General features: G+C 44.0%; 210 protein-coding genes and 1 tRNA gene (2 of these 211 running past the window's edge). 130 read left to right on the top strand and 81 right to left on the bottom strand.

The window, feature by feature from the left end:
• Positions 1-746, top strand: the 3' portion of a protein-coding gene (locus ABJF92_RS14045; RefSeq protein ID WP_446816413.1) for a GlxA family transcriptional regulator. It extends 271 nt beyond the left edge of the window; only the last 746 of its 1,017 coding nucleotides appear in the window; its start codon lies beyond the left edge, outside the window; it ends in the stop codon at positions 744-746.
• On the opposite strand, the gene ABJF92_RS14040 is transcribed toward ABJF92_RS14045, so the two are convergent.
• The 11 genes from ABJF92_RS14040 to ABJF92_RS13990 form a co-directional block, all read right to left on the bottom strand.
• Complete coding sequence (locus ABJF92_RS14040) at positions 720-1,910, bottom strand: TauD/TfdA family dioxygenase (RefSeq protein ID WP_446816412.1); 1,191 nt, start codon at positions 1,908-1,910, stop codon at positions 720-722. The two genes, ABJF92_RS14045 and ABJF92_RS14040, sit on opposite strands and share 27 nt — an antisense overlap.
• Before the next feature lie 155 nt (positions 1,911-2,065).
• Positions 2,066-2,980, bottom strand: coding sequence for a 2-hydroxyacid dehydrogenase (locus ABJF92_RS14035; RefSeq protein ID WP_446816411.1), 915 nt, complete (start codon positions 2,978-2,980; stop codon positions 2,066-2,068).
• Between the two features lie 3 nt (positions 2,981-2,983).
• Positions 2,984-3,730 (bottom strand): class II aldolase/adducin family protein, encoded by a 747-nt coding sequence (locus ABJF92_RS14030; RefSeq protein ID WP_446816410.1) that lies wholly within the window; start codon positions 3,728-3,730, stop codon positions 2,984-2,986.
• Between the two features lie 231 nt (positions 3,731-3,961).
• The gene (tatC, locus tag ABJF92_RS14025) at positions 3,962-4,714 is read right to left on the bottom strand and encodes a twin-arginine translocase subunit TatC (protein ID WP_446816409.1); all 753 of its coding nucleotides are present in this window, start codon (positions 4,712-4,714) and stop codon (positions 3,962-3,964) included.
• A gap of 40 nt (positions 4,715-4,754) precedes the next feature.
• Entirely contained in the window at positions 4,755-5,153 is a 399-nt protein-coding gene (tatB, locus tag ABJF92_RS14020; protein ID WP_446816408.1) for a Sec-independent protein translocase protein TatB, read from the bottom strand.
• A 3-nt stretch (positions 5,154-5,156) separates the two neighbouring features.
• Positions 5,157-5,378, bottom strand: coding sequence for a Sec-independent protein translocase subunit TatA (gene tatA / locus ABJF92_RS14015; RefSeq protein WP_446816407.1), 222 nt, complete (start codon positions 5,376-5,378; stop codon positions 5,157-5,159).
• A gap of 15 nt (positions 5,379-5,393) precedes the next feature.
• Positions 5,394-5,726 carry a phosphoribosyl-ATP diphosphatase gene (locus ABJF92_RS14010; protein ID WP_445975584.1) on the bottom strand — a complete coding sequence of 111 codons (333 nt, stop codon included), beginning with the start codon at positions 5,724-5,726 and terminating at the stop codon, positions 5,394-5,396.
• Positions 5,727-5,742: 16 nt separating this feature from the next.
• Positions 5,743-7,386, bottom strand: coding sequence for a ubiquinone biosynthesis regulatory protein kinase UbiB (ubiB, locus tag ABJF92_RS14005; protein ID WP_446816406.1), 1,644 nt, complete (start codon positions 7,384-7,386; stop codon positions 5,743-5,745).
• Between the two features lie 2 nt (positions 7,387-7,388).
• Positions 7,389-8,144: a bifunctional demethylmenaquinone methyltransferase/2-methoxy-6-polyprenyl-1,4-benzoquinol methylase UbiE gene (ubiE, locus tag ABJF92_RS14000; RefSeq protein ID WP_446816405.1), complete on the bottom strand. Its 756-nt coding sequence runs from the start codon at positions 8,142-8,144 to the stop codon at positions 7,389-7,391.
• Between the two features lie 122 nt (positions 8,145-8,266).
• A complete protein-coding gene (locus ABJF92_RS13995; RefSeq protein WP_446816404.1) occupies positions 8,267-9,790 on the bottom strand; it encodes a GGDEF domain-containing protein in 1,524 nt (507 codons plus the stop codon).
• A gap of 19 nt (positions 9,791-9,809) precedes the next feature.
• Entirely contained in the window at positions 9,810-10,430 is a 621-nt protein-coding gene (locus tag ABJF92_RS13990; RefSeq protein ID WP_446816403.1) for a thiol:disulfide interchange protein DsbA/DsbL, read from the bottom strand.
• A gap of 338 nt (positions 10,431-10,768) precedes the next feature.
• Between ABJF92_RS13990 and yihA the strand changes: the two genes are divergently transcribed.
• On the top strand, positions 10,769-11,413 hold the full coding sequence (yihA, locus tag ABJF92_RS13985; protein WP_446816402.1) for a ribosome biogenesis GTP-binding protein YihA/YsxC: 645 nt from the start codon (positions 10,769-10,771) through the stop codon (positions 11,411-11,413).
• 61 nt (positions 11,414-11,474) lie between these two features.
• On the opposite strand, the gene gshA is transcribed toward yihA, so the two are convergent.
• The 4 genes from gshA to hisB form a co-directional block, all read right to left on the bottom strand.
• The gene (gene gshA / locus ABJF92_RS13980) at positions 11,475-13,067 is read right to left on the bottom strand and encodes a glutamate--cysteine ligase (RefSeq protein WP_446816401.1); all 1,593 of its coding nucleotides are present in this window, start codon (positions 13,065-13,067) and stop codon (positions 11,475-11,477) included.
• Positions 13,068-13,340: 273 nt separating this feature from the next.
• Positions 13,341-14,114, bottom strand: a complete 774-nt coding sequence (gene hisF / locus ABJF92_RS13975) for an imidazole glycerol phosphate synthase subunit HisF (protein WP_446816400.1) — start codon at positions 14,112-14,114, stop codon at positions 13,341-13,343.
• Positions 14,115-14,150: 36 nt separating this feature from the next.
• On the bottom strand, positions 14,151-14,813 hold the full coding sequence (hisH, locus tag ABJF92_RS13970) for an imidazole glycerol phosphate synthase subunit HisH (protein ID WP_446816399.1): 663 nt from the start codon (positions 14,811-14,813) through the stop codon (positions 14,151-14,153).
• A gap of 39 nt (positions 14,814-14,852) precedes the next feature.
• Positions 14,853-15,446, bottom strand: coding sequence for an imidazoleglycerol-phosphate dehydratase HisB (gene hisB / locus ABJF92_RS13965; protein ID WP_445975575.1), 594 nt, complete (start codon positions 15,444-15,446; stop codon positions 14,853-14,855).
• Between the two features lie 249 nt (positions 15,447-15,695).
• Here hisB and ABJF92_RS13960 point away from each other — a divergent pair, with 249 nt between their 5' ends.
• The 3 genes from ABJF92_RS13960 (at position 15,696) to ABJF92_RS13950 (ending at position 20,052) form a co-directional block, all read left to right on the top strand.
• Positions 15,696-17,939 (top strand): AsmA family protein, encoded by a 2,244-nt coding sequence (locus ABJF92_RS13960; protein ID WP_446816398.1) that lies wholly within the window; start codon positions 15,696-15,698, stop codon positions 17,937-17,939.
• Between the two features lie 6 nt (positions 17,940-17,945).
• Positions 17,946-19,022 carry an A/G-specific adenine glycosylase gene (mutY, locus tag ABJF92_RS13955; protein WP_446816397.1) on the top strand — a complete coding sequence of 359 codons (1,077 nt, stop codon included), beginning with the start codon at positions 17,946-17,948 and terminating at the stop codon, positions 19,020-19,022.
• 745 nt (positions 19,023-19,767) lie between these two features.
• A complete protein-coding gene (locus ABJF92_RS13950) occupies positions 19,768-20,052 on the top strand; it encodes an oxidative damage protection protein (protein WP_446816396.1) in 285 nt (94 codons plus the stop codon).
• A gap of 70 nt (positions 20,053-20,122) precedes the next feature.
• On the opposite strand, the gene ABJF92_RS13945 is transcribed toward ABJF92_RS13950, so the two are convergent.
• Positions 20,123-20,548 carry a flagellar basal body-associated FliL family protein gene (locus ABJF92_RS13945; protein ID WP_446816395.1) on the bottom strand — a complete coding sequence of 142 codons (426 nt, stop codon included), beginning with the start codon at positions 20,546-20,548 and terminating at the stop codon, positions 20,123-20,125.
• A 150-nt stretch (positions 20,549-20,698) separates the two neighbouring features.
• On the opposite strand from ABJF92_RS13945, the gene ABJF92_RS13940 reads away from it, so the two are divergent.
• From ABJF92_RS13940 to ABJF92_RS13915, 6 genes are all read left to right on the top strand, one after another.
• Entirely contained in the window at positions 20,699-21,202 is a 504-nt protein-coding gene (locus ABJF92_RS13940) for a disulfide bond formation protein B (protein WP_446816394.1), read from the top strand.
• A 138-nt stretch (positions 21,203-21,340) separates the two neighbouring features.
• Positions 21,341-21,811, top strand: a complete 471-nt coding sequence (gene rsd / locus ABJF92_RS13935; protein ID WP_446816393.1) for a sigma D regulator — start codon at positions 21,341-21,343, stop codon at positions 21,809-21,811.
• Positions 21,783-22,781 (top strand): WD40 repeat domain-containing protein, encoded by a 999-nt coding sequence (locus ABJF92_RS13930; RefSeq protein ID WP_446816392.1) that lies wholly within the window; start codon positions 21,783-21,785, stop codon positions 22,779-22,781. The genes rsd and ABJF92_RS13930 overlap by 29 nt, the downstream gene beginning before the upstream one ends.
• Before the next feature lie 6 nt (positions 22,782-22,787).
• Positions 22,788-23,180, top strand: coding sequence for a DUF423 domain-containing protein (locus ABJF92_RS13925; protein ID WP_446816391.1), 393 nt, complete (start codon positions 22,788-22,790; stop codon positions 23,178-23,180).
• 159 nt (positions 23,181-23,339) lie between these two features.
• Entirely contained in the window at positions 23,340-24,047 is a 708-nt protein-coding gene (gene trmB, locus ABJF92_RS13920; RefSeq protein ID WP_446816390.1) for a tRNA (guanosine(46)-N7)-methyltransferase TrmB, read from the top strand.
• A 54-nt stretch (positions 24,048-24,101) separates the two neighbouring features.
• Entirely contained in the window at positions 24,102-25,115 is a 1,014-nt protein-coding gene (locus ABJF92_RS13915; RefSeq protein ID WP_446816389.1) for a Wzz/FepE/Etk N-terminal domain-containing protein, read from the top strand.
• Between the two features lie 101 nt (positions 25,116-25,216).
• On the opposite strand, the gene ABJF92_RS13910 is transcribed toward ABJF92_RS13915, so the two are convergent.
• Complete coding sequence (locus ABJF92_RS13910) at positions 25,217-25,615, bottom strand: H-NS histone family protein (protein WP_446816388.1); 399 nt, start codon at positions 25,613-25,615, stop codon at positions 25,217-25,219.
• A 348-nt stretch (positions 25,616-25,963) separates the two neighbouring features.
• Here ABJF92_RS13910 and ABJF92_RS13905 point away from each other — a divergent pair, with 348 nt between their 5' ends.
• The 3 genes from ABJF92_RS13905 (at position 25,964) to ABJF92_RS13895 (ending at position 30,766) form a co-directional block, all read left to right on the top strand.
• Positions 25,964-28,123, top strand: coding sequence for a Tex family protein (locus tag ABJF92_RS13905; RefSeq protein WP_446816387.1), 2,160 nt, complete (start codon positions 25,964-25,966; stop codon positions 28,121-28,123).
• A gap of 559 nt (positions 28,124-28,682) precedes the next feature.
• A complete protein-coding gene (locus ABJF92_RS13900) occupies positions 28,683-29,135 on the top strand; it encodes an REP-associated tyrosine transposase (protein ID WP_446816386.1) in 453 nt (150 codons plus the stop codon).
• A gap of 734 nt (positions 29,136-29,869) precedes the next feature.
• On the top strand, positions 29,870-30,766 hold the full coding sequence (locus tag ABJF92_RS13895; protein ID WP_446816385.1) for a LysR family transcriptional regulator: 897 nt from the start codon (positions 29,870-29,872) through the stop codon (positions 30,764-30,766).
• Positions 30,767-30,874: 108 nt separating this feature from the next.
• On the opposite strand, the gene ABJF92_RS13890 is transcribed toward ABJF92_RS13895, so the two are convergent.
• Positions 30,875-31,465, bottom strand: a complete 591-nt coding sequence (locus ABJF92_RS13890; protein WP_446816384.1) for an FMN-dependent NADH-azoreductase — start codon at positions 31,463-31,465, stop codon at positions 30,875-30,877.
• A gap of 360 nt (positions 31,466-31,825) precedes the next feature.
• On the opposite strand from ABJF92_RS13890, the gene ABJF92_RS13885 reads away from it, so the two are divergent.
• From ABJF92_RS13885 to glmS, 3 genes are all read left to right on the top strand, one after another.
• A complete protein-coding gene (locus tag ABJF92_RS13885; protein ID WP_446816383.1) occupies positions 31,826-32,278 on the top strand; it encodes an REP-associated tyrosine transposase in 453 nt (150 codons plus the stop codon).
• A 316-nt stretch (positions 32,279-32,594) separates the two neighbouring features.
• Positions 32,595-33,956: a bifunctional UDP-N-acetylglucosamine diphosphorylase/glucosamine-1-phosphate N-acetyltransferase GlmU gene (glmU, locus tag ABJF92_RS13880; RefSeq protein ID WP_446816382.1), complete on the top strand. Its 1,362-nt coding sequence runs from the start codon at positions 32,595-32,597 to the stop codon at positions 33,954-33,956.
• 68 nt (positions 33,957-34,024) lie between these two features.
• Positions 34,025-35,851, top strand: coding sequence for a glutamine--fructose-6-phosphate transaminase (isomerizing) (gene glmS, locus ABJF92_RS13875; RefSeq protein ID WP_446816381.1), 1,827 nt, complete (start codon positions 34,025-34,027; stop codon positions 35,849-35,851).
• Positions 35,852-36,075: 224 nt separating this feature from the next.
• Here glmS and ABJF92_RS13870 read toward each other — a convergent pair whose 3' ends face one another.
• The 5 genes from ABJF92_RS13870 to ABJF92_RS13850 form a co-directional block, all read right to left on the bottom strand.
• Positions 36,076-36,903, bottom strand: coding sequence for a 5'-nucleotidase, lipoprotein e(P4) family (locus ABJF92_RS13870; RefSeq protein WP_446816380.1), 828 nt, complete (start codon positions 36,901-36,903; stop codon positions 36,076-36,078).
• Positions 36,904-37,030: 127 nt separating this feature from the next.
• Positions 37,031-38,050, bottom strand: a complete 1,020-nt coding sequence (galE, locus tag ABJF92_RS13865; RefSeq protein ID WP_446816379.1) for a UDP-glucose 4-epimerase GalE — start codon at positions 38,048-38,050, stop codon at positions 37,031-37,033.
• Positions 38,051-38,386: 336 nt separating this feature from the next.
• Positions 38,387-39,103 carry a 3'-5' exonuclease gene (locus ABJF92_RS13860; RefSeq protein WP_446816378.1) on the bottom strand — a complete coding sequence of 239 codons (717 nt, stop codon included), beginning with the start codon at positions 39,101-39,103 and terminating at the stop codon, positions 38,387-38,389.
• Positions 39,104-39,108: 5 nt separating this feature from the next.
• Positions 39,109-40,977: a DUF294 nucleotidyltransferase-like domain-containing protein gene (locus ABJF92_RS13855; RefSeq protein ID WP_446816377.1), complete on the bottom strand. Its 1,869-nt coding sequence runs from the start codon at positions 40,975-40,977 to the stop codon at positions 39,109-39,111.
• 149 nt (positions 40,978-41,126) lie between these two features.
• A complete protein-coding gene (locus ABJF92_RS13850; protein WP_446816376.1) occupies positions 41,127-42,569 on the bottom strand; it encodes an MBL fold metallo-hydrolase RNA specificity domain-containing protein in 1,443 nt (480 codons plus the stop codon).
• Positions 42,570-42,844: 275 nt separating this feature from the next.
• Between ABJF92_RS13850 and wecA the strand changes: the two genes are divergently transcribed.
• The 20 genes from wecA to rfbD all read left to right on the top strand — a co-directional run bounded on the left by wecA (position 42,845) and on the right by rfbD (position 63,829).
• Positions 42,845-43,888 carry a UDP-N-acetylglucosamine--undecaprenyl-phosphate N-acetylglucosaminephosphotransferase gene (wecA, locus tag ABJF92_RS13845; RefSeq protein ID WP_446816375.1) on the top strand — a complete coding sequence of 348 codons (1,044 nt, stop codon included), beginning with the start codon at positions 42,845-42,847 and terminating at the stop codon, positions 43,886-43,888.
• A 511-nt stretch (positions 43,889-44,399) separates the two neighbouring features.
• Positions 44,400-44,720: a MarR family EPS-associated transcriptional regulator gene (locus ABJF92_RS13840; RefSeq protein ID WP_446816374.1), complete on the top strand. Its 321-nt coding sequence runs from the start codon at positions 44,400-44,402 to the stop codon at positions 44,718-44,720.
• Positions 44,721-44,744: 24 nt separating this feature from the next.
• Positions 44,745-45,884 (top strand): GDP-mannose 4,6-dehydratase, encoded by a 1,140-nt coding sequence (gmd, locus tag ABJF92_RS13835; protein ID WP_446816373.1) that lies wholly within the window; start codon positions 44,745-44,747, stop codon positions 45,882-45,884.
• Between the two features lie 14 nt (positions 45,885-45,898).
• Positions 45,899-46,864 (top strand): GDP-L-fucose synthase, encoded by a 966-nt coding sequence (gene fcl, locus ABJF92_RS13830; protein ID WP_446816372.1) that lies wholly within the window; start codon positions 45,899-45,901, stop codon positions 46,862-46,864.
• Positions 46,864-48,252 (top strand): flippase, encoded by a 1,389-nt coding sequence (locus tag ABJF92_RS13825; RefSeq protein WP_446816371.1) that lies wholly within the window; start codon positions 46,864-46,866, stop codon positions 48,250-48,252. The genes fcl and ABJF92_RS13825 overlap by 1 nt, the downstream gene beginning before the upstream one ends.
• 40 nt (positions 48,253-48,292) lie before the next feature.
• Entirely contained in the window at positions 48,293-49,459 is a 1,167-nt protein-coding gene (locus tag ABJF92_RS13820) for a nucleotide sugar dehydrogenase (RefSeq protein ID WP_446816370.1), read from the top strand.
• A gap of 2 nt (positions 49,460-49,461) precedes the next feature.
• Positions 49,462-50,328, top strand: coding sequence for an NAD-dependent epimerase/dehydratase family protein (locus ABJF92_RS13815; RefSeq protein WP_446816369.1), 867 nt, complete (start codon positions 49,462-49,464; stop codon positions 50,326-50,328).
• Position 50,329: 1 nt separating this feature from the next.
• Positions 50,330-51,304, top strand: coding sequence for a hypothetical protein (locus tag ABJF92_RS13810; protein WP_446816368.1), 975 nt, complete (start codon positions 50,330-50,332; stop codon positions 51,302-51,304).
• Positions 51,301-52,461: a hypothetical protein gene (locus ABJF92_RS13805; RefSeq protein ID WP_446816367.1), complete on the top strand. Its 1,161-nt coding sequence runs from the start codon at positions 51,301-51,303 to the stop codon at positions 52,459-52,461. Before ABJF92_RS13810 ends, ABJF92_RS13805 begins: the two co-directional genes overlap by 4 nt.
• Positions 52,442-53,209 (top strand): class I SAM-dependent methyltransferase, encoded by a 768-nt coding sequence (locus ABJF92_RS13800; RefSeq protein ID WP_446816366.1) that lies wholly within the window; start codon positions 52,442-52,444, stop codon positions 53,207-53,209. Before ABJF92_RS13805 ends, ABJF92_RS13800 begins: the two co-directional genes overlap by 20 nt.
• A gap of 1 nt (position 53,210) precedes the next feature.
• On the top strand, positions 53,211-54,320 hold the full coding sequence (locus ABJF92_RS13795) for a glycosyltransferase family 4 protein (protein ID WP_446816365.1): 1,110 nt from the start codon (positions 53,211-53,213) through the stop codon (positions 54,318-54,320).
• Positions 54,317-55,261: a GDP-mannose 4,6-dehydratase gene (locus ABJF92_RS13790; protein WP_446816364.1), complete on the top strand. Its 945-nt coding sequence runs from the start codon at positions 54,317-54,319 to the stop codon at positions 55,259-55,261. The genes ABJF92_RS13795 and ABJF92_RS13790 overlap by 4 nt, the downstream gene beginning before the upstream one ends.
• A 219-nt stretch (positions 55,262-55,480) precedes the next feature.
• On the top strand, positions 55,481-56,500 hold the full coding sequence (locus ABJF92_RS13785; RefSeq protein WP_446816363.1) for a hypothetical protein: 1,020 nt from the start codon (positions 55,481-55,483) through the stop codon (positions 56,498-56,500).
• Positions 56,493-57,227, top strand: coding sequence for a glycosyltransferase family 2 protein (locus tag ABJF92_RS13780; protein ID WP_446816362.1), 735 nt, complete (start codon positions 56,493-56,495; stop codon positions 57,225-57,227). Before ABJF92_RS13785 ends, ABJF92_RS13780 begins: the two co-directional genes overlap by 8 nt.
• Before the next feature lie 1,042 nt (positions 57,228-58,269).
• Positions 58,270-59,151 (top strand): glycosyltransferase, encoded by an 882-nt coding sequence (locus tag ABJF92_RS13775; protein WP_446816361.1) that lies wholly within the window; start codon positions 58,270-58,272, stop codon positions 59,149-59,151.
• A gap of 771 nt (positions 59,152-59,922) precedes the next feature.
• Positions 59,923-60,243, top strand: coding sequence for a sugar transferase (locus ABJF92_RS13770; protein WP_446816360.1), 321 nt, complete (start codon positions 59,923-59,925; stop codon positions 60,241-60,243).
• A gap of 172 nt (positions 60,244-60,415) precedes the next feature.
• A complete protein-coding gene (gene rfbB, locus ABJF92_RS13765) occupies positions 60,416-61,498 on the top strand; it encodes a dTDP-glucose 4,6-dehydratase (RefSeq protein ID WP_446816359.1) in 1,083 nt (360 codons plus the stop codon).
• A 4-nt stretch (positions 61,499-61,502) separates the two neighbouring features.
• Positions 61,503-62,390 (top strand): glucose-1-phosphate thymidylyltransferase RfbA, encoded by an 888-nt coding sequence (gene rfbA, locus ABJF92_RS13760; protein WP_446816358.1) that lies wholly within the window; start codon positions 61,503-61,505, stop codon positions 62,388-62,390.
• 4 nt (positions 62,391-62,394) lie between these two features.
• The gene (rfbC, locus tag ABJF92_RS13755; protein WP_446816357.1) at positions 62,395-62,928 is read left to right on the top strand and encodes a dTDP-4-dehydrorhamnose 3,5-epimerase; all 534 of its coding nucleotides are present in this window, start codon (positions 62,395-62,397) and stop codon (positions 62,926-62,928) included.
• 22 nt (positions 62,929-62,950) lie between these two features.
• Entirely contained in the window at positions 62,951-63,829 is an 879-nt protein-coding gene (gene rfbD, locus ABJF92_RS13750; protein ID WP_446816356.1) for a dTDP-4-dehydrorhamnose reductase, read from the top strand.
• Between the two features lie 38 nt (positions 63,830-63,867).
• On the opposite strand, the gene ABJF92_RS13745 is transcribed toward rfbD, so the two are convergent.
• Positions 63,868-64,959, bottom strand: a complete 1,092-nt coding sequence (locus ABJF92_RS13745) for an EpsG family protein (protein WP_446816355.1) — start codon at positions 64,957-64,959, stop codon at positions 63,868-63,870.
• A 151-nt stretch (positions 64,960-65,110) separates the two neighbouring features.
• Between ABJF92_RS13745 and ABJF92_RS13740 the strand changes: the two genes are divergently transcribed.
• The 9 genes from ABJF92_RS13740 (at position 65,111) to ABJF92_RS13700 (ending at position 75,575) form a co-directional block, all read left to right on the top strand.
• A complete protein-coding gene (locus ABJF92_RS13740; RefSeq protein ID WP_446816354.1) occupies positions 65,111-66,514 on the top strand; it encodes a mannose-1-phosphate guanylyltransferase/mannose-6-phosphate isomerase in 1,404 nt (467 codons plus the stop codon).
• Positions 66,514-67,992, top strand: a complete 1,479-nt coding sequence (locus ABJF92_RS13735) for a phosphomannomutase (protein ID WP_446816353.1) — start codon at positions 66,514-66,516, stop codon at positions 67,990-67,992. Before ABJF92_RS13740 ends, ABJF92_RS13735 begins: the two co-directional genes overlap by 1 nt.
• On the top strand, positions 67,982-69,193 hold the full coding sequence (locus ABJF92_RS13730; RefSeq protein ID WP_446816352.1) for an oligosaccharide flippase family protein: 1,212 nt from the start codon (positions 67,982-67,984) through the stop codon (positions 69,191-69,193). Before ABJF92_RS13735 ends, ABJF92_RS13730 begins: the two co-directional genes overlap by 11 nt.
• Before the next feature lie 58 nt (positions 69,194-69,251).
• Entirely contained in the window at positions 69,252-70,094 is an 843-nt protein-coding gene (locus ABJF92_RS13725; protein WP_446816351.1) for a hypothetical protein, read from the top strand.
• Positions 70,091-71,191, top strand: a complete 1,101-nt coding sequence (locus ABJF92_RS13720) for a glycosyltransferase family 4 protein (RefSeq protein ID WP_446816350.1) — start codon at positions 70,091-70,093, stop codon at positions 71,189-71,191. The genes ABJF92_RS13725 and ABJF92_RS13720 overlap by 4 nt, the downstream gene beginning before the upstream one ends.
• Positions 71,191-72,159 (top strand): glycosyltransferase family 2 protein, encoded by a 969-nt coding sequence (locus tag ABJF92_RS13715; RefSeq protein WP_446816349.1) that lies wholly within the window; start codon positions 71,191-71,193, stop codon positions 72,157-72,159. The genes ABJF92_RS13720 and ABJF92_RS13715 overlap by 1 nt, the downstream gene beginning before the upstream one ends.
• Complete coding sequence (locus ABJF92_RS13710) at positions 72,156-73,166, top strand: glycosyltransferase family 4 protein (protein WP_446816348.1); 1,011 nt, start codon at positions 72,156-72,158, stop codon at positions 73,164-73,166. The genes ABJF92_RS13715 and ABJF92_RS13710 overlap by 4 nt, the downstream gene beginning before the upstream one ends.
• Positions 73,163-74,260 (top strand): glycosyltransferase family 4 protein, encoded by a 1,098-nt coding sequence (locus ABJF92_RS13705; RefSeq protein WP_446816347.1) that lies wholly within the window; start codon positions 73,163-73,165, stop codon positions 74,258-74,260. The genes ABJF92_RS13710 and ABJF92_RS13705 overlap by 4 nt, the downstream gene beginning before the upstream one ends.
• A gap of 133 nt (positions 74,261-74,393) precedes the next feature.
• Positions 74,394-75,575, top strand: coding sequence for a nucleotide sugar dehydrogenase (locus ABJF92_RS13700; protein WP_446816346.1), 1,182 nt, complete (start codon positions 74,394-74,396; stop codon positions 75,573-75,575).
• A gap of 17 nt (positions 75,576-75,592) precedes the next feature.
• Here ABJF92_RS13700 and ABJF92_RS13695 read toward each other — a convergent pair whose 3' ends face one another.
• Entirely contained in the window at positions 75,593-76,993 is a 1,401-nt protein-coding gene (locus ABJF92_RS13695) for an undecaprenyl-phosphate glucose phosphotransferase (protein WP_446816345.1), read from the bottom strand.
• Positions 76,994-77,115: 122 nt separating this feature from the next.
• Between ABJF92_RS13695 and ABJF92_RS13690 the strand changes: the two genes are divergently transcribed.
• The gene (locus ABJF92_RS13690) at positions 77,116-78,366 is read left to right on the top strand and encodes an O-antigen ligase family protein (protein WP_446816344.1); all 1,251 of its coding nucleotides are present in this window, start codon (positions 77,116-77,118) and stop codon (positions 78,364-78,366) included.
• A 111-nt stretch (positions 78,367-78,477) separates the two neighbouring features.
• Here the strand turns inward: ABJF92_RS13690 and ABJF92_RS13685 are convergent, their stop codons facing one another.
• Positions 78,478-79,182, bottom strand: a complete 705-nt coding sequence (locus ABJF92_RS13685) for an FKBP-type peptidyl-prolyl cis-trans isomerase (RefSeq protein ID WP_446816343.1) — start codon at positions 79,180-79,182, stop codon at positions 78,478-78,480.
• 461 nt (positions 79,183-79,643) lie between these two features.
• Complete coding sequence (locus ABJF92_RS13680; protein WP_446816342.1) at positions 79,644-81,014, bottom strand: MATE family efflux transporter; 1,371 nt, start codon at positions 81,012-81,014, stop codon at positions 79,644-79,646.
• Positions 81,015-81,278: 264 nt separating this feature from the next.
• On the opposite strand from ABJF92_RS13680, the gene ABJF92_RS13675 reads away from it, so the two are divergent.
• Positions 81,279-82,196, top strand: a complete 918-nt coding sequence (locus ABJF92_RS13675; RefSeq protein ID WP_446816341.1) for a lysine exporter LysO family protein — start codon at positions 81,279-81,281, stop codon at positions 82,194-82,196.
• A gap of 184 nt (positions 82,197-82,380) precedes the next feature.
• Here the strand turns inward: ABJF92_RS13675 and modF are convergent, their stop codons facing one another.
• Both modF and ilvC read right to left on the bottom strand, forming a co-directional pair.
• Positions 82,381-83,829, bottom strand: a complete 1,449-nt coding sequence (gene modF, locus ABJF92_RS13670; RefSeq protein WP_446816340.1) for a molybdate ABC transporter ATP-binding protein ModF — start codon at positions 83,827-83,829, stop codon at positions 82,381-82,383.
• Positions 83,830-84,066: 237 nt separating this feature from the next.
• On the bottom strand, positions 84,067-85,542 hold the full coding sequence (ilvC, locus tag ABJF92_RS13665) for a ketol-acid reductoisomerase (RefSeq protein ID WP_446816339.1): 1,476 nt from the start codon (positions 85,540-85,542) through the stop codon (positions 84,067-84,069).
• Between the two features lie 195 nt (positions 85,543-85,737).
• On the opposite strand from ilvC, the gene ilvY reads away from it, so the two are divergent.
• The 15 genes from ilvY (at position 85,738) to ABJF92_RS13590 (ending at position 103,060) form a co-directional block, all read left to right on the top strand.
• A complete protein-coding gene (gene ilvY, locus ABJF92_RS13660; protein WP_446816338.1) occupies positions 85,738-86,619 on the top strand; it encodes an HTH-type transcriptional activator IlvY in 882 nt (293 codons plus the stop codon).
• A 38-nt stretch (positions 86,620-86,657) separates the two neighbouring features.
• Positions 86,658-88,016 carry a diguanylate cyclase gene (locus tag ABJF92_RS13655; RefSeq protein ID WP_446816337.1) on the top strand — a complete coding sequence of 453 codons (1,359 nt, stop codon included), beginning with the start codon at positions 86,658-86,660 and terminating at the stop codon, positions 88,014-88,016.
• Between the two features lie 126 nt (positions 88,017-88,142).
• Entirely contained in the window at positions 88,143-89,114 is a 972-nt protein-coding gene (locus tag ABJF92_RS13650; RefSeq protein ID WP_446816336.1) for a transposase, read from the top strand.
• 558 nt (positions 89,115-89,672) lie between these two features.
• Entirely contained in the window at positions 89,673-91,271 is a 1,599-nt protein-coding gene (locus ABJF92_RS13645) for an ABC transporter substrate-binding protein (protein WP_446816335.1), read from the top strand.
• Positions 91,272-91,384: 113 nt separating this feature from the next.
• Entirely contained in the window at positions 91,385-92,395 is a 1,011-nt protein-coding gene (locus ABJF92_RS13640; protein WP_446816334.1) for an ABC transporter permease subunit, read from the top strand.
• A 9-nt stretch (positions 92,396-92,404) separates the two neighbouring features.
• Positions 92,405-93,295, top strand: a complete 891-nt coding sequence (gene dppC / locus ABJF92_RS13635; RefSeq protein WP_446816333.1) for a dipeptide ABC transporter permease DppC — start codon at positions 92,405-92,407, stop codon at positions 93,293-93,295.
• Positions 93,296-93,303: 8 nt separating this feature from the next.
• Positions 93,304-94,272 (top strand): dipeptide ABC transporter ATP-binding protein, encoded by a 969-nt coding sequence (gene dppD, locus ABJF92_RS13630; RefSeq protein WP_446816332.1) that lies wholly within the window; start codon positions 93,304-93,306, stop codon positions 94,270-94,272.
• On the top strand, positions 94,269-95,276 hold the full coding sequence (locus tag ABJF92_RS13625; RefSeq protein ID WP_446816331.1) for a peptide ABC transporter ATP-binding protein: 1,008 nt from the start codon (positions 94,269-94,271) through the stop codon (positions 95,274-95,276). The genes dppD and ABJF92_RS13625 overlap by 4 nt, the downstream gene beginning before the upstream one ends.
• A gap of 208 nt (positions 95,277-95,484) precedes the next feature.
• Positions 95,485-97,032: an ABC transporter substrate-binding protein gene (locus ABJF92_RS13620; protein ID WP_446816330.1), complete on the top strand. Its 1,548-nt coding sequence runs from the start codon at positions 95,485-95,487 to the stop codon at positions 97,030-97,032.
• 2 nt (positions 97,033-97,034) lie between these two features.
• A complete protein-coding gene (locus ABJF92_RS13615; protein ID WP_446816329.1) occupies positions 97,035-98,015 on the top strand; it encodes an ABC transporter permease in 981 nt (326 codons plus the stop codon).
• On the top strand, positions 98,012-98,944 hold the full coding sequence (locus ABJF92_RS13610) for an ABC transporter permease (RefSeq protein ID WP_446816328.1): 933 nt from the start codon (positions 98,012-98,014) through the stop codon (positions 98,942-98,944). The genes ABJF92_RS13615 and ABJF92_RS13610 overlap by 4 nt, the downstream gene beginning before the upstream one ends.
• Positions 98,941-99,930 (top strand): ABC transporter ATP-binding protein, encoded by a 990-nt coding sequence (locus tag ABJF92_RS13605; RefSeq protein ID WP_446816327.1) that lies wholly within the window; start codon positions 98,941-98,943, stop codon positions 99,928-99,930. The genes ABJF92_RS13610 and ABJF92_RS13605 overlap by 4 nt, the downstream gene beginning before the upstream one ends.
• Complete coding sequence (locus tag ABJF92_RS13600) at positions 99,923-100,927, top strand: ABC transporter ATP-binding protein (protein WP_446816326.1); 1,005 nt, start codon at positions 99,923-99,925, stop codon at positions 100,925-100,927. The genes ABJF92_RS13605 and ABJF92_RS13600 overlap by 8 nt, the downstream gene beginning before the upstream one ends.
• A complete protein-coding gene (locus ABJF92_RS13595) occupies positions 100,918-101,847 on the top strand; it encodes a LysR family transcriptional regulator (RefSeq protein WP_446816325.1) in 930 nt (309 codons plus the stop codon). Before ABJF92_RS13600 ends, ABJF92_RS13595 begins: the two co-directional genes overlap by 10 nt.
• A gap of 151 nt (positions 101,848-101,998) precedes the next feature.
• Complete coding sequence (locus ABJF92_RS13590; protein ID WP_446816324.1) at positions 101,999-103,060, top strand: zinc-binding metallopeptidase family protein; 1,062 nt, start codon at positions 101,999-102,001, stop codon at positions 103,058-103,060.
• A 12-nt stretch (positions 103,061-103,072) separates the two neighbouring features.
• Here ABJF92_RS13590 and ABJF92_RS13585 read toward each other — a convergent pair whose 3' ends face one another.
• From ABJF92_RS13585 to ABJF92_RS13575, 3 genes are all read right to left on the bottom strand, one after another.
• Positions 103,073-104,050: a 2-hydroxyacid dehydrogenase gene (locus tag ABJF92_RS13585; RefSeq protein ID WP_446816323.1), complete on the bottom strand. Its 978-nt coding sequence runs from the start codon at positions 104,048-104,050 to the stop codon at positions 103,073-103,075.
• A 5-nt stretch (positions 104,051-104,055) separates the two neighbouring features.
• Positions 104,056-105,009, bottom strand: coding sequence for a sugar kinase (locus ABJF92_RS13580; RefSeq protein WP_446816322.1), 954 nt, complete (start codon positions 105,007-105,009; stop codon positions 104,056-104,058).
• A gap of 198 nt (positions 105,010-105,207) precedes the next feature.
• Positions 105,208-106,224 (bottom strand): LacI family DNA-binding transcriptional regulator, encoded by a 1,017-nt coding sequence (locus tag ABJF92_RS13575; RefSeq protein ID WP_446816321.1) that lies wholly within the window; start codon positions 106,222-106,224, stop codon positions 105,208-105,210.
• A gap of 109 nt (positions 106,225-106,333) precedes the next feature.
• Between ABJF92_RS13575 and ABJF92_RS13570 the strand changes: the two genes are divergently transcribed.
• Positions 106,334-106,729 (top strand): DUF3465 domain-containing protein, encoded by a 396-nt coding sequence (locus tag ABJF92_RS13570; protein WP_446816320.1) that lies wholly within the window; start codon positions 106,334-106,336, stop codon positions 106,727-106,729.
• Here ABJF92_RS13570 and ABJF92_RS13565 read toward each other — a convergent pair.
• Complete coding sequence (locus ABJF92_RS13565; RefSeq protein ID WP_446816319.1) at positions 106,726-107,874, bottom strand: alpha-hydroxy acid oxidase; 1,149 nt, start codon at positions 107,872-107,874, stop codon at positions 106,726-106,728. The genes ABJF92_RS13570 and ABJF92_RS13565 overlap by 4 nt on opposite strands.
• 103 nt (positions 107,875-107,977) lie before the next feature.
• Here ABJF92_RS13565 and ABJF92_RS13560 point away from each other — a divergent pair, with 103 nt between their 5' ends.
• The 3 genes from ABJF92_RS13560 to ABJF92_RS13550 all read left to right on the top strand — a co-directional run bounded on the left by ABJF92_RS13560 (position 107,978) and on the right by ABJF92_RS13550 (position 109,658).
• Positions 107,978-108,877 (top strand): LysR family transcriptional regulator, encoded by a 900-nt coding sequence (locus ABJF92_RS13560; protein WP_446816318.1) that lies wholly within the window; start codon positions 107,978-107,980, stop codon positions 108,875-108,877.
• A 190-nt stretch (positions 108,878-109,067) separates the two neighbouring features.
• Positions 109,068-109,196: a hypothetical protein gene (locus ABJF92_RS13555; protein ID WP_446816317.1), complete on the top strand. Its 129-nt coding sequence runs from the start codon at positions 109,068-109,070 to the stop codon at positions 109,194-109,196.
• A gap of 129 nt (positions 109,197-109,325) precedes the next feature.
• Positions 109,326-109,658, top strand: coding sequence for a DUF6172 family protein (locus tag ABJF92_RS13550; protein WP_446816316.1), 333 nt, complete (start codon positions 109,326-109,328; stop codon positions 109,656-109,658).
• A gap of 13 nt (positions 109,659-109,671) precedes the next feature.
• On the opposite strand, the gene ABJF92_RS13545 is transcribed toward ABJF92_RS13550, so the two are convergent.
• Positions 109,672-110,085, bottom strand: coding sequence for a YebG family protein (locus tag ABJF92_RS13545; protein ID WP_446816315.1), 414 nt, complete (start codon positions 110,083-110,085; stop codon positions 109,672-109,674).
• Positions 110,086-110,225: 140 nt separating this feature from the next.
• Between ABJF92_RS13545 and ABJF92_RS13540 the strand changes: the two genes are divergently transcribed.
• The 5 genes from ABJF92_RS13540 to ABJF92_RS13520 all read left to right on the top strand — a co-directional run bounded on the left by ABJF92_RS13540 (position 110,226) and on the right by ABJF92_RS13520 (position 114,187).
• Positions 110,226-111,077 (top strand): mechanosensitive ion channel family protein, encoded by an 852-nt coding sequence (locus ABJF92_RS13540; RefSeq protein ID WP_446816314.1) that lies wholly within the window; start codon positions 110,226-110,228, stop codon positions 111,075-111,077.
• A gap of 21 nt (positions 111,078-111,098) precedes the next feature.
• Positions 111,099-111,686, top strand: a complete 588-nt coding sequence (locus ABJF92_RS13535) for a DUF1439 domain-containing protein (RefSeq protein ID WP_446816313.1) — start codon at positions 111,099-111,101, stop codon at positions 111,684-111,686.
• Between the two features lie 91 nt (positions 111,687-111,777).
• Positions 111,778-112,257, top strand: coding sequence for an FKBP-type peptidyl-prolyl cis-trans isomerase (locus ABJF92_RS13530; protein ID WP_446816312.1), 480 nt, complete (start codon positions 111,778-111,780; stop codon positions 112,255-112,257).
• Between the two features lie 181 nt (positions 112,258-112,438).
• A complete protein-coding gene (locus tag ABJF92_RS13525; protein WP_446816311.1) occupies positions 112,439-112,807 on the top strand; it encodes a hypothetical protein in 369 nt (122 codons plus the stop codon).
• Positions 112,808-112,810: 3 nt separating this feature from the next.
• Positions 112,811-114,187, top strand: a complete 1,377-nt coding sequence (locus ABJF92_RS13520; protein ID WP_446816310.1) for a class II fumarate hydratase — start codon at positions 112,811-112,813, stop codon at positions 114,185-114,187.
• 53 nt (positions 114,188-114,240) lie between these two features.
• Here ABJF92_RS13520 and ABJF92_RS13515 read toward each other — a convergent pair whose 3' ends face one another.
• The gene (locus tag ABJF92_RS13515) at positions 114,241-114,699 is read right to left on the bottom strand and encodes a GNAT family N-acetyltransferase (protein WP_446816309.1); all 459 of its coding nucleotides are present in this window, start codon (positions 114,697-114,699) and stop codon (positions 114,241-114,243) included.
• Positions 114,700-114,807: 108 nt separating this feature from the next.
• Here ABJF92_RS13515 and ABJF92_RS13510 point away from each other — a divergent pair, with 108 nt between their 5' ends.
• Positions 114,808-115,260 (top strand): N-acetyltransferase family protein, encoded by a 453-nt coding sequence (locus tag ABJF92_RS13510; protein ID WP_446816308.1) that lies wholly within the window; start codon positions 114,808-114,810, stop codon positions 115,258-115,260.
• 3 nt (positions 115,261-115,263) lie between these two features.
• Here the strand turns inward: ABJF92_RS13510 and ABJF92_RS13505 are convergent, their stop codons facing one another.
• The 4 genes from ABJF92_RS13505 to ABJF92_RS13490 form a co-directional block, all read right to left on the bottom strand.
• Positions 115,264-115,527: a DUF3820 family protein gene (locus tag ABJF92_RS13505; RefSeq protein WP_446816307.1), complete on the bottom strand. Its 264-nt coding sequence runs from the start codon at positions 115,525-115,527 to the stop codon at positions 115,264-115,266.
• 131 nt (positions 115,528-115,658) lie between these two features.
• Positions 115,659-117,011 (bottom strand): PepSY-associated TM helix domain-containing protein, encoded by a 1,353-nt coding sequence (locus tag ABJF92_RS13500; protein WP_446816306.1) that lies wholly within the window; start codon positions 117,009-117,011, stop codon positions 115,659-115,661.
• Between the two features lie 62 nt (positions 117,012-117,073).
• Positions 117,074-117,520: a hypothetical protein gene (locus ABJF92_RS13495; protein ID WP_446816305.1), complete on the bottom strand. Its 447-nt coding sequence runs from the start codon at positions 117,518-117,520 to the stop codon at positions 117,074-117,076.
• 121 nt (positions 117,521-117,641) lie between these two features.
• Positions 117,642-118,520 (bottom strand): LysR family transcriptional regulator, encoded by an 879-nt coding sequence (locus tag ABJF92_RS13490; protein WP_446816304.1) that lies wholly within the window; start codon positions 118,518-118,520, stop codon positions 117,642-117,644.
• Between the two features lie 190 nt (positions 118,521-118,710).
• On the opposite strand from ABJF92_RS13490, the gene ABJF92_RS13485 reads away from it, so the two are divergent.
• The 3 genes from ABJF92_RS13485 to ABJF92_RS13475 all read left to right on the top strand — a co-directional run bounded on the left by ABJF92_RS13485 (position 118,711) and on the right by ABJF92_RS13475 (position 122,276).
• The gene (locus ABJF92_RS13485) at positions 118,711-119,826 is read left to right on the top strand and encodes an S-(hydroxymethyl)glutathione dehydrogenase/class III alcohol dehydrogenase (protein ID WP_445975479.1); all 1,116 of its coding nucleotides are present in this window, start codon (positions 118,711-118,713) and stop codon (positions 119,824-119,826) included.
• A gap of 55 nt (positions 119,827-119,881) precedes the next feature.
• Entirely contained in the window at positions 119,882-120,712 is an 831-nt protein-coding gene (gene fghA / locus ABJF92_RS13480) for an S-formylglutathione hydrolase (protein ID WP_446816303.1), read from the top strand.
• A 730-nt stretch (positions 120,713-121,442) separates the two neighbouring features.
• The gene (locus ABJF92_RS13475; RefSeq protein WP_446816302.1) at positions 121,443-122,276 is read left to right on the top strand and encodes an SDR family NAD(P)-dependent oxidoreductase; all 834 of its coding nucleotides are present in this window, start codon (positions 121,443-121,445) and stop codon (positions 122,274-122,276) included.
• Between the two features lie 3 nt (positions 122,277-122,279).
• Here ABJF92_RS13475 and ABJF92_RS13470 read toward each other — a convergent pair whose 3' ends face one another.
• Positions 122,280-123,308, bottom strand: coding sequence for an alpha/beta hydrolase (locus ABJF92_RS13470; protein ID WP_446816301.1), 1,029 nt, complete (start codon positions 123,306-123,308; stop codon positions 122,280-122,282).
• Positions 123,309-123,331: 23 nt separating this feature from the next.
• Entirely contained in the window at positions 123,332-123,619 is a 288-nt protein-coding gene (locus ABJF92_RS13465; protein ID WP_445975475.1) for an HlyU family transcriptional regulator, read from the bottom strand.
• Positions 123,620-123,787: 168 nt separating this feature from the next.
• Between ABJF92_RS13465 and ABJF92_RS13460 the strand changes: the two genes are divergently transcribed.
• A complete protein-coding gene (locus tag ABJF92_RS13460; protein WP_446816300.1) occupies positions 123,788-124,006 on the top strand; it encodes a VF530 family protein in 219 nt (72 codons plus the stop codon).
• Positions 124,007-124,009: 3 nt separating this feature from the next.
• Here the strand turns inward: ABJF92_RS13460 and ABJF92_RS13455 are convergent, their stop codons facing one another.
• Positions 124,010-124,486 carry a LabA-like NYN domain-containing protein gene (locus ABJF92_RS13455; protein ID WP_446816299.1) on the bottom strand — a complete coding sequence of 159 codons (477 nt, stop codon included), beginning with the start codon at positions 124,484-124,486 and terminating at the stop codon, positions 124,010-124,012.
• A gap of 107 nt (positions 124,487-124,593) precedes the next feature.
• On the opposite strand from ABJF92_RS13455, the gene ABJF92_RS13450 reads away from it, so the two are divergent.
• The gene (locus ABJF92_RS13450; RefSeq protein ID WP_446816298.1) at positions 124,594-124,977 is read left to right on the top strand and encodes a DUF4870 family protein; all 384 of its coding nucleotides are present in this window, start codon (positions 124,594-124,596) and stop codon (positions 124,975-124,977) included.
• A 52-nt stretch (positions 124,978-125,029) separates the two neighbouring features.
• Here the strand turns inward: ABJF92_RS13450 and ABJF92_RS13445 are convergent, their stop codons facing one another.
• Positions 125,030-125,953 carry a hypothetical protein gene (locus ABJF92_RS13445; protein ID WP_446816297.1) on the bottom strand — a complete coding sequence of 308 codons (924 nt, stop codon included), beginning with the start codon at positions 125,951-125,953 and terminating at the stop codon, positions 125,030-125,032.
• Positions 125,954-126,194: 241 nt separating this feature from the next.
• Between ABJF92_RS13445 and ABJF92_RS13440 the strand changes: the two genes are divergently transcribed.
• Both ABJF92_RS13440 and ABJF92_RS13435 read left to right on the top strand, forming a co-directional pair.
• The gene (locus ABJF92_RS13440; RefSeq protein WP_446816296.1) at positions 126,195-127,967 is read left to right on the top strand and encodes a diguanylate cyclase; all 1,773 of its coding nucleotides are present in this window, start codon (positions 126,195-126,197) and stop codon (positions 127,965-127,967) included.
• Positions 127,968-128,069: 102 nt separating this feature from the next.
• Positions 128,070-129,356 (top strand): ribonuclease J, encoded by a 1,287-nt coding sequence (locus tag ABJF92_RS13435; protein ID WP_446816295.1) that lies wholly within the window; start codon positions 128,070-128,072, stop codon positions 129,354-129,356.
• A 6-nt stretch (positions 129,357-129,362) separates the two neighbouring features.
• Here the strand turns inward: ABJF92_RS13435 and epmB are convergent, their stop codons facing one another.
• Positions 129,363-130,385: an EF-P beta-lysylation protein EpmB gene (gene epmB / locus ABJF92_RS13430; RefSeq protein WP_446816294.1), complete on the bottom strand. Its 1,023-nt coding sequence runs from the start codon at positions 130,383-130,385 to the stop codon at positions 129,363-129,365.
• 203 nt (positions 130,386-130,588) lie between these two features.
• On the opposite strand from epmB, the gene efp reads away from it, so the two are divergent.
• Positions 130,589-131,164, top strand: a complete 576-nt coding sequence (efp, locus tag ABJF92_RS13425) for an elongation factor P (RefSeq protein WP_446816293.1) — start codon at positions 130,589-130,591, stop codon at positions 131,162-131,164.
• A 75-nt stretch (positions 131,165-131,239) separates the two neighbouring features.
• Here the strand turns inward: efp and ABJF92_RS13420 are convergent, their stop codons facing one another.
• Both ABJF92_RS13420 and ABJF92_RS13415 read right to left on the bottom strand, forming a co-directional pair.
• Positions 131,240-132,241, bottom strand: coding sequence for an NADP-dependent oxidoreductase (locus tag ABJF92_RS13420; RefSeq protein ID WP_446816292.1), 1,002 nt, complete (start codon positions 132,239-132,241; stop codon positions 131,240-131,242).
• A 157-nt stretch (positions 132,242-132,398) separates the two neighbouring features.
• Positions 132,399-134,843 carry a GNAT family N-acetyltransferase gene (locus ABJF92_RS13415; RefSeq protein ID WP_446816291.1) on the bottom strand — a complete coding sequence of 815 codons (2,445 nt, stop codon included), beginning with the start codon at positions 134,841-134,843 and terminating at the stop codon, positions 132,399-132,401.
• Positions 134,844-134,987: 144 nt separating this feature from the next.
• On the opposite strand from ABJF92_RS13415, the gene ABJF92_RS13410 reads away from it, so the two are divergent.
• The 5 genes from ABJF92_RS13410 to ABJF92_RS13390 all read left to right on the top strand — a co-directional run bounded on the left by ABJF92_RS13410 (position 134,988) and on the right by ABJF92_RS13390 (position 141,424).
• Positions 134,988-135,932 (top strand): histone deacetylase family protein, encoded by a 945-nt coding sequence (locus ABJF92_RS13410; RefSeq protein ID WP_446816290.1) that lies wholly within the window; start codon positions 134,988-134,990, stop codon positions 135,930-135,932.
• A gap of 240 nt (positions 135,933-136,172) precedes the next feature.
• Positions 136,173-137,735 (top strand): ABC transporter substrate-binding protein, encoded by a 1,563-nt coding sequence (locus ABJF92_RS13405; protein WP_446816289.1) that lies wholly within the window; start codon positions 136,173-136,175, stop codon positions 137,733-137,735.
• A gap of 104 nt (positions 137,736-137,839) precedes the next feature.
• Positions 137,840-138,811: an ABC transporter permease gene (locus ABJF92_RS13400; RefSeq protein WP_446816288.1), complete on the top strand. Its 972-nt coding sequence runs from the start codon at positions 137,840-137,842 to the stop codon at positions 138,809-138,811.
• 1 nt (position 138,812) lies between these two features.
• Positions 138,813-139,733: an ABC transporter permease gene (locus ABJF92_RS13395; protein ID WP_446816287.1), complete on the top strand. Its 921-nt coding sequence runs from the start codon at positions 138,813-138,815 to the stop codon at positions 139,731-139,733.
• 2 nt (positions 139,734-139,735) lie between these two features.
• Positions 139,736-141,424, top strand: a complete 1,689-nt coding sequence (locus ABJF92_RS13390; protein ID WP_446816286.1) for a dipeptide ABC transporter ATP-binding protein — start codon at positions 139,736-139,738, stop codon at positions 141,422-141,424.
• Positions 141,425-141,472: 48 nt separating this feature from the next.
• On the opposite strand, the gene ABJF92_RS13385 is transcribed toward ABJF92_RS13390, so the two are convergent.
• Complete coding sequence (locus ABJF92_RS13385) at positions 141,473-142,900, bottom strand: aminotransferase-like domain-containing protein (RefSeq protein ID WP_446816285.1); 1,428 nt, start codon at positions 142,898-142,900, stop codon at positions 141,473-141,475.
• Between the two features lie 123 nt (positions 142,901-143,023).
• On the opposite strand from ABJF92_RS13385, the gene ABJF92_RS13380 reads away from it, so the two are divergent.
• From ABJF92_RS13380 to epmA, 3 genes are read left to right on the top strand one after another with little or no spacing between them, the layout of a single operon-like run.
• A complete protein-coding gene (locus tag ABJF92_RS13380; protein ID WP_446816284.1) occupies positions 143,024-143,905 on the top strand; it encodes an EamA family transporter in 882 nt (293 codons plus the stop codon).
• A 21-nt stretch (positions 143,906-143,926) separates the two neighbouring features.
• Complete coding sequence (locus ABJF92_RS13375; RefSeq protein WP_446816283.1) at positions 143,927-144,556, top strand: LysE family translocator; 630 nt, start codon at positions 143,927-143,929, stop codon at positions 144,554-144,556.
• Between the two features lie 44 nt (positions 144,557-144,600).
• Positions 144,601-145,578, top strand: a complete 978-nt coding sequence (gene epmA, locus ABJF92_RS13370; protein ID WP_446816282.1) for an EF-P lysine aminoacylase EpmA — start codon at positions 144,601-144,603, stop codon at positions 145,576-145,578.
• Between the two features lie 26 nt (positions 145,579-145,604).
• On the opposite strand, the gene ABJF92_RS13365 is transcribed toward epmA, so the two are convergent.
• The gene (locus ABJF92_RS13365; protein WP_446816281.1) at positions 145,605-148,115 is read right to left on the bottom strand and encodes an EAL domain-containing protein; all 2,511 of its coding nucleotides are present in this window, start codon (positions 148,113-148,115) and stop codon (positions 145,605-145,607) included.
• A gap of 127 nt (positions 148,116-148,242) precedes the next feature.
• On the opposite strand from ABJF92_RS13365, the gene ABJF92_RS13360 reads away from it, so the two are divergent.
• The 3 genes from ABJF92_RS13360 to ABJF92_RS13350 all read left to right on the top strand — a co-directional run bounded on the left by ABJF92_RS13360 (position 148,243) and on the right by ABJF92_RS13350 (position 152,853).
• Positions 148,243-150,531 (top strand): ATP-binding protein, encoded by a 2,289-nt coding sequence (locus ABJF92_RS13360; RefSeq protein WP_446816280.1) that lies wholly within the window; start codon positions 148,243-148,245, stop codon positions 150,529-150,531.
• Positions 150,531-151,886: a sigma-54-dependent transcriptional regulator gene (locus tag ABJF92_RS13355; protein WP_446816279.1), complete on the top strand. Its 1,356-nt coding sequence runs from the start codon at positions 150,531-150,533 to the stop codon at positions 151,884-151,886. The genes ABJF92_RS13360 and ABJF92_RS13355 overlap by 1 nt, the downstream gene beginning before the upstream one ends.
• Positions 151,887-152,046: 160 nt before the next feature.
• Positions 152,047-152,853 carry a GGDEF domain-containing protein gene (locus ABJF92_RS13350; protein ID WP_446816278.1) on the top strand — a complete coding sequence of 269 codons (807 nt, stop codon included), beginning with the start codon at positions 152,047-152,049 and terminating at the stop codon, positions 152,851-152,853.
• A 17-nt stretch (positions 152,854-152,870) separates the two neighbouring features.
• On the opposite strand, the gene ABJF92_RS13345 is transcribed toward ABJF92_RS13350, so the two are convergent.
• Genes ABJF92_RS13345 through ABJF92_RS13335 form a run of 3 tightly spaced genes read right to left on the bottom strand, consistent with a single transcriptional unit; the run spans position 152,871 to position 155,659 of the window.
• Positions 152,871-153,725, bottom strand: a complete 855-nt coding sequence (locus ABJF92_RS13345) for an amidohydrolase family protein (RefSeq protein WP_446816277.1) — start codon at positions 153,723-153,725, stop codon at positions 152,871-152,873.
• Positions 153,726-153,733: 8 nt separating this feature from the next.
• Positions 153,734-154,873, bottom strand: a complete 1,140-nt coding sequence (locus tag ABJF92_RS13340; RefSeq protein WP_446816276.1) for a mandelate racemase/muconate lactonizing enzyme family protein — start codon at positions 154,871-154,873, stop codon at positions 153,734-153,736.
• 54 nt (positions 154,874-154,927) lie between these two features.
• Positions 154,928-155,659 carry a FadR/GntR family transcriptional regulator gene (locus ABJF92_RS13335; protein WP_446816275.1) on the bottom strand — a complete coding sequence of 244 codons (732 nt, stop codon included), beginning with the start codon at positions 155,657-155,659 and terminating at the stop codon, positions 154,928-154,930.
• 200 nt (positions 155,660-155,859) lie between these two features.
• Here ABJF92_RS13335 and ABJF92_RS13330 point away from each other — a divergent pair, with 200 nt between their 5' ends.
• The 4 genes from ABJF92_RS13330 (at position 155,860) to kduD (ending at position 160,079) form a co-directional block, all read left to right on the top strand.
• Positions 155,860-156,657, top strand: a complete 798-nt coding sequence (locus ABJF92_RS13330) for an NAD-dependent epimerase/dehydratase family protein (protein ID WP_446816274.1) — start codon at positions 155,860-155,862, stop codon at positions 156,655-156,657.
• Between the two features lie 95 nt (positions 156,658-156,752).
• On the top strand, positions 156,753-157,664 hold the full coding sequence (gene kdgD / locus ABJF92_RS13325) for a 5-dehydro-4-deoxyglucarate dehydratase (protein WP_446816273.1): 912 nt from the start codon (positions 156,753-156,755) through the stop codon (positions 157,662-157,664).
• A 41-nt stretch (positions 157,665-157,705) separates the two neighbouring features.
• The gene (locus ABJF92_RS13320) at positions 157,706-159,289 is read left to right on the top strand and encodes an aldehyde dehydrogenase (NADP(+)) (protein ID WP_446816272.1); all 1,584 of its coding nucleotides are present in this window, start codon (positions 157,706-157,708) and stop codon (positions 159,287-159,289) included.
• Positions 159,290-159,320: 31 nt separating this feature from the next.
• A complete protein-coding gene (kduD, locus tag ABJF92_RS13315; RefSeq protein ID WP_446816271.1) occupies positions 159,321-160,079 on the top strand; it encodes a 2-dehydro-3-deoxy-D-gluconate 5-dehydrogenase KduD in 759 nt (252 codons plus the stop codon).
• A gap of 84 nt (positions 160,080-160,163) precedes the next feature.
• Here kduD and ABJF92_RS13310 read toward each other — a convergent pair whose 3' ends face one another.
• The 4 genes from ABJF92_RS13310 to ABJF92_RS13295 all read right to left on the bottom strand — a co-directional run bounded on the left by ABJF92_RS13310 (position 160,164) and on the right by ABJF92_RS13295 (position 166,026).
• Positions 160,164-161,777: a TRAP transporter large permease gene (locus tag ABJF92_RS13310; protein WP_446816270.1), complete on the bottom strand. Its 1,614-nt coding sequence runs from the start codon at positions 161,775-161,777 to the stop codon at positions 160,164-160,166.
• Positions 161,778-161,792: 15 nt separating this feature from the next.
• Complete coding sequence (locus ABJF92_RS13305; protein ID WP_446816269.1) at positions 161,793-162,470, bottom strand: TRAP transporter small permease; 678 nt, start codon at positions 162,468-162,470, stop codon at positions 161,793-161,795.
• 148 nt (positions 162,471-162,618) lie between these two features.
• Positions 162,619-163,611 carry a TRAP transporter substrate-binding protein gene (locus tag ABJF92_RS13300; protein WP_446816268.1) on the bottom strand — a complete coding sequence of 331 codons (993 nt, stop codon included), beginning with the start codon at positions 163,609-163,611 and terminating at the stop codon, positions 162,619-162,621.
• Positions 163,612-163,911: 300 nt separating this feature from the next.
• Positions 163,912-166,026, bottom strand: coding sequence for a GNAT family N-acetyltransferase (locus ABJF92_RS13295; RefSeq protein ID WP_446816267.1), 2,115 nt, complete (start codon positions 166,024-166,026; stop codon positions 163,912-163,914).
• A 185-nt stretch (positions 166,027-166,211) separates the two neighbouring features.
• Between ABJF92_RS13295 and ABJF92_RS13290 the strand changes: the two genes are divergently transcribed.
• Both ABJF92_RS13290 and ABJF92_RS13285 read left to right on the top strand, forming a co-directional pair.
• On the top strand, positions 166,212-166,472 hold the full coding sequence (locus tag ABJF92_RS13290) for a DUF5062 family protein (protein WP_446816266.1): 261 nt from the start codon (positions 166,212-166,214) through the stop codon (positions 166,470-166,472).
• A 31-nt stretch (positions 166,473-166,503) separates the two neighbouring features.
• Entirely contained in the window at positions 166,504-166,974 is a 471-nt protein-coding gene (locus tag ABJF92_RS13285) for a hypothetical protein (protein ID WP_446816265.1), read from the top strand.
• A gap of 47 nt (positions 166,975-167,021) precedes the next feature.
• Here ABJF92_RS13285 and ABJF92_RS13280 read toward each other — a convergent pair whose 3' ends face one another.
• Together ABJF92_RS13280 and ABJF92_RS13275 are read right to left on the bottom strand one after the other, a co-directional pair.
• A complete protein-coding gene (locus ABJF92_RS13280; RefSeq protein WP_446816264.1) occupies positions 167,022-167,744 on the bottom strand; it encodes an SDR family NAD(P)-dependent oxidoreductase in 723 nt (240 codons plus the stop codon).
• Between the two features lie 46 nt (positions 167,745-167,790).
• Positions 167,791-168,186, bottom strand: a complete 396-nt coding sequence (locus ABJF92_RS13275) for a thiol-disulfide oxidoreductase DCC family protein (RefSeq protein WP_446816263.1) — start codon at positions 168,184-168,186, stop codon at positions 167,791-167,793.
• Between the two features lie 263 nt (positions 168,187-168,449).
• On the opposite strand from ABJF92_RS13275, the gene ABJF92_RS13270 reads away from it, so the two are divergent.
• Positions 168,450-169,826, top strand: a complete 1,377-nt coding sequence (locus tag ABJF92_RS13270; protein WP_446816262.1) for a glycine--tRNA ligase — start codon at positions 168,450-168,452, stop codon at positions 169,824-169,826.
• 258 nt (positions 169,827-170,084) lie between these two features.
• Positions 170,085-172,073 (top strand): methyl-accepting chemotaxis protein, encoded by a 1,989-nt coding sequence (locus tag ABJF92_RS13265; protein ID WP_446816261.1) that lies wholly within the window; start codon positions 170,085-170,087, stop codon positions 172,071-172,073.
• A gap of 83 nt (positions 172,074-172,156) precedes the next feature.
• Here the strand turns inward: ABJF92_RS13265 and ABJF92_RS13260 are convergent, their stop codons facing one another.
• The 5 genes from ABJF92_RS13260 to ABJF92_RS13240 all read right to left on the bottom strand — a co-directional run bounded on the left by ABJF92_RS13260 (position 172,157) and on the right by ABJF92_RS13240 (position 177,896).
• On the bottom strand, positions 172,157-173,734 hold the full coding sequence (locus ABJF92_RS13260) for an aldehyde dehydrogenase (NADP(+)) (RefSeq protein ID WP_446816260.1): 1,578 nt from the start codon (positions 173,732-173,734) through the stop codon (positions 172,157-172,159).
• Positions 173,735-173,810: 76 nt separating this feature from the next.
• Positions 173,811-175,322, bottom strand: a complete 1,512-nt coding sequence (locus ABJF92_RS13255) for a tripartite tricarboxylate transporter permease (protein ID WP_446816259.1) — start codon at positions 175,320-175,322, stop codon at positions 173,811-173,813.
• A 6-nt stretch (positions 175,323-175,328) separates the two neighbouring features.
• Positions 175,329-175,802 (bottom strand): tripartite tricarboxylate transporter TctB family protein, encoded by a 474-nt coding sequence (locus ABJF92_RS13250; protein WP_446816258.1) that lies wholly within the window; start codon positions 175,800-175,802, stop codon positions 175,329-175,331.
• A 319-nt stretch (positions 175,803-176,121) separates the two neighbouring features.
• Positions 176,122-177,087, bottom strand: coding sequence for a Bug family tripartite tricarboxylate transporter substrate binding protein (locus tag ABJF92_RS13245; protein WP_446816257.1), 966 nt, complete (start codon positions 177,085-177,087; stop codon positions 176,122-176,124).
• 92 nt (positions 177,088-177,179) lie between these two features.
• The gene (locus ABJF92_RS13240; protein ID WP_446816256.1) at positions 177,180-177,896 is read right to left on the bottom strand and encodes a ribonuclease activity regulator RraA; all 717 of its coding nucleotides are present in this window, start codon (positions 177,894-177,896) and stop codon (positions 177,180-177,182) included.
• 380 nt (positions 177,897-178,276) lie between these two features.
• Between ABJF92_RS13240 and ABJF92_RS13235 the strand changes: the two genes are divergently transcribed.
• The 5 genes from ABJF92_RS13235 to ABJF92_RS13215 all read left to right on the top strand — a co-directional run bounded on the left by ABJF92_RS13235 (position 178,277) and on the right by ABJF92_RS13215 (position 182,097).
• Positions 178,277-178,993, top strand: coding sequence for a FadR/GntR family transcriptional regulator (locus ABJF92_RS13235; protein ID WP_446816255.1), 717 nt, complete (start codon positions 178,277-178,279; stop codon positions 178,991-178,993).
• 344 nt (positions 178,994-179,337) lie between these two features.
• Positions 179,338-179,829, top strand: a complete 492-nt coding sequence (locus ABJF92_RS13230; protein WP_446816254.1) for a hypothetical protein — start codon at positions 179,338-179,340, stop codon at positions 179,827-179,829.
• Between the two features lie 210 nt (positions 179,830-180,039).
• Positions 180,040-180,561, top strand: coding sequence for a TetR/AcrR family transcriptional regulator (locus ABJF92_RS13225; RefSeq protein WP_446816253.1), 522 nt, complete (start codon positions 180,040-180,042; stop codon positions 180,559-180,561).
• Positions 180,558-181,607 carry an alcohol dehydrogenase family protein gene (locus ABJF92_RS13220; protein WP_446816252.1) on the top strand — a complete coding sequence of 350 codons (1,050 nt, stop codon included), beginning with the start codon at positions 180,558-180,560 and terminating at the stop codon, positions 181,605-181,607. The genes ABJF92_RS13225 and ABJF92_RS13220 overlap by 4 nt, the downstream gene beginning before the upstream one ends.
• Positions 181,608-181,767: 160 nt before the next feature.
• On the top strand, positions 181,768-182,097 hold the full coding sequence (locus ABJF92_RS13215) for a DHCW motif cupin fold protein (RefSeq protein WP_446816251.1): 330 nt from the start codon (positions 181,768-181,770) through the stop codon (positions 182,095-182,097).
• Positions 182,098-182,152: 55 nt separating this feature from the next.
• On the opposite strand, the gene ABJF92_RS13210 is transcribed toward ABJF92_RS13215, so the two are convergent.
• Positions 182,153-182,683, bottom strand: a complete 531-nt coding sequence (locus ABJF92_RS13210; protein ID WP_446816250.1) for a peroxiredoxin-like family protein — start codon at positions 182,681-182,683, stop codon at positions 182,153-182,155.
• A gap of 115 nt (positions 182,684-182,798) precedes the next feature.
• Here ABJF92_RS13210 and ABJF92_RS13205 point away from each other — a divergent pair, with 115 nt between their 5' ends.
• The 3 genes from ABJF92_RS13205 to ABJF92_RS13195 all read left to right on the top strand — a co-directional run bounded on the left by ABJF92_RS13205 (position 182,799) and on the right by ABJF92_RS13195 (position 186,105).
• Positions 182,799-183,641, top strand: a complete 843-nt coding sequence (locus ABJF92_RS13205; protein WP_446816249.1) for a helix-turn-helix domain-containing protein — start codon at positions 182,799-182,801, stop codon at positions 183,639-183,641.
• Between the two features lie 90 nt (positions 183,642-183,731).
• A tRNA-Ile gene (locus tag ABJF92_RS13200) sits at positions 183,732-183,808 on the top strand.
• Between the two features lie 305 nt (positions 183,809-184,113).
• Positions 184,114-186,105, top strand: a complete 1,992-nt coding sequence (locus ABJF92_RS13195) for a methyl-accepting chemotaxis protein (RefSeq protein ID WP_446816248.1) — start codon at positions 184,114-184,116, stop codon at positions 186,103-186,105.
• Between the two features lie 38 nt (positions 186,106-186,143).
• Here ABJF92_RS13195 and ABJF92_RS13190 read toward each other — a convergent pair whose 3' ends face one another.
• From ABJF92_RS13190 to ABJF92_RS13155, 8 genes are all read right to left on the bottom strand, one after another.
• The gene (locus ABJF92_RS13190; protein ID WP_446816475.1) at positions 186,144-187,046 is read right to left on the bottom strand and encodes a response regulator; all 903 of its coding nucleotides are present in this window, start codon (positions 187,044-187,046) and stop codon (positions 186,144-186,146) included.
• Positions 187,046-190,507 (bottom strand): ATP-binding protein, encoded by a 3,462-nt coding sequence (locus ABJF92_RS13185; protein ID WP_446816247.1) that lies wholly within the window; start codon positions 190,505-190,507, stop codon positions 187,046-187,048. Before ABJF92_RS13185 ends, ABJF92_RS13190 begins: the two co-directional genes overlap by 1 nt.
• A gap of 203 nt (positions 190,508-190,710) precedes the next feature.
• Positions 190,711-192,057, bottom strand: coding sequence for a DEAD/DEAH box helicase (locus ABJF92_RS13180; RefSeq protein WP_446816246.1), 1,347 nt, complete (start codon positions 192,055-192,057; stop codon positions 190,711-190,713).
• Positions 192,058-192,197: 140 nt separating this feature from the next.
• Positions 192,198-193,079 carry a transglutaminase family protein gene (locus ABJF92_RS13175; protein ID WP_446816245.1) on the bottom strand — a complete coding sequence of 294 codons (882 nt, stop codon included), beginning with the start codon at positions 193,077-193,079 and terminating at the stop codon, positions 192,198-192,200.
• On the bottom strand, positions 193,076-195,658 hold the full coding sequence (locus ABJF92_RS13170; protein WP_446816244.1) for a circularly permuted type 2 ATP-grasp protein: 2,583 nt from the start codon (positions 195,656-195,658) through the stop codon (positions 193,076-193,078). Before ABJF92_RS13170 ends, ABJF92_RS13175 begins: the two co-directional genes overlap by 4 nt.
• Before the next feature lie 33 nt (positions 195,659-195,691).
• The gene (locus tag ABJF92_RS13165; RefSeq protein ID WP_446816243.1) at positions 195,692-199,054 is read right to left on the bottom strand and encodes a transglutaminase family protein; all 3,363 of its coding nucleotides are present in this window, start codon (positions 199,052-199,054) and stop codon (positions 195,692-195,694) included.
• On the bottom strand, positions 199,051-199,995 hold the full coding sequence (locus ABJF92_RS13160) for an alpha-E domain-containing protein (protein ID WP_446816242.1): 945 nt from the start codon (positions 199,993-199,995) through the stop codon (positions 199,051-199,053). Before ABJF92_RS13160 ends, ABJF92_RS13165 begins: the two co-directional genes overlap by 4 nt.
• The gene (locus ABJF92_RS13155) at positions 199,985-201,451 is read right to left on the bottom strand and encodes a circularly permuted type 2 ATP-grasp protein (RefSeq protein WP_446816241.1); all 1,467 of its coding nucleotides are present in this window, start codon (positions 201,449-201,451) and stop codon (positions 199,985-199,987) included. The genes ABJF92_RS13160 and ABJF92_RS13155 overlap by 11 nt, the downstream gene beginning before the upstream one ends.
• A 311-nt stretch (positions 201,452-201,762) precedes the next feature.
• Here ABJF92_RS13155 and ABJF92_RS13150 point away from each other — a divergent pair, with 311 nt between their 5' ends.
• The 5 genes from ABJF92_RS13150 to ABJF92_RS13130 all read left to right on the top strand — a co-directional run bounded on the left by ABJF92_RS13150 (position 201,763) and on the right by ABJF92_RS13130 (position 210,332).
• Positions 201,763-203,001, top strand: coding sequence for an FAD-dependent monooxygenase (locus ABJF92_RS13150; protein WP_446816240.1), 1,239 nt, complete (start codon positions 201,763-201,765; stop codon positions 202,999-203,001).
• 450 nt (positions 203,002-203,451) lie between these two features.
• Positions 203,452-204,765 (top strand): Na+/H+ antiporter NhaC family protein, encoded by a 1,314-nt coding sequence (locus ABJF92_RS13145; protein ID WP_446816239.1) that lies wholly within the window; start codon positions 203,452-203,454, stop codon positions 204,763-204,765.
• A gap of 163 nt (positions 204,766-204,928) precedes the next feature.
• Positions 204,929-205,834 carry a DMT family transporter gene (locus ABJF92_RS13140; protein ID WP_446816238.1) on the top strand — a complete coding sequence of 302 codons (906 nt, stop codon included), beginning with the start codon at positions 204,929-204,931 and terminating at the stop codon, positions 205,832-205,834.
• 184 nt (positions 205,835-206,018) lie between these two features.
• Entirely contained in the window at positions 206,019-207,209 is a 1,191-nt protein-coding gene (locus tag ABJF92_RS13135) for an efflux RND transporter periplasmic adaptor subunit (protein ID WP_446816237.1), read from the top strand.
• A 12-nt stretch (positions 207,210-207,221) separates the two neighbouring features.
• Positions 207,222-210,332, top strand: a complete 3,111-nt coding sequence (locus tag ABJF92_RS13130) for an efflux RND transporter permease subunit (RefSeq protein WP_446816236.1) — start codon at positions 207,222-207,224, stop codon at positions 210,330-210,332.
• Between the two features lie 60 nt (positions 210,333-210,392).
• Here ABJF92_RS13130 and ABJF92_RS13125 read toward each other — a convergent pair whose 3' ends face one another.
• Positions 210,393-212,321: an alkaline phosphatase D family protein gene (locus ABJF92_RS13125; protein ID WP_446816235.1), complete on the bottom strand. Its 1,929-nt coding sequence runs from the start codon at positions 212,319-212,321 to the stop codon at positions 210,393-210,395.
• A 337-nt stretch (positions 212,322-212,658) separates the two neighbouring features.
• Here ABJF92_RS13125 and arsH point away from each other — a divergent pair, with 337 nt between their 5' ends.
• From arsH to arsC, 3 genes are read left to right on the top strand one after another with little or no spacing between them, the layout of a single operon-like run.
• On the top strand, positions 212,659-213,390 hold the full coding sequence (gene arsH / locus ABJF92_RS13120; protein WP_446816234.1) for an arsenical resistance protein ArsH: 732 nt from the start codon (positions 212,659-212,661) through the stop codon (positions 213,388-213,390).
• A 10-nt stretch (positions 213,391-213,400) separates the two neighbouring features.
• Positions 213,401-214,423 (top strand): ACR3 family arsenite efflux transporter, encoded by a 1,023-nt coding sequence (gene arsB / locus ABJF92_RS13115; RefSeq protein WP_446816233.1) that lies wholly within the window; start codon positions 213,401-213,403, stop codon positions 214,421-214,423.
• 30 nt (positions 214,424-214,453) lie between these two features.
• On the top strand, positions 214,454-214,858 hold the full coding sequence (arsC, locus tag ABJF92_RS13110; RefSeq protein WP_446816232.1) for an arsenate reductase (glutaredoxin): 405 nt from the start codon (positions 214,454-214,456) through the stop codon (positions 214,856-214,858).
• A 121-nt stretch (positions 214,859-214,979) separates the two neighbouring features.
• Here arsC and ABJF92_RS13105 read toward each other — a convergent pair whose 3' ends face one another.
• Positions 214,980-215,414, bottom strand: coding sequence for an Lrp/AsnC family transcriptional regulator (locus ABJF92_RS13105; protein WP_446816231.1), 435 nt, complete (start codon positions 215,412-215,414; stop codon positions 214,980-214,982).
• Between the two features lie 237 nt (positions 215,415-215,651).
• On the opposite strand from ABJF92_RS13105, the gene ctlX reads away from it, so the two are divergent.
• From ctlX to ABJF92_RS13090, 3 genes are all read left to right on the top strand, one after another.
• The gene (gene ctlX / locus ABJF92_RS13100; protein ID WP_446816230.1) at positions 215,652-216,575 is read left to right on the top strand and encodes a citrulline utilization hydrolase CtlX; all 924 of its coding nucleotides are present in this window, start codon (positions 215,652-215,654) and stop codon (positions 216,573-216,575) included.
• Between the two features lie 545 nt (positions 216,576-217,120).
• Positions 217,121-218,329, top strand: coding sequence for a tyrosine-type recombinase/integrase (locus tag ABJF92_RS13095; RefSeq protein WP_446816229.1), 1,209 nt, complete (start codon positions 217,121-217,123; stop codon positions 218,327-218,329).
• Positions 218,330-218,483: 154 nt separating this feature from the next.
• Positions 218,484-219,554 carry a hypothetical protein gene (locus tag ABJF92_RS13090; RefSeq protein WP_446816228.1) on the top strand — a complete coding sequence of 357 codons (1,071 nt, stop codon included), beginning with the start codon at positions 218,484-218,486 and terminating at the stop codon, positions 219,552-219,554.
• Positions 219,555-219,716: 162 nt separating this feature from the next.
• Here the strand turns inward: ABJF92_RS13090 and ABJF92_RS13085 are convergent, their stop codons facing one another.
• The 6 genes from ABJF92_RS13085 to ABJF92_RS13060 form a co-directional block, all read right to left on the bottom strand.
• Positions 219,717-220,499, bottom strand: a complete 783-nt coding sequence (locus ABJF92_RS13085) for a hypothetical protein (protein ID WP_446816227.1) — start codon at positions 220,497-220,499, stop codon at positions 219,717-219,719.
• Positions 220,496-221,113 carry a hypothetical protein gene (locus ABJF92_RS13080; protein WP_446816226.1) on the bottom strand — a complete coding sequence of 206 codons (618 nt, stop codon included), beginning with the start codon at positions 221,111-221,113 and terminating at the stop codon, positions 220,496-220,498. Before ABJF92_RS13080 ends, ABJF92_RS13085 begins: the two co-directional genes overlap by 4 nt.
• Before the next feature lie 56 nt (positions 221,114-221,169).
• On the bottom strand, positions 221,170-221,523 hold the full coding sequence (locus ABJF92_RS13075; protein ID WP_446816225.1) for a hypothetical protein: 354 nt from the start codon (positions 221,521-221,523) through the stop codon (positions 221,170-221,172).
• Positions 221,524-221,740: 217 nt separating this feature from the next.
• Positions 221,741-221,977 carry a hypothetical protein gene (locus tag ABJF92_RS13070; protein WP_446816224.1) on the bottom strand — a complete coding sequence of 79 codons (237 nt, stop codon included), beginning with the start codon at positions 221,975-221,977 and terminating at the stop codon, positions 221,741-221,743.
• Positions 221,978-221,987: 10 nt separating this feature from the next.
• Positions 221,988-222,329 (bottom strand): hypothetical protein, encoded by a 342-nt coding sequence (locus ABJF92_RS13065; RefSeq protein WP_446816223.1) that lies wholly within the window; start codon positions 222,327-222,329, stop codon positions 221,988-221,990.
• A gap of 182 nt (positions 222,330-222,511) precedes the next feature.
• A complete protein-coding gene (locus tag ABJF92_RS13060; RefSeq protein ID WP_446816222.1) occupies positions 222,512-223,234 on the bottom strand; it encodes a S24 family peptidase in 723 nt (240 codons plus the stop codon).
• Between the two features lie 46 nt (positions 223,235-223,280).
• On the opposite strand from ABJF92_RS13060, the gene ABJF92_RS13055 reads away from it, so the two are divergent.
• The 11 genes from ABJF92_RS13055 (at position 223,281) to ABJF92_RS13005 (ending at position 229,823) form a co-directional block, all read left to right on the top strand.
• Positions 223,281-223,478, top strand: a complete 198-nt coding sequence (locus tag ABJF92_RS13055; protein ID WP_446816221.1) for a Cro/CI family transcriptional regulator — start codon at positions 223,281-223,283, stop codon at positions 223,476-223,478.
• A gap of 31 nt (positions 223,479-223,509) precedes the next feature.
• Positions 223,510-223,965, top strand: a complete 456-nt coding sequence (locus tag ABJF92_RS13050; RefSeq protein WP_446816220.1) for a phage regulatory CII family protein — start codon at positions 223,510-223,512, stop codon at positions 223,963-223,965.
• A gap of 117 nt (positions 223,966-224,082) precedes the next feature.
• Positions 224,083-224,373: a hypothetical protein gene (locus tag ABJF92_RS13045; protein WP_446816219.1), complete on the top strand. Its 291-nt coding sequence runs from the start codon at positions 224,083-224,085 to the stop codon at positions 224,371-224,373.
• 148 nt (positions 224,374-224,521) lie between these two features.
• Positions 224,522-224,803 (top strand): hypothetical protein, encoded by a 282-nt coding sequence (locus ABJF92_RS13040; RefSeq protein ID WP_446816218.1) that lies wholly within the window; start codon positions 224,522-224,524, stop codon positions 224,801-224,803.
• Positions 224,804-224,896: 93 nt separating this feature from the next.
• Positions 224,897-225,466: a hypothetical protein gene (locus ABJF92_RS13035; protein WP_446816217.1), complete on the top strand. Its 570-nt coding sequence runs from the start codon at positions 224,897-224,899 to the stop codon at positions 225,464-225,466.
• Positions 225,459-227,231, top strand: coding sequence for a replication endonuclease (locus ABJF92_RS13030; RefSeq protein ID WP_446816216.1), 1,773 nt, complete (start codon positions 225,459-225,461; stop codon positions 227,229-227,231). The genes ABJF92_RS13035 and ABJF92_RS13030 overlap by 8 nt, the downstream gene beginning before the upstream one ends.
• Positions 227,215-227,469, top strand: a complete 255-nt coding sequence (locus ABJF92_RS13025) for an ogr/Delta-like zinc finger family protein (protein ID WP_446816215.1) — start codon at positions 227,215-227,217, stop codon at positions 227,467-227,469. Before ABJF92_RS13030 ends, ABJF92_RS13025 begins: the two co-directional genes overlap by 17 nt.
• A 2-nt stretch (positions 227,470-227,471) precedes the next feature.
• The gene (locus ABJF92_RS13020) at positions 227,472-227,714 is read left to right on the top strand and encodes a hypothetical protein (protein WP_446816214.1); all 243 of its coding nucleotides are present in this window, start codon (positions 227,472-227,474) and stop codon (positions 227,712-227,714) included.
• 2 nt (positions 227,715-227,716) lie between these two features.
• Positions 227,717-229,099: a DNA cytosine methyltransferase gene (locus ABJF92_RS13015; protein ID WP_446816213.1), complete on the top strand. Its 1,383-nt coding sequence runs from the start codon at positions 227,717-227,719 to the stop codon at positions 229,097-229,099.
• Positions 229,096-229,461, top strand: a complete 366-nt coding sequence (locus tag ABJF92_RS13010; RefSeq protein WP_446816212.1) for a hypothetical protein — start codon at positions 229,096-229,098, stop codon at positions 229,459-229,461. Before ABJF92_RS13015 ends, ABJF92_RS13010 begins: the two co-directional genes overlap by 4 nt.
• Positions 229,462-229,508: 47 nt before the next feature.
• Positions 229,509-229,823, top strand: coding sequence for a hypothetical protein (locus ABJF92_RS13005; RefSeq protein WP_446816211.1), 315 nt, complete (start codon positions 229,509-229,511; stop codon positions 229,821-229,823).
• Positions 229,824-229,844: 21 nt separating this feature from the next.
• Here ABJF92_RS13005 and ABJF92_RS13000 read toward each other — a convergent pair whose 3' ends face one another.
• Positions 229,845-230,579, bottom strand: a complete 735-nt coding sequence (locus ABJF92_RS13000) for a hypothetical protein (protein ID WP_446816210.1) — start codon at positions 230,577-230,579, stop codon at positions 229,845-229,847.
• Positions 230,576-230,686: the 3' portion of a BRCT domain-containing protein gene (locus tag ABJF92_RS12995; RefSeq protein ID WP_446816209.1), read on the bottom strand. 756 nt of this gene lie beyond the right edge of the window; 111 of the gene's 867 nt are visible here — the last part of the coding sequence; the start codon falls outside the window, past its right edge — the gene reads right to left on this strand; the stop codon is at positions 230,576-230,578. The genes ABJF92_RS13000 and ABJF92_RS12995 overlap by 4 nt, the downstream gene beginning before the upstream one ends.

The following is a 230,686-nucleotide window of genomic DNA, read 5'->3' as shown; positions in this document are numbered from 1 at the left end:
TGCAAGCCAGCTTCCATCCTGAGAATCACATTAATCCAGACACAGTAAAATGGTTACGCAATTTAGACAAACAAGATTGCGTGATTGGCGCAGTGGATACTGGGTGTTATTTATTGGCGAAAGCCAAATTACTAGAAAAGCACGAAGTAACGCTTCACTGGGAGGCCAAACCGGCTTTTCAGGAAAGGTATCCTCATTTAAAAGTCAGCGATGAACTGTTTAAAATAAATGGCAAGCGCATTACTTGTGCTGGTGGGACTGCTGCGTCGGATATGGTGTTGTATTTTATTAGCCATTATTGCCAGCCAGAAGTGGCGGAATTTGTCTGCGAAAAGCTGATTAAAAGCGGCAGCCGCAGTCATTCGGATAGCCAGAGACCAAGTTGGTCAAAGCGTTTGAATGTTCATCACCCTAAAGTGTTAAAGGCTATCGAGTTGATGTCTGCAAACATTGAAGTGCCTTTAACTACAGGCGATATTTCAAACGCCTTGTCTATTTCGTTAAGGCAATTAGAGCGTCTTTTTGTGCAGTATGTGAAGTGTTCACCTTCCGAGTATTATTTGCGCTTAAGAATGGAATACGCCCACTATTTGTTGTCAGATTCAGGCTTGAGTATTGCCGATATTGCTTTAGCAAGTGGCTTTTGTTCCACGGCGCATTTTAGTCGTCGCTATCGAGCTTTTTATGGCAAGACAGCGACTCAGTACCGCTTATTGTCTTCAGCTCAGAGTGGTGTTTCTTTCTAGAATTCGGATGCGAGAAAGAAATTCATCTCTATCAATGTAGCAACCTTGTAATTGGCGCATTCCTGTTTTCAAATCAAACGCATTTCGCGCGTGCAGCACTCGACGATTGTCAAAGACAACCATTTCTCCAGCGGTAAGACGGAAGAAAAGTTGGAATGCTGGCTCGCGAGTTAGGCGAATAAAGCATTGGTACGCCTTATATATCGCCATAGTTTGATGAGCAGGAACATCGATTGGGCCTCGAATGAAGTTTGCGTGTCGAACTTCTGTGACTTCCCCATTACTGTCGGTTGCAATCACTGTACTGCGATAGTTGTAATCGCAGTAAGGGTCTTTATTGTTAAACGTCATTGGGATAGTGGACAAATCACGAAACTCTTCAGGGTGATGTTCTCGCATGTACTCCGCAATTTTAAAACCATCGACATAAATGGATTCGCCACCGGTTGCATCGTTAACTAAGCAATGAAGAAACTGCAGACCTGGCTGAAGTTCACGGGCTGATAAATCTGTGTGAAGCGGTAGGCGAATATTGGTGTTGGCGGACGTATTGGCTTTCGCTGTCGTGGTGACATCGAACAGTGTCCCGTAATTCGACTCACGCATGAATGCGATTCGATCTGTTACCGCTTTCAGACTGCCAAGTTCGGTACCCACATCGCTGACGATACCAATGCCGTAGTCTCTTAAGTCACGCAACCAAGTCAGTAGCACTTCGTCACTTTGAATTAAGGTACTGCTTTTCGCTCTCGGTAGCTCAGTTGTAATGCGTTCTTTGTCCCATAAAATCGGCTTCCATTGCTTGCTCTGTACAACTTCTTCACTGTAACAATGGGACAGTAGCCAGCCTGGGTGGTATTTGCTGATGTGTTCGCCATGATCCCATTCCACTACAATTCGATGGTCTTCTGTTATATAAGCGTTAGCGGCCTTTATTGTGTAGGGTACGTCACAGATTTCAAATACTTGCTCTCGTGTGGCTGTCGATATGCATTCGGGGCAATGACAATTATCCCGTAGCCATAAATAATGATATTCGCTTATATGTTGATTATCCCAAGTCACGATCATTGACTCTTGGTGCAATTCAATGTGCACGGGATGGTACATAATTGGGTACGGTGTAAATGAAGCAATTTCTAAGTTATTTTCCAAAGCTGCCATCGCTCTATCCTATTAAATGGTTAGACACATGAATGAGTGGTGATGATTATATTTTACTGCTAGCTTCACTTATTGTTGTGACATTTACTCGCCTTCATGTTGCATGAATTCGACAAACAAGAACAAGGTGTGACTCTCGATCAATTTGGCTAGCGTTATATTTGATTCTTAAGGGGTTGCTGGTTTTCATATAAGTTCATATTTTCAACTACTTGGTTAACTATTGTGGCAATAGAAGAAGATGAGGCTATATGCGGTGTAATAATAATGTTTGGAGTGGTCCATAAGGGATCATTAAGCGGTAGAGGTTCTTCATCAAATACATCCAGTAGTGCGCCTTTGAGCTGCTCTTCTGCCACCGCCATTATTAGGTCATTTACTTGCACGTGGCCACCGCGACCACAATTGACTAAATAACTACCCTTAGGCAGCTTTGCAAACAGATTACGGGATAAAATCCCTTGCGTAGCAGAAGTTAATGGCAACAAATTCACCAATATATCTGTGTTGCGTAAAATGCTATCTAAGCTGTCTTGTCCACTAAAACAGGATACATTGGGTAGGTTTTTATGAGTACGGCTCCAGCCGTTAACATGGTAGCCCAGAAGCGCTAGCTGTTGAGCTACATAAGCCCCAATTTCTCCCAAACCTAGCAGAGTGACACGAGTTTGCGCAGCACTACGTTGCTCGAAAGTTTGCCAATGTTGGCGGCATTGCTGCTTGCGATAAACCTCAAAATCTCTTTGAAAGTTTAGAATTCCCCATAAGATGTATTCGAACATACCGTGTTTCTGATTAGGGTCAACGATGCGACAAACGGGTAAAGCTGAGTCCAGCAGGTTTTTACCTAGATGATCCACACCTGCTGATAAAGCATGTAATAGTTTAAGATTAGGGTAGTCATTCAAGAGTGATGCTGGTGGGTGCCAGCAAGCGGCTAGCTCAGCCTTTTCGGCACCTTCGTCTCCTGGAAGGTAAACCTCTACATCAGGGTGCTTGATACTGAACTGAGTTTTAATGTCTTCACGGAATTGAGCGTCACTTGATACCAATAAAATCGCAATAGGCATTGTTTAATCCTTATAAGACGGGTCAATTCGCTCCAGTTTTCGTAACCAAGCTTGCCAAACAACATGGCGTTCATGCTCGACGCTTTTGAATTGAGAGTTGACATAGGCCGCTAATTTTTCTGGAATAGGCGTTACTTTCGTTAAGCCTGCCATTTGTGCCGTAGCTAACTGAATTTCACAAGCCTTATTCAGGTAATACATTATCTGAAAAGCGTCAGCGACTGTTTCGCCAACTGAAAGTAGGCCATGGTTTCGTAATACGAGACCGATATTGTCCCCTAATGAGTGTTGAATTCGTTGGCGCTCTTCGAGGTTCCAAGCGACTCCCTCATAATTGTGGTAGCCAAGCTTTTTATAAAACTCTGTACTGATCTGATTCAGCATAAGTATTTCATCGTTACAAGCTGCTAAGGCCATTCCAGGGATGGTATGAGTATGCATTACACAGTGGGCATCATCACGAGCAGTATGTACTGCACTGTGAATGGTGAAGCCTGCTAGATTGTAGTCGGCATCACCTTCTAAAATTTTACCGTTAACATCCACTATCACTAGGTCACTGGCCTTAATTTCATCGAACATTAGGCCAAACGGGTTGATTAAAAATCGAGCTGTATTATCGATATCAGGAAGTCGAACAGAAAAATGAGTATAAATAGTATCTTCCCAGCCTAACATTGCAGCCAGACGATAAGCAGCGGCAAGATCTCGGCGTAAAACGGCTTCTTCTTGGATGGCAGTGTTCGACATTATTCGCTCCTATGAGGTAATAGATAAAGTACAAAGTGTGAATGACACGTTAGCCTGATTTATTTAAATCCATAAAGTGCGATTTAAAGGAGGGTGGTGACTATTGGACGCTCTATTCTACGGTGCAATAGAATGGATCAAGTCATACCTAATCGACTTGTTGTTGCACAGAGTCGACATTCCTATAAAAGGTTTGGTTGTCTAACTAGCGAATATCACTTGAAATGAATGCTAAGCATCCTTTTCGAAGGATTCATCTACTTCCACTTTAACCGTACGTCCAGCGATGAGTCCTAGTTCGAATAATAGGAACATTGGGATAGCCAGTAAGGTTTGCGAGAAGATGTCTGGAGGGGTAATTAACATGCCAATGACAAAACAGCCTAAGAAGATATAAGGACGTTTTTTGGACAAGGAGGTTACTGTGGTGACGCCAGCTTTGATCAAGAGATAGGTTGCGACAGGGATCTCAAAGGTGACACCAAAGGCGAAAAACAATTTTAATACGAAGTTTAGGTAGTTGTTAATGTCTGTCATCACGGTAACTTCACCGGGGCCAACGGTAGTGAAGAAGCCGAAAATTAGGGGCAAAACCACGAAGTAAGCGAAGAGCACTCCAGCATAGAACAGAAAGATGCTGGAGATTAGCAGTGGAATGGCAATTTTTTTCTCGTTTTTATACAAGGCTGGCGCAATAAAAGACCAAGCTTGAAACAAGGTATAGGGCACAGACACTAGTATAGCGATGGCAAATGTAAGCTTTAATGGTGCGAGAAAAGGCGAGGCAACTTCTGTTGCAATCAAGGAGCTACCGCTAGGTAAGAGAAGTCTTAATGGCTCTGAAACGATCAGGTATAAATCGTTAGCAAACGTATACAGCCCAACAAACAGCACCAAGATCACCAAAACAGCTTTGAGCAATCTATTTCTTAATTCGATTAAATGAGCAACAAGAGGCACTGGAGTTGAAGTAGGGGAATCCATAAAGCGTCAATAGTCCACAAGTAGTTGTATAAGGTGGTTGTTAGCTAGCGTTTTTGCTGGTGTCAATTTGTTGTGTATTTAAAGGTTCTGGTGCAATGTTGTTAGCATTCGTTTCTTCTGGAGCGGGTTTAACTGGCTGCAATTCTTTCGTCGGTAATGGCGTGATGGTGTTTTGAATGACACGCTCACCGCTGCTTTCGTCGGCCGGTTTAGTCGAATGTTCCGCCAGTTCTTTCTTGTTGGTCTCAAGGATTTTTCGCTGCATTTCTTCGTCATCTAACTGGGCATTAATTTCTCTTTGTACTGAGTTAATGCTACGGCGAATTTTACGTATCCATAAGCCTGCGGTTTTGGCCGCATGAGGCAAGCGCTCTGGTCCTAAAATTAAGAGACCAACAACAAAGACAACGAGCAGTTCTGAAATACCGATATCAAACACAGATTAAGCGCTCTTATCGTCTTTTTTAGCTTCCACATCAATGACTTTAGCTTGCGCTGTTTGCTGTGGGTCGGTTTCTTCCTCTTCTTTGTTCACGGCTTCTTTGAAGCCCTTCACTGCACCGCCAAGATCCGAACCTAGGTTCTTTAATTTCTTAGTGCCGAAAATAAGGACCAAAATCGCCAATACGATCAATAGTTGCCAAATACTAATTCCACCTAACATATTTTGTTCTCCTAGTTATTTCGTTCGGTTGGCTTTTTCTTCTAAGCCAGATAAATTAAAGCGTCGCGCCAGTTCGTTGATAACGTCTTCAGGCCCCAAATCTAAGTGCGATAACATCACGAGTGTATGGAACCATAAGTCTGCGGTTTCATAAACGAGGTCAGTTTTGTCTTCGGACGTAGCCGCATCTTTTGCAGCAAGGATGGTTTCTATGCTTTCTTCGCCTACTTTCTCAAGGATTTTGTTTAAGCCCTTTGCATGGAGGCTAGCAACATATGAAGAGTCGGCTGCAGCGCTTTTGCGTTGTTCAAGTGTTACGGCAAGTTCAGCCAATATATCAGTGTTCATTATAATCTCCAAGATGTTACGGTTTTAATACAATGAGGTATAAACCGAGTAAAAATAACCCACCACTCATAATGTCCACATTCTTCAAATGTTCTAATGAAGAAGGATCTGTGGTCACCCAGGCAGCCCCTAAGCTGATCAAGCCTAATAACCGAAAGGGGATACCTTGGCGGTCTTTTTTAATGTATTTGCCAAGCTGGGTAATGGCTTCTGTTTGAGCTTTAGTTTGCTCCTGTTGTGAGGAGATTTGTTGCAGGGCAGAAAATACTAAATTAGGAATCTGCGGTAACTGTCCTGCCCACTCAGGCGCTTGTTTGGAAACTTCCTCCATGACGCGTTTTGGCCCCATTTGCTCCTTCATCCAGCGCTCTAGAAAAGGTTTGGCCGTTACCCAAAGGTCTAGGTCTGGGTAAAGTTGTCGGCCTAGGCCCTCAATGTTAAGAAGGGTTTTTTCCAGCAACACCAACTGAGGCTGTACTTCCATATTAAAGCGTCGCGCAGTTTGGAACAGACCTATGAGAACTTGCCCAAAAGATATGTCTTTTAAAGGCTTTGCGAACATAGGCTCACAAACACTGCGAATGGCCGACTCAAAAGCATGTACAGGGGTGCCTTTCGGGACCCAGCCACTTTCAACATGTAATTCAGCTACCAGACGATAATCACGCTTAAAGAAAGCAAGCAAATTACGCGCCAAATAGCTTTTATCTGCATCATCTAAGCTGCCCATGATGGCACAATCTATGGCGATGTATTTCGGTTTTTGCGGATTACTCACATCAACAAATATATTGCCAGGGTGCATGTCTGCATGGAAAAAGCTGTGCGAGAACACCTGAGTAAAGAAAATTTCAACACCACGTTCTGCCAGGCACTTCATGTCTGTGTTGGCTTGATTTAGTGCCTCGATATTCGCTACTGGGATACCAGAAATACGCTCCATCACCATGACGTTACGGTGGCAGTAGTCCCAATAAACTTGCGGTACGTAGAGTAAATCAGAGTCCGTAAAGTTGCGCTGTAACAGACCTGTATTAGCAGCTTCTTTCGCTAAGTCCAGTTCATCTAGAATGGTGTATTCATAGTCTGTTACCACTTCGATAGGGCGTAAACGTCGACCATCCTCACTGATTTTAGTCACTAAGTTTGCCAAGCTGTATAGCAAGCCAATATCTTGGCGAATAGTTTTTTCAATGTTGGGTCGAATAACCTTAACCACCACTTCTTCACCCGAGTGCAGGGTGGCTGTGTGTACCTGTGCAATGGAGGCAGAAGCTAGTGGAGTGCTGTCAAACTGTGCGAACAATTCACTGACTGGGGATTTAAGGTCTCTTTCTATGATGGCTTGAGCCACGTCCCCCGAAAAGGCTGGAACTTTGTCTTGTAGCTTAGCGAGCTCATCGGCAAGGTCGTCATCCAAAAGGTCACGTCGTGTGGAAAGGATTTGACCGAACTTAACGAAGATAGGGCCAAGAGACTCTAAAGCGAGACGTAAACGCTCTGCCTTGTTTTGGGCGGCTCTTTTACGGCCAATTAAGCACAAAAGACCGAGGGTGTATCTAAGGTGCCATGGCAAAAGATGCAGAGGGATAAAAGCGTCTAAGCGGTAGCGAATAATAGTGTAGACAATACGTATTAAGCGAAAAGCACTGGTGAACATAATTAGAATTTGAACCCTTTGTGCAGTGCTACAATACCGCCGGTGAGGTTTTGAAAACTGGTGCGTTCAAAGCCTACTTCATCCATCATGCTTTTTAGTGTTGCTTGGTCAGGGTGCATGCGGATTGACTCAGCCAAGTAGCGATAGCTTTCTGCATCGTTGGCAATCAGTTTGCCCATCATGGGTAACAAGCGGAAAGAATACTGATCATAAACAGTAGAGAGCATTTCGGATTCAGGTTTGGAGAATTCTAGTACCAATAATCGACCACCGGGTTTCAGTACTCGGTACATGGAAGCCAGTGCTTTGGATTTATCGGTGACATTACGCAAACCAAAAGCAATGGTGATGCAATCGAATGAGTCGTCAGGGAAGGGTAGTGCTTCGGCATTGGCTTGTACAAATTTAACATTTCCCACGACGCCTTTGTTAGCCAGTTTGTCTCGGCCAACCTTCAGCATTGAGTCGTTAATGTCGGCTAAGACAACTTGCCCAGTACTGCCTACTAAACGAGAGAATTGAAGGGTAAGGTCCCCTGTACCGCCAGCAATATCCAGTACTTGATTGCCTGCGCGTACACCTGATTGACTAATCGTATGGCGCTTCCAAAGACGATGAACCCCACCGGACATAAGATCGTTCATAATGTCGTATTTTGCGGCGACCGAGTGAAAAACTTGCGCAACAGCAGCTACTTTTTCATCAGTAGGAACTTCTTTAAAGCCGAAGTGGGTGGTTTTGTTCTGATCATCTTGCATAAACTAGGTCATCCTACGGGCGTTATATTCGCCGAATTCTTTATCAGAGATAGTTAACTTGGTTGTAAATAGGTGCTCTATTGTAACTGTGTCAGCTTGCCTCTGGTACTGCTTTATATCATCTATTTATCTGCGCTGACTCGATTTCGTCCAGAGTTTTTCGCTTGGTAGAGCTGTTTGTCGGCTCTGGCAAATAAGTTATTGGGTTCTTCATTCGGCTGAGCTTGAGCGACACCAATAGAAATAGAGACAGAAACGGGCTCGCCTTCCATATTGAAAGGCGTCTTTTCGACTTCTAAGCGCACTTGCTCAGCTCTTGCCATAGCTTGTTCTAAGCTGGTGTTCGGCAAGACAATGACGAACTCTTCACCTCCATAGCGGAACATTAGATCATCTTTAGCGAGAATGTTGCGTACTTGGCGTGGTACTAGGCGTAACACCTTGTCTCCAGCCAAATGTCCCCATGAATCATTGATCTTTTTAAAGTGGTCAATATCACACACGGCTAAGCAAAGTGGTTGACCTTGTTTGTCCATTAAATCAAACAGTGTGGTGATGGCTTCTTGATAGGCGGCCCGATTGGGTAAGTTGGTTAAAGAGTCCGTCATCGCTTGGGCTAAGCGTTGTTGTAACAAGTTTCTTAATGCGTCGGCATCTTTTTCCATATGATTAACTTTGTTTTTCAGTAAGGAAATCGATTGGTTCGCTTGTTTCTCTTGTTCTATCATTTCAGTGCGATATTGCGTCATGGTTTGGGTGATGGTTGTCATCCGCTCATCAATTAGCCCTTTAAGAACATCCAAGTCCGTGGCTTCTTGCACTTCTTTTTTCGTGCCTGCCATTTGAGTTTTCAGTTGTTGGTCAAAACTCTCACGACTACTAGACAGATTACGTTGCTTTTTATAGCTGGTAACAATGCTGTTATTGATGCTCGCGAGTTGTTTGTTTAGCTGAGTTAGGTAATCGGTCAGTCCAGTTTGTGAACCTGTAATAGCAAGACTGATTAGAGTGATCGCATCATCAAGCAATTGTGGAAGTTGATCAAAATCTTGGTTGCTGCTGAGGGCGCGTTTTAACTGGCTAATGTCATCGTCATAATGACTTGGTAAAGATAGGTTGCTGAGTAATGCGGTAAAACTATGGGCGATTTTTGAGCTAATTTCTTGGGGTGTCTTCTGTTCGGCAGGCTTTTCTGGTCGACGAAATAAGCGTTTAAAAGAGAAGCTAGACTCTTGCTGATCTACGTTGTTATCCAGGGTGCTTTGCGCCAATTCTAAATAAAGCTGAAATAATTCTGGCCATTTAGAAGGGGTATTCCAATGAGTTCGAATCGCACCTTCAAGTTGACGCTTACCTTTTTGAGGTACTGGGTTATCAAACTGCTCAAGCATATCAAGCAGGTCGTGCAAAGTGTCGCGGACTTGCTTGGCTCGATGAATCCGAGATTCGTCTATTTTAAGAATGAGAGGCTCGACACTCGTTAGAGCTTTTTGTATCTCTTTGGCGTCATCACCTGTGGTGATTTTCTGCCGAACTTGTCGAACAACGGAGTCCAGTTCAGGGTCATGTCCTTCGGCCAACATGCTGGTTCTCGACACGGCTTTACGCAGTGCTTCAACCAAGCTTCCATTTGGGGACTCCGCCATAGTGCCTCTCTTTAGTATTTTATTGGTTACGCTCTTTCTCAATCAAAAAGTCGACAACCTTGTAGATGTTATTATTACCATTTGCGGTTTGTGCTGTAACTAGGTATTTACCATTTACGACAAGACCTGGTACACCTCGAGCGCCATAGGCACGAATTTTAGCATCCGCTTGGCTTAAACGGCTGTTAACCGCGAAAGAGTTATAAAGCTTGTGGAATTCATCTTCGTTCACGCCATGAGCAACAAAGAACTCTGCTAGAGAGTCTTCAGAGTTTAAGCGTTTCTTTTCAACATGAATGGCATTAAATAAATCGGCACGAATGTCAGACTCAATACCTAATAGATCAGCAACGTAGAATGCTTTGGCGTGGTCTAACCAACCACGGCCAAAAACGGCAGGTAAGAAATTGAATTCAACATCACTCGGTGCATTTGCCGCCCAAGCGTGAGTGATAGGTTCTAAGCTGTAACAATGTGGGCAGCCATACCAAAAAATCTCTGTGACTTCGATTTTATCTGGGTTAGCGGTGCGCACTGGATTTTTGATTGTTGTGTAGCCATTGCCATCACTGTAGTCGGCCGCCATTGCAGCCAAAGGTAACAGTAAGGAAACAATGAAAGCAGAAAGCAATTTGCTCATGAAAGAACTCCTAGAGTCGAATAAAGAAAGTAATGAATGTTATCATGCATACTAATACATCAAATTACGATTCTTTCTATTAAATAAAGTTCAGCTATTTCAACAAGTTTACGAGAAACTTACAAGCCGTTAATTCTCTTACAGCAATACAGTAGCCGCTATTTACCTTATATCTTTAGGGGGGCATTTCATAATGACGATTTAGTAAGAGCGCTGTGTTCAGTATTTGTGCTCTTAATCGGGGTTTTGATGGCAAAAAATAGCAATTTCTGGCATCATACACAGTTATTAGAAAGACATTTTTGTTCACCCTTATCGACAGACGATTAATCCTATATATGACCCCTTTTGACTCAATATTCCAATCAGCCCACTTTATTAAGAGTGCCGAAAAACTGTCCCAATGCCCATTAGATCAGGGACTAGAAGTGGCATTTGCTGGTCGCTCGAATGCGGGTAAATCGACCGCGCTTAATACACTGACCAATCAAAAGAAGCTGGCGCGTACATCAAAAACGCCAGGTCGTACTCAGCTGATTAACTGCTTTGGCTTGAATGTGGACGATCGTCGCTTAATCGATTTGCCAGGTTATGGCTTCGCAAAAGTGCCGATTGAGATGAAAAAAGTCTGGCAAGCTCACATGCAAGACTATCTGATGAACCGTCGCTCTTTGGCTGGGGTCGTTTTAGTGATGGACATTCGCCATCCTTTAAAAGAGTTTGACGCCATGATGCTCGATTGGGCCTGTGCGAATCATATGAAAGTACATGTTCTATTGACCAAGTCAGATAAATTGAAACGTGGCCCAGCCCAAGCGTCCAAGTTCTCGGTTCAGAAAGCCCTTAAAGAATTAGGTGTCGACGGAACAGTACAAACTTTTTCTGCCTTAAATGGTGATGGTGTTGATGCTCTACGTATTAAATTAGCAGAATGGTTGGTGTTTGATAATCTGGATGAGATCCCTGTTTCCCCCAATGCTTAATCATTGTATTTAAAAGAAAAAAAGCCTCGAGAGAGGCTTTTTTTATGCAACAAAATTTGGTTTATTGCGGCTGGAGGTAGTCCGCTAGGAATTGATCAAACCCCATTGTGTCCGCCGCCTCAATTTGAGTTTGTTGCTCAAGGGAGTCCTTGGCTTGGCGGTCAAAGTTGGTCGTCAGTTCATTACTTAATGGGGCAGCTAACCATTGGTTCTGCTGTGCTTTCGCTAAATTTAGCATGGCACTTTGGAAACCTTGAGCTTGCTGGCAACGCTTAAGCATGAGAGCGGCAGGTAAAGTGTCTTCGTTTTCTAGCTTGGCGCGTTGTTGCTGAATCGACTGACGGTAGAGTTCATTGCCTGTTTGCTCGACTAAGAAATTAGCAACCACGGTTAAGTCATCTAAAACCTTGTTGGCTTTATCGTGCAATGCCACTGGGCCTTCACCAAAGTCAAACGTTCGGTTTAGGTCTCGACCGTATAGGGCAATTTCCTGCTGGGTCGTTCGTAGCTTTTGGCACTCTTTTGCGGTGAGAGGCGCATCGCTGCGTAACATGCAGTAAAGCAGGAAGACATCGATGAAATATAAAGTCTCCGGTGTCATACCAATAGGCGATTCAGGGTCAAGATCCATAATGCGTACTTCAATGTACTCTACCCCTCGAGCTTGCAAAGCCGCACTAGGGTGTTCTCCCGGTTGGGTCACGCGTTTTGGGCGAATGTCGCTGTAATACTCATTTTCGATTTGTAGCAAATTGTCGTTAAGTTGTCGGTATTCACCGTTCACTTTCACGCCAATCTTTTGGTAATCCGGATAAGGGGTGCGAAGCGCCTGCTTCACAGTTTGGATATAGGTATCCACTTCGTTATAACAAACGTACAGCCCTGCCTGAGCCTTGTTCTGATACCCCAGATCACTCATGCGTAAAGAAGTTGCTTGAGATCCAAGCCAGGTGTTTTCTTTTAAAGTGGTGAGACTACTAGGCTTTTCTTTAAGGAAGCTTTCATCAATGGCTGGAGAAGCACCAAACAATAGTGACAGCATCCAAGATTTACGACGGAAGTTACGAATCAGGGTAAAGTAATTTTCTGACTGAAACGCTTGTTTCTCTGCTGCGTTTTGTAGGTTTTGACCTTTATGGCTAGCTAAGAAAGACCAGAAGTTTTCATCAAAAGAAAAGTTGTAATGCATGCCTGCAATGCACTGCATGATGCGACCGTAGCGATTGGATAGACCTTCACGATAAACGCGCTTGAGTTTGCCAGTATTGGATTCGCCATAGTAAGCAATAGGTACATCGTCATTGTCCGACAAGAAGCAAGGCATACTGGCAGGCCATAAACATTCGTCTTGTTTAGCAAGCTCGTGGTTGACCACATTATGAATATTCTCTAACTCCGTGATTACCCCTTCCACATTAGGGTGTACACCAGTAATGAACTCCATTAAGGATTCAGAGTAGTCTGTGGTGATGGAGCTATGAGTCAGGGCTGAGCCTAAACGTTTAGGGTGCGGCAAATGAGAAATTCGACCGTCGTTACGACGCACTCGTAAGGCTTCTCGTTCTACACCGCGGTGAAAAGTCAGTGCCGATGAGGTATTTTCTTGCTGGCAATGAAGCGCCAGAGCGCGTAAAGCATCGGTTAAAGTGGTCAAGAAGAATTCCTTCTGAGAAAAGTAGGCCAAGGTTCAAAGTTTCAAGATTGTACTAGTCTAAGCTTGGCAACGGCAAGTAACACTTGCCTGGTACACATTAGTTGCAGAATTATAAAACCGAGCAATCAAGAAATTGTAGGTGTGGTTTTGGCCGGAAGGCGGAAATCATGCTATCAAACAGCGTAACATCATTGTCTAGGCTCTTAATTCAGGCACCCTTCCCCTTAAAGAGGGAGGGTGCCTATGAGAGAGGAAATAATGCTGCCTAGAGCCTTAAAGGCGCATTTCTATACCGGCATCGGCCATGCGTTGCTTGGCCTCTTGGACACTGTATTCACCGAAATGGAAAATACTGGCGGCCAACACAGCATCTGCTTTGCCATGGGTGACGCCATCAACAAGGTGGTCAAGGTTGCCCACGCCGCCAGAAGCGATGACAGGTACATGTACGGCTTCACTGATGGCACGGGTCACGCCCAAATCAAAGCCATTTTTAGTGCCGTCGCGGTCCATACTAGTAAGGAGAATCTCGCCCGCGCCGTAGTCGACCATTTTTTTCGCCCATTCGACGGCGTCAAGGCCAGTTGGCTTGCGACCACCGTGAGTGAAGATTTCCCATTTATCGGTTTCGCCTTCAGCGCTCACTTTTTTCGCATCAATGGCCACTACGATACATTGAGAACCGAAGCGTTGTGCCGCTTCGCGGACAAATTCAGGGTTAAACACAGCGGCAGTGTTAATACCTACTTTATCAGCACCTGCATTGAGCATACGTCGGATATCGTCACAGGTACGAATACCACCGCCAACGGTCAGTGGAATGAACACCTGACTGGCAATGGCTTCCACCATGTGTACTGTGGTGGCACGATCATCAGAACTGGCCGTGATGTCCAAGAAAGTAATTTCATCCGCACCTTGTTCGTCATAACGTTTGGCGACTTCTACTGGGTCACCCGCATCGCGGATGTCGACAAATTGCACGCCTTTGACTACGCGACCATTGTCCACATCTAGGCAAGGAATAATTCGTTTAGCTAAGCCCATGACTGGCTCCTAAGTTGTTCGGGGAGTAATTGGCGTTTAGGGTTTGCCATCCCAATGGATGAAGTTTTTATACAGCTGTAGGCCGTCTTTATGGCTTTTTTCTGGGTGAAATTGCACGGCAAACACGTTGTTGCGTGCTAAGGCCACACAAAATTCCAAACCGTAGTCACAGGTGCCAGCCACTTCTGTTTGCTCATCTGGTATCACGTAAAAGCTGTGTACGAAGTAGAAGCGTGCTTGGTCTGGAATACCTTGCCACAGAGGGTGCTGAATCGTTTGTTTGACCTGATTCCAACCCATGTGAGGGACTTTTAACTTGCTGCCATCATGATCCGTGTGGTTTTCGCCAAAAAATAAGGCATTACCTTGGAAGTGATTAAGGCAGTCAACGCCGCCGTTCTCTTCACTGTGTGACATAAGAGACTGAATGCCGACACAGATCGCAAGGAAAGGTTTTTCCGCCATAGCTTTGCGGATGCTCGGCACTAACCCAGTGTTATGCATTTCACCGATGCAATCTCGAATGGCGCCAACACCGGGTAATAATACTCGGTCGGCGGCATCAATCACGGCTGGGTCGCTAGTGACGACCACTTGAGTGTTTTCGTCTGCAACGTGCTCTAGCGCTTTCGCGACAGAGTGAAGGTTGCCCATGCCATAATCAATCACGGCAACCGTGGATTTGTTTACTTCGCTCATACTGTTTTCCACACCTATTGCAATGTCACGGATACTAAATTACAAGCAGCCTTTAGTAGAAGGCATTTGTCCCGCCATACGCTCATCGACCTCTAGTGCCATGCGCAAGGCACGACCGAAGGCTTTAAAGATGGTTTCGGCTTGGTGATGAGTGTTTTTACCGCGCAAGTTATCCAAATGCAGCGTAACTTTGGCGTGGTTGATGAAACCGTGGAAAAACTCGGAGAATAGATCAACGTCGAAACCGCCGACTGAACCGCGAGTAAAAGGTACATGCATTTCTAAGCCTGGACGGCCTGAAAAATCGATGACTACGCGAGATAGCGCCTCGTCGAGCGGTACGTAAGCATGGCCGTAGCGTTTAATGCCTTTTTTATCACCAACGGCTTTGTCGAAGGCTTGTCCTAATGTGATGCCAAGATCTTCAACCGTATGGTGAGCGTCAATGTGCAAATCGCCAACAGCGTGTATGTCTAAATCAATCAAACCGTGGCGTGCCACTTGATCAAGCATGTGGTCAAGGAAGGGAACACCTGTGACACAGTTAAATTTACCGGTACCGTCTAGGTTTATCGACACCTTGATCTGAGTTTCAAGCGTATTGCGCTCGACACTGGCAATGCGATCGGACATTGATTGCTTTCTCCACGTTGGTAGTGGCCTTGTCCCTTTCATGACAAGAGCCGCTAGATATGACATTAAAGCGCTATTATAGAACGTGGGCGGTTTAGCATCTACGCTTTGTGCATTTGTTTTTAATGATGCTTAGCTATTACGTCGATAAAGGCTGGCTACGAATGGTATGATGATGAACAATTATGTTGAATTGTCCTGCTTATTGATAGCGAGGCTCGGGCAGGCGGAGAATTTCAGGAGCATTACATGCTGTGGATAAAGCGATTGTTGTGGTTGGTGGCAGGTTTTTTAGCCGTTGTCTTATTGCTAGTGGCGTACATTATGCTGTTTGTGAACCCAAACAGCTTTAAAGATGAATTACAAAATGTGGCTTTAGATAAGGCCAATATTGCCTTGCGTTTAGATGGCGACATAGGTTGGTCGTTTTATCCTTGGTTAGGGCTAGAGCTGGAAAACGTTGGGGTGGCGTTTGTTGGCGAAACTGAGGTTATGCAGTTTGATCGAGCGGAATTTGGCTTGGCGGTTATGCCTTTGCTGAAGCAAAGCATTCAAGTAGATAAAGTTCGTTTGGTAAATCTACAAGCGAACTTAGTCGTGGATGCTCAAGGTAAAGCCAATTGGCAATATCAAGGACCTGCCGAGAGTCAAGTGACGCCCCCACCAACCCAGCCAGCTGTGGCTTCTGTCGATGGCTCAAGTAAAGCCCCCGCAGCGTCTAGTTCAGATAACGATGCAGCTTTTACGTTGCCTGAAATTCACTTGGAGTCTCTGCAGATAGAGAATGCGAAGCTGAGCTATCGCGATGAAGTGAGCCAGCAAATGGTTACGGCAACTACGAATGTGGAACTATCGAATGTACAGTGGGACAAAGCGTGGCCTATGGTCATGGATATGGCTTTTAAACAGAGTGACCTGCAAGGGCAGAATGCTTTAGAGGGTACTGTGGATTTAAATGCCAATTTAACGCTCTTTCCAAGTCGTGAAGCCTTGTCATTAGATTCTGTGGTGTTGTCGACAGAGGTTAAGTCAGAGGCCTTGCCGGTGAGCCCTTTAGCAGCCAAGTTGAATGTTTTAAATATCGCGGCCGATTTACCTCAAGAGAATCTACTTATTGAGGGATTGGCGATCAGTGCGCTGGATTTAAATCTTGATGTCAATGTGGAGGCTTACCAAGTATTAAGTGAGCCAGAGTTCACGGCAGTTATGTCTTTAGGGGCATTTAATGCACGAGAACTCTTACAAAAACTTAATATAGAACTGCCTGAAACAGCTGACCCAGAGACGTTAAAGAATATCTCTTTAGATATGAGTCTAGAGGGGGACAGTCGAACCATCACAGCACAGCCCCTTTCTATCGTATTAGATGATACGACGATGGAAGCTAACGCCGTCATTGGTTTGTCACCTCTTAATTGGGATATACGTTTAGCGGGTGCAGGGTTAGATTTAGACCGTTATTTACCTGAGCCTGTAGAGGAAGAAGCTAATGAAGACACTGCGGTGAGTACCTCTAGTCAAGCAAGTGGCGCCACAACCGCAAGTAATAAAGAAGCAGGCATAGCAGAAGAATTGATCCCAATGGAACTAGTACGTTCCTTAAATGGGCATATTGGTGTCTTGTTCAAGGATATTAAGATTAAGAACCTGCAAATCGATGAACTAGAGCTGGACTCCACCCAAAAGAAAGGATTGGTCACTGTCGCTCCACTCAATGCTACCTTATACGATGGCTCTGTTTCTGCAGAGGTGACGCTAGACGCTCGAGGGAATGTCCCCAAAATAGACATTTTGCCAGCAGTGAAAGGAATACAAATCCAGCCTTTGTTAATAGACTTCATGGAGATGGACAAAGTATCTGGGGCTACGTACTTAACGGGGGATTTGCATACCCAAGGGAATCAAGTCGATACCCTAATGAACGCACTTAATGGCGATTTATTGGTCGACATTCGTGACGGGGCGTTGGTGGGGATGAATCTGACTAAGAGTGTCTGTGAAGGGATCGCTAAGGTGCGTAATAAGACGCTTAACAGTGATGCCTTTGGCGAGAATACACCGTTTGAAACCATGACTTTCCCTGCGCATATTGTGAATGGCGTTGTTTCTACTCCCGGCTTAAAAATTCAGTCAGTGGGTCTGTCTGTGACAGGTAATGGTGAGATTTCATTACCTAATGCCTCATTGGATTATCAAACAAATGTGGGTGTGTCTGGCAGTCAATTAGATGACGCCTGTGTGGTGAATGAAAAAGTACAACAATTGACGTTCCCACTGATATGTCGAGGCAATTTTAGTGATGATCCTGCAAGCTTGTGTGGCCCTGACTTGGTGGGCTTTGGCAAGTTGTTCACGGATTTGGCTAAGGAAGAAATTAAAGCTGAATTGGCTGAAAAGGCCGAAGCGGAAAAAGCGCGTTTAAAAGCCAAGTTAGAAGCCGAACAGGATGCACTAAAAGATAAACTGAAAAACAAACTTAAGAGCTTATTTTAATACTTCATGAATAATGCGACATACATTGCACCGGTTGAGCAATTTGCTCACCGAGTGCTGGCATGGTTTGACGAGCACGGCCGTAAAAACCTCCCTTGGCAACAGAATAAAACCCCTTATCGCGTTTGGATCTCTGAGATCATGTTGCAGCAGACTCAAGTCGCAACAGTGATTCCTTATTACCATAAGTTTATGAATTCTTTTCCTTCTGTGGAAGCGTTAGCGGCAGCGCCCCAAGATGATGTTTTGGCTCACTGGAGTGGTTTAGGCTATTACGCTCGAGCGAGGAATATGCATAAAGCCGCGCAGAAACTGGTTGCGGAATATGACGGAGAATTTCCACAAACCCTCGAAGGAATCTGTGAATTACCGGGTATTGGACGTTCGACTGGGGCGGCGATTCTGTCCATCTCACGTGGAGCGCAAACGGCCATTCTAGATGGCAATGTGAAGCGAGTGTTAGCGCGATTTCATGCCGTGCCTGTGTGGCCTGGCGAGCGTAAAACAGAGGCGGCCATGTGGGATTTAGCGGAAGCTTATATGCCCGCAAATCGATGCGGAGATTATACCCAAGCCATGATGGACCTTGGGGCTACCCTGTGTACTCGTTCCAAACCTCAATGCTTGTTGTGCCCTTTGCAAGATGATTGCTTAGCAAGAACCAGCCCAGACCCAACAGCTTTCCCCATCCGCAAGCCAAAAAAGGCCGCCAAGCCAGAAAAATCCATTCAGCTGCTGGTGGTTTGTAATCAAGAGCAGCAACTTCTGTTAGAAAAGCGTCCGCAAACGGGAATTTGGGGGGGCTTATGGAGCCTTCCTGAGCTTGTTGCAGAAGAGTCCATCGTGATGCATGCTGAACAGAGGTTTTTAACGCAAGTGGAAGGTGTGACGGCTTTAAGCTCCTTTCGGCACACATTCAGCCATTACCATTTAGATATTAGCCCTAGTCGAGTCGACATCGGCAAGGTTACGGGCGTGATGGAAAGCAATAAGTATCAATGGTTTAGCCTTAAAGATGCATTAGAAATGGGGATACCCGCACCAGTACGTAGTATATTGTTGGAAGTGGCATCGACACGGTAAGTACCACTTAACTACATATATAACTACCGACCCTCATCTGTCCCCCTTATAGGGGGAAAGGTGCCTCAATTAAACTTCCTAGGCAATGATGTCACCCTGTTTGGCAATATGATTTCGCCCCAAATGTAGGTCCCCCTTTAGGGGGAAAGGTGCCTTAATTAAGCCCCTAGGCAATGATGCCACCCTGTTTTCCAGCATCATTTTCGCCTGCTTTTGTAGATACCGCTTTAGTGGGGCGCGGAAAAACCCTTGAAGATAAAGTTCTTTCGTTCCGAGCCTTGGCACAGCGCAGGTTGTGGTCTTCCATTTACTTGCGCCTGTCTCGTACCTCGACGCGTCAGCGTAAATGCAACCCTACAACCTTCCCTAATTCCAAACAACACACCTAATAAATCCTGCTGACATATCGTGGGTCGCGCTTCAGCGCGACGCGGAAAACATGTAACTAATTGAGGTTAGCGCATTTTATGCCGCTGACCAATTGTAGGTACGCATTTATGCAGAAATGGTTCCGTAGGAACCACGGTTACCGATCATTTTTCAGTTAATATTTGAATTAGATGGTTGCGTTTGGTTGCCATCAATTCCGCCTGCGGCTAAAGCCGCACCTACGAGAGATGGGGAAATATCTTGCATCATTCCCGCTTCCCGTTCATTTGGGACCCATAAAAGAAAGAGTCCGCCTTGTTTTTTTGTGATGGTGGCACCATTATGAAATTAACCTTTTATTTTATGAGTTATTGTTATGGCGAATACCGTGTTGTGTAAGAAGTTCAATAAAGAGTTGGAAGCGCTAGATCGAGCGCCATTGCCCGGTGCGAAAGGGCAGGAAGTGCTGCAAACGGTTTCTAAACAAGCTTGGCAAGAGTGGCAGCTTTTACAAACCATGATGATTAACGAGAAGCAATTGAATCTTATGCTGCCAGAATCGCGCAAGTACGTGATGGAGCAAATGGATAAGTTCTTTAATAACGAGCCGACGGATAAGCTAAGTGGTTACGTTGATCCGAATGATATTGTTGAGCTGTAAATCTATTTAGCCATGGTTGCCAGCTTTATAAACTAAGGAACTGGCAACCAAAGCATGGCCATCTAGTCTCTTACTGGGTGACAAAACTTGCGAATAACACATCAATCACAGGCTCTTGACCTGTTTCTTCTTTTAATACCTCATTGATTGCCACTGCAGCGTCTTTTCTGGTTTGTTCACGAGCGATCGCTCCTGACACTTGATCTGGTGTGCGAGTACTCAAAAACATGACGAGAGTATCTCTAACTAATGGCATGTTTAGGATAATCAAACCTTCATGGTTGCTATCAGTTCTCAGGTTGATCTTCGTTTTGATGTATTTTAAACGTGCACCCGGTTCGCCATAATTCACAATAAAATCTGGTAATAATTCAACGTAGACAGGTGTTGGGGCTGGGTCATCTTCCGCTTTAATGTTGGTACTTAGTAACGATGCTACTACTACAAAAAGCGTCAATAAAAGATATTTGTTGTATGAGGTAAAGCCTAAGGACATGGTTAAGTCTCGTATTCATTATGTTAGCTCGTATACTAACCGCCCTTTAAGGCTTATGTCAGCAGTATTTTGTGGTTGAGGAACTTCTTCTAGTAGAGAATGTCTGTAATAATCCCTTTCATCTATCGCTTTTCTTGTTAAGGATACCTAATGTTCGAATTTGTTACGGCGCGTCGCTTTCATGGACTGGTTGCTTTTGCAGCGTTTGCTTTGTTGGCTGTGGCCTTTTATATGGAATATCAAATGGGCTTAGAGCCTTGTCCACTCTGTATGATGCAGCGAATTGCCTTTTTTGCGGTGGGTGTGATGTCGTTAGGGTCTGCGTTAACTCAAAATCAAAAAGTTCGCCGTTTTGCGGCATGGGCTGTCGTGTTATTTTCCAGCTTAGGGGCGGCCTTGGCGATACGTCATTTGTATTTACAGAGCTTGCCCGCAGATGAATTACCCGCTTGTCTTCCAGGCTTGAGCTATATGTTTGAAGTCTTCCCTTGGCAAGAAATCATGGAGTCCATGATTATGGGGACAGGGGAATGTGGTGATGTTGTGTGGACTTTCTTAGGCTTGAGTATTCCAGCATGGACTCTCGTCGCGTTTGCAGGAATGGCTATTGTAAATATATGGATTGCTATTCAGTCGTCTCGCACAAAGGTGTGATTACTTAAGGTTACTTATTGCTACTTATTGTTGTCTTGCAGGGATAAATAGATCGGAATATGCTTGAAGACATGGACCAAGTGATGAAGGTTTTCTTTGGCTTGGTCATGACCTCACATTTTCTGGTGGAGATTCGATATGTTAGAAGGTTGCAAGACAGCGCAAGAACGATGGGGTGGTGTGCACGATATCATTGATCGCTTATTGGCAGAGCGTCGTGCCTTGGTCGAAGCATGTCAGCCACTGAAAAATAAAAAACAGGTAACACCCAAAGATACACCCGCTATTCAGTCTATGTGTGAGTTGCTGATGGATTATGTGTCGGCAGGGCATTTCACTCTGTATGAACAATTGGCGTTAGAGGCACAAGACTTCGGCGATGACAGTGCCTTACAAATGCTTAAAAGTCTGTTGCCCGAAATCGAAAGCAGCACTCAGTTGGCGATAGAGTTCAATGACAAATTTGATAATACTGACCATTGCGACCAGCAGCTCGCCGACTTTCCGATTTCCATTCAAGCTTTAAGTCTAGTAATGGCCGAACGGTTTCAATTTGAAGATAAGTTGATCAAGGAATTGCATGAAGCGCACAGTGAAAACGCTCACTAACTTTCTAACTAAAATGTCGCTGGTTACCTTGAGCGCCACGGTACTCTGGTCTTGCTCGGCGGAAGCACCTAGTAGAACTGCAGAGTATGCGGTGCAAGGCTTATACTCAGCGGTATTGAGTGATGATGGCCGCAGTGCTGTGGTAGGCTCGATTCAGCATGGTGGCAGTTATTGGGACAATTCAAGAGGAGAGCGGCTTTATAACTGGAACCATCAGCAAGGAGAGTACACACCGCTGATTAGTGTGGATATCGACCCTAGCGGCAGCTTTGCTTTAACGGGTGGCGCACGAACCTTGGTGTTATGGAATACAACCAATGGTCAATCAGCAGGCTTTTGGAATACTCCAGGTGATGTTCGTTCCCTTAAACTCACTCAGAATGGTGATCTAGCTTTGGTGGGCTTGGATGATCAGACTGCACGTTTCTTTGATGTGAAAAATGGCGGAATCAAACAAACATTGAGAACGGGCGCAGTAGTTCGAGCAGTCGATGTGTCGCCTGACAGTAAGCTAGGGCTAACCGGCGATGATAACTACAAGGTTATCTTATGGGATATGCAAACCGGTGAGAAAAAACACGAGTGGACGTTGAGTAACCGTATTGCCAGTGTCGCTTTGTCTGCCGATGGGCAATATGCCTTTGGTGCCGCTCAGTTAGGCAATGCAAAAATTTGGTCTACAGTGACCGGGCGAGAAGTGTTAGAAGTTGATACTGGAGCGCTAGAGTCTCGTAATGTCACCATTAGTCAGGCGGTATTTTCTCAAGATCGTCGCAGCTTGCTAATGGGCACGGTTAATCGACGTGTCAGTTTGTTGAGTATTAGCACAGGAGAGGTCGAAAAAACTTGGGATTTACATCTTAAAGATACTACACGACCAACTGGCGCAAGAGTTCTTGCCCTTGCGTTTGGCGCAGGCGGTAAATATTTTGCCATTGGCAGTAATGGTTACCTGAACGAGCTGCAATAAGTCTTCATGAATAAAAATTCCGTTTCACGTTTATCTGTTTGGGGCGCGCTATTCGCCCTTCAAGCAGGGCTGTCTGTGGCGATGGGCGCTTTTGGTGCCCATGGTTTAGCCCACAAGGTGAGTTCTCAAGCATTAGGTTGGTGGCAAACGAGCAGTGACTATCTTATGTATCACAGCTTGGCAGGCTTACTCGTCATCGCTCTAATTTCTCAAATACATCATTCCATCGCGATATTGCGCTGTTTTTTCCTAGGTAATTTCCTTTTCGCTGGAAGCCTCTATGTTATGACACTTACAGACCTCACATGGCTTGGCATGATTACCCCGTTAGGTGGTTTAGCCTATTTAATCGGCTGGGGGGTGTTTGTGTGGTGTTTTATTCGCAGTCGCAGCAACTAAATATAGCCGTTCGGAATACTTCTACTTGCGCTTTGAGCAGGACAAAAACTTTTATTTCGGTTAGCATTAGCGTCATTCAAATGATAGGGCTCGACGTTAAACGCCAACCTTCATTCTGACCAATATTTTATTCTACGAAAGTGTGAACACTACAAAACCATGCAAGATCAAAATACAGAAAATAAAGAACCGGTAAAAAAACGTACCATACGCAGTTTTGTTGTACGCGGTGGTCGTATGACCGAAGGACAGCAAAAAACTTATGATGCAAACTGGGCCGTATATGGTCTTGAGTTAGCCGCCGGGCGCATCGATTACACAGAAGTCTTTGGCCGTGAGTCAGACATTGTGCTTGAAGTCGGTTTTGGCATGGGAGCGTCTTTAGTCGAAATGGCGCGCTTAGCGCCAGAAAAAGACTTTATCGGTATTGAAGTTCACCCGCCAGGTGTGGCAAAACTTATGATGCTGGCACAAGAACAAGGGGTGACGAACCTTCGTGTTTACTGTGATGACGCCATTGAAGTCATGGACAAATGTCTGCCACAAAAAGCAGCTTCTGCTTTTCAATTATTTTTTCCAGATCCTTGGCATAAAAAGAAACACAATAAGCGCCGTATTGTTCAGCCATTATTTGCGCAACAAGTGGCCAGTGTTTTAAAGGCTGGTGGCTATTTTCATATGGCAACTGACTGGGAGCCCTATGCAGAGCACATGCTTGAAGTCATGGAAGAGCAGAATGAATATGTCAATGCGGCAGGTTTAGGTCAATATCACCCGCGTCCGGAATGGCGACCATTAACAAAATTCGAACAGCGTGGCGAAAAACTCGGACATGGCGTTTGGGATTTAATATACTCTGTAAAGTAATTCTTTGAATAGCGTATGTTTTTATCCGATTAATATTACGAGAGGGATGCTGTAGTGCGAGATGAGTTATCAAAAGAGCAGTTGTTGGCTTTAAAGTATGCTAACTACGATAGCCGAGATGATGAGATTGATTTGAAAGAGTTGTTTTTAACTCTATGGCAAGGCAAATACATTATTATTGCTTGTACGCTTATATGTACTATGATTGCTTCCTATTATGCTTTAAATGCAAAGGTAAAAAACAATTGGCAAGTTGATGCCATTATTACTGTGCCTCAAGTGAGTGAATTTTCTGCTTATCAAAAACTGGTGCAAGATTTTCAGCCTGTATTTGATAGCTACCATCAAAGTGAAGACGCAGATAATGATAGCCTAAGAGAACTACTTGAGCCGCTGAAATTATTTGAGATATTTGTTCGCCAGTATCAGTCGCAAGCTAATAAAAGAGTTTTTATCTATAACGCTGAAGAGTTTCAAAATAAAGTTGTCAGTTTTCAGAGTGATGGGCAGGGTGGTGAGGCAAAGGTGAGAGAGCTTGAGCTTTATAGTAACTGGTCTTCTAGCCTAACTTCGGAGCGCTTGAATGAGAAGTCCAAAGAATACTCACAGATTAGTGACTCTGAGTCTTTCTTGCTTCAGGCAAGAAATTTACTTGAGTTAAAAGAGTATATTTCTTTCGTCGAGCAGCGTTCACAACGTCTTGCACTGGATAACTTAAAAGCCATTATTCTTGCTAAACAAAGTGAACTAACTAAGAAGAAAGAGTTATTGATAGGCTTAGACAAACCTGTTGCTGTAGAAAGCGAAAGTACAATATCAGGCTCAAGTTCAGAGCATCGCTCTATAGTCTCTAGGTTGGCAGAGGTTTCCTCAAAACTAGATTCAATAGAAAGTACAATAATCCCAGATAACTTGGAGTTCTCAACGGTAAGTTTTGTGAAAGAACCAGAGCAGCTGTTAAGTCGTACATATCCTAAGAAGAAGTTAATAGTTGTTCTTGGTGTGTTACTTGGCGGCATGTTGGGTTGTGTAATTGTTTTAATTCGGTTTGCATTTAGAGAAAAATAAATATCTTTTATATTTGTATGATGAAATAAAAAAGCGACCTGAGTCGCTTTTTTATTTGTCTGAATTAATGAGGAATTAATTCAATTAAATAAGAAAACTTCTTATTTAATTTCTACACTAGCCCGGCTGTTACCCGCATCAAAATATTCTTGGAAGACTTTAGGGGTACGGCCACGGCCTGTCCACTCATAGATCTCGCCTTCTTTTTCCAAGCGGTATTTTGGTTCAACCGTTTTGCCTTTCGTTGCGCCTACTTTAGGTGCGGTTAAAGCACTTAGCTCATCCAGCGTTAGGCCACTTTCAGCGATCAAGCGTGAGATCTCTTCTGCACGCGCAGATTTGATACGTTGTTCTTCTTGCTGGGCTTGTTCTTCTTCTTTCGCTTTCTCAAGGGCTTTCGTGAAGCCTGCGATAAGGTTTTCTAGTTGTGCTACGGTTAGTTCTTTCGCCGCTGCGCGCGCTTTTGCTTTGTTGCCAGCTAATTCTAGTAATAAACTCATGGATATCCCCTATTGATCGGTTAAGAGCTGTTAAAATATTATCTTGCACTGAAAAACGAGATCCATCCTGTACACTCAGTGAAAAGTGCTTAAAACTAATTAATGGATGAACAGGTCTACCAAAAAAAAGCGTATGACGGTAATTTCTATAGGAATTGTCTCTATCAATAAACATCATTATAGGTCAAGGTAAGATTTTAGCTGCCTCGAACAGTTTAAAAAGTTTAGAAAGATCAAAGAATAGAAAAACACTTAATGTCTTAGCTTGTGATTCTAATAAAAAAAATCATAACATGCTAATAAAATAGTGATAAAAAACAGAGTGAAAGTGTAAGGAATAAGTAATTTATGGTTTCAATATCAAAAAGCCTTAGTGAAGAGTTTGATATATTAAAAAAGTATGTAGATAACATTATATCCTTATTCGAAGATGGCGCTACAGTGCCTTTCATTGCTCGTTATCGAAAAGAAAGCAGTGGAGGGATGAGTGATTTAGATTTACGTTTATTTCATGAACGCTGGCAATATCTGACAGAGCTAGAGAAGCGTAAAGTAACAATATTAGGCCAATTAGACGTCATAGATAATGTACCAATTGACGTTAAGCAAAAAGTTCGTCATGCAATCTCGAAAGTAGAGCTAGAAGACCTTTATTCACCTTATAAAAAAACACGTAAAAATAAAGCGGATGAGGCCATTAAGAACGGTTTACAGCCTTTGGCTATTGAAGTCTGGTTCGGAGAAACCTCGCCACATCCAGTGTCAATTGCCCAGTGGTGTCAGCGAAAAAATATTAAGATAAATGCAGAGTCGGCTTTAGAAGGCGTTGAGTCTATTTACACGCAGGCGTTGTTAGAAGACAGTGAAGTTTTAAAGCATGGCAGAGAGTTATTTTTAAAACAGGGGCATATATCCAGTCGAGTATTAAGAGGGAAAAGCAGTGCCGCTGAGAAGTTTAGAGATTACTTCGAATTTGATGAAAAAGTGAGCAAAATTCCTCCGCATCGTTTATTGGCTCTGTTTAGAGGGAAAAAAGAAAACTTACTAAAACTTGTAATATCCTTGCCGAATAATGACGTGTTTCCTAGTGCACTTTATCTACCAAGTTTAAATACTATTTTACAGCGAGGCTATGACGCTAAGCCGCTTAGTAACCTGCAGAAAAAATTCTTGGATAATGCTTGGAAGAGTAAATTGCACGCTAAATTAGAAGCAGATGTACTCGCCCTGCTAAAAGAAAGAGCTGAAGAGGGCGCGATTAAGGTTTTTAGCGACAATCTAAAGGATTTGTTAATGGCGGCTCCCGCAGGAGCTTATCGGGTCATTGGTGTGGATCCTGGCTTTCGTAATGGCGTTAAATTAGCAGTGATTGATGCACAAGGTAATCTGCTGGATCATAAAGTAATTTATCCTCACCCTCCGCAAAACCGTTTCAATGAAGCCAGTGAAATATTAAAGCAACTTATTCAGCGCCATCAAGTTCGTTGGGCTGCTATCGGAAATGGAACCGCTTCGAGAGAAAGCGAGAAACTCCTGCGAGACGTGATTAAACAAGGTGATTTAAATTGCCAAGCGGTAGTGGTTAGTGAAGCGGGCGCCTCTGTGTACTCGGCGTCACCAGTAGCTATCGAAGAATTTCCAGAACTCGATGTCACCATACGAGGCGCTGTCTCAATAGCTCGACGGTTTCAAGACCCTTTGGCTGAGCTGGTTAAAATCGACCCACAAGCGATAGGTGTAGGACAATATCAACACGATGTAAAAGCGTCGAATTTAAGTCAAGCCCTAAGCAATGTGGTAGAAGATTGTGTTAACAGTGTAGGAGTAGACTTAAACCTCGCATCCGCTTCATTACTGTCTTATGTGTCTGGGTTAAGTGAGCGACTAGCGCAGAATATATTGGATTATCGGCAACAAAAAGGCCGTATCGAGTCACGTCGAGAGCTGTTAAAAGTAAAAGGTATTGGTGAAAAGTGTTTTGAACAATGCGCGGGCTTTCTACGAATTCTGAATGGTAAAGAAGTCCTAGATCAATCTGGAGTACACCCAGAATCCTATGAGTTAGTGAAATCGATGGCAGCTCGTCTGGGGATGCAAAGTAAGCAACTATTGGCGAATGCTTCGGCTATTGCCCAGCTTAAACAACAAATGCCAGAATTAGCCAGTGAAGGGTTTTTTACGTATCAGGACATACTCGATGAACTCGCTAAACCAGGAAGAGACCCACGACCTGAGTTCCACTATGCTTCTTTCGACCAGCAAGTTCAGTCGATCGAAGACCTGCAACCAGATATGGAATTAGAAGGCGTAGTCACCAACGTAGCCGCTTTTGGTGCCTTTGTTGACCTAGGTGTTCATCAAGATGGACTCATCCATATATCTCAACTTGCAAATCGCTTTGTCAAAGACCCAAGAGATATCGTGCGAGTAGGACAGGTTGTCAAAGTTTCTGTATTAGAAGTAGATGTTCAGCGTAAGCGCATCGCCCTTAAAGCAAATGGTCTATAGAGATACAAGTATCCTATGGAAGCATCGGATGATAATAGTTCTTTTTGAATTCATGATCTCCGCGTCCCAATGTAGGTCCCCCTTTTAGGGGGAAAGTGCCTGAATTCAAACTCTAGGCAATGATGTAATTCGGCTTGGTAGCATGATTTCCGTGTCCCAAGCGTAGGTCCCCCTTTAGGGGGAAAGTGCCTGTATTCAAACCCTAAGCAATGTGTAGTGGCACAGTTTAGCCGCATGATCTCGGCTTTCTGCTGAAACGGTTTCTACAAAAGATGGCTCTTATGAAAACAACGGAGAATTATCACAATAAGTTACGGATGAACGATCCCATCAAGTAAAATTGATGTTTCTGTAAATGACATTCGTATGTGTGTGATCAAATGAAAACTCAGCAGCAAATATGCACCGAAAGTTTTACCATTCCTTACATTTAATCAGGCAATCTTAGAGTAAATTTAAATCAGACAGAGGGCACGGATGCCTTAGCCTCCAGGATGGAGGCTCTGTCGCTTCTTTTCCTTTCTAGAATACCTAATCTTTCTTGTACAGCGAGGCCTATATGCCTTGGACGAACCTTAGAATTGGTCGTCATACGACTTTTCATGGCGAATATTTCATTACCTTCAACACTCAATCCCGTATTAACTATTTTCATGACTATGAACTAGCAATGCTGTTTTGTCGTCAGCTCGCGGGTCATGAAAAGACATGCAATTGCGAATGGTTAACTTGGATGCTTATGCCAGATCATTTTCATGGATTATTAAGGCTAAACTCTTCCTCTATGGAGCTTGCGAAAGTGGTTGCTATATTAAAGGGTAATAGTGCATTAGCGCTTAATAGGAAACTAAATAAAAGTGGAAAGTTTTGGCAAAAATCATTCTACGATAGGGCGTTAAGAGCGGAGGATGATAGAGTAAAGGTCGCAAGGTATATCGTGGCCAACCCAGTTCGAAAAGGTTTGGTGGCAAGCGTAAAACAATACCCGTTTTGGGACTCGGTGTATTTATAAATATAAAATAACTTAGATTATTTCAGGCGTTCCAAGCGTAGGCCCCCCTTTAGGGGGAAAGTGCCTGAATTCAAATCCAAGGTAATCATGTAATTCTGCTTGGTAGCATGATCTCCGTGTCCCGCTAAAGCGGTACCTACAGTGGGGCATCAATATAAATGAGGCAGATTTTGTAGGTCCCCTTTTAGGGGGAAATATCCCTAAATTTAAACCCTAGGCAATGATGTAATCCTGCTTGATAGCATGATTTCCGTGTCCCAAACGTAGGTCCCCCTTTAGGAGGAAAAGTGCCTGAATTCAAATCCTAGGCAATGATGAAATTCCGATTGGTCACATGATTTCCGTGTTCCGCTAAAGCGGTACCTACAATGGAGCATCAATATAAATGAGGTAGATTTTGTAGGTCCTCCTTTAGGGGGAAAAGTGCCGGAATTCAACCTTTAGGCAATAATGTGATTCTGTTGGGTAGCATGATTTCCGTGTCCCGCTAAAGCGGTACCTACAATGGAGCAACAATATAAATGAGGCAGATTTTGTAGGTCCCCCTTTAGGGGGAAATATCCCTGAATTCAAACCCTAAGCAATAATGTAATTCTGCTTGATAGCATGGCTTCCGCTTCCCCGATAGTATCTATAAAAATAACCATTAATTCGATGTGAATGGTGGCTTTTTCGCTCAAATAATCTAAAAATACGATATGTCTATGAGATGTTAATTTCCTAAGGAATCCCTAGTGAAATCCCCAAGAGTCACTTTAGAGCAATGGCGTGTGCTACAAGCGGTTATCGACCGTGGAGGCTTTGCCCAAGCAGCCGATGCATTGCATAAGAGCCAATCATCCGTCAGTTATACCGTATCTAAATTGCAAGAACAGTTGGGTTACCCTCTGCTGTCGATAGAAGGTCGTAAAGCCCAGCTTACCGAACGTGGTGAAGTGTTGCTGAGGCGTTCTCGACACTTGATAAAAGAAGCGGTTGAGCTGGAAGAGTTGGCGCATACTTTGGGCAAGGGTTGGGAGCCAGAGTTAGAAGTGGTGGTCGATCAGATATTCCCAACGCCAGCATTACTGCGAGCCTTAAAGATGTTCGAGCCTCAGAGCCAAGGAACCTTGGTACAACTCAAAGAGATGGTATTAAGCGGCGGTGTTGAAGCGCTAAAAAATGGTCACCCAGACATCGTTTTGTGTTCAATTGTGCCGAAAGGCTATTTGGCAGACCCTATTGTCGCGGTTGAGCTGGTTGCTGTAGCAGGTACTGGGCATGAGCTACTTCAAGAGAATACTCCGATTGATAATGAGCGTTTAAGTCGCGAATTACAGTTAGTTATACGGGATTCGGCCGTTGAAATCTCTCTGGATGCTGGCTGGCTTGGCAGTAATCGCCGTTGGACGGTTTCCAGTGTGCAGTCCGCCTTAGAAATTGTCGAAAGCGGGATTGGTTTTGCTTGGCTGCCAAAAGCGGATATTGGCGAAGCTTTAGAAAAAGGTGTTTTAAAACCTTTACCATTAGTGTCTGGTTCCGAAAAGCGCATTCAAGTGTATGCGATTCTAGGCAAGGGTGAAAGAACCGGGCCAGCGGCTCGATTGCTGGTAGAGTTGTTACAAGTTGAATGTCGGAAGTGCCCAAGCTAAGGCCTCAATTAAGAAATAAAAGTCGCCACCATCCTTGGAGGCGACTTGCTTGGTGGATGAGGGTTTGCAATGTTAATGCAACCTTATTCAGCTTGATAGCTGAATAATTTACCAGGCTGAGATTTGATCCTTCGCTTTATTAAAGGCTTCTGTGCCAGGCTCGCCCATTGATTGGCCGCCTGCTGTAGCGACATTCTGTACTTTTATCCCCAGGAAGTTTAGGAAAGTCTTAATATACGGTAGCTGATGGTCAACTGGTGTGCCTTCTAAAAAGCTGCCACTCGCAGTGAATACATAAGCATCTTTGTCTAGTAAGCCTACTGGGCCTGTTTCCGTATATTTAAAAGTCCGTCCTGCGCGAGAGATATGGTCAAAGTAAGCCTTTAGAGTAGAAGGTATGCTGAAGTTATAAATAGGGGCCGAAATGACCAGCACATCTACTTTTTCTAACTCTTCAATTAATTCTTCACCGACCGCCACAATCGCTTGTTGCTCCGCTGAACGTTCTTCTTCAGAGGTAAATAATGCCGCTAATGTCTGGCTAGTGAAGTGTGGTAACGGTTGGGCGTTTACATCTCGCTTTAACACCTTGCCATTCAGGTTGTCTGCTAACCATTTACTGATAAAAACATCGGCCAATTGACGAGATTTAGATTGTTCGCCAGCGGCACTAGAATCGATACGAAGTAGAGTAGCCATGTGTCATCCTTTTTAATTAATGAATCAATAGCAACATAGTAGTATCAACAAAAATGATATAAAAACGCAAAAAATCTATACAAATGATCAACTAAATAGATATAAAACCAATGAGTAGACCTCGTTGGTCTGCCTTTAGGCTGACGCGGAATATCATGAACGTAAAAATTTTTATTGATTCACACGTGAATCACCCGTCGGCATAAATGCCGACCTACGGTCCGATTTGAACAGAAACACCCTGCCAATGTATTTATTTTTAACCCTTTTTCCTAAAATATTACGAACAATTACGTTTACCTAAATGAAATAAATTTAACCTCAAGAGGAGGGGGGACTAAAAAGTAACTAGGAGGCGTTATGTCATGGAATAGACTTAAAATAGGAAGAAGTTCAACTTGCAATGGAGAGTATTTTATTACTTTTACCACAGATAAGAGAGAACGATATTTTTTGGAATACGATCTAGCAGTGACTTTTTGTAGGCAAATTGCTATCAACGAGAATGCGTTTAACTGTAACTGGCTTACTTGGGTATTAATGCCAGATCACTTTCATGGACTACTACGTTTAAACACAAAAGAGCATGATCTCGCCAAGGTTGTGGGAGCATTGAAAGGGAGCAGTTCACGAATTATTAATAAGCAATTAAATCGTACCGGCAGGCTGTGGCAGCCAAACTTCTTTGACCGAGCGTTAAGAGTCGAAGAAGATAGGAAGGCAGTGGCGAGATATATTGTATTAAACCCAATACGTAAAGAACTCGTGGTTAGTCTAAAACAATACCCATTTTGGGATTCAATATATCTATAACCAATGCCGCACTTTTGAATCCCATCGTAGGTCTGCCTTCAGGCTGACGAGGAATATCATGAACGTAAAAATGTTTATTGATTCACACGCGAATCATCCGTCGGCATAAATGCCGACCTACGATCTGACGTGGAATATCATAAGCGTAAATATGTTCATGGGTTCATGCGTATCAATTGTCGGTATAGATACCGACCTTGCATTATATTTTTTTTGTCATTTTTTTTGTGACAATTTAACTTGTTCACTTTTGACTAACGCGGTCTAATTAACACAATCAATTTATTACCTAAAATTCCACATTCAAGGATGGCGAATGAATCAAGATGTTGTAATTCTGGCGGCAGGCAAGGGTAGCCGCATGAAATCGGCTTTTTCAAAAGTGCTGCACAAAATCGCGGGCGAGGCCATGGTGCGTCGAGTATTGAGAACCGCTAATGCTTTGTCTGGTGCTAATTTACACCTAATTGTTGGCCATCAGGGCGAGCAAGTTGCTACCGCTTGTCAAGATTTTTCTGCCAATGTAGTGTGGCAAAATGACCCGCAAGGCACGGGTGATGCACTACGTCGTGTCGCGCCGAGCTTACAACCTACCGGTGCAACACTAACGCTTTATGGTGATGTACCGCTTATACGTCAGGCCACACTTGAAAAGATGATGGCTTTATCGACACCAAATACCTTGGTATTGCTCACAATTTCCCTTACTAATCCAACTGGCTACGGCCGTATTGTGCGAAATGCACAGGGGCAGGTGGAAGCGATTGTCGAGCAAAAAGATGCCTCGCCGAAACAACTAGCAATCCAAGAAGTGAATACCGGAATATTGTTAGCACCGAACGAGCACCTGCAAGACTGGTTGGCCGCTCTATCCAATGACAATGCCCAAGGGGAATATTATCTGACGGATATTATTGCCATGGCAGCTCAAGCGGGTGTCGAAATTGTAACGGTACAACCTGAAAACGAAGCAGAAGTGGCTGGTGTGAACGACCGTGTGCAATTGGCAGCTTTAGAGCGTGAACTTCAGTCGCAGCAGGCCATTGGCTTGATGACCAATGGCGCAACCCTATTAGACCCTGCTCGTATTGATGTGCGCGGAGAGCTGACAACAGGGCTGGACGTAGTAATCGATGTTAACTGCATTTTTGAAGGCAAAGTCGTGTTGGGCGATGGCGTACAAGTCGGTGCTAACTGCCACCTTAAAGATTGTACTGTTGGTGATAACACAATTATTAAGAGCAATAGCCTAATCGATGATAGCCGTGTAGGTGAGGGTTGTGACATAGGGCCATTTGCCCGTTTACGCCCCGGCACTGAGCTAGCAAATAAAGCCAAAATTGGCAATTTTGTTGAGACGAAAAAAGCCATTATCGGCGAGGGCAGTAAGGTAAACCATTTAAGTTACATTGGTGATACGGAAATGGGCGCTCATGTGAATGTGGGCGCCGGCACCATTACCTGTAATTACGATGGGGTAAATAAACATCTTACCCAGGTGGCCGATAACGTTTTTATTGGTTCGAACACTTCTTTGGTGGCGCCAGTACAAGTGGCCGAGGGGGCAACCATTGCGGCAGGCTCGACCATCACTAAAGCCGTGGGTGAGAAACAGCTAGCCTTTGCCCGGGCCCGCCAAGCCAATAAAGACAACTGGCCACGCCCAACCAAAAAATAACCTGATTTAACGTTAAAGATTTATAAGGCTGTGTGGCGAAAGCGTCGACATAGGCAGAGGGAAGAGATATGTGTGGAATAGTAGGTGCCATAGCGCGTCGTAATGTAGCAAAAATATTAGTGGAAGGACTGAGCCGCCTAGAATACCGTGGTTATGACTCTGCTGGTGTAGCGATTAACAATGAAACTGGCGTATTTGCACACCGTGCTGTGGGCAAGGTGCAAGCGCTTAAAGATAAGTTCGCCGAACAACCGCTGGATGGCAAAATAGGTATTGCTCACACTCGCTGGGCCACCCATGGCAAACCAACGGAAGCTAATGCTCACCCGCACTTTTCTGGTGATGACCTAGCCTTGGTGCACAATGGCATCATTGAGAATCACGAACTATTACGTCGTGAATTACAAGCTAAGGGTTATGAGTTCAAGTCAGAAACCGACACAGAAGTCATTGTTCACCTAATTCACGATACGCTGCAAAGCGAGCCAGATCTATTTAAAGCTGTGCAAGCCAGCTTATTGAAGCTCGAAGGTGCATTTGCCATTGGCGTGGTGCAAAAAGATGACAACGAGCGTTTTATCGCCGCTCGTAAAGGTAGCCCACTGGTGGTGGGCGTTGGCATCGAAGAGAATTTTGTCGCCTCCGATCAGTTAGCACTTTTGCATGTAACAGACCAGTTTATTTTCCTTGAGGAGGGAGACGTAGTCGATGTGAGCCGTGATGCCGTCGTGATTTATGACATAAATGGCGAGGTTCAAGAGCGTCCAATCAGTGTGTTTAATCACAACGTAGATGCCACAGATAAAGGCGAATATCGTCACTACATGATGAAAGAAATCTACGAGCAGCCAAGTGTGATCAGTGCGTGTCTTGAAGGTCGTATTAGTGAGACCAAAGTACTGACCAGTTGCTTTGGGGCTGATTCACAGTTCCTAAAAGACGTAGAAAACATACATATCGTGGCTTGTGGTACCAGTTACCACGCTGGCATGGTGGCGAAATATTGGCTTGAAGATTTAGCGGGCTTACCCTGTACTGTGGAGGTCGCCAGTGAGTATCGTTACCGTAAGGTAGCTGTGCCGAAAAACACCTTGTTTTTAACCCTATCTCAATCAGGGGAAACAGCGGATACCCTAGCGGCATTGCGCATGGCTAAAAAGCTTGGTTACTTGACCACCTTGGCTATCTGTAACGTCCCATCCAGCACTCTAGTGCGTGAGTCAGCACTTACTCTGCTAACCAATGCGGGTACTGAAATTGGCGTAGCATCGACCAAAGCCTTTACCACCCAATTGACGGCGTTATTGATTACCAGTGTGGCAATAGCGGTTGAAAACGGCTTGTCTGCAGAGCGAGAAAAAGAGCTAGTACAAGCGATGCGTTCGCTACCGGCTCATGTGGATGCTGCTTTAAGGCAGGATGGGCACATTAAGAAGTTGGCTGATCGTTTTGCGAATAAGCATAATGCCTTGTTCCTAGGTCGCGGTGCTATGTTCCCGATTGCCCTAGAAGGCTCCTTGAAATTGAAAGAGATCTCTTACATTCATGCCGAAGCCTACCCAGCGGGAGAGCTTAAACACGGTCCGCTAGCACTGGTAGATGAAAGCATGCCGATCATCACCATGGTGCCTCATAACGACATGTTGGATAAATTAAAATCCAACCTGCAGGAAGTGGCGGCTCGTGGTGGCGAATTGTATGTCTTCGCGGACAAAGACACCCAGCTGGATAATGAAGAACATATTACCTTCACAGAAGTGCCTAAGGTCGAAAGCATTCTTGAGCCTATCGTACACACCATTCCACTACAGCTACTTTCTTACCATGTTGCCGTGGTGAAAGGTACCGATGTAGACCAACCGAGAAACCTAGCAAAGTCCGTAACGGTCGAATAAGCCAACATTTGTGGGTCGGCCTTCAGGCCGACAATTGATTCGTATGAATCCATGAACATTTTTACATTCATGGTATTCCGCGTCAGCCTGAAGGCTGACCTACGAGGGCAGTGTTTCGTGCCGTAGGTCGGCATTTATGCCGACAAATTGAACAGAACCATTCCGAGTCGCTATAAAGTATGTTCCATAGTCGACCTTCTGGCCGACTATGGAACTCGACTCTGTTATTTTTTGGGTTCCCAATTATTCAGGACATCTTTACGCATTTGAGATTTTTCAGCAGCCGTCGCGCCCCAGTTTCCTTGGTACACTTTGCCTTCCCAGTCACCATAAGATGGGTTTGGTAGTACGATAAATTTTGTACCAAACAAGTCTTTGTTTTTCTCAACCGCAGCGTAGCTTTGTTCGAGAGTTTTTACGTGGAAGTCGCTTGAGAAGTCATTTAGATTATCACCGACAAATAAGGCAATGTCATAGTTTTCAGCAATGGTTTCACGGCGAGGTTCTTTGTTGCTGGTAGAGGTTCTTAGCATCAGGTGCGCATCGTCAACGTTTGGAAAACCAAGTTCGATTAGGTTCTTGCGAGTGCCTTCTAAACCAACAATTTTGCGGTTCGTTACGTAGAATACTTCGCCACCATTGTCTGCCACGTAGTTTAGGAAGTCTTTTGCGCCGGGCATGGCTTTGGCTTCACTTGCTTCCATCCACTTCGCCCACGTTTTGCTGGAGTAGCCGAAGTCTTTACCGATTAGCCATGTTTGGTAAGCGCTGTTGTCGATAACGGCTTCATCAGCATCGACAACCACGGCAATTTTTTTATTGCCTGTGTAAGAGTTGGAAAAAGTATCGAACTGTATTTTTGCAAGGTTAAAGGCTTGGTAAGACAAGGCCTTAAACTCGCCAGATGCTTGCATCCACGTTGCGGCGAGAACGGATTGCTCATTTAAATCTTTATAGGTGTACTCGGCTTCATGAGCCTGTACAGATAAGGAAAAGCTACCCGCTAGAAACACGGCGGATAATGTAAGAGTGCGAAGAGAGGAACGAAGCATTGCAGAACTCCTATTGTATGGAAATTAGTTTGTAAAATGTGACGCGTATAAAACCGTAAGAGATACGACCGATAATAAGTGTGAGGCATGATCAGAAATCACGAAGTGACTTCAGCCTAAAGCGTTGCTAGTTGTACCCATTCGGGTTTTTTATCTGCCAATTCCATGCATCTAAGCACATATCTTCTAATGTTTGGCTAGCTTCCCACCCTAATTGGTCTTTTGCCTTGCTTGGGTTGGCATAAGCGGTTGCTAAATCACCACTGCGGCGCGCGACAATTTCGTACGGGATTGTTTTTTTACAGGCCTTTTCGAATGCATTGATCACTTCTAAAACGCTAGAGCCTCGACCTGTACCAAGATTGTAAGCTTCAATGGAGGTTGTCGGTTGATTCTCAAGTTTTTCTATTGCTTTAATGTGTCCAAACGCTAAATCAACGACATGGATGTAATCACGAACGCCAGTACCGTCTACTGTATCGTAATCATCACCGAAAACTCTCAGCTTTTCTAATTTCCCAACGGCAACCTGGGATACGTAGGGCATCAAGTTATTTGGTATGTCATTAGGGTCTTCACCAATGAGTCCACTTTTATGTGCACCGACGGGATTAAAGTAACGTAAAAGGGAAATATTCCAGCGGTTATCCGCTTTGTAAGCATCTTGTAGAAATTGCTCCGTTATGACTTTTGTCTGCCCATATGGGTTAGTAGCAGAAAGTAAAGAGTCTTCGGTATAAGGTGATGTGTTGATATCTCCATATACCGTAGCGGATGAGCTAAAGACTAAATTAAATACATTGGCTTTTTGCATGACCTCTAGCAATATCAAGGTGCCAGTTAGGTTGTTATGGTAATACGTTAAAGGAATTTGTGTTGATTCACCAACTGCTTTCAATCCTGCAAAGTGGATCACAGCGTCGATTTTATGGTTAGCAAAGATTTTTTCCAAACCTAATTTATCCAAAAGGTCGGTATTGTAAAAAACAGTATTTTTTCCTGTGATTGCTTTTACCCGTGCTAAAGACTCTTGACTCGAATTACATAAGTTATCAACGACAATAACATTGTAATTTTTCTCTAATAGTTCTACACAAGTATGGCTACCAATATAGCCGGTGCCGCCTGTAACTAGGATTGTTTGCATCGTATGACTCCTTATAGATGTGGGCATAATACCATGCAATAAATGCTAGATTCGAGTAACTATTTTTGTTTGGTTTTGAGTGAAGCTTTGTGAACAGCTAATTAAGCACTAGGCAATGATGTTGCCCTGTTTGGCAACATCATTGCCGCGTCCTTTTGTAGGTCCCCCTTTAGGGGGAAGGGTGCCTAAATTAAAGCCCTAGGAAATAATGTTACCCTGTTTGGCAACATCATTTCCGCCTGCGGCTAAAGCCGCACCTACGAGGGACGGTACCCGTATTGCATAATTTTCGCCCCTATATGTAGATACCATCTTTAGAGGGAAAAGGTATTGAATTTAATGAATCGGTTTATACACGCCGCTTAATACCGCCTGCGTTTTGCCGTAAATGATTTTGGTAAGCACGAGAAACAATTCACCTGTGGCAATAGAGTCTGATAATGCATTGTGGGCTAGGTAGGGCGGGAGTTTATGACGCTCACGAACCGAGGCTAATTGAAAATCGCCACTGGCGGCATCGTTTTTATTGCGTAGCAAGGATTTCTCAATCACTAGAGTGTCGAGCCAGATCAATGGTAATGGCGGTAATCCATAGCGGCGTTTCACGTAGGCATCAATAAAATTTTTTTCAACCACTGTGCCATGGGCAATGAGTATCTTGCCTTTCATGGCGCGAAACAGGGCCTCCATTGCGTCATCAAAGGGCTGACCAGAGGAGAGCATTTCCGGCACTATGTGGTTAATGACTGCGGCTTCTGCTTTGACGTATTTATCAGCCTGCACGTAGGTGTGCACCGATGTGCTAATGTCTACCCGCATTTCTTTGATGGACAAGTAACCAATGCTCAATATTCTATCCGTCTTTGGGTCTAGCCCTGTGGTTTCTAAGTCAAACACCAAGAATTCTAAATCTTTTAACTTAGCTTCAGGTGACGGGTAAGGTTTACTGAGTAAATCGGCTATGTGCTCAGGCAAGTTGCCTTCCGCTAGTCGAGCTAAGCGTTTTTTTTCTAATTGAGTGATGGGGTGAAATCGATTCAATAGGCGCTTCACGGCATTTATACTCCACTGAACTTAAGTTTGGCTGCATCTTGCAGGTTCGAAATGATTCGAAAAGCGTCTTTAAGATGAGCTCGTTCGAAGCTACCAAAGAAATGTGGATCAATGTTATTGCCCGCCACTTCGCCATTTTTTAAGGCTTCTAGCTGGTGGAGAAAGCGTAATTGGTTGATGAAACGATAGGCTCCAGTAATATTCTTAAAAGCGTCTTCGCTTAACACCCCTTTTTTGAAAGCCTGTTTGAAACGCTCTTCCGTGTTGGTAGACGTACAGTCGACAGACAAGCCATAAATACGTGCAAGATCAACCACTAGGGTGATGGCATAGCGCTTAATGTTGAGTGTGTTGCTGTTTTCGCCACCCTTTTCTAATACCAAGCTGTTAAAAATACCTAGGGGGGGATTCACCGAAACGGCATCGCTAATTAAGGTGGATAAGAAATTACGATTTTGCCCTATGAGCTTATATAAGTGCTTCTGCAGTTTGTCGTTAAATTCTGCTTCACCGTAAATGCTACGGGTTTCTAAGAATACGCTGGTATTAAGTAGGGTTTCATGGTCTGGCACCGTGACCCATTTTGTGTAGTAGCGCTTCCAAGTACTCAGTTTTTGTAGCCATTTTGGATTAGCCGCCATAAAATTACCGGGGCAGAGCATAAAGCCGCACTGGCCTAGTGAACCACACACAAAGTTGGCCATGCGTTTGAAATACTTCATGTCTTCTTCTGTGGCATTGTCCTCAACGATCAAGGCACTGTCTTGGTCGGAAGATATGTGTACTTCATTTCGAGCATGAGACCCGGCCACGATCCAGGCAAACTTACAGGGCGCTTTGCCAAATTTGTCTTCTGCGATCTGTATTAACCGACGATTGTAGGCGTCGTATATCATCGCCATGACTTGGCCGATGATTTCAGAGCTCACCTTGCCTTCGACCATGGCTTCAAAAATTGCTTGACGTTCTTGGGTTAAATCCGCAAGACCTTTGATCGTGTTGGTGTGTTTGATGGTGTCGATTAAGAAAATCGCTTGGATACGGTTTTTCTGCACCATGTGTGTGGTGGTCAGTAGACCATGAACCTTATGGCCACTCACCACGGGTAAACTGCGGATGTTGTTTTGCATCATTAGAGCCGCAGCGGTGAGTACCAAATCGTTAGGGCCAATAGTGAGTGGGAATTTTGTCATGACTTCACTAATGGGATTGTCGGTACTCACGCCATCGGCGATGACGCGTTTGGTCATGTCTCGGTCAGTAATAACGCCGACAATTCTGCCCTTGTTTTTCACTACTGCTGTAGAAATGCGCAGCACGTTTCGCATCTCGTGGGCGACTTGTTTGATGGTCATATCGGATGTGACAACCGCAGGAAAACTGGTGGCCACCTCGGAGACTTTTTTTACAAAAATGCCTTTATCATTGTCGGACCAGACGACATTTAAAGCGTTTTGTAAGCGTATCTGAGCTTGAGAGGCAAAATGTTCTGCATATTGTGGGTGCTCTTTTAATAAGGCATGTAAGTCAGTGTGAGGAATTAGATACAGAAGAGTCGATTCTGCCGCAATGGCGACACTGTACTCATTTTCGCCTCCGGCTTTATCTTCTAAGAAGGTGAACCCAAATAAATCTTGTGGACCTAGCTTGGCGCGCAACACACCATTGGCTTTGCGCTGCTCCATGACTCCGGTTCGAATAACGTATAGAAAACGGCGTGTATCATCCGGGTGGAAGTCAATCTGCTCGCCACGGCTTAAATAGGTAATGCTGACGCAGCCTGCTAGCTGGCGCTGTAATTCAGGAGGGAGCTTGTCAAAAGGGTCAATATGAGAGATAAATTCGAGGATATTAGGCAATAATGATTGAACCATTGGGCGTCCCTAAAGAGTAATGATGTATTCGCAATGTTAGTATTTTTATTTGTAATACAATATAGCGGATTCACCAAAAACAGCCAACCCAAATCTAGCCCAGCACTCGTGGGTCGGCCTTCAGGCCGACAAATCATAATTCAAATTTTTCACGACGGAATAATTGCATCAATACCATCGAATTCTTGATGAATTAACGCCTGTAACGTTCGCTTGGCCTGCTCATCTCCATGGACGATATGAATCCTTTGCGGCTTCACTCGCATGCGTTTTATGAAATTTAATAAATCTCTTTGCCCTGCATGGGCTGAATAGCCGCTAATCTGCTGAACGTTGGCGTTTATTTCATAGGCTTGATCGTCAAACATCACATAACCGTTTGGCTTGCTGTGGTAACGCAATATATCTCTGCCGGGCGTGCCAGCGGCCTGATAACCCACGAAAAGAATGTCGTTCCTACTATCCCCAATAAGAGCTTTAAGATAATTAACGATACGTCCCCCTGCACACATACCTGAGGCGGCAATAACTATTGCTGGACGGGTTTGGCGCTGAAGGTAAGCCACGGTTTGTAAGTGCTCTTGATGGCTATCAATGGTCGTTACTTGCGCAAAGTCTAATGGATGCCGTCCTGAGCGAACCCGGCGTTTGGCTTCTTTATCCCAATACTGAGCTAAAGACTGGTAAACGCTAGTGAAGCGACTGGCCAAAGGCGAATCTATGATGATGTCGATATCTTGCCAGTTCAGGTTTTTGCCTGATCGAGTTCGGCTGATAGCTTTGTTTTGGTTCAGGTGAATAATATGCTCAAGCTCATAAAGCAGCTCTTGAGTACGACCAATGCTAAAGGAGGGAATCAGCACAGTAGCGGAATCTTGCAATGCATGTTCAATGGTCTTTTGTAACTTGTGTCGTCTGGTCGACCTATTCTCATGATTTTTATCCCCATAAGTGCTCTCTATTACTAATTGATCGGCCCGATAGGGCGGCTTTGGCGAGCAAAGCAAAGGCGAGTAGGGCGCGCCTAAATCCCCTGAAAACAGCACATCATGATCGCGTTTACCTTGTGCTTTGAGTTCGTCATTGCTAACACGAAACACACCATAGGCTGAACCTAAAATATGCCCTGCTTGGCCTAATTTTAGTTTGACTGTGCTAGTGGCTTTATTCGGAAGCGGTATGCACTGCCATTCACCATATTCAATAGGAAGTAGCTGTGAGGCTAAACGCTGTAAGCAGGCTTTTATAATGCTGGCATTACGAGTGACGCCAACCTTTAGGGCATCCTCAATCACTAAAGGCAGTAACTCTGCACTGGGATTAGAGCAATAAATCGGCCCTTCAAAACCTGCCGCTAATAAGTAGGGCAAGCGCCCAACATGATCAATATGCACATGAGTGATGAACAGTGCTTGCACGTATCTTATGTCGAACTCTATGGCTAAATGCTTACTGCTAGCGCCTTTGCCTGAGACTTCGGCTCCTTGAAAAAGCCCGCAATCTATAAGAATGGAATGGTCGTCATCAATAAACAACTCATGGCACGAGCCCGTTACCCCTTGCACCGCTCCGTGGTGTTTTACGATTAGCATGCCTACTCCTTTATACAGTTGCTTTTCAAATGAAGTGTAGATGAATTTTGAGGGTAGATAAGTTAATAGCTCTTTTTCGGACTGGTTCTGTTTTGCTTATTTTGAGTGTAACAGCTAAAAATGAGGCTTAGTTGCCTGCGTAAGAAGGATCTAGTATTGAAAACTTTGCAAAGTTATGACATTTCAAAAAATGTGTTAGCATCACTTACTTAATTAACTTCCCTAATTGCAGGTGCAACGGGATATCTTCGCCTCCAGAAGTCTAAAGGTGCTAAGTGCTGATTCCATTTATAGATTTGCTGTTCTTGTTTTTCTTTTCTCTTGCCACGCTCTTTGTTATGCGGAAGTTTGCTAAGAAAGTGGGCTTAGTTGATAAACCAAATGCCCGCAAACTGCATAATGGCACTATTCCTCTTGTTGGTGGAATCAGCATTTGTATCTCACTGCTTTACTTTTTATTTAATAATCAAAATATTCTCCCAAACGCTTTTTTATACGCAATCTGTATATCTATTTTAACCTTCGTAGGTGCCTTGGATGATAAGTTTGATGTGAGTTACAAGTTACGCTTTGCTATTCAGGCAGTTTTGTCTGTGCTTATGATTGTTGTTGGGGGAATAGAGCTAAGAACTGTGGGTGATATTATTGGCTCAGGAGAGATAGTCACCTTTGGTTGGTTTGGTTATGCAATAACCGTTGTAGCAGTAATTGCGTCGATTAACGCCTTTAACATGGTAGATGGCATAGATGGGCTGCTTGGGTTTCTATCTATCGTCACGTTCAGCGGCTTAGCTATTTTGTTGATCCAAGATGGCCAATTTAATATTGCTTATCTCTGCATGGTCATCGTAACAATTACTTTACCTTACATCTTATTAAACCTAGGTGTATTTGGGAAAAAGCGAAAAGTGTTTATGGGGGATGCTGGCAGCATGTTAATCGGATTTACTGTGATTTGGTTTTTACTGCAGTCTAGCCAAAATGAGACTTCACCACCATTAAGGCCAGTGACAGCGCTTTGGTTAATTGCTGTCCCATTAATGGACATGGCGGCAATTATGATTCGCCGTATTCAAAAAGGGTATTCACCTTTTAAACCAGATCGAGAGCATTTGCACCATATTTTTCAGCGGTTAGGCTTAAATAATACACAAATACTTATTGTAATCACCATGATTTCCACGGCTTTCGCAGCGGCTGGCGTTTTATCAGAGATGTTAAACGTACCTGAATACATTATGTTTTATTTGTTTGTAACGTGTTTTTTATTGTACTGCTTATTTCTGAATTATATTTCTAAAAAACAGTCAAACCGATAATGTAGCTATAAGTCACGCTGACTTTTAGTTAATCTTCTATAACCAAGGGCAGTAGCTGTGGGCAGGGCTTAGAGCAGTAAATTGCCCCTTCAAAGGTTAGGCAAAAGATAAGGCAAGCGCCTAGCGCGCTCGATGCGTACACGACTGTTGAATAGAGCTTGTACACAAAAAAGCTCAAACCCAATCTCTAAGTGTTTGCCCCCTTGACTTGAAACCTCGGCTTCAAGAAAAAGCTCAGCCTATTAAGAGGGAATGATCGTCATCAATAAACAACCCATGGTAAAAACCTGTTACACATAGTATTACAACGTGGTGTTATATGGTTAGCATAAACTAGGAAGCCCATTCCTTGTGTTAGTTGGTTGTGAAATAACTATAGGAGTGAGTGAGAAAGTGGAAAAACGTCCTTCTTCTTTGCTTATTTATTTTGGCTCGTTTATTATTGTTCAACAGTTGAACGCTGATGGATGACTACCTCTTACCGATAGGAATATTGCATCCCCCCTAAAGTATGTTAACCGAAGAAAATAGACTGAAAATATTGAAACTTCTAGAGGCTCAGCCTCACCTAAGTCAGAGAAAGATAGCCTTGGAGCTAAATATTAGCCTTGGTAAGGTGAATTTCTGTGTTCGGGCTCTTATTGATAAGGGGCTAATCAAAGCTGAGAATTTTCAAAAAAGTCCTAATAAAACTGGCTATTTATATTTATTAACCCCAAAGGGGGTTGAGGACAAAATCACTTTAACTCATAGTTTTCTGCAGAGGAAGCTTAAAGAGTACGAGGCACTTGAAAAAGAAATTGAACAGCTGCGTAAAGATGCTTCGCTTTAGAGATTGCTATTAAAAGGTATGGAAATGTTAAAAAATACAGAAAAGAAAAAAGCTTTAATTACAGGTGTAACTGGACAAGATGGCTCTTATTTAGCGGAGTTTCTATTGGAAAAGGGTTATGAAGTTCATGGTATAAAGCGCCGAGCCTCGTCTTTAAATACAGAACGAGTTGATCATATTTATCAAGATAACCATGAGAAAGACCAAAGCTTTTTCCTTCACTATGGTGACCTGACAGACTCATCAAACCTCACTCGTATTATTAAAGATATTCAACCTGACGAAGTTTATAATCTGGGAGCTCAGTCTCATGTGGCTGTATCTTTTGAGTCACCTGAGTACACTGCGGATGTCGATGCAATTGGCACCTTACGGTTATTAGAAGCAATTCGCTTTTTGGGCTTAGAGAAGACAACTAAGTTTTACCAAGCGTCTACTTCCGAGTTGTATGGTGAAGTACAAGAAATTCCGCAAAAAGAAACCACGCCATTCCACCCACGCTCACCATATGCTGTTGCTAAAATGTACGCCTATTGGATAGTTGTGAATTACCGCGAGTCCTATGGAATGTATGCCTGTAATGGTATTTTGTTTAACCATGAGTCGCCCCGTCGTGGCGAGACATTTGTGACACGCAAAATCACTAGGGCTTTAGCGAACATTTCACAAGGGCTAGAGCCTTGTTTATATCTTGGTAACATGGATGCGCTTCGAGACTGGGGCCATGCTAAAGATTATGTGCGAATGCAGTGGATGATGCTTCAACAAGAAGTCGCCGATGACTTTGTTATTGCCACTGGTAAGCAAATTAGTGTACGAGAGTTTGTCAAATTGTCTGCTAAAGAGCTAGGAGTCGAGCTTGAGTTTACTGGGGGCGGTCTCGAAGAGATTGGAACAGTAAAATCTATTCAAGGTAACAATGCCCCAGCTTTAAGTGTTGGTGATGTCATAGTTCGAGTAGATCCACGTTACTTCCGCCCAGCTGAGGTGGAAACATTGCTTGGTGATCCATCAAAAGCAAAAGAAAAGCTAGGTTGGACACCACAGATTACGGTAGAAGAAATGTGCTCAGAAATGGTTGCCAATGACCTGCAAAAAGCTAAACAGCATGCATTGTTAAAAAAGCATGGCTTTGATGTGTCTGTATCGATTGAGAATGCTTAAAGGTGATTAGATCTATGAAGAAGCAACGCATTTATGTGGCTGGTCATAACGGCATGGTGGGGTCTGCAATTGTTAGGCAGCTAGAAATAGATCCGTCTGTTGAGTTGATTTTACGCTCAAGAAGAGAGTTAGATTTGACGAATCAGCAAGCAGTGCAAGACTTCTTTGCTGAGCAAGCAATTAATCAAGTGTATCTAGCCGCAGCAAAAGTAGGTGGCATACATGCGAATAATACATACCCCGCCGAGTTTATTTACGACAATCTCATGATAGAGGCTAACATTATTCATGCAGCTCATAAGAACAATGTACAGAAGCTTCTTTTTTTAGGGTCTTCTTGTATTTACCCTAAACTTGCTGAGCAGCCGATGCGCGAAGATGCCTTGCTAACTGAAACGTTAGAGCCAACGAACGAGCCCTATGCAATTGCAAAAATTGCAGGTATTAAGCTATGTGAAAGCTATAACCGCCAATACGGCCGAGACTACCGCAGTGTGATGCCAACCAATCTATATGGTCCCAATGACAATTTTCATCCCGAAAATAGCCATGTAATACCGGCGTTAATCCGTCGCTTTCATGAAGCAAAAATAAGCGGTGACGAAGAGGTTATTGCATGGGGTAGTGGCAAGCCGATGCGTGAGTTTTTATACGTAGATGATATGGCTGAAGCTTGTATCCATGTAATGAGTCTTGATAAGAATATTTATGACGACAACACCGAACCAATGTTAAGTCATATTAACGTAGGAAGTGGTGTTGATTGTACGATTAAAGAATTGACTGAGGCAGTTGTTAAAGTGGTAGGTTACCAAGGGGAGGTTAAGTTTGATTCATCCAAGCCTGATGGTGCATCGAGGAAATTGATGAATATTGAGAGGCTAGCTCGGTTAGGTTGGAGGGCTAATATAGACTTACATGAAGGCTTAAGGGAAAGTTATCAGTGGTTCCTAGATAACCAAATGAAATTTAGAGTTTGATGTGGTTAAGTAAAATATCAAAACAAATAATTGGTTATTTTCATAAGGTAAATAAAACCAAGACTATGATTTTAAAGGAAATGTTAGTCAGAGTGTTGACGTTAAAGGAACATCAAGGTTTTTTGAAATATTTGAAAAATACAAGTTGGATGATGGCTGAGCAATTTTTACGTATGATTGCTGGTCTATTTGTAGCGTTTTGGGTTGCTCGTTATTTGGGGCCGGAGCAATTTGGGGTTTTCAGTTATACCCTGGCTTTTACTGCGATTTTTTCAGGTGTCGCTAAGCTTGGGCTGGACGGAATAATGGTGAGGGAGCTTGTTAATTTCCCCGAAAAATATGATGTGTATCTTGGTACCGCTTTTTGGTTAAAAGTAATTGGGGCTATTTTGGTAATCGGAGTGGTGACCCTAATTGTACCATTTACTTCTAATGATGTTGAAACGAATGTTTTTATTTTCATTATAGTGATGGGGTTAGTTTTTCAAAGTTTTGAGGTTATTGAATTTTACTTTCAATCGCAGGTACTAGCGAAGGTAGTTTCTATTTGTAAAATTATACAGCTGGTACTTTCATCGTTAGTTAAAATCTATTTAGTCCTTGCAAAAGCAGAATTGATTTGGTTCGTATTTGTTGCAACATTTGATGTAATGACATTGGCGGTCAGTTATTTTATTGTTTATAGACTAAAAGAAAAAAAATCTTTTTATAAAGAATTTGACGTTAGTATTGCTAGGCTTTTATTAAAAGATTCATGGCCACTAATTTTTTCTTCTATCGTTGTGACTATCTATATGCGGATTGATCAGATTATGATTAAGGAAATGCTGGGAGAGTATGACGTAGGTATATACTCTTCAGCAGTTCGATTAAGTGAAGTTTTTTATTTTATTCCTATGATAATTTCTACATCATTGTTTCCCGCAATAATTAAGGCAAAAAAACAAGGTGAAAGACATTACAAAAAGAGACTACAGCAACTTTATACTTTTATGGTTTGGGTGGCAATAGCCATAGCGACCCCAATAACTTTTATAGCTGATTGGCTGATTGTTTGTCTTTTTGGTAGTGCTTATTTAGAAGCAGGTTTAGTGCTTAGTATTCATATATGGGCAGCCATATTTGTTTTTTTAGGGGTGCCATTTTCTAAATATTTACTCTCTGAGAATCTGTCTAAGCTCGCTTTTCAAAGAACCTTGTTAGGTGCAATTATCAATATAATATTGAATTTTTTCTTGATACCAATGTATGGCGTTTTAGGTGCTGCAGTAGCAACTTTAATTTCTCAGTTTGTAGCGAATTATGTGTACGATTTTTTTGATGCACGATTAAAATCCCAACTAATAATCAAAACTAAATCCATTTTTATGCCGTGGGATTGTTTTTAAACTTTTTATACGAATAAAGTCTTAAATTTTTGGAGATTAAATGAAAATCGTAGTTGCTGGTACGGGTTATGTTGGCTTATCTCTTGCTGTGCTTTTGGCGCAGAGTCATGAAGTTATTGCTTTGGATGTGATTCCTGAAAAAATAACACTTTTGAACAATAGGCAATCCCCAGTTCACGATGCTGAAATTCAAGATTTTCTTGAAAATAAACCCTTAAATTTGGTTGCCACGTTAGATAAACATCTAGCATACCAAGGTGCAGATTATGTCATTATTGCTACACCAACGGATTATGATAGTGAAACCCAATACTTTAATACTAAGTCGATAGAGTCAGTTATTGAGGATGTGTTATCGATTAACCCTAAAGCTATGATGGTTATTAAATCGACTGTTCCTGTTGGTTATGTAGAGAAGGTAAAAACTAAGTTTTGCGTTGATAATATTATTTTCTCGCCCGAGTTCCTTCGAGAAGGTAAGGCACTTTATGACAATCTATACCCTTCTCGTATTATCGTTGGAGAAGTTTCTGAACGAGCGAGAATTTTTGCAGACCTGCTTGTTGATGGAGCGATTAAAAAAGATATTCCTGTGTTGCTTACAAACGCAACAGAAGCTGAAGCAGTAAAACTGTTCGCTAATACCTATTTGGCTATGCGTGTAGCTTTCATCAATGAGTTAGATACATACGCCGAAGTACATGGTTTAGAGCCACAACAAATTATAGAGGGTATTAGTCTAGACCCTCGAATTGGTGGGCATTATAACAACCCATCTTTTGGATATGGTGGTTACTGTTTACCAAAAGATACGAAGCAGCTGCTGGCTAATTTTGATATGGTGCCTCAATCATTGATTGGTGCAATTGTCAAATCAAACGATACACGTATGGATTTTATTGAGCATCAAGTTCTTAATAAACAGCCTAAAATAGTAGGTGTTTATCGTTTAATTATGAAAATCGATTCTGATAACTTCCGCGCCAGTGCCATACAGGGAATAATGTACCGTTTGCAAAGTAAAGGTATTGAGTTGGTAATTTATGAACCTGAGTTCCAAGGCTCCGAATTTCATGATGCTAAAGTGTTTAAATCTTTAGATCAATTTAAAGAAGAGAGTGATGTCATTATTGCCAATAGAATGAGCAATGAATTACTAAGTGTAGTAGAAAAAGTGTACACACGTGACCTTTTTGCTAAGGATTAAAGATGAGAGATAAACAATTATTAGTGACAGGCGGTGCTGGATTCGTAGGAAGCCACTTATGTGAGCGCTTAGTTAAAATGGGGTATGATGTGTACTCACTAGATAATTACTTTACAGGAAGTGAGGGAAATCATGTGGCTGGTGTGACTTATATTCGTGGTGAAACGAAAGACATTGAAAATCTTGTCGACTTTAAGCCTGACATGGTATATCACCTTGGTGAATATTCGCGTGTAGAGCAGAGCTTCGATGATATTGAGAAGGTATGGAAATACAACAAAGAAGGCACTTTTGCCGTATTAGAGTTTGTCCGAAAGGCCGGTTGTAAGATTTTGTATGCTGGTAGTAGTACCAAGTTTGGTGACGGTGGGCTTGGGCGTAGTGCATCTCCTTATGCTTGGACAAAAGCGACAAATACAGAATTAGTTATGAATTATGCCAATTGGTTCAATGTACCTTATGCAATTACTTATTTTTATAACGTTTATGGTGAACGTGAAATTCAAACTGGCAGGTATGCTACATTAATAGCACTTTTTAAAGAAAAAATGAAAAAGGGAGAGCCTCTGGCAGTAGTAAGTCCTGGCACTCAAAGACGTAATTTTACTCATATTGATGACATAATTGATGGTTTGGTATTGGTGGGAGAATGCGGCTATGGTGATGAGTTTGGTATTGGCTGTGAAGATGGTTTTAGTATTATAGATGTTGCTAATATGTTCGGCGGGCATATTGAAATGCTTCCTGAACGCAAGGGAAACAGAATGGCTGCAGATGTTATTGCGGACAAAACAAAAGCATTAGGCTGGACTTCTAAGCGTAAACTCACAGATTATATTGAATCTCTTAGATTGAATGACTGGAAATAAAATGTTTGAAGATAAGAAAATCAGTGCGCCAAATATGTTGAATACAGCTGTACTTTTTTTAGTATTCAATCGGTTAGACACTACAAAACAAGTTTTCGAGGCTATCCGCGAAGTGAAGCCTCCACGTATATATATTGCAGCGGATGGTGCTAGAAAAAATAAAGTAGGTGAAGCTGAAGTAGTTCAGTCTGTTCGTGATTACGTTTGTCAGAGTGTTGACTGGGATTGTGACGTTAAAACACTCTTCAGAGAGGAAAACCTAGGTTGTAAATATGCTGTTAGTAGTGCTATAACTTGGTTTTTTGAAAATGAAAAGCAAGGCATAATATTAGAGGATGATGTTGTTCCTAATCAGGATTTTTTCTACTTTATGGAAAACTGTCTTGAAAAATACAAAAATGATAATCGAATCATGATGGTTACAGGGACAAATTACTTAGGAGATTCATCGTTAGAAGCTCCTTACTCATTTTCAGAACATATGACTATTTGGGGCTGGGGAACATGGAGAAGAGCTTGGTCTTTATATGATGTTGATATGGCCAAATGGAATACTAGCCACACTAAAGATTTTTTTAAAAGAAAATACTTCTCCTCCTATATTTGGAAACATTTTAGAAATACATTCGATATGCTAGAGACAAGCTATATGGATACTTGGGATATTCAGTGGGTATTTTGCTGTCTTTATCATCATGGCCTTTGTATTCTACCAAAAGTTAATATGATTTCGAATGTTGGAGTCGAAGGGACTCATGGGGTTGGCGCTACGGATTCACATTTTATAAAAAAAGAAAGTCTCAAATCTTCTGCTTATATTGATTTTTATCCTGATGTACATGTTAATTACAAATATGATATCTCTCTTCATGAGCTAAAAAGTAGGAAGTCAGTAAGGCGTGAGAGTGTGGTTCGACTTTTAAGGTTTTTAAAAGTGTATAACAAGGTGCGAGCTTTAAAAAGGTTATTTAAATGATTTTAATGAAAGGGCTACGCTTTCTATATTGTATGTATGCAGATAGGCCTGTAGAAAATTTCTTCAAAAAAAAGACTAATAAAAAAGTTTTAATTTCTTATATAACTAGACCGTTTAGGGGTGAAAATAAAACTAAGACTCATACTAATAGTTTTGAGGTCATGGCTGCTGCCAAAGTATTTAATGAACTGGGGTATAGAGTCGATGTCATGCATTATTTAAATCCCCCTTCTAACTTGAAAAAGTATGATGTGATTTATGGTTTTGGTGATGTGTTTCAAAACTATTTTGAGAGTGGCTTGACTGGAAAAAAAACCATATACTATGGTGCTGGAATGCATGTCTCACACCAAAATACCGCAAGCTTAAATAGAGTAAAAGATATATATGAAAAAAAAGGTGTCTGGTTAGCAAAGTCTGCTCGATTTGTAGAAAAAACCTGGTCTCATCAAACATGTTTAGTTGATTCTATTATAGCTCTTGGCGATCATGAGTGTAAGAATACATACAAAAAATATTATAAAGGACCTATTTACACTTTACCTGCCCCTTTTTATCAAGTATTAGATGCTAATGATATTTCTAGAAAAAGAGATAGAACTAAAAGTAAGAATTTCTTATGGTTCGGAAGTTCAGGTTTAGTTCATAAGGGGTTGGATCTTTGTCTTGAGTATTTTTCTACTAGATTAGATTTAACTCTTCATGTTTGTGGGAGTATTTTTTCTGAACCAGATTTCATGAAACTTTATGATAAAGAGCTTTTTAAATCACCAAATATTGTTGTTCATGGCTTTGTCGATATACAGTCGAATCAGTTTAAAGAAATTATTGGCTCTTGTACTTTCATTATTTACCCTTCTTGTTCAGAGGGGGGGGCACCTTCAGTATTAACAGCTATTGGTAACGGGGCTTTGATACCTATTGTTAGTCACGAATCGAGTGTCTCTACAGGTTATGAAATATTCATAGAAAGCCTTGATTTCTTAGGTATTGAAAAAGCAATTTTTGAAGCTGAGAATTATTCGTACGATGAACTTTCTGTAATGGCGGAAGAAAATCTCAGGGTGGTACTGACTAATAATAGTCAAGATGCTTACTACTCAAACCTTAAAGAAATTATTAGCAGGATTATCAGTGATGAAGTGCAAAATATGTAACACTGAAAATGATTTGATTTTTTCAGGGATCATACTTAAAAAATATAAAGTAGATTATTTTCGCTGCAAAGAATGCGATTTCTTACAGACTGAGGAGCCTTATTGGCTAGAGGAGTCTTATTCTCAGTCGATTAACTTATCTGATACCGGTTATATATCACGTAATCTTTATTTTTCAAAAAAACTGACAGTATTTTTGAATTTTGTTTTTAGTAGTAAAGGGGCGTATTTAGATTATGCCGGAGGATATGGTGTTTTTGTTCGAATGATGAGAGATATAGGTTTTGATTTTTATTGGGACGATAAGTATACACAAAACCTGTTTTCTAATGGCTTTGAGTGGGATGGTATTAAAAAAATTGATGCCGTAACTTCATTTGAAGCCTTTGAACACTTTGTTAATCCTATTCTAGAAATTGAGAAATTAATAAATATATCTGATACTATTATTTTTTCAACAGAATTATATCCTAAATCTATGCCTAATCCTGAAGAATGGTGGTATTTCGGTTTAGAACATGGGCAGCATATTTCATTCTTTTCAGAAAAAACGTTCGACTATATATCTAAAAAATTCTCTGTTAATTACTATCGATCAGGTTCCTTGCACTTTTTAACTAAAAGAAAGATACCGCAATGGGTTTTATTTAGCTTGAAATTTACTCGATTAGGTCTTCATGATTTAATTTCAATAAAGCTTAACTCTAAAACATGGGAAGATCATTTGATAATGAAGGAGTATCCATGATATGAGAATAGCCTTTGATCATCAGACTTTTACATATCAGTCATATGGTGGTATTTCCAGATACTATACAATCCTTGCTGAGGAAATGTTAAAGAATAATCAAGAAGTAGGCGTTTTTGCGGGTCTTCATCGGAATAATTATCTAAAAACTTTACCTTCAGGTGTTATTCGCGGTTTTAAACTTTCTAAATACCCACCGAAAACTGGTCCTGTATTTCAAGTTCTTAATAATGCTATTAGTCAGGTCCAAATGAAGTGTTGGGCACCAGACATAATACATGAGACATATTATTCATCATTACCGCAATTAAATACAAATTCGATACGTGTTACTTCTGTATATGACATGATTCATGAGTTATATAGTGATGGATTTTCTAAACGAGATAAAACCACGCTACGTAAAAAGAAAACATTTTCAAGAGCTGATCATATTATAAGTATTTCGCATAGCACTAAAAAAGATCTTGTAGAAATTTTTGGGATAGAAAGCGCTAAAATTTCTGTAGTGCATCTTGGGGTTGATTTCACTAAATTTCAAATTGGCAAGAATGAATATAAGTCGCTGGAAAAACCCTATTTATTATATGTAGGTGAGCGCTCCGGTTATAAAAATTTTTCGGGTTTTCTTAGAGCATTTGCTTCTTCAGAAGCGTTAAGATCAAATTTTTCGATTGTTGCTTTTGGTGGTGGAAGCTTAAGCCGAGCGGAAATTTTATTCATTATGCAATTAGGTCTAAACTCCAGCCATATTATGCAAGTTAGTGGTGATGATGGTAAATTAGCGCAACTTTATGCTAATGCTTATGCTTTCATCTATCCATCTCTTTATGAAGGGTTCGGTTTGCCGCCATTGGAGGCAATGGCGGCAGGTTGTCCAGTAGTTTCCTCTAATACTAGCTCAATGCCGGAAGTGGTGTCAGATGCTGGAGAGTATTTCGACCCAAAAAGTATAGATTCTATACGGGAATCCATTGAAAAAGTAATTTTTTCAGATGAGCTTCGAAAGGGCCTTATATCAAAAGGCTTTGAGAATGTTAAAAATTACTCTTGGCAGAAGTGCGCAAAAGAAACTCTCAAAATTTATAAGAAATTATCAGGTAAGGTATGAAAAAAAAAGCGTTAATTTGTGGAATAAGTGGTCAAGATGGTACTTATCTCGCAAAATTTTTATTGTCAAAAGGTTATGAAGTTTGGGGGAGCTCTAGAGATGCACAAGGTTCAGGATTCTTGAATTTAATGAAAAGTGGAGTTAAAAATGATATTAAATTTTTAACGATGGTTCCAGAAGACTTCCGAAGTGTTCTAGTTGCTCTGCGGAATTCTCAAGCTCAAGAGATATATTACCTAGCTGGGCAATCATCAGTTGGTCTTTCTTTTGAGCAACCTGCGGAAACAATTCAAAGTATCACGTTTGGCGCTTTAAATATATTGGAAGCCTGTCGAATGATTAATGATCCGCCTAAAATATATTTTGCAGGATCAAGCGAATGTTTTGGAGATACGGGTGGCTTGCCGGCAAATGAGGATACTCCATTTCATCCTCAAAGCCCTTATGCAGTAGCTAAGGCCTCTGCCTTTTGGTTGGTAGATAATTATCGTGAAGCTTATAATCTGTTTGCCTGCACTGGTATTTTATTTAATCATGAATCCCCTATGCGACCAGAGAGGTTTGTAACACAAAAAATCATTTCCACAGCAAAACGGATTAAACAGGGTTCAAGCGAAGTTTTAGAGTTAGGTAGACTTGATATTTCAAGAGACTGGGGGTGGGCTCCAGAATATATTGAGGCAATGTGGTTAATGTTGCAACAGGATACTCCTGAAGATTTTGTTATTGCGACAGGAGAAACCAACCCTCTGGAGTTTTTTGTTGCTGAAACTTTTAATCAACTAGGTTTAGCATGGAAAGATCATGTAACGCAAAATCAAGAGTTTATTCGTCCAACTGATTTGTTAGTGAGTGTTGGGGATGCTGGCAAGGCGAGGGATAAACTTAATTGGATTGCGAAGTCTAAAATGAAGGATGTGGTTAGAATGATGTTAATGTAGGTTATTGCCTCAAATTATTTTTCTAGAGTTATTGGTCTATTTTGGTGACTAAGATTTATGGTCATACTATAGGTTATGGCCAGTGGGTAAAGAAAGTAAATTAACCTTTTGGTATGTTGTCGTTACTGTTACCGTAATGTCATGAAAGGTAACTGATCGAAAAGTATTTTTCAATTTCGATACCAAATTTTTCTTTATATTTTTTAAAGGTCAAGTCTGATGTTGCTAACATTTATTGCTGCCTTACTCTATATACCTTCTGGAATATTTAGTTATGCTGGAATATATATATCGGTAATTATACTCGCTCTGACTAAGTATGATAAGTATAGTTTTTCTTTGTTTCTTTTTGGGGCGGGCTTTTCCTTTTTATTTTTATTATGTTCTTTTTTATTTACTTCTGGTTTTAGTCTGCTTACTTTGTATGCTATAACAATATTTCCATTAATGACCCGCTTAAATCTAAAAGTTACAAGCGCTACAGTCAAAATTCTACTGTCTATATCATTTGTTTGCATATTTTCTTTTGTTGTCCCTCTAGATGTAGATGCCTCTACGTGGTTTGGTATTTTTTACGATAGAAATGTATTTGGGCTTATAATGTTACCATTCTTTTTTGCACTTTCCCGTTATTATAGATTTGGCATTTTTCTTAGTGTTTTATTGGCTGTGATGCTAGGGTCTAGAAATGTATTGTTGGCTGTGTTAATTGAAAGGGTATTGTCCAACATGAAATTTTTTCGGTTTCTCTATAGGAAAATTCCGCGAGTGATCGCTATATCTTTTATATTGCTTCCAATACTCGCCTTAGTGTTTCTTTTTATTTTTTCTGGAAGTTTTAACTTTGCTTCTGATAGGGAGTATCTTAGAATTTTTGATGCAAGCAATTTGGCTAGAGCAACAGGTATGATGCATGGACTGGAATTTCTTTACACACACCCTAATGTGATTCTGTTTGGAAATGGATGGGCAGATTATTTATTGCTTGGTGGTGTACATGCACATAATGATTTTGTTAGATTTGTAATAAAGCATGGAGTGCTTGTTCTTTTATACTTTTTGTTTTTCTTTTTTAAAGCATATAAGTATTATAGAATTGATGGTTCAATAGTAACATCGTATATCATATTTTCAGGGATACTCGGAGGGGTTGGTTGGGGGCTTGGATATTACTGGTTAATAATATCCATATTTTTGTTTTCTGAGCGCAGTGTTAAAATAATGAGGAAAAATGAATAAGGCAAAGAAAATATCAGTAATTGTTCCTGTTTATAATAATGAAGAGTATATTGAGAGTTGTTTAAAAAGTATAACTTCACAAACCTTTAGAGATTTTGAACTAATAGTAATAGATGGAGGTTCAATTGATAATACAAATAGAATAATAGATAAGTATAAAGAAAATATAGACTCTTTTGTGAGCGAAAAAGATAATGGAATCTATGATGCAATGAATAAAGGTATAAAAAGATCAACTGGGGATTGGTTGATTTTTTTAGGTTCAGATGATCGCCTTTATGGAAAAGATGTGTTGCATGATATATTTCATTTATTAAATTTTGATAATGGAAAAGTTATTTTTGGAAATGTTATTTACGATAATGGTGAAAAGTTCATGTCATCATTGGACTGGAGGATTCTATTAAGGAATACACTACATCATCAGTCTGCTTTTTATCATAAAAGCTTATTCAATGGGAAAGGTTTCAGTTCAGAGTATTCGATACTGGCTGATTATGAAATAAACCTAGTTGCGTATTTAAGAAAGTGTAAGGTCAAATATATAGATATTAATATTGCGCAATGTTCAGAACTTGGAATCTCGAAAAATGTAGATTTCCAAGGTTACTTACAAGAAATGATGATTAGGAAAAAGCACTTAAGCTTTGTTTTTTCTTATATTTTAAATTTTTCTACTTTACTAAAGTTTGCAGTTAAAAAAATAAGTCGGCTTCTAAAAAAATAATATCTTTAGATGTATTGAATCTAACATGTAAATACTTTTAGATAGTTAGCCTTTGTTCGAGACCACCAAAAAGAACATTCTGTTCAATTAATGTGTCGCGCCTTTAAAATTCATCGAAGCGGCTATTACGCATGGTTAGTATAGCCGCAATCTGATCGGAGTATTGAAGACAAGTCACTTTTAGAGCGAATACGTGAAAAGTCTATGAAGGTTCACGGATACACCATTACCTACGAGATGAGGGAGAATTCTGTAGTGTACATTGTGTTGCCAAAATTATGTGTAATAACAATACTACGGCTCAGATTGGTTATAAGCGTCACCCTATCCATGGAGGTAAAGTAGGCAAGTTTGCTTACAACATATTAAAGCGCCAATTTACCTCTGATGCCGCTAATAAAGCGAGGGTAAGTGTTATTACCTACGTTAGGGCTTATTATTGCTTTGTTTTCCTGACGTGTTGCTGGGGGGCAATGGATAAAATGATGGAACGGCACTTAGTCATTAATACTCTATTAATGACTATCTGGCAGCATAAGCCTAAAAGATAGCGATCAGGGTAGCCAATATGCGAGCTCTGACTATCTCGCTTTTATGAAGGCTCATTACTTAGTACCGTCGATCAGTCGCCGAGGCAATTGCCATGATAATGCGGTGGGTGAATATTTTTGCGACCTTTAAAAAGAGTGGTAAAACGAAAGATATACTCGATACGAGAAGAATTAAAATGTCAGATATTTAGCTTTTTTGAGATGTTCTGCATTCCGATAAAACGGCATTCACATACAGGCGGGGTGTCACCAGCTAAGTTCGAAGAAAAGTATTTTTCAGACAGTTTCTACTGTCTAGCTAAATCTCGGAAGTCCACTCATTTTTATAATAAATTATCTCAATCCTGCAAAGTAGCCTGATTTCTTCGTGCTAGATAAAACTAGTTAAGAAGCTGTTGCTAATTTAAAAACTGTGCATTGGCGCATGTAATTGTCTGGTATAATAGATAATTTGTTATGGTTGGTATCTTGGCCAATATGAGGAATTAAGTTTGTCACAAGGTTTTCCGAAAATCGCTGTACTGTTAGCAGCTTATAATGGCATGGATTGGATTGAAGAACAGGTTAATAGTGTTCTAACTCAAAAAAATGTGTGTGTCACGATTTTTATTAGTGTTGATTTATCCACGGACGGTACAGATATTTGGGCGAATCAGCTAGCTAAAGGAACTGAAAATGTCATTTTTCTGGAATATGGAGAGAGCTTCGGTGGTGCGGGTGCCAATTTTTATCGTCTTCTTAGAGATGTAGACTTAAAAGGTTTCGATTATGTGTCCTTTTCTGATCAGGACGATATTTGGTTGGAAGGTAAGTTAGAAAGAGCGTGCTCATTAATAGCTTCTAAGAGTTGTGATGTCTATTCTTCTGATGTCACAGCTTTTTGGTCAAGTGGAAAAAAACAGTTAATCAAAAAATCTTATCCTCAAAAAAAATTCGATCACTTTTTTGAGGCTGCTGGCCCTGGTTGTACTTACGTTTTTAATTCTAAGTCAGCTAGAGCTTTTCAACAATTTGTCCAAAGAAATCAAGATATAATTAATCGCGTTAGTTTACATGATTGGCTAGCTTATGCTTTTTGTCGGAAAAATGGTTTTACTTGGTATATTGATGACAAGCCTTTAATGCTTTACTGGCAGCATGAGAATAACCAAGTAGGTATCAATAATGGACTTAGAGCTTATAAAAAAAGACTTATCTTGATTAGACAACATTGGTATAGAAATCAAGTGAAAAATATTTCTGATTTAGTAGATCCCCTGATGTCAAGTAAGTTAGAAAGTTACTTTTTTAGGGTTTTGAATGCAAATTTTTTCCGTCGCCGTCTAAGAGATAGAGCTGTTCTTATTTTATTATTTGTTTTTGGGTGGTACTAATAGAGGGGACTTTTATCTAGTGCTAATGGTTTTCTTGGTAATCGATTAATTCAGGCTTTAGTTGGAAGTGATAACTCTATATCTGTTGCCTTAAAATCAGAGGTTTTTTCGCAGAAGTTAGCACTTTTATTGGTGAGTTCGGCCCCCGAAGCGGAAGTTAAACGTTTTATTTTTATCGGACTGTTAAGATAAATGGAGGGGGGAGTGAAGATGTTTTTTCCATTTTTTGATGATGAGTATGTACGATTGCCCTTTATGGGCTAAGTAATGAGTAAAAACTAATTTTGATTCGTTACTGAACTTGGGCAGTAAAGGTGCCCCGCTTTCATTTCGAACTATCAGCGCTAATAAACGCAGTTTAGTGTTAGTTTATAATTTAGTAGATTTAATTAAACTATGTATCAAGCATCCTTATGCCGACAATCGCATATTTTTAGTGTCCAATGACGATGATCTATCAACTGCACAGATGGTTTAATGGCTATGGGGGGAGCAGATTTTTTTCTACCTGTTGCCTATATTCTGCTTTAATGCGGCTAGCGAGCGGTTAGACTAAAATGATGTAGCAGATCATTTTAGTAGGCTTTTTACAAGTAGATTTAGAATCTACTAAATCTACTTGTAAAAAGCTGTCTTATAGTGTCGAGCATGGCTTTGAATTAGTGGCTAATATAAACGCTTAAGTTTTTATTGTTAATAATGGATTGGATTTTAGTTTGTCGTTGTTCGGTTTTTTGATTTCCTTCTGTTTTTTTAGTGCTCTTGTACATTATGGGGTTGTTTGATACTGGTTATCCATTTTTTACAAGGACGAGTAGACATGACAAAAAGCCGTTTGTTTTGGTTAAGTTCCTAAGCATGGTGGTAGATACTGTTTCGATGGTAAGCCATTTGGCGTCTACCTTTTCAATTTCGAAGCTAAGAGACTTCTTTCGACGCACTAAGTTAGACCAGCTTCCTCAATGGCGGAGCGTGCTTAAAGTCGAAATGAATTTGGAAGGGACAAGGCGCGGTCTTCTCAGCCAAATTGAGTTAACTCAAGCTCGTAATTCAAAGGGAGGGCGCCGTCCGATCAAGCTATCAAGCGATTGACGGCATTAGTGATATCGTATGGAATGCTAGACTTACCAAGTTGCCTTCAGAAAGCCCAATAAAGTGGTGTTTATTCGTGATACTCTCTAGCTTCCTAGTAAGCTTAATCGTTCTTATATATTCCTGTTAAACTAGCATATACTTATAAATAGTCTAAAAGGGTTAAACTGTAATGAAAATTTTAGTCACAGGAGGCGCTGGCTTTATTGGCAGTGCTGTTGTTCGTTGTTTGTTGAGTGATGAGCAGCACTCAGTCATTAGCTTAGATAAATTAACCTATGCCGGTAATTTAGAGTCTATTCCTGCTTCACTACAAAGTGATCGGTACAGCTTCGAATGTGTTGACATTTGTGATGCTCAAGCCTTAGGTCGTGTTTTTGATGAGCAGCAACCAGATATTGTGATGCATTTAGCAGCTGAAAGCCATGTAGACCGTTCAATAGATGGCCCTGGTGAATTTATCCAAACGAATGTAGTGGGTACTTATACATTGCTGGAAGCCAGTCGCAAATATTGGTTGCAGTTGGAGGGTGAAAAAAAGGAAGGTTTTCGTTTTCATCATATATCCACTGATGAAGTTTATGGTGATTTGCCTCATCCTGATGAACAAGGTGGTAACCTGCCTTTATTTACTGAAGAAACATCTTATGCGCCAAGCTCTCCGTATTCTGCTAGTAAAGCAAGCTCCGATCATCTGGTAAGGGCTTGGCTTCGTACTTATGGTCTGCCAACAGTAGTCACTAATTGTTCTAACAATTATGGGCCTTATCACTTTCCTGAAAAGCTAATTCCCCATGTTATTCTTAATGCGTTAGCTGGCAAGCTTTTACCTGTGTATGGAGATGGTTCACAAATTCGTGATTGGTTGTATGTAGAAGATCACGCCCGTGCCCTGGTAGAAGTGGCAACTAATGGAAGGATTGGTGAAACCTATAATATTGGCGGTCACAACGAGAAGCGTAATATAGAAGTGGTACATACTATTTGTGACTTGTTGGAAGAACTTGTGCCTGAAAAGCCAAATAATATAGGCTTTTATAGAAGCTTAATTACGTTTGTAAAAGATAGGCCAGGGCACGATGTTCGTTATGCTATTGATGCGAGTAAAATTGATAAGGAGCTAGGCTGGAAGCCTCAAGAGACTTTTGAGTCTGGCATGCGTAAAACGGTTCAGTGGTACTTAGATAATAGCTGGTGGTGGAAAAGAGTTTTATCTGGTGATTACCGCTTAGACCGCATTGGCGACAAGGGGTAATAAAATGGAAGTTAAATCTCGCAAGGGTATTATTCTTGCAGGGGGTAGTGGTACACGTTTACATCCCCTTACATTAGCTACCTCAAAGCAACTGATGCCTATTTATGACAAACCGATGATTTACTACCCTCTGTCGGTTTTGATGTTGGCAGGTATTCGAGAAGTATTAATTATCACAACACCTGAAGATCAAGCTTCTTTTCAGAAGCTTCTTGGTGATGGAGGTCAATTTGGTATTTCTATTGAGTATGCTATTCAGCCAACGCCCGATGGGCTCGCGCAAGCTTTTCTTATTGGTGAAGACTTTATAGGTGATAATGATGTTGCTTTAGTGCTGGGCGACAACATCTTTTTTGGTCAGCACTTTTCAGAGTCTTTAACTGAAGCTGCTAAGCAAAGCTCTGGTGCGACCGTGTTTGGCTACCATGTAAATGATCCGGAGCGTTTTGGTGTGGTGGAGTTTGATACTGATGGAAATGCCATTAGTATTGAAGAAAAGCCCATTATTCCTAAATCCAATTATGCGGTCACTGGTTTGTACTTTTACGATAACGATGTTGTGAATATTGCTAAGAGTATTAAGCCTTCCGAGCGCGGTGAGTTGGAAATAACAGACGTAAACCTAGCTTATTTACAGCGAGGCGACTTAAAAGTGTCTCTTTTAGGGCGTGGCTTTGCTTGGTTGGATACAGGTACTCATGATTCATTATTAGAAGCTGGGCAATTTGTTCAAACGGTTGAGCATAGGCAGGGGCTTAAAATTGCCTGCTTAGAAGAAATCGCTTACAGGCAGGGCTGGTTGAGCCAGCTAGAGCTTGCTGCTGCAGGTAGCCAGCTGAGAAAAACCGGCTATGGTCAATATTTATTAAAAGTGGCAGAGGGTTACAAGTAAAGTTATGAATGTTATTAAAACTGCTATTGAAGGAATGGTGATTGTAGAGCCTAAAGTCTTTGGCGATGAAAGAGGCTTCTTTCTAGAGACTTTTCAAGCAGAAAGATATGAGATGGAAGCAGGCATCAGTTTACCTTTTGTGCAAGACAATCACTCTCGGTCCAGTAAAAATGTTTTACGTGGCTTACATTTTCAAAAAACTAAGCCCCAAGGGAAGTTAGTACGTGTTGTTCGTGGTGAGGTGTTCGATGTAGCCGTAGACATTCGTAAAGACTCACCAACTTATGGGCAATGGGAAGGCGTGGTTCTTAGCGAGAAGAATAAGCGCCAGTTCTGGGTGCCGCCAGGTCTTGCTCATGGTTTCGTTGTCTTAAGTGATACGGCGGACTTTGAATATAAATGTACTGAGTATTACGATCCTAGTGATGAAGGGGCGATTATTTGGAATGATCCAGATATTGGTATTAACTGGCCAGTGGGTATTGAGCCTATTTTGTCAGAGAAAGACCAAAACGCATTGTGCTTAAAAGATATATAAGTGGGCTGTACTAGAGTAAATTATGCGTATATTAATTACAGGGAAAAACGGTCAGCTAGGTAGAAGTTTGCAAGATGTTTTTGCAGGTACAGATCACCAAATTTTTGCTTATGCCTCCGGTGAATTAGATATTACTGATCAAGATCAAGTTGGAAAAGTTTTAACTCGTGACCTTCCGGACATTATTGTCAATGCAGCGGCTTATACTGCTGTCGACAAAGCGGAAGATGAGCATGAAAAAGCCTTTCAGGTAAACGCTAATGGAGCTGAGAATTTAGCAATTTATGCACAGCTTGCAAACATTCCACTCATACATATTTCAACCGATTATGTGTTTGATGGTAATGGAGTTCTTCCTTATAAAACAGATGATGCAACTCACCCTCAGGGCGTTTATGGGAAGTCAAAATTAGCGGGTGAGCGAGCCGTCACAGAAACGGCAATTAAGCATATTGTGTTTCGCACCTCCTGGGTTTTTAGTGAATACGGCCATAACTTTGTGAAGACTATGCTGCGCTTAGGAGAAGAGCGCAACCAACTAGGAGTTGTGGCCGATCAATATGGCTGTCCTACTTATGCGGGTGATCTTGCTTTAGCCATTAAGTCAGTATGTCACCAATATGAGCAGCAGGCCGCTTTGAGTTGGGGGGTGTATCATTTCTGCGGTGACCTTGCTACAAGCTGGCATGGTTTTGCTCGCAGCATCTTTATGCTTGCTGAGCAAGAAGGTGTTTTAGGCAATCGACCTGCACTTAACGCCATTGAATCTAGTACCTTTCCTACATCAGCTGAACGACCTGCTTTCTCCGTGTTAGATACTCACTCACTTTCTGAGCTTAATTTGGTACCAAGTAATTGGTTGGTTGGATTAAAAAAATGTGTCGTCTGCTTTAATAAATAGAGAAGACGACTATTCATTTCACCGCTGTTACCTATTAATTAGTAGGTAAGTAGATTGTACAGTGGCCCTAAATTCTCTTCGGAAATCATTTTTTGTACAAAATTAGAGTAATAAAAGTATAGGGCTAAAAAAGCTCCAAATGTCGCTTGTGCTGTTCGTTTGGACGAGAGTGTATCGAGGGCGAGCTTATAAAAATAAGGGGCAATAAAAATAACGGAAAAGCGTAACATTTCGCTGAGCCTGACTTGAATGATTTCTGAATGATAAAATGCCGCGAAGATTACGAAAGACAAAAAGAAGCTATTAAAAATTAATATATCAAATCGGCTCAGTTGCTGCTTGTATTTGAAATAGACAATAAGAGATAAAACAAACAAAGGGGTTTGTGAAAACGAAAATGGATCACTTAGGTTGAGTGTCTTCAAATAAAATTGAAGTTTAGATGCGCCTGGAATGCTGCTGTCTAGACTCAAAAGCAATTCAGTCACGCTTACTAGCCCAACCTCAACCCCAAAAATGTACAAAAGAACTAAAAGTATATAAGCTGCCAGTATTAAAATGATACTTTTTTGCGAGCGTGTGAAGGCTAATAATAAGAAAATGGCCAATGAATAATGTAGCGTTAGAGCAAAAATCGAAATCAAACCACAGTAGGTTAATAACTTATCTTTCGATAGAGCATAAAGGGCCCAATAACATGCTGCTAGCCCAAGGCTAACCCTTATTACTGTACCGTCAAAGTAAATAGAATAGAGCGCTAAAAATGTCGCTAGAGTAATTAATGGGGCGGAACTTGCTTTATTGAATAGTGTTACTTTCAAATAAAAAGAGCTAACTGAATAAATTCCGAAAAAAAATAGTGGGTGTGTCTGGTGCAGCAGTTGGCTCAAAGCAATGAACGTTATTTCAATCTTTTTTAGATTTGTTGCTAGTTCATTAAAAGTAGCAGAGCCATGAATTTGTATGAAGTTTATGTACTGCTTGGAATCATGGGATAAGTAGGTAGAAAATACAGTGGTTAATGCGCTGATAAGTATGACATAAAGCGCTAGTTGGATTTTATGTTTACTGTATAACCAAGTAACAAGGGAAAAATAGGTAGCAACAAAGGTAGATACAAGAAAAGTCAAAGTAAATCCTGAATTTAAGCATCAATGAAATGAATTTAAATGTTCTAGCTAGCTTCTTATGTTGTCTATTCCATAAATATGCTATCTTTTGATGTAGTATACGCCAACTGGCTAGTAAGTAAAAAGCTAACTTGCATTTATAAGGATTTTTGTGAAAGTCATTCCAGTTATTCTATCCGGCGGCGTTGGTAGCCGCCTGTGGCCTTTATCCCGTAAATTTTACCCAAAGCAGTGCCTAGCTTTAGCTGATGCAAGGCTAAGTCTGTTTCAAAGCACAATTGACCGTACCCAAGGTCTACAAGTGGCTGCCCCTATTGTGGTGTGTAATGAAGAGCACAGGTTTTTAATTGCCCAGCAGTTGCAAGACATGGGCGTAACCAATGCAAGTATTCTTCTAGAGCAAGAAGGGCGTAATACTGCACCTGCCATTGCGCTTGCCGCTTTAGAGGCTCAGTTTAAAAGCTCGGAAGATGCTTTGTTACTAGTTTTGCCCGCAGATCATGTTATTCGCGATTCACAAGCTTTTAATGAAGCGATTAAACAAGCTGCTGAGTTTGCAGTTGCTGGAAGTCTGGTGACCTTTGGTGTGCAACCCACACGACCTGAAACGGGTTATGGTTATATTCGGGCTGGCGCAAATAATGACGTTGCAGAGTTTGTCGAAAAACCTGATCCTGCTACTGCTGAAAGGTATCTAGCTTCTGGGGATTACCTCTGGAACAGTGGTATGTTTTTATTTAGCGCTAAGAGTTTTCTTGGCGAGTTGTCCGCGCACCGAAGTGATATTTATCAAGCGGTCTCAAACGCTTACGAACAGCGCTCTGCAGATTTAGATTTTGTACGAGTAGATGCCGATTTATTCTCAGCCTGTCCTCCGGAGTCCATTGATTACGCAGTAATGGAACAAACACAAAAAGCGAAGGTTGTGCCTTATGCTGGGGATTGGAGCGACATTGGTGCATGGGATGCTCTATATGACTATGCAGACAAAGATGAAAACCAAAATGTTGTGCTGGGCGATGTCATGGCTGAAGGCAGTCAAAACTGTTTGATTCGCTCGGAATCTCGTTTAATCGCTGCGGTAGGTGTCGATAATCTTGTAATTGTTGAAACAGCAGACGCAGTTTTGGTCATGGACAAGAGCAACTCACAAGATGTGAAAAAGATTGTGAAACGAATTCAGCAGGAAGGCCGCGAAGAGCATATGTACCATAAGCAGGTCCATCGCCCTTGGGGAAGCTACGAGACCGTGGATCTCGGTGACCGTCATCAAGTGAAGCGCATTATGGTTAAACCAGGTGAAAAACTTAGTGTGCAAATGCATCACCATAGAGCAGAACACTGGGTTGTGGTTTCAGGTACTGCTAAGGTGCAAAATGGCGAGAAAGAGATCCTTCTGACGGAAAATGAATCGACCTATATTCCTGTTGGCGTGGTTCATGCTTTGGAAAATCCAGGCAAGATTCCGTTAGAATTAGTGGAAGTGCAATCTGGTAGTTACCTTGGTGAGGATGACATCGTACGTTTTAGTGATCGATATGGGCGTTCAAAATAATGTCGGCTGTGAACTCTTTACAAGTGGAAAAACTGAGCGATGAGCTTGGCGTTGCTTTTGGTACCAGTGGTGTTCGTGGTCTTGTTAAAGATTTAACCCCTGAGCTTTGTTTTGCTTTCACTCTGTCTTTTTTACAGAGCGTATGTCCAGAAACAAAGGAAGTTGCTGTTGGGATAGACTTAAGGCCAAGTAGCTCAAGCATTGCCAAAGCCGTTATTCGAGCAATAGAAGCTCGCGGTGCTAAAGCCATTTATTGCGGTGAGTTACCAACACCCGCTTTGGCGTTCTATGCCATGCAGCAGGTTATGCCTGCAGTTATGATCACAGGTAGCCATATCCCTTTTGATCGTAATGGTGTTAAGTTTTATCGACCTGACGGTGAAATCAGTAAAGCTGATGAAACAGCTATTATGTCAGGAAAAGTCTCTTTAGCAGACGACCTGCGAGAACTAGAAAATAAGGCGCTTCCTGAAACCGATCAAACGGCCATGGTGTTGTTTGAACAAAGGTATATAGGACTTTTTCCTGAAAATGTATTAACGGGAAAGCGCATAGGCGTATATGAGCACTCAAGTGTTGCGCGAGATGTCATAAAAAAGCTGCTGAAGCATTTTGGGGCTGAGGTTATCTCATTAGAAAGAATAGACACCTTTGTTCCAATAGATACAGAAGCCGTATCAGAAGAAGATGCCATAAAAGGTCGCAAATGGTCTCAAGAGTATAAACTTGATGCGATAGTTTCGACTGATGGTGATGGCGATCGCCCGCTCATATCTGATGAAAATGGTGAATGGTTGCGTGGCGATATAGTCGGTGTTTTGTGTGCCGATTATCTTAAAGCTACTCATGTGGCCGCACCTGTTAATGTTAATACTGTTTTAGAGCTTTCTGATCCTGAGCGTGTTTGCATGCGAACTAAGATAGGCTCGCCTTATGTTATCGCTGGAATGGGTGAACTTGCTAATAAGGCTGACTTACCGAAAGTCGTTGGTTATGAAGCCAATGGTGGTTTTTTAGTTGGTTCAGACCTTGAGTTTGATGCTGAAGGAAAAACACTCAAAGCATTACCAACTCGAGACTCAGCACTTCCTATTATGATTGTCCTAGCTATGGCTGCACAGCAGGGCAAAGTTGTGAGTGAGCTCTTAAGAAACTACCCAGCGCGATACACAGCCAGTGATAGAATTAAAAACTTTCCTACAGAGCAAAGCCGAGCGCTAATTCAGGAGTTAAAAGCTGATGTTCAGAAAAGAGGTGATCTGCTGAAAGTACTTGGAAAAAGTGATTCAGACCAACAAGTGGTTTATTTGGATGATACCGATGGTCTTAGAATGACATTGGGCGATGCTGATATCGTTCACTTACGGCCTTCTGGCAATGCTCCTGAGTTAAGGTGTTATGTAGAAGCAAGAAGCCAGAGTGTTGCGTCTCAGTATGTTGATCTTGTGTTAAAAGTTTTAGAGACACATGCTTTTTAATCAAAAAATTTTAAAGAACCTAATAGCTTTATTGGGTGTTCAGGGAGTGAACTATATTTTCCCCTTGCTCTCTGTTGCTGTGGTGGCACGTGCTCTTGGTATTGAGCACCTTGGTTTGCTCATCATCGCTCAGGCAATTAGCGTGTATGTACAGCAGGCTACGGATTTTGGGTTCAACCTTACGGCGACAAGAAAAGTCGCACTTTGTCATGGTGAGTCTAGAGAGCTAAATATAGTATTTACTAGTACAATATTTGCAAAATTGATTGTATTTACATTAGCAACACTTGTTTATTTGATAGCTTGCTTATTTGTAGAGAGCCTACGCGATAGCATTGAATTAGTTAGTATTCTACTTATTGGTATATTTTCTAGCATTTTTTACCCTATTTGGCTTTTTCAGGGGGTGGAGAAAATGCAGAATATTTTTGTCGGTAATTTCATTACCAAGACAAGCTCGTTGCTTTTGATGTTGTTGTTTGTTAATAGCCCAGAAGATTTATATCTAGCAGCTTTAATTCAATCCATTTCTTGGGTTCTTGTAGCTCTATACTCAATATTTATTATTTATAAGTTTGATTATTGTCAATTTAAAAGAGTTAATATAACGGCGATTTCTGCAACGATAAAGGAGTCGTCTTATATTTATTTTTCGGTTCTAGCAAATTCATTTTATACTTCGTTTAATATAATTTTATTAGGGGTAGTTTCTACACCAGAACTTGCCGCAGCTTATGGTATTGCTGATAAGTTAAGACTAGCAGCACAATCATTTATAGGTGTGTTCGCCCAGGCTCTTTATCCGTTTTTTTGTTCTCGAGTTGGATATGATTCAGCCGCGTTTTGGGGGTCAGCTGCTTTAGGTCTAGGTAGTGGGCTTCTGTTTTACTTTTTTGCCCCTTTTGCAGTGTATGTTTTGTCAGGGAGTGGCTACGAGAATGCAATCCCTGTTGTTCAAGTATTTTCACTCTTATGTCCAATTATAGCGATCTCAAATTACTATTCAAAATTGAAAATAGCTGCCAGAGGAGAGCATAGGGTATTTCTAACAGTTTATCTATTTTGTGCGGCGTCACACCTTAGTTACGTTAGTTTTTTTATTAACTGGGGTGGTATTGTTGGGCTTTCTATAAGTGTTGTAGTAACGGAGTTGATATTGGCCTTGTTAATGATAGCCTTTAGCTTAAAAATTCATAGGTAGAGGCTCAATAGATGTTTGAGTGTTATAAATTTATGAACATATTAGTAGGTAGCTTGGTATGCATCACTTTCTGGTAGTCCTTTATGGAAAGAGCTTCGATGAGTCAAGCACTTTGCAAACGCTTCAAAATCATTTACCAAGCGAATTAACTGCACGGGTTTTGCTTTGGAACAACGGTCCTGACTCTCTAAGGAGTGCTTTAGACTCCTCTAATCAAATCGCGCGATTGAAGCAAAAAGGGGTTAAAATTAATTTTAAAGAAAGCCTTGAAAATCGTAGCCTTAGCGAAATCTATAATGAAGTGTGGGACGGTATTGACACTTCGCTAACGATTCTTGATGACGATACTTATTTAACATCTGCATATTTTCAAGGTCTTAAAGTTTTTGCCACCTCTGATAGCCTAGTACTGATACCTAAGATCGAAGTTGGGGAACACTTGGTTTATCCGAAATTTAAAGGTATCAAAAATGTAGAGCAATTATCTAATAATGATCTAATACAGCAGCCAGCAGTAAGTGTCATGAGTGCTGTCACTGTAAAGCCAGAATTAAAAACTCTACTTAATAAGAAGTTTCCAGACTTATTTGATGTCCGATTTTGTTTTTATGGTATTGATAGCACCTTTTTTAAGCGTTTGCGTATGATAGGCTACAAAACTTTTTTTCTAGCAAGTCCACTTAATCATTCTTTATCATCTGAAGACGAAGTTCTGACCGACTTTAGAGTACGAGAGAGATTGATCGACTCTTGTTTACAAATAAGGAATTACCCTTCTTTAGGCGCAGTGAAAGGCTTGTTGTTAAATCTTAGAGCTTTTGGCGCTAAACGAGTACTCAAAGAAAGAAATAATCTTTTTTATAGTCTTTGGCATGGTGTTCACCCAAGGATTAAGCAGTGAGCTTCTCTCAAGTAAATAAAGTCTATGTTTTTCATGAGTATGGTGCTCCAGAGCATTATTTAGGTTTGAGTCGTTACGCTCGTTCAACGGGGCAGCGAGTCGAATTTATTACTTTTACCTTCTTCAAGCTTTTTGCTAAAGCTGTAATGCAAAAGAGGTTTGATAAAGTAGGCAAGTTAATGAACGATTGGTTATTTTTTGTCTCTTGCTTGTTGTTTCCGAACCGTATGAAATCTTGTGTGCTAGTGATAGGCTGTGCTCCATTGGATTGGCGCATGCTATTATTATTACGAATATCAAAGCATGCTAAAGTTATCTATCACTCTTCTTGGAGTGATTGGAGTGGTAATAAGTATCCTAAGAAAGCCAAGTGGTTATCAGGCTTTGTTGAAAACGCATGGTACCGTTTTTTGCATGATAGTGTTGAGCGGTTCGCTTTAGTAACTGAGCAAGTTACTAAAGAGTTAGTGGTTCACCAACAGGTTGACCAGGCATTATGTACGGAAGTTTATCACGCGTTTGATGACAATTTATTTTATCCGACAGCTGATAACTCACAGTATAAACATATTATTTTTGTGGGCCGTTTAGTTGAGGAGAAAGGGGTTTTACTACTCTCTGAGCTTGCTAGGAACATCCCAGAATACCGTTTTAGTATTGTAGGTAGTGGGCGTCTAAAACCAGCCGTTGAGGCCATGGCTGCAACATACTCTAATATAAGCTACTTAGGCTTCGTGAAAGATAGAGAGCAACTTGCTGACTTGTATCGATCAGCCGATTACATTCTTCAGCCCTCGCTACGAAGCCCGGATTGGGAAGAGCTTTTTGGTATCGCCTTAATCGAAGCGATGGCTTGTGGCGTTATCCCTTTGGCGACAGATCACGTCGGTCCATGTTCCATTTTGTCTAATACTTGCTTAGAGGGTAACTTATTCACTGAAGCAGAGTTTATGGAGCAAGTAACGCACTTTCTGTTTTCTGTAGAACAATCACCGAGAGCATTTTGTTTTCAACGTGACGCGGCAATTCAGATTGCAGCAGAGTACCAGCAGGACTCTATTGCTAAGCGATGGCAACAGCTGGTGGAGAGTTTATAGTGGTTTATATTGTTGTACTGAATTGGAATGGCTGGCAGGATACGCTGGCTTGTTTGGAGTCCCTTTATCAACTAAATACTGAGAATTTTAAGGTAGTCGTATGTGATAACGGGTCGCGTGATAATTCGGTTGATGAAATAAAGCAATGGCATAAGGTTAATGGACAAGCGAGCAAATCTATAGAGGATATTTTCGAGCTTTCCCCCAAGCTAATTCATCAGCCTTTGAAGGCTCAAAAGAAAGACTTGATTGTTATTAAGTCTGGTCAAAACCTAGGCTATGCTGGTGGCAATAATTTGGCTTTAACATTTAGCCTAGCGCAAGATGATATGGAACATGTCTGGATATTAAACAATGATACAGAAGTAGACCCAGAAGCATTGAATCAATTAGAAATGCTGTCTAATAAGAATGCGGGTTTATCCATTGTGGGGTCGACATTAGTATATTTTTCTCAGCGTAGTACGTTACAGGGAATTGGCGGGCGTTATAACTATTGGTTGGGTAGTTCAAGCCATGTTTTAGGCCATTCTCCTGTCGGAACTGACGCTACTGGGCAATTAGTTGACTACCCTATTGGTGCTTCAATGTTTATACCGCGTAGCTGTTTAGGCTCTGTCGGCCTTCTCAGTGAAGATTACTTTTTGTATTACGAAGAATTAGACTATGTGAATAGAGCCTGTGAACAAGGCTATTTTGTTGATATAGCGACGAATTCCATTGTTTATCATAAAGAAGGAGCGTCTATCGCAAAGAGCGTGTTGTCGGATTTCTACTTTATTCGAAATAAATTTATTATTGCTTATAAGTTCAAGCCTGTGTCACTTCCTGTGTTGCTATTGATGTTGCCCTTGTGGGGGGCTAATCGCTTACGACGGCGCGAATATAAAAAAGCCATTAACTGCTTTAACGCTTTTGGCTCATTTCTAACTTGGGTATTTGTAAAGAAGGCAAATAAAAAATTATGAGCCCTGATTCTATTCTATTTGATGCACGATGGCTTAACAGTGGTGGTATAGGGCGCTTTTGCCAAGAAATCATGCAGTCTGAAAGCATCGTGAATGCTCAAATGATCCAGGGTGATTTGTTTCAGGCGTTATCAGCTCTTGACCCTTTGCGTCTGTCTCAAGCAGTTAATAAACAACAATATTTTATTAGTCCTGGTTATAACTGTCCTCTATTTTCGAAAGGGCGTGCGATCGTTACGATTCACGATCTCATGCATCTTAATTTCAAAGGTTATTCAAGCTTAAAGAATACGATGTATTATGATTGGGTGGTGAAAAGAGCGGTGCGTTCTGCACCATTGGTTTTTACTGTTTCCGAATTCAGTCGCAATGAAACTGCTAAATGGGCTGATATTTCAATAGATAAAATTGCCGTGGTGCCCAATGGGGTCGACCATGAGTTTTATCATCCTAATGTTGATCCAATAGTCCGAGACAAACCCTACCTCTTTTATGTTGGAAATAATAAAGAACATAAAAATTTACCGCGTTTAATACGAGCTTTCGCAGCGAGTGAATTGCAAGCAGAGGTTGATCTGGTTTTATCTTGTGGTGACACAGAAGAGCTTTCAGAACTCGTGTGGGAGTTAGGCTTACAAGAGAGTGTCGTCTTTCTTAATGGCATAGATGAAACCTTATTGCCTAGCTATTATAAAGGTGCGCTTGCTAGCGTACTTGTAAGCTTGTATGAAGGTTTCTGTTTACCTGTTTTGGAGTCGATGGCGGTTGGTACACCCGTAATCACTTCTAATGTAACTGCTATGCCAGAAACTGCAGGTGATGCTGCTTTGTTTGTAAATCCAACAAGTGAAAAATCAATTAAAGACGCTTTGCTAACTATTAAAACGGATGCTCAGCTTGTGAGTGACTTACGTGTTAGAGGCTTAAAGCGAGCAAAAGAATTTGCTTGGCATTTGTCGAGAGAAAAGTGGGACCGTGCGATAACTGAGGTATTAGAGATAGAATGAAAGTAGCCATTGTGCATTATTGGTTGGTAAATAACCGCGGCGGTGAAAAGGTACTAGAAGCTCTGTGTGAGCTTTACCCACAAGCTGATCTTTATACTCATATTTATCATGCTGATGCTTTTAAAGACAGTGTGATTGCCCAGCATAAGGTGACAGAAAGCTTTATTAGCAAACTGCCTTGGGCGAAAAAACTTTATCAAAATTACCTGCCATTTATGCCGTTGGCTTTGGAACAATTTGATTTATCAGGCTACGACCTAATTATTTCTAGCGAATCTGGGCCTGCTAAGGGTGTTATCCCTGCCCCAGGTCAGCCTCATATTTGTTATTGCCATTCACCCATGCGTTATGCCTGGGACATGTACCATGAGTACCGCAGTCAGTCTGGTTGGCTAAAAAAGATGCTTATGGTGCCGTTACTTCACTATATTCGTCGCTGGGATCAGTTAAGTTCAATGTCTGTCTCCCATTTTATAGCGAATAGCCGTTTTGTCGCTAAGCGAATTAAGAGCTTTTATCACAGGGAAGCCGATGTCATTCATCCTCCAGTTGACTTTGATGAGTTTGCAATTAGCGAGCAAGGCCCCGAAGACTATTACTTAATATTAGGGCAGTTAGTTAACTACAAAAAAGCAGACCTTGCTGTACGGGCGTTTAATCTGTCTGGTAAAAAACTAAAAATTGTTGGGGAAGGCGAGCAATTTGAGGAACTTAAAAAATTAGCTAATGCTAATATTGAAATACTGGGGCGACGCCCATTTAGTGAAATAAAACATTATCTTGCTCACTGTAAAGCACTTGTTTTCCCTGGCGTAGAAGATTTTGGAATTGTCCCTCTTGAAGCCATGGCGTCAGGAAGACCTGTTATTGCGTTCCGTAAAGGTGGGGCCCTAGAAACGGTGGAGGAAGCTGTGTCTGGTGTCTTTTTTGATGCGCAAACGGAGAAGGCTTTAAATCAAGCCGTGGTAGACTTTGAAGAGAATATGGGGAGCTTTGATCCTGCAACTATTCGAAAGTATGTAGAAAAATTTAGTAAAGCGGAGTTTAAAAAGCAGATGCAAGTTCTTATAAATGAACAGTTGCCCAATAAATAAGATACTAGTTCAAAATCTAGCCTGATAATCAGGGAAAATTATCGTTAATTAGATTTTCAATAACGTAAAATAGACTTGTATTTTACCAGGGATAAAACTAACCACTTTAAATTTTTGGATAGAGAATTAGAATATGTGTAGTCAATATAAAATAGCAATAGCAGGTACAGGCTATGTCGGTCTATCCAATGCGATGCTACTCGCGCAACATAATGATGTTGTAGCGGTGGACGTTGTGGCAGAAAAAGTTGCTATGCTAGAGGCAAGAAAATCTCCTATTCAGGATCAAGAAATAGAGCAATTTTTAGCGGATACATCACTAAATTTCCGAGCGACTCTGGACAAGCACGTGGCTTATGAGAACGCTGACTTTGTGATTATTGCGACGCCAACAGACTATGACCCAGAGACCAACTACTTTAATACCAGCTCTGTAGAAAGTGTTATTAAGGATGTGTTAGCGATTAACCCTAATGCTGTGATGGTGATTAAATCTACTGTGCCAGTAGGTTTTACAAAATCTATAAATGCTCAGTTTAAAACCAACAGCATACTCTTCTCGCCAGAGTTTTTACGTGAGGGTAAAGCGCTATATGATAATTTACATCCATCACGAATAATCGTAGGTGAGGAGTCTGAACGAGCTGAAGTGTTTGCAGGCCTGTTGCAACAAGGCGCGCTTAAAAAAGATATCGATGTCTTATTTACCAACTCAACGGAAGCAGAAGCTGTGAAGCTGTTTTCTAACACTTATCTAGCGATGAGAGTTGCTTACTTTAATGAGCTCGATTCTTACTGTGAGTCCCATGGTTTGAGCTCTCAGCAAGTGATTGAGGGGGTTGGATTAGACCCGCGTATCGGCACACACTACAACAACCCATCCTTTGGCTATGGGGGGTACTGTTTACCGAAAGATACCAAGCAGTTATTAGCCAACTATAAAGATGTCCCTAATAACCTCATTAAAGCCATTGTTGATTCAAATACGACCCGTAAAGACTTTATCACTGAGTCTATTTTACAGCGAAACCCTGAAACCGTTGGTATCTATCGTCTGGTAATGAAATCTGGTAGTGATAACTTTAGAGCCTCCGCTATTCAAGGCATCATGAAACGATTGAAAGCGAAAGGAGTGGAAGTGATCCTATATGAGCCCGAACTAAAAGAAGAGCGTTTTTTCAATTCGAAAGTTTATCTGGATCTGGATGTTTTTAAAGCTCAATCAGATGTGGTGATTGCCAACCGCCTCACACCAGATTTAGATGACATTATTGATAAGGTTTATACGCGAGACTTGTTTGGAAGTGATTCTTAGTTAATTTAAATGCCGCTTTAAGCGGCATTTTTGTTTATGAAACCCTTCCAAAAAGTCAGGATGATAATCTTGATATCTAACCAGAGTGACCAGTTTTCGATATAGTACAAGTCATGCTCGATACGCTTTTGCAAGTCGGTATCGCCGCGCCAGCCATTAACTTGAGCCCAGCCGGTAATGCCTGCCTTTACTGTATGCTTTTGCATATAGCCGGGAATTTCTTTTTTGAATTGCTCTACGAAAATTGTTCGCTCTGGACGAGGGCCTACAATCGACATATCGCCTTTAAGTACATTTAGAAATTGTGGTAACTCATCTAGGCTGGTCTTACGAATAAAGGCGCCAAATTTCGTCACAGACATAGTTTTCGCTCCTCCCCATTGGACGCCATTTCTTTCGCTGTCGACAGCCATAGAGCGGAACTTCAACATATTAAACGTTCGTCCATTCCAACTTACTCGTTCTTGTCGGTAAAAAATTGGCCCAGGAGAGCTAATTCTTACGCCGATAGCCAACAGTAACAGGATTGGACTGATGCCAAGTAAAATCATGGTAGCAAGTAGTTTGTCTTCCAACTCTTTCAAGAAACGGTTTTTGCCTTCTAGCATGTGTGAAGTGGATAGGTTGATAACGGGTAGGCCCGCTACTTCTGTTAAGGAGTGGTTCAGCAGTTGAAAGCCGAAAATGTCAGGTACCATCCGTATTGTGACGGCACTGGTAGCAAGGGTGGATTGCACTTTTTCCATGCGTTTTACTTCACTAAGAGGAAGAGCGATCCATACTTGGTCTGTGTCGAGTTGGTTTACAATTTTGTCTATGTCGTCGATACTGCCTAAGACTGGGAGTTCTTTTACTAGAGCGCGTTTGTACTTATCTGGGTTGTCGGTGATAAACCCCTGTACCTGCATGCCCAGTTCCGGACTTAGTATGAGTTTGCTGGCGACATCTTGCCCTAGTTCGCCATCGCCAATAATAATGACCCGGCGAATATTGAAACCGCGTTTGCGCAGTGCGCCTAATGTGGCTCGTAGGGTAAACCGGTAACCTAAGATCATCACAGTGGAAGTGATAAGCCAGGTTCCGACCCATATACGTGAGTATAAAACGGAGGTTTGTGTGGCAAAGGCACTGATTACTAAGAAAAGAAAGGTGCCTACCGTTGCGGTAATGACACAGCGCATTTCAGAAGATAAAGAAGCTCCACGCCATGCACGATAAGCGCCAACTACCGTTAAAAGAATCATGCCGATAAGTACACCGAGTAACAAGACACTTTTGTAGGTAGCGTTAAGATCGAGGCTAGCAAAGCGTAGCCAGTAACTGAATATGCCGCTAAAAACAAGACAGAATAGATCAATAGCACGGAGTGATAAAGCAATTGAAGCGCTGTGTTCTTTTAATGATATACCTAGTTTCACTTAGTTCTCTTTTTGTATTAGGTTAAGTTGTTATGATATCAGTATTTTTGTTATCTTCTAGGCTAATTTGATGCATAATTCTAATGCGCTGTGGGAGCGCATTTTTTTATATTTGGTTTTATATGTTACGACAATATTTTTCTGCATTACTCTGGGGCTTGGCTGCGTTAACCTTTGCTTTAGCCATTAGTACTCCTAATGGCTATGGTATTCCGACAGGTCTGCTATTTTTAGCCTCGGCTAGTTTGTTCTATTTACGTCCCAAATGGTGCGATTTGTCACTTGAAGATAGGCGCTTATTTTATGCTTTTTTAGCTTTTGGTTTAAGTATGTTTGTCTTCGTTTATCTAGATGGTTGGTATACCCGTGAACTGGATCGACCTTCACGTTTTATCCTTGTGTTACCTGTGTTGCTTATGCTTTTGCAGTCAAGTAACCATAAGGAGTGGTTATGGTATGGAGCGATCGTAGGTGCCATAGGTGCGTTTGCTTTGGCCTGTTACGAAAAATTTGTTTTAGGTATTGATAGGGCACATGGGAGTGAATACCCCATTATGTTTGGTAACACGGGTATGCTGCTCGGCTTGCTGAGTCTAGCTGGAGCCTCGTATTTTTTAGCTATGAAGCGCTATTTTTGGTTGTCGCTGGCATTGATAGCGGCGATCGCCGGGATTGGCAGTTCTTTTTTATCTGGTTCTCGTGGTGGTTGGATCGCTCTGCCGATTATTGGTTGTTTTATGCTTTGGCAAAGTCGCGAACTGTTTTCAAAGAAGTCTTTAGTAGGGGTATTAGTAGCCGCATTTATCCTGCTTGGTGTTGCTGTTGCTGTACCGCAAACAGGTGTGATGAAAAAAGTCGACCAAACCTTGGTTAGCCTTTCTCAATATTATAGTGGTGAAAATAAAGCAACGTCATTAGGTATGCGCTTTGATATGTGGGTTACGGCTTATCACCTCTTTCAGGAGTCTCCAATATTGGGGGTAGGGGAATATGGTGAGAAAGCTGAAAAGAAGCGTATGGTCGAACAGGGGGTGATTCCTCCAGCTATGCTGCACTTTAATCATGCTCACAATGAGTTTATCAATGCCTTGAGTCAGCGAGGTTTAGTCGGTTTGGCATTTTTGTTATTAGTGTATTTGGTTCCTATGCGTCTATTTATTAAGAAAATGGAAGCCAATGCCAACAATTGGCGCATAAAGTCCTATGCTATGGCCGGTGCTTTGATCCCCATGTGCTATATGGACTTTGGCTTATCCCAAGTGATGTTTGCTCACAACATTGGGGTGATGATGTATGCCTTCCCTATTGTCTATTTCTGGGCGGCGACACGTTGGGCAGAGCGTGAAGAGTTGGGGGAAAGTAAGTCGAACTAGTCTCTATTTGATTGCAGTATGTATTTTTTGCTGTGCCTATTTTCTGCAGTGAACATAAAAAACGGCCGATATTGTTATATCGGCCGTTTTTGTTTGTACGGTTAGCTAAGCTTATTCAGCCGCTTCTGCTTTTTCGATTTCATGCAGTTCTACCACAAACTTCAATGGCGAGTTTGGTGGAATAGGGCCTGTGCCGCCAGGGCCGTAAGCAAGGTCTGATGGGATATATAGCTCGTATTTGGAGCCAACAGACATCAATTGTAGACCTTCCGTCCAACCAGGGATTACTTGGTTAAGCGGGAAGGTGATAGACTCACCACGGTTGTACGAGCTATCAAAGACTGTGCCATCAACAAGAGAGCCTTCGTAATCAACTTTTACCGTATCGGTAGCGCTTGGCTTATCACCAGAACCTTCGGTGATGACTTTGTACAATAGGCCAGATTCAGTTTTCATTACGCCATCTTCGGCTTCTTTTTCGCTCAACCAAGCGCTGGATTTTTCGGCTTGTTCTTTGGCAAGTTTTTCTTGCTCTGCTTGAGCCACTGCCGCTTGTTCTTGTTGGTACGCTTGAATGGTGCTTGAAACTTCTTCTAGGGTCATTTGACCTTCTTTACCGGAAAAAGAGTCTTTAAAGCCTGCGATGAAAGTTTCCATGTCGAGGTCAGAAAAGTCTTGAGCCATACGAGAGCCAAACATAGTACCGATGCTGTAGCCTAGTTTCTGTTCTTTGCTGTCTAGAGTGACTGATGAATCGTCCGCGTGCGCAAAAGAAACTGAAGACATTACCAGCGCCGCAATAAGAGTTTTTTTCATAAAAAGCGTTCCATTCGTTTATTGATTTATCATTTGGGCTTTCAAAAAGCACTCGAGATAAGGTTTGATTTCACGATGCTTTAGTAAGCATTTATTAGGATGAAAACAAAGTAGAAACAAGGATATACGTTTTGTACTTTGCTCAATTCAGATCCGTTGATACTGTTCTAACATATTGCGGGTTGTTAATGCCAACTTTATGTTAAAAGCTTATCAAAGCGACCCCTTCACCTGCACACTTTGTTTGAGCTCCAATAGATTGAAAAGTTCAACAAAGTACAAAACGTGAAGTCATGATAGACCCTGTTTTTAGCCATCCGCAAAGGCTTTTACACAATGATGACGCTGTTTATCAAAGGGCATTATTTTGCTGTTAGGGTTTACAAAAAAATGACAGTTGGAGTAGGGGAATGACACAGTTTCCGCCTACGATTGAAGCCGCACCTACAAAGGAATCGTTGTTATTCTGTGATGATCTTTCCGCGGTTGATGACGCGATAGAATCGGGCGATGAGTATCACGGCCAGTAGACTCAGCCCTGCCCCTAGGCCGAGGTAGAATCCACGTAGTGAAAGGGTTTCTGCCCAAGGGCTGTAGTGAGACAACCAGAAGCCAAGCGGCATGCTTAAGCCAAATAGCGAGATGCCAAAGGCAAACATAGTGGCGCGGGTATCACGGACGCCACGAAGAGCACCTGTGTAGATGGTTTGCAGCATATCTGGCAGTTGGTAGCAGGCAGATATGATCAGAATACTGGCGGCTAACGCCACAACCTCTTTGTCACTGCTGTAGATTAAAGGAATCACATCATGAAAGCTTTGCGTGATGACAAAGCAAACTAAGACATAACCAAGGCCAAGTTTGGCGATAATGGCGATGCGTTGTTTCGCCCCTTCAGGTCCTTCTTTCGACATACTTTTTGCGACGACGATAGCGGCCACGGCACTCATGGCCATGAGTGGTGTAAAGAGGAAGGAGATGTAAGACATGACAATTTGCCCCGCACCTAACGCGACATCACCAAATGATGAGATGAGCCAAGTCATAGAGGAAAATAAGCCAATTTCAAAGGCAAAAGCAAACCCAGCAGGTGCGCCAACGTTGAGTAAAATACCGAACTTGTGAGTGTATTTAAGTACTAATCGGGTAAACAAAGGCCGGTTGTTGAAAAAACGGTCGTAAATGAAAAAGAAGAATACCGCTAAATACAAAGACAAGCAGGAAGCAATTGCCGCGCCTTGCGCGCCCATAGCAGGGAAGCCGAGTTTGCCGTAAATCAGTACATAGTTGAAAATGACGTTCAGCACCAAGCCAATGCTCGCCACTAACAAAGGCAAGCCGGGGCGCCCCGCCGCTTCGAACAGATTTTTATAGGATGTCATTAACGCCAGCATAGGTAAAGCTGGAGCGAATAAATACAAGTAATTGATCGTCACCGCTCGGGTTTCGGCTTCTTCCGCCATGAGGCCTGCAAAATACGGCAAAACCGTTACGGTAAGGGTTGATGCGATCAGTCCTAAAATAACAGATAATCCCACCGCTTGAGACATATAAAGATTGACTAGTTTAAGCTGGCGGCCATGTAGGTGGCGCGTAACCAAAGGCGTTAAGCCAAAGGTGACGCCAATGAGGAAACAACCAATAGGCATCCACAGGCTTGATGCTAAGCCAACCGCGGCCAAATGTTGGGCACTGTAATGCCCTAGCATGATGGTATCCACCACGCTGATCGACAGCTCCAGTGTGATGGTTAAGACCATAGGGAATAATAAATGAAGTATTTCTTTTAATGCTCTAAAACGCTTAATCACACCGTACCACCAACAATCCATGAGACTTCGAACAGTCCATTCCAACCTTTAGATTTCACTACTCGACGTGATTTTTATAAATAACGACCTAGAGAAAAAACAAGGCGGTAATTTATCACTACCGCCTGCATAATGCACCACAACTTAGCCATTTTACCATGCTGTCGGAAATGCTTATTTCACATTGCCTTGAGTCGATCAAAGAGCACTTCTGACCTTGCACTGATGGTCGAATCACGACAAAATGCGGCCTTTAATTCTGCCTGTCTAGGATGACTTTCGTACATGACAATTATTGCTACACTTGGGCCTTTATTGCTCGCACTTTTACTGGGTTACTGGATCAACCTAAAGTTTCTAACACCTAATCGAGTCGCCAGCGGTTTGGAAGGCTTGGTGTACGTCATTCTTGGCCTGATCGGTTTCAGTCTTGGGGCATTAGACAACCTTCTCGATAAGCTTCTCATCGCTGGCTATCAAGCCTTCATCTTATTGCTTCTGATCAGTAGCCTTAGTCTAACGGCCTTGTATTTCAGTGGCAGATGTCTAGGTGGTCATCATGCTGGACAAGATGCACAGCAACCTAAAGACAGTGGTGTGAGAGCTTTAATGGATGCCTTAAAAACACTTGTTTGGGTGTTTGGCGGCATTGCTTGTGGTTACCTAGGAAAAGCTTGGGCCAGTCATGTGGATGAGCTTGTTACTGGCCTCTTGTATGTATTGTTATTCTTAGTCGGTTGTCAGCTTCGCCAAGGCAATTATCGACTGCGTAAGTTATTCCTTAATGCGCAAGGGGTGATTATTGCAGCGGTGACGATTTTCACCACGTTATTAGGCGGCTGGTTGGGTAGTCTAATCTTAGGTTTAGACTGGTATCACGGCTTAGCGGTGGTTTCTGGTTTCGGTTGGTATAGCTTGTCTGGTATTTTGATTACAGGACTTGGTGATCCTGTGCTTGGCACCACGGCGTTTTTGCTCGACCTTGGTCGTGAGATTATTGCCTTAAGTCTGATACCACTGCTGGCGCGTATCAATAGTCACATGTCTGTGGGCTATTCTGGCGCCACGGCCATGGACTTTACCTTGCCGATTTTAGGTAAGTTCCATGGGGCGCAGATCATCCCTGTGTGCATCGCCAGCGGTTTTATCATGAGCATCCTTGCGCCGATTTTGATTCCATTGTTTATGGGCGTTGGTAAGTAAGGTTTCCTTGTATCGGCCTTATTTCCCAATTCATTCCACGTCGGCCTGAAGGCCCAGTCCTTTGTAGGTCGGCATTTATGCCGACAACGCCTTGATGAGGCGGCCGATGTTATGCCATTTATACATTCAGCGTCGGCCTGAAGACCGACCTACGGTGTAGGGGGATGCCGACAACGCCTTGATGTTAGGTATTAGGTTTCTCCAGGGCAAGGTAATGCTCTATGTCTTGAATTTTATCTTCTGCGTGGTGGTTCACATACAGCACAGTAGTTTGTGATGCCGCGCAAATCTTCTCGATAAGCGCCAATACTAATTGGCGGTTCATATCATCTAAACCAAGGCAAGGCTCATCAAGAATCAGCAACGGAGGGTGCTTCACCATAGCTCTAGCGATCAGTAATAAGCGCTGGTCACCATAAGACAGTTTATTAAATGGCTGATCGGCACGGTCCGACATGCCCAACAATGTCAGCCATTGGTCGGCGATCTTCTTCTGGCTATCGGTAGATTTAGAATACATGCCAATGCTGTCGTAAAACCCCGAAATGATGACATTCTTACAACTAGTACCGACACGGTATTCCCACTGTAAGGCGGTAGACACATAGCCAATGAACTGCTTAATCTGCCAAATACTTTCGCCCTTGCCCCGCTGAAACCCAAACACAAAAATGTCGTTCACATAACATTGCGGGTGGTCGCCGGTAATCAATGACAAGACGCCCGTTTTGCCTGAGCCATTTGGGCCGCTCAATTGCCAGTGCTGGCCGGGTTGAATTGTCCAATTGAGCTTATCGACAATGACTGTATCGCCGTACTTAATAGTCGCGTTTGTTAATTTCACCAAAGGCTGATCTGGGCCGAGAGTCGGGAGCTTGGCGTGGGCATCCGCTGGCGGCACTTCTAAGTCTGTGGTTTTTAAATGTAGTAGTTGATAAAGCTCATTAAACGCGGCGTCGTCTTGTTTATCGACAGTAAAGGCCAGTTCGGCTTGGTCATCCGCGAGCTTGTTCATAAAAGCAACATGGCTAATAAAGCTTGGCATTTCATCGAATCGGTTCAGTACCAACACCATAGGCGTAGTATCAACAATCGACGCCAAATGTTCTTGTAGCATGGCCAGTGTGCCCGCATCTAAACCATCGAAAGGCTCGTCGAGTATCAACAAATCAGGTTGATTCGCGAGGGCACGAATTAGCATGACCTTGCGGGTTTCTCCTGTTGAAAGCTTTCGAAAGGCGCGATCCAATAAGGGGGTTAAACCAAACTTTTCCACTAAGCTGGTGGCTAGTGCTTTATCTCGACAATAATCGAAAACCATCTCGCTGACAGGCGTACCAATCGCGATGATATCCATAATGTCGGCGTCGTCTTTTTTCAATTCTGCGGCAATCAACTGGGCTTGAGCTTCAAAAGACACAAGCTCAACCTTGTTGGGACGATGCTTAACTTGCCCTTCACTCAGCTCACCAATGCCCGCCAATACAGCTGCCAATGCAGATTTCCCCGAACCATTGGTGCCTGTTATTACCCAATGCTGACCAGCAGCAATGGTCCAATTAATTTTGTTGAGAGTGAATTTATCATCAAAATGAACAGTCGCGTCGTGAAGTGAAATTGCCTTAGCAAGCATAACGAGGTCTCATGGTTAAGGTGAATGTATCTGACATGGTGGAAAATCGCCAAATTGTCAGTGGCGGCTATAACAGGGCCTGTTAACAAAAAGCCAATGGTTATATGGCTTTTAAAGGTGCCTGTCCTACTAAACACGTTCTAAAAAAATCGAGGTGCACTCTTTTAGTGTCCACTCGACAAACAAAAAAGCCAAGGTTCAAAACCTTGGCTTTTGACGTTTATCTTTTAATAAAGATTAAACGATTTTCTTCATGTCAGCCATGTGGCCACGAAGTACGGCACCGATAGCTTCAACTGGGTGAGAGCGTAGCGCAGCGTTTACTTCGATTAGGCGAGCGTTGTCTACGCCATTATCGTCTTCTGCAAGACCTTTACCAATCACGTCAGTTTTGATGCCTTTCATGAAGTCGCCTAGCAATGGAAGACAAGCGTGGTTGTATAGGTAACAACCGTATTCCGCTGTATCAGAGATCGTCGCGTTCATTTCGTAAAGTTTCTTACGAGCGATAGTGTTCGCGATTAGTGGTGTTTCGTGTAGAGACTCGTAGTAAGCAGACTCAGCGATGATGCCCGCAGCTGTCATAGTTTCGAAAGCAAGCTCAACACCGGCTTTAACCATGGCAACCATCAAGATACCGTTATCGAAGAATTCTTGCTCAGAGATTTCGACATCGCCAGCAGGTGTTTTTTCGAAATTAGTTTCAGCCGTTTCTGCACGCCAGCCAAGAAGGTTTTTGTCATCGTTCGCCCAGTCTTCCATCATAACGCGAGAGAAAGTACCGTTGATGATGTCATCTTGGTGCTTGTTGTACAAAGGACGCATGATCACTTTAAGTTCTTCTGCAAGATCAAATGCTTTGATCTTAGCTGGGTTTGAAAGACGATCTAGCATGTTGGTCACGCCGCCGTATTTCAATGCTTCAGTGATGGTTTCCCAACCGTATTGGATAAGTTTAGACGCGTAACCTGCATCAATACCTTCTTCAACCATTTTGTCGAAGCAAAGGATAGAGCCAGTTTGCAACATACCACAAAGGATAGTTTGCTCACCCATAAGGTCAGATTTCACTTCGGCAATGAAAGAAGACATTAGGACACCTGCTTTGTGACCGCCAGTACCTACTGCGTAAGCTTTTGCTAGTGCAAGACCTTCGCCTTTAGGATCGTTGTCTTCGTGAACTGCGATAAGCGTTGGAACACCAAAACCACGAACGTATTCAGCGCGTACTTCAGAACCTGGGCACTTAGGTGCAACCATGATTACGGTTAAGTCTTCGCGAATTTTCATGCCTTCTTCTACGATGTTGAAACCGTGAGAGTAAGATAGGCAAGCGCCTTGCTTCATAAGCGGCATGATTTCTTTAACAACTGGAGTGTGTTGCTTATCAGGTGTTAGGTTCAATACAACGTCAGCGGTTGGGATAAGTTCTTCATAAGTGCCAACAACGAAACCGTTTTCAGTGGCGTTTTTCCAAGACTGACGTTTTTCAGCGATAGCCGCTGCACGTAACGTGTAAGAAACGTCTAGGCCGCTGTCACGAAGGTTCAAACCTTGGTTAAGACCTTGAGCACCACAACCAATAACGACAATTTTTTTGCCTTTAAGCGCATCCACGCCTTCAGAAAATTCGGAGCTATCCATGAAACGACATTTTGCTAGTTGAGCCAATTGCTCACGTAGCGGCAAAGTATTGAAATAGTTATTAGACATTGTTGCACCTATTATTGAGTTCGTTATCAAGTCACCAAAGGGCTTGATCGGTTAATTTGGTTACTTAGCGGTTAGCCGAATAAAGCTGCCTTGCTAAGAATGATGCCACTATAAGCAAATGTATTTCTTTCGTAAATTGATATATTTGCAATATAATATCCCAAATTATGCAACGATGGAGCAGGGTAGAAAATTATGAATATTAAGATGTTAAAGCACTTTTTGGCCTTGGCGGAAAGCCTGCATTTTGGTCGTGCCAGCGAAGAGTGTCATATCAGTATTTCTGCCCTGTCCCGTAACATTCGTCAGTTAGAAGAAGAGCTTGGCGTAACGCTGTTTCATCGGGACAATCGTACTGTTAGCCTGACTCAAGAAGGTCGACGATTTGTGGAATACGCCCGAGACACCAGCACTCAGTGGAATCTTATTCGTCACGAATTGACGGATCACTCGAAAATGCTCAAAGGTGAAATCAGCCTTTATGGCTCGGTGACCGCAAGCTACAGTTTCTTGTATGAATTACTCAGTCAATTCCGTAATACCCATCCAGGCATTGAAATAAAGCTGCGCACGGGCGACCCAGAGCATGCTGTGGCCCATATTCTGGACGGCAAAGAAGACATTACCATTGCCGCTAAGCCCGCAAAAATGAATCGTAACTTGGCGTTTAAACCCATCGCCATTTCGCCTTTGTTATTTATCGGTCCACTAGAACAGCAATTGCCAAATGTGCCCAGCGAAGCACCCTCCAACTCTGATGATTGGGCAAAAATCCCTATGATACTTTCAGAGAGTGGGGTTTCTCGGGATCATGTGGATGAATGGTTTCGACAGCAAAACATTACGCCACGGATCTATGCTCAAGTGACAGGTAATGAAGCCATTGTGAGTATGGTTAGCTTGGGTTTTGGTATTGGTGTAGTGCCGAAAATAGTTTTGGATAACAGCCCGCTGGTGGACAGAATTAAGGTACTAGAAGTGCAGCCTGAATTAGCACCTTATGATATAGGTCTTTTTGCGTTACAGAGAAATCTAAAAAATCCCATGGTGGAAGCTTTTTGGAACCTAATGGGGTAAGTTTTAGTTTTTAAGGTTTATTTTTAAAGGAATGGACAATGAAACACTGGATAGATAAATCGATGTCGCGCTCTATTAGTAGCTTTTCGTTCTTTTTTTTATCGGTGTTATTCATCGTCATTGTCTATTCCGTGGTTAAGCTCGATGAAATCGGCCGCCACATGCGCGAAGTCGTAGAGGTCGATCTGCCGCTGTCGGAAGTGATTGCGGATGCGGAAATGTTGCAACTTAAGCAGCATCTACTAATGGAAGTGATTCGTCGAGAAGGAGTGGAGTTTTTCGAAAATGACGCTTTAAAAAAAGAGTCACTGGATGGGCTAAATGAATACAACGAACATTTTTCTATCCTGCTAGAAAAGGCAAAGGGCACAGTGCAAAAAGGCCTTTCCATGAAACGCTCTGAAGTCAGTGAAGAAGACCATAAAGAATTGCTGTCACTGATTCAAGAGCTGCATCATGATCGCAATCACTTTAATGAACTGGCAAATCATTTCTTTGAACAGGGACATCAGACCTTTATTAATCATTGGCAGGAGTTAGAGCGAAAAGATCAGGAGTTAGACGAACAGGCTTACCAGCTTTTAAAAGATGTGAATCGCTTAACCACCAAGGTGTCTTCAGAAGTAGTGTCGCAAGGCAAAGAGTTTTTAATCGTGAACATGGCGTTGGTAGTGGCCGCCTTTTTTATCGGCATTTATCTGGCCTATAACATATTGCGCATGTTCCGGCACAAAATGGCCCGAGTGCGTAGCCATGTGGACATGTTACAGCGCTCTATTGACGACGATATTGGTAATGACTTGCCGGGTCAGGGTGTCAGCGATAGTTTTACGGATTTAGAACAAGGCTTAAAGAACTTAGTGGTGCAGCATTCAAAGAAAATGCGCGACCACTTCGAACTAGAAAAAGAACTGATTGAGCTCGCCACTCGAGACAAATTAACCGGTGCTTACAATCGACATAAATGGGATGAACAAGCCCATCAATCTTTAAGTTTTGGGAAACGAGGCAACCCTTTTAGCATGGCGATGCTCGACGTCGATTTCTTCAAAAAAATCAATGATAGTCAGGGGCACGACATAGGCGATCTTGTATTACAACAACTGGTTAAGCAAATCCAAGAAACCATCGCTGAAACTGACATGCTGTTTCGACTAGGAGGTGAGGAATTTGTGGTGCTGTTTAAAGGTACACCTGGAGAGCAAGCCAAGCAAAGTGCGGAACGTCTGCGCGAACTGATCGAACAAATGCAACATGACAAACTACCAAATATCACCGTCAGCATCGGAGTGACGGAATACCGAGCGGGTGATGATATAGACAACATTGTAAAGCGTGCCGATACCTTGCTCTATAAAGCGAAGCACGAGGGGCGAAACCAAGTGGTGAGTGGTTAGTCTCAACCCCTCTTTACCAAGACAGGCACCTTTTACGCCTTGTATTCACAAGGCGTTCACTCATCTCTTAGCCTTTTCCCCAAGTTTTTCTATACTTAATCAGTTATCTCATGGAGGAGCCTGATTATGCCTATGCCAAGGAATCAACAAATTTGCTTAGAAGATACGCCTTATTACCATTGCGTCTCACGCTGTGTACGCCATGCTTTTTTATGTGGGGAGAACCCAATAACAGGTGTCAGTTACGAACATCGCCGAGCTTGGGTGGAGAATCGCTTATTGTTTCTAACTAACGTATTTTCGATAGAGATATGTGCCTACGCGGTGATGAGTAATCACCTACATGTGGTTGTGCATGTAGATACAGAAAAGGCCCAGAATTGGTCTACGATGGAAGTTCTCAAGCGTTGGCATAAACTTCATAAAGGGACGACTTTTACTCAACAATACGTAACTGGAGAGCAACTTCCAGAGTATGTTGTTTCGTTAGTCGAAAAAGTGGTAGAAACCTATCGGGAGCGATTAACAAGCATCAGTTGGTTTATGAAGGAGTTGAATGAACCTATTGCTCGTAAAGCCAACGCTGAAGAGAACTGTACTGGGCATTTCTGGGAAGGGCGATTTAAAACTCAAGCCTTATTGGATGAAGCTGCCTTGTTGGCGTGTATGGTTTACGTTGATTTAAACCCAATAAGATCAAATATATGTAAGACTCCTGAAACATCAGACCACACCAGTATTCAGAAAAGGGTGGTCTCTGCCAGAGAGGGGTATCAGTCTAAAGCGTTATATCCTTTTGTTGGAAACACCAAGAATGACATGCCAAAAGGTTTGCCTTTTATGTTGCAGGACTATTTGGACCTTGTAGATTCCACTGGGCGCATTATCAGAGCAGATAAATCTGGCTCGATAGATGTCTCGCTATTACCCATACTGCTAAGACTTAATATATCCACGGAGAACTGGTTGGCTATCGCAAAAGAGTTTGAAGTCAAAACGGGTAGGGTAGTAGGCAAAGAAATGTCTATCCAGGGTTACTGTGAATCTCATCATATGCATCGAAGGCCTAGCAGAAAAAGCGCCAAACTTCTCGCTTAATCAAAACCAAGACCAAAATCTCTTATATTGTGAGCATCGCAAGAGTCATGTGTGTCACCACCTCGCCATCTAAGCCGTTTTATAGGACGAATCTGTAAACAAAAAGCGCTTTCCTCTTCCAAATAAATTCACAAAGTAATTTTTAAAGTTAAAGACACCAACTTACTGTTTATTTATCTGATTTATATAGATGCCTGTCCTAGTTGCAGAGGAGATAGGCTAGAAGTGCCTGTCCTATTTATGAGGGGAGGGTTCTTGTTAAAGGTAATTGTACTGTTAGGTTTTTATTTAACCTTATGATAACAAAGGCTATTTATTGTTATTCAAATTCTCTATGCGTCTTTTGCATAGCCTGTCTCGTTATTTCGATTGGTGATTTCTCTGGGGTTGAGTACTCTTCAAAAACACTGTTTTTACGCATTCTTTGCAAAGTGTCACAGAGTTTGAACGGTTTTCACCCCAAGTGGTCAGTCCCATGCAGGGTGTAAAGCATCTAAAAATGAAGAAGAAATTACTCTTTCTACCACTATTAAATTGATACGAAATTGGAGAACTAGCATGAAAAAAGGGTTAACCGCGTTATCCTTAGCGCTTGTCGCTGCGGGCGCAATGTCAACTTCCGCAAATGCCGCCTCAACGTTAGTATATTGTTCAGAAGGCAGCCCAGAGGGTTTCAACCCGGCTTTTTACACTTCTGGTACAACGTTTGACGCCTCCTCCAAGAACATGTTCAACCGTTTGATGGAATTCAAACTGGGTACGACGGAAACTGAAGCAGGCTTAGCAGAAAGCTACAGCGTGACACCAGACGGTCTAGAGTACACTTTCAATCTACGTAAAGGTGTTAAGTTCCATTCTACGAAAGACTTCAAACCGACTCGTGATTTCAATGCCGACGATGTAGTGTTCACGTTTGCTCGTCAGTGGGACAAAAATCATCCTTACCATTCTGTATCCGGTGGCTCTTATGAGTACTTCAACGGTATGGGCATGGAAAGTCTGATTAAAGACATTGTGAAAGTTGATGACTACACAGTGAAATTTATTCTAACCGCACCAGAAGCGCCATTCGTTGCTAACCTTGCAATGGATTTCGCGTCGATCTTCTCAGCAGAACAAGCTGATTACCTAATGAAGAAAGGTACACCAGAGCAGCTAGATATCAACCCAGTAGGTACTGGTCCTTTCCAAAAAGTGCAGTACCAGAAAGACTCTTTGATCCGCTACACAGCATTTAAAGATTACTGGAAAGGCAAAGCCGCTATTGACCGCCTCGTTTTTGCCATCACGCCTGATGCTTCTGTTCGCTACGCGAAACTAAAAGCTGGTGAGTGTCATGTGATGCCTTATCCAAACCCTGCTGATTTGGCGCAAATGGAAGCAGACGGCGACATTAATCTAATGAGCCAAGAAGGTTTGAACGTAGGTTACCTAGCCTTTAATACGCAGAAAAAACCATTCGATGATGTTCGTGTCCGTCAAGCACTAAGCCTAGCAACCGACAAATCTGCCATCATTGATGCGGTATTCCAAGGTGCTGGTAAAGTCGCTAAGAACCCAATTCCACCAACTATGTGGTCTTACAACAATTCTGTGAAGGATTACTCTTACGATCCTGTGAAAGCGAAACAGTTGTTGAAAGAAGCGGGTTATGAAAACGGTTTCGATACCAACATTTGGGCGATGCCAGTACAGCGTCCATACAACCCGAATGCCCGTCGTATGGCTGAGATCATGCAAGAAGACTGGAAAAAAGTGGGTGTTAACGCTGAGATCGTTTCTTACGAATGGGGTGAATACCTAAACCGTTCTAAGAAAGGTGAGCACGAAACTGTCTTGCTAGGTTGGACCGGTGATAACGGTGACCCAGATAACTTCCTACATGTATTGCTAGGTTGTGATGCGGTTGGCGGATCAAACCGTGCCCAATGGTGTGACGACGAGTTCAATAACTTGTTGATGAGCGCGAAACGTACTTCTGACAAAGCTGAGCGTACTAAGTTGTACGAAGAGTCTCAAGTTGTCTTCAAACGTGAAGCGCCTTGGATCACCGTCGCTCACTCTGTTGTTTACGAGCCAATTCGTAAAGAAGTAGAAGGTTACAAGATCGATCCATTAGGTGGTCATTACTTCTACAATGTCAGCCTAAGCAAGTAAGCCATTTAGTTGGCCAATACACTCAGCCCTATGTGGAATAGAGCTGAGTGTAGACCGAAGCGTACACAGGGTGTGCGCTTCGATCATTCCTAAAGCAAGAGAGCTACTGTGTTATGTTCCAATTTATCTTCCGAAGACTAAGTCTCGTAATACCCACTTTTATCGGTATTACACTACTGACTTTTACCCTTATTCGATTAATTCCAGGTGACCCAATTGAAGTCATGGCAGGAGAGCGCGGTGTTAGCGCTGAGCGTCATGCAGAGTTGAGTGCGCAGTTGGGGTTCGATCAACCTTTATATGTACAATATTTTCGCTATGTTGGTGGCGTACTCCAAGGCGATCTTGGTAACTCCTTGATCACCAAAGAGCCGGTACTAAGCGAGTTTTTAACGCTTTTCCCCGCGACGATTGAGTTGGCCGTATGTGCAGCGATTTTTGCCATTTTAATTGGCTTACCCGCCGGTATTTTTGCCGCGGTGAAACGCGGTACGATTCTCGATCACTCGGTGATGACCTTTTCCTTAACCGGTTATTCCATGCCCATTTTCTGGTGGGCCTTGCTCCTCATGCTCGTGTTTTCAGTCACCTTAGGCTGGACGCCGGTATCTGGGCGTATCGATGTAGTGTTCTGGATCGATGATGTGACCGGATTTATGCTGGTGGACTCATTGCTTTCTGACGAAGAGGGAGCTTTTAGTTCAGCGGTCTCTCATTTGATTTTACCGAGTATTGTGTTGGGCACCATTCCTATGGCGGTGATTGCCCGTATGACACGCTCTTCCATGCTCGAAGTGCTGAGTGAAGATTACATACGTACCGCCCGCTCGAAAGGCATAGCGCCATGGCGAGTCATTGTTATTCATGCTCTGCGTAATGCCCTTATTCCGGTTATTACTGTGATTGGTTTGCAAGTGGGTATCTTGTTATCTGGTGCGATTCTTACTGAAACCGTGTTTGCTTGGCCGGGTATAGGTAAGTGGTTGATCGAATCCATTGGCCGTCGGGATTACCCGGTAGTGCAAGGGGGGATCTTAATAGTAGCGACCATTATCATCGTCGTGAATCTACTAGTCGACATCGCTTACGGTGTTGTAAACCCTCGTATTCGCCACAGTCGCTAAGGAGACGGTATGACCACTCAAACATTAACGGCGCCAGCGCCAAGAACGCCGTTGCAAGAATTTTGGCACTATTTTAGTAGTAATAAGGGCGCCGTCGCGGGTCTTTTCTTTATCTGTATCATTTGTTTTATGGCGCTTTTTGCCGATTGGGTCGCCCCCCATTCGCCATCCGATCAAGTACGTGATGCTCTGTTGTTACCTCCTGCTTGGCTAGAGGGCGGCAATTGGGCCTATGTATTGGGCACCGACGATGTCGGTCGTGATATTTTATCGCGCCTTATTCACGGCGCGCGTTTGTCTCTATCCGTTGGCTTAGTTGCCGTCACGGCTTCTCTAGGCATGGGGATCTTATTGGGCTTGTTAGCAGGCTTTTGTAAGGGCGTGGTAGACACCATCATCATGCGTATTGTCGACATCATGCTGGCCATGCCAAGTTTGTTGTTGGCCATCGCCATTGTGGCGGTATTAGGGCCTAGTATTGTCAATGCGGCGTTAGCGATTTCCATTGTCTCCTTGCCTCATTATGTGCGTTTAACCCGAGCTGCCACCATGGCGGAAATGTCACGAGACTATGTGACCTCTTCGCGAGTAATCGGCGCAGGCCCTTTACGCTTAATGTTTATTTGTATTCTGCCTAACTGTCTTGCACCTTTAATCGTGCAGGCAACCTTAGGTTTCTCCAGTGCCATTTTAGACATGGCCGCGTTGGGCTTCTTAGGCCTAGGTGCACAACCACCCACTCCAGAGTGGGGCAGTATGCTAGCCAATGCCTTGCAATTTGTGCAACGTGCTTGGTGGGTTGTGACCTTCCCAGGACTGATGATCTTGATCACAGTACTGGCCTTTAACCTCATGGGTGACGGTTTACGCGATGCCCTTGACCCTAAGCTGAAGCACTAGGAGCGAACATGTCATTATTAAAATTGGAGAATCTTTCCGTCAGCTTCGGTAACTTCCGCGCGGTAGACAACATTAGCTACCAAGTGGACGAAGGGGAAGTGTTAGGTATTGTCGGAGAATCGGGCTCAGGTAAAAGTGTGAGCTCTTTGTCTGTAATGGGGTTGATTGACTACCCTGGTAAAGTGAGCGCAGATAAACTGTCTTTTGATGGCCAAGATTTACTGTCGATGCCAGAGACACAGCGCCGTAAACTCACCGGCTCTGAAATTGCAATGATCTTCCAGGACCCGATGACAAGTTTAAATCCTTGTTTTACGGTGGGTTATCAGATCATAGAAGCCCTTAAAACCCACCAAGGTGGCAGTAAAAAAGAGCTGCGTCAGCGCGCTATTGATCTCCTGACGCAAGTGGGCATTCCAGCCCCTGAAACCCGTTTGTCGGCGTACCCACACCAGTTATCGGGTGGTATGAGCCAAAGGGTGATGATCGCCATCGCTATTGCTTGTAACCCGCGCTTGTTGATTGCCGATGAGCCAACCACAGCATTGGATGTGACCATTCAAGCGCAGATCATTGATTTGCTCATCGATCTGCAACGCACCAAAAAAATGGGCTTGGTATTAATTACCCATGATTTAGCACTGGTGGCAGAAGTGGCGCAACGGGTTATCGTGATGTACGCCGGACAGATCGTCGAGTCTGGTCCAGCGAGCGAAGTCTTTAGCCAACCTAAACACCCATATACCCAAGCCTTACTGGCTTCGTTGCCAGAATCGGCGGCGGGCAAATCACGTTTAGACGCCTTGTCTGGTGTCGTGCCGGGTATGTACGATAGACCGCAAGGTTGTTTACTTAGCCCGCGTTGCCCTTACGCGACAGAGCATTGTCATAATGTTGCACCGGAAAACCAAGGCCCTATTGGTCGTCAGGTAAAATGTCACACGCCCTTGGATGAAATGGGGAGACCAGCCGCATGAGTCAGTCAAATCTAATATTAAAAGCGGAAAATCTAAAACAACACTACCAAGTGAAACAAGGTTTGTTTAAACCTGATGCGGTGGTGAAAGCCGTAGATGGGGTGAGCTTCACCCTAGAAAAAGGCAAAACCCTTGCAGTCGTTGGGGAGTCTGGTTGTGGTAAATCGACCCTAGGTCGTATGCTTACCATGATTGAAACACCCACAGAAGGTCGACTCGCCTGTGAGGGTGAAGACTTACTAACTTTAACCAAGGCGGCTCAGCAGACTCTGCGTCAAAAGATCCAGATTATCTTCCAGAACCCTTATGGCTCGTTGAATCCACGTAAAAAGGTTGGCGATATTTTAGAAGAACCTTTGGTGATTAATAGCCCTCTGAACAAAGCGGAGCGTAAACGTAAAGCCTTGGCGATGATGGAAAAAGTGGGTCTAAAAACCGAACATTATGATCGCTACCCGCACATGTTTTCGGGTGGTCAGCGCCAGCGTATCGCGATCGCTCGTGGTCTTATGTTGGACCCTCAAGTGATTGTTGCTGATGAACCTGTGTCCGCTCTAGATGTGTCCGTGCAAGCTCAGGTACTGAACTTGATGATGGATCTGCAAAATGAGTTCGGCCTCAGCTATGTGTTTATCTCCCATGACTTGTCCGTGGTAGAGCACATAGCCGACGATGTGATGGTAATGTATCTAGGGAAAGTCGTTGAACAGGGCAGCGCTAAGCAACTGTTTGAAACACCGCGCCATCCTTATACACAAGCCTTGTTGTCGAGCACACCACAATTGTCACCAGACAAACGCCGTAAGCGCATTAAGTTGGAAGGTGAGTTACCCTCACCGCTGAATCCACCTTCAGGCTGTGCTTTTCATGGACGTTGCCAGTATGCCAATGAGCGCTGTAAGCAAGAAACACCTGTGCTACGCAGTGAAGAGAATGGGCAATTGATAGCGTGTCATGGTGTCGAAGAGGGCCGTATTGAAGCCTTAGTCGCCGGCGCCGCTTAGGTTCGCAGTTGCTTTCTTGTGACACAAAATAAGGCGTCCCACACGGACGCCTTTTTCGTTCGGTGTGTTTTTTGCTTGAGGCTGTTAAGATGAAAATTTATCTATCCGATGAGCAAGTAAAGTTTTAAGCGGTGGTAGAGTCAAAGAGCGACTGAAAAGAGTGGATCTTTTGCAGGCAGTCGCAGTTTTGTAGAAAGGGCAGTTCATTATGTTGCGTTATTTCACCTTGTTAATGTGTTTGTGCTGGTTGGTGCCTAGTCAGGCGGCGACAGGGCAAACTTTGCGTCTTGCGTTAGACGCCGACCCAGTGTCTTTAGACCCCCACGAACAGTTGTCGGAAGGGGCTTTACAGTATTCACATATGGTTTTTGATCCCTTAGTGCGCTGGAACAAAGCAGGGCAGATCGAACCGCGTTTGGCACAAAGTTGGCAAATTTTGGACGCTCGTACTTGGCGCTTGCAGCTGCGTGAAGGCGTGAAATTTCACTCTGGTAATGATTTCACTGCCGACGATGTGGCTTATACCATTGCCCGTTTACAAGGCTCTACGGATTTTAAGGCGCTGTTTGGGGTGATTGATCAGGTCACGGTGGAAAGTCCTTATAGTATTAGGATTCATACTCGCCATTCCTATCCATTAATACTCAATATTTTGGCCTTTGTGTTTCCGATCGACAGTGAGTACTACCAAGGTCGTGATGAAATTACCAAGTTTGGTCGCTCATTTGCCTCTGCGAACACGTCAGGTACAGGACCTTTTAGGGTGACCGAGCGCCTTCCTGGGCAAAAGCTTACTCTCACCCGTAACCCAAATTATTGGGATCCATACTCCCCGGGTAATATTGATCAACTGGAATGGATTCCCATTCGCTCCGATTCAACACGCTTAGCGGCACTGATGACAGGTGATGTAGACGTGATCGCCTCGCTCTCGCCCATAGATATACAACGTTTAAAACGCAGACCAGACTTCCACCTCGCTTCTTTAATAAGTAGCCGTATTATTATGCTGCAGTTAAATCAGTCGCGCCGCAAAGAACTGCAAGACTGGCGAGTGAGGCGAGCCATCAACCTTGCTATTAACCAAGAATTGATCGTTGAGAAAATTTTACGAGGTTATGGGGAAGCCGCAGGGCAAGTCAGTGCCAGCCAGTTTTTAGGCCATGTGGATGCTCTTATGCCAGAATACGATTTAGCCGAGGCCAAACGTTTAATGGCGGAAGCGGGTTACCAAGACGGTTTCAGCTTGAGCTTTATGGCGCCAAATAACCGTTACATGAGTGACGAGCAAATCGCTCAAGCCGTGGTTGGTATGCTGGATAAAATTAATATTAAAGTGGCGCTTAAAACCTTACCTAAGGCACAGTATTTCCAGCAATTTGATGAACGCGCAGCCGACGTTATGATGCTGGGCTGGCAGTCAGATACACTGGACTCTAATAATATTTTTGAATTTCTATTTGCTTGCCAAAACTCGACTACTGGACGAGGTGTCTACAATGCCAATGGCTATTGTAACCCGCAGGTGGACGACGACATAGATGCCGCTAATCGAGAAATGAACCCTGAACGCCGTATTCGAATATTACAGCGAGTTGAACGCAAAATTCAGCAAGATGCGGTCATCGTACCACTACATTGGCAAGCCATTGTGTGGGCCTCAGACACCCAAGTGGATATCGATCCCGTATTGAATTTCCAAAACTTTCCTTATCTTGGTGATCTAGTGCGTCATCCAGAAGCAGGGGCTCAATAATCATGCTGAGTTTTTTTGCCCGCCGTTTAGTTCAAGGCATATTAGTCTTGTTGACCATTAGCTTGGTGAGTTTTGTCGTACAGGGCAAATTGGGCGATCCAACTCAGCAATTGGCTGGACAAAGTGTTACCCCAACGGAACGTGCTGAGTTAAGACAAAGCCTCGGTCTAGATGATCCACTATTAATGCAATATGGGCGATTTGTTAAAAATGCTTTGCAAGGAGACTTTGGTGAATCGTACTACTATAAACAGCCAACGTTGACTGTGATACTGGATAATATGCCGGCCACGGTCGAGTTGGCATTCTGTGCGCTGTTACTGGTGCTGCTGATTTCGACCCCATCTGGTATGTTTGCCGCCATTCATCCCAAGCACCCCATTAGCAAGGTGATTTTGTTTGTCAGTACTCTTGGTTTATCTGTGCCTATTTTTATTGTCGCTATCTTCTTAGTGTATTTTTTATCGGTAGAATGGCAATGGTTACCGAGCTTTGGGCGTGGCGAAACTCAGCAAGTGTTTGGTTTTTGGCGTTCGGGTTTAGTGACTCAAGATGGTTTAGCCCATCTGTTATTACCCAGTGTCTCCCTCGCTTTTGTACTGACCCCCGTTTTTGTACGTTTAATACGCGCCGAGATGATCGACGTTTTACAAAGTGATTATGTACGCTTTGCGTGGGCGAAAGGGATTTCAGCGCCTCGAATTTATTTTGTTCATGCCTTGAAAAACACCATGCTTCCAGTCATCACTGTAGGGGGAATACAAGCTGGGACCTTGGTCGCTTACACCATGATTACCGAGACTATTTTCCAATGGCCTGGCATGGGCTATATGTTTATGGATGCCGTGACGCGTGTTGACGCGCCGTTAATCTCCGCTTACCTCATGGTGGTAGGAGCTATTTTTGTGATCACCAATACCTTAGTCGATTTGGTCTATGGGTTGATTAATCCAAGGGTTCGAATTTCGGGGTACAGTATATGACACCAAGGCCTACAACATCCTTGCCGACCAGCCGCTTTCGCCACATTGGTTATGCCTTGCTCGGTGATAAATTTGCCCTGTTTGCTCTGCTTATTCTTGGCTTTTATTGTCTGATTTCAGTGTTAGCCCCTTTGTTGTCCCCCTACGACATTAACGATTCCGCCTTTCTAGACCTGCTTAATGCGGAAATTGCTCCTTACTGGGTGGATGGGGACAGTCGTTTCTGGCTAGGCACAGATGCCCAAGGCCGTGACCTATTAACCGTAATTTTACACGGCACACGATTGTCTCTCACCATAGGTGTGATGGCGGTGTTGCTACAGGTGGTGATCGGGGTTTGTGTGGGCTTGCTGGCTGGCTATTTGGGTGGCCGCGTGGATAATTTCTTGATGCGTTGTGCCGATATTCAGTTGTCTTTTTCTACTATGATGGTGGCGATTATTGCCCTTGCGGTGTTTCAAGCCATGTTTGGACATGTGGCCTACCAAGAGTTAGCCATGCTCATGCTGATCCTGGTAATAGGTTTGGCGGAATGGCCAATCTTTGCCCGAACGATTCGCGCCAGTGTATTGGCCGAGCGGGAAAAAGAATACGTAGATGCCGCGCGCATTATTGGTGTCAGCAAAACGCGTATCATGTTTCGTCACATATTCCCTAATACGGTTTCTCCAGTACTGGTGATCCTTTCTGTACAAATTGCCAACGCCATTGTCGCTGAAGCCGCGTTATCCTTTTTAGGTTTAGGAATGCCGCCGACTCAACCATCTTTAGGGGCATTGATCTCTTCAGGCTTTGAATATTTATTCGCTGGAAGCTGGTGGATAAGTGTGTTTCCAAGTGTCACTTTGATTGTACTGATTTTCGTAATGAACCTATTGGGTGACTGGTTAAGGGATCACTTGAATCCTCAGTTAGGAGGGCAACGATGAGCCTGCTAACGGTACGCAATTTAAACGTGAATTTTGCCCAACGCCAGCAACCTATTGCTGCTTTGCTTGATATTAATTTCTCAATAGAACCGGGTGAACGACTTGCGATTGTGGGGGAGTCTGGGGCTGGCAAATCCTTATTAGGAGCCGCCATAACTCAGCTACTACCTAAGCCAGGTTACATTGCTTCCGGCTCGGTCACTTTGCGCGGCAAAGAGCTAACACAGATGTCAGCAAAGCAATGGCAAGAAGTGCGTGGTCAGCGTATCGCGATGATCTTTCAAGACCCCATGATGACGCTAAACCCTGTGCTGAGCATTGGTGCTCAAATGGTGGAAGCGATTCGTAGTCATACCCGTATTGGTTATAAAGACGCCCGCAAAATGGCCATAGACAAGCTTGCTCAAGTGCGCATTGCTTCCCCGAGCCAAAGGTTTGAACAATACCCTCATGAGTTATCGGGAGGCATGCGCCAACGGGTGATCATCGCTATTGTGTTGTTATTACGCCCAGAGCTGATCATCGCCGACGAACCCACCACCGCGCTGGATGTGACCATTCAAGCGGAAATTTTACAGCTGCTAAAAGAAGTTTGTGAAAGTCATGGTGTGGCCTTAATTTTCATTAGTCACGACTTTGGCGTGGTTGCTCGGATCAGTGAGCGTACCTTGGTTATGTACGCGGGAAAAATTGTCGAACAAGGTGCTACCCTAGAAATCATTAATGATCCGCAACACCCTTATACCCAAGGTTTACTCAATGCTTTGCCGCAAATGGCCTTGCCTGGACAAAGACTTAATCAAATCACTGGCAATATGCCGAGTCCGAATGAGCGCCCCAGCGGCTGCGCTTTTCACCCTAGATGTCGCTATGCCACCGAGCGTTGCGCCCAAGAAACTCCAAACTTCATCAATACCGATGTGTCCATTGCTGCTTGTATCTTGTTAGAAGAATTGGTCAGTCATGAGGAAGAGCCTGATGCCTGAACTCATACGCATTAAAAACCTAAGCAAAGCTTTTCCTGTTCGAGGTGATTGGTTCAAACCTTGGCGCTCGAAAAAACAGCAGTTGAAACAAGGCGTGCATGCACTTAATGGTATTGATATTAGCCTACAACAAGGGGAAACCTTGTGTATTGTGGGGGAAACGGGCTGTGGTAAATCGACCTTGGCACGGGTGCTAGTGGGCTTAGAAACCCCTGATCAGGGCGAAGTTTGGTACGGTGGCGAAGAGATAAGCCGATTGAATGATCGTCAGCGCATGAAGTTTCGCAAACGAATGCAGATGGTGTTTCAAAACCCTTATGCTTCGCTGAATCCGAGAATGACGGTGTATCAAATACTACAAGAAGCGGTAGCGTTACATCACCCAGAGCTAAATCATGAAGGACAAGATCAACACATTCGCCAGCAGCTAGAGTCAGTAGGTTTAGATCAAACCGCAGAAGATCGCTTCCCTCATGAGTTTTCAGGTGGTCAGCGCCAGCGTATTTCATTAGCACGGGCATTGTCCGTGGGGCCTGAGTTAATCATTGCAGATGAACCCTTAGCGGCTTTAGATGTGTCGGTGCAGGCACAAGTGTTGAACCTAATGATGGATAAACAGGCTGAGCATAACCTGACCTATTTGTTCATTACCCATGACCTTTCTGTGGTGGAGCATTTTGCCAGCCGCGTGGCAGTGATGTACCTAGGGCGGATTTGTGAAATTGCCGATCGTGCAACGCTATTTTCAGCCCCTAAACACCCTTATACCCAAGCCTTGTTGGCTTCTATGCCGCGGCTGGATAACCTTGATGAAACTCCGATTCCTCTGCAAGGGGAAGTGCCTACGGTTTATGAAGACATTGAAGGTTGTAGCTTTTGTCGCCGTTGTCCCCATGCCACTCAGCGCTGTTTTGAGCAGATTCCAGTGGCCTTAAACCTCGAAGATGGCAGCCAAGTGGCTTGCCATGCCATAGAGGAGGGTCGCGTATGGAAATAAGGTGGTTAGAAGATTTTATTGCCCTAGCCCGCACTCGTCATTTCTCGCGCGCGGCGGATGAGCAAAATGTTACCCAGCCGACGTTTAGTCGTAGGATTAAGCTGCTCGAAGAAGAAATGAAAGTCACCTTGGTGGATCGTAACACCTTGCCTTTGTCGCTTACGCCAGCGGGGGAGATCTTTCTGCAAAGTGCCGAATTGATTGCCCGCCAATTGCGGGAAACCAAAGCGCGTTGCTTACAGATTAAAGAAGATGAGCAATCACAGATTCGCTTTGTCACCACCCAAAGTTTGTTCTTGGGCTATTACCGAGATGTGATTGCGCCTTTGTGTGACGAGCTTGGGGTCGAACTGGACACGAACATGAAATCTAGCGCTTGGTCTGGTGGCGATTTTATTCATGCCATGACCTCCAATGAAAGCGACTTGATGATGTGTTTCTGGCATCCGGCCATGCATTTCTTAAATGACTTAGACGACAGTCAGTTTGAGTTCATCACCCTTTCTAGGGAAGTTCTGATTCCGTGCTCTGGGGTGAATAATTTCGGCCACCCCATACACACTCTGCCGGGTAACCGTAAGCAGCCTTTGCCTTACATTAGTTATGATGAAACCGCTTTTATGGCGCCGGCTATTCAGCATCATTTACAACGCCAACCTGAATTAGCGCACTTGCAAGTCTTAACCAGTAATCTGCATTCTGCCAGTATCAAAGCCATGGTGAAGGAAGGTTATGGTATTGGCTGGTTGCCGGAACGTCTGGTGAAGGAGTCCATCACCTTCAATAAAATTGCGGTAGCAGGCGAAAGTATGTGGCATGTTCCCTTGGATATTCGTTTGTATCGTGCCCGTGATAACACCAATCCACACCTGCTGAAATTTTGGCAGAATGTCCGCACCGCACTGGCGCGCCAGGGGTAATAAAATTATCTCTGGTGCGACTCCGGTTTACGTTGCTTGTCACCTAGGGAAGTGTTAAAGATGAGCCTTAGAATACGGCGTAAAAACCGTCTTCATGTTTTCTATCTACTCATCACTTATCGGTGCCTAAACACCGGTAAGAAGGGGCTCTATGAAGATCTTTAGTTGTCAAAAATGTCAGCAAACCTTGTTGTTTGAAAATACGCTATGTGAACAATGCGGCTCGCAACTAGGTTTTATTCCAGACTTAATCACGCTCAGTGCGCTGGAGCCTACAGAGACAGGTTTTCGAGCCTTAGCAGACGCTAGTGGACGAGAGTGGCGTTACTGCGATAACCATAAACATAATGTTTGTAATTGGTTACTGGAAGGCGCAGAAGGTGACTTGTGCATGGCCTGTGAAATGAATCGCCATATCCCCAACTTGGGGCGTATTGAACAACACCAAGCTTGGCAACAGTTAGAGTTTGCTAAACATCAATTAGTGTACTCTTTGTTGCAACTTAATTTACCCATCATTAGCAAACAAGAGGACCCAGAAGACGGGTTGTCGTTTGACTTTATATCGGAAGAAAACGTTGTTCCAGAAGATGCTCAAGCCACCACTGGTCATGCTTTGGGGCAAGTAACCATCAACGCCGCAGAAGCAAAGGCATCAGATCGTGAAGAAATGCGTGAGAACATGCAGGAGTCTTACCGGACACTGATAGGTCATTTTCGTCATGAAGTGGGTCATTACTATTGGGACCAATTAGTGGCCACCGATGAAGTCACTTTGGCAAGTTACCGGGCCTTGTTTGGTGATGAACGTGCAAATTACGGTGAGTCCCTTGAAAAGCACTATGAGACCCCTTTAGAAAACTGGCAGGACTCTTTTGTGAGTGTCTATGCCTCTTCACATCCGTGGGAGGATTGGGCGGAAACTTGGGCGCACTATCTGCATATTGTCGACACCTTGGAGACCGCCAGCCAGTTTGGTTTTAGTTTATCGCCCCTTGAACCGCAACAAAGCCAATTAGCGGTGATGGTCAATATTAACCCATATCGACATAGTAATTTCGAGGATATGCTGGCCCAGTATCTACCCTTAACCTTTGCGGTGAACATGCTTAACAGAAGCATGGGGCAGCCAGATTTATACCCATTCGTTTTGGTGCCAGCAGTAAGAGAAAAATTGAGTTTTATTCACGAGCTTTTAGCGCAAGAGTGGTAATCCTTGGCAGGGCTAAGGTGTGAGTAGGTGGTCATTGGCGCAATTTGCGCTGATGTCACCGTTTAGGGCATTAATAAGATTATCCACAGCACAAGCGGCCATGAGGTCTCGGGTTTCTTGTGTGGCGGAGCCAATGTGCGGGAAGAGTACGGCATTGTCTAATTCACACAGTGGCGAACTGGCGGGCAGGGGCTCCACCTCAAAAACATCTAAGCCTGCGGCACGTATGGTGCCTTCTTTTAGCGCCTCTACCAATGCTGCCTCATCGATGACCTTACCACGAGAGCCGTTAATGAAAATGGCACTGGGTTTCATCATGGCAAATTCTTCGGCACCAATTAAACCTTGGGTTTCTTGGGTGAGAGGAGTCATCACACAGACAAAGTCGGACGTTTTTAGCAGAGTCGCCATATCCATATAGACGGCGTTGAGGTTTTCTTCTGCTTCGGTTTTACGGCTACGATTGCAGTATTGGATTGGCATGTCAAAGCCTAGGTGCGCGCGTTTGGCGATAGCATAGCCAATGCGTCCCATACCAATAATACCAAGGGTTTTACCGTGTATGTCCGTACCAAAATGCTCAGACGTTATGTTTTTGGTCCAGCGGCCTTCGCGCACCATATTAGCTAACTCTACGGCACGACGGGCGGTACACATAATCAGAGTGAAGAGCGTGTCGGCCGTAGTTTCATCCAGTACACCCGGAGTGTGCATCAAGGGAATACCACGCTTAGCAAGGTAGTCATGGTCGAATTGATCCGTACCTACGGAAATCGTCGATACGGCTTTCAATTGAGGTGCCTGATCCAGTATGTCTGGCCCCATCATGATACTGGAACCAATGATGCCTTCTGCCGTGGCGAGAGCTTCAAAGAAAGCGGCTTTATTATTTTCATCCAGACCGTTGAATTGGCTAATCTCAGCATGTTGCGCTAGGCGAGCCATAGCATCGGTGGAAAGCGTTTTATAAAGCAGCACTTTCTTTTTCATAAGGCTTAGCCTTCTAGTTGTTGCAACTGTGCGCGCGTTGGCAGCGCTTCACTGTCGCCGCTCACTTGTACGGTCATGGAACCCAGTAGATTACCGCGACGTGCCGCTTGCTCCATGTCTTTACCATCAAGCAATGCTGAGATCACACCGGCAGCGAAGCTATCACCTGCGCCAACGGTATCGACTACTTGGGCAACCGGGAAGCCTGCAACAACACCTGAATCACCGCTGCGAGTTTTATAGTAAGCGCCTTTACTGCCGAGTTTCACGACAACAGCTTTGGCGCCATTGTTTAGGTAAAAGTCCGCAATTTCTTCAGGCTCTTCACTGCCCATCAGGATCAAACCTTCTTCGATACCTGGCAAGATAATATCGCTGTTAAAGGCAAATTCGTTGATGGTGTCGACCATTACTTGACTGTCGGACCAAAGCGCAGGACGCAAGTTAGTATCGAAAGAAATGCTGCAACCTTGCTCTTTTGCGAAACTGATCGCTTGCTTAATGGCATCACGTACGGTTTCAGAAATGGCGGCAGCAACACCGGTAATGTGTAGATGAGCGCCTGGCTTAAATAGGTCTGCTTTGATGTCGCTAGCGCTTAACGTGCTTGCCGCAGAGTTACGACGGAAATACTGAGTGATCGGGTCACTGCCATCGGTGACGTTGGATTTCAACATAAAACCAGTGGCTTGTTCTGGGCTTAGGGAAATGTTGCCAGTACTGATGCCCTCTTTACTGATCGCATTACGCACATACTCACCAAAGCAGTCATCGCCCACTTTACTAAGATACGTTGACTCAAAGCCAAGGCGAGCCATACCAATCGCAACGTTGACTTCTGCGCCCGCTAAAGAGCGGCTGAATTCTTCAACATCAGAAAGTTTGCCGGGAGTTTTGGCAACAAACAAAGCCATTGCTTCACCTAGGGTGACAAAAGATTTAGTTTGGCTGCTTTGCATAATGAGATTCCTATTTGTAATGATCGTTTTGTCTCTGCACCGCTAAGTAACCTTAGGTTACTTAGGCTATTTATCGCAGATTACATACTGTTGAGCAATTTTTAGTCGCAGGACAATATCATGGAATCGGTTCCAAAAACAAATTTAATAGCCTTTTGAAGACTCTGTGCGCAGGGTTTTGAGTAGTGAAATTAGCGGTTAGGTGGACTGACGAATGATAAGTTCTGCACTGAGCTCTATGTGCTGAGGGGCTTCGTTGTTGCCTTGAATACGGCCCAGCAAACGTTCGCAGGCGGTTTCTCCAATGAGGCGAGTGGGCTGGCGCATGACGGTCAGGCCGCCTTCAAATAGTTCCGCCCATTCTGGGTCATCAATGCCACTTAGGCCAATGTCTTGTCCCACTTTTAGATTGAGTTTTTTGAGCGCTTTTGCGACCCACATAGTCGCTACACCATTGGTGGTAAAGATGGCGCATTTCTTGGTTGGATTTTCCGCCAGAAAGCGCTCAATACTGGTGACGAGTAACGTCTCGTCTTGCTTATCCACTTCAGTGAGCTGGTAATGGATGTCCGGGTTAGCGTTGGCAAAGTCGGCTAGGGCTTGCGCTCTTTCTTGGCGTGGGGCAATGGCCAGTGTTTCGCTCACCACTAAAACCGCTTGGTAAGATTGAGCTTTTAAATGGGCAATGCCTTGCTGGGCTGCTTCTCTATTATTCAAACCCACAGAGTCCACTTCGAGGGTGGTGTTCACTCTATCTACCAGCACCATAGGACAGGCTATCTTACTAAAACTGTCCATCTGGGCTGAGCTTATGCTGGCAGTATTAATAATAATGCCATCAACACGGTGAGCATCCAGCAGGCTTAGATATTGGTCTTGCAATGAGGCTTCATGATCGGTGTTACACACCATGAGCATGTAGCCTTGGCGACGACAAACTTGTTCTATGCCTTGCAAGACTTCAATGGAGTAGGGGTTGGTTACGTCAGCAAGCAGTAAACCGATGAGCTTAGATTGTCCTGCCCGCAGCATGCGTGCGGAATGGTTAGGGCGATAATCGAGCTGTTCGATCGCTTGGGCAATTCGTTCACGCAGGGTCTTCGACATTTTTTCCTGTTCACCATTGAGGTAGCGAGAAACGCTGGTTTTTCCAACTTTAGCGTATTTGGCGACATCGGAAATCGTGGTGAAATTTTTTGTCTTAGAGTGCTGCAAACTTAGCCTATCTTATAATTTCTATTGGAGCTGAGTGATCCGTTAGGGCATGCTTAAGGGCAACTCAACCATGATATTGAGCACAACAGCATAAAGGAGAAAGCTTGTAATGGTGAAGTTTATTTTGCGTTTTTTGCTTTGTTTAACGCTTTTTAGCCCGCTGGCTTGGGCAAATGATGCTCAACTAAAACAGGCGTTCAATCATAAAATAAGCGACCTACAGGTGCAGGGGGAGGGTGTGGTGATTCGGCTGTTGGCCGACGACACTAAAGGTTCTAAGCATCAAAGATTTATCTTACAGCTGGATAGCAAACAAACCTTATTGATTGCCCATAACATAGACTTGGCTCCGCGTATCAATCGCTTATCAGAGGGAGACAAAGTAGCTTTTTATGGGGAGTATGAATGGAATAAACATGGGGGTGTGTTGCATTGGACCCATAAAGATCCAAGAGGCAAGCACCCCCATGGTTGGTTGCGACACCAAGGGCGACAGTATGACTAGCGCCTAAAACGTAGGTTGTCCGGAGTGAGTTGATCTATGGACGTTTTGCCCATGAGTTTCATGTCACGCTCTAATTCGGCTTTCATTAGGCCTAATGCTCGTTCTACACCGGGTTGTCCAGCCGCAGCGAGAGGGTATAGGTACATGCGGCCAATGCCGACCGCTTTCGCACCTAGGGATAGCGCTTTTAGTACATGGGTGCCCCGTTGTATACCACTGTCAAAAATAACGTCTATTTCATCACCCACTTCATCGACGATTTCTGCTAGTTGATCAAAGGAGCTGCGAGAGCCATCGAGCTGACGACCACCATGGTTAGAAATAATCACGCCGGTACAGCCAATCTCGACGGCACGACGGGCATCTTCGCGACTCATAATACCCTTTAAGCAAAATTCACCGTCCCAAAATTTCACCATTTCTGCGACATCCTCCCAATTCATAGAAGGGTCGAGCATATTGGTAAAATAGTCACCAATGGAGGTCGCGCCATTCCCCATATCAACGTGTTCATCAAGTTGGGGGAGACGGAATTTTTCGTGGGTCACATAGTTGATGCCCCACATAGGTTTCAGCACAAATTGCAGCATGCCTCCTAGGGTCAAGCGAAAGGGAATGGAAAAACCAGTGCGCAGATCACGCTCACGATTCCCTCCTGTAATGGAGTCCACGGTAAGCATCATGACTTGTACGCCGGCGTCTTTAGCGCGCTGCATCATGGCGCGATTTAGCTCACGATCTTTGTGGAAATAAAATTGGTAAACCTGAGGTGTCGTGGTTTGTTTAGCAATCTCTTCCATACTGACCGTACCTAAGGAAGATACTCCAAACATAGTGCCGTATTTCTCCGCTGCACCAGCTACCGCTCTTTCGCCATCATGGTGAAATAAACGTTGTAACGCAGTAGGCGAGCAATAAATAGGTAAGTCCAGTTTTTGCCCCATTACGGTGACAGACAAGTCTACGTCTTTTACGCCTGTTAATACGTTGGGTACCAGATCGCAAGTTTCAAACGCCTGAGTATTTCGACGATAAGTGCTTTCGTCATCGGAACCACCATCAATGTAATTGAAGATAGGACTTGGCAAACGTTTCTTGGCTAAGGTGCGAAAATCCTGAAAGTTATGACAATCTTTAAGTCGCATTAACAGACTCCTTTTATGAATTCTATCGTCACTATAGCGATAAGTTGATTTATAATAAATACGACATAAACTAATAAACTCTTTCCAAAAACGTCGTAATTATATGAATGCCAGTGATTTGTCATTATTTGTCCGAGTTGCGGAGCAAGGCTCTTTTAATAAAGCCGCTAAGTTGGTGGGGTTGTCGACGCCGGCTCTTAGTAAGCGCATTAGCAAATTAGAGCAAGATTTAGGGGTGCAACTCATTCACCGCACTACCCGCCGTCTTAATTTAACGGAAGCCGGGGAAAATCTTTATGTGTCGGGTAAAAATATTGATGGTCAAGTCAGTGATGCTATTGCCAATGTATCGGCATTCCGTCATGGGTTAAGCGGCACTATAAAAATGTCGGTGCCCACCATTTCCGGCGAACTTTTATTGGCCGAAGCAATAGCAGACTTTTGTCGGCGGCATCCCAATATAAAAGTGGATATGCGTATGGAAAATGACTTTGTTGATCTGGTTGGAGAGGGTCTTGATCTAGCCATTCGTACCGGTATTTTGGAAGATTCCAGTCTAATCGCTCAGCCGTTGATCGAATCCAGTTGGGTGGTGTGCTGCTCGCCAGATTATCTTCGCCAACACGGTGCACCAGAAAATTTAGAGGCGCTAAAACAGCACAACTGTTTGGCTTATACCTATCAAGCTAAAGGTTCGTTTGATTGGCGCTTTCATCAACATGGACAAGAAAAAAGTGTGCGTATAGACGGTAGTTTTGCCACCAATAATGCCCAAGCGCTGCGTAAGGCTGCATTGGCGGGTTTTGGCATTGTCTATGTGCCTAAGTGCTGCGTTTATGAAGATTTACAGCAGGGGGCCTTGATGGCGCTATTGCCGGACTATCAGCCAAGACGGTTAGGAGTGTATGCACTTTATCCTTTCACCAAATACTTACCTGAGAAACTACGTTTACTAATTGATCATATTAAGAGCAGTTACCAGGAGAAGAAAGATTACTTTTAAAGAAGGATAAAAAATAGGATTACAATGAGACGTCTATGTCGGGTGTCATGTGAATATGACCGTGTCGAGCCGACTATGTTAAGTTTTAATGACAATTTTGACTGGTCTGTTTCACCTTAGGGCAAGATAATTTAAGGTGGTTGTCTCGTTTTTCGAGGCAATACTTTTCTATAACACTAAGGAGTTCAGCGTGGCTAAAAAAGATCTTAAAGCAATTAAGAAAGAGTTAAAAAAAGAAATTGCAGCGCGTAAAGAAAAAGTTGTTAAGCAAAAAGCTAAAATCGCGAAGTTGAAGAAAGCCCTTAAAAAAGCGGCTTAATCACCTAGTTGATGTAGATTTGTGGGGTCTCGGCCCCGCAGATACATGGCTGTTCTAGAGCGAATCCGTTATCATGCCTCCCTGAGCAAGAGGAATTATCCAGCTTGCCACCTACCCTCTAGGATACCAATGAAAAAAACATTCACACTGTCTCACCCAAAAATTGCCTACCCACGTTTGATCGAAGCCGCAAAAGCTGATATTCGTAAATACCTAAAGCGCGAGCGCAACAAGCGTCTGCCCGAATACGCAGATTATTGGGGCTTTGATTGCAAATTTGGTGAGCGTGAAGAAGGGGCAGAAGTGCTTCATGTGGCACAAATCAATGACAAAATTAGTTTCGCAGAGAGTCAACAGTGGGCTACTTTTTATGTGGAAATCTTAGCGACGCCAGCCCAACGTCAACCTCGCCCTGTTAGTGAAGACGATGACGCTCCAGAGTCTGAAGCGCCACAAGCCTAAAGGTCATTCCGATTTAGGCGGCATCTTCAGTATCGAATGACGCATCATCGCTAAAGCCTGTGCTGCTGTCCTCTTCGTAGAGAGCGTCTTCATCTGGCTCAATCACTATGTCTTCTAAGGTTTTGCGTTGTGATTCATCGGCTAATTCAAGCTGTGGCGATTTTTTCGGTGCAGCTTTTTTTGTTTTGGTAGAGGATTTCTTCTTACTGCCTAACGCCTCAAGCAATGGTTCTTTCTGTTCTGCAAGGAACATAGCAAGAGCTTCGGTTTGGCTAGGTTCACTAAGAAGGTCACTCGTGTTTAGTAGGTCATATAAAGCATCGGCCGTGTCTAAAAGTTTATCGTAAGCGTCTGCTTCGGCTTTTGACGTAAAGGTCATTTTTTCGATTCCATCACGTTCTACAACGTATTTAATAACGACTGGCATGGTCCACCTCGTGGAAAAAATAATACTGTATAAATATACAGCATTATTTTTTCTTTTGTCTAGTGCTTTTATTTGTTGATTGTCATAATGATTGATAAAGTGGCGGGCTAAATTCTTTGCTTCTCATGGAAAAGTTATACATGGTTATTGATCTGTCCCAAATCGATTACTCTATTTTATCGGACAATATAGAAATCACTCTTACCTTGGGGTGGATTGTTTTGTCTTATATTGTTCGCCGCTATACAAAGCGTGTTATTCGTCAACACCCTAAATTTGAACACGATACCAAGCGTCAACGTATCAATGCGGTAGACAATATATTCAATCTACTCTTGGTGGTGGGTTTTGTGTTGATTTGGGCCTCAGAGTTACAAAACATTGCCATTTCAATCGCGGCCTTTATGGTGGCGTTGGTGATCGCCACGAAGGAATTCATTGCTTGCATCATTGGCGCATTTTATCGTGCTAGTACTCGGCCTTATCAGGTGGGTGATTGGGTGCGTATTGCTAACTATGAAGGCGAGGTTACAGACAGTGATTGGCTTTCTACGACGTTATTTGAAGTGGATTTGAAAGGTGGTAGCTATGGTTATACTGGTCGAACCACGGTGGTGCCGAATAGTTTATTAGTGACTCACACTGTACAGAATTTAAACTATATGCGTCGCTATGTTACCCATACCTTTTCGATATCTAGACTGTCAGATGAAGTGAATTTGTTTACTATTAAAGACCAGATTTTACAAAACATCCGCGAATACAGTGAGCACTTTCATGAGGTGGCGATTCGCTACAATAGTTTAATTGAAAAGCGCTTAGACATTAATATTTCGGGGCCAGAGCCCAGGGTGCGAATTACCACGACGCCCGAAGGTTACAATGTATTTACCGTATCTTTATTTGGCCCAACCAATGAAGTGGTTGAAATAGAGCAAAAAGTGACGGAAGACTTTATGCGTTTTTGGTATGAAATGCGCGGTCAGTCCTAGACTGATCTTAAGGAGAAGGTTATGAGTTTTCCCCGCTTTGGGTTTTTGTTAGTTGTACTGGTGTCATCTTTGGCGATTTCAGGCTGCAACAGTTTTCGCATCAGTGAAACAGAATTAAATGAAGAGGTGGCTAAGCAATTAGCCAACCCGCAGACCAATCAGATTGAAGTCTTGTTGGATGGCCACACACTAAACCTTGAGCTTCTCGTAAAGTCTGCCAGTATCGATCTTACGGACCGAGATGGCGGCTTAGTCCTAGTGGACATGGTGTCTGACATGAAAGGGCGTTTAAAGGCTTTCGGACAAGAGTTTGAGATTACAACTCAGTTGTTGCCATCCTTTGAGTCTGGGGTTCGTATCGAAGAAGACCGCTTGTATTTGGTTGCCCCGAAAGTCACCAATATTAAGGTAGAAGGGGCGAGCTTCAGTGAGAACATGCTGCGCTCGGTGTTAGGCTCGTTGCATGGTGACTTTGAAAAAGCCCTTGCCCAGTATTTCGATCAGCATCCTGTTTATGTGTTGGATCATTCACCATTTGAGAAAACGGCGGCAAGCATGGTGAAAGACATCATAGTCACTGAAGATTCTTTAGAATTTTCGCTGTTCTAGGTCACTATCTTACTTACTTTTATAATGGTGCGATCAATAGCGGCTCATTCTCCTTAACGAGTGAGCTAAGAAACAATTAAGAGGAAATGACATGTCCATAGCAGACAATCAAGTTGTACAGTTTCACTACACCTTACGTGACGGTGAAAACTTATTAGAAACATCCGCGGGTAAAGACCCAGCAGCTTACCTTCATGGTCATGGTAATGTGATTCCAGGCCTTGAAAAAGCCATGGAAGGGCGCGAAGTGGGTGACGAGTTCGAAGTGACTGTTGCTTGTGCTGACGCTTACGGCGAGCGCCATGACGACCGTACTCAACAAGTGCCGGTTAAACACTTGCAAGGCGCGAAACGCTGGAAAGCAGGCATGGTTGCTATGGTGCAAACCGACAAAGGCATGCGCCAAGTGACGGTGATAAAAGCAGGTTTGAAACATGCTATGGTGGATTTAAACCATCCATTGTCTGGCAAAGATCTTACTTTCAATGTTGAGATCGTCAGTGCTCGTGAAGCAACGAATGACGAAGTTGCCCATGGTCACGCCCATGGCGTAGGTGGTCACCACCACTAAGTTATTGCTCTTTCAGTATTTTTAAGCCCTCTAATGCGTCATTGTGTTAGAGGGCTTTTATATTTTTGGAACGGACTTTACATTAATTTTAATAAGAATCGTTATCAACTGCTTGACAGGTTATGGGCGGGTGTTCATTATTGATAATAGTTATCATTAATGTCTTCAGCAGGTAAAGTCTATGAGCCATTATTTCATTCCGTTCTCCGTTCTTGAGCAAACTATTCAAGGTGGCCAATGTGCCGACTCTCCTGAAGTACTCTATCACTATCTCAATCTTACCGAAGAGTACGCTGAACGACTGGATGTGGTCGAAGCGGCTAAGTTACACCAGCGGGTGTTCTACGTATTGTTAGACACTGTATGTGATAGCAGTGTATCAAGGCATTGGCGTCAAACTTGTTTAGACAAGGTGTACGTGCCATTGTCGAATATCAAGCATCTGATCGTGACCTACCAAGACGCGAAAGGCTACTTCAAAATGGAACATAGTTTACGAGTGCTGAGTCACTATTTTATGTCGTCGTTTGAGCAAGAAGGAAATTATTAAAGAATGAAAATGCGCATTGAAAAAGACAGTATGGGTGAGTTGAACGTTCCTGCTGAGGCCTTATATGGTGCCCAAACCCAGCGAGCGATCAATAATTTCCCGATCAGTGATGAACCTATGCCGGAAGCCTTTATTCGCTCCTTAATCATGATTAAAGCCGCGGCGGCAAGAGCGAATGAAAAGCTAGCGTGCCTTAGCCCTGAGTTGTCCCAAGCCATTCAGAATGCTTGTGATGAGCTATTAAATGATGAGCAATTGATGACACACTTTCCGGTAGATGTGTTCCAAACCGGCTCTGGTACCAGCTCTAATATGAATGCGAATGAAGTAATTGCTACCTTAGCGAGCCGTTTCTATGACAAAGCCGTTGGTGCCAATGACCATGTGAATTTTGGTCAAAGTAGTAATGATGTGATTCCGAGTGCTATTCACGTAAGCGCCACGCTAGAGTTGGTTGGGCATTTATTACCAGCCCTGCAACATTTAAAACAAACCATCGTTGAAAAAGGCCAGACCCTAAAGGGCTTCACCAAAACTGGACGTACTCATTTAATGGATGCTATGCCGGTACGCTTGGATCAAACGTTTGATGCTTGGGCCGCTCAACTGCAAGATAATATAGATAATCTAAATGCTTTGACTCAAAAAACCAGCCGTTTGGCGCAAGGTGGTACAGCGGTAGGCACTGGCATAAATGCTCACCCTGAATTTTCGGCCCTGTTTGCGCAAGAGTTATCGGATTTAACACAAGTGACCTTTTCCCCTGGTGATAACTTCTTTGCCTTGATCGGATCGCAAGATACGGCAGTGGCCTTATCGGGCCAACTGAAAGCGCTGGCGGTGACTTACATGAAAATCGCCAATGACTTACGTTGGATGAACTCTGGCCCATTGGCAGGCCTGGGTGAAATTACGCTGCAAGCCTTACAACCGGGTTCTTCTATTATGCCGGGCAAGGTCAATCCAGTGATTCCAGAGGCAACGGCCATGGTGGCGGCACAAGTTATTGGTAACGATGCGGCCATTACTATCGGCGGTCAATCAGGTAACTTTGAGTTGAATGTCATGTTGCCGGTGATCGCTAAAAACCTGCTCAGCAGTATCAAATTGTTAGCAAACAGTGGTCAGTTATTGGCGGACAGCGCCATTGCGACACTAACGGTCAATGAAGATAAGCTAAACGAAGCTTTGCATAGAAACCCTATTTTGGTGACCGCACTCAACCCGATTATTGGTTATGCCAAGGCCGCGGAAATTGCCAAAAAAGCTTATAAAGATGGTCGACCTATTGTCGATGTGGCAGAAGAAGCCACCGAACTTAGCCGCGAGGAACTTCTTAAGCTGCTCGATCCTGCTAAGCTTACCCATGGTGGCCTGTAGATTTATTGAATCTTAGCCTTGAGCTCTACCTAAGCCGACGAAAGTCGGCTTTTTTACGCCAGTGACTTTGTCATAAACACACTGTGTGGATCTAGTTTGTAGTCGGCAAAGGGGCCGCATTCGCTAAAGCCATGTTTAGCATACAGTTTTCTAGCAGGAGCAAAGAAGTCTGTGCTACCTGTCTCTAGGCTTAGCTCGCTCATGCCACGAAGGCGAGCTTGTTGGATAATATGTTGCAATAAGCTTGATGCGACGCCTTTATTACGTGCCGCCTGGGTGGTACGCATGGATTTTATTTCCCCTTGCTCGGTCGATAAGGCTTTTAATGCTCCGCAACCGAGTAGTTGTTTGTCTTGCCATACGCTCCAAAAGGTAATGCTCGGTTGTTTTAACGCGTCTAGGTCTAGGGCGAACACACACTCAGCGGGTGAGGAGGCATACATGTCTTCTAAATGTTCGGTGAGAATCCGTTTGACTTCTGGGCCGCTTAAATCGTCGATGCGAATGTCCATTTATACTATCCTTTGGGCATATTAGGTGAAGTTGGAATCCTCACGAGTGTATACTTAATTTAAGGTTTTTTTATCTAAAAATAAATGCATAAGCGAGAGGAGGTTTAGGTGAGTTCAGTAGATATTCAATTGCGTAATGCCAAATTTAGCGACGCTGAGTTGTTATTAAGTTGGCGAAATCATGTCTCAACTCGGCAAGCCTCATTGACGACAGCAGAAATCGACTTGGCGTCCCATTTAACTTGGCTGGAAGCCTCTTTAGCCATGCCCGAACAGCGCCGCTTATGGATCGCTGAATTATCGGATGAAGCCGTGGGCAGTTGTCGAGCGGATAAAAAAGCGGATACATGGGAGTTATCTTGGATGGTTGCACCAACCGCTAGAGGGCGAGGTGTCGCGCAGGCCATGCTGCAAGCACTCTTTGTGGTATTTGATCAGTCCTGTAGTGCTCAAGTCAAAGCTGACAATGTCGCTTCGATTAAAGTCGCTGAGCGGTCAGGTTTTCGGTGTGTGGGAGATGTTGAAGGCGTTTTGCAATTCCAACGCGATAAAGCCAACTAAGCTTTATTCATCAAAGCGTATCCGAACTTTGGGTTCATCCGCTTGCTTCGTTACGGGCGTGCGCAATGGGTCGACGATCTTTTCTAAGCCATTGATTTTGATCTCTAGTGCTAATTGCAGCCATTGACCAAGATTGCCACTCGGCCAGCCTTCATGAGAAAACCACAATAAATACGCTTCGGGTAAATCAATCAGCACACGGCCTTGGTATTTACCAAAGGGCATGGTTTGACGAGCGACTTGCACTAGGTCTTGCTGGGAAAACATGAGCTTTTCTTCTCTTCAAATGAAGCGACTATTTAATCACAGAGATGCCATAGTCGCCACTAAGACGAACGGTCAGCAAGACTTTGCTGACCGTTTATGTTCTGGGGTATTTGCTGAGTTATTAGCTAAGTTTAAGCCCAGATATTACGTACTTTCGGCACTATCATTTGCGCCAAAATATCAAAAACGACCGTCGCTGCAATGGCCACTGCCGCCATGGGAAAGAGCAAAGATATTGGCAAGAGCAACCATACGGCATGTTTCCAACGAGCAAAGTTTTTCGGTATCGGCGGTGGTGATAGAGCAAAGCGAGCGCTTGGTCGGCGCTTCCACCACATGATGACACCCGAAACACACAGCACAATCACTGAGAGAGCAAATAAGGTCGAGGCGATAAGATTCCATAGGCCAAATTGGCCCATATGTAGGGCGACGCCAGCGGCCATGGATTTTGCAAAAGCGTTGTAATCCGCAAAGCCAACATCTACGAGTGTCTCTCCCGAATATTGATCAAAATGCACCGTTCTGTCATCCCAAGCGTTAGTGATGTCCTTGCCCATAGTGCTGGCCGTAGCGGTATAGACGCCTACTTCATTTTTAGGGAAATGCACTTGAAACTGAGTGAACCCCAGTGCTTTGGCGTCAGCAACAACCCTGTCTAGGGTAATGCTGGTAGGCCCAGTGCTGGTGGATTCTGGCAATGGCGCTTGCTCTAGTCCCCAAGGTATTTGTTTGAGTCCTTTTACATTTAAGTCTTCATGGGTGAGTGTCGACGACACGCTGGAAGCACTTTTTTCCATAGGAAATGTGCTCCAAGCTTGAGTCATCTGACCACCCCAAAGAGAGGCCCAAGAAAGTCCTGAGATACAGTAAAACAATAGAATCAGCGCCGCCCAAACACCGATAACGCTGTGTAAATCGCGCCAGAAAACACGACCGCCTTTTTTACGAATAGTGGTAGCCGCTTTGATCTTGGACTCACCTTTGGCAGGCCACCATAAAAACACCCCAGTGAGGATAAGTAAGACGGTTAAGCTGGCGGCCACTTCGATCATTCGCTCACCTGTCGCGCCCACCATAAAACTGCTGTGAGTATTTTCTCCCCAAGCGAGTAAGGATTGGCTAATACTCAAGCTGCCTAGTACTTCACCTTTATAAGGATCGACAAATACCGACAGTGTGTCACCTGCTGTCTTGACTTGAAAACGAGTAGTTTCATCTGCAGCAGCAGGCAAAAAGAATTGCGAAACCGTGCTTTCAGGATATTGAGCTTGTACCAGTTGGTACTGCTGCTGATAGGAAATAGCTTGATCCGTGACTTGGTCGACGTGGAATAAGTTGGCGTTGAGAGTTCGCTCAATAAGTGGCGCATAAAGCATAATCAAGCCTGTGATCGATAGCATGATTAGAAAAGGCACAACGTACAGGCCTGCGAAAAAGTGCCAGCGCCAAACTGACATATAAAAAGATTTGGAACCAAACATGGTTACGATCCTTACAAATTTTGGGGCAAAATAGACCTAAGCGCCCCAAACTTGTGAGGGCGCTAGGTGATGTTCAATAATGGGGTTAAAGCATGCGGATAGAGCGGTGGGCCGCGAGCCTGAAGGCGGTAGATTTTTGAGGAAGGCTGAGCCTGAATATGAAGCGGTATCGGCGACGCGGCTTTTAGCAGTGCCGTTTGAGTCTCTAAATGGAATTTGATATTACAAAAGAAGTGAATACATGGACAGCCTAGAGCTTCATGGTCATCGGCAGTTTGATCTAGCTGATCAGCCTCTGAATCCGCGAAAGATTGCACCATTTGGTGATGATCATGGTGATGATGCGCATGTACGTCGGTAAGCGTTGTTGGAGCTTGGTGAATCATTACCCCTTTAGTGGCACAAAGCATGACGTAAACGCCGTTAAACACACCGATATTATTGATCAGTGGTACGGTGAAATAGGCCAGCCAGCAAAGGAAGAGTATGGGTAAATAGCGTTGTTTCATAAGCTTATACATAAACGAGGCGGGCGAAATTTAACAGCCGTTGCTTCAAATAACAAGCTAATCTTTGTCGGCTAATTTAAGCTTTATTTAGGAATTTCCTCTTTAAAAGCCGCCATTTTGCCTATTTACGAGTTTGAATGTGTTGTATTAGATAATCACAAATATGTTGTAATTTAGGGGAGGAATGGCGAACTTTTGGGTACACCAGCCACACACCACTGTAGGGGTATTGATATTGGGGAAGCAGTGCAATGAGTTGACCGCTGGCTAAGTCTTCCTTCACGTAATAATCCGGTAGCTGTGCAATGCCTAATCCCTTACGAACCGCGTCGAGAAGCGCAGGCCCGGAATTACTGCGCCATGTACTTTGTGTTTTTACTTCTTTGCGCTGACCATTTTGTTGAAACAGCCAATAATTTTTAGAACCGCTTAAGCAGTGATGCTTACTTAGCTCGGCAAGTGTATGAGGCACGCCATGTTGAGCAACGTATTCTTTTGAAGCACAGAGAAATTCTTCGCGATCACACAAGCGACGGGACAAATGGCTTGAATCTTTTAGCGACCCCATACGAATAGCCAGATCGTAGCCTTCTTCGATAATGTCTACTTCACGGTTGGTGAGATGAAGGTCGAGCTCTATCTTTGGGTGGCTGATCAAAAAGTCATTCATCACCGGTGCAATAAAGCGTTCCCCAAAAGTGGTGGCACAGGTCATCTTAAAAGCGCCCACAGGGGCTTGGTTCAAGGTTGATACCACTTCTTCGGCACTGCTTAGGGTTTCTGGTAGGCCTCGGCAATGTTGGTAGTAAAGTTCTCCGGCTTCACTTAAACGAATGCGACGCGTCGTGCGAAATAGCAGAGTGCAGCTAAGCTCGGATTCAAGCTGGGTGATCAGTCGACTAATGTGGGAAGGGGACACATTGAGTTGTGACGCCGCCGCTGAAAAGCTGCCTTGGCGTACCACTTCAATAAAGGCTTCCATGGCTTCCCAGTTTTTCATTACACAAAATCTCTTGGTTAAAAAAGTAGATTATCGCACTTATGGGGCAATTGTTAGCTCATTGTTGCTGTATGGCAATAATCATTTTCTAAACTAAGGATTATCGCTTTAATCAGATGAGAGTAGACTGTAATGAATGGCGTTAATGCCAACTAACGAAACACTGTTAAACACACGTTTGGAGAAAACAATGAAATGTAAAGCTGCTGTTGCATGGGGCCCAGGCCAACCTCTTAAAATTGAAGAAGTCGATGTTCAAGATCCACAAGCGGGAGAAGTCCTAGTACGCATGGTGGCAACGGGTGTTTGTCATACCGATGCGTTTACTTTATCGGGTGAAGACCCAGAAGGTATTTTCCCTGCGATCTTAGGTCACGAAGGAGCGGGTGTGGTTGAAGCAGTTGGTGAAGGTGTTACTACTCTACAGCCTGGCGATCATGTTATTCCACTTTACACAGCGGAATGTGGTGAGTGTAAGTTCTGTACGTCTGGCAAAACCAACTTGTGTCAGGCGGTTCGTGAAACCCAAGGTAAAGGCCTAATGCCAGATGGCACTAGCCGTTTCAGCATCAATGGCGAGCCAATTTTCCACTACATGGGCACCTCTACTTTCTCTGAGTACAGTGTAGTGCCAGAGATTTCTTTGGCAAAAATCCATGTGGATGCCCCACTTGAGAAAGTCTGTTTGCTCGGCTGTGGTATCACCACAGGTATCGGTGCGGTGTTGAATACGGCGAAAGTTGAAGAAGGCGCGACCGTTGCGGTGTTTGGTCTGGGCGGCATTGGTTTGTCTGTGATTCAGGGCGCTCGCATGGCGGGTGCATCACGCATTATCGCCATTGATATTAATGAGTCTAAATTCGAAATGGCGAAGCAATTTGGTGCGACCGATTGCGTTAACCCGAAAGAATTTGAAGCGCCAATTCAGCAAGTGATTGTGGATATGACGGACGGTGGTGTGGACTACTCTTTTGAGTGTATCGGTAATGTTCAAATCATGCGCCAAGCCCTTGAGTGCTGTCATAAAGGCTGGGGTGAATCCATCATTATTGGTGTGGCGGGCGCTGGTCAAGAAATCTCAACTCGTCCATTCCAGTTGGTGACAGGTCGTGTGTGGAAAGGTTCGGCATTTGGTGGCGTTAAAGGCCGTAGCCAGTTACCAGGTTATGTAGAAGATTACATGCAAGGCAAGATCGAAATCGACCCATTTGTAACACACACTATGGGTCTTGAAGACATCAACAAAGCCTTTGACTTAATGCACGAAGGTAAGAGTATTCGTACGGTTATTTTGTTCGATCAGTAAGCGACTGTTTGAGCCTGACGACAGGTTAGGCTCAAGATTTTAGAAGGAATGCAATATGGAATTATTATCCAGTACGAAATGCTTTGAAGGCTGGCTAAAACGCTATCGTCATGAAAGTAGCAGTGTATCGGGAGACATGACGTTTGCTATTTTTTTGCCACCGCAAACAGAGTTGCAATCGGTTCCTGTGCTTTACTGGTTGTCGGGTTTAACTTGCACAGATGAGAACTTCATCCAAAAAGCAGGGGCGTTTCGTAAAGCTGCGGAGTTAGGTTTGGCCATTGTCTGTCCAGATACTAGCCCACGAGGCTCGGATTACCCTAATGAGCATGAAAGCTATGATTTTGGCTCTGGAGCAGGGTTTTACGTGAATGCCACGGTAGCGCCTTATTCAGACTCTTACCGCATGTATGATTATGTGGTGGATGAGTTACCTTCATTAATCGAAGCGAATTTCCCTGTCACGGATAAGCGTTCTATTTCGGGGCATTCTATGGGGGGGCATGGCGCGTTGATTTGTGCTCTGAAAAACCCTGGGCGTTATCAATCGGTATCGGCTTTTGCGCCGATTGCGAATCCGGTGGCTTGTCCTTGGGGGGAGAAGGCTTTTACGGGGTATTTAGGTGACAATAAAGAGGTTTGGCAGCAATGGGATGCCAGCTGCTTGATTGCGAATGCAGAGGAGCGTTTGCTTTTGCTGGTGGATCAAGGTGAAGCGGATAATTTCTTGGTGGAGCAGCTTAAGCCAGAAGCGCTGGAAGCGGCTTGTGAGCAAGCCAAACACCCGCTGATTTTGCGTCGTCAGCCTGGTTATGATCACAGTTATTTCTTCATTGCCAGTTTTATTGAAGATCACTTAGAGCATCATTCTCAAGCTTTGGGCTAGCCCTAAGTTTGTTTTTGCAAAACCGACTATTCAGTAATGAGTAGTCGGTTTTTTTGTTTGTTAATTACATTGGAGGTAAGGCTTTCAAGAAGGTGATGTGACGGCCTGACCATGCTTGCGGAGTGAATGTCTGACCGTGTTGGCGTTTTATTTCGAAACTATCGCCTACCTCATGAAAACGCCAACAGGTCACTTATTTGATTTGACGGAATGGGGCGTTGGTGTGACTGCTTGCCCGTGTTGGCGTTTTATTTCGAAACTAGCGCCTACCTCATGAAAACGCCAACAGGTCATTCGTTAATTCAGTAGGGGAGGTGGAAGGAGAGTCTAGTCATGTTGGTGTTTTGTATCGAAACTCATGTCTACCTGATGAAAGCGGTAACAGTCTGTTCATTAGATGTAACTGAATAGGGAGTAGGTGTGACTGCATGCCCGTGTTGGCGTTTTATTTCGAAACTATCACCTACCTCATGAAAACGCCAACAGGTCATTTGTCAATTCAGTAGGGGAGGTGGAAGGAGAGCCTAGTCATGTTGATGTTTTATTTCGAAGCTATCGTCTACCTCATGAAAACGCCAACAGGTCATTCGTCAATTTAGTAGGAGAGGTGGAGAAAGCGCGAACAGGCATTCGTCAATTAAGTAGGGGGGATGGAAAAAGGGGTTTATCGATAGCGCTTTTTGCCGTAGGTTTGAGTCATTCTTGTTAGTTTTTAAGGGTAGGGGGTGGTATGCGTTATTCGGTGTTAATCACAGGGTGTTCTAGTGGTATTGGGTTAGAAGCGGCGAAGATGCTGCAAGAGCGAAACTTTCTTGTGGTGGCCAGTTGTCGCAAGCAAGAAGATGTGGAGCGTCTGAAGTCTGAGGGTATAGAGCATGTTGTGCAGTTGGATTTGGCGGATTCGGCTTCTATCGCGCAAGGCCTTAAAGACACGTTAGAGATTACTCAAGGAAGTTTGTTCGCCTTGTTTAATAATGGTGCTTATGGGCAACCCGGTGCGGTGGAAGATTTGCCCGTAGCGGTATTAAAGGAGCAGTTTGAAAGTAATTTCTTTGGCACGCACGAGTTAACCTGTTTGGTATTGAAGCTGATGCATGAGCAAGGCTACGGTCGAATTGTGAATAACAGTTCGGTACTAGGGCTGGTGGCAGCGCCATTTCGAGGGGCCTATAACGCTAGCAAGTTTGCTTTAGAAGGGCTGACAGATACCATGCGATTGGAGTTGATGGGTTCACCAATTAAGGTGAGTTTAATTGAGCCGGGTCCAATTGAGAGTAAGTTTCGCCCCAATGCTTTGGCCGCTTTAAAGAAGAATATTGATGTTAAGAACAGTCGTCACCAAGCGGGGTATGAAGAAGCGATTGAGCGTTTGAGCAAAGAGGGGCCTGTGTCGTCTCAAACCTTGCCAGCCGGCGCAGTGGTAAAAAAGCTCATTCATGCTTTAGAGTCGCCGCGGCCAAGAGCTCGCTATTATGTGACGTTACCAACTTACGGTGCGGGCATGATGCGTCGTTTGTTGCCCACCTGTTTGCTAGATTGGGTAATGGCGAAGCAAGGAGCGTAAGTTTTAAAGGCTTGCGGAGGGCGTTTTTGACTCTAAGTCTTGCAACCAGTTTTGCATGGCGAGTAGAAATGCCTTCTGTGCCTCTTCTTGTGACAGGTACAGGTCATGGTAGCCCTTAGGGATACTGGCTTTGGTTAGCTGGGTAAAGACTTGCTCAGCGGCCTCTTGCATGCTGTGAACATCTAATACACCATCTCCCTGTTGCATGTCTGCTACGCTGTTTTTACCTATGGTGCTGGTTTGCGAGTGACACAACAGAGTCGGTAGTGAGATCTTGCTCTGACTGAGTTTTCGCTGGGCGATGTCGATCTGTTTTAGCCAGTGAAAAGATAGCGGGTAACCTTCCGCTGGCTTCCAGTCGAGTCGATAGTCCCATTGCCCAGCAAATTTTGTATGAAGGGTTTGAGCGTACATGGTGGGGCTTTTGGCTTGAATGGAGAAGCGTGATAAAGCCGTTAGTAGCCAAGGTAAAGGTTTGCTCAAGAATTTTAGTGTTTTGGGGGCAAAAGGCAGAGCCAAGAAGGGGCTATTGAGGATTAGGTGCTTAATGTCTGCCAAGGGTACGCCATAACGCTGTTCACGCTCGGCCTTACTTATGGCCTGGGAAAGATAGTTAGCAGCCACCAATCCACCGGTGGAGTGCGCCAACAGGCTAACGTCGCGAACGCCATCTTGGTATAGGGTGGCTAGGGCGATGTCTATATCTTGGCCGTATTGCTCTATACTGCTGCACCAGTTAGGTGGCCGATAGGGGCGTAGTGAACGACCATAACCTTGTAGATCTAGGGCGTAGAAACGATAGCCAAGTTGTACAAAGAAATCAGCTAAGCCAGTTTGGAAAAAGTAGTCCGTATAGCCATGGAGATACAGGATGGCCTTAGGGCTAGATAGTTCACCCAAATGTTGGACGAGGGTGGTGTGTACGATAGGTTGTGAGGTGCTAGCAAAGGTGAAGGTGCGAGCGCGATAATTAGAGCCTAAGAAGTCTTGCTTATCGCTGACTTGTTGCCAAGGTTTACCTAGGTCGCTCATCACCATCCCCTTGTTGTTATTGGCTAGCCGAAGATGCGATCACCCAGCTGGTCTATGGTCATTTTAGTTTTGCGCATAGTGATCTCGATGCATTCATCTCGGCTTGGAATAATGTCCGAACGAATAAACTGATGAACTTGCTGTTCCTCTCCTTCGCCTTTGGTGATGCTCGCGGCAACGCGATATTGGCCACCTTCATTGATAGGGGCTGGAATGATTTGAAAGCCTTTGTATTCAACAGCTTCTTCCGTTTTAGCAGGGGCGCTTTCGCCACCGCTGAATAGGCCTTTAAGGCCGGATAAAATACCCATTATGTAATCTCCTTTAGTTGCCTCTATTTTTCGGGCTTTTGCCTTATTAGTCAAATATTGTCGTGGTATTTTGCAAAGCTGTCGAAAAGCTGTGGTAGAGAGCATTAAGGGCGAGGGGATTCAGGTATACTGGGGGTCTATCTTATCTTCTTTGGAATTTGGAATATTATGACAACTGAACAACCTAATAACCCTTTGCACGGTGTGAAATTGGAAAAAGTGGTGACGGATTTAGTCGAGCACTATGGTTGGGAAGAGTTGTCTTTTCGGATCAACATCAATTGCTTTAAAAGTGATCCATCTGTGAAGTCGAGCCTGAAGTTTTTGCGTAAAACCCCTTGGGCTCGTGACAAGGTGGAAGCCTTATTTGTGGAAACGTTCTCCTAAGAATTATTTCAGTAGTAAACGGTCGTCAATAGGGATAAAACGACTTGCTGCTTGGGCGAGAGATTGAGCCGTTAAAGGCTCAGCCCCATAGACCTCTACTTGGGTTTGGTGCCTTGCTCGGAGTTTTTGCACCAATAAATCAAAATCACCGTCGCCAGAGGCGAGCACGACCACATCCGCTTGTTGGCCATACTCGATACCATCTAAAGCGATGCCCACATCCCAGTCACCTTTTGCTGAACCATCAGCGCGTTGGATAAATGGTTTAAGTTTTACCTCAAAGCCAATGGCGCGCAAAATATTTTGAAATTGGCGTTGCTTTTCATCGCCACGATCGATGGCATAAGCGATGGCTTTCACTACGTTACGACCTTCTGTGGCTTGTCGCCAAAAAGCATTGTAATCAAACGGACGACCGAAAGTTTGGCGAGTGGTGTAGTAAATGTTTTGCACGTCTACCAAGATGGTTACATCTGTCATAATGGTCCTTTAATTTGCCTGAATGAGGTCGCTTGAGACCATAGCATTATTGAAAAGAAAATAAACGCACCAAGATACAGTTAATAAGTCATGAAGAGGGAATGGAAATGGATTTATCGGATTTTGAGCCCGACCAAGGGTTTGACCCTAATAAGCCGCCTCGGCCTTTAAGTGTCAAGGAAGAAGAGGCGAAAAGCCACGTAGTGATTGCCTATATTTTTATGTTATTGGGGGTATTTACCGGCGTATTTTGGTTGATTGGCGCTATTTGGGCCATGGTGAAAGTCAGTGATGCCAGAGGTACTTTTTTTGAAGGTCATTATCGCAACATTATTAGCACGTTTTGGTGGGGGATCTTGTGGAGCATTGTCGGCTTGATACTAACGCTATTTTTTGTCGGCTATTTGGTACTGCTCGGGGTGTGGATCTGGAGTATTGTACGCATGGTCAAAGGCGTCGCTAAGGCCACTTCTAATCAGGCATATCAGTAATCTTCTCTTATAGGAATAGCCGCCTCGTGAGCTAACGGGGCGGCTATAGCACCTAATCCAACGACAGTTGCATATTGGCTTGCTGGTATAAATCTTTATCTCCTAACAAGAGCGTAATATCTTTTAAATCAATCGCTTGGTTTGGCTTCATGGTGAGTGTTAGGTGTTCGGGTTGCTTGATAAAAGCTAACAAGGTTTCACCAATTTGCTGTGCTTCAGAGCTGCCAATAGAGGCTAATCCTAACGTTTCACTGGCGGCTTGAATAAGATAGCTCAGATCATTGTCACTGTAGTTCGACATTTCGGATGCTGGAAGTAAGTGCTCTATCATACCGTTTTCTTGATAACGTATTCGTACATCTTCAAAAGCAACATGTTCTCCATACAGTATCAACATGGCTTCTGGCTGCCCCAGTGCTAATGACGCTAGCAGATCGGTACGCATGGTGTTGATGGACTCATTTGGCTTAGTCAGCTGAATTTGGCTATCCCAAACAATACGTCCCAAATCTTTAATGTCCAGTGACAGATAAGAGGCTAATTGATCTGCTTTTTTCGTTGAGGAGAAGTGCCCTTTGCCCAATAGAGTCTCCAACCCTAGTGTTCTCATGATGCGTACCGAATCTCGTGAAAGCTCTGTGGTTGGGCTTTCTGCGATCCAAAAATCAATGTCCAAATCCGGCTGAAAAAGAGGATAATGGTTGAACGACACTCGTGCTAAACGTAACCAAGGGGCAGATTTTTCACCTAGGGTCACTTGCTCTAAAGAGGGTGTGAGGGTTAAAGGGTTAAAATGAATGTCTTCATAATGCACAAACGCACTTAGGCCACTCTCATTTAGTCTGACATCAATCTGCTCTTGGGCATATTGAGTGCCAAAATGTTTTACAGCATAAATAAGCACAACGACAACACACAAGGCGCCTAGAAGTTTCAATAAAAGAGTCATTAGGCGGATTTTTAATGTTTCGTTCATAGTGTTTATTAGGGTCCGTAGTATAATTTTATGAGGTACTTTAGTGGATGGTAACGGAAATCTAGGTAATTAGACAAAGTCATTTCTTGGTTCAGCCGTTCCCTTGTCGTATTATGAATTAGCTTTTTTGATATCGATTCGCCGGTTGTATTGTAAGTTTTGATACCAGTTAACCTTATTCCAATGGACAGGCTGTCTTAATTGTATTTTTATCACATAGATTTGTGAGTGGAGCATCGTCGTGAAGTCAATTCCTTTACGTAGGTTAATCATCTTGCCCTTTGTCGTCTTAGCGCTACTATCTGGGGCGATCATGTATTTTGTGGCGACGGTAAGTTTTGCCAATATCGCCAACAAAGTCGGCTTGCAGTATATCCATGAAGTCGAAAATCGCGTGCAGGAAAGACTGCAACACTTTATGGGGCCGTTGCAGCATATTGTTGAAATTAACCAGCAGGCTTACTCCGTTAGACCCAAGGATCTAGACGATTTGCAACGTGCGGCGATACGGTTTCATGAGCAGGCTTTGCCGTATCCTCAAATGACTTTTATTTCACTGGCCACAGCGGATGGTCGCTATCTAAGCTCTGTACAACCTCCTTTCAAAGAAGACCACAGCCACCATCTGGCGGCCAATTTTGTGCATCAACCTCTGACAATGGAGGGCTTTGAATATGATCCTCAACAAGGGCTTGGAGAAAAGCGCCAGCAAGATGCCGTCTTTGGCTACGACCCACGAACACGTCCTTATTATCAAGATGCTCTAGGAAAAAGCACGCCAGTGTGGGGGGACGTCGAGCGTTACTACGGTTATGACTCCCTAGGGGTGACATTATCTGCGGCTATTTATAATGATCAGCAAGAAGTGCTTGGCGTAACGGCAACAAGCGTTGCGCTTAGCGAATTTGATAACTACCTGAAATCACTAGACATGGTCGATCAAGGCTATCTTTTCCTCGCCGAGCAAAATGGCAACTTGATCGCTTCTTCAGCCGACCACTCTTTGTTTTCATTTGATGAAGGTGTGACGCAGCGAGTCAGTCTAGCGGATCATCCTAATGCTTTGTTCCGTATGGCAAGTAAGCATCTACAAGCTAGGGCTTATCAACTGTCGCTGCAGGGTGAAGACTATATTTACTATGTGCATCCGATTGCTTTTGATTATGGTCAAACTTGGCTGTTAGGGGTGCTCATTCCCAGTACGTATCATAAAAACGTGCTCAGCGATTACACCTATATTACGATCATGATCACCTTAATTCTGTTTATTTGTATTGCTTTGGTGGGCTCGCTATTGGCTTGGTATATCGGTAAACCGATTCGCTTGCTCAATAAGGTGGCTCATGACAACAATGTTAAAAGTATTAAGCATCTGCCGGATTCCATTAGTGGCGTACGAGAAATTAATTCTTTAAATCAAGGTTTGAAGGACATGGCCTATGCTTTGGATGATGTGTTGCAAAATCTTGAGCAAAAAGTGGCGGAGCGAACCTCTTATCTCAAAGATGAAAATGAAACCTTGTTAGAATCTTCGGTGAAAGATGAGTTAACCAATCTCTATAACCGTCGTGGCCTTAAGCAAGAATTCCATTTTATGTCTGAAAAAGCCCAGCGCCAAAGTCAGTCCCTTATGTTAGTGCTTTGCGACATTGATCACTTTAAAGAGTTTAATGACAAATATGGTCATGGGGTTGGGGATCAAGTGTTAGTGCAGGTTGCGGAAAACTTGTCTAGCCACATCCGCTCCGGCATAGATATCGTCGCCCGATACGGTGGCGAAGAGTTTGTCCTTGTGTTCGTTAACACCAACCTAGAGAAAGTGCTAAATCGATTAAACATGATACGCCAAGCGTTAGCGAGCACCTCGGTTGGGGATAACGAACATATCACCATGAGCTTTGGTATTTCCTCCATGGGCGTGGGTGACACGACCGCGGTCGAGCAACTGATAGATCAAGCCGATAGCCGTCTTTACGAAGCCAAAAACAGTGGCCGTGATAAAATCGTCTACTAACAACATACCGATAGATAAAAACAGGAGCAGCTTATTTCATCACTCATACCGACAAAAAACGATTTGTGGTTCTTACCCTTAGGGGGGACTGGCGAGATCGGTATGAACATGAATCTCTATGGTCACGATGGTCAGTGGTTAATGATAGATTGTGGCGTGTCTTTTAATGAACCTTTGCAACCGACTGATGTGCATAAGGCAGACATTGTGTGTGCTGATCCAAGCTTTATCAGTCAACAAAAAGAGCGCCTCGCCGGTATTGTTATCACCCATGCTCACGAAGACCATGTTGGGGCGTTGCCGTTTTTATGGCGACGCTTTAAATGCCCGGTTTACACTACAGCGTTTACCGCTGAAATTCTCCGTCGCAAGCTGGCACAAGTCGGTTTAAGCGGCAAAGTTCCCATCATCGAAGTCGCGCAAAATGAATCGGTACACATAGGTGTTTTTCAGGTTAAGTGGTTGGCGTTAACCCACTCTGTCCCTGAACCTTTTGCCATGACGGTTGCGACCCCTGTAGGGCGTATATTCCACACGGGTGATTGGAAAATCGATCATAAGCCCATTACGGGTGAAGGCTTTGCCTCGGATCCATTTAAAGCTCTGGCGAAAGAGAATATGCTCGCCATGGTGTGTGATTCGACCAACGCTCTGCGAGAAGGTTATTCCGCGTCGGAAACGGATTGTTACACCGGCTTATTGGCAACGATTCGAGAAGAAAAGCAAAGAGTGGTCGTTGGGTGCTTTAGCAGCAACGTCGCACGCCTTATTGCACTTGGAATGGTCGCTAAGGCGACAGGCCGATATTTAGCGTTAATGGGTCGTTCGTTAACAAACATGGTCAGTGCTGCTCGGGTGACTGGTCATTGGCCAGAAGAACTACCTTTAATTGATGCGGCTCATTTGGGCTACTTACCTCGTGAAGAAGTACTCGCCGTGGTGACAGGCAGTCAAGGTGAGCCTCGTGCTACCTTGTCGCGTTTGGCGGCGGACAACTGTTTTGATTTAAGTGTCGAAGCGGACGATTTAGTGATTTTTAGTGCCATGCGTATACCGGGCAATGAAGCCGCCATCGATGGCCTTATTCGCCAGTTTCAAGGACGAAAGATTCGCACCTTGCAAGCCCATGAAAGTGAAGAACTCATTCATGTGAGTGGTCATCCTTGTCGGGGCGAGCTGAGCGATATGTATCAATGGATTCAGCCTGAAATTGCCATTCCTGTACATGGTGAGCCAGAACATCTGGATGCCAATGCTCAGGTGGCAAAACAAAGTTATGTGCCCGCACAACTGGTGGGACAAAATGGTGATCTGTACCAGCTTAGCCCTAGTGTGCGAGTCTACCGCCAAGCGGTAAAAGCAGGGCGGCTGGCATTAGAGCGGCATTAGCTCAAGTTACGCTCTATCCATGAGCTGGGGCGCAAACACAGTTTTGGCACTTTTTCCTGGAATCTCTTTGGCCAACTTAGGTACCAAATAACCGGGCAGCTCGGCGGCCACCTTCCCCATCAGTTGTTGGGCATCATTGACGGAAATGTCAAAGTGCGCTGCGCCTTCTACAGGGTCTAAAGTAAACATGTAATAGGGCAAAAGACCCGCATCAAACAATGCTTCGCTCAAGGCAACCTGAGCCTCTACATTATCATTAATGCCTTTAAGTATGACGCCCTGATTCAGTAACGTAACGCCTGCTTGCTTAAGGCGCGTTGCGGCTTTTTTCACCTCTGTGTCAATTTCGTTGGCATGATTGATATGCCACACCATTACAATGTCTAGGCGAGAGCGGGTGATCCACGAGATCATATCGTCACAAACGCGGGCAGGGATGACAACGGGTAAACGAGAGTGAATGCGCAGACGTTTAATTTGTGGCAAGGCTTCAATCTGACGAACCTTGTCGGCAAGTAAACTGTCTTTCATCATTAAAGGGTCGCCGCCGCTCAAGATGACTTCATTAATTTGCGGGTGAACTTTAAGGTAATCAATCACCGAACGCCATTCTGCCTGTGCCAGCTGGTTATCCCCATAGGGGAAGTGGCGACGAAAACAATAGCGGCAATTGACCGCACACCCACCTGATGCAATGACCAATAAACGACGAGTATATTTGTGAACAATTGCTTTTTGAGGGTTGTGATTCGATTCCTCTAGAGGGTCTTTGTTGTAGCCAACTTGAGGCAACATTTCATGACCATGGGGCAATATTTGTTGCAGTAGAGGATCATCTGGGTTGCCGTATTCGACGCGGGATAAATAAGGGCGTGGTACCAGTAACTTAAAGGCTTGATGGGCCTCTTGCCCTTGTTCTGCCAAGTCACTGGGTAGGCCGAGCAAGGAAATCAGCTCAGCTAAGTCGGTAATCGCTTGGGCAAGATGTTCGGGCCAGCTTAAATCGTTCTTGGTTTGAATTGGGATCACGTCAAATATCTGCAAAATTAAGTGAATTTAGGTTATGATTGCGCCAACTTATTTTTGGCCAGTTAGGCCTTTGGCTCTCAGAGATCTTTGCAAACCCTTTTATTATTCGCATAGTTGGTAACGAAAAGTGGTTTGCAGAGGTCTTGGGGCTGACATGATACGTCAGTCAGAGCTTTTTCTCTAAATTTATACTGTGAGGATGTATGGCTAATATCTCTACCAGCGAAATGCGCGGCGGTTCCAAAGTAATGGTCGATGGAGACCCTTGTGCGGTGCTTGATAACGAACACGTTAAACCCGGTAAAGGTCAGGCGTTTAACCGTTTAAAGTTACGTAACCTAAAAACAGGTCGTGTTTGGGAGCGTACTTTTAAGTCTGGCGATACGCTAGAGCAAGCAGATGTGATGGATACCGATATGGAGTATTTATACACAGATGGCGAGTTCTGGCACTTCATGGCGATAGACGGAACATTTGAGCAGCATGCCGCGGATGAAAACGCTATTTCAGACACGAAAAATTGGCTGAAAGAGCAAGAAAAATATGTGGTCACCTTGTACAACGGTGTCCCTTTGGCTGTGACTCCTCCAAACTTCATTGAGCTTGAAGTCACCGAAACCGATCCAGGACTAAAAGGCGACACAGCAAATGGTGGCTCTAAGCCTGCCTATCTAACTACTGGTGCTATGGTTCGCGTTCCGTTATTTATTAACATCGGTGAAGTTTTACGTGTTGATACGCGTACTGGTGAATACGTATCTCGTGCTACGGGCAAATAGTCCAGCACATTGATTCGAATACAAAAAAACTCGCAAGAATCATCTTGCGAGTTTTTTTGTCTCTATCATTCGGAATTATAACTTAACGATTAATTTACCTTGGTTGTTACCTTCAAACAGTAAGTTAATGCCTGTTGTCGCGCTTTCAATGCCTTCGATAACATGAGCGCGATACTGTAGTTCGCCTTTGCCGAGCATCGCACCTAATGCTTGACCGTATTCTGGAATGCGGTGGAAGTGATCCGGCATGGTAAAGCCTTGAATCATGATGCGTTTCTTAATGATGTTTAACCAGCTTGGACCAGGATCTGGTTGTTCTTTTTGATATTCAGCAATCAAGCCACAAACTGCAATTCGACCGTGGGCATTCATACGATTGAAAATTGGCCCTTGGGCTACGCCACCGGTGTTCTCGAAAAAGAAGTCGATTCCCTCTGGGGTGGCCGATGAAAGTTGCTCGGCAAAGTCGGCGTCTTTGTAATTTAGCGCGGTATCGAAACCAAGAGTGTCAGTGAGCCATTGGCATTTCTCTGTAGAACCTGCCACGCCCACGACGTTAAGGCCTAGATTCTTCGCCATCTGGCCGACCAAAGAACCCACAGAGCCCGCCGCCGCAGTGACGGCGAGTGTTTTACCCGCATCGCTTGGAGACAGTTTCAAAACGTCAAATAAGCCGTGGTAAGAGGTGATACCTGGCAATGCGATAACCGATAGAACGGCTTCCGCAGGTATCTCTTTCGGAATAGGGTTAATGCCGTTACCGTCACTGATAGCGTATTCTGTTAGCCCTAATAGACCCATTACCCGAGTGCCGACAGGGAATTTATCATGATTAGATTCAACTACTTCACCAATTCCACTGGCGCGCATGGTGTCACCTAATGCAACAGGTGGAATGTAGCTGTCTTCGTCAGCACTTACCCAGCCGCGCATCGCTGGGTCTAGCGATAAATGAGTCATTTTGATGAGGACTTCGCCAGCGTTTGGCTGTGGAATGTCTTGGCTGACAATATCAAAAATATCTTCAGTGATTTTGGTCTCAGGACGTTTGACTAATTTAATAGTACGGTAGGTCATGATGAATACTCCTTTAAAAAATGTAACGCTAGTTTACCCTATGTCGGAGTACTTTAGCGTGTAGCTTTTAAGGAAGATATTGCAGGCATGTTCATAAAGATTATGGGCTGTTGGCTTAAGTAATATTAGCTATAACCAAGAGTAGTAACTGAAGCCACTAAGCGTGTTTTGACAAGGACAGCTTCACTGTCTCAATAAAGGTTTTACTCAGGTTTAGAGTGACTACGACTTGGCTAAGATCATCTAGATCTCTAATGATTTTAAAGCCCAGTTTGCGACAAAACTGAATCATGTGTTTGTTTTCGCTAAGTACTATGCCTTTCATGACTTGAATGTCTTTTGCCGCCGCAGCGAGGAACAGCTGTCGCATCAAATAAGACGCTAGTCCCATGCCTTGATACTCGTCCCCTAGTACGACCGCAAATTCACAACTTTTATCATCGAAATTATCGCTGTAACGTGCGGTGCCAATAAGGACTTCTTGATCGTCGACTTCCGTGACGACCATGAAAGCCATTTCACGATCGTAATCAATATGAGACATATTGGCGAGCATACGTGGAGTGAGTTCAGAGAGGTTGGATATAAAGCGGAAATAGCGAGTTTCTTTTGACATACTGCGGACAAAATCCGCCATCATAGGCGCATCTTCAGGACGTACTGGACGCACGGTGCAGCGTTGTCCGTTACGCAGCGGATAATGGCTTACCCATTGTCTTGGATAGGGCTGAATGGCCAGGTGCTCATAGCGTCTTAAATGCTGACAGTCTTTTAACTCAGCGGCCAAATCTGCATACACACTGCCGTTTTCATGTAGGCGAATATTAGCAAGCTCTAGACGATGTAGTTCTGGCAATTCGCAAATTAAGGTCGATAAATCCAGAAGTAAGCGCTCAAGCTCTTGATAACCTTCTTTTAGGCCTAAAGGTGATAGTAAGTCCTTACTTAGAAGAGTGTTAAGAGGTGGTAAGCCAATCACTTCATTTTGCCATTTACCATAGCTAGTGCCGCCAGAACATAAGCCAATAGCTGGGCCAAAAACAGGGTCCTGTATTAAACGCAGATGCAGGCTTTGACTCAGTAGGTTGTTGCCCTGGCGACGAGCAGAAAGGCGGATATGAAAAAGCTCAAAAACATCCCTAATGGTGTCTTTATCAGGCGTTAGTGTGCCTTTTTTTATGAGGTTTTGAAGTTGCGTTCTGGCCTCGTCAACGGCAATCTTTTGGCGTATCGCATGACTGTCTGGAGACTGCTTCGCTAATCTTTGGTTACGCTGGAATTGTTGTAAAAACTGGAAGCCTTCCATTGCCGATTCCGGGGTTCGAAAAGTCGGAATGCCAGCTTCGTTAATACGTGTACGGATGGCGATCATCTCTCCGCCTCCTAGCAAACACACCATCAGTAGCTTCTTCTGCTTGGCATGTAAATCAATGATTTGCTGATAAAACGATGACATGTCCAGCAGTGCGGTGGGGCTTAACATTAGTAGCACCGCATTGCATTGCTGATCATTGAGAGCGGTGTCTGCAAGGTTCACAAAAACATCACTTTCGCAGTTTGCCCATACTGTGGTAACAGGGCCAATTTGTCCTCTATCATCCACAATGTTGGCGAGTTTTTGGTGTAGGCCTTGATCTGGCGTTAGCAAGGAAACATCAATCTCAGCGGCGCGCTGGGCCGCCAATTCACCGGGACCAGCACCGTTACCTATAATGATCAGGGAGCCTTCTTGAATACGCCTTGCATTCGTCATTACAGAAGCGGCGGCCACTAAATCATTTAAGCGTCGACCGCGTACCGCACCCGTTCGACGTAGGGCAGCATCGAGTACTCTTTCGTCAGCACCGACACTGTGTTCAGCCACTACAGCAACGGGTTTGGTGCGACTGGTGGCACGTAAACTACTGAGAAAACGCGTAGGGTTACCGACTTTTTGTAGATACATCAAGATGGCTTGGCTTTCAAAATCATTGGATAAATAATCGAGTATTTGCGACGGCATTACATCCACTGGAGAGCCCATGGCCACTACTTGAGAAAAGCCAATGCCTTGCCAATTCGCCCAATCCACCAAGGCACTGGCAATGGTGCCGGATTGAGAAACTAAGGCAAGACGGCCAACCAAGGGAGGGGTTAAACCTAACCAAGCAAAAATTCCTTGTTTGGGCCGACAAATGCCAAAACTGTTTGGTCCTAGCAGGCGTACATTATGCTCTCGTAATAGCGGCACGAGTTGTTCGGCTTTGTCTTCTGTCCAAGTGAGCATGAGCAGGGAAGGAATGTGTGCACGTCCACAGGCGGCGATGATTTCTTCCATAGATTCACTGCTGGAGCCGGCTAGAATCGCTAGGTCAAAGGGCTGGGTGAGCTGATCTAGGCTGGTAAAATGGCGCACACGATTAGGTGTTTGCTGAGGGTTCATTTCTGGGCGTTTTGCTGTTGGCCAATCAGGTTCGACACCGACCACATGCAAGGTGTTGGCGAGATTGCCATTGAGCAACGCACGCAACAAGGCCAGCATGATAGGGTCATGAGCGTCTTCTCCTGTGAGCACCACAATCGACTTTGGCGCGAGCAGTGCGTTCAATGCATGTTGGCTCAAATAACTCTCCCCAGAATAAAAGCTTTTAGCGATTGTAGACTATTGTAGGATAGTCTGTCTTATCGACTTTATGCTTAGATACACAGCCAATATTGGTGCTGCTTAATAATTACCTTGGACAACAAAAATAATCTCGGAGTCAAGATGACCACTGCTTACATCACCCATGATGCTTGTGAGAAACATCAAATGGGAGACGATCATCCAGAATCTCCTGCGCGCATTGGGGCGATCCATGATCGTTTGATCGCAGGACAGATGCTGGACTTTTTACGCTGGCACGAAGCAGAGAAAGTGCAAATGGTAGATTTACTGGCCGCCCATGATCAAAACTATGTGGAGGAGATTTTTGCCAAGGTTGCACAGCTGCAAGACCCCCATGGGCCAGAAACTTTTAATATTGAGCCCGAAACTGTGCTAATGGCTCATTCCTTAGACGCCGCCTTATATGGCGCAGGAGCCGCTGTGCAAGCGGTCGATCTGGTGATGACAGGTGCTTGCCATAATGCCTTTTGTTCCGTGCGTCCTCCTGGCCATCATGCCTTAGCGAATCAAGCGATGGGTTTTTGCTTTTTTAATAACATTGCTGTGGCGGCAAAATATGCCCAACAGAAATACCAACTCAAACGCATCGCCATAGTGGATTTTGATGTGCACCATGGTAACGGTACTGAGCATATCGTGGCAGCTGATAAGGGGATTCTATATGCCTCAAGTTATCAGCATCCTTTCTACCCTTATAATGACCCAGGTGAAAGCCACGACAACATACTGCATATGCCTTTAGAAGCTGGCACAGGCAGCGAGCTGTTTCGACAAATCATCAACGAAAACCTATGGCCTGCCTTAGAGCAATTCCAGCCGGAGTTGATTTTAATTTCAGCAGGCTTTGACGCCCACCAAGCGGATGAAATGGGCCAACTAAGACTCACTGATGCCGACTTTGCATGGATCACAGATGGCTTGATGGCTCAGGCGAAAAAGCATAGCCAAGAGCGGATTGTATCTGTTTTAGAAGGCGGCTATGAACTCGATGCTCTGGGGAGAGCAGCCTGTTGTCATATTCGTAGTTTATTAGGCATGTCCTAAAAATAGATGCGCACAAGACGAGGGATCATAAATACGTTTAATTCTTGAAAAACAAAGGTTAGCTCATGGTATGCTAATTGCTTTTCTTGCTTAATATCTGCAAAAAATTTACACAGTATCTAAAATGCGATATGAGTTACAGCCTAGTTTGGTTGAAGAGTAAGCATTGGCGGGTTGTTTAGGTATTCAGTATCCACCGCCATATCGTACCTATTAAGTTTATACTTTGGAGATAGTATTTTGAAACGTCTTACCTATACGGCATTAGCCATCGCTCTATCTACTTCTGCAAATGCCGCCACGCTTAAGTGGGCAGGCACCACAGACCCTCAAACGATGGACCCTCATGCGGTTATTTCGACCCCAGTTTTAGGCTTTTTGAATAATGTTTATGAAGGTTTAGTGCGTCGTGGCAAAGACATGTCCATCGAACCGGCTTTGGCGACTGCATGGGAACCTATCGGCAACGGTGAAGGTTGGCGTTTTCATTTGCGTCAAGATGTGACGTTTCATAATGGTGCGACCTTTAATGCGGACGATGTGGTTTTCTCTTATGAGCGTGCGTCATCTCCTGCGGCGGATACCAAAGGCTGGTTTGCGCCCATTGCTATGGTCAAAAAGGTGGATGACTATACGGTCGACTTCTTAACGAAAGCGCCGAATCCTATTTTCCCAGACAGCATCGCTAACTGGATGATTATGGATGCAGACTGGGCGAAGTCCATTGGTGCTGAGTCTCCGAACAAAGAAGCGGGCAATGCGGCCACATTACAGGCAAATGGTACCGGGGCTTATGAGCTGAGTAAGCGCCAGCCTGGTTTAGAAACCCGTTTGAAAAAATATAACGATTGGTGGGGAGAGGACATCGGTAATATTACCGAAGCAGTGTTCACGCCGATTCAAAATCCGGCCACGGCGGTCGCCGCTTTGTTGGCAGGCAATGTTGACATGATTAACCCTGTGCCTATTCAAGATGCTCAACGATTGGAGACTAATGGGCAGGTTAAAGTGATTAAGGGCATTGAAGCACGAGTCATCATGCTGGGGTTTGCACAACAAGCAGAAACCCTTAAATATGGTACGGATCAAGGCAAAGCGAACCCATTCTTAAACCCAAAAGTACGTGAAGCGGTAGCGAAGTCCATCAGTGTTCCTGCCATTTTACGCACCATCATGCGTGGTAATGCTCAACCTGCGAGTCAATTAGTGAGCCCTGATATGCGTGGCTACTCAACGCTTCATGATGCTCGTCCTGAATTCGATGTGAAAGAAGCTAAGTCTTTGTTAGCACAAGCTGGCTACCCAGAAGGCTTTTCATTTGGTCTTAAATGTCCTAATGATCGCTACTTAAACGATGAAGCGGTTTGTCAGGCGGTCACCGCGATGTTGGCGAAAGTAGGAATTAAAGCTGATCTGGATGCCATGCCTGTGCGTAATTACTGGCCAGAGCTTCGTGCCGATAACTTTGATATGTACCTAGTGGGTTGGTCGCCAGGTACGTTTGATCATGAACATCCCATTCGTTTCCTTGCTTCCACGCCAAACTCGGAAAAGAGCTTAGGTTCTTGGAACTTTGGCGATTATTCGAATAGCCGCATTGATGAATTGTTACCGCAAATTCAATCCGAGATCGACGATACTAAACGTCAGGCCATGATTGATGAAGTGGTGGGCCTTTATCAAAGTGAATTCGCTTACGTACCACTCTACATTCAACCATTAGTGTGGGGTACAGGTAACAATGTTAGCTTGACGCAACGTCCTGATAACTTCTTTATTTTGCGTTGGGCATCGGTGAATTAATTTCCCTCCGCTTTTGTAAACCCTCATAACCTAGGCAGGTGGTAAGCTTTTTTGCCCCTGTCTAGGATCGATTTTTATCCACCCAAACCGTGCGAGGAATGACGGTGATTAACTACATATTTAAGCGTGTTGCTCAGTCCGCCCTAGTGTTATTGGTGGTTGGCTTCGTGGCTTTTTCAATGTTCCGTTTTATGGGTGACCCCATAGACAATATGCTTGGCCAAGAGCGTACTGAAGCAGACGTACAGCGATTACGAGGTGAGCTAGGTCTGGATTTACCTTTCCTTGTTCAGTACGGGCGCTTCTTGAGCGATGCCGTGCAAGGGGATTTTGGTGTCAGTTATCGCCAAGGTCGACCTGTCTCGGAAATCATTGTCGAGCGTTTACCAGCTACTTTAGAGTTGGCAGCAGTCAGCGCTACCTTGGCGATTTCTTTGGGCATAGTGTTAGGGGTGTTTACGGCCATTCGACGACAAGGTTGGCTAGCAAACCTAATCATGACCAGCTCGTTAATCGGCGTTAGTTTGCCGACCTTCTTGATTGGTATTTTGTTGATCTATGTCTTCAGCGTGAATCTTGGTTGGTTACCAAGCTTTGGCCGTGGTGAAGTTGTGCAAGTCGGTTTTTGGAGTACAGGGTTGTTAACCGTGAGCGGTTGGCAGGCACTGATCTTACCTGCCATTACCCTTGGTCTTTACCAAATGACTTTGATTATGCGTTTGGTGCGCTCTGAAATGCTCGAGGTATTGCGACAAGACTACATTCGTTTTGCCAGAGCCAGAGGCCTGAGTGAGCGTATTGTGAACTTCCGTCATGCCCTAAAAAACACTCTAGTGCCTGTCATCACGGTAACTGGCTTACAGCTTGGTTCCATCATCGCCTTCGCCATCATTACCGAGTCGGTATTCCAGTGGCCGGGACTGGGGTTGTTGTTTATTAATGCGATTCAATTTGTGGATATTCCTGTCATGGCGGCTTACTTAATGCTGATTTCTGTGATTTTCGTCACCATCAATTTGCTGGTCGATTTACTCTATGTCTTCATTGATCCGCGCTTACGAGAAGGAGACAAATAGTATGTTGCAGAACACATTACGTTCGTGGCTAGACAGTGACTTTATGTGGCGTTTGTCCCGCTCTCCGGTGGCAATCATTTCTTTGTTGGTGGTTTTGCTCTTGGTATTAGGGGCAATTTTTGCGCCTTGGCTGGCGCCCTATGACCCATATGATCCGGCTACTCTGGATTTGATGAATGGCTTTACACCACCGTTAACCGCGAATGATTTTACCGGCCAAAGCTTTTTGTTTGGCAGTGACGATCAAGGTCGTGATGTGCTATCGACCATTTTGCATGGTATGCGCGTCTCTTTGTTTGTGGGCGTGGCGGCGGTGGCATTCGCCATGGTATTGGGTATTTCTCTAGGCTTGCTGGCCGGCTACCTAGGGGGCTGGGTAGATACCTTGATAATGCGTATTGCCGACATTCAATTAACTTTTCCTTCTATCCTTGTCGCCATGCTAATTTTTGGTATTGCAAAGGGTATAACTCCTGTGGAGTATCGTGACCAAATGGCCATTTGGGTATTGATTATCGCCATAGGTCTATCGGATTGGGTGCAATTTGCTAGGGTCGTGCGAGGCGCGACCTTGGTAGAGAAAAACCGTGAATACGTGATGGCGGCGCAACTAATTGGTCAGCCAAAAGCCATCATTATGATGCGTCATATATTGCCCAATGTACTGAGTCCAGTACTGGTGATCGCTACTATTTCGTTGGCATTAGCCATTATCGCTGAAGCCACTTTGAGCTTTTTAGGGGTAGGGGCACCGCCCACTCAGCCAAGTCTTGGTACGTTAATCCGCATCGGTCAGGGTTTTATGTTTTCTGGGGAGTGGTGGATCCTGCTGTTTCCTGCTTGTACTTTGTTAGTGTTAGCGCTTTCGGTCAATTTGCTTGGCGATTGGCTGCGTGACACCTTGAATCCGAAGCTGAGGTAGACATGGCATTACTCGACATTAAAGCCTTAACGGTTGAATTTGCCACCCGACGAGGTGTGTTTGTGGCGGTGGACAACGCCAATATCTCAGTGGAAGCAGGCCAAATTCATGGTTTGGTAGGGGAGTCTGGCGCAGGTAAGTCCACCATAGGGGCCGCTGTTATGGGGTTGCTTGAAAAGCCGGGGCGAATTAGCCAAGGCGAGATTTCTCTTAATGGACAGCCAATAAGCGGTCTAGATAGAGAGGCTATGCAAGCGCTACGGGGCAAGCGTGTGAGCATGATCTTTCAAGACCCACTGACTTCCCTTAATCCTTTGCTGACCGTAGGGGATCAACTAGCTGAAACCATCCAGTTTCATCTTAAACTAAATGACACGGATGCCTACCAAAAAGCACTGGAGTTACTGACTTTGGTGCGCATTCCTGACCCGGAAATACGAATTAATCAATATCCTCATCAATTCTCTGGCGGCATGCGCCAGCGTATCGTCATTGCATTAGCTCTGTGCTCTGAGCCCGATGTGATCATCGCTGATGAACCAACTACTGCCCTAGATGTTTCTGTACAAGCACAGATTCTGTCGCTGATTAAAGAGCTGGCTCGGGAGAAACAGGTTGGGGTTATCTTGATTACCCACGATATGGGCGTCATTGCGGATACCACAGATGTGGTAACGGTGATGTATCAAGGCAAGGTAGTTGAGAGCGGTCTGACGGCACAAATCTTAGGTCAGCCAGCCCATCCCTATACCCAAAGTTTGATTGCGGCTGTGCCTAGATCACACGAAAAAGTGCGACGCTTTCCTCTGGTTTCCTACGGTGGGAAAACCCAAGCCTTTGATATTGACGATCTGGCGCGCAGTTGGAAAAAACAAACCATAGATCATACAAAGCCCTTGTTCGAGGTGGATTCCTTAACCAAACGTTTTATCACCAAGCCTGCTCTATTGCCTTCTCAGCAAGAGTTCGCCACTGCGGTGGATCAAGTCAGTTTTGATATCCAGCAAGGGGAAGTGTTTGGCGTAGTGGGGGAGAGCGGTTCGGGCAAGTCGACCTTAGCGCGTATGATCGCAGGCTTGTATCAAGCCGATGGAGGGCGCATTGTTTTTGATGGGACAGACATTACTAAATCGAAAGATTTAAGTGATTATCGTCGTCAAATACAAATGATCTTCCAAGACCCTTACTCCTCGTTGAACCCACGTATGCGGGTGGATGCCATTGTTGGGGAGCCAGCACGGCACCATAAGTTATTAAGTGGTAAAGCATTGCAAATGCGTGTGGATGAGTTGTTAGATCAAGTGGGTCTCAGCGCCGAGGCGGGTAAAAAGTATCCACATGAGTTCTCGGGTGGCCAACGTCAGCGTATTTCCATTGCCCGTGCGTTAGCCACTCAGCCAAGATTCTTAATTTGTGATGAGCCTACTTCCGCATTGGATGTGTCGATTCAAGCGCAAATTCTTAATATTTTGAAAGATTTGCAGGAGCATCTAAATCTCACCATGCTGTTTATCAGCCATGATTTGCCGGTGATACGACAGATGTGTGACCGTGTAGGGGTGATGAAATCTGGGGTGATGGTTGAGCAACAAGCAACAGAATTACTTTTCACGCAGCCGCAGCATCACTATACCCAAGAGTTGTTGTCCTTTATGCCCAAGCTTGAAGGCATTCGTCGGGTGGCCAGCTAAACCAAGGTAGCAAAGGCCATTATTTGGCCTTTGCTACAGTGAGTGATGCTAAACCAAGGCGTTAATCAATCCACATAATTTTTTCAATTGTTGATAACTACTGTGTTTATCAACAGTGCTTTGCAACGGCCAACCACAGTTAATCCGCAAACAATCATGATAAACATCATGGGTACTAAAGCAGGCCCCAGAACGCATATCGATGCCCGCTTGATTTGCTTGTCGTTCTAGCTCAAGCGTATTGAGATTAGGGATCTGTAGCCAGAGCACTATACCTCCTTGAGGTAGGCTGATTTTTGTTTCTTGCGGCAGGTTCAAGCTTAAGAATTGTCGGTAATCGTGAATTTGTGCCCCGAGTAGGCGGCGAACTTTATTCACATGACTTTGATATTCCCCAGTGTTGATAAACTCTGCCAAGGCAGACTGCATTAAGCCATTTACCCCAAAGCCTGTGGCCACTTGTTTTTTACGATAAGCCTCAAGATATTGCCCAGGTAAACACCAGCCAAGACGCATCCCTGCTGCAAGGCTCTTAGACACCGAGCCGCACCACACTACATAGCCTTGAGTGTCCCAATGTTTACTTGGTAAGGGGCTGAGATTTTGATGGCTCAACTCAAAGTAAATGTCGTCCTCTATCATAGGGGTTTGATAGCGAGCGGCAAGCTGGGCAAGAGTCTGTTTCTGTTTCACACTCAACGTTTGCCCTGTGGGGTTGATATTAGAGGTGCTAAACAAAGAAGCTTTGACCAAACCTTGCTGTAACACGCTTTCAAAATACTCAAGGTCCAGTCCGTCTGAACCAAGGGGAATTTCGATGACATTGCGTGATAGTCCTACCAACAAATCGAGTAAGCCACTAAAACAGGGGGAACCAATGGCAATGGTGTCGCCAACTTGAGTGAGGGTTTCGATGGCAATGCGGACGGAATCAATACAACCGTTGGTAATCACCAAATCTTGTGGCAGAAACGCAAAATGCTCTTTTTGGAAATGCTGCGCCAGTGCGCTTCTTAGGGCTATTTCTCCTTGTGGATCAGGGTATTCAAAGAGCTGCTGACCTGCTCGACGCGTAACGCGCTTGATACAGCGTTGCAAGGCTTCTGCGGGTTGCAGTTGTGGGGCTATCATTGAGGTGCCAAGAGGAGTAAACAAAGCCGAGGTGGGGTTATAGCCATTGAGAGGCGCAAAATCCTTTGGGTCTCTAGGCTCCATTGTATCGAGAGACACTTGGGCAGCTGGTGCGTGATCTTGTTGATACGCATCCGCTTGCGACGAGACAAAATAGCCTGATTGGGGCTGAGCATAAATCCAGCCTGCTTGTTGTAGATAGTCATAGGCTCTGGTGGCTGTGGTCATGCTGACCTTATGTTGCTGGCAGATGACACGCAGGGCTGGTAGGCGACTGCCGGTCGGCAACTTTTGTGCTTTGATATCACTGATAAAGCGCTGAGCAAGGTTTTCGTAGAGGGTCATTCGTCCACCACTAAGTTAGGTATGCATGAATTGTACTCTAATTTTTATAAAAAATTGCATCTGCACACTTTTTGTTGTTTTTACCATACTAATCGGGTTATCAACTAACCCTGAGAGCAAGACATGAAACAACGAGACTTTTGGCTATTATTTGCCTTGATGGCCCTATGGGGATTCAATTTTAGTGTCATTAAATTGGGGGTGAATGACATCGACCCGCTGGTACTGACCGCATTGCGCTTTAGTTGCGCTGTGCTGCCGTTAATATTTTTTATCAAGCGACCAAATGTCGCTTGGCGCTATCTAATCGCCTATGGGTTAAGTTTCGGGGTGGGAGTGTGGGGATTAACTACGCTTTCTTTGGATGTAGGTATGTCAGTGGGAATGGCTTCCCTGCTACTGGATATGAGTGTGGTCAGTGGCTTGTTAATCGGCTGGTGGTTGTTGGATGAAACCATTACCAAAAATAAGCTACTGGGAGCCGCACTGGCTATCATCGGCTTGTTACTCATCGTGTGGGACACAGGTGGGGCGATCAGTGTGCAAGGGTTAATACTAGTGCTGGCGGCGTCAGCCTTCTGGAGTGTGAATGGGCTGATTTTAAAAAAGGCCAATACTCGCTCAGTATTCGCCTTTAATATTTGGGGAATGGCGTTTGCTCCTTTACCACTGTTACTTATAGCATTGACCTTCCATGGCTCAGACGCTATTACCAACTTGCCTCAACAATTTAGTGGCTGGACGCTATTTTCCGTGTTATTCCAAGCGTATCCCACTACTTTGTTTGGCTACTGGCTGTGGAATAAAATGATTATGAAGTATTCATTGTCCAGTGTGGCTCCCATGACGTTATTGGTGCCGGTTTTTGGTATTTTGGGTGGTTATTGGTTTTACGATGAAAGCATTAGTCTGCTGGAAATAGCGGCGGCTATATTAATCTTGATGGGGCTTTTTGTAAGCCAGATGACCTTGCCTAAGGTGATTAAAAACATGGTGACGAGCTAAGCAGAGATAAGGAGCAAGGCAATGGATAGTATGCAATATGGACTGATTTTATTGGGGGCTTTTGTTGCTCAAGCAAGCCCTGGGCCTGCCACATTAACCATTGCCAGTGCGGCCATGTTGCAAGGCCGTATCGCCAGTGTAGCCCTCGCCTTAGGTGTATTAACAGGCTCTTTGTTTTGGACTCTATGTGCAGGTTTTGGCTTAGGTGCTGTATTGGCAGCCAATATTTGGCTATTTGAAACGCTACGTTATTTAGGGGCTGCCTACCTTCTCTGGCTGGCTTATCAATCTTGTTGTGGCGCATTCTCTGCTCGGGAAAAGATTAAGTTGGAGGAGGTTTCGGCAGAGAGTTTCGCTAAGTTATACGCGAAAGGGCTTGGCTTACATTTAACTAATCCGAAAGCCATCTTGTTTCTAGGGGCTTTGTTTTCTTTGGGGGTCCCCAGCACGATAAAGACTCAAGAGCTGATGACCATTATTAGTCTGTTGTTCGTACAAAGTGCCGTGATCAACCTAGGTTATGCTTGGCTCTTTTCTCACGGGGTGATGCGTCACGGCTATTTTCGATTAAAGACTTGGTTTGATGGTATCTTTGCTGCCTTTTTTGCTTTGGCGGCGATCAAATTAATAGTTTCTAAGCTAAATATCTAAAGGCCAATTTGCTATCATGGGGTTTATTTTTTTGAGCTCGCCTTATGTATCAAGCTTCCCTTTGGCAACCCAGTGCAGACCTATCAACTCTGCAGTTTCGTGCGGCTGTCTTTAAAAAAATCCGTGCCTTTTTTGATCAGCTAGATGTCATGGAAGTGGATACCCAATGTTTATCTTTGGCGAGTATTACTGACCCACATATTGAGGTATTAACTTGCCAAACCCGTAGTTTGGGGGATAACCTTACCTACTATCTGCAAACCTCTCCTGAGTTTGCCATGAAACGTTTGTTAAGTGCAGGCAGTGGTTCTATTTATCAGTTGGGGAAGGTGTTCCGCGCCGAAGAAATTGGCCGCCGCCACAGTATCGAGTTCACCATGCTAGAGTGGTATCGAGTGGGTTTTGATCACTGGCAATTGATGGCGGAAATGGAGCAATTGCTGCGTTTACTAAGTACCGATGATACCTTGACCTGTGAGCGCGTAAGTTATCGCCAAGCCTTCCTTGAGCATCTTGCAGTGGACCCATTTAACACCCCTTTGGCTCAATTACAGCAACTGGCGCATCAACATACGGAATACGGTTTGCAGGAACAAGATAGAGATACCCTGCTAGAGCTTTTGTTCTCTTCCGTAATTGAGTCGCGCATAGGTCAGCAGAACCCTTGTTTTATTCACAGTTATCCTCCTTCCCAAGCGGCACTGGCTAGGCATCAAGGGGAAGAGAGTGGGCAAATAGTTGCGGCGCGCTTTGAGTTGTATTGGCAAGGGATGGAGCTAGCGAATGGTTATTATGAGTTAACCGATGCCAAAGAACAGCAGCAGCGCTTTGAAGAGGATAAAGTGCAACGCAAGCAAATGGGGGTAGCTGAGCGCCAATTTGATGAACGCTTAATAAGCGCATTGCAAGCAGGGTTACCAGAATGCGCAGGAGTGGCCCTGGGAGTAGACAGACTAATAATGGTTTTGAGTGATAAAAACAACATTAAAGAGGTGCTACCTTTTGCTCATGATAGAGCATGATAAATTAGCGAGAGAAAAATCTCACGTTAACTTCTCAGCCAAGTTATCTCATCAACCGGTTGGGATAAGTGATAACCCTGTAAATAATCTACTCCCATATCCACTAGCATATTGTATACCGCTTCATTATGAACAAATTCAGCTTGGGTTTTAATGTCTAAAGAATGGGCTAGATTATTAATGTGCTTAACCAATTTTTGCAGTTTTTCATCGCTATCTATGGTTTTGATGATACAGCCATCGAGCTTGAGAATATCTGGGTCCAGAGCGATGAGTTTCTCTAAATTCGAATAGCCCGCACCAAAATCATCGATTGCCAATAACGCCCCAGCTTGACGGAATTCCGTAATTAATGGGCTAATCCAATCGTAATCTTGAATGGACTCCGACTCGGTGATTTCTAACGTCACTCGGCCTTTAAATTGTTCATTCCTAAAAAAGTGTCGTAAGGCTTTTAAGGTATCTTGGTGTTTAAAATCCAGCACAGAAAGATTGAGCGCGATATGACTACTTGGATTTTGATGAAGAATCCGCTCACATTGACTCAGCATGGTTTGGGTGATTTTAGGGTAAAGCTGAGTCTGTTTAATGAGCTCCAAGAACATAAAAGGACTCACTATGGCATCATCTATTCTTGCTCTCAAGAGTGCTTCTGCCCCTATTTCTTGGCCTGTTTGGCTGTCGTAATAAGGCTGAAAATAGGCAACGACATCGTTATTCTCAAGGGCTTTACGGATTTTTTGAATCCAATCTAGATTCTCGTCATGACTAACGGAAGTCGGTAGATCTCCGCTCCAGAAAATTGGCTGACTATTGATCTGGGCAAAGCGCCTGGCTTCACTGGCTTTAATCAATAGATGGCTGGTTGGGCAAATCGGCTCGCCGTTAAAATTATTTCTAGAAGCAAGGCCGACGGTAAGGCTTAAGCTTAGTAAACTCTCAACTTTTTCCGAGGTTAAAAATTCTTGGTTCTCTATGTCTTCCGCAATACCTCGAAATAGTCGAATAACTCTCCTTGAGGAAATAGGGCTGTTGATGGCTACCGCTACTTCATTCGCAGAAAGGCGATAACAGGTGAACTCAATGCCAACGGAGTTTACGCCTAAAAAGAATTTTAAGTATTGTGCTAGCTGCGCCAGAACATTGTCTGCGGCACTATAGCCATATTGTTGATTTATTAAGCGAAAGTTGCGAATACGAATAACCGCTAAATGTTCTGTATCCTCATGATTTGTTAGGTTTCGGATCAAAGAAAAGCGATTTAACAGGCCCGTTTGCAAATCATATAACCAGTCTTGCTGAAAGTGCTCGGGTGGCTCAACACCAATGGATTTCCTTTCTTGACTGATGTCTTGAAAAGTATTGTTGATCAGATTGAACATTGGCACTAATGAGTCACTACTGTCAGGAGCACTAATAACTTTGTTAAGGGTAGATTTAGGGCCGTCGGATTCCTTAAAAGCAACGTAAGTTAATGCATGTTGCAAGCCTCTGGCACCAAATTGAGTTGAAAAGAACTCACCATAACAATAGGTGCCATGGACGGGTTGTACTTGATTGAGAAGGGCTAATTTGTTGTTGGCTACTTCCCCTTGGAAATCATTCCGTCCCATACAGTTAAAAACAATCACACTTTCTGGGTCGTTATCGTACAGGTGTTGAATTTCTGGAACAGCGGAATGTAACGCCTGCTCGGGATGGAAATAGATAAACTGAACGTGAGCGCCTTCTGGCAGAGGTTCGCTCATTATCAAGCCCCCATCATCAGCCCAGTCTAGAGGGACAGCATTATTTTCAATGCCGTCATTAATACTTCTTAAAGCAAAGCGGTTAATGAGGGGGAGTGTGATGTTCCCACCGTTTGACAAATAGCGCTGGTAAATTTGTTGTGCGGGCAAGTGATCAATCTGTTTTAAGATATGGCCTTCGCTGGATGTCACCAGCATGTGACGCCCGATAGTAATGTTATCTACAAAAGCGTTGCGTTGCATTGCCATGGAAGAGGTTATAAAGCCCACACACAACGCATGATCTTGGTATAAATCCCCTTGGAACAATAGCCAACTGTTTTTATGATCACCGTAACCTGCTCGACCACCGCTCAGGCTAATATGATATTCTCGTGTCACATCAAAAAAATCATCTTTGACGTCATATTGAGAATCCATTAGGACTAAAAAACCTGTTGTATGATGTGGGTCTTCAAGGTCCAGAAAAGGTGAAAACAATGCTTCACCAGACTGACTCGGCTGTTCAGGATGATACGGTTGAATTTTATGGACAAGCTGGCAGCTATCGAAATAAGAAAAGATCAAAGTCACACCGGACTCTTTGATCAGACCATTACAAATATGACGCTCACTGGCCATGCCAATACGACACGCGTCAGGAAAGTATCGCGCTAACTGATCAGCCCAAAGTTTCGCTTGAGCAATTGTTAGGGTACCGTACATTTGTACGAGCGCTGGTTGCGCATGGTGTTTTATTTCCTCAAGGAGGCTGTCTATTGTTGTGCAATGAATACAGACTGAATGCATTTGCGCCCTACAACCAAAAAAGTTCCATAATTGATGATTAAAAACACTTACTATAAAACATGCCTTAATATGTAAATGAATGCAATCGTCTATGTTGAATCAATGTGAATAACATAAGGTAATCTCATTGAAGGATAAATACCGTTTGAATAAAATCTGGCTGGCTTTAACAATTTCAAAAAGTCGTTTGTTTTTGTTGTACTTTATTGTTGTGGCGAGCGCTCTTGTGGCGATATGGCAAGGCGGTGAAGCTCTTCGAAATCAGCAAATTCGTAATTTGAAAACAGACTCCAGCGAGCAGCTAGATCAATTGGCAAATGTACTAGAGAGTGCTATTGCAAAATATCAGCACATGCCGACTTTGTTGGCCGCTAATGACAGAGTAAGAAAAGCCCTGCGAGATGGGCTTGAGTCCGATATTAACCAATTAAATCGCGAGTTGGAGCAGATCAACCGCATTACGGAAGCGCTTGATAGTTATATTATTAACCCTGATGGCCTCACTATTGCAGCGTCCAATTATCGACAAACTACCAGCTTTGTTGGGCAAAATTTTTCTTTTCGGCCCTATTTTCAAGATGCCGCAGCGGGTAAGTCTGGTCGCTATTATGCTCTAGGGACCATGTCTAATCGTCGTGGCTACTATTTTTCCTATCCAGTTTATGAAGGCGATTCAATCATTGGGGTTGCGGTGGTAAAGGTAGATTTGACCCAGTTCGAGAAACGTTTTACTAATCAGCATTATGAATTCTTGTTACTAGACCCAGATGGCATCGTCTTTAGTAGCTCCAACAAAGATTGGCTCTATCAGGTGCAAGGGGAGCTTACGGACGCAGAGCTGCAACGCATTATTGACAGTAAACGCTATCGAGATCGAAGCATAGAAAAACTGGCCGTAGCCGATAAACGCATTTTTGATGAAGATGCCGATGTGATAGATGTGTTGGAAAAAGAGGCTAATGGTATCACTAAGCGTCGCTCCTATTTACAAATGAGCCGACCGATCCGCTTGCTAGGTTTTAAAATTTCAACCTTGTCTCCTTTGAATGCGATTAATGAAGAAATTGCTTTACGACGTGCTGTTTTCGCAGGTGGCGTTACCATAACGGGTCTGTTGGTTGGCCTAGCATTATTGCGTTCAAGAATGTTGCGAGAACGGGATGATGCCAATGAAATGACCCGCCATAATCAGGCCTATATTCGTGAAGTGATTCAAAACACTCAAGCAGGCTTGGTCACCCTAGATGAAAACTTCAATATCGAATCATTTAACCCAGCGGTAGAAAAATTATTCGGTCAGCCCTTGTCTCCCTTAGTTGGCCAGCCATTATATGCTTTGTTTAAACCCTCGGATTTACTTGCAGAAGTATCGCCCCCAGCCTCGACGAGTCGCTTGCAGAGCTTAGTGTTGGACTCCTCCGCTCTGACCTTAGAAGGGCAGTTACAGAACCTACAGCAACAAGATATTCCGGTGGAAATTACCTTAAGCCAGATGCGCTTGCCTAATCGGCGAAGTTATTTGGTGACGGTCCATGATATGACTGAGCGTAAGCGTTATGAGCAGGATATTACGGCCGCTCGTAACGAACTGGAAAACCGTGTATTGGAGCGAACTTTCGAATTAGAGCAAACCAATCAACTGTTACGCCAAGAAATCGAACAGCACAGCGACACTCAACGAGAGTTGATCCAAACAGCAAAGCTGGCGGTGCTAGGGCAACTGAGTGCAGGGCTAAACCACGAATTAAACCAGCCTCTTACTGCCATACGAGCTTTTGCGGATAACGGTTTGAAGTTTTTAGCCCGCGAAAACTATGGCCAAGCCCAAGCGAATCTTGAGCATATCAAACAGCTCGGTCACCACATGGGTGACATCATCGCCCGATTTAAAGTGTTTGCTCGTAAAGGCGATGTTCAGCAAGGGGCTATTGCCGTGCATAGTGCTATTTTAGGGGCTTTTCGAATCATGGCTCCTCGTTATAAGGAGGTTGATATTGAGTTAGACATAGGCCAGGACAAAAAACTGTTTGTTAATGGCGACATGGTGTTTTTGGAACAAGTTTTGGTCAATCTTTTGGCCAATGCCGCGGATGCGGTGGAAGAGATGTCTCAAGCTGATGGGCAGTATAGAAAAAGAGTACAGATTGTACAGCGTGTTGAAGAAGGTAAGGTCGCTGTTTGCGTTCGAGATTCGGGAAATGGTTTAAGTGCTCAAGCCCAACAACATTTATTTGAGCCTTTCTTTACGTCTAAATCCTCTGGCGCAGGATTGGGGTTAGGTTTGTCCATTAGCCAGCGTATTGTTGAAGTGATGGGCGGACAAATTAGTGCCCATAACCTTGAGCAAGGTGGTGCAGAATTTTGTGTTACTCTACCGCGATTTGAACCATTAACTACCAAAAAAGAGGAATTGTAATGTCAGAGTTGGATCAAGTGATTTTGATCGATGATGAGCCGTCGGTACGCATGGCCATATCACAAACATTGCAATTGGAAGACTTTGAGGTGAACGAATTTTCTAATGCGCAGGGCGTGATAGAGCAGATATCCATCGACTGGCCGGGCATCATAGTCAGTGACATCAACTTACCCGGCAAAAGTGGCTTGGTGTTGTTTGATGAAGTGAAAAAAATTGACCCAGCAATCCCCGTTATTTTGATTACTGGTCATGGTGATATCGGTATGGCGGTTAGCTCGATCCGTGAAGGGGCTTATGATTTTATTGAAAAACCTTTCTCTAATGAAGACTTTTTAGATGTGGTTCGCCGTGCCAGTGAGAAACGTAAACTAACGTTAGAAAACCGTAACTTACGTTTGGAATTAGCCGCACAAAATGCCCCAGGCCCTCGAATTATCGGTAACACCCCAGGTATTCATCGTTTGCGACAAGCACTATTACATGTTGCAGACACGGGCGCGGACATTCTCGTGCAGGGTGAAACGGGTACAGGCAAGGAACTGGTGGCTCGTTATATACATGAACATAGCTCTCGTCGTGGCAACAGCTTTGTGGCGATAAACTGTGGGGCAGTGCCCGATTCTATTATGGAATCCGAGCTATTTGGTCATGAAAAAGGCGCCTTTACAGATGCAAAATCCCAGCGAATAGGCAAACTTGAACATGCCAATGGAGGGACATTATTCCTTGATGAAATCGAGAGTATGCCCATGTCCATGCAGATCCGCTTATTGCGAGTATTGGAAGAGCGCAGAGTTGAGAGGCTCGGTTCAAACAAGGCGATTGATTTGGATCTGCGCATCTTGGCGGCCACCAAGGTTGATTTGAAACTACTGAGTGAAAGCGGCACTTTCCGAGAAGATTTGTACTATCGGCTCAATGTAGTACGCGTAGATATTCCTTCTTTACGGGAGCGTACTGAAGATATTCCATTGTTGTGGCAACACTTTTGTTTGGTGGCGACAGCTCAGTACAAGCGTGAATCCGAGTCTTTATCCGCCGCTAGAATATCTAGTCTGTTAAGTTATGAATGGCCTGGAAACGTGCGTGAGTTGAGGAACCTCGCTGAGCGTTATGTGTTGATGGGAGAAGCTGGCTCGTTTGAATTTGACCAGATTATTATCAATGAAAATAACCCTGGTGTGATGACACTGCCAGAGCAGGTTGAGCGCTTTGAAAAAACCTTGATAGAGCAAGAGTTGCTAAGGCAAAAAGGCTCGATTAAAAGCACCATGGAATCCCTCGGTCTGCCTAGGAAAACGCTGTACGATAAAATGCGTAAATACGATTTGGATAAAGACTTTTATAAATAGAAGTAACGGCCAAATAATAATGGTTCTTATAGTAGAATTAGCTTAATATGATTTATCGTATATAAGGATTAATACATCGCCTGCAATACATTCTTAATCTACACACGCTTTAATATAGTTTGAATGACTTTTGGTGCTTTCATGCCAAAATGGGGAATGAATGGTTTCTGTTATAAGAGAGAAATTAAGAGGGTTTGGTCGAGTACCCTTTGTGATAATTCTCACGCTTTGTGCCACATTATTAGCGTGTAGCTTAGATTTCATTTTAATCTATGGTTTCGAGGTTTATCACCCGTTTATTGAAGACGTTTGGCTTATTGTCTCCCTCGCCGTCATTATTACCTTTCTTGTTACGCCTATGTTGTCTTGGTATTTGATCGGCCTGTTTTTCAAAGTCGATCAACTTGAGCTAGAAATGGCTAAGATAGCCAAGATTGATGACCTAACCAAGACCTTTAATCGCGGCTATTTTTACAAAGAAAGCGAACGGATTCTTTCCCAAGAAGATGAACTGCTTGTGCCGGATATTTCAAGTTTTGCTTTGTTGGTTATGGATCTGGATAATTTCAAACAGATCAATGATCAGTATGGACATGATTGCGGCGATAAGGTTTTGGCCGAATTTGGACGTATCTTACTAGAGTCAGCAAAAAACTCTAATATGGTAGGGCGATTGGGAGGTGAAGAATTTGCTGTTCTCATGCCTAACGCCCGTTATGTGGAAGCGGAAGAGCTGGCTGAAAGAATATGCGCCAAGACTCGAACTCTCGGCGTGGATTATAACAACCAGAAAATCTTCTTTACCGTCAGCATAGGTATTTCCCTCGATGTAAAAAGCGCATCGACTACTATTGATGGCGCTTTTAAAGAGGCCGATATGGCAATGTATCAGGCAAAAGAGAAAGGCCGTGATCGATATGTGGTATTCGGCTTATCAAACGATTCGAATGTCGTGTCGATGTTCTAGTTCTCTGGTCTTTTTAGTTATTTATCCCAGTACAACGCCAAAGGGTTGTCGACAAAAATACGTTGTCGGATCGTCTCATCTGGCATCCATCTCATTACTGTATCCAATAAGCTTGCATCGTTAGGCGCAAGCTCAGCTGTGGTCGAGACATGAGGCCAGTTACTTCCCCAAATTATTCGTTCAGGAGCATACTTAATAATATGTCTCGTCATGGTGGCAATATCTTCATATAGCGGGTGACCCATTTGAGAACTTTCATAACAAGCCGCTACTTTATAATAACAATTACCCTTATCTATTAATTTAAGTAGCTGTTGGAACTGAGGTGAGTTTATTTTTACAGGAGGTAAAAACTTACCGTGATGATCGATGACATAATTATTATTTATGTTATTCAATATAGGTGCATGCTGCAGAATTTCTTGACCATTAAACTGTACGATACAGCTCCAACCAAATGCCTTAATTTTATCGGCAATGGTTTTTAATAACTCAAGCTTTACCGCGCCCATAGGCAATTGCATAATTCGCGCACCGCGTACCCCTAAATCATGCCATGTCTGTAGTTGCTCTTCTGTGGTGTCAGACGTGACTACCACCACGCCTCGAGCATTGTCGTCGCCCACAATGTTTAGGGCCTCTAATAAACAAGTGTTGTCGGCTTGATAAGCATTTGGTTGGGTAAAAACCACCTTCTCTAGCCCTAGCCAAGCTTGTAATTGGCGATATTCCCTGAGACTCGGAGCATCTGGTGGCACATCTGGGCCGCCAGGCTGTGCTGGATAATCTTTATGGTATACATGGCAATGGCTATCAATACTGCCTTTAGGAAGGGCAATTTTGGGCGTTTTGCCAGATAAGATACGGCTCATGTCAGCTCCTAGGATAGTGTTCTTGCTGCGTACTTTTCGAGTTCTTCACGAACGATCTTGATCCCCAAACCATGACCTGTGGGTACGTTTAAATAGCCCTTATCTAATTCAAAAGGTTGTTCGACGATACTGGTTCTAAATGGATTGTGGGTTTGATCAAACTCAAATCGCGGGGAAGCACTGCCAGGGGAAGTCGGGCTAGGGGCAATAATGGCATGAAAATGCAACGATGCCGCGAGTGCAATACTGGTGCCCCAAACATGAGGAACACAACGAACGCCATGAACATCACATAATGTTAGGATCTTTCTGGCTTCACTTAACCCACCTACGCCACAGACATCAGGTTGTAAAATATCGACCGTATTTTGTTTGAGCGCTTCATTTATTCCCCAACGTGAGTGCCATGTCTCGCCTCCGGCTAATGGAATACTTTGGCTACTTCTTAATTTGTGGTAGCTAGATAACGCTTCGGGCACCACAGGTTCTTCAAACCAAGCAATATCACAATCCGCTACCTGATTTGCTACTCGTGCCGCATCAATATGGTCGTAGCCATGGTTGGCATCTATCATGAGTTCGATATCGTCGCCCAGAAACTCTCGAACAGCACGAATAGAGGCTACGTCTAAAGCCACTCCGAAACCTATTTTGATTTTTACCGCCTCAAAACCTGCTTGTTTATATTCGGCGATTTCGGTTAATAAACTGGTAATACGGTCTTCCCCAATCATTCGAAAACCACCGGTGGCGTAGGCAGGAATACGTTGACGAAATGCGCCGCCCATTAATTGATGAATAGGGCATTGGTGATACTTTCCAGCCAGATCCCACAACGCAATATCAATACCACTGATGGCATTGAGTGTTGCGCCACGTTGTCCTTGGTCACGGAAAGTGTGATACAAATTTAACCAAATAGGTTCAATATCTAGGGCGTTTTTGCCGATTAGTAATGGCGTCATAGCCTTGACATAGGCGGCATTAACGATAGGGTTTCCCAGGCATTCTCCCCAGCCGATTAAACCATTATCACAGTGGATTTCCAGCAACAAATGATCTCTGGAGGTGAATGTCATGGAGGCAGACTCAAAGGGCTTTTCCAAAGAGTGGCTGAGGTGGTGGCTTTTGATATGGGTGATTTTCATGTAAGTCCTTATTATTATTTGCTACATAAAATGATGGATGCACAATCAAAGTGGCTATGATTGCGGTTTGTTTCTTTCTATATCTCGCATTAAACGGCGATACCTTTGGCAACCATTTGATAGATGATTGGTCATGGCTTCTTGAGCCTCTTGAACATTACTATTTTCAATCGCTTGTAAAATAGCTTGGTGTTCATTATTCAGGCTTTTTTCCATATTAGGGTCTCTGGCAAGGCCAGCTTGTTCGCGCAACCTTGCTCTAGGGATGGTTTGTTTGCCTAGTACTGTTAAAAAGTTCACAAAGTGTTGATTGTTAGTGGCCTTGGCAATCGCAAGATGAAAGTTAAAATCTTCTTGCTCGGCATTTCCACCCTGTTGGCATTTTTTCTCGTATGCATCATAACAGCGGTATATCTCTGCATGTTGGGCGGTGCTGCCACGTTGAATAGCCAAAGCGACTGCTTGTACCTCGACTGCGGCTCTTAGCTCAAGAGAATCTATGGTGTCGGTAAGGGTTTTAGGATTGTTGATGAGCAATTCTGGTACTGCTTGAGGTGGTTGACTGACAAAAACGCCGACCCCTTGTTTCGCTTTGACCAGCCCTTCTGTTTTTAGAATTGTAATGGCTTCACGTAATACCGTACGGCTCACCCCCAAGACTTTCATCAGGTTGGGCTCCGTCGGCAGCTTATCTCCTGGGGCCAACTCGTGATCTTGAATGTGCTGTTTTACTTTGATCACGGTTTGTTGCGGTAAGCTAATTTTGGTCTTGTTGTTCGATGCCATTGAGATTGCTCATGAATTAGTCAAAAAACAGTTTTTAAAAAATATGGTGTCACACTTAATACATAGTATGACCTGATCCCCATTATAGCCATTTGGCCGTTTAAAACAAATTATTCATAGTATGACTGTTGCTAAGATCCGTTTTAGTATGATAAAAACAGTGTCAAAAATAAGCAGCTTTTCTGTGAGAGAGGGAATTAATGAAACGTATTTTGTTAACAGGTGCGGCGGGCAACCTCGGCAAAGCGATGCGTAAGGCGCTTGCTGGTTGGGCAGACGAACTGCTGCTATCTGATATTGTGAAGATTGATGACTTGGCTGAAGGGGAGTTTTTTCAGCAATGTGACCTTGCGGATTTAGAGTCCGTCATGTCTCTGGTGAAGGGCTGTGATGGCATTATTCACCTAGGTGGCGTGTCAGTAGAAGACACCTTTGAGAATATTATGAATGGCAATTTAAAAGGTGTTTACCACATATACGAGGCGGCTCGTCAACATGATGTGAAGCGCATTCTGTTTGCTAGCTCAAACCATGTGGTGGGCTTTCACTCCAGAGAAACGCACCTTGATGCTAACAGCCCAATGCGGCCAGATAGCTTGTATGGTGTTTCCAAAGGCTATGGTGAACTCATGGCTAGCTATTACTGGGATAAGTTTGGCATTGAGTCGGCTTTAGTACGTATTGGTAGTTGCTTACCGAAACCTTTAGACCGTCGTATGTTATCCACTTGGTTAAGCGAAGGGGACTTTGCAGACCTCATCAAAAAAGTATTTATCATCAATCGCTTAGGCTGCTCTGTTATCTACGGTGCTTCCGACAATGCGCATTCTTGGTGGGATAACCGTCACGCCAAATTTATTGGTTGGTTGCCGAAAGATCACGCCGAAGACTTTACCGAAGAAGTGCTGGCAAATGACCCTCCAAGAGATGCAGATGACCCTTTCTTATTGTATCAAGGCGGGGTTTTTGCCACCGCAGGACACTTTGAAGATAAGTAAGAGAATCAGACGTTTCTTACTCTCAGTTCGAAGTCATGCAGCCATTCGTTAAAGACTTCGATCATCGTTGTATTAATAAAAATAAGGACAATTATATGACTCTTTCAATATCGAAAATCCGCGCGTCCCTAAGTGATGGCTTACTTTCATTCCCTATTTCAGATTTTGACGACAAAGGGATGTTTAATCCTGAAACCTATCGTCAAAGAATTGAATGGTTTATTGAGCACGATGTATCAGCTGTTTTCGTTGCAGGTGGTACGGGCGAGTTTTTCTCTCTGGGTTTAGAAGAATATAAGCAAATCGTTAACATCGCCGTAGAAACAGTCGCAGGGCGAGTGCCCGTGATTGCCAGCGCAGGGCGCAGTGTTAGCGAAGCCAAAGTGTTTGTGAAAGCCGCAGAGGAAGCTGGCTGTGACGGTGTGTTATTGATGCCGCCATTTCTTACTGAGTGTCCAGAAGATGGTATCGTCGAGTACGCCTCCCAAATCATGCAATCGAGCCCGATACAGTTTATCTATTATAACCGTGGCAATGGTATTTTGGGGGCAGAAAACGTGAAGGCTTTGGCGGCACGTAACCCTAATATGATTGCTTTGAAAGATGGTGTGGGCAATATTGCCGCTCTTAATGACACCGTAAAAACTGTAGGTGATCGTCTGGTGTATATTGGTGGTGTACCGACAGCAGAGATCTTTGCCGAGGCTTATTTATCCATTGGTGTAAATACTTACTCCTCTGCTGTGTTTAACTTTATGCCGGAAATGGCGAACCGCTTTTATAAAGCCTTACGAGCGGGCGATAAAGAAACCGTCACGAGTATTATTCAGAATTTCTTTATCCCTTTTTGCCGTCTACGAGACGAGAAAAAAGGTTACGCGGTCAGTCTTATCAAAGCTGGGGCCGAACTTATTGGGCGTTCTGCTGGTGATGTACGCGCGCCGCTGACTATGCCAACCGCTGCGCAAACAGCGCGATTACAAGACTTGATTAAATCCAATACTTGAATTTAATGTCGAATGAATGAATTTAGCGAATGGAGAACAGAATGGAAATTCTAGGACAAATGCTGATCGGTCAATCTTCTTTGTCTGGTAATCAGCAAGGTGTCAGAGCGATTAACCCACTGACGGCGGCGCCATTAGAGCCTGAATATCTGGGCGCAGACAGTACCCAAGTGGATCAAGCGGTTGATCTAGCATGGCAAGCATTTGATGATTACCGTGCTTGCTCAAATGAGCAAAGAGCTAAGTTTTTAGAATGTATTGGTGATGAAATTCTTGCCCTTGGGGACAGCCTAGTACAGCGTGCGATGTTAGAGACAGGTTTGCCTCAAGGACGTATTGAAGGTGAGCGTGGACGTACTATTGGTCAACTAAAATTGTTTGCTTCGGTGTTAAAGTCTGGACAGTATTTGGACGCACGCATTGATCCCGCCATGGCAGACCGAGCGCCCTTGCCTCGGGCTGATTTACGCATGCAAAAAATCCCTCTTGGCCCTGTTGCCGTGTTTGGCGCGAGTAATTTTCCTTTGGCATTTTCGGTCGCGGGTGGAGATACGGCCTCGGCGTTAGCTGCGGGTTGCCCTGTTGTGGTAAAAGCACATTCAGCACACCCTGGCACTTCAGAGTTAGTCGGTCGTGCTATTCAGCAAGCCGTGAAGAAATGTGCCATGCCGGAAGGTGTTTTCTCACTATTGTTTGATGCCGGTATTAGTGTTGGAGCGGCATTAGTGTCTCATCCTGCGATTAAAGCTGTAGGTTTTACTGGGTCACGCAGTGGCGGTACTGCCTTAATGAATATTGCAGCAAATCGCCCAGAGCCAATTCCCGTTTATGCGGAAATGAGCAGTATTAACCCGGTGTTTGTCATGCCAAATAAGCTAGCAGCACAAGCGAATCAAGTCGCATCGGGTTTTGTTGCCTCCCTCGCTATGGGGGCTGGGCAATTTTGTACCAACCCAGGTTTAGTGGTGGTTTTAGAGTCGGAAGGGGTTGAGTCGTTTTTGGCACAAATAGCCGAAGATACTCAGGCCTTGGGTAGCCAAACTATGCTGACCGCTGGCATTTATCAAGCTTATTGTCATGGGGTGGAAGCGCTCGCCACGAATTCTAAGGTCAGCCTGTTAGCCAAGGGGCAGAAAACTGCTCAAGAGAATCAGTGTCAGGCTCATGTATTCGTCACCGATGCCAAAACTTTTCTTGCGGACAGCCGTTTAGAGAATGAAATATTTGGTTCAACTTCTTTAGTAATTCGCTGTGCAACGCTTGAGGAATACCGCGCAATTGCCGAGCATATTGAAGGGCAACTAACCATTACTATCCAGATGGATGATGGGGATATCGCCTCAGTTAAGAGTTTACTACCAGTATTGGAGCGCAAAGCTGGGCGATTGTTATGTAATGGTTATCCGACAGGGGTGGAAGTTTGTCAGGCCATGGTACATGGCGGACCATTTCCAGCGACATCGGACAGCCGTTCTACCTCCGTGGGCAGTGCTGCAATTGAGCGTTTTGTACGCCCTGTGTGTTATCAAGACTTTCCTGCTGAGTTGTTACCTAACAGTGTGAAAGACGATAACCCGTGGTCTTGTCCGCAATTGTTGGACGGCGTAATGTCTCTAGCAAAATAGTCGCCAAATCAATTAATGTGAGAGGGCAGTGATGCAGCAAATGTTTGATTTAACTGGCAAGGTTGCCATAGTGACCGGCTGCAACACAGGCTTGGGTCAAGGTATGGCGCTTGCTTTAGCAAATGCAGGTGCCGATATTGTTGGTGTCAACCGTCGTGAGCCGGTCGAAACTCAGCAGTTGGTAGAGCAAGCTGGCCGCCAATTCCAGAGTGTGATCGCAGATATGGGCAAGATTTCTAATGTGCCTGTGATTATAGAATCTGCGGTGGCCGCGTTTGGTAAGGTGGATATCTTGGTGAACAATGCGGGCATTATTCGCCGCAACGATGCCATCGATTTTACTGAGCAAGATTGGGACGATGTCATGGACGTGAACATCAAATCCTTATTCTTTTTGGCGCAAGGCTTTGCCAAGCAAGTGCTCAAGCAAGGTACAGCTGCCAACATCATTAATATAGCGTCGATGCTGTCATACCAAGGAGGTATTCGCGTGCCTTCTTATACAGCATCTAAGAGTGGAGTGATGGGAGTGACGCGTTTACTGGCTAATGAGTGGGCGCAACATGGTATTAATGTGAATGCCATAGCCCCCGGTTATATGGCCACAGACAACACCAAAGCTTTACAAAGCGATGAAAAACGCTCTGAAGAAATCCTAGGGCGGATTCCTGCTGGACGTTGGGGCACACCTGGCGATATGGCAGGTCCTGTGGTGTTTTTGGCCTCGGAAGCGGCACGCTACGTGCACGGATACACCATCGCGGTAGACGGTGGTTGGCTCGCTCGCTAAGCGGTTGTTATCTTGGCAATAAAAAAGCGCTAATCAATGATTAGCGCTTTTTTTGTGCTCATTAAACCAGTTATGGCGATTGGTTTATTGCACGATTTCCGGACCCATAATGCTGTACGGCAAGGCTGTCGATAGGGCTGGAATGTAGGTGACTAACACTAGAAACACCATCAATACCAATACGAATGGCATGGCGGCTTTCACCACTTTAGCCAAACTCATTCCGGTTATACCAGAGGTCACGAACAAGTTGAGGCCGATTGGTGGCGTAATCATACCGATTTCCATGTTTACTACCATGATGATACCTAGGTGGATCGGGTCAACGCCCAATTCCATCGCGATTGGGAACACCACTGGCGCAACGATAACCAGCAAGCCAGAAGGCTCCATAAATTGACCACCAATTAACAGCAAGATGTTTACCGCGATCAAGAAGGTGAACCAGTTAAAGCCAACGCCTAACATCCACTCGGTAATCATTTGTGGAATACGTTCAGCCGACAAGGTGTGAGCGAAAAGCAAAGCGTTAGCGATGATGAACATCAACATAATGGTAGTTTTGGTACCGTCTAACATTACCTTGCGAGACTCTTCACCAAACAACGCAGGGAAGAAGCTTCGCGTCATCAGTGACAAGTTACGGCCCCAAATAGGCATGCCTGCAACAAGACAGCTGACCATGGATTGTTCTAGGTGTGAAGCGCGTTTATGCACATAAAAGAGGGCAATCAATACGGACATGATCAAGCCCCAAATCGCACGATCACCACCGGTGACAGTGTCACTGTCAGCAAACACGAAGAAGGACATGATCTCCCACACTAGGAAGAAGGAAACACCATAGACAGTACCGTTGAAGCCTATGCGAGCATGGTCTGCATCGGTCTCATTGGTCCACGTTTTACCTTGTAACGGGCCCATGTCACGGTAGATAAACAGGGCAATGAAAATAGAATACACAGCCGCGACAACCGCGGCTTCCGTTGGTGTGAACACACCACCGTAAATACCGCCCATGATGATGACCACAAGGAACAAGCCCCAGCCGGCATCTTTACCACCACGAACTAGGTGGCCAAAGCCTTTCCACTCTTCGGAAGGTAAGTTCTTAATGCGAGCCACCACGTAGATGGCAAGCATTAACATACCACCGGCCATTAAGCCTGGGATCACACCCGCTAAGAACATGCGTCCTACTGATACATCCACAGACGCGGCATATACTACCATTACGATAGAAGGCGGAATCAGGATGCCCAATGTACCGGCGTTGGCAATGATGCCCGCAGCGAACTCTTTCGAGTAACCTACTTGGCGCATACCAGCAATGGCGATAGTACCAATGGCGACTACGGTTGCAGGGGAAGAGCCCGATAAGGCGGCAAACATCATACATGCCAAAACCGACGCCATGGCTAAACCACCACGGAAGTGTCCAACACTAGCAATGGCAAAGTTAATTAAACGTTTTGCCACACCGCCGGTGGACATATAGGCCGAGGCGAGGATGAAGAAGGGGATTGCTAGCAGGGTGTAATGTTGCCCTGCGCCAAATAGCGAAATCGCCACCGACGACAAAGAGTCGTGGGAGAAAAAAGTAATGAATAGAATGGACGATAAGCCCAAACAGATACCCACTGGCAAGCCGATAAACAGCAGCACGAGTACTAGAGAAAATAAAATAAGAGATTCCACAATAAAGCTCCGCTGTTAGTCTTTTAAGGCGTTTTTGTTTTCTTCAACCAAGTCTTGCGCTTCGTGGCCACTGATCAACATGTCGCGCTTGTTGCGAGCAATGTCGATAAAGGCTTGTAGAGAGCGATAAGACAGCATAGCTAGACTGATGGGTAGAATCACCAAGACTAACCAGCGGTGAACGCGTGGACGTAAACCAAACAGTTCTTGCACAAATTCAGGGTAGCGAAGCTCTTCGGAACCAATGCCGATTTTGAACATTTTCGACCAATACTCAATAGCACCACCGCGCACATCTACGCCCAACATGGCTAACCAGGTAGAGTCGAGCAAAATTAGGCCATACAGCATGGCTGCCGCGGCGCCAAACAATGAGAGAGCTTTGGTGATTCGCGCAGGCACAGCATTCAGAACAATATCGACCCCTAGGTGTAAGCCGGTTTTGATGCCGTAGCTCATGCCGAGAAGGATCAACCAAGAGAATGCCACAGTGTTGAATTCTAAAGCAGCGTCCCAGCCGGTGTTGAAACCATAGCGGGCAATAACTTGTCCAAATGACACCGCCATAATGGAGGAAATCACAATGATTAAGAGGCTTTCTTCTGCCCTTTCCATGACTTTAGGGAAGCGTTTTTCTAGTAGCCAAAGCACCAGAATAAAAAATAGTAAATACAAGTGTGGCCAATATGCCATGGGGGTCTCCTAAACAAATGGACCTAACAATATAAAGAGCAGCCCTGCGGCGTTACCTAACGTTTTTAAGTGCTTACTTGGTAAGTGCGAGAGGAAAGGCCGCAGAGGTTGACCTAAAAGGCCAACCAGTTGCTGGGTAGTGAGTTAATTAAGCGCCAGCAGCAGCTTTAATTAAGTCTTTACCTATGTAGCTTTCGAACTGAGTCCAGACAGGCGCCATCGTATCAACCCACTGTTGGCGCTGTTCAGGCGTCAAAGTATTGATCTTGCCACCGGCTTTTAAAATGTTAGCGCGGTTTGCCGCTTCTTTGGCTTTTACAGATTCGTTAGCTTGTTGCGTCACATCGTCTGCAATTTGTACAAATTGAGCGCGGTCTTCAGCAGATAGGCTGTTCAAAAATTCCGAAGATGTCATGAACAAGTAAGCCAACAGTTGATGGTTGGTTTCCGTTACGCTGTCTTGTACTTCGTAGAATTTTTTCGTATAGATGTTAGACCAAGTGTTTTCTTGACCATCTACAACGCCTGTTTGCAATGCGCCATACACTTCAGAGAACGCCATGGCTTGTGGTGATGCATCCATTGCAGAGATCATTTGCTTAGCTACATCAGAAGTTTGTACGCGGAATTTTAGACCTTCTGCATCACTAGGAACGATAAGAGGTTTATTGGCAGAGAAGTACTTCATACCAGACATCCAGTAACCTAGACCAACGAAACCTGCGTATTCGTCCATTTCTGTTAATAGCGCTTTACCTTCTTTGGTGTTGGTAAAGCGAATGGCATGGTCCATGTCTTTAAAGATGAAAGGTAGGTCAAACACGCCGTATTTGTCAGTGTAAGAGCCAAACTTAGATAAAGAAGGCGCAAGCAGTTGAACATCACCTAGCAGCAAGGCTTCAAGCTCTTTGGAGTCACCAAACAATGTGGAGTTAGGGAAAACTTCAACACAAAGTTTGCCATTCATTTCTTTGTTTACGCGGTCTGCAAAGTTATTGGCAGCAACTACTTTAGGGTGAGTTGTACCACCTGTTACGTGGCTGAATTTGACTACGCGCTCACCAGAGTCACAGTTGGCAGCGGCGGTGCCCGCAGAAAGTGCTAGGGCAAGAGATGTTAGGGCTAAGCTGATTTTTTTCATTGTTATAAAACTCCAATACTGAGTAATTATTATTGTTTGCCTAATTTTCAGCCGAGCAATGTCTCATGACGGCTAAGCTATTTAGGGTAGCAGGACACTTTCTTTACACATTTTGTGCCAGAAAAGAATAGAATAATATAACTATATGATTTTATTGAATTTAGCTTCTATTTTTGAGTGTTTTTATTTTCTTGAAATGTCATTTTTGTGAGAATAAGGGGGGGATTACACACACCAATTTAGTTTAAATGGGTGGATGTCCGCCCATTTTTGAAGTGAGTGTTAATGGAAAAAAAACTCTTAATAAGCGAGTAAATGCTGAACGATTTTTTTCAGTCTTTGCTCAAATTGTTTTCTTGAATGTAGGCCAAAATCACTAAAGTCTGCTTTGCTCGCTGGGCTTTTTAGGGCAGTTGCCAACAATAAGCAGTCTTGATCAGAAGGCTTTAGTGCTTGTTGGTTGATAGCATGCTGAACGCAGCGGGCCAGTTGTGCCCGAATCGTGAGGTAAGGGCGATAATGATAAGCAAACAGCTCTAAATCTTGCTTATCTTTGTTAGTAAATCCACTAAGTTTCGCCCTTTGGGGTGGTGTGAGTGTTTCTAGCCCTAACCTAGCAGCTAAGCTTGGCTCTAAACCTTCATAGTCTTTGGGGAGGTTAATCATTAAGTTCGCAAGGTAGTTTTGCTGCCAAACCTGTGCTTGTGATTGGGCGCGGGCATTCAGAGGCTTCACCATCATTAGTGAGTAACAGCCGCTGGCCTGATCTTTGGTGGTGCCCAATCGAACCGCTTGAAAGCCATTTTTTAGCCAAAACTTCACGGTATCTAAAGTCGCGGCAAAGCTGGTGGCTAAGAAATCTATGCCTTCTTGTTTGGCTACCGTCTCCATATGTTCTAACAACTGGCTAGCATAGCCCTGTTGCTGGTCGGCCGGATTGGTGGCAATACGACTAATCCGCCAATAACGATAATTCGCAGCAGTTTTATGCCCCTCATGTGCCAATAACGACTGAGGAAGCAAATGGCCTCGCGGGCGTCTACTGCCTTCTAATACCGCTTGGCTGAGCTGTTCTGGTAACGGCCCTTCCTCTGTGAGAATCGCAACGCTAACAAGTTTGCTGGTGTTCTGTTGGGGAGAAGTCTTCGCCAAAGTGAAACCCTGTACAGAGGGATCATCCAGCATCCAGCGTAAGTTTTCGGGAGAGGTTTGGTAATGAGCGTTGAGCAATAGCTGAAAGCTGTCTTTTAAGTCACTACCTTGAGCCAACCATTGTTGATTTCTAAGCTGGGTAAAGCTTGTCTGTAAAGGAGTATCGGTACAAAGGGGGTGCTCAGGGCTTAGGGTGTTTTCAACATGTGGATCAGGGCTTAGTAACAGGCGCTGATTTAGCCAATTTTCCAGTGGGTCATTTTCCCCCCATCGAATTGGAGTGGTTAAAGTCAGACGCTTTAAGGGTTTTTCTTGAGCCTCTAAATACTCACAAAAACGCAAGCCAAAGCCTTTGCCTGCGCCTTCATAGCCATAATCCGTGGTACTAAAAAGAGTGCACTGAGCCTGATTCGCTAAAGCTTTCAACATAGGCACAGGAATCATGGCGGCTTCATCAATGAGCAGATAATCCCATTGTTCTGACTGACTTAATAAAGCATCAGCCGCATAAAAGGGTAAATCCTTGTTAGGTTTTAGGTGCTCATAGTGCTGTTTAAGGGTCGAAATGGCTTGTTGATGCACAGCGGTTAACGCCACCTTATAACCTTTATTGACTAACTGAGCTAAGCAGTCTCCCAGTAAAGTGGATTTTCCGCGGCCTCTTGGGGCAAGCAAAATATTATTGCCCTGTGGGTTCGCAAGAAAAATCTGTTGAGCCTGTTGCTGTGCTTGGGTGAGTTCAACATCTTCTAAAAGTGCAGGTAAGGGCGCTATGGCTGAGTGCTGCTGGTCGTTAAAGCGGATAAACGGACTGTCGGTGGCTTCGAGCTGTTGCCAGAAATAAGCCTTAAAGTAAGAATGTACTTGGTCGGGTTCCAGTGGCCAAGGTAAGTACCTTGCGAGTTCTTGGTCGGGTGTGGCTAACCAATCTTGCTCGGGAAGCACCAAAGCAAATAGACCACCGGCACGCACAGTGCCGGCTAAAATAGCGATGGCTTCTATGGAGAGACCTGCGGTTAAGTCTATTAAAATTGCTTCATGACTTAGGCCAAGCTGTTGTTTGGCTTGCTTGAAGCAGCAGGTGTTAAATTGATAGGCGGGATCAGCTTGCTCCTCATGACTTAAGGCTCGCCAATCACTGTCATCATGGGCGCAAATCAAAGGCTGTTTAAGGTGTTGGCTAAGTTTTTGAAAATCCAACAAGATTTGTTGGTGATCACCTTGTAGTAAAAAACAGTGACGATGCTGAAATGCGCTGGACATGGGTTCTCCTTAGTAACCCATCTATCATACTTGGCCTTTGGGTCGGGACCAAATTTATACGCCTTCTAAAAGATTGAAAGTATTTGTATGTTTAATAGCAATGAAAGCTGTGGAAATGCTAGAGTCATGGGAAGATGTTGTCTGAAATCATTAGCTTAACGCTAAAGACTGTTATAGGTAGAAACATGAAAAAAATTAAAAACGAAGCAGCGCTAAGCAAAAAAGCCATACAAGTTGGAGAAAATTACGCTCTAAAACGTGGCTACGCTGGCTTTTCCACCACTATGTCTGCCAATGAGAAGACGGAAGCCATTTACCGACTCTTGGTACTGGATAAGTTGATTGTCGCGTTACCAGCGGATAAAGAAGACTTGCCCGCTATGAAACATAAGTTGGCGATTTGGATTCAGAAACTGCTACCCAAAGATGACCCTTTATTAGCCTGATAAAAACCACCATAAAAAAAGAGGAAAATACATGGACAACAAAGCGCTAGCTATTGACGCTGTGAATCTGGTTAAGCCGTCAATTGATCAGCTTTTTACTAAGACTTGTCGCCCAGAATTGCACATAGTGATCATGAATCCACAGGTGAAGCCTTGGGAATCTTCTTTTGAAGATGCCATTCTTCATGAATGTACTTTTGGTAATCCAGAAGGCTGGCATGTAGCCTTTGATGATCTAGCTCGAAATAAAGCCGCACAAGCTTGGCGTGATTCAATGGCAAACATTAATCACCAGACAATGCATCCATCCTCTCTACGTGAAGGTGATGTGTTGTTTTACGGCTCTTTTGTGTATGGCAACATTGTGGTCGCATGTAGTGGTGTTGAACCATGGTTTGATATGCTGGTGGCGGGCTGGGTCGCTGTTGCTCTAGAGCAATTAACGATCGCTGAGTATCAAAAACTAAAGCAAGAGTCCCCTAAAACGGCACTGAGACCTTAAGGTCTAAGTTAACGTTCGAAAGGCGCTGAAAAGCGCCTTTTTTGTCATTACCAGTCAATGGGTTGAGAGTCCCAATCTAAATAACTGACCTGATTATCCATAGGCACTTGTTGTAGAATCATCAGCAAGCGTTGGGCGACAAACTCAGTCGTAAATAGTTTGTTTGTTGGTACAGATGCTTGAAATGGCTTAGAGAGCGGGCTTTCTGTCGTACCGGGGTGGAAAGCAATGAGTTTGACACTTTTAGCTCTTCTGGCATATTCAATGGCGCAATTCTTTATCAACATGTTTAAAGCCGCTTTCGAGGCACGATAGCTGTACCAACCTCCCATTCTGTTATCACTAATACTGCCCACTCTGGCGCTGAATACGACTACTTGAGTAGGCTTTGTGCCACCTAACAACTTGATCAAATGGCTTAACCATAACATTGGAATGATAGTGTTGGTTTGAAAGCTCTGCATCAATTGGTCAGCATTGACCTCTTCGAGTTTTTTCTCTGGTTTCATTTTATCATCGTGCAGCACACCATTGCAGATATATACCCGGTCGAATTGACTCGCATAGGGTTTTAGCTGCTCGAATAACGCAGTAATACTGTCTTCTTGATAGTCACAGACGAAGTTTGTTATCCCAATCTGTTGGGAAGAGTGAACCTCATTTCGGCTGATGCAAATGAGTTGCTGTTCTGGGTGAAGTTTGTGTTCTTGCTGAATAATGGCTTGAGCGATTGCGCTGCTGGCACCAATAACTAACGAATAAGCTGACATAGGGATACCAAACAAGCGATTAGATTAAAGAAACTCTTCATGAGGATTATTCCCAGTCACAGTGTTTGCTGTGACACACCTTGCACACCTTAGCAGGTTTGAAATGTTGGCTAATGGTTTGGCGGTGACGGGCAAAAAAACGATAGGCTGCATCACTGAAGGGGCGCACTAAAGGCCAGCGCAGGGCTTGTAACCAAGCATGTTTACCGACGGTTTTCCATGCTAAACAGGTGACATCTAGGCCGGTAACAAGTTGTCCATTGGAGAGTTGTCCGTGTAATATTTTATTTGCTGCAACGGGGTCTATATGAGGATAGCGCTCTGCAAAGTCTTGTTGATGCAAGTCCTCTAAACACAGTTGATGTTGGTAATCGTAACGTTTTAGCTGACTCATTTCGGTACTGCATAATGGGCACTGTCCGTCATAAAAAATGGTGAGCATGGTGTCGTTCCTTAATAATCCACTGGGGGCTAGTACAATAGGTACGCAGGCAGAGCCAAAATGGATCTTTTAGAATGGAAAAACGTAGGAATTTGACGGAAATCTTTATCTGCCGATGAGATAGGGCATTTCTTCTCGCAATCTCCATTGAGGGGAATACGCTCAAAGAGTACAATAATCGGCTATATAAATTACATGATGCAGGCCAATATGTTTTGGGTCTGCGCTTCTTAACGAAATTCTGCTTAAAGGTGTGTTTAGAAATGCCAGCTAAAACAATGGATGAACTCGTCTCCCTGTGTAAACGTCGCGGATTTATTTTCCAGGGCAGTGAAATCTACGGTGGTATGCAAGGTGCTTACGATTACGGTCCGCTCGGTATTGAGTTAAAAAACAACCTTAAGGCTGCTTGGTGGCGTTCAATGGTTTATGAACGTGACGATGTAGAAGGTTTGGATGCGGCGATCATCCAAAACAAAAACGTTTATAAATACTCAGGCCACGAAGATACCTTCACTGACCCTATGGTGGATTGTCACGAGTGTAAATCACGCATGCGTGCCGACCACATGAAGGACATTAAAATCTGTGACAACTGTGGCTCAGATAAAGTGACAGAACCTCGTGATTTTAACCTAATGTTTAAAACCAACGTTGGCCCAATGGTAAATGAAGAGTCTTATACTTACCTTCGCCCAGAAACGGCTCAAGGTATCTTCACTAACTTTAAAAACGTTGTCGATTCCACTTCTCGCTCTTTGCCGTTTGGTATTGCGCAGATCGGTAAATCTTTCCGTAACGAAATAACGCCACGTAACTTTATCTTCCGCGTTCGTGAATTCGAACAAATGGAATTGGAATTTTTCTGTAAGCCAGGTGAAGATGAGAAATGGCATGAATTCTGGGTCAATGCTCGTAAGCAATGGTGGTTGGATCAAGGTCTAACAGAAGAAAATATCGAGTTTGAATACGTAACGGGGGATGATCTTGCCCACTATTCAAAATCAACTGTGGATATCTTGTACAAGTTTCCACATGGTTTTGAAGAGTTAGAAGGGGTTGCTAACCGTACAGACTACGATTTGGGTTCTCACACTAAAGCTCAGGAAGAGTTCGGTTTATCTGCAAAAGTTAAGAAAAACGAGCACTCAACTTCCAAATTAGCGGTTCGTGATCTAGAAGCCAATAAATGGGAAGTGCCTTTCTGTATCGAGCCTTCTGCGGGTCTTGACCGTGGTTTGTTAGCGGTGATGACCGAAGCTTATACAGAAGAAGAACTTGCCAACGGTTCTACTCGTACGGTACTGAAATTTAAGCCTCACCTTGCTCCGATTAAAGTGGCGATTATGCCGCTTAAGAAGAATAAGCCTGAGATCGTTGCCCTAGCAAAAGAGTTGAAAAACAAGCTTCAGAAGCTAGGTCTAGGTCGTATTCTTTATGAAAACACAGGTAATGTCGGTAAAGGCTACCGCCGTCATGATGAAGTAGGTACGCCGATTTGCGTGACGGTTGATTTTGACTCGATCGAGAAAGAAGGTGCGCCAGTGACGGTTCGTGACCGTGATACCATGGAGCAAATCGTTGTTCCAGCAGCAGAATTACCTGCCTACGTGGTAAATTACTTTATTAATCAAGACTAAAGGCTCATGCCTTAATAGTTGAGAAGTAAGCGTTTAAGAAGCTACTAAGTCGATGATTTAGTAGCTTTTTTTATGTTTTTAAGGGATTTGATAGCGTTAGCTGAATAGTGATACTAGAGAAGGTGGATAAAAAGTAGTCATCTAAATGGTCAGATATGGTGTTTTTTGCACTTTTTATGATTATTATGTATTAAGCTTACTAAAAATTGACAAATAACCTCTATCGCGAATTAGCGATCTTTGTATAAGGCAAAGGATATGCTTAGCTTCTCCAAAAAACTTTATCTTAGCTTCTCAATCGTTCTAGTTTTACTTCTTCTCGTTGGTATCACTGCTTTTATAACCATATCTCACTCTTCCGAAGGGCTATCTCAATACCGTAGTCTCACCGCGGCTAATAATGCCATTAGCAACGTTCAATCAAATATGCTGATGGTGAGGATGAATGTTAAAGACTACCTGATTACTTCAAGCGATAGAGATAACCGAGAGTTTGATGCCTACTTGGAGAAAACTATTCAAACGTTAGTAGGGGCTTCCGCAGCGATTTCAGACCCAGATAGAAAACAGATCGTGTCAGAAATGGAGATCTTGTTGGAAGAGTATGGGGCGACTTTTGAAAAAGTCGTTGAATTGAAAACTCAAGAGAATGCGCTGGTCGAAACAGTCTTGAATGTGAATGGCCCGCTCATGGAGAAGGCCTTAACGAATATTCTGATTTCAGCTAAAGATGATGGGGATATGGTCGCCGCCTACAATGCTTCTTTGGCAACTCGCAGCCTGTTATTGACGCGTTTATATGCTGTTAAGTTCCTTGAAACCAACACTCAAGCAGAGGCGGAAGTCGTTTATAAAGAGTTCAAGGACTTAAACGTTTTACTCCAAGTATTAGAAATTGAATTGCAAAACCCCAAGCGTTTGGCGCTATTATCTGAAGTATCAAAACAAATTATCCTTTATGAAACTGCATTTAATGACGTTGTCGCCGAAGTTGCTGAGCGTAATGCTTTAATTGAGGATACCTTAAACCGTATTGGCCCACATGTAGCGAAACTTACCGAAGAGCTAAAAACTTCTCTAAAGCAAACCCAGGATGATATTGGTAGCCAGCTACAGCAAAGTGAAGACACTGCAGTGATAGTGATTGGCGGCTTAGTAGCGTTGGCTGTGCTATTAGCGTTGGGTATAGCATTACTGATTACTCGCAGTACAACACGCAGCCTTGGTGGTGACCCTCAGATGGTGACTGACATTGTAAGGCAGGTGGCGAAAGGGGATCTGGCCTTGGATCTTAGTGATCGTAACGAGGCAGAAGATAGCTTATACCGAGCGGTACGTAACATGGTGGAAAGTCTGCAAAACAAAGCGGCTCTTGCACGTAAAATTGCCGATGGGGATTTGTCAGCCAATGTGGTGCTGGCATCAGAGCAGGATAGCCTTGGCCTTGCATTGCAAGACATGGTGAAAAATCTCAATGATATCCTGACTGAAATACAAGGCGCCGTGGATCAAATTGCTGTGGGCAGTTCTCAAGTGTCTGGCTTTAGCCATGCTTTGGCCGAGGGGGCAACAGAGCAGAAAGATCATTTGCAGACCATCTCAGCCGCCTTAGAACAACTTTCTGTACAAACCAATGAAAATGCCCAGAGTGCGAGGGAGGCGAATGCCTTAGCAGCCTCAGCTCAACAAGCGGTAACTCAAGGTCAAACTCACATGAAAGACATGGTGGTGGCCATGGCCGATATTAAAGACGCAGGGGAAACTATTGCGAGCTTTATTAAAACCATTGATGAGATTGCTGAACAAACAAACCTTCTTGCTCTTAATGCGGCTATTGAGGCGGCTCGTGCTGGGGAACAAGGCCGAGGTTTTGCCGTGGTGGCAGACGAAGTTCGTGGACTGGCGTCTAGAAGCACCGATGCGGCATTAGAAACCTCGAAATTAATTCAGCTGTCGGAAGCCAAGACTCAGCATGGTGTGACCATCGCAGAAGAAACCGACAAAGCCCTAAATGACGTGTTTGAGTCCATCAAAGAAGTAACAACTCGCGTCTCTGCGATAAGTACGGCTAGTGGTGAACAAGCGTTAGCAGTAGACGAAGTAACTCGTTCTATTACGTCTGTGGGGGATGTGGTTGAGCAAAACGCGGCAGGCTCCGTGGAAGGTGCAGCGGCAGCAGAAGAGTTAAGCGGTCAAGGAGACGCCATGCGTGACACCATGAGCTATTTTGTCTTGGCGAAGCGCTAACTTCATAATGCCATGAAGACTTTTTAGTAATAATAGTGAATAAAAGATAGAGGTAAGCCCGTAGAGTACTACGGGCTTATTTTTTATAGGCTTCTTTGACCATCAACCAGTATTGAAATACCAAGTGGATTCCCATCTCGGAGATCTGTTGGTAACAGTTCTTGAGGCATGTTCTGGTAACAAACGGGACGAAGGAAGCGATCTATAGCGGCGCTACCAACAGACGTGCTACGTGCGTCTGAGGTTGCTGGGTATGGACCACCATGAACCATGGCATGACAAACTTCAACGCCTGTCGGCCAGCTATTCACCATCACCCGGCCAGCTTTCTCCTCAAGTGTTGGTAATAAGTTTTGAGCCATAGTGAGATCCGCTTTCTCCATGTGAAGGCAGGCGGTTAATTGACCCTCAAGTTGCTGAGTAAGGTTTTTTAATTGCTCAAAATCATCACACTCTACCAAAACAGAGCTGGCACCAAAGACTTCGTTTGCAAGTCTTTCGTCATTTAAAAATTTCGATGCCTGTGTCACAAAAAAAGCCGCTTGGCAGGTGTTCGGTTGGTCTGATGAAAGGCCTTTAGAGCTGCTGCTTATGCTGCCATTGTTATTTAGCGAGGTTAAGCCATTCGTATAGGCTTGATAAATACCTGGGGTCAGCATGGTTTGTGCTGGAGCTTGTTCGATAGTCTGGTGAGCCGCCTCAATGAAGTTGTCCAAGGCTTTACTCTTGATGGCTAAAATGAGGCCTGGATTTGTGCAAAACTGACCTGCTCCCATTGTTAAAGAGGCAATAAACTCTTCTCCTAGTTTACTTGCCTTATTTTTAAGCGCTTGAGGCAATAGTACTACTGGGTTGATACTGCTCATCTCTGCATAAACAGGAATAGGCTCTGGTCGAGCTTGGGCTAGACGCATAAGGGCTGTGCCGCCAGAGCGAGACCCCGTGAACCCAACCGCTTTAATTCGAGGATCAGTGACAAGTGCCTGACCAAGATTATTACCCGATCCATACAGTAGCGAAAATACACCTTCCGGTAATTGGCAGCTGGAGACGGCATTTTGGATAGCTTTACCTACTAACTCTGCCGTGCCAGGGTGTGCTGAATGGGCTTTTACAATGACAGGGCAGCCTGCTGCAAAAGCCGCTGCAGTATCTCCGCCAGCAACACTAAATGCTAGTGGAAAATTACTTGCGCCAAACACAGCAACTGGCCCAAGGGCAATTTTGTGATAGCGTAGGTCTGCTCTTGGTAAGGGTTGTCTTTCTGGTAGACTAGGATCTATGCGGGCATCAAACCCTTCGCCAGATCGTAGTAATTGAGCAAACAGCTTTAATTGCCCACAAGTTCTACCTCTTTCTCCTTCTATACGACCTTGAGGTAATCCTGTCTCTTGCATGCACCGTGTTACCAGCGTATCGCCAAGGTTCATAATTTCTTGGGCAATGCTTTCTAAGAAAACGGCTCGTTCTTCAGTACTTGTGTTACGAAAATCTATTTTTGCCGAATTGGCAAGTTCGCAGGCATGATCAACCTCTTTTTTGCCGCCGCTTAAATACCCAGGTTGTAATTGCTCACCCGTGGCAGGATTGATTGCCCAAATCGGAGTGCCGGATGCCGAGTAACCGCTTTGTCCGATCAATTGTTGACCTGTTAATTGCATTGTATGCTCCTAAATTTTAGATGTTAGTTAGCATGGTAGGTCTATATTCGACCTACCATGCTAGTGATTAAAATGTTTATACAGGGGTTTTAAGCGGTTTTTTGATGGCCAAAAAGTACACGAAAACCAATGTCAGGATGATGAAAAATAGGCTGTCTAAGTTGGTAATGAAAGTAAGAGGATTACCGTTTGATAGTGCAAGCGCTCTGCGCAAAAACTCCTCAAGATTTGGACCAAGAATAAAGCCCAACAGCAGCGTGATTAATGGAAAACCATTCTTTCTTAAGTAATAAGCCAAGATACCCATTGCTAACGCCATCATCATTTGGAAGAAAGAGTAGGTAGCAACATAGCTGCCCACAACGGCTAATAAAGCGATAACACCGTATAAAATGTCCTTACGAATGGCGACAATTTTGATGAAGTAAGGGCCCAATAAAAACAATGTTAATGGGATTAAGATAACAGCACTAAAGAGTAGGGCCGCTAACATAGGAGCAATGAGATCTGCTTGACCAGACATTAGCTGAGGTCCTGGCTGAATACCATTTATCACCAGTACTCCTAGCATAATGGCAGTGATTGGATCACCAGGGATACCAAAGGTAAGCATGGGCACTAATGCTCCGCCACAAACGGCGTTGTTGGCGCTTTCAGAAGCAGCGATGCCTTTAGGGTTACCTTTACCGAAGGTTTCAGGCTCTTTAGAGGTGCGTACTGTTTCAGCATAGGCAAGAAAGCTCCCCATCGAACCGCCAGCGCCAGGAAGAGTACCGACAAAATAACCAATGAAACTGGATTTTAGGTAGCAAATAACGCCTATTTTTCGGATCTCCGCTAGAGGAGGCAAAAAGTCTCTACGTTTTATTTTTACTTTACTGAAGGCTTCTACTGCTTGTTTCGCATAGCCAGAACCATTGGCTTGGATGAGAATTTCACTGATAGCAAAGGTGCCTATGATGACTGGCATTAGGTCAATACCGGCAGTCAATTCGCTTAATTCAAAAGTGAAACGGGTGACGGGTTCCATGGCATCAAGGCCTACCGTAGATAGCATAATGCCGATGCAGGCTGCCATAGCTGCTTTAATCATATTACCGCGTTGGGCAATAATAATGACGATGACCGCAAATGCCAGTAAAGAGAATTTACCGGTCGTTTTTACCAATAACGACGCTTCAGCGACAAAGGGTGCAACGGCAATGAGTAGAAGTGCTCCGACGGCACCACCAACCATAGAGCCAACTGCGGCATGGCCTAGTGCTAATGCCCCTTTACCTTGTTGCTGTAGTGGATAGCCATCTAATGCCGTCATCATTGATGATGGTGCACCTGGAATATTAATCGTTGTGGCGGTGATACTCCCGCCGCACATACCGGCCATATAAATGCTGGCACAGGCCATCAATGCTGTGGTGACATCAAGACTGTAGGTTAATGGTAGTAAGAGCGCTAAGGCTAGCGTGGCGGTTAAACCAGGGATCGCCGCGAAAATAGTGCCAATTAAAAAGCCAGCAATAACATAAGCAAGAACTACGGGTTCAAGTAGCATGCTAAAGCTTTGGGTAACTAGACTAATAAATTCCATACTGTATTACTCCCATAATGCCGGCAGCCTAACGCCGAATACCTGTTCAAAAAGAAGGTACCCAACCAAGGCTATAATGAAAGAAAGGGCGGCTTTCTGGAGAAACTTTTCAACACTTGAAAAGATTAAAATCACTGATAAAACAAACAGATAAGATGATATGAAATAACCAACGTAAGAAAAGGCTAGTATGTAAACGAAGATTGCGAGCATGATTAAAGTCGGTGCAAACTTAGCTTTTTCTGACGCTGGCATATCAGTCTGGCTGGTTTTGGGTTCCGCTTTATTTTTAGCAAACTGTCGAGACAATAGAATTAAGCTAAAAAACACGGCAAAGCTTCCTATCACGATAGGGAAAAAAGAGGGCTCTAAGCGGCTTTCTACAATAGGGTTGCCCAAACTGATGGCTGTTACTAAGTAACCCATAGAGAAAAGTAGAACAAAATAATAAAACACTAAATTCTTATTAAAAAGCATCATCATTTACCTTATAAACGCCCCGGCAAGCCGGGGCGAAATATAGTTATTGGCTTAAGGAAGGTGCGGTTAAGTCTTCTGAACTTCAGTCTTATCAGAGAAACGGTCTATCAAGGCAAGAGTGAGCAGGAATGTTAATACCTTTCAATCACTCTTAACACAGAGAGGCTGTTTCTCTGAAAGACCCGAAGGGCGTGGGCTAAACACTTTTTATTCTTTGTTAATCTTCTTGCCAATATGTTCAATATTGGACTTCAAAGCTTGCCTCGAATAATAAAGGTTTATCCACACGCTGAAGTCAGTGGACTTGTTCGTAGCTTCCTTACAGGTTCAGATCGTCCATCACTTTAAAAGTGCTGGACTGTAAATCATCAATCCAGTTTTGAACTTCATTGGAACCTAACCAACTAGGTGTGACACCAATAGTGGTTACCCAAGATTGAAATTCCTTGCTGTCAAAGGCCGTTTTAAAAGCGGACTCCAGCGTGGCAATGGAATCTTTAGGGGTATTTTTAGGGGCTGCAAGCAGGATAAAACTACCTGTTTCTAGGTCATAGCCATAAGTACTAATCGGTGGTACATCAGGAAATGATGGGTTCTGCTGTGAAGACAGTTCAACAACACCCTTAGCATCACCAGAAGTGATGATGCCGTTAAAGTCACCTAAACTAGAAATTGCAGCATCCAGTTCGCCAGATAATAGCGCTTCTGCCTCGGCGCTGGATGAGCCTGGGTAGGTGATAACGTTAAAGGAAACGCCTGTCTGTTTTTCCAAACGACGTACAGCTAAGTAAGGGCCAGAGCCTTTAGGAGCTACACCCACACGTACTGTATTAGGCTTCGCTTTCGCTGCGTTAATCAGCTCTTCGAAAGAATTATAACCAGCGTGTTTAGACACTACGATTGCATCGGCTTCACGAGTGATTCGAGCAATAGGCGTCATCTTTTCTAAGGAATAGCCGGGAACCATTTTGCCACGAGGAAGGGTAATGACGCTGTCGTAGGTTAGTACGCCTACTGTGTGCCCATCTGGACGAGCGCGGGTCATTTGCATTAGACCTGTTGCCGTAACCGCTCCACCAATGTTTTCAACATAAATGGATTTAGGCAGTTGTTGCTCAGCAATATTACTTATTTTACGAGATATTGCATCAGCACCACCGCCGGCAGGCCATGGCACGATTAAACGAATATCTTTGGTAGGAAAATCAGCTGCGATCAATGAAGTACTAAGAATGCAAGCACTGACAGCACCAAGTATAGTGTGTTTTATTTTTTTAGTTAACATAGCGGTTTCTCTTTTTATTATTAGTGATAGTTATGTTTTAGTATTTCTTTTCTAATAAAAACCTTTAAGTTATAAGGTGTTACACCTCCTTTTTAGCCTTTACAAAACTCATCGTAAGCTTGTTGTGACTGCTCATTAGGTGGATACAAGCCAATAACGCCACTGCCTGCACGTACCTTATTGATCACATAGTCTTCAAATTTTTCCATGCGTACTGCTTCGGTAGCGATTTCGTCAACGATTTCTAACGGAATAACAATTACCCCGTCGCCGTCACCGACTAAGACATCACCTGGATATACAGCAACACCACCACAACCAATCGGTACTTCTAAATCAACACCATGGTGTTTCGTTAGGTTGGTAGGCGCGCTTGGTTTAGCACAGAAAATTGGCATTTCCATTGAGGCTGCCACGTCAAAATCACGAATGCCTGCATCGGATACAAAGCCTGCGCATTTGCGATACTCTAAGCGGGTAAGAAGTATGCTCCCTGCGCTTGCAGCAGAGGCATCTTGACGACAATCAGATATCATAATCATGCCTTCAGGAACGGTTTCTACAGCCAAGCGCTGGGGGTGTTCTGGGTCTTTAAATGCCGCTACTGTATCGAGATCTTCCCGAGCAGGGATGTAGCGCAGCGTGAATGCCTGGCCGACCATTTTGATCTGGGAATGATTAACACGCGAAACACCTTGAATGTATGTGTTTCGCAGTCCTTTCTTAAACAAAGCCGTGTGTAGAGTTGCAGTTGAAACCTGTTGAAGTTGTTGCTTCACTGCAGCCTCGATTTTTTTATATTTATTCATGGTTTGACCTTTGTAGATTTGAGGTTACGGGAAAAACAATACGCTTAGGAATTGAATAAATCAAACTAATTTTTACAACTTTTTACTTATTTTTTGAGTTTTAAAGATACTTGATTGATATTTATATCGTTTTTTCTAGTTTTTAGTGCTAATTTGTAATAATTAGTTTTATCTTGATGGCGTTAGTCGGATATATTGCTTAGTTTTTTGTCTATCCTGTCAGTAGGGAGTACAAAATCTTACTTTTATGTAATAGCTGGGATATTTATATCTGTTGATCTGATCGTTAGAATGAGAAGTAAAGCCATGAGAGAGAGGGTTCGCCTCTCCATCAGCCTATGTACTACAATTCGAAAAATTATAATGTGGGTAAATACACTATGAGTAAGTCTCCTACTCAAAAAAAATCATCACAACAGTCGCTAGGCGCGATAGTGTATGAACAAATATTGGCTCTTATTATGGATGGTAGCTATGCCCTGAATACTAAACTGCCTCCTGAAGCACAATTATGTAAGGAATTTAATGTTTCTCGGCCTGTTTTGAGAGAAGCGCTTGCCCGTTTGAGAGAAGATGAATTGATCGCATCTCGACGAGGGTCAGGAAGTTTTGTTATAAAAAAGCCAGACAATTTAGTGCTGCAATTCTCGCCTTTATCGAGCATCGCAGATATTCAACGCTGTTTTGAATTTCGTTGTAATTTAGAAGCAGATGCTGCTGCGCTTGCAGCGCAAAGACGAACCAGTGCACAACTAGATACGATTGTGGCAGCGTATGAAAAAATGAACATTGCCAATGCTTCTAACAAGTTGGCTACCGATGAAGACTTTGACTTTCATTTTGCTATTACGAATGCCGCTAATAACCATTTTTATAGCACGGTACTTAGTCTTCTACGAAAAAGTATAAAAGAAGGTATTAACATCACTCGAAATTTATCCTTGCTACATCCTGAATCACGTCTGCAGTTGGTCCAAAAGGAACACTTCTTGATCGTGCAAGCGATCAAGGATGGTGATGCTGAAGGGGCTCGAGATGCAATGAAGAAACACTTGATTAGTGCTAGGAATAGAATGTTTGAAGGTGCCCCAAATTAAGCCTTAATACAGTCTTCTTTAGTTTAATAAATTGAGGCGTAGCAGGATGAATTATCCTCTGTATGGTGCTTGTCAGTTTAGGCAGGTCAGTTTTGAGTCGTTATAAGTCTACAAATTAGCCTGCTTTTTGCTAACATCAGTGCTTGCCCCCGTGATTGCTTCGCAACCAAATTAAATAGTTCCCTTTCCTGTGCAAAAATCCTTGTGCTTCATTATTTTGTCCACAAATTGATGATCGAGATAACAATGTGCATCCGTGCGTCTGTGAGTTGTTATCTAGCGACTTTTTCTTAAAATAGTCGTTGTTATTTGGGCTTCTGTAAATCTTGAAAAAAGATACTTTTATGAACGAATCCATCGTTGATTCAGGTCGTAATACAGAAAACGATTATTTAGATTTCAAGGTTGGGTTTATGTCTACAGTATCTATTTCAAAGAACAAACTTGAGTGGAGTTTGTTTGGCTTACGATTGGGTGTGTTCATTGTTTTTTTAATGTGGACGTTGGATAAATTCGTTAATCCAGGTCACGCCGCAGTGGTTATGAAGGTATTTTACTCAGTACCGAACTTAAGTGAGAACATTGCTTATGCTCTAGGGGTCGCACAATTGGCTTTGGTCATTAGCTTTCTAATTGGTTTTCAGAAGCGATGGGCAACATTGATCATTTTGATCATGCATTTGAGCTCAACACTAGTGTCTTTTGGACGTTATATGGACCCTTGGGGCCCATCAAATTTATTGTTTTTCGCCGCTTGGCCAATGCTAGCTGCAACGATTACTTTGTATTTGTTACGTGAGTACGATACTAAGTTTTCTCTTGGCAAGGCAGCGTAACCCTATTTATCTGTATTGAGCGGATAAATTACCTTTCATAGGTATCATGTTTCTTTTACCAGCAAGTTTAAAGATTCATTCTCAATTCCTCCCCTTTATTAGTGGTGTTCTTCGGAATGCCACTTTTTTTTGCTCAAAATAAGCGACTTGATCAAGGTAGAGTGTTTGTTCTACTATGTAGGTAGAATAAATACTTTACCTTGGTGGTTTATGTTAGATAAAGACATCGCAGCAAAACTTGAAATAGCCTTTAGCCAACATGGCTTTGCACAGCCTAGCGTGGCTCAGCTTAAAACTGAGTGTCAGGTGAGCCTGCGTACTCTGTATAAATACTATCCATCGAAAGACGAAATGATCGTGGCGGCTTTAAGTTTTCGGCATGAACGTTATCTGGATTTTCTGTCGGCGGATGTGAGTGAGTTGGGTGGCGCAGCCATTGGACAGGTGTTCGATAAATTAGAGATCTGGATGAAAGATTATGCTCCATACGGCTGTTTATCTATGAACGCTATGGCGGCGTATCCAGAGAACATCATGATTCAAAAGGCGGTAAAACAGCATAAACGAGAGGTGCGAGACTTCTTAGGCAAGCTATCCGCACGGTCCGATCTGGCCACACCATTATTCATTCTACACGAAGGCGTTGCCAGTGCCTGGCCAACACTTGGCAAAGTGGCGATGGCTTCAGTTAAACAAACATTGATTTCACTATTTAAGGAAAAAGCCATATGACACAGGTAACGCAAACAATGAAAGCTGTACAGCTTATGGGCCATGGAGGCTTAGAGAAACTGGTATACCGAGAGGATGTAGCGAAACCCAACGTACAAGCGGACCAAGTATTGGTCAAAGTGGCGGCTGCAGGGGTTAATAATACCGATATTAATACTCGCCTTGCTTGGTATTCAAAAGGCGAGAGTGACCATGAAGATGCGAGTTGGTCTGGTGAGCCACTGTCATTTCCTTTTATCCAAGGGGCCGATGTTTGTGGTTATATTGAAGCCGTCGGTGAAAATGTCAGTGCCGACCGTATTGGGGAAAGGGTGATGATTGAGCCTTGTATGACACAAGTTCACGGCAAAAAAATGGCGAGTTTTTGGTACCTCGGGTCAGAGTGTGATGGTGGCTTTGCTCAATATACTGTTGTCGATAGTGTGCATGCCTTTAAAGTGAACAGTGATATGTCGGATGTAGAACTGGCTTCATTTCCTTGTTCCTATTCCACTGCAGAAAACTTACTCAGCCGTACTCAAGTCGCTCAGGCCGATACGGTGTTAATTACCGGGGCATCCGGTGGGGTTGGCTCCGCTGCCATTCAGCTAGCGAAAGCACGAGGAGCAAAAGTAATCGTGGTGAGCAGTCCTTCTAAGCAGCAAACTTTGCTTAGCTTAGGCGCGGATGTCGTGTTGAATCGTAATATGGACTTACTCGCTGAGTTAGGAGAAAACAGCGTTGATGTGGTGATTGATTTGGTGGCAGGAGAGCAATGGCCGACATTACTGAAACTTCTTAAACCTAAAGGACGCTATGGTGTTTCTGGTGCCATAGGTGGTGCTTTGGTGGCGCTTGATGTTCGAACGTTATATTTAAAGGATTTAAGCTTCTTCGGTTGTACGCATTTGGACGAAGGTGTTTTCGCACGTTTAGTGTCGCTTATTGAAGCTCGAGCGATACGTCCTATCGTCGCTAAGGTGTTTGATTTACAAGACATTCATCAGGCGCAAATTACCTTTTTGGAAAAACTGCATACTGGGAAAATAGTGCTTCGAGTGCCTTAAGAGGTTTGCCTTGGAGAGTTTGTTCAATATTTCATAAAGCTGACTTATTCCATCGCTATACTAGAGAGTTACTGAGTGATAAAACTGCGATGAATTTTTATAGGCTAGCGGATGGACCGTTTAGCGGATTGAAAAAGAACAATAAATCTAAGGTAACAAGATGCAAATACAAGACTTACCCTTTAGCGTGACGGATTGGCAAGGGGTGGAAAAAACGACCCATAAAGGGGAAACCGGCTTCGCTTATTGGCGTACCCGACAGTTTGGCAATATTCGTGTACGAATGGTGACCTACTCGGCAGGATACTTGGCTGATCACTGGTGTACGAAAGGACACATTCTTTTCTGCTTGAGTGGCGAATTAAACACTGTCTTGAAAGACGGGCGTACTTATAATTTGTCAGCTGGTATGAGTTATCAAGTGGCAGATGATGCTGAGCCACACCGCTCTTCAAGCTCTGAAGGCGCGACTTTATTTATTGTGGACTAACACTGAAAAGTTAAGCAAAACCGCTAGGGTTTTGCTTAACATAGTCTGGCTTGTGTTAAACAAGCTCACCGCGTGCAGGGTAATTCATTTCTAACACTTTACCGATGGCGCCTAGTAATTCTTTAAAGCTTGGGCGTACAAATGGCATTGTGCTGATGTTGCTCCAATAAAGCGTTCCGTCAGGTTTGATGAAGAATAGACCTGGTTCTGTGAATTCAGTTGGCTCTTCGATGCCGATACTTGTTGTACCACGGCCAGCACTGCGGTGAAGGCCCCAAGCCTGTGACTGTTCAACTGTTAATCCGTAACCTAGTGTTAGGTTATCAATATTCCATTCTTCAAAGGCTTGCTTAGCACGCTCTTCTGTATCGCTGCTCACAGCAAGTGCCGTAACACCTAGAGCTTTAAAATCTTCCGTCAAACGGCTCAGCTCTTGTAAATAGGTGCGACATAACGGGCAATGCAAACCGCGATAAACCACAACCATAGTGAAGTTTTCTGGTGTTTGGTCAGCAAGAGACCAAGGGCCAGATAGGGTGTTTACCTGTAATTCAGGGGTTTGTTGACGAGGTTTTAAAACGATCATGTTCCGCTCCTTAGTAAGATAAGTCGTCATCATAGAGCAAAGAGTGGTACGATGAGTGTTAAATAGTCTTATTTATATTGCAGATCGTATTATAGGTTGAATCGTGGGGGTTAAAATGGACCGTCTTTCATCTGTGTTGCATAACTTCCGTGCTACCGCCTCTGGCGTTGCTTGCGAGCAACATCAAGGGGTAAAAAATTTAGCTCTGTTACCGCATATTTGTTACTGGTTTTATCTTGTAGAAGGTGAGGTGAAACTGACCAGTCATAATGGGCAAACCCTACGTTTAGAGCAGGGCGACGGCTTGTGGATGGCTGTTGGTCAGTCTTTATCTCTACAAGTAATTGGAGCGTCAGCTAGCCTATTAAAGTGTGACTTTTCTTTTGGTAGTGTATTGTCCAATAAGCGTTTAAACCCTTTATTAGAGCGCCAACAAGGCTGGATTAAAGTGGCTAAAAATGATGATGTTGCTCGGCAAACGGCCCCCATGACACAGCTACTTTTACAGGAAACAATGCAGCCAAGGTGCGGTTCTAAAGTCGTGGTAGAGCGCTTGGCTGAAGCTTATTTAGTGCAATTACTGCGTGCCTTTTTACAATTTCAGCGCATTGAAGTGGGCCTTATGGCGGGTTTGAGTGATCGCAAACTGGCCCGTGCCCTAGTTGCCATTCATGACGACCCAGCACATCCTTGGCAAGTGGCTAGTTTAGCGGCAGAAGCGGGCATGTCCCGCTCAGTTTTCAGCGCCCACTTTAAACAAGCAATGCTCATGACTCCCATGCATTATCTGGCTTTATGGCGCATGCGCTTGGCCAGCCAGCGGTTGATCAACGGTGAGCGAAATTTAGCGTTATTAAGTCAAGAGTTAGGCTATCAAAGTGAAGCCGCCTTTCGTAGAACCTTTAAAAAAGTGATAGGTACAACTCCCGGCGGCTTAGTGAAGTCTATGGTAGCCTGATATAACATAGAATTTTTTAAATTAGTGGAGAAAACTGCAAGCATATCTTGGCAATGTAACCGCTAACCTATATAATTCGTGTCGCTTTTAGGGCCTGTAGCTCAGTTGGTTAGAGCATCCGACTCATAATCGGCAGGTCCCCCGTTCAAGTCGGGGCAGGCCCACCATATAAAATAAGCCCCGATAGGTTAGTGAAAACTGACTTATCGGGGCTTTTTTATGTCCTAAAATTAGCCTGCCGGTCGGTAGTTTTTAATACACAATTGCTTGAATTTTCTATTTTGAAGAATTGTAACAAATTAATACTTCTTTTCTGATTCTCTGTTTCTACCTGTTATTGTTGATGTTTACGTATTAAATGTGTAAATTTTGTACTGTGTTTGTACGATTTTTTTGCACAATTTGAATTGTAGTCTTTTGTATTTCATCAATGGAATAGCGTTTCTTCTAAAGGATTTAAAGGGGGGGTTATATGTCATTATTTTCTCGGCTCAAAGTATCACATGCCGTCACGATAGTTGGTGTGGTGCCTTCATTATTTTCAGTTATTATCATGGTGTTGCTGGTTTCTTACCTGAATCAAGAGGTAGAAGAAGGCTATATTGAAAACGACATGATTAAGCTGTCTAGTTTGTTGGGAGATGTCGCTCATCATCATGCTGTAGAAAGAGGCTTGAGCGCAGGTTTTTTGGCCAGTAACGGTGCTAGAAGTGGTGATGCTTTATTGGCGCAACGTCAACGCTCAGATCAATCAGAGCAGGCCATAAAGGAGCTGACATCTGAAGACTTTTTAGCTTTACCTCAGAGTGACCTCTCGTCTTTATTGAAGCCCATATTAGATACTTTGAAGAACAAAACAGAAACAAGAGCCAAGATAGACGGTTTGGATCTGAACAATGGTGCTTTTAGCTATTATTCAGATCTCAACCGTCGGGCCCTAGCCGCTATCAAACATATGCTGTTTGATGTCAGTGACCCTGAAGTAGCTAAGATACTTGAATCCAGGTTAGCGTTACTTTGGATGAAAGAAAGAATTGGCCAATATCGAGGCGCATTGAATGGTGTCTTCACTCAAGGAAGTGTTACACCAAAACGAAAAGTTGAAATTAGTGCATTTGCCCATGATGAACTTAATTGGCATGAAGACTTTTTTGAAATGGCCACAGATCATGATTTGGTCCTATACCGTGAAATGTTGAAGAAACCCGAATGGCTGGCTGTTGATAAGGTTCTTAATAAGTTTTTAGAACAGGAAAACCTACAGAGCATTAAAGGGCCAGAAGATTGGTTTGCCATTGCTACCGCAAAAATCAGTCTTATTGTTAACCTTTCAGACAAGATTGGCCTAGAAGTACTGGCACTAAGTGATGCAACGGTTAAGCACGCAGAGTTTTATCGACTAGTGTTGATTGTTGTATTTTTATTGTTAATTTTACCTATTATGCTGTTCGCTCGAGTGGTCGTTAAGTCCATATCAGAACGAGTTCAATTGATTAACCAAGTATTGCAAGCTGTATCGGACAAACGGGATTTAAGTGGTCAAGTTGAGTCTTCTTCCAAAGATGAGTTGGGGCAAATTATCGCTTCGATTAATGATCATTTAACTCACTTAAATGACTCATTTAAGTTGATGTTTGATAAAGCCAGTGAGTCCAAAATAAGTATGGAACAATTAGGCCTGGCTTCTCAAAGTGTACTGGCTGAAACTCAGGAACAATTCTCTCGAACAGAACAAATTGCCGCAGCGGTGGAGGAGATGTCATTAACCAGTGCTGCTATTTCAGAAGACATGCAGTTGGCAGCCACTGAAACCGAGACAATGCAAAAACAAAGTACTCTGGGCAGTGAACGCATGCAGCTGATTTTGTCTTCAATGGAAGACTTATCAAAAGAAGTCTCTGGAGGCTTTGATGCGGTGCAAAACGTTAAAGAACAAACGGACATTATTGCTTCTATCCTACAAACTATAGAGTCTATTGCAGAGCAAACGAACCTCTTGGCACTTAATGCTGCTATTGAAGCAGCCCGTGCGGGAGAGCAAGGACGAGGTTTTGCTGTGGTTGCCGACGAAGTGCGAAGCCTTGCTCAGCGAACTCAAGGTTCTACGGAAGAGATTCGTAGCATGATAGATTCTTTGGTTTCGTCAAGTCAAAATGCCCTGTACTCAATGAAAGAATGTACCGATATGTCTAGTCAAACGATGGGGGTAGTGGACGAAAACGTTTCGATGATTCAGGCATTATTTGATTCCATTGACCGTATTAATCAGACCATTGAACGGGTCGCTACTGCTTCTGAAGAGCAGTCGCAAGTGTCAGAAGAAGTTAACAGCAATGTGCAGGAAGTGAATGATAGAACTCAAAGCATCCTTACCTCCGTCACCCAGACTAATAAAGATGCTCAAGATGTGAATAAGCGCTTTGATGAAGTTCTTAAGGAAGTGGGGTCTTACACCCGCCGCTAGAAAGATAGGAAGTAGGTGTTTATTTTACATAGGCAGAATTAATCATTCGCCAACACTTTAAGCGCAATACCTGCCGCAGCGGTACGGTTTTCGACGCCTAGTTTAGGGAATATTTGTTCTAGGTGTTTATTAACCGTGCGAGGGCTCATATCCAAAATCTGGGCAATGTCGCGGTTCGTTTTGCCGTTCGCTAACCAGTGTAAAACTTCCGATTCACGTTCGGTTAAATCCAGTTTTTGCTTCAATAGGTGAGGGCCAGTAGGGCGCTTACCATCTTCCAGTTTAAGTAGCCTTTCTTGTCCGGTTTGATTGTTAACCATTTTGACGGATAAGGGGTAATCCAAATTTTGTAGTTGTATTCGGCTATCAATGGCGGGGTTTTGGCTAAGCCAAAGGCGCAGTTGCATCGCCATGTCATTTTGTTGCCAGTCATCTGTGGCACGGGCTTTGGCAAATAGTGCGTAGGTTTGTGGGGTGGCCCATTCGATATCGCCAGCATCTGAAACTGTCATTAAATGCTGTCCGGTACTGTCGAGAGCCAACTGTGCGCTGTTGGTTAACCTTGCATTATTGAGATGAACTTTCATTCTGGCGATCAGTTCATTTGGCTTAATGGGCTTGGTTAAATAGTCCACACCGCCAGCTTCTAGGCCTTTTACAATATCGTCCGTATCGGATAATCCGGTCATAAAAATAACAGGAATCGTGGCCAGATTAGCGTCGGCTTTGAGTGCTTTACAGGTTTCAAAGCCATCCATATTCGGCATGATGGCGTCTAGCAAGATAATGTCTGGGCGTATGCGCTTGGTAATAGTGAGTGCTTGCTTACCCTCTAGAGCAACTAGAATATCCATGTTGGCTGTTTCTAAAGTATCGTTAATAAGACTTAACGCATCAGGTGAATCATCGACGACTAAGACAATGTCATTCTTGGCGGCCATCATAATTTTGTGTCTCCCGATTCTGATTGCTGCTGACTGTGTTCATTTAGATAGCTCGAAATAAGATCAAATTGAAAGGCTTTATAATAGCGTTGTAATTCCTGTTGTCCTTCAACGGGGATCAGATCTAACTCTGCTATTTTTTCTAAACACTTACCGATTCCTTTACGGTAACCCATTTCGGCGAATGCGCTTAACTCTCGAAATATTTCATGATCTGGTAGTTTGATTTCTGCGCTTGGGACATTGATGATTTGAGGGCTAGGCGTAGCGTTGGGTAAGATTTTAGCGGGTTGTTCTGTGCCTTGAAATACCCAATCCAATGAAAGATGTTCCGCTATTTTTGTCAATAAAGTGAGGTTGTTCACCGGCTTCACTAAATAATCGTTAAATGCTGCCTTTTCATCAGGTAGGCGATGGTGCTCCTGAGCATCAGCGGACAACATGATGATGGGGGCGCTGATATCTTGCTGGCGTAGGGTCTTTGCAAGCGTTAAACCATCCATACCAGGCATTGAGACATCCAGCAGAATCAAGTCCGCGTGGATTATGTCGATTTGCTCTAGAGCATGTTGAGCGTTGTGTGCTTCGTAGACAATAAATGACAAAGGTACTAATAGATCGGACAACAGGCCTCGTACAATTGGATCGTCGTCAACGATTAAGAGTTTCTTTTGGTAACCCTGATAACCAATAATACGCTGCTTCGGACTCTCTCTCATGACTTGATCATTCACCCAAGGCAGCATCAGGCTGACTTTAAATTCACTGCCTTGACCAAGCTTACTATCTGCTTGTAAGTCGCCCCCCATAATTTCTGTGAGCAACTTAACGATGGTGAGGCCCAAACCTGTGCCCGGTAAGTTGGCTGTATCAGTGTTCCGCACTCGCTCAAACGGGTCAAAGATACGGGACAGGTGATCTTGCTGTATACCAGGTCCGGTGTCTTTGATGATGAATTCTGCCACTTGATTACGATAGTGAATATGAAATTCCACCTTCCCTTGGGGAGTGTATTTTACCGCGTTGGATAAGAGGTTAATCAGGATTTGGCGCAAGCGCTTTTCATCAGTGATCACAGAGTTAGGCAAAGGGTCGCGAATATGGCTATGGAACTGAATGCCCTTGCTGGTGGCTTGCATGGAAAACATATTACATAACTGATCAATAAGAGCAGGCAGATCCACCGTATCGCGATACAAATCCAGTCGTCCTGCCTCAATTTTGGATATATCCAATAAACCTTCAATTAGATCAGCAAGGTATTGTCCGCTGCGTTGGATAATGTCTAAGCCATGCTGATGTTGAGGTGGGGTTTCATTCTTCTCCGAGAGCAATTGGGCATAGCCAATAATAGACTGCAATGGGGTTCTTAATTCATGGCTAATGCCTGTAAGGTAACGACTCTTCGCAGCATTAGCGCGCTCGGCCAGTTCTTTTGCAAGTTGTAAGGCTTTATCGGTTTCTTGGTGAGCATCGATTTCTTTGGTGAGCTTACGGGTTTGTCGATTAGATTCTTTCTGCGCCACCACTCGGCTTTCATGGGCGAGTAAGAACAGCCAAGATAACACTCCCGATACGATTAATAGGGTGAAGAATAAGGTCCACATGGTTTGGCCGAGTAGAATCTCTTCGGCTCGCGTCTGTGGCGCCATTTGTCGGTAGATAAGTGCCATCAAGGCCGCATTGATGAGGTTGATTAGCGCCAATAAAGAAACGAACTGACCTAGCCGTGAATTAATCGCTCGTACGATTTTTTTCGGTAAAAATAAGCGTTGAAAAGCGATACTTTGCTGTGTCACACGTGCGTGAGGTTTACAGCTATCTAGGCAGCGAGAGTCTAGCGAGCAACAAAGCGAACAGATTGGCTGCATATAAGCGGAGCAATAGCTCATATCAGCTACTTCAAAATCGTTTTCACAGATTTCACAGGTTAAAGTATGGTGCTGCTGCTGTGGGGCTTTATCCACAGCAATCTCTATATAGGGTAATAATTCAGGAGATTGGCGTGCTAAGTAGTATTTTCCCTTAGTTAGCCAAGCGATAAGCGGGACAAAAATGAAGCAACTGGCCAAACTGACAAAGTGGCATAAAGCTTTGGCGACTTCACCAAATACTTCTAGGTAACTAATCAGCCCTAAAATGGTGGCGATTAGCATGGAACCGGTGCCAACAGGGTTGATATCGTATAAATGAGAGCGTTTGAATTCTACATAATCTGGACTAAGTCCTAGGGGTTTGTTGATCAAAAGGTCTGCGGATAAACATCCTAGCCAGCTCACCGCCGCAATGGCAAAAACACCCAATATCGCTTCAAGGGCTTGGTAAATGCCCAGCTCCATCAGTAGTAAAGCAATGACCACGTTAAATACTAACCAAACGACTCGGCCTGGGTGGCTGTGGGTAAGTCGCGAGAAGAAATTAGACCAAGCAATAGAACCCGCGTAGGCGTTGGTTAAGTTGATTTTCATTTGGCAGATAAACACCATCACCGCGGCCATAATGAGGGCTAAGGCGGGAGAGTTGGTTAAAAACTGAAAAACCTTTTGGTACATATGGGTTGGATCGGTGGCTTGATCAAATTGCAAACCGCTTTGGTAAGCCTGAAAAGCTAGGAAAGACCCTAGCAGCATTTTCAGTGCTCCCATGAACACCCAGCCAGGGCCTGCTAACGTCAGCCAGAACCACCAGCGTTTTTTATTCTCGGAGGTCTTCTCTGGCATAAATCTCAGGTAATCCACCTGTTCGCCGATTTGTGCCATTAGCGCAAAGAGCACCGAGGCGGCTGTACCGAAGAGAATAATATCGAAGCCATCACTGGACGGAATATGAGGGATGGAAAATTCAGTCCAGGCAGTGAAGCTTTCGTATTCGTTAAAAACCACCACAATCAGCGCTGTAAATTGCAGCACCAGCCATAGGTATTGGGTCGCCCCTTGAAAGCGACTAATGGCGCGAATGCCATGGGTTACGATCGGAATAACAAATATGGCAGATAGGGCATAGCCTATGGCTAAGGGAATATGAAACAGTACTTGCATGGCTGAGGCCAAAATGGCGGCTTCGATAGCAAAGAAAATAAAGGTAAAGGTGGCGTAAATGAGTGAGGTAATGGTGGAGCCTAGGTAGCCAAAGCCAGCGCCACGGGTAAGCAAATCAATGTCTAAACCGTGTTTTGCAGAATAATAAGCAATGGGGAAACCCGTGATGAAGAACACGAATAGTACGGTCAATATAGCGGCTACTGCATTGCTAAAGCCATAGTTCAATGTAATGGCTGCAGCAAGACCTTCAAGGGCTAAGAAGGCCGTCGCACCAAGAGCGGTGTGAGCCACTCGCTCTATGCTCATATTACTACCTCGTTTGGAGGTATAACGCAGAGCGTAGTCTTCTAATGTTTGGTCAGCGACCCATTTATTGTAATGACGACGTACCTTAAAAATTTTTTGTGAGGCAGACATAGTTATCTCAATTAAGGTGACCACTCAGTCACAGGTGCACCACAAGAATACAATAAAACAAACGCGCGAAAAACCAGTGCAAGAAACAAGCTCAAAAAAGCGACAAGGCAATAAGTACGTCGAAATTATGGTGTGATGTAGAAAAATAATTGAGGTGTTGCAGACTTCATGCCACTACAGGGTGCAGTGGCATGAAACGAGGTTTAGTCTTGGCTTGGACGAGGTTTACGATTGCGGCGAGCAGGGGCTAAAGGCTTACTGCGCAGTCCTTGTCCTGGAGTAACTTCGGCTTTCGCTGCTGCAGGTTTATTACGTCTAGTTGTCGCGTTACCTGAGTGATTAGCATTAGCAGATTTAGGTTTTTTGGGCTTCTTAGATTTGATTGGTCGTGTGTCTAAGGTTGTGTCTGGAAGCATATGAGTAGGCATAAAGTCATCTTCATAACGACGCTCAATCAATTTCTGTGTTAGGCGCTCGATGGCTTTAAGTTGATCTAATTCATCGGCACTGACCAAGGAAATTGCTTGCCCCGTTGCGCCTGCACGGCCAGTACGACCAATACGGTGAACATAATCTTCGGCGACATCGGGTAAGTCAAAGTTGACCACGTGAGGAAGCTGTTCAATGTCTAGGCCACGGGCAGCAATGTCGGTAGCAACTAGAATTCGAATACGACCTTCCTTGAAATCGGCTAAGGCTCTCGTACGAGCCCCTTGGCTTTTATTTCCGTGGATTGCGCTCGCACGAATACCTGCCGCCTCTAATAATTTTGTGATCTTGTTGGCGCCGTGTTTGGTGCGAGAGAAAACCAGTGCTTGTTCCCAATCTCCATCACTGATCAGCTGGATAAGCAATTCGGTTTTACGCTTTTTATCCACTGGGTGTAGCCACTGTTCAACGGAAACCGCTGTCGCGTTTCTTGGCGTCACGGAAATTTCCACAGGATTATTCACCAAGCCTTTGGCAAGTTGGCGAATTTCTGGGGAAAACGTCGCAGAAAATAGTAGGTTTTGGCGTTTTTTCGGCAAGATAGCCAATATTTTTTTGATGTCGTGAATAAAGCCCATGTCGAGCATGCGGTCGGCTTCATCTAAAACAAGGATTTCAAGTTGATCAAACTTGATGGCTTTTTGGTTATATAGGTCCATCAAACGACCGGGGGTCGCGATAAGAATGTCTGCGCCTCGGCGTAGCGCCATCATTTGTGGATTGATTTTTACGCCACCAAATACCACGGTGGATTTTAGTCCAAGATGTTGGCCGTAGTTTTTCACGCTTTCTGCAACTTGCGCCGCTAATTCGCGGGTAGGAGTAAGGACAAGTGCGCGAACTTGGTTGGCTTGGGCATTTTGACCCTGACTAAGACGTTCTAATAGAGGAAGGGTAAAACCTGCCGTTTTACCGGTGCCGGTTTGCGCCGCAGCCATAACGTCTTGGCCTTCTAAAACCGCAGGAATCGCTTGTGCCTGAATGGCAGAAGGCTCGGTGTAGCCTTGATCCGCAATGGCTTTAAGAATCGGGGCAGACAGCCCAAGGGTGTTGAAACTCATACGTGGTACTCATTGTTTATTGCATCTTTAGGAGGGGCACGTTGCTGATGGTTCAACACCCGTGACTATATTGAGGTGGAGCTTACCCTATATCCCCTTTACATGCTATGAAGATCATCTACCGACAGGGCAGATAAAGCTTAACTGCGCCTTACGTCCACCGATACCGCCAGTTGCTGATTACTGCCCCCTTCAAAAATAACCCCTTGCAGTGGTGTTACATCGGAATAGTCTCGCCCCCAAGCCGTTACTATGTGCTGATCGCTTGGCATGATGTTATTGGTCGGGTCAAATTCCACCCAGCCTAATGACGGTATAAACACAGCAAACCAAGCGTGGGATGCGTCTGCTCCCACCAATTTTTCTTGCCCTGGTGGTGGTAGTGTTTCCAGATAGCCGCTCATGTAGCGCGCAGGTAAACCCACGGAACGAAGGCAACCAATGGCTAACTGGGCAAAGTCTTGGCATACCCCACTTCGTTGTTCAAGTACTTGCTCTAAAGGCGTCGCAACTGTGGTGGCATTTGGGTCAAAGGTAAATTCGGTGAATATTTTGTTGGTAAAGGCTAGGGCCGCACTCAATACTGGCTGCTCATCACTGAATATTTCGTCCGCATAGGCATTGAGTTCTGCCGAGCTTTTTATCTGTGGAGAATCTAGGACATACTCTTTGGCCACACGTAGTTCTGGTGTGTTCGGGTTAGCAAAAAGAGCACGCAATTCTCCACAGGTAATCGGGTGATCTGCCAAGGTCTTCTTATGATCCAATGGCGTGACTTCAAAGTCTGTAGTGACATCGATTACCAGTTTTTTATGAGCTTCTTGAATGGAAAAGTAAAAGGTCTGGTTACCAAAGTAATCCTGACTTTCGCTCTGATAAACCGGCGGTGGATTGATTTGCACTTTCTGGTTCAAACAAAGCTGGTTATGAGTGTCACGAGGTAAGAGATGGGCCATGTTGTAGCATAAGCTCACCGGTGCGCCGTAAGTATATTCCGTTATATGGCGAACGCGATACCTCATACATTGATCTCCATAGTGCTTTTCATAAGGGGTTGTGGACCTGTGGTGTGGTCGAAATATTTGTCGCTAATTAAAACTGTGAACTGCTCCAATTGATCCAATAACTGGGTCATCATTGTCGCTAACTGCAAGCGCGTTTGGCTTTCGTCATCAACTTTCGCTAGTACTTCAAGATCGGCCAGCTGAATGTCGTTCAAAGACTTAATGATCAAACGGCTTTCAGGGCTCAGCCCTGCAGTGGGCATGTCATTTCTTGGTAGCTGTTTTATGTACTTGTGAAGTTGTTGTACTTGATAAAGGAGAGATCTTGGGTTGGTGTCGTCGATCATTAATAGGTCTAGGCCGTAAGCAATGCGGGCACGATTACGATAACGGCGACGGAATGAGATCAAGGCTTCCACGCTCAACAATACGGATTCTAATATTTGTTGTTGAGGCACGTCGCTCAAAGGTTGAGTCAGTGCAGATTTGAGTAACTTAGCGGTTTGCAAGGCGCGTTCGGTACGACGACCAATTTCTTGGAAGGTCCAGTCTAAGCCGCGCAGCATGCTTTCATGGTTTAACCCAGATAAGGCCAGCAAAGAGGTGACCAAACTGTCTAACGACTCTTCGGGGGCATCAGGTAGGCCGTCTTGATAGGCTGCATCTAGGGCTTGGATATGATCTCGTAACTCATTGATGATGATGCGCGTATCTGCAGACAGCATTTCTTTTACTTGCTCACTACAACCAAGCATGGCTTGTAGATTCGACTTGATCGAGCCTGGACGAGTGCCATCGGTAATAATGGATACCAACTCTTCTTCAGGGTTATCAAGAAGTTCTTGCTCTGCATCGATAAAGCCCGGTAAGCAGCCTGTTTGCTCAGAGGCCATTTCTAGTAGGATTTTTTGACTTTCCATCGGCAGAGGGTCAACGCCGTTCATCTGTTTAAAGACGGTTCGCAGCAAACGCATGCTGATTTCCGCACGTTCTGCGTAACGTCCCATCCAGAAGAGATTCTCCACCACTCGGCTTGGCAGGTTGGTTTGTAAGGCCTCATCTTGCAGTAAGACTTGATCATTGAGTACCGAAACTTTTTGTTCGGCTTCCTTCGCTAAGACCCAGGTGTCCTTACTTTTCGATTGGGACAAGTTGGACACAATAGTGTCTTCTCCTTGGGAACCCACACGCGACAAGCCACCTTTCATGATGCTGTAGCTGTCTTCATTGGCCACAGAGAAAGTACGTAATAGGCTAGGGCGAGGGTTTAGTTTGTCACTTTCCCACGTTGGCGATATGGAGCCTGGAATATAGCTTTGTGCCACGTATAGGTGAGGTGTCTTGCGAATCATTGCCAAGGTTTCTTGGATTTGCTCGGCATTTAAAGTATGACCATAAATGCTGCCGTTAATACGGCTACGCATGGCTGGCTTAATAATCAGTTTGGTGATGTTGGCGCAAATGTACTCTAGGTCTTGTGAGTCGCCACACCACCAAGTCGCCACCGATGGCAAACTCAAGGGCTCACCCAATAAAAATTGACTGATGGCGGGTAAAAACTTAAGCAGAGCAGGGGCTTCTAAAATGCCACTGCCAAGAGGGTTGGCAAGCACTACATTACCTGCCCGAGCAGCTTCCAGTAAGCCGGGGACACCCAAGAAAGAGTCCGCTTTTAGCTCAGCCTGATCACAATATTCATCTTCCACATGGCGCAGAATAACATCAACACGAGCCAAGCCATTTAGCGATTTCATCCAAACAGCACCATTCCGTACGGTTAAATCACTGCCTTGCACTAAGGGGAAACCTAGATAATTGGATAGGTAAGCTTGTTCGAAGTAAGTATTACTGTAGGCTCCCGGAGTTAAGAGCACGATACGTGGAGTATCTGTCCAAGCGCTGGTCAATTTCGACAGCATGCTTTTCAGCGATTGAAAATACACGGATAACTGATGTACTTGGCTTTCTCTAAAAATACTAGGAATGACCCGAGAAATTACCGTACGGTTTTCTAAAGCATAGCCTGCACCACTTGGTGCTTGGGTGCGGTCGCCAATGACATGATATTGACCGTTTTTATCATTTACCAAATCGACTGCGTGCAAAAGTAGTTGGTGGTCTCCGGGTACACTTATGCCATGACATGGGCGTAAGAAACCTGGATGACTGTAGATGATTTCCGCAGGAATAATACCGCTTTTGATGAGATTTTGAGGGCCATATAAGTCTTTCAGCATGAGGTCAAACAAGTTTGAGCGTTGTTTTAAACCGGTTTCGATGACCTGCCATCTGGCGGTATCAATAATATGAGGAAGAAGGTCCAGCGCCCATACACTAGGCGTTAATGGATCGCTGGATAAATTATAAGTCGCCCCGTCTTCACGTAAAATACGCTGGGCACGACGCTGACGTTCGTGAATGCCACTGTGACCTAGTCCACCTATTTTATTGAGTAAATGCTGCCAATGAGGTCTTGGTAAGCGATTCTCGGCAAAAGCTTCATCAAAAGCGTGAAGCGGTTGCGCATAGGTGAAGGTTGAGGCCACGGAAGGAATTTCTTCGGTGGCCATCATGGTTTGACTAGATTGCTGTTGCATAAATTGCCTGAACTTTAATATAAATAGAGATAATTAAAGCACAGTATACCTCTTACGCAGATCTAATGTATGAGGATATTCATTCATTGGCTCTTCGGCTGGCACAGACATAGGCCTTGGCACCACGCCATTAGGGTGGAATGAACGCAAAGCACTAAAGGCTGGCGGCGGAGACAGTGGACCTTGAGTAAAGCCGTGATCCCAGAAACGATTGACGCGACGTGCCTCAGCTTCGTTACTGTTCACTGGCAATGTCTCATAAGTACGACCACCTGGATGCGATACATGGTAAGTGCAACCGCCCACAGATAGACCATTCCAAGAGTCGATCAAATCAAATACTAGAGGGGTATCCGTGCCTAGCGTTGGGTGCAGCGCAGATGGTGGCGCCCAAGCCTTGTAGCGGACCGCTCCCACAAACTCACCTTTACGACCAGTGGAACGAATGGGCACACGGCGGCCGTTACAGCTCAGTACATAGCGACCTTCTGTTAAGCCAGACAGTTTCACTTGCAAGCGCTCGACAGAAGAGTCTACATAGCGGGCCGTACCCGAGCCGGTGATCTCTTCACCTAGTACATGCCAAGGTTCGATGGCCCAGCGTAGTTCAATTTCCATGTCGTCAATTTCTTGGCGGCCATAATGCGGGAAACGGAACTCTTCAAACGGCGTTAGCCATTCGAGTTTGAAAGGGAAGCCGTGTCTCTGTAGATCTTCTACCACTTCTTTCACATCTTGCCAGACAAAGTGCGGCAACATGAATTTATCGTGCAGGCTAGTGCCCCAACGAACCAGAGGCTTTTTGTATGGTTCTTTCCAGAATCTTGCCACTAAACAGCGCAATAACAGCATTTGTACCAATGACATATGCGGATGAGGCGGCATTTCAAAGCCACGGAACTCTAGGATACCTTGGCGACCGCTGGAAGTACCCGCTGCATAAAGTTTATCGATACAGAATTCTGAACGGTGAGTATTACCGGTAATGTCGACCAATAGGTTGCGCATTAAGCGATCTACCAACCAAGGTTGATCCACAAAACCTTCAGGCATGTTTTGGAAGGCAATTTCCATTTCGTACAGAGCTTCGTCACGGCCTTCATCTGGGCGTGGCGCTTGGCTGGTTGGGCCAATGAACATACCTGAGAATAGATAAGACAAACCTGGATGATGCTGCCAGTAAGTGACTAAGCTTTGTAGCAATTCTGGGCGACGTAATAATGGACTGTCGTTAGGTGTGCTACCGCCTAGAGTCACATGGTTACCACCTCCTGTACCTGTGTGGCGGCCATCCAGCATAAATTTCTCAGCACCAAGACGGGATAAATAAGCCTGGTGATACAAGGTTTCCGTGTTGTGAACCAGTTCTTTCCAGTTGGCGGCAGGGTGAATGTTTACCTCGATGACACCTGGATCTGGGGTAATCAGGAATTTCTGCAGACGAGCGTCTTTAGGCGGCTCATAGCCTTCTATCACCACTGGTAAATCTAGGGCTTTCGCGACAGTTTCAATGCTGGTGAGCAATGCAACGAAGTGCTCTAGATGGGTCAGTGGGGGCATGAAGACATGCAAGCGACCTTCTCTTGGTTCAATACACAAAGAAGTACGAACAACGTCTTTATAAAGGCTGTCTTTGTCGCTTTTGGCTTTAGGTTTGGCAGTGCGTTTATCTGCGCTAGGGGTCACCGCCGACGCATCTTGTGGTTGCGTCATATTTGCCAAAGGCTGGCGAGGATCAAATGGGTCACGTTCTTGAGGTTGCTCTTCTTCAACCACAGCAGGCAAAGAGTTAAGCGGTAAGCGGTAACCCATAGGGCTATCACCGGGAATCAGGGTAATCACATCGCTACGCATCGGCCAAAGCGAACTTTGCCATTGCTGCGTGATAGTGTTGAATTCCAGTGGTAGTAAATACCCCGTGGTGGTGCTTAGGCCTCGATTAAGCAGTTTTGCTAGGCGACGTCGTTCCAAGTCGTCTTTTAAATCCGCTTTAGTCGGGTCGGCGTCCGCCGGGAGAGACTGCTCTAGCCATAGATAGTAAAGCGTATCTTCATAGGTACTTTGTAGGTACTTAGGTTCGAGCTTGAGCTCTTCACATAAGGTTTTACCCAGCGCTTCCGCGTCCTTGATGGTGTGCTTATAATCTTTATCGACTCGAGCAAGGTATTTTGGGTCTTGCCACAGAGCTTCGCCATCGGTACGCCAGAAACAACCTAGCGCCCAACGGGGGACTTCTTCACCCGGATACCATTTACCTTGACCGTAATGTAATAGGCCGTTAGCGCCAAACTCATTCTTCATTTTGAGCAGTAAATCTTTCGCTAACTTAAGTTTTTCAGCGCCCAGTGCACCTGTGTTCCATTGCTCTGAATCCATGTCATCAATGGACACAAACGTCGGCTCGCCACCCATGGTAAGGCGGACATCCCCTTCGTCTAGCTCTTTATCCACAGCATAGCCAAGCGCTTTAATTGTTTCCCATTCGCCTTCCGCATAGGGTTTGGTAACACGAGGATCTTCATGAATTCGGGTAACGATATTGGTGTAGCTAAATTCACATTCGCATTCATCAATTAAGCCAGTAATCGGTGCAGCAGAAGCAGGTTCTGGTGTACAAGCCAAAGGAATATGTCCTTCCCCAGCGAAAAGGCCAGATGTCGGGTCTAGACCAACCCAGCCTGCACCGGGTAGGTAAACTTCACACCAAGCATGTAAGTCTGTGAAATCTTCTTCTGGACCGGAAGGCCCGTCTAATGCTTTGACATCTGCGCTTAATTGCACCAAATAGCCAGAAGCAAAGCGTGCCGCAAGACCTAAGCTACGGAGGATCTGCACCAATAGCCAAGAGGTATCACGACAAGAGCCCTTGGATAGGGTCAGTGTTTCTTCACAGGTCTGCACACCCGGTTCAAGACGGATGCCATAGCCAATTTCACTGGCAAGTCGCGCATTTATTTCAACAAGAAAGTCGTTGATCGGCGTTTTTTTGCGATCGACGGTAGACAGCCATTTATCTAACAGCGGACAAGACTCAGTCACTGCAAGATAAGGTTCTAGCTCTTTTTTCAGGGCTTTGTCATAGGAGAATGGGTAGTCTTCCGCATAACTTTCCACGAAGAAGTCGAAAGGGTTAATGACGGTCATATCCGCAATGACTTCAACCATGAACTCTAGTTTGTTGGTTTTTTCAGGGAACACTAAGCGTGTTTGAAAATTGCCAAATGGGTCTTGTTGTAGGTTTACAAAATGATCTTCCGGCGTCACTTTAAGCGAGTAACCATGGATTTTGGTGCGTGAGTGGGCCGCAGGGCGAAGTCTTAAAATGTGTGGTGCGACATTGATAAAACGATCAAATTCGTAAGTAGTTTTATGCTGTATCGCTACTCTGATGGTCATGTCGCGTCTCCTTGACGAAATTGAAACCAATTTTCGGTAATCTTAAAGCTAATATCTATGATATCCAACTGAATATCATTGAGGTATTCATGGAATTCTTGGTCTAAATCTTCCGATGAAGTGATCTCATAATAACGGGCGTTGAGTTTGTCTATGTTGGCAGCAATGATGCCTGCTCGGGGAAGCTTATTGGCCGCTTCACGGATCTGCTCTAAGCAATATTTTAAGCTGCGAGGGAAGTAAGGATCTCTTAATAAGAAGCTAACTGTTTTCGCTCCGTTAATAGAGGTCCTGACGGTACGACGATAATCTAGGTAAGCACTTTGAGACTTTAAGACTTTTGACCATACTACTTGTCCTAATTGAACGCTTTCTTCACTTTCTGCTTGTAGCATTAAGGAAAGCGCAGCATCGAGAATACGAGTGTTCATGTCCGCTCGTTCTATGTAGCGCCCCATAATAAGGAACTGCCAACCAGCGTCTCGGCTCATGGCGCCTGCTAATAAACCTATGATGGTTTGGCAGCCGCTGATAACGGTGGTTAGGAAGTCGTGGCGCTCTGAACGATTAATGCCTTGTTTGATATTATGGCGAGCGTAGAGGTCTAATTCGTTGATCAGCTCCCAAATCTCTTTTGGCACCACATCTCGAGAGGTGCGGATGTTTTCTCTAACCATTTTGATAGAAGACAACATAGAGCTTGGGTTGCTGTCATCAGCAAGGAGAAATTTTACAACGTTACGTTCGTCTTTTACCTTGTAGCGTTGCTCAAATAACTCTACACCACTGTTAATCTCAATGAGGTTGTACCATGACACTTGAACGTTGCGAGGCAAATCAAACAATAGGTCATCATAGACACTAACCAAACGAGCGGTGTTTTCGACACGCTCTAAGTAACGTGCACTCCAAAATAAGCGTTCTGCGACTCTAGATAACATAGTTATTGCCCCTCGTTTCAACGATCCAAGTATCTTTACTACCACCACCTTGTGACGAATTAACCACCAGTGAACCTTTTTTCATCGCGACTCGGGTAAGCCCGCCAGTGGTCACGTAGGTATCTTTGCCCTGCAAAATGAACGGGCGAAGATCTAAGTGGCGAGGTTCCAAATTCCCTTTTGAAATAAGGGTCGGGGCTGTCGACAATTTTAAGGTGGGTTGGGCAATATAGTTTCTCGGATGTTTCTTAATTAAATCGGCAAAGATAGCTTGCTCTTTCTTGGTAGAGTGAGGCCCTACCAACATGCCATAACCGCCAGATTCATTGGCAGGCTTAACCACCAACTTGTCGAGATTTTCCAATACATAGGCTTGTTGCTCTGGGTCATCACATAGGAAGGTTTCCACATTTTTAAGGATGGGCTCTTCTTTTAGGTAATAACGGATGATTTCTGGTACGTAGGCGTACACAACCTTGTCATCGGCTACCCCGGCACCCGGTGCATTGGCGAGGGCCACGTTACCATTACGCCATGCACGCATAAGTCCAGGCACACCCAATACGGAATCTGGATCGAAGGCCTCTGGATCAATGAATAAATCATCAATACGACGATAAATAACATCAACACGCTCAGGCCCATTAATAGTTTTCATATAAACGCAGTCATCACTATCAACAAACAAATCGCTGCCTTCCACCAACTCAGCCCCCATCTCTTGAGCAAGAAAAGCGTGCTCGAAATAGGCTGAGTTATAGATACCTGGTGTCATAACGACGATTTCTGGGCTGTCTATATTGCGAGGTGATAAAGACGCTAACATATCAAACAGTTGTGATGTGTAGTCGTTAACGGGCAGGATATGATCATTCTCGAAAAGCTCTGGTAGTACTCGTTTGGTGATTGCTCGGTTTTCAAGCATGTACGAGACACCAGAGGGTACTCTAAGGTTGTCTTCTAATACGTAAAAATCCCCTTTATCGTCCCGTACTAAGTCTGTTCCACAGATGTGCGCCCATACACCATGAACTGGTGATACGCCGACACATTCAGGACGAAAGTTTTTGGATTCTTTGATGATGTGTTCTGGGATGATGCCATCTTTTATGACATTTTGATCGTGATAGAGGTCGTTGATGAAGAGGTTAAGTGCTTTTAGGCGTTGTTTGAGGCCTTTTTCGGCGACTCGCCAAGCGGATGCTTCTATGGTTCGAGGGATAATATCAAAAGGCCATGCTCTATCAATATTGCCTTCTTCAGTGTAGACAGTGAAGCTAATACCCATTTCTTGAATAGTGGCTTCGGCAGTTAATCGACGCTTTTCCAGTTCGTCTTCTGAAAGACTGTTTAAATAACTAAATAGCTGTTTTGCGGGTGCTCTTGGTTTACTTTTGTCATCGATGAGTTCATCAAAAAAACCGTTTGACTGATACTGGTTGTGTAAATTATCCATTTAAACCTCGTTCTGCGTTATCAAACTGGGGCTGCATACCATCATAGTGAGCAGGTTTGCTAAATTGTCTTGTGTTCTTGCCCCATAGAAGGGAGATCGTTACTCCATTTGTTAAAATTGGTAATTTTTTTATCGTCCCTCCACACTAATCGCTTTTATCTGCTTTGTGAAGATAGCAAGTATCAAGCCAGAGTATTATTTTCAGTGTCTTGCCGTAAAATTCTAAATGCTCTTAACCTTGATCTAGATGGGTGTCATTCTACGGCATAGCCTTTACTATTAGCGTTTGCTTGTGTGTTCAAATGTAGATAGTGAGTGAAGAGCGGAGTGGTTGGTTGACAAAAATACATAAAATTTTAGTGGTAGGTGCCGGTATAGGTGGCTTGACATGCGCTTTAGCCTTGGCGAGGCGAGGTATGTTAGTGACAGTTTGTGAACAGTCCGCCTGTTTTAGTGAGGTAGGGGCGGGTTTGCAGATTGGGCCGAATGCCATGCATGTATTACGAGCGTTAGGGCTCGAAGAGGGTTTAAAAGCCCTAGCTTATACCCCTAACTTCGCCAGCATTCGTCATTACAAAACCGGTGAGTATTTTTTGAAAACGCCTTTGGGAAGTGCCATAGAACAAAAGTATGGCGCACCATATTGGCATTTGCATCGGGCGGACCTGCACACCATTTTGGTGCAAGCCTGTGAAGCGGCGGGTGTCGATATTCTGTTAAATGCCCACGTTAAAAGCTACCAAGAAGATGCTGGTGGTCAGGGCGTTATGCTGTATTTAGAAAGTGGCTGGGAGATAGCGGCGGACCTAGTGATCGCCTCCGATGGGGTCAAATCGTCTATCAGGCAGCAAATGCTGGGCATGGATAAATCTACCTTTATGGGACAGGTCGCTTGGCGAGGTCTGATTCCAGTAGAAAGTGTATCTTCCATTAAAATTCAACCTGATGCCAGTGTGTGGGCAGGCCCAGGAAGACACTTTGTTAGCTACTATGTGCGTGGCGGTAAGTATATTAATTTTGTCGCGGTTGAAGAGCGAAATGCTTGGCACTCTGAATCTTGGCGAGAAGAAGGTGACGTCAATGTATTACGACAGGCCTTCGCCGGTTGGCATCCTGAGGTGACAGAGTTACTTAAGTGCGTAAAAAACACCTTTTTGTGGTCGTTAAATGGTCGCAGTGAGTTGCCATTTTGGCATAAAGGGCCTGTGGTATTGCTTGGTGATGCTTGTCATCCTATGTTGCCTTTTATGGCGCAAGGAGCCGCGATGGCTATAGAGGATGCCTATGTGTTGGCGGAGTGTGTAAGCGGAGTAACATCGGCTGAGAATCTCGAGCAAGCGTTACAAACGTATGAGCAACACCGCAAACCAAGAACGAGCAAGGTGCAAGCTATGTCGAAAGCCAATGCAGGATTGTTTCATATGCATGGAGGCGTATTAGGGCTTTGTAAGCTCAAAGCGCTCAAGCAAGTTTCTCACTTTGTGCCCTCGGTGGTAGAGAGTAAATTAGAGTTTGTTTATGGATACAATGCAACCCAGCAAGACTTATAGCTAAATGCTCTATGAATCACTTCGGAAGAAAAATTTTGTTATACCAAAAGGTAAAATAATCATGACAATTGATTATTAGCGCCTTGTCTTCCAATTCTCTATCATCGCGCCTCTGCTTTAATAAGTGACTTACCAAAAGTGAGTTACTTCCTTTAAGGAAGGTACGAACAAGTCCACTGGCTTCAGCGTGTGGATAAACCTTTATTATTCGAGGCAAGCTTTGAAGTCCAATATTGAACATATTGGCAAGAAGATTAACAAAGAATAAAAAGTGTTTAGCCCACGCCCTTCGGGTCTTTCAGAGAAACGGCCTCTCTGTGTTAAGAGTGATTGAAAGGTATTAACATTCCTGCTCACTCTTGCCTTGATAGACCGTTTCTCTGATAAGACTGTAGCTCAGAAGACTTAATCGCACCTTCCTTTAACTAAACTCTGGAAACAACAGACCGTATGACTTCTAAATCTCCACTGGCGCTTTTACCGCTGGTTCTTTTTTTGGTGCTTTTTGTCGGAAGTGGCCTTTGGTATCAATCTCAAGGGGTTGATTTTGCCTTCTATCAAATCTCTGCACCGGTTGCGATATTACCGGCCATTGCCTTAGCGATCTTGTTCGCCAAAGGGCAGCTTAATGAGCGTATTGAAACCTTTGTTAAGGGCGTAGGGGACAGCACCATCACTACCATGGTGTTGATTTACCTTTTGGCGGGGGCGTTTGCCAGTGTGGCAAAAGCTGTTGGTGGCGTGGATGCCACAGTGAACTTTGGTTTGAGCATTGTTCCTGCCTCTTTGCTACTACCAGGCTTGTTTGTGATTACCGCTTTTGTGGCGACCTCTATGGGCACATCCATGGGAACCATTGCGGCTATTGCTCCGATTGCTATTGGTGTCGCTGACGCGGCAGAACTACCATTGCTGCTTACTGTCGGTACTGTGATTGGTGGCGCCATGTTTGGTGATAATTTGTCGATTATTTCGGACACCACCATCGCCGCTACCCGTACGCAGGGTTGTGATATGCGAGATAAATTTCGCATGAACTTTAGGATTGCTCTGCCTGCGGCACTAGTGACCCTCGTATGGCTGTATTTCCAGAGTAGTGGGGCGCAAATTACTGACTTGAAAGACTATGACTTGATCAAGGTGCTGCCTTACGTGATGGTGTTGGGCCTTGCGGTAGCAGGAGTGAATGTCATGTTGGTATTGTTTAGCGGTATTGTGTTTGCTGGCATAGTGGGTTTAACCAGCTTGCCAGAATACAGTGTGGCAAGCTGGTCTGCGGATATTTACGCAGGCTACAGTGGTATGCAGGAAATCTTAATCTTATCACTGTTGATCGGTGGTCTAGCGGCGGTCATGAAGTCCCAAGGTGGTTTGGATTGGCTGGTAGGTATGGTTGAAAAAGTTAGCCGTGTATTTGGCGGTAAAACTGGGTCAACTCGTACCGGTGAGCTGAGTATTAGCCTAAGTGTCGCATTAACCAACCTTTGTACAGCAAATAATACTGTGTCTATTTTGATTAATGGCTCAGTGGCGAAAAATCTCGCCGAGCGCTATAACGTTGACCCTAAGCGCAGTGCAAGTTTGCTCGATATTTTCTCTTGTGTTGTGCAAGGGGTGTTACCTTATGGTGCGCAAATATTATTGGCTTCTTCTTTAGCTGGATTGTCACCATTAGACCTTGTTGCGTATGTTCAATACAGTTGGGTGCTTGCCTTAGTGGCTTTATTGTCGATCGCTTTTGCGTGGCCAAAGACGGCTAAGTAACCTACAAGTGATTTAAAAAGCCCATTTTGCTGATAGAGAGTAAAATGGGCTTTTTTGTGCAAGTTGTATTCTAACCTTCATTTTGTGCATTTTTTCCTATCGCTTCTTGTTACACTCTTGGCCACTTTTTAGTGCACCAATTAGGGATGACGGGCGTGGGAAAATGTTAAAGCAGGGTGAAGGTTTTAAAGCAGAGTTAATTTTGCTTTTGGTAACAGTGCTTGCCGGTTTTGGTTGGATATTTGCGAAAGAAGCTCTAGTGGGATTACCTCCGCTATTTTTTATGGCCATGCGCTTTTTGATCGCTGGCTTTGTGCTGTTCTTGGTGGGGCAGAAGTATTTTAAAAGTCTTGATTGGGCACTTATCAAACAAGCTTGTTTTGTTGGTGTGATCATGGGTATTACCATGATGTTCTGGATAACAGGACTGGATCAAGGCAGTAACCTAGGTGTGGGCGCTTTTATTACGAGCTTGGGGGTGGTTATGGTGCCACTGGTTGCACGTTTTATGTTCGGTCAGCGTCCACCGATGAATATTTGGTTAGCCTTACCCATTGCGATATTGGGCCTTGCTTTATTAGCCTTGAACAATGGTTTGGATTTTGAGTTCGCGCAATTTTATTTCTTGGGGGCCGCAATAGGCTCCGCCTTTCAGTTAAATTTCTTATCCCGATTCTCCATGAGAATGCACCCCTTAGTACTAACAGCTGTTCAGTTGATCGTTGCTGGTGTTTTCCTATTGATACTGTCCCTGTTAACAGAATCACTCCCTAACAGTATTAGTATAAGTGTTGCGGGCTGGTTTCTCGCAAGTACTTTAATCGCAACCAGTTTGCGCTTCTTGCTGCAAACTTATGGCATGAGCTTAACTCAGGTGAGTCACGCCGCCGTTATTATGAATTTAGAGCCTGTGTGGGCGGCATTGTTGGCCGTCGTTTGGTTTAAAGAAGTGATGGCGGTGGGGCAGGTGGCGGGCTGCGTGCTCATTTTTATTGCAATGTTAGTGAGTCGTTGGCCACAGATTAAAGGCATGTTTTACTCAAAAAGCCATGAATTAACTCCGAAATAAGTAAAGAAAGTGAATGTTTTTTGTTAGTCATTTTACCTACTTTATTTGGTGTTAATAATGCATGTTGTTATTTTAGTTGGTGGTGAGAGGTTCGCAATGAAGGATGTACCACTGGCTGTATGAAACAGGTTTATGCTGTTTTGTATTTTACTACGCATATAAAACTTACAAGGAATTCTGCTAAATGCTTACGAAAATGAAATACGTGTCCGGTGTGGCATTACTCATGCTGCTGGCTGGGTGTCAAGAAGAGACAAGTAGTCAAGCCGCTGCCCCTAAGGCTGCACCAAAAGTACAAGTCGGCGTAGTAGTTATTGAGCCTCAAAAAGCAGATTTAGTCGCAGAATTACCCGGTCGAACGGCTGCTAGTTTGGTCGCGGAAATTCGACCTCAAGTTGGTGGTTTGGTGAAGCAACGATTGTTTGAAGAAGGGCAAGTTGTTGAGAGCGGTGAGCTGTTGTACACCCTAAATGATTCCACTTACGTATCTTCTTATAAGCAAGCTCAAGCGGACCTTGAGTCTGCCAATGCTATTCTAGCGTCCGCTTTACAGACAGATAAACGATTCTCTGAACTGCGTAAACAGAATAATGTGTCCCAATCGGACAGCGATGATGCTCATGTAGCGTATTTAGAAGCGGTTGCTAATCAGAAAAAAGCCGAAGCCGCTCTAGAAAGCGCGAAGATAAATTTAGAATACACAAAAATCACTTCGCCAATTAACGGCCGTATTGGTATTTCGGCTGTAACGGTAGGTGCCTTAGTAACAGCAAGTCAAACCACCGCCATGACAACGGTTAGAGCACTTGACCCCATCTATGTGGATTTGTCTCAAACCAGTTTGGATCAATTAAATCAGCGTACTTTACTAAGCCAAGATGGTGTCGAGTTAGGGAGTAATAAGGTTTCTCTAACCTTAGAAGACGGCTCTACTTATCAATACCAAGGCGTTTTGAAAGCGCGTGAAGTAAGTGTGGATGAGTCTACTGGTAGTGTTACCTTGCGTGCAGAATTCCCGAACCCAGATAACCTCTTACTTCCGGGTATGTTTGTGCGTGGTGAAATTCACGAAGCGACTCATACTTCCGCGATTTTAGTGCCTCAGCAAGGTGTTTCCCGAAATGTGAAAGGCAATCCAATTGCTCTGGTGGTGAACGGTGATGGAATCATTGAGACTCGTCAGTTAGTGATTGATCGCGCGATTAAAAATTATTGGCTGGTTGCCTCTGGTATTGACGCGGGCGATCGTGTTGTAGTTGAAGGCACATCAAAAGTGAGAACCGGCAGTGCGGTGACAACGGTTGAGTTGAAATTTGATAGCCAAACTGGTGCCATGGTATCGCAAAACGCTGCTACGACTAGCGCCTCTAAATAAGGGAGTCAGAATATGTTTGCTCGCTTTTTTATCAACCGACCGGTATTCGCTTGGGTTATTTCCATCGCCATTATGTTGGCCGGATTGGGTGCGATTACCACCCTACCGATTTCTCAATACCCTGATGTGGCACCCCCTTCTATTAGCATCTCTGCTACTTATACCGGGGCGTCTGCTGAAACGGTAGAAAACAGTGTTACCCAAGTACTGGAACAACAGTTAACAGGGCTTGATGGCTTGTTATACTTTTCTTCCTCAAGTACTTCTAGTGGTAGTTCCAGTATCACGGTTACCTTTGAGCAAGGTACAGATGCCGATATTGCTCAAGTACAAGTGCAAAACAAGGTCCAGCAAGTTTCTTCTAGTTTACCTGAAGCGGTACAAGATAATGGCGTGACCGTGACCAAATCTAATTCAGACTTCTTGATGGTCGCTGCTATTTTTGATGAAACAGATACCGATACAGGGCAAGATATTTCAGACTTTTTGGTCTCTAGTGTTGAAGATTCTGTTGCCCGAGTTGATGGTGTAGGCAGTATTCGAGTATTTGGTTCTGAATACGCTATGCGTGTTTGGCTAGACCCGCTGAAACTGGCTTCCTACAAACTAATGCCTTCGGATATTTCCAGTGCCATTCGTGCGCAGAATACACAAACGGCAGCAGGTAGCTTGGGGGCTTATCCAGTTCTTAAAGGACAAGAGCTGAATGTCACAGTCACAGCACAATCTAAACTGCAAACGACGGAAGAATTCGAAAAAATCATTCTTGCTTACAATGATAACGGAGCAACCGTTCGCCTAAGTGATGTGGCGAGAGTGGAGTTGGGCAGTAAATCTTACAGCACTATTGGGCGATTAAACGGTCACCCTGCTGCGGGTATTGCTGTCATGCTATCGCCAGGGGCGAACGCACTGACCACTTCAGAAGGAGTGAAGGCTGTACTAAATGGTATGAAGAATGATTTGCCAGATGGTTATCAGCTTGCCTTCCCTGTAGATAATACCAACTTTATTCGAATCTCTATAGAAGAGGTGGTGAAAACACTATTTGAAGCCATCGCCTTGGTTATTATCGTCATGTTCATCTTCTTGCAGAACTGGCGCGCTACCTTGATTCCAGCTATTGCCGTACCTGTGGTATTACTGGGTGTGTTTGGCATCTTGGAAGTATTTGGCTACTCGATTAACACCTTAACCATGTTTGGTATCGTACTTTCCATCGGTCTATTGGTGGACGATGCCATCGTCGTGGTGGAAAACGTTGAGCGAGTAATGGAAGAAGAAAAGTTGCCGCCAAAAGAAGCGACACTTAAATCCATGAAAGAAATCACCAGTGCCTTGATTGGTATTGCTGTGGTGCTTTCGGCGGTATTCCTACCTATGGCGTTCTTTAGTGGTTCTGCTGGGGTAATTTACCGTCAGTTCTCTATCACTATCGTTGCCGCTATGATTCTCTCGGTAATCGTTGCGCTGACCTTAACGCCAGCCTTGTGTGCGACCTTGTTGAAACCGAATCACGGTGCGTCGAAAAAAGGCTTAGGAGGTTGGTTTAACCGCAATTTTGATCGTGCAACAGGTGCCTATTCTGGCCGCGTGGCGCGCTTAGTTAAACAACCTATTCGTTGGTTCCTAGGTTATGGCGTTATTATCGCTGGCCTAACTTACATGATGACCAACCTGCCAACAGGTTTCTTGCCAACGGAAGATCAAGGCCGAATCATTGTAATGGTGTCCTTACCGGAAGGGGCGTCTATGTCGCGTACCGATGCGGTAATGCGCCAAGTTGAAGATCACTTCCTGAACAATGAGAAAGATAATGTTGAAGCATTGTTTACGGTATCTGGTTTTAACTTTATGGGCAGTGGACAAAATGCCGGCTTGGCTTTTGCGGCATTAAAAGATTGGTCGCAGCGTGAAGATCCACAAAGCAGTGCGGGGGCTATCGTTGCAAGGTCTTATGGGGCCTTTGCAGGCATCCGTGATGCGCGTATCTTCTCTTTGATCCCACCTTCCATTCGAGGGCTTGGTCAAACCAACGGCTTTACTTTCCAGTTGTTAGCGTCCGGCAATACGAGTCGAGACACCTTAGTTGAGTTACGCGATCAATTACTTAGCGACAGTCGAACGAGTCCTTTGTTGTCTGGTGTGCGTTTGGGTAGTGAATCCGAAGCACCGCAATTGCATATTGATGTTGACCAAGAAAAAGCGTCGGCTTTAGGTCTATCTCTATCAGACATTAGTGCGACGTTGAGCAGTGCTTGGGCAGGTAGCTATGTGAATGACTTTATTGATCGTGGTCGAGTGAAAAATGTATATATGCAAGGTGATGCGGCCTACCGCGCTTCCCCTCAAGATTTGCAACATTGGTATGTACGTTCACAAGATAACACCATGACACCGTTTTCGGCATTTGCTTCGTCTGAATGGACTTATGGCCCTAAAAGCTTAAATCGTTTCAATGGTCAGGCTTCTTATCAGCTTCAAGGGGCTGGTGCAGACGGTATTAGTTCTGGTGTTGCGATGGATGAGTTGCAGCGTTTGGCCGATGAGTTACCTGCGGGAAGTTCTGGTGCGTGGAGTGGTTTATCTTATCAAGAGCGCCTATCTGGTGGTCAAACCCAGTTGCTGTATGGCATTTCCATCTTGGTGGTGTTCCTCTGTTTAGCCGCGCTTTATGAAAGTTGGACGGTTCCTTTCTCTGTGATGTTGGTGATTCCGCTTGGTGTGATTGGTGCTGCGGCGGCGGCGCACATTCGAGGTTTGGAAAATGATATCTACTTCCAAGTCGCCTTGCTGACGACCATAGGTTTGTCTTCCAAGAATGCCATCTTGATAGTGGAATTTGCCGAGACGGCGTATCGACGAGGTGAAAATGCTTGGGATTCAGCAGTGGAAGCTGCACGTTTGCGCTTACGTCCAATTATTATGACGTCTATGGCGTTTATCGTGGGTACGTTGCCATTAGCGCTTTCGTCAGGTGCCGGGGCGAACAGCCGTATCTCTATTGGTTCTGGTATTGTGGGGGGGACGCTAACAGCAACCATATTAGCGATCTTCTTCGTGCCTTTGTTCTTCGTGGTGATTCGTCGTATTTTCTCAAAACGACCTTCTGAAGCGGTATAAGGCTTTTATTGAACACATCAAAGGGGCTCACATCTGTGAGCCCCTTTTTATTTGTGGCCGTTATTCGAATTGTTTAGCGTGATCGAGTTTGTCGAATGAAATGACCTGATCGGCACTAATTATCTGCTGGATAGAGGATGGTTTGCCTTTATCATCGAGGGTTACTAAGCCAATTCCCGAGTGATTTAAAAGCCGCTCGCCGTGGCCTGCTTGATCCGGTTTACGAGGGGACACCCACATACCTCGACGTTTGGTAAATAGATTTAAGGGCGACCAAGGTGCATATAGCCAACGGTTGAGGCGGTCAAACCAATCTAGTAGCTTGGCAGGAAATTCATTGCGCAAGCCACTGCTGGTGATTTGCCAAATATTGGGGCTGTTTTTTCGGCCTTTGATCTCTATGTCGTAGGCAAAAGAGTAATGTACGTCCCCTGATAAGATGACAAAATTTTGGGGCGTTTTTGGATGTTTAAACAAATTCATCAGAGTGTGAGCAGAGCCTGGGTGTGCCATCCAATTTTCAGCGTCCACCATTAAGGGTTTGCCCGCCAAGGTAAACAGTTTTTGGATGCTCTCAATGAGCTTTACCCCAAAAATTGGGGCGGGTGAGATTAAAATCACCGACGGCTTTTCCATTAGGTTGGATTGCAAATCTATCAAGGCTTCCCAATCCATAAGGCCAGAAGGGCGCTTAATGTTTTTCTCAGAGCGCCAACGTCGGGTACGAGTATCTAAGACGATCAACGGCGGTTGTGTGGGCCATTGATAATGCCAGTTTTCGAATTTAAGTAGCTGATCAATACAAGCATCATGATGCTTACTCCCTGTGTTCTGAAGACTTTTTTCAATTTGATCAATGAAGGGCGAATCGAACTTTTCTGGCGCATTCCCCCAGCCTTGGCATAGAAAGTAGCCTATCAAAGCATTACCAATGATGCGTCGTGACATAGGGTGTTGATAGGCACTCTTTTCCCAAGCTGCCGTTAGGTTCCAGTCATCGGTGACATCATGGTCGTCAAATATCATTGCGGTTGGCAGATGGGCCATGGCTCTTTGTACCGCGTCCAACTGTTGCTGGAATGCAATAATGGTCGCCTTTTCTTTGTTGTATTTATCTTTATGGTCTTCTTCCGTGAGGCTTGTAGGGCAGCTTAATTCTATGTTTTGCCAACCGGCGGGAGACCAGACTAACAAATACATGGCGAGCATCTCGCTGAGCGTCATGAGGTGGTTTTGCGCTGTAGTTGTAGTGAAAATCGGTTTTTTGACGCCTCCGAAGAACTGCTTTTGCAGTGCTGCCGTCTCTTCTGTTTGTGGCAGTAGATTGTCTCTTTGATAGTAAAAAGGTGCATTGGATTGTAAATCTTGTTCTTTGGTTAGACTGGTTTCTTTTAATGCTTCACTGGGTAAGCCCAGCTCTTGAATAAGTTGATGAATGGCATGCAGCATTGGGCCTGCTACGTCATCGGCGTATATTTGATCTCCGCTAAGAATGAGTAGGGCGGGCCAATCTAAGGGATGGGTTGTGGCCAGTAGTGAGTCCACCAAGGCTAGACCGTCGGTATTGTTAGAGCTGGCAAAGTGAGGCTTTCGACAGGAGCCATGGAGTAGTTGGCTTACCTTACTTTGAATGACAAAGCCTGGGCTTTGCTTGCCCGGATAAAAAAGCTTTGCTCCCCACTGTTGAATCTCGGCGATTTGTTGGTCTTGATCAATCAAATCTATTTGGTAACCAATCCAAGTGTCACAGGGGAAAATGTCATCAGGACTTAATTGAATAAAATGTATAAATAAATGTTCGCCTGCAGTGATACATCTGCGTGTCTGCTGGCTGTTGATGAGCTGTCCGGTATCGTCTACTAGACGAACGTTAATCGCGAACTTTTCTCTTGTTGCTAGCCATAGGGTCACTTCATTCGGTGTTGTCTTACGTAAAATAGGGCCTGCTAACACCTGCTGAGAAGTATTGTGTCGATCAGGGTTGAGCATACAGTCTGCCTCTTGTTACAAGTGTCTTAGTAAGATTTATTTCTGCTGAAATAGCCTATCATGGCTAAATCATTCCTGCATGGATTGTAAGTTTTTTGAACTCATTAGCGAGACACGAAAGAGGTTCAAAGGTATTAAATTTGACTCTGATCATCAGGTCTTGGTGTTGGCTGTTAGGGTTTAATGCTTAGCGAATTAAGAAGAGGCTTGCAGATAACAACAATATATACGATTATTCATATATATTATTGTTTGCATATTGAATGGCAACACTTGATTTTCCAAGCCAAGTTACTGTTTGTTGAATTTAGGGTGTTGAGAAGAGAGAGGAATCATCATGAGTCAATTTGATATAGATGCTGAACCAAGCTTACCAAACATTGAAGAGGGTCAGTTTCAAATTCCCAGCTACCAACAAGTGGCGAGCCAAGAACTTACTCATCCTCCGCGTATTTTGCTTTTGTATGGATCGTTAAGAGAGCGTTCATTCAGTCGTATGGTGGTAGAAGAAAGTGCGCGCTTGCTAAAAGCTTTTGGGGCAGAGGTGCGAATTTTTAACCCCGAGGGGTTGCCGCAAACGGATACCACTGACGAGTCTCATCCAAAAGTACAAGAGCTTCGTGAATTAATGATGTGGTCTGAAGGACAGGTTTGGTGCTCTCCAGAGCGTCATGGTTCTATGACCAGTATCTTTAAGAGTCAAATTGATTGGATACCGTTGAGTATTGGCAGTGTGCGACCAACGCAAGGTAAAACGCTGGCGGTCATGCAGGTGTGTGGTGGTTCCCAGTCTTTTAATGTGGTGAATCAATTAAGGGTTTTAGGGCGTTGGATGCGCATGGTGACTATCCCTAATCAGTCTTCAGTGGCGCGAGCGCACCTTGAATTTGATGAAGATAACCGAATGAAGCCTTCGTCTTACTACAATCGAATCGTCGATGTTATGGAAGAGTTGGTGAAATTCACGTTAATGCTTCGTGGTAATAAAAACGACTTAGTGGATCGCTATTCTGAGCGAGTAGAATCCGCAGAACAGTTGAGTGAACGCGTTAATTTACGTTCCATTTAGGAGAAAATAAGTGGGTTTATTTGAGCGTTATTTATCCGTTTGGGTAGGGGTGGCCATTATTCTAGGGATTTTGGCGGGAAGCATTGTTCCAGACTTATTCGCGCTGGTAGCAGGCTTGGAATACGCCCATGTGAATTTAGTGATTGCTGTGCTGATTTGGTTAATGATTTATCCCATGATGGTGCAAATCGACTTTTCATCGATTAAAGAGGTGAGCGGTCAGCCGAAGGGGCTTGTATTAACTCTAGTGGTTAATTGGTTGATTAAGCCTTTTACCATGGCTTTGTTAGGCTGGCTGTTCTTTAAGGGGCTCTTTGCTGGTTGGGTGGACCCAGAAACCGCCACAGAATATATAGCGGGTATGATTTTATTGGGTGTGGCCCCTTGCACTGCTATGGTTTTTGTCTGGAGTCAGCTCACCAAAGGGGATGCTAACTATACCCTGGTACAAGTGTCTATTAATGACATTGTAATGATCTTCGCGTTTGCGCCCATTGCTGGCCTATTACTGGGTGTTTCGGACATTACGGTGCCTTGGAATACCTTGTTGTTATCCGTAGTGCTTTATGTACTGATTCCCTTGGTCGCGGGAGCAATTACCCGCAGCAAGCTTGATAAAAGCAATGACCATTCAAAATTGAATGCCTCCCTAGCGGCGATGAAACCTTGGTCCATCATCGGCCTATTAAGTACCGTTGTTTTACTGTTTGGCTTCCAATCACAAACGATTTTGGCTCAGCCAGAAGCCATTGTGCTAATTGCGATTCCTTTGTTGATTCAAACCTATGGCATTTTTGCGATTACTTATTACTTGGCGAAAAGAGTCAAGTTGCCTCATAACGTGGCGGCGCCTGCCAGCATGATTGGTTCATCGAATTTCTTTGAGCTTGCCGTTGCGGTAGCGATCTCTTTGTTCGGTTTACATTCAGGGGCAGCTTTGGCGACGGTTGTTGGTGTTCTAGTGGAAGTGCCTGTGATGTTGTCATTGGTGTGGTTTGCCAATAAAACCCCTCATTGGTTTGCTTCGCGTTAATGCTAAGGCCTTGTTGAAATAGGAGTTTTCATGGTTGTTATACATCATAATCCTGAATGTGGCACATCTCGTAATGTGCTAGAGATTATCCGTGCGGCGGGTTACCAGCCTGAGGTGATTGAGTACTTGCAAGAAGGTTGGACGAAAGCCCAGTTGTTGGCCTTGTTTGCTGCGGCAGATTTAACTCCTCGCAGTGCTTTGCGTACCACCAAATCCCCGGCAAAAGAGTTAGGTTTGTTGGATGAAAGTGTGTCGGATGAGCGCTTGCTAGCCGCCATGCTGCAGCACCCAGTATTGGTGAATCGTTCGATTGTTTGTACGCCTAAAGGCGTTAAACTTTGCCAACCTAGTGAAGCAGTGCTTGATCTGCTAGATCAATGGCCAGCAGGACCATTTGCAAAAGAAGATGGTCAATTGATCTTAGTATCGCCTTAGTGGTGATTTATTGGTTGGATCGCATGACAGTGGCCAGTGAAGTATTTGAGGTGTCCAAATCAGTGAATGCTTTGTCGCCAGAGTAAGCTGGTGCGCTGGCCATAAAAGTTGCAACTGGCGATTATAGACTGGAAAGCAAAACACTGGTTTCACTGTTTAAAATGCCATCCACCTCTCGTACCTTGCGAAGTATACCGTCAAAGGCCGCCAAGCTACTGGTGTGAATTTCGGCTACTAGATCCCATGCACCATTGGTGGTGTGCAGTTTTACCAATTCGGGAATACCGCGAAGCTTTTTGATGACTTGAGAGGTGGACTGCCCCGTTACCTCTATCATCATGATGGCTTTGATGGTTTCCCTTTCTAGCTCTTCATGCACACGTACTGTGAAGCCCAAAATAGCGCCGCTAACCAACAACCTATCGAGTCGGTTTTGTACCGTGGCACGGGAGACATTAAGCTGGCCGGCTAGGTAAGAAATGGTTGCTCTGCCATCTTTTCTCAGCTCGGAAATGAGCGCGCTGTCTAAGGAGTCGTAAATATAGGGTTTCATCATTAAGGTAGCCGTTGACTGATTTTATCAAAATGAAATTTTAGCTTAGCAAATTGACAAAAAATACATAATTATTGATAACTAAATGACATTTTAACTGACAGGCTAGCTTTTTATCATATCTGGAATCGCTATCTAGCAAACTGGAATGAATAAAAATGACTATTTATCAATCAACAAGCTTAACATTGTCTAGCAACCCATTGGGCATACGCCCAGCCTGTCAAGAGGCATAACCCTATGCCTCAGCTTCTATCGCCACAAGCGGCACAGCAAGTTGTGATGGTGCGGCCACACCATTTTCAGTCTAATCCTGAAACGATGGCGGATAACGCTTTCCAACGACCTTTAGACAGTACAGACAGCGCTTTCTCTGCATTCACTGAGGTGTCGGAGGCCGCAGCAAAATTACGTTCATATGGGGTGAAGGTGCACCTATTTGAAGATTTACATGGTCTCACGCCAGATTCTGTGTTCCCTAATAATTGGTTTAGTTGTCATCATAATGGAGTGCTGGTCAGCTACCCCATGTATGCCGCCAATCGCCGTTTAGAGTATCGCCAAGATATTATGGATTTTTTGCAAAGCGAATATGGCTTTGGTCAAACCCTAGATCTTAGAGGGTACGCTGAGCAACAACAGTATTTGGAAGGAACAGGTGCTATTGTTTTCGATCATATACAGCGCCGTGCTTATGTTTGTCGCTCAAAACGCGCTGATGAGTCCTTGTTAAAACGGTTGTGCGCGCAGCTTAATTATCAAGCGGTAATATTTGATGCTTTTGATAGTGCTGGTGTCGCGGTTTATCACACCAATGTTTTGATGTGTGTGGGGTCTAAGTTCGTTCTAATGGGAACGGACATGGTGACCTCTGCAGATCGCCAACGGCTTCTAGACGGTTTTGCCGCTAATCAACAGCAACTCATTCATCTGAGTGAGCAACAAGTGGCGCAGTTTTGCGGTAATGCCATTGAGCTGCAGGGAGATAACGGGCCAATTTTGGCGCTTTCAGAAACGGCTTATCAGGCCTTAACGTCAGAGCAAAAATTGCAACTGGAGCAATTTGTGGAACTGGTGCCTTTGCAGGTACCGACCATAGAGTCTGCTGGTGGTTCAGTGCGTTGCATGATCGCTGGCATTCATAACCCTGGGTCACCTCGGTAGTTTTGGATGCGACGGTTCTCTCGGTTAGCAAAAAAGAACTAGTAGCCTATTAGATGAAAAAGCCGTTTGCCGCCTAGTAACGGTTAGCGGCTTAAGTCGAGCATTCGACCGAGCAAATATCACGGATTAGCTAAGCATTGATTGTTAAAAGTGTCCAGATCAGCGAAAATAGCGCCCAAATACTTTTAACATGAATGGTTCGCTTCTCAGGACACGGTACAGTGCCGTGTGAATGAGCTGAGTCAGCGGATAAACGAAAAGACCTTATACATGCCAAGCCAAGAATTTATCAACGAAGTCGACAAGCGAAGAACCTTCGCGATCATTTCTCACCCAATTGATCGTACATAAGTCCAGCTAAGTCAATTCCTGCCAAAAATCCTCTTGAAGCCTTTATTTTAATAGCCTTACTTGTTTTAAGGTTAGACAGAACCAGACTACTGACGACATAATAAGCCAAACTAAATGTGTACATAGCTGTGTACATAAAATTGATGTTTTTATGACATTTAAAATATGTACACAACATACGGCGAGGGCTAGGTATGGCGCTATCTGAGGCATGGCTAAAAGCCAATCATAAAAAAGTACGAGAAAGGCCAGAAGAGAAAACGGATCGTGATGGCTTAAGTGTTCGGGTGTCTGCAAAAGGTAAGATCGTTTTTCAGATGCGATATCGATACGAGGGAAAAGCCGCGAGACTTGATGTTGGGTCCTATCCTCTTATTGGTTTGAAGTTGGCTCGTGAGAGGGCTCAAGAATACAGATCAAAATTAGAGCAGGGCTTTGATCCTCGTCTAGTTAAGAGAATGGAAAAACAGGCAATTGCTCAAGTTGAGTCATTCAGTGAGTTGTTCACTCAGTGGTATCACTCGTATTGTAAAAAGAACAAGAAAAGTCATCTAGAAATAAAACGTTCTTTTGAACTGTATGTGATTAAAGAAGTTGGCATGTTGCCGGTTGGAGCGATCACTTTACAGCAATGGCTAAAAATTCTGGAAGATTTAGTGGAAGCGGGTAAGCCTTCAATTGCTGACAGGATTTTGACCAATACAAAGCAAATGTTGAAATGGTGTGTCAGGCGGCAATTAGCAGATAGAAATGTACTTTCAGACATTAATGCAAAGCAGGATCTGCAAGTGAGTAGCGGGGTAACTGATCGAACGTTGTCTGATAGTGAAATTCACTATGTATGGAAAGCTGTAGACCATTCACGTATGGCCCCAAAGAATAAAAACTTTGTGAAGTTGTGTTTGTTTTTTGGTTGTCGGAATGGAGAGTTGAGGTTAAGTGAAAAAGCTCATTTTGATTTTGAAAAGCGTGTTTGGGAAGTGCCGCCAGAAAATCACAAGTTAGGTCAAAAAACTGGAAAGCCGTTGTTACGGCCAATAATTCCAGAAATCGAACCATTGCTTAAGGATGCGTTTGCATTGAGCGGTTCAGGCCGTTATTTGTTTAATAATGCGGGTACCGATGAGCCAATGGGGCGATCAGCACCTTTGGCATTACCTTACAACATTATGCAGTGGTTGAGAAAAAATGAAGCGTATAACATGGAGCACTGGTCTATTCATGACTTAAGGCGAACGGCCAGAACCAACTTTTCAACTTTGGCACCACCGCACATTGGAGAAATAATACTAGGTCACAAGTTGCCAGGTGAATGGCAGACTTACGACCAGCACCAGTATCTTGAAGAACAGGCTCAAGCATATGGAAAGTGGTGGGAAAGGCTGAAGAGTATTGTGTTTTAGCATTAAATGCTGAAACAGTAAGTGAAATCTATGAGGGCATGTAAGAGGAGAGGCTTAGATTGTTTAGTTGTAGCCTTTTGTATCTGACTGCTAATATGTGATTCTCTTATGAGTGTGAAGCTTTATATGGGTTTGAATTAATTAAGGGAAATATATGGATAATTATTTTCAAGAAGGGAAGACTAAGCAAATTCTAGCAAGAGCGAGAGTTGTCCTTCAGGGCATAGATAAAAAAGATAGTTCTCATTTCCAGATTACAAGATTCTATTTGTTAATCATAGATAGCATGCTTAGCAATCCAAATAAGTGGAATGAAGGTTGTAAATATAGTATCGAAAATAACAATAGTGGTTTTGAAAAATCCATGAGTGGTATAAGTATGAATAATCAGGTGGTAAATATTTTTGCGCCTTTTGAATATTTTCACACTTTTCTAACAGAACTCTATACCACATGTGGCTCTTCTATCGATGAAGAAATAGAAAAATTAAAAAGTCTTGAAGATGAAATTTATCGCAGTCTTCCTGGAAATATAAAGCACAAAATTGAAAGTATTGATAGAAGTTTACCTGTAGAGATTCTGAGATCAGTACTTAATAATAGTCATATTGAAAACATAAGAGATGTTGCATCATGGGCATCAACCTCTGAAGATATTTATGCTCGATGGGAAAAGGAAGTTAAGGAGAAAGAAAAGCGAGTTAATGATCTGAAAGATGCACTAGATAGCTATAAGGAAGGGTTCAATTTCGTTGGGTTAAGCGAAGGGTTCAATAAACTATTACAGGAGAAAAAAGCAGAGAGCAGGAAATTGGTTGTATGGGTAAGATTGTCGGCTGCTTCTATGGTTATTCCTATATTTGCTGAACTATATTGGATGTTTGAACTAGCTAGGTTGAACAAAGAGCTGATAGGGCATGGATTGTTGACACTGCTTCCCACAATATCATTATTCGTTGTGGCTACATACTTTTTTAGAGTGTTGCTGGCTAATTATAAAGGAGTAAGGTCTCAAATTTCTCAAATTGAAATAAGAATGACACTGTGTAGGTTTATACAAAGTTATGCTGAGTATTCGGTTGATCTTAAAGAAAAAAATGGAAGCACGCTGGAGCGGTTTGAAGAAATGATTTTTTCAAATATTTTCTCTAGTGATGATTCTTCTATTCCTGTATTTGATGGAATTGAGCAGTTCTCAAAATTAGTAGACAAAATTAAAAAGTGAAGGGTTTAAATCAATAGTCGATACTAAGCCTAGGATTTTTTTGGGTACTGATGCGGCTTTTCATGCTGCTGGGCGTAACGCTTTGATAGCCTATTTTGTACATGGCATTTATCCTCGTAGAAGTAATCCGCCTTAATGGCGGATTTTGTGTTTATAGCTTGCTTATTTTGATGGCTGAAAGATGGTGCTATCGCTTGCTATACAGCTGATGATCTTTGCTGATATGGGTGGGTGGAGTTTGGTGAAATACCTTTCGATGAACTCAATAGTGTCTTCCTTTGATTCCATCTGGATTGAGATAAGATGCCACTCAGAATTATCGAATTGACTGGAAAGCATATCTTTTATGTTCTCTAAGCTCCTATTGTGAATAAGAAGCGCCGTTACAAAGACAGGGTACTTGTTGTTTTTGGTAGTGCTAAGTAGCTGGAAGCCCTGAAGTTCGATATCGTTTCTTTTGCAGTGTACGCGGAAGTGTCGCCATGATTTGCTCATGAGCTCAAGGGATTCCTCATCTGAAAGGTAGTTTTTTTGGGTTGGTGTGGACCATGAAAAAAGCCATTCGTGTTCAGTGTTTTCTGGAGAGTGATGCATTGCTTTAACTTGATCTATTAAGGCTTCTAGTCTTGAATATTTTAATGTGCTCAAGCTTGGGTAAAGCTCTTTAAGTTTTGGGTGCTTGTTTAGGTAGCGAGTTGTAGCGCCAGGTTTCCAGTTCATCATTAGAATTTCTTCAATTTCTCTAAAAGCTTTGATTTGGAAAATAAGAGGGGTATCGCCCCGATCTAAAGCTAGGTAGTAATTTTTGATTGCTTTTTTAATTGAATGCATTTTGATAGAAAGCTCTTCTGAGTTAGGTGCGCATGCTTCAAAAAAACCAGTACGTTGGATTGAGTCGCCACCACATGTTGGGCATGGTTCTGTAATTGTTTTAAACGCTGTCATTGGGCACGTTCCTGTGAAGTGGCTGAATAAAGTTTAGATATGTGGGTGATGGCTAAGCAGGCCAGCATGAAGTTGTTGGTGAAAGAGGTGCAGTCGTATTCGTGAAAAAACTCGAAATGAAAGTTTTGATAATCGTAGGTTGAGATCCAGTGGTTCGCAGCCTCTTCACTGGAAATGTTTTCGACGTTTAGAGCAACGTTTGAGCGGATCGCATTCACTCGGTTTTGCTCCTCTTCATCGTTTAGCAGGTATTCAATAGTGTCTAAGTTGTTATCAAGAAATTCATAAACTGCTTTTTTAAAAGCGGTAGGGTTCCAGAATTTAACCGTTGGTGAGTAGATTTGCTCGGGTACTAGTGCTGATCGGAAACCAGCTAGGGTTAATGAAGATGATAGGAGTTTCAGCATGTCGATATAGTTGGAAATGCTGAACAAATAATAGCCATAGCTACCTGTTATTTGAACGTGGTGAGGCCAGGTGATAATTTCAATGTTAAGGCTTGATTCAGGATGGTTCAGTTGAAAGTGGCGATATTCACCTTGATCATGCAAAACAGAAAAATTGAGGCCTAGGCAATCGAGTTGAAACTTGTTGATGATTGTTTGTGGGATCATTTTTACACTCCTAAAAAGCCGCCTAATAGCGGCTTTTTTGCGTCTGAAATAGAGGTTTAGCGTTGTGGTGCTGGTTGTTGTGGCTGGTTGCCCCAACCACCATAAGATTGTGGTTGGCCGTAGCCTTGTTGTTGCTGTGGCGGTTGTTGTGGGGCGGGTTGCTGGTTCTGATTTGGGGTGTCCCAAAATACGGACATTTTGATGGCACCGTTTGAGCCAATTGGTAAAGAGTCTAATTCAATGCTTACTTGTGGCATTTCCCCTTGTTGCTCGGCTGGCCATAAGGTTGCGCGGCCAAGTGGTGCGTAGCGTGCTTTCATTTTTGGTTTACCTTGAGCATCGCGCTCTTGGGTTGGGTAGTAATCTGCGGCGTAGACAACACGGCCTTTGGCTAATGGTTGATTGTTCATAAAGAGAATCCTTAGTTAGATAGTTTGTTTAAAGCCACGCGTACACAGTGCGGGCAGGTGGCAAGGAACCGGCTTTGGAGTTCAGCTGGTAATCTGTGGAAGTCGCTTAACTTTGTGTTTCGGATGACGCTATAATCAGAGCTAGACATAATTAATTCCTATGGTTGGTTTTGTCTTGCCAGTTAAGAGGTCGGATTCTTAACTGGCACTTTTCACTTTAGTGATTCTTGCTTCGTTGCTTAGAAAGCGCTTTTTCTCTTTCTTCCCATTCGTAAATTTCATCTGCAGACCACAAGTTGTACGTCCCGCTTGGGCGGATCGTTGGCTCTGGGAGTGGGTTCGTCTTTTTACTTTGCCAGCGGAAAAGTGTGCGCGTAGAAATCAGAAAGCGTTCGCATAATTGGCTAGAAGTTAAGTAGCCAGAAACAGGCGTGATTGGTGTGTTTGTGTTCATTGTCTTCTCCTTATGCGGCTTGGTTGGAAGATTGGTTGATAGTCGATTCATGCTGTTCCGTGATTAGCTTTTTAAGTCCTTCCGTTTCCCATGGTGCTTGGTAACCATTTTGAAAAGCTAAATCCATTTGGAAACCGTATGGAGGAAGGCCAAGCGTGTAGGCGACAAAGAAGCGCCATAAGGCAACTAAATGGCGGCGTGGAATGGTATTGAGTTGGGTTTCTGGATCTTGGCCGTGGTAATCGGTAAAGAAGTCTTCGCAGGCTTTTTGAAGCCTACCGCTGGCATCGCGAGATTGAACGAAGTCTAGAAAGTCCACGTTGTTCATGGCGTTGATGATTGGTGTTGTCATGATGTGACTCCTTGTGTCTTGGTTATGAATGACAAGAAGTTTAGTTTATTAAGAAAATGCAAGTCAACATAAAAACTTAATAAAATAAGATTTTATGTTGAGTTGAGAAAAATAAGAGATTTTAAGGATATAAAAAAACCGCCAAGAGAGGCGGTTTATAGAAAGTGCTTTTTAAGTGAGGCTTAGAGTGCGGCTTCTTGCCAAAAAACCCTGCCAATAATACGAAGATGCTTTGCTTCTTCTGGGCTTAAATCCTCATCAGGGTAGTCTTCTGAGTTCTCGGATCGGATGCGAACACCACTGAATGGAAGCCTGAAAAGATATTTCACTCTTAATAAACCTCCATACTCAAGGGCGTATATCTTTCCGTCGATTATTCTAGTGGTCCGTGTGTCGATGAATATTTTGGCACCATCAACAATTTTACTTTCCATTGAATTTCCAGAAACTCGGCATGATACAACAGCACTTGAAGGTACTCCTTGAGTGGTTAGTACATCAAGGTTAATGCGTGCTTTTTCGGTTGTACTGTCAAAAATGCTTGCTAAGCCTACTCCCGCAGCCAATTGAACTTCCTCAAAAAATGGTATCAAGACTTCATTTGATGCAGCGGGGGTATTGTTTTCATACGCCTCTGCTCTTTTTAGGTCTGGGTGAACGTCATCCATCGCACCTTCGCCTGTCAGTAGCCATTCGGGTTGGCACATTAACAGCTTTGATAACTTAATAAGATTTCCACCTCTTGGTTTTGAGTTGCCATTTAGCCAATGACTAACCCCTCCACTAGAGATGCCAGTGGCCTTTGATATATCAACGCTCTTTAGGCCAAGTTCTTTGAGTCGTTGTCTTATGCGGTCTGAAGTTTCCATTCTTAGAATAATAAACCTTGACTGTATTACTTTCATGAGTATATATTCTTACAAAAGTAAGAATGGAGGTTAGAAAAATAAGATGTTTAAATCCGATGCTATCAAGCACTTTAAAACTTCGACTGCAATTTGGTCTGCTCTGGGCATTACCTCTGGCGCTGTTTCGCAATGGCCAGAACTAATTCCTGAGAAGCAGGCGTTAAGACTAGAGCGAATTACTAATGGGGTGCTTAAGTACGACCCATCACTTTATGAAACCAAGCATAAGCAATCAGCCTAAACACTAAAACATTTGATTTTCTGGGGAGAAAATGACGATGGATTACTTTCAACAAGCGCTGCACGATCTCGTGCACCAGTCCAAATTATCATCAAAAGAAATATCCGCGGCTTTAGGCATGAGTCACCAGGTCTTGATTAACAAGGTCAATCCGAACAATACGGTCAATAAGCTCACTGTTCACGAACTCCACGCCATTCAACTCGTTACCGGGAATGATGTGGTGCTTCGTGCCATGCAGGGTTCTGTCATTTTGAACGCCCTTAAAGATGCACCTTGCTCGATTGTTGAAGCTGTCGTTGCGAACGGTAAAGAGTGCGGTGATGTGTTTTCGGCTGTGCAAGATGCGATGGCAGATAACCGTTTGACCGAGCGCGAGCGTAGCAAAATTCTGAAAGAGATTCGTGAAGCTCAGGAGTCATTGCAGAGGACTGAAATCGCGGTGCTGGCTCACGGAAACCCAGACTTTCAGGCCATGGCCAGATAGTCGCTTTCAATATTATGGAGGTGACATGACAAAGCTGGATAAGTTGATTCTTGTTACTGCAGCACTGCTTGTTGCCGGAAGCGTGATCGAGGCTTGTTTTACATTTGGAGTATTTCAATGAAGTGGACATTTGAGCAAGGCATGAACGCCTATAAAGCAGGTGTGAAGATTGAAGAGGTTAAGGTTGAAATATTGGCTGATGCCGAGCCTTTCAGAGATTGGTTAGTGGGGTGGCTGACAGCCCAAGGCGAATCACTGGAACTTAAATATTCAAATTATGACCGTCTGTTAACGAAATATGAGCAGTCGCTGAATAAATGGGAAAAGCATATTGATGAATTAAGAGCGGAAAATATGCTGCTGAAGCAGGAGCTAAATGAACGCTTTTCCAATCAAATCGTTCATTAATTAAGGAGTGAGATATGCCTTTTAATTTTACGGATAAAACAGCTAAGCAAAGGCATAACCTCCGCTTGGCGTTGGTTGTGGCATCGGCCCTGTTGATCACTGTTTGCAGTGTTGGGGAAATGTACCTGTTATTTAAAGTGGTTTTTTCATGATGTCAGCAAAGATAAATCATCAAGTTCGTGAGGCTCAAATTCAAGAGTTTGAAGCGGCTATAAAGGACGTCTCTGAACCCTATGTTTGCATTGATTGTGGCTGGAAGGGAAAGAAAAGCCAGCTTGGTGGATGGCTAGGATTCGTCGGGGCTGAGGCGTTTTGCCCAGCGTGCGGCCATTCGGAATTTTTAGTGAGCGGAAAGGAGTTAGACGCCATGAATCGGGAGGACGAAAAATGCAAATTACAACATCCCTTGAGCTGTCATTCGAACAGCTAAAAGCCATGCTGCAGAAGATGCCGCCGCAGGAAATCCGCCAAAAGATTTGGCATTCGTGGAAAGAAGAAAAGAAAGCAATCGAGGTTCAACAACATGACAGCACAACCACAGAAACTCAGCCAAGTTCAGTCAATTTTATTTTCGTTCACGACAGCGGAATTAAACGTGTTGCGGCTGATCGGCAACCACTGGTCGAAGATGTTCGTCTGTCATGAAATTGATCGAGGCGGTATAGCAGGTGAAACCTTTATGCGTGTTTGGTCACCAGAATACACATTGATGAAATTGCGCGAGAGGCCGTCTTTTAATTCTAATTCTGTGGAGCGTGAACCGTATTCGTTTGATGGTTTCTTTGAGCAATCCCAGCACCCTCTTTGCTGTTTTGAATTAGACATGATGATGCGCATGGTAAATGCCGCTGTAAAAGGGGAATTGGATCGTTTCTTGTTACTGGAGAAGGGGACCATGCGTGATGTGATTGGGCCGCATTTTACTCAGTCTTGGACCGTGAATGCTACGGCACATGCTGTGGCGAATAAAATGATTATGTTGGAACGAGTGGCAGGTTTGTTCGATGGGCATTCAAGCTATGACATTGTGATGCGTGATATTGCTAAAAGTTTCCGTGCGTTAGATGGTGTGGAGGCAATTGCGCATGTTTGATTCGACTCCAACAGAAGAGTGTTTGGAATGGCGTAAAGAATTGCTGAACGGTGTAAGTCTTGAGGACGCTACTGTTTTGCAAAAGCGTCTTGACGAGTTGGACCTATCAAAGGGTTATGTTGCGGCCAATACTTGGTTACGAGGTGTTGTTGAACGCTTTGAGCTATTGGCAAAAGTGACCGTGATGCGAGCACCTATTGGTAAAGAGTGTGACCGTTTGCATGAGTTGGAAGTGCGCGGTAAAGAGCCAAAAGGCACGACCATGGCGTGGTTGCGCAATGTGGTTAAGCGCCTGCATTTTTGCGACAAAATGATTACGGAATTTGATGGCGAGCAATTGGCGTCATGGGCTGAAAAGCGCAGTAATTATTTTGAAGTTGAGATGATGGGGATCTATGTTGAAAACGGCATTGAAGCAGTAAAAGGCTTTATGCAATCGCAACTTGTTGAAGTTGGTATTAAGTTCGATGAATGGGACGACAATGACAAAGTCTTGGGCTTCATGGCCCGGATGATCACGCCAGAATGGTGGACTCGCCAAGCAAAAAAACAATGGCTAATTGTTGAAGATATATTAAGGGAGTGCGGTGAAGTTGAGCGCTATAAGTCACCTTATGTATCTGGCTGGGGATTAAGGAAAGCGGAAAAACAGATTGAAAATAATAAGGCGTTCTTGGAGGGGTGGGAAGCCATCAACGAGTTAGGACAGTCTTTTACATTGGCAGAACTGTCCAAAAAGGGCGTTTCAGATCCAGATAACCGATTCGCAGAAATGGTTGTTCGCGCTAAGGGGTTGGAAGAAATCTCTGAGGAATTTGGTCACCAAGGTTACTTCCTCACATTAACCGCACCCTCTAAATATCACCCTATTTCACAAGGAAAAAGGAATAAGAAGTTCTGGCGTGCGGGGTGCCCTTCAGTGCGCAATGCACATAAATATTTAAACGGTGTTTGGCGCCGATTCCGTGCTTGGTGTAAACGCCATGAAATTCCGTTTTATGGGTTGCGAACCGTTGAGCCGCATCATGACGGATGCCCACATTGGCATTTGATGCTGTGGGTTGATCCTAAGCAGTCAGAAAAATTCTTGGAGGCGTTTCATCATTACGCTCTGCAAGAAGACGGCAACGAAGCCGGTGCACAAAAGTACCGTGTTGAAGTTAAGAAGATTGATCCAGCCAAGGGTTCGGCAGTGGGTTACATCGTCAAATACATTTCTAAAAACATCCACGGTAAACACGTTGATACCGACCTAGAAACAGGCCGAAGCGGTAGCGATGCGGCCAAACGCATTGTTGCTTGGGCGCGCATAAATCGTATTCGTCAATTTCAATTTGTTGGTGGTGCATCCGTGACCGTGTGGCGCGAACTACGTCGATTGGGTAAAGACAAAGCGCCTGAATATTTCAAAGACATTTATCACGCTGCAAACCGTGCGGACTTTGGCGGATTCGTAAAGCTAATGGGCGGAGTGTTTGCAGGACGAAATCAAACATTGAAAACCTATTACAGCGAGGAAGAAGAAAATCAATATGGCGAAATGGTGAAGACAGTTAGAGGTGTAAAAAGAGGGATAGAAGTTTTGGTAACTCGACTTCATGAGTGGACGGTGCAGAAAAAAACGTCTGGCTCTGGGTCTTCTTCTCTAGAGGATGGCGAAGCCATCCCTTGGACTCGTGTCAATAAGTGTACGGGGCCGAGTTTCGGCCTTAGAAATGAGCCAACCGATTATGGTGGAGGTGGCCAATATGTCAGTACGGGTTAGATGCCCCAGGTGTAAAGGGAAAGCGATCATTACCAACAGCAATGATCTGGCAAAAGACATAGTAGACGTGTTTTACAAAGAGCTTTACGTGCAATGCATAGGTGAGAGCGGATGCGGTGCGCGCTCTGTTTTTGGTATGGAATTTAAGCACTACATCAACCCGCCTCAAACTGACGTGGTGAATATGGCCAGAAAGATCATTGAGCAACAAGAGCAGTTGGACATTAAAGGGGTGTGACCATGTATGAAGTAGGCGAAAAAGTGTTATGCCAAGACTGCTTGAAGGTAAAAGACTTTTCTATCGAAAGGCACGGCTGTGAAGAATCTTGCGAATGTGGTGGTGATTTCTGTGGCTGTGAAGGTTGCATTGAAACCATTAACGACTTGATAGCGGGGAAGAGAAACGCGGAAGAGTTAGGAACCCAAAGTGATGTGGAGCACTGGACCGAAAACGACGGCATAGCGAAAAAAGAAGAGGTGTGAACGTGAAACAAGAAATCATAGTCGATAATTTTGCAGGCGGCGGTGGCGCTAGTACAGGCTTGGAGCTCGGTCTAAACCGTCATGTTGATATTGCTATTAATCACGATCAAGAAGCCATTGACATGCACAAAATGAATCATCCAGAAACGCGCCATTACTGCGAGTCTGTATGGGATGTTGATCCGGTGGAAGCGTGTAATGGTCACCCTGTTGGACTGGCGTGGTTTTCACCTGATTGTAAGCACTTTTCAAAAGCAAAAGGTGGAACGCCAGTTAATAAGAATATTCGAGGTTTGGCGTGGGTGGCCGTTCGTTGGGCTGCGTTGGTACCTGTTCGTATGTTTATGCTTGAAAACGTAGAAGAGTTTTTAACGTGGGGACCTGTAGTTGATGGCAAGCCGTGCAAAGAGCGAAAAGGCGAAACGTTCAACGCATTCATATCAGCATTAACATCAGGACTTGCTCTGGACCATCCAAGCATTGAAGACGTAAAACATGCACTTGGTGAAGACTTTGATTTATCCAAGGTTGAACAAGGTTTAGGTTACCAGGTGGAGTGGAGGGTTTTGAAAGCGTGTGATTATGGTGTTCCAACAAGTAGAAGTCGTTTGTTTCTTATTGCTCGTAAAGATGGCGAGCCAATTGTATGGCCAGAGCCAACACATGGGGATGGGCGTAAACCATACAAAACAGCGGCGGATATTATCGATTGGAATTTGCCCGTGAAATCTATATTTGGACGAAAAAAACCATTGGCTGAAAACTCTTTAAAGCGTATTGCCAAAGGCTTGGAAAAATTCGCTTTCACTGAAACGCCATTTCTTGCCCCTGATCCAACCAAGATTAGTTTTATTACTGAATACGCCAATGCTAGTAATCAAAGGAACATGGCGATAAACGAAACATTACGCACGATTTGCGCGCAAGTAAAAGGTGGTCATTTTGCTTTAGTTACTAGCCATATTGTGAAGTTTCGCGGTGACAATATAGGACACGGCACTAACGAACCTTTGCACACTATTTCCGCTGGCGGTTTTCACCTTGGCGAAGTACGCGCTTTTCTTATCGAGTATTACGGAACGGGGAGCGCTCAAGAGATTGATAAACCGTTGCACACCATTACCACACGTGATCGTTTCGGTTTGGTCATGGTGAAGGGAACAGCGTACCAAATTATTGATATTGGCTTGCGCATGTTGGAGCCATACGAGCTTTTTAAAGGTATGGGGTTTCCTTCAAATTATAGGATTAGCCACGATAGCCAAGGGAAGAAACTGTCAAAGAAAAATCAGGTTGCTCGTTGTGGTAACGCCGTTTGTCCTCCTTTGGCTGAGCAGTTGGCAGTATCAAACTTTAAGCCCTTAGGTGTTGAGATAGCGGCATGAAAGACAAAGATGATAAGAAGCGTCAGCAGGCCACCAAGCGTCAGCAGGAGAAGCGAGCTAAAGACAAAGAGCGTTATGCAGACATGGGCATTCAAGAGGTTCGTATAAAGCTGTCTCAAACGGAGCGCGATTCGCTGGAAGAGCTTAGGTTGTTTCGCGGTGGTTATGATGTGAATGAATACATAGCCACATTGATCCGTCGAGACAGTGAGCGCATGCAGGAAGAGAAAAAGAGCCTTGGTACCTGCGAGTTCTGCCACGAACCTTTGCCTATGGGATGTAAAAACGGAGTTGGATCAGCAAGGTTTAAAGGGTATGCACAATGCTTTTATACGAGTGAAGAGAAGAAATTAAGGCTTTAGCCATGAGCGTGACACGTCACGTTTTTTAAAATTGACAGGATAAGAAGATGAACTTGATCGAAGAAAACATAGAGCAGGCGCAAAAGATAACACTAGGACAAGTGGATAATGGCACGCTGGCCACGGCGGTAACTTGTGGTGAAACTTTGGCGATTGCTCGCCATGGTCGTGTTGAAAGCTATCTGGTACCAAAGCATATCATTGAAGAATTGTTGAATAGGGTTGCTGTTATTGAGTGTGAGAATCGAATGTTGTCAGAGGGCGAGGATCGGGCCCCTATGAAGCGTCAAAAGGTGGGAGTCAATAAACATGCGTTCAAGAGTGAAATGCAAATGATTGAGCGGAAACAGTCGCCCCAGTGATGGGGCGCTGTTTTTTTAGTGTTATTTGCTAATTTCTATCTCAGATACTTCAATTATTTCGACAGTAAGTATTGTTGGTGTGATATCGAACTGAATTAACAAAGCGCTAATAAACGCCAGAGTAAACAGGAACCACGGTAAAAAATAATCTGGACTTTTTTCACTTGAATATAAAAATTTTATAAACCCAATAATACGAAGAAGTATTGTTTCATTCCAGTTTAAAGGAGTTTGAAATTTATAAGCAAATAGATCGCTCATTGTACCTCTAACCTTTTCTTCATATGTTGCCTGAGAATCTAAAGAGCACCTTCGCCAAGTTATGCTACAGCTATTAGAAACAGCAACTTTATACTTGTTGTTTAAATTATCAGAAGTAGATTCTTTATTCCGTAGATCTTCATAATTAGCTTTATGTTTTTTCTTATAAGTGCTTTCAGCTCTAGATATTATTTTTTCCATAGCTTTAGGGTTGCTTAAGCGTATTTTATCCATGTATCTAGTTATTTCTGAGCGCTGATGAGAAGATATTGCTTTCAAAGTGCTGCCGTGTGAACTAAGCCAGAACCTAGCAGCAAAATAAACTAAAATTAACCACGATACGGGCGCCAGCATTGATGGGTTATGTATTTCATAACTTATAAACTGTAGTCGGATTTGATTGTCACCTGTTGGGGTGAGCTCTAGAAGCCAATACAGTATGAAAAACATAGAGACTAATTTTAGATTTCTAGAGTGGTGGTTAGGTTCTGTCATATGAAATTGATCCAATGAGATTCGGTTAAAATGGTCAATGGATGCCCGTTTTCTCTTAGCTCTATAGCTCTTTGAATTTTCCGACCAAAGCTTGTGTGCTTCCAATC

Origin of the sequence: Marinomonas sp., assembly GCF_039940335.1 — a bacterium.
Taxonomy (GTDB): domain Bacteria; phylum Pseudomonadota; class Gammaproteobacteria; order Pseudomonadales; family Marinomonadaceae; genus Marinomonas.
This window is presented reverse-complemented; position numbering and strand designations above follow the sequence as displayed.

Coding starts and splice junctions, on each gene's coding strand:
- ABJF92_RS14040 (WP_446816412.1), bottom strand. CDS start 1,910: ATGGCAGCTTTGGAAAATAACTTAGAAATTGCTTCATTTACACCGTAC.
- ABJF92_RS14035 (WP_446816411.1), bottom strand. CDS start 2,980: ATGCCTATTGCGATTTTATTGGTATCAAGTGACGCTCAATTCCGTGAA.
- ABJF92_RS14030 (WP_446816410.1), bottom strand. CDS start 3,730: ATGTCGAACACTGCCATCCAAGAAGAAGCCGTTTTACGCCGAGATCTT.
- tatC (WP_446816409.1), bottom strand. CDS start 4,714: ATGGATTCCCCTACTTCAACTCCAGTGCCTCTTGTTGCTCATTTAATC.
- tatA (WP_446816407.1), bottom strand. CDS start 5,378: ATGTTAGGTGGAATTAGTATTTGGCAACTATTGATCGTATTGGCGATT.
- ABJF92_RS14010 (WP_445975584.1), bottom strand. CDS start 5,726: ATGAACACTGATATATTGGCTGAACTTGCCGTAACACTTGAACAACGC.
- ubiB (WP_446816406.1), bottom strand. CDS start 7,386: ATGTTCACCAGTGCTTTTCGCTTAATACGTATTGTCTACACTATTATT.
- ubiE (WP_446816405.1), bottom strand. CDS start 8,144: ATGCAAGATGATCAGAACAAAACCACCCACTTCGGCTTTAAAGAAGTT.
- ABJF92_RS13995 (WP_446816404.1), bottom strand. CDS start 9,790: ATGGCGGAGTCCCCAAATGGAAGCTTGGTTGAAGCACTGCGTAAAGCC.
- ABJF92_RS13990 (WP_446816403.1), bottom strand. CDS start 10,430: ATGAGCAAATTGCTTTCTGCTTTCATTGTTTCCTTACTGTTACCTTTG.
- yihA (WP_446816402.1), top strand. CDS start 10,769: ATGACCCCTTTTGACTCAATATTCCAATCAGCCCACTTTATTAAGAGT.
- hisF (WP_446816400.1), bottom strand. CDS start 14,114: ATGGGCTTAGCTAAACGAATTATTCCTTGCCTAGATGTGGACAATGGT.
- hisH (WP_446816399.1), bottom strand. CDS start 14,813: ATGAGCGAAGTAAACAAATCCACGGTTGCCGTGATTGATTATGGCATG.
- hisB (WP_445975575.1), bottom strand. CDS start 15,446: ATGTCCGATCGCATTGCCAGTGTCGAGCGCAATACGCTTGAAACTCAG.
- ABJF92_RS13960 (WP_446816398.1), top strand. CDS start 15,696: ATGCTGTGGATAAAGCGATTGTTGTGGTTGGTGGCAGGTTTTTTAGCC.
- mutY (WP_446816397.1), top strand. CDS start 17,946: ATGAATAATGCGACATACATTGCACCGGTTGAGCAATTTGCTCACCGA.
- ABJF92_RS13950 (WP_446816396.1), top strand. CDS start 19,768: ATGGCGAATACCGTGTTGTGTAAGAAGTTCAATAAAGAGTTGGAAGCG.
- ABJF92_RS13945 (WP_446816395.1), bottom strand. CDS start 20,548: ATGTCCTTAGGCTTTACCTCATACAACAAATATCTTTTATTGACGCTT.
- ABJF92_RS13940 (WP_446816394.1), top strand. CDS start 20,699: ATGTTCGAATTTGTTACGGCGCGTCGCTTTCATGGACTGGTTGCTTTT.
- rsd (WP_446816393.1), top strand. CDS start 21,341: ATGTTAGAAGGTTGCAAGACAGCGCAAGAACGATGGGGTGGTGTGCAC.
- ABJF92_RS13930 (WP_446816392.1), top strand. CDS start 21,783: ATGAAGCGCACAGTGAAAACGCTCACTAACTTTCTAACTAAAATGTCG.
- ABJF92_RS13925 (WP_446816391.1), top strand. CDS start 22,788: ATGAATAAAAATTCCGTTTCACGTTTATCTGTTTGGGGCGCGCTATTC.
- trmB (WP_446816390.1), top strand. CDS start 23,340: ATGCAAGATCAAAATACAGAAAATAAAGAACCGGTAAAAAAACGTACC.
- ABJF92_RS13910 (WP_446816388.1), bottom strand. CDS start 25,615: ATGAGTTTATTACTAGAATTAGCTGGCAACAAAGCAAAAGCGCGCGCA.
- ABJF92_RS13905 (WP_446816387.1), top strand. CDS start 25,964: ATGGTTTCAATATCAAAAAGCCTTAGTGAAGAGTTTGATATATTAAAA.
- ABJF92_RS13900 (WP_446816386.1), top strand. CDS start 28,683: ATGCCTTGGACGAACCTTAGAATTGGTCGTCATACGACTTTTCATGGC.
- ABJF92_RS13890 (WP_446816384.1), bottom strand. CDS start 31,465: ATGGCTACTCTACTTCGTATCGATTCTAGTGCCGCTGGCGAACAATCT.
- ABJF92_RS13885 (WP_446816383.1), top strand. CDS start 31,826: ATGTCATGGAATAGACTTAAAATAGGAAGAAGTTCAACTTGCAATGGA.
- glmU (WP_446816382.1), top strand. CDS start 32,595: ATGAATCAAGATGTTGTAATTCTGGCGGCAGGCAAGGGTAGCCGCATG.
- glmS (WP_446816381.1), top strand. CDS start 34,025: ATGTGTGGAATAGTAGGTGCCATAGCGCGTCGTAATGTAGCAAAAATA.
- ABJF92_RS13870 (WP_446816380.1), bottom strand. CDS start 36,903: ATGCTTCGTTCCTCTCTTCGCACTCTTACATTATCCGCCGTGTTTCTA.
- galE (WP_446816379.1), bottom strand. CDS start 38,050: ATGCAAACAATCCTAGTTACAGGCGGCACCGGCTATATTGGTAGCCAT.
- ABJF92_RS13855 (WP_446816377.1), bottom strand. CDS start 40,977: ATGGTTCAATCATTATTGCCTAATATCCTCGAATTTATCTCTCATATT.
- ABJF92_RS13850 (WP_446816376.1), bottom strand. CDS start 42,569: ATGCTAATCGTAAAACACCACGGAGCGGTGCAAGGGGTAACGGGCTCG.
- ABJF92_RS13840 (WP_446816374.1), top strand. CDS start 44,400: ATGTTAACCGAAGAAAATAGACTGAAAATATTGAAACTTCTAGAGGCT.
- gmd (WP_446816373.1), top strand. CDS start 44,745: ATGTTAAAAAATACAGAAAAGAAAAAAGCTTTAATTACAGGTGTAACT.
- fcl (WP_446816372.1), top strand. CDS start 45,899: ATGAAGAAGCAACGCATTTATGTGGCTGGTCATAACGGCATGGTGGGG.
- ABJF92_RS13825 (WP_446816371.1), top strand. CDS start 46,864: ATGTGGTTAAGTAAAATATCAAAACAAATAATTGGTTATTTTCATAAG.
- ABJF92_RS13820 (WP_446816370.1), top strand. CDS start 48,293: ATGAAAATCGTAGTTGCTGGTACGGGTTATGTTGGCTTATCTCTTGCT.
- ABJF92_RS13815 (WP_446816369.1), top strand. CDS start 49,462: ATGAGAGATAAACAATTATTAGTGACAGGCGGTGCTGGATTCGTAGGA.
- ABJF92_RS13810 (WP_446816368.1), top strand. CDS start 50,330: ATGTTTGAAGATAAGAAAATCAGTGCGCCAAATATGTTGAATACAGCT.
- ABJF92_RS13805 (WP_446816367.1), top strand. CDS start 51,301: ATGATTTTAATGAAAGGGCTACGCTTTCTATATTGTATGTATGCAGAT.
- ABJF92_RS13800 (WP_446816366.1), top strand. CDS start 52,442: ATGAAGTGCAAAATATGTAACACTGAAAATGATTTGATTTTTTCAGGG.
- ABJF92_RS13795 (WP_446816365.1), top strand. CDS start 53,211: ATGAGAATAGCCTTTGATCATCAGACTTTTACATATCAGTCATATGGT.
- ABJF92_RS13790 (WP_446816364.1), top strand. CDS start 54,317: ATGAAAAAAAAAGCGTTAATTTGTGGAATAAGTGGTCAAGATGGTACT.
- ABJF92_RS13785 (WP_446816363.1), top strand. CDS start 55,481: ATGTTGCTAACATTTATTGCTGCCTTACTCTATATACCTTCTGGAATA.
- ABJF92_RS13780 (WP_446816362.1), top strand. CDS start 56,493: ATGAATAAGGCAAAGAAAATATCAGTAATTGTTCCTGTTTATAATAAT.
- ABJF92_RS13770 (WP_446816360.1), top strand. CDS start 59,923: ATGGGGTTGTTTGATACTGGTTATCCATTTTTTACAAGGACGAGTAGA.
- rfbB (WP_446816359.1), top strand. CDS start 60,416: ATGAAAATTTTAGTCACAGGAGGCGCTGGCTTTATTGGCAGTGCTGTT.
- rfbA (WP_446816358.1), top strand. CDS start 61,503: ATGGAAGTTAAATCTCGCAAGGGTATTATTCTTGCAGGGGGTAGTGGT.
- rfbC (WP_446816357.1), top strand. CDS start 62,395: ATGAATGTTATTAAAACTGCTATTGAAGGAATGGTGATTGTAGAGCCT.
- rfbD (WP_446816356.1), top strand. CDS start 62,951: ATGCGTATATTAATTACAGGGAAAAACGGTCAGCTAGGTAGAAGTTTG.
- ABJF92_RS13735 (WP_446816353.1), top strand. CDS start 66,514: ATGTCGGCTGTGAACTCTTTACAAGTGGAAAAACTGAGCGATGAGCTT.
- ABJF92_RS13730 (WP_446816352.1), top strand. CDS start 67,982: ATGCTTTTTAATCAAAAAATTTTAAAGAACCTAATAGCTTTATTGGGT.
- ABJF92_RS13725 (WP_446816351.1), top strand. CDS start 69,252: ATGCATCACTTTCTGGTAGTCCTTTATGGAAAGAGCTTCGATGAGTCA.
- ABJF92_RS13710 (WP_446816348.1), top strand. CDS start 72,156: ATGAGCCCTGATTCTATTCTATTTGATGCACGATGGCTTAACAGTGGT.
- ABJF92_RS13705 (WP_446816347.1), top strand. CDS start 73,163: ATGAAAGTAGCCATTGTGCATTATTGGTTGGTAAATAACCGCGGCGGT.
- ABJF92_RS13700 (WP_446816346.1), top strand. CDS start 74,394: ATGTGTAGTCAATATAAAATAGCAATAGCAGGTACAGGCTATGTCGGT.
- ABJF92_RS13690 (WP_446816344.1), top strand. CDS start 77,116: ATGTTACGACAATATTTTTCTGCATTACTCTGGGGCTTGGCTGCGTTA.
- ABJF92_RS13685 (WP_446816343.1), bottom strand. CDS start 79,182: ATGAAAAAAACTCTTATTGCGGCGCTGGTAATGTCTTCAGTTTCTTTT.
- ABJF92_RS13680 (WP_446816342.1), bottom strand. CDS start 81,014: ATGGATTGTTGGTGGTACGGTGTGATTAAGCGTTTTAGAGCATTAAAA.
- ABJF92_RS13675 (WP_446816341.1), top strand. CDS start 81,279: ATGACAATTATTGCTACACTTGGGCCTTTATTGCTCGCACTTTTACTG.
- modF (WP_446816340.1), bottom strand. CDS start 83,829: ATGCTTGCTAAGGCAATTTCACTTCACGACGCGACTGTTCATTTTGAT.
- ilvC (WP_446816339.1), bottom strand. CDS start 85,542: ATGTCTAATAACTATTTCAATACTTTGCCGCTACGTGAGCAATTGGCT.
- ilvY (WP_446816338.1), top strand. CDS start 85,738: ATGAATATTAAGATGTTAAAGCACTTTTTGGCCTTGGCGGAAAGCCTG.
- ABJF92_RS13655 (WP_446816337.1), top strand. CDS start 86,658: ATGAAACACTGGATAGATAAATCGATGTCGCGCTCTATTAGTAGCTTT.
- ABJF92_RS13650 (WP_446816336.1), top strand. CDS start 88,143: ATGCCTATGCCAAGGAATCAACAAATTTGCTTAGAAGATACGCCTTAT.
- ABJF92_RS13645 (WP_446816335.1), top strand. CDS start 89,673: ATGAAAAAAGGGTTAACCGCGTTATCCTTAGCGCTTGTCGCTGCGGGC.
- ABJF92_RS13640 (WP_446816334.1), top strand. CDS start 91,385: ATGTTCCAATTTATCTTCCGAAGACTAAGTCTCGTAATACCCACTTTT.
- dppC (WP_446816333.1), top strand. CDS start 92,405: ATGACCACTCAAACATTAACGGCGCCAGCGCCAAGAACGCCGTTGCAA.
- dppD (WP_446816332.1), top strand. CDS start 93,304: ATGTCATTATTAAAATTGGAGAATCTTTCCGTCAGCTTCGGTAACTTC.
- ABJF92_RS13625 (WP_446816331.1), top strand. CDS start 94,269: ATGAGTCAGTCAAATCTAATATTAAAAGCGGAAAATCTAAAACAACAC.
- ABJF92_RS13620 (WP_446816330.1), top strand. CDS start 95,485: ATGTTGCGTTATTTCACCTTGTTAATGTGTTTGTGCTGGTTGGTGCCT.
- ABJF92_RS13615 (WP_446816329.1), top strand. CDS start 97,035: ATGCTGAGTTTTTTTGCCCGCCGTTTAGTTCAAGGCATATTAGTCTTG.
- ABJF92_RS13610 (WP_446816328.1), top strand. CDS start 98,012: ATGACACCAAGGCCTACAACATCCTTGCCGACCAGCCGCTTTCGCCAC.
- ABJF92_RS13605 (WP_446816327.1), top strand. CDS start 98,941: ATGAGCCTGCTAACGGTACGCAATTTAAACGTGAATTTTGCCCAACGC.
- ABJF92_RS13600 (WP_446816326.1), top strand. CDS start 99,923: ATGCCTGAACTCATACGCATTAAAAACCTAAGCAAAGCTTTTCCTGTT.
- ABJF92_RS13595 (WP_446816325.1), top strand. CDS start 100,918: ATGGAAATAAGGTGGTTAGAAGATTTTATTGCCCTAGCCCGCACTCGT.
- ABJF92_RS13590 (WP_446816324.1), top strand. CDS start 101,999: ATGAAGATCTTTAGTTGTCAAAAATGTCAGCAAACCTTGTTGTTTGAA.
- ABJF92_RS13585 (WP_446816323.1), bottom strand. CDS start 104,050: ATGAAAAAGAAAGTGCTGCTTTATAAAACGCTTTCCACCGATGCTATG.
- ABJF92_RS13580 (WP_446816322.1), bottom strand. CDS start 105,009: ATGCAAAGCAGCCAAACTAAATCTTTTGTCACCCTAGGTGAAGCAATG.
- ABJF92_RS13570 (WP_446816320.1), top strand. CDS start 106,334: ATGGTGAAGTTTATTTTGCGTTTTTTGCTTTGTTTAACGCTTTTTAGC.
- ABJF92_RS13565 (WP_446816319.1), bottom strand. CDS start 107,874: ATGCGACTTAAAGATTGTCATAACTTTCAGGATTTTCGCACCTTAGCC.
- ABJF92_RS13560 (WP_446816318.1), top strand. CDS start 107,978: ATGAATGCCAGTGATTTGTCATTATTTGTCCGAGTTGCGGAGCAAGGC.
- ABJF92_RS13550 (WP_446816316.1), top strand. CDS start 109,326: ATGAAAAAAACATTCACACTGTCTCACCCAAAAATTGCCTACCCACGT.
- ABJF92_RS13545 (WP_446816315.1), bottom strand. CDS start 110,085: ATGCCAGTCGTTATTAAATACGTTGTAGAACGTGATGGAATCGAAAAA.
- ABJF92_RS13540 (WP_446816314.1), top strand. CDS start 110,226: ATGGTTATTGATCTGTCCCAAATCGATTACTCTATTTTATCGGACAAT.
- ABJF92_RS13535 (WP_446816313.1), top strand. CDS start 111,099: ATGAGTTTTCCCCGCTTTGGGTTTTTGTTAGTTGTACTGGTGTCATCT.
- ABJF92_RS13530 (WP_446816312.1), top strand. CDS start 111,778: ATGTCCATAGCAGACAATCAAGTTGTACAGTTTCACTACACCTTACGT.
- ABJF92_RS13525 (WP_446816311.1), top strand. CDS start 112,439: ATGAGCCATTATTTCATTCCGTTCTCCGTTCTTGAGCAAACTATTCAA.
- ABJF92_RS13520 (WP_446816310.1), top strand. CDS start 112,811: ATGAAAATGCGCATTGAAAAAGACAGTATGGGTGAGTTGAACGTTCCT.
- ABJF92_RS13515 (WP_446816309.1), bottom strand. CDS start 114,699: ATGGACATTCGCATCGACGATTTAAGCGGCCCAGAAGTCAAACGGATT.
- ABJF92_RS13505 (WP_446816307.1), bottom strand. CDS start 115,527: ATGTTTTCCCAGCAAGACCTAGTGCAAGTCGCTCGTCAAACCATGCCC.
- ABJF92_RS13500 (WP_446816306.1), bottom strand. CDS start 117,011: ATGTTTGGTTCCAAATCTTTTTATATGTCAGTTTGGCGCTGGCACTTT.
- ABJF92_RS13495 (WP_446816305.1), bottom strand. CDS start 117,520: ATGAAACAACGCTATTTACCCATACTCTTCCTTTGCTGGCTGGCCTAT.
- ABJF92_RS13490 (WP_446816304.1), bottom strand. CDS start 118,520: ATGAAAAACTGGGAAGCCATGGAAGCCTTTATTGAAGTGGTACGCCAA.
- ABJF92_RS13485 (WP_445975479.1), top strand. CDS start 118,711: ATGAAATGTAAAGCTGCTGTTGCATGGGGCCCAGGCCAACCTCTTAAA.
- fghA (WP_446816303.1), top strand. CDS start 119,882: ATGGAATTATTATCCAGTACGAAATGCTTTGAAGGCTGGCTAAAACGC.
- ABJF92_RS13475 (WP_446816302.1), top strand. CDS start 121,443: ATGCGTTATTCGGTGTTAATCACAGGGTGTTCTAGTGGTATTGGGTTA.
- ABJF92_RS13470 (WP_446816301.1), bottom strand. CDS start 123,308: ATGAGCGACCTAGGTAAACCTTGGCAACAAGTCAGCGATAAGCAAGAC.
- ABJF92_RS13465 (WP_445975475.1), bottom strand. CDS start 123,619: ATGGGTATTTTATCCGGCCTTAAAGGCCTATTCAGCGGTGGCGAAAGC.
- ABJF92_RS13460 (WP_446816300.1), top strand. CDS start 123,788: ATGACAACTGAACAACCTAATAACCCTTTGCACGGTGTGAAATTGGAA.
- ABJF92_RS13455 (WP_446816299.1), bottom strand. CDS start 124,486: ATGACAGATGTAACCATCTTGGTAGACGTGCAAAACATTTACTACACC.
- ABJF92_RS13450 (WP_446816298.1), top strand. CDS start 124,594: ATGGATTTATCGGATTTTGAGCCCGACCAAGGGTTTGACCCTAATAAG.
- ABJF92_RS13445 (WP_446816297.1), bottom strand. CDS start 125,953: ATGAACGAAACATTAAAAATCCGCCTAATGACTCTTTTATTGAAACTT.
- ABJF92_RS13435 (WP_446816295.1), top strand. CDS start 128,070: ATGAACATGAATCTCTATGGTCACGATGGTCAGTGGTTAATGATAGAT.
- efp (WP_446816293.1), top strand. CDS start 130,589: ATGGCTAATATCTCTACCAGCGAAATGCGCGGCGGTTCCAAAGTAATG.
- ABJF92_RS13420 (WP_446816292.1), bottom strand. CDS start 132,241: ATGACCTACCGTACTATTAAATTAGTCAAACGTCCTGAGACCAAAATC.
- ABJF92_RS13410 (WP_446816290.1), top strand. CDS start 134,988: ATGACCACTGCTTACATCACCCATGATGCTTGTGAGAAACATCAAATG.
- ABJF92_RS13395 (WP_446816287.1), top strand. CDS start 138,813: ATGTTGCAGAACACATTACGTTCGTGGCTAGACAGTGACTTTATGTGG.
- ABJF92_RS13390 (WP_446816286.1), top strand. CDS start 139,736: ATGGCATTACTCGACATTAAAGCCTTAACGGTTGAATTTGCCACCCGA.
- ABJF92_RS13385 (WP_446816285.1), bottom strand. CDS start 142,900: ATGACCCTCTACGAAAACCTTGCTCAGCGCTTTATCAGTGATATCAAA.
- ABJF92_RS13380 (WP_446816284.1), top strand. CDS start 143,024: ATGAAACAACGAGACTTTTGGCTATTATTTGCCTTGATGGCCCTATGG.
- ABJF92_RS13375 (WP_446816283.1), top strand. CDS start 143,927: ATGGATAGTATGCAATATGGACTGATTTTATTGGGGGCTTTTGTTGCT.
- epmA (WP_446816282.1), top strand. CDS start 144,601: ATGTATCAAGCTTCCCTTTGGCAACCCAGTGCAGACCTATCAACTCTG.
- ABJF92_RS13365 (WP_446816281.1), bottom strand. CDS start 148,115: ATGCATTCAGTCTGTATTCATTGCACAACAATAGACAGCCTCCTTGAG.
- ABJF92_RS13355 (WP_446816279.1), top strand. CDS start 150,531: ATGTCAGAGTTGGATCAAGTGATTTTGATCGATGATGAGCCGTCGGTA.
- ABJF92_RS13350 (WP_446816278.1), top strand. CDS start 152,047: ATGGTTTCTGTTATAAGAGAGAAATTAAGAGGGTTTGGTCGAGTACCC.
- ABJF92_RS13345 (WP_446816277.1), bottom strand. CDS start 153,725: ATGAGCCGTATCTTATCTGGCAAAACGCCCAAAATTGCCCTTCCTAAA.
- ABJF92_RS13340 (WP_446816276.1), bottom strand. CDS start 154,873: ATGAAAATCACCCATATCAAAAGCCACCACCTCAGCCACTCTTTGGAA.
- ABJF92_RS13335 (WP_446816275.1), bottom strand. CDS start 155,659: ATGGCATCGAACAACAAGACCAAAATTAGCTTACCGCAACAAACCGTG.
- ABJF92_RS13330 (WP_446816274.1), top strand. CDS start 155,860: ATGAAACGTATTTTGTTAACAGGTGCGGCGGGCAACCTCGGCAAAGCG.
- kdgD (WP_446816273.1), top strand. CDS start 156,753: ATGACTCTTTCAATATCGAAAATCCGCGCGTCCCTAAGTGATGGCTTA.
- ABJF92_RS13320 (WP_446816272.1), top strand. CDS start 157,706: ATGGAAATTCTAGGACAAATGCTGATCGGTCAATCTTCTTTGTCTGGT.
- kduD (WP_446816271.1), top strand. CDS start 159,321: ATGCAGCAAATGTTTGATTTAACTGGCAAGGTTGCCATAGTGACCGGC.
- ABJF92_RS13305 (WP_446816269.1), bottom strand. CDS start 162,470: ATGGCATATTGGCCACACTTGTATTTACTATTTTTTATTCTGGTGCTT.
- ABJF92_RS13300 (WP_446816268.1), bottom strand. CDS start 163,611: ATGAAAAAAATCAGCTTAGCCCTAACATCTCTTGCCCTAGCACTTTCT.
- ABJF92_RS13295 (WP_446816267.1), bottom strand. CDS start 166,026: ATGTCCAGCGCATTTCAGCATCGTCACTGTTTTTTACTACAAGGTGAT.
- ABJF92_RS13290 (WP_446816266.1), top strand. CDS start 166,212: ATGAAAAAAATTAAAAACGAAGCAGCGCTAAGCAAAAAAGCCATACAA.
- ABJF92_RS13285 (WP_446816265.1), top strand. CDS start 166,504: ATGGACAACAAAGCGCTAGCTATTGACGCTGTGAATCTGGTTAAGCCG.
- ABJF92_RS13280 (WP_446816264.1), bottom strand. CDS start 167,744: ATGTCAGCTTATTCGTTAGTTATTGGTGCCAGCAGCGCAATCGCTCAA.
- ABJF92_RS13275 (WP_446816263.1), bottom strand. CDS start 168,186: ATGCTCACCATTTTTTATGACGGACAGTGCCCATTATGCAGTACCGAA.
- ABJF92_RS13270 (WP_446816262.1), top strand. CDS start 168,450: ATGCCAGCTAAAACAATGGATGAACTCGTCTCCCTGTGTAAACGTCGC.
- ABJF92_RS13265 (WP_446816261.1), top strand. CDS start 170,085: ATGCTTAGCTTCTCCAAAAAACTTTATCTTAGCTTCTCAATCGTTCTA.
- ABJF92_RS13260 (WP_446816260.1), bottom strand. CDS start 173,734: ATGCAATTAACAGGTCAACAATTGATCGGACAAAGCGGTTACTCGGCA.
- ABJF92_RS13255 (WP_446816259.1), bottom strand. CDS start 175,322: ATGGAATTTATTAGTCTAGTTACCCAAAGCTTTAGCATGCTACTTGAA.
- ABJF92_RS13250 (WP_446816258.1), bottom strand. CDS start 175,802: ATGATGCTTTTTAATAAGAATTTAGTGTTTTATTATTTTGTTCTACTT.
- ABJF92_RS13245 (WP_446816257.1), bottom strand. CDS start 177,087: ATGTTAACTAAAAAAATAAAACACACTATACTTGGTGCTGTCAGTGCT.
- ABJF92_RS13240 (WP_446816256.1), bottom strand. CDS start 177,896: ATGAATAAATATAAAAAAATCGAGGCTGCAGTGAAGCAACAACTTCAA.
- ABJF92_RS13235 (WP_446816255.1), top strand. CDS start 178,277: ATGAGTAAGTCTCCTACTCAAAAAAAATCATCACAACAGTCGCTAGGC.
- ABJF92_RS13230 (WP_446816254.1), top strand. CDS start 179,338: ATGAACGAATCCATCGTTGATTCAGGTCGTAATACAGAAAACGATTAT.
- ABJF92_RS13225 (WP_446816253.1), top strand. CDS start 180,040: ATGTTAGATAAAGACATCGCAGCAAAACTTGAAATAGCCTTTAGCCAA.
- ABJF92_RS13220 (WP_446816252.1), top strand. CDS start 180,558: ATGACACAGGTAACGCAAACAATGAAAGCTGTACAGCTTATGGGCCAT.
- ABJF92_RS13215 (WP_446816251.1), top strand. CDS start 181,768: ATGCAAATACAAGACTTACCCTTTAGCGTGACGGATTGGCAAGGGGTG.
- ABJF92_RS13210 (WP_446816250.1), bottom strand. CDS start 182,683: ATGATCGTTTTAAAACCTCGTCAACAAACCCCTGAATTACAGGTAAAC.
- ABJF92_RS13205 (WP_446816249.1), top strand. CDS start 182,799: ATGGACCGTCTTTCATCTGTGTTGCATAACTTCCGTGCTACCGCCTCT.
- ABJF92_RS13195 (WP_446816248.1), top strand. CDS start 184,114: ATGTCATTATTTTCTCGGCTCAAAGTATCACATGCCGTCACGATAGTT.
- ABJF92_RS13190 (WP_446816475.1), bottom strand. CDS start 187,046: ATGGCCGCCAAGAATGACATTGTCTTAGTCGTCGATGATTCACCTGAT.
- ABJF92_RS13185 (WP_446816247.1), bottom strand. CDS start 190,507: ATGTCTGCCTCACAAAAAATTTTTAAGGTACGTCGTCATTACAATAAA.
- ABJF92_RS13180 (WP_446816246.1), bottom strand. CDS start 192,057: ATGAGTTTCAACACCCTTGGGCTGTCTGCCCCGATTCTTAAAGCCATT.
- ABJF92_RS13175 (WP_446816245.1), bottom strand. CDS start 193,079: ATGAGGTATCGCGTTCGCCATATAACGGAATATACTTACGGCGCACCG.
- ABJF92_RS13170 (WP_446816244.1), bottom strand. CDS start 195,658: ATGCAACAGCAATCTAGTCAAACCATGATGGCCACCGAAGAAATTCCT.
- ABJF92_RS13165 (WP_446816243.1), bottom strand. CDS start 199,054: ATGACCATCAGAGTAGCGATACAGCATAAAACTACTTACGAATTTGAT.
- ABJF92_RS13160 (WP_446816242.1), bottom strand. CDS start 199,995: ATGTTATCTAGAGTCGCAGAACGCTTATTTTGGAGTGCACGTTACTTA.
- ABJF92_RS13155 (WP_446816241.1), bottom strand. CDS start 201,451: ATGGATAATTTACACAACCAGTATCAGTCAAACGGTTTTTTTGATGAA.
- ABJF92_RS13145 (WP_446816239.1), top strand. CDS start 203,452: ATGACTTCTAAATCTCCACTGGCGCTTTTACCGCTGGTTCTTTTTTTG.
- ABJF92_RS13140 (WP_446816238.1), top strand. CDS start 204,929: ATGTTAAAGCAGGGTGAAGGTTTTAAAGCAGAGTTAATTTTGCTTTTG.
- ABJF92_RS13135 (WP_446816237.1), top strand. CDS start 206,019: ATGCTTACGAAAATGAAATACGTGTCCGGTGTGGCATTACTCATGCTG.
- ABJF92_RS13130 (WP_446816236.1), top strand. CDS start 207,222: ATGTTTGCTCGCTTTTTTATCAACCGACCGGTATTCGCTTGGGTTATT.
- ABJF92_RS13125 (WP_446816235.1), bottom strand. CDS start 212,321: ATGCTCAACCCTGATCGACACAATACTTCTCAGCAGGTGTTAGCAGGC.
- arsH (WP_446816234.1), top strand. CDS start 212,659: ATGAGTCAATTTGATATAGATGCTGAACCAAGCTTACCAAACATTGAA.
- arsC (WP_446816232.1), top strand. CDS start 214,454: ATGGTTGTTATACATCATAATCCTGAATGTGGCACATCTCGTAATGTG.
- ABJF92_RS13105 (WP_446816231.1), bottom strand. CDS start 215,414: ATGATGAAACCCTATATTTACGACTCCTTAGACAGCGCGCTCATTTCC.
- ctlX (WP_446816230.1), top strand. CDS start 215,652: ATGCCTCAGCTTCTATCGCCACAAGCGGCACAGCAAGTTGTGATGGTG.
- ABJF92_RS13095 (WP_446816229.1), top strand. CDS start 217,121: ATGGCGCTATCTGAGGCATGGCTAAAAGCCAATCATAAAAAAGTACGA.
- ABJF92_RS13090 (WP_446816228.1), top strand. CDS start 218,484: ATGGATAATTATTTTCAAGAAGGGAAGACTAAGCAAATTCTAGCAAGA.
- ABJF92_RS13085 (WP_446816227.1), bottom strand. CDS start 220,499: ATGACAGCGTTTAAAACAATTACAGAACCATGCCCAACATGTGGTGGC.
- ABJF92_RS13080 (WP_446816226.1), bottom strand. CDS start 221,113: ATGATCCCACAAACAATCATCAACAAGTTTCAACTCGATTGCCTAGGC.
- ABJF92_RS13075 (WP_446816225.1), bottom strand. CDS start 221,523: ATGAACAATCAACCATTAGCCAAAGGCCGTGTTGTCTACGCCGCAGAT.
- ABJF92_RS13070 (WP_446816224.1), bottom strand. CDS start 221,977: ATGAACACAAACACACCAATCACGCCTGTTTCTGGCTACTTAACTTCT.
- ABJF92_RS13065 (WP_446816223.1), bottom strand. CDS start 222,329: ATGACAACACCAATCATCAACGCCATGAACAACGTGGACTTTCTAGAC.
- ABJF92_RS13060 (WP_446816222.1), bottom strand. CDS start 223,234: ATGAAAGTAATACAGTCAAGGTTTATTATTCTAAGAATGGAAACTTCA.
- ABJF92_RS13055 (WP_446816221.1), top strand. CDS start 223,281: ATGTTTAAATCCGATGCTATCAAGCACTTTAAAACTTCGACTGCAATT.
- ABJF92_RS13050 (WP_446816220.1), top strand. CDS start 223,510: ATGACGATGGATTACTTTCAACAAGCGCTGCACGATCTCGTGCACCAG.
- ABJF92_RS13045 (WP_446816219.1), top strand. CDS start 224,083: ATGAAGTGGACATTTGAGCAAGGCATGAACGCCTATAAAGCAGGTGTG.
- ABJF92_RS13040 (WP_446816218.1), top strand. CDS start 224,522: ATGATGTCAGCAAAGATAAATCATCAAGTTCGTGAGGCTCAAATTCAA.
- ABJF92_RS13035 (WP_446816217.1), top strand. CDS start 224,897: ATGACAGCACAACCACAGAAACTCAGCCAAGTTCAGTCAATTTTATTT.
- ABJF92_RS13030 (WP_446816216.1), top strand. CDS start 225,459: ATGTTTGATTCGACTCCAACAGAAGAGTGTTTGGAATGGCGTAAAGAA.
- ABJF92_RS13025 (WP_446816215.1), top strand. CDS start 227,215: ATGTCAGTACGGGTTAGATGCCCCAGGTGTAAAGGGAAAGCGATCATT.
- ABJF92_RS13020 (WP_446816214.1), top strand. CDS start 227,472: ATGTATGAAGTAGGCGAAAAAGTGTTATGCCAAGACTGCTTGAAGGTA.
- ABJF92_RS13010 (WP_446816212.1), top strand. CDS start 229,096: ATGAAAGACAAAGATGATAAGAAGCGTCAGCAGGCCACCAAGCGTCAG.
- ABJF92_RS13005 (WP_446816211.1), top strand. CDS start 229,509: ATGAACTTGATCGAAGAAAACATAGAGCAGGCGCAAAAGATAACACTA.
- ABJF92_RS13000 (WP_446816210.1), bottom strand. CDS start 230,579: ATGACAGAACCTAACCACCACTCTAGAAATCTAAAATTAGTCTCTATG.